The organism is Mycobacterium sp. 48b (genome assembly GCF_048282725.1).
GTDB lineage: Bacteria > Actinomycetota > Actinomycetes > Mycobacteriales > Mycobacteriaceae > Mycobacterium.
This window is the reverse complement of record NZ_JBLVUL010000001.1, coordinates 2,372,121-2,597,360: the sequence shown is the minus strand read 5'-3', so window position 1 is coordinate 2,597,360 and position 225,240 is coordinate 2,372,121. Positions and strand designations below refer to the sequence as shown.

The 225,240-nt window shown below is 67.6% G+C and carries 213 protein-coding genes and 2 pseudogenes (2 of these 215 running past the window's edge); 101 read left to right on the top strand and 114 right to left on the bottom strand.

Translation table 11 applies throughout. The features are described 5' to 3' along the window. Together ACNQR1_RS12665 and ACNQR1_RS12660 are read right to left on the bottom strand one after the other, a co-directional pair. Positions 1-91: the 5' end (the start) of a maleylpyruvate isomerase family mycothiol-dependent enzyme gene (locus ACNQR1_RS12665; RefSeq protein ID WP_418046452.1), read on the bottom strand. The gene continues 560 nt to the left of window position 1, outside the view; only the first 91 of its 651 coding nucleotides appear in the window; it begins with the start codon at positions 89-91; its stop codon lies beyond the left edge, outside the window. Continuing rightward, positions 78-980 (bottom strand): alpha/beta hydrolase, encoded by a 903-nt coding sequence (locus tag ACNQR1_RS12660; protein WP_418046450.1) that lies wholly within the window; start codon positions 978-980, stop codon positions 78-80. Before ACNQR1_RS12660 ends, ACNQR1_RS12665 begins: the two co-directional genes overlap by 14 nt. Before the next feature lie 77 nt (positions 981-1,057). Between ACNQR1_RS12660 and ACNQR1_RS12655 the strand changes: the two genes are divergently transcribed. Then, complete coding sequence (locus ACNQR1_RS12655) at positions 1,058-1,684, top strand: TetR/AcrR family transcriptional regulator (protein ID WP_418046448.1); 627 nt, start codon at positions 1,058-1,060, stop codon at positions 1,682-1,684. Here ACNQR1_RS12655 and ACNQR1_RS12650 read toward each other — a convergent pair. Further along, a complete protein-coding gene (locus ACNQR1_RS12650; RefSeq protein ID WP_418046446.1) occupies positions 1,681-2,151 on the bottom strand; it encodes an Rrf2 family transcriptional regulator in 471 nt (156 codons plus the stop codon). The genes ACNQR1_RS12655 and ACNQR1_RS12650 overlap by 4 nt on opposite strands. 197 nt (positions 2,152-2,348) lie before the next feature. Here ACNQR1_RS12650 and ACNQR1_RS12645 point away from each other — a divergent pair, with 197 nt between their 5' ends. After that, positions 2,349-3,359, top strand: a complete 1,011-nt coding sequence (locus ACNQR1_RS12645) for a hypothetical protein (RefSeq protein WP_418046444.1) — start codon at positions 2,349-2,351, stop codon at positions 3,357-3,359. A gap of 8 nt (positions 3,360-3,367) precedes the next feature. Here ACNQR1_RS12645 and ACNQR1_RS12640 read toward each other — a convergent pair whose 3' ends face one another. After that, positions 3,368-3,964 carry a cysteine hydrolase family protein gene (locus tag ACNQR1_RS12640; RefSeq protein WP_418046442.1) on the bottom strand — a complete coding sequence of 199 codons (597 nt, stop codon included), beginning with the start codon at positions 3,962-3,964 and terminating at the stop codon, positions 3,368-3,370. 43 nt (positions 3,965-4,007) lie between these two features. Here ACNQR1_RS12640 and ACNQR1_RS12635 point away from each other — a divergent pair, with 43 nt between their 5' ends. Then, complete coding sequence (locus tag ACNQR1_RS12635; RefSeq protein ID WP_418046440.1) at positions 4,008-4,487, top strand: hypothetical protein; 480 nt, start codon at positions 4,008-4,010, stop codon at positions 4,485-4,487. Here ACNQR1_RS12635 and ACNQR1_RS12630 read toward each other — a convergent pair. From ACNQR1_RS12630 to ACNQR1_RS12615, 4 genes are all read right to left on the bottom strand, one after another. Then, on the bottom strand, positions 4,474-5,217 hold the full coding sequence (locus ACNQR1_RS12630) for a 3'(2'),5'-bisphosphate nucleotidase CysQ (protein WP_418046438.1): 744 nt from the start codon (positions 5,215-5,217) through the stop codon (positions 4,474-4,476). The two genes, ACNQR1_RS12635 and ACNQR1_RS12630, sit on opposite strands and share 14 nt — an antisense overlap. Then, positions 5,214-7,058 (bottom strand): adenylyl-sulfate kinase, encoded by a 1,845-nt coding sequence (cysC, locus tag ACNQR1_RS12625; RefSeq protein ID WP_418046436.1) that lies wholly within the window; start codon positions 7,056-7,058, stop codon positions 5,214-5,216. The genes ACNQR1_RS12630 and cysC overlap by 4 nt, the downstream gene beginning before the upstream one ends. Further along, positions 7,058-7,996, bottom strand: coding sequence for a sulfate adenylyltransferase subunit CysD (cysD, locus tag ACNQR1_RS12620; RefSeq protein WP_418046434.1), 939 nt, complete (start codon positions 7,994-7,996; stop codon positions 7,058-7,060). Before cysD ends, cysC begins: the two co-directional genes overlap by 1 nt. Positions 7,997-8,089: 93 nt before the next feature. Next, on the bottom strand, positions 8,090-9,424 hold the full coding sequence (locus ACNQR1_RS12615; protein ID WP_418050352.1) for an MFS transporter: 1,335 nt from the start codon (positions 9,422-9,424) through the stop codon (positions 8,090-8,092). Between the two features lie 146 nt (positions 9,425-9,570). Here ACNQR1_RS12615 and ACNQR1_RS12610 point away from each other — a divergent pair, with 146 nt between their 5' ends. Then, on the top strand, positions 9,571-9,960 hold the full coding sequence (locus ACNQR1_RS12610) for a PaaI family thioesterase (protein WP_418050351.1): 390 nt from the start codon (positions 9,571-9,573) through the stop codon (positions 9,958-9,960). A gap of 52 nt (positions 9,961-10,012) precedes the next feature. Here the strand turns inward: ACNQR1_RS12610 and ACNQR1_RS12605 are convergent, their stop codons facing one another. The 6 genes from ACNQR1_RS12605 to ACNQR1_RS12580 all read right to left on the bottom strand — a co-directional run bounded on the left by ACNQR1_RS12605 (position 10,013) and on the right by ACNQR1_RS12580 (position 18,075). Continuing rightward, a complete protein-coding gene (locus ACNQR1_RS12605; protein ID WP_418046432.1) occupies positions 10,013-10,504 on the bottom strand; it encodes a beta-class carbonic anhydrase in 492 nt (163 codons plus the stop codon). Positions 10,505-10,618: 114 nt separating this feature from the next. After that, entirely contained in the window at positions 10,619-12,556 is a 1,938-nt protein-coding gene (locus ACNQR1_RS12600) for an ArnT family glycosyltransferase (RefSeq protein ID WP_418046430.1), read from the bottom strand. Continuing rightward, positions 12,553-13,839: a glycosyltransferase gene (locus ACNQR1_RS12595; RefSeq protein WP_418046428.1), complete on the bottom strand. Its 1,287-nt coding sequence runs from the start codon at positions 13,837-13,839 to the stop codon at positions 12,553-12,555. Before ACNQR1_RS12595 ends, ACNQR1_RS12600 begins: the two co-directional genes overlap by 4 nt. Before the next feature lie 55 nt (positions 13,840-13,894). Further along, positions 13,895-15,772: an ArnT family glycosyltransferase gene (locus ACNQR1_RS12590; RefSeq protein ID WP_418046426.1), complete on the bottom strand. Its 1,878-nt coding sequence runs from the start codon at positions 15,770-15,772 to the stop codon at positions 13,895-13,897. 22 nt (positions 15,773-15,794) lie between these two features. Continuing rightward, the gene (locus ACNQR1_RS12585; protein ID WP_418046424.1) at positions 15,795-17,393 is read right to left on the bottom strand and encodes a sensor histidine kinase; all 1,599 of its coding nucleotides are present in this window, start codon (positions 17,391-17,393) and stop codon (positions 15,795-15,797) included. Beyond that, complete coding sequence (locus ACNQR1_RS12580) at positions 17,371-18,075, bottom strand: response regulator transcription factor (RefSeq protein ID WP_418050350.1); 705 nt, start codon at positions 18,073-18,075, stop codon at positions 17,371-17,373. Before ACNQR1_RS12580 ends, ACNQR1_RS12585 begins: the two co-directional genes overlap by 23 nt. A 178-nt stretch (positions 18,076-18,253) precedes the next feature. Here ACNQR1_RS12580 and ACNQR1_RS12575 point away from each other — a divergent pair, with 178 nt between their 5' ends. Further along, positions 18,254-18,673 (top strand): hypothetical protein, encoded by a 420-nt coding sequence (locus tag ACNQR1_RS12575; RefSeq protein WP_418046422.1) that lies wholly within the window; start codon positions 18,254-18,256, stop codon positions 18,671-18,673. Here ACNQR1_RS12575 and ACNQR1_RS12570 read toward each other — a convergent pair. The 3 genes from ACNQR1_RS12570 to ACNQR1_RS12560 form a co-directional block, all read right to left on the bottom strand. After that, a complete protein-coding gene (locus tag ACNQR1_RS12570; protein ID WP_418046420.1) occupies positions 18,670-18,906 on the bottom strand; it encodes a hypothetical protein in 237 nt (78 codons plus the stop codon). The genes ACNQR1_RS12575 and ACNQR1_RS12570 overlap by 4 nt on opposite strands. A 76-nt stretch (positions 18,907-18,982) precedes the next feature. Next, a complete protein-coding gene (locus ACNQR1_RS12565) occupies positions 18,983-19,180 on the bottom strand; it encodes a hypothetical protein (protein ID WP_418046418.1) in 198 nt (65 codons plus the stop codon). Between the two features lie 127 nt (positions 19,181-19,307). After that, a complete protein-coding gene (locus ACNQR1_RS12560) occupies positions 19,308-19,562 on the bottom strand; it encodes a hypothetical protein (RefSeq protein ID WP_418046416.1) in 255 nt (84 codons plus the stop codon). Between the two features lie 161 nt (positions 19,563-19,723). On the opposite strand from ACNQR1_RS12560, the gene ACNQR1_RS12555 reads away from it, so the two are divergent. The 5 genes from ACNQR1_RS12555 (at position 19,724) to ACNQR1_RS12535 (ending at position 25,743) form a co-directional block, all read left to right on the top strand. Then, a complete protein-coding gene (locus ACNQR1_RS12555) occupies positions 19,724-20,701 on the top strand; it encodes an ABC transporter permease (protein WP_418046414.1) in 978 nt (325 codons plus the stop codon). 79 nt (positions 20,702-20,780) lie between these two features. Further along, entirely contained in the window at positions 20,781-21,647 is an 867-nt protein-coding gene (locus ACNQR1_RS12550) for an ABC transporter permease (protein WP_418050349.1), read from the top strand. Then, positions 21,644-23,485, top strand: a complete 1,842-nt coding sequence (locus ACNQR1_RS12545) for a dipeptide ABC transporter ATP-binding protein (protein WP_418046412.1) — start codon at positions 21,644-21,646, stop codon at positions 23,483-23,485. Before ACNQR1_RS12550 ends, ACNQR1_RS12545 begins: the two co-directional genes overlap by 4 nt. 42 nt (positions 23,486-23,527) lie before the next feature. Beyond that, positions 23,528-25,219, top strand: a complete 1,692-nt coding sequence (locus ACNQR1_RS12540) for an ABC transporter family substrate-binding protein (RefSeq protein ID WP_418046410.1) — start codon at positions 23,528-23,530, stop codon at positions 25,217-25,219. 14 nt (positions 25,220-25,233) lie between these two features. Continuing rightward, a complete protein-coding gene (locus ACNQR1_RS12535; protein ID WP_418046408.1) occupies positions 25,234-25,743 on the top strand; it encodes a hypothetical protein in 510 nt (169 codons plus the stop codon). Here the strand turns inward: ACNQR1_RS12535 and ACNQR1_RS12530 are convergent. From ACNQR1_RS12530 to ACNQR1_RS12510, 5 genes are read right to left on the bottom strand one after another with little or no spacing between them, the layout of a single operon-like run. Continuing rightward, complete coding sequence (locus ACNQR1_RS12530) at positions 25,724-26,968, bottom strand: alpha/beta fold hydrolase (protein WP_418046406.1); 1,245 nt, start codon at positions 26,966-26,968, stop codon at positions 25,724-25,726. The two genes, ACNQR1_RS12535 and ACNQR1_RS12530, sit on opposite strands and share 20 nt — an antisense overlap. Before the next feature lie 25 nt (positions 26,969-26,993). Continuing rightward, complete coding sequence (locus ACNQR1_RS12525; protein WP_418046404.1) at positions 26,994-27,260, bottom strand: cytochrome C oxidase subunit IV family protein; 267 nt, start codon at positions 27,258-27,260, stop codon at positions 26,994-26,996. 2 nt (positions 27,261-27,262) lie between these two features. After that, positions 27,263-27,859: a cytochrome c oxidase subunit 3 gene (locus ACNQR1_RS12520; RefSeq protein ID WP_418046402.1), complete on the bottom strand. Its 597-nt coding sequence runs from the start codon at positions 27,857-27,859 to the stop codon at positions 27,263-27,265. 8 nt (positions 27,860-27,867) lie between these two features. Beyond that, a complete protein-coding gene (locus ACNQR1_RS12515) occupies positions 27,868-28,590 on the bottom strand; it encodes a hypothetical protein (RefSeq protein WP_418046400.1) in 723 nt (240 codons plus the stop codon). Further along, entirely contained in the window at positions 28,587-29,342 is a 756-nt protein-coding gene (locus ACNQR1_RS12510; protein WP_418046398.1) for a hypothetical protein, read from the bottom strand. Before ACNQR1_RS12510 ends, ACNQR1_RS12515 begins: the two co-directional genes overlap by 4 nt. Before the next feature lie 123 nt (positions 29,343-29,465). On the opposite strand from ACNQR1_RS12510, the gene ACNQR1_RS12505 reads away from it, so the two are divergent. Further along, positions 29,466-30,071: a TetR family transcriptional regulator gene (locus ACNQR1_RS12505; RefSeq protein WP_418046396.1), complete on the top strand. Its 606-nt coding sequence runs from the start codon at positions 29,466-29,468 to the stop codon at positions 30,069-30,071. Positions 30,072-30,127: 56 nt separating this feature from the next. After that, entirely contained in the window at positions 30,128-31,396 is a 1,269-nt protein-coding gene (locus ACNQR1_RS12500; protein ID WP_418046394.1) for an acyl-CoA dehydrogenase family protein, read from the top strand. Between the two features lie 114 nt (positions 31,397-31,510). Here ACNQR1_RS12500 and ACNQR1_RS12495 read toward each other — a convergent pair whose 3' ends face one another. Together ACNQR1_RS12495 and ACNQR1_RS12490 are read right to left on the bottom strand one after the other, a co-directional pair. After that, positions 31,511-34,144, bottom strand: a complete 2,634-nt coding sequence (locus ACNQR1_RS12495) for an AAA family ATPase (RefSeq protein ID WP_418046392.1) — start codon at positions 34,142-34,144, stop codon at positions 31,511-31,513. Continuing rightward, on the bottom strand, positions 34,141-35,301 hold the full coding sequence (locus tag ACNQR1_RS12490) for a metallophosphoesterase family protein (protein WP_418046390.1): 1,161 nt from the start codon (positions 35,299-35,301) through the stop codon (positions 34,141-34,143). The genes ACNQR1_RS12495 and ACNQR1_RS12490 overlap by 4 nt, the downstream gene beginning before the upstream one ends. Positions 35,302-35,428: 127 nt before the next feature. Between ACNQR1_RS12490 and ACNQR1_RS12485 the strand changes: the two genes are divergently transcribed. Continuing rightward, positions 35,429-35,950 (top strand): SixA phosphatase family protein, encoded by a 522-nt coding sequence (locus ACNQR1_RS12485; protein WP_418046388.1) that lies wholly within the window; start codon positions 35,429-35,431, stop codon positions 35,948-35,950. Here the strand turns inward: ACNQR1_RS12485 and ACNQR1_RS12480 are convergent. After that, entirely contained in the window at positions 35,947-36,495 is a 549-nt protein-coding gene (locus ACNQR1_RS12480) for a DUF3558 domain-containing protein (protein WP_418046386.1), read from the bottom strand. The genes ACNQR1_RS12485 and ACNQR1_RS12480 overlap by 4 nt on opposite strands. Beyond that, complete coding sequence (locus ACNQR1_RS12475) at positions 36,492-37,085, bottom strand: DUF3558 domain-containing protein (RefSeq protein ID WP_418046384.1); 594 nt, start codon at positions 37,083-37,085, stop codon at positions 36,492-36,494. The genes ACNQR1_RS12480 and ACNQR1_RS12475 overlap by 4 nt, the downstream gene beginning before the upstream one ends. Positions 37,086-37,202: 117 nt before the next feature. Between ACNQR1_RS12475 and ACNQR1_RS12470 the strand changes: the two genes are divergently transcribed. From ACNQR1_RS12470 to ACNQR1_RS12460, 3 genes are all read left to right on the top strand, one after another. Further along, on the top strand, positions 37,203-38,948 hold the full coding sequence (locus tag ACNQR1_RS12470) for an ABC transporter ATP-binding protein (protein WP_418046382.1): 1,746 nt from the start codon (positions 37,203-37,205) through the stop codon (positions 38,946-38,948). Further along, positions 38,945-40,837 carry an ABC transporter ATP-binding protein gene (locus ACNQR1_RS12465; protein WP_418046380.1) on the top strand — a complete coding sequence of 631 codons (1,893 nt, stop codon included), beginning with the start codon at positions 38,945-38,947 and terminating at the stop codon, positions 40,835-40,837. Before ACNQR1_RS12470 ends, ACNQR1_RS12465 begins: the two co-directional genes overlap by 4 nt. 124 nt (positions 40,838-40,961) lie before the next feature. Further along, positions 40,962-43,127 (top strand): molybdopterin-containing oxidoreductase family protein, encoded by a 2,166-nt coding sequence (locus ACNQR1_RS12460; protein ID WP_418046378.1) that lies wholly within the window; start codon positions 40,962-40,964, stop codon positions 43,125-43,127. On the opposite strand, the gene ACNQR1_RS12455 is transcribed toward ACNQR1_RS12460, so the two are convergent. The 3 genes from ACNQR1_RS12455 to ACNQR1_RS12445 all read right to left on the bottom strand — a co-directional run bounded on the left by ACNQR1_RS12455 (position 43,124) and on the right by ACNQR1_RS12445 (position 44,959). Continuing rightward, entirely contained in the window at positions 43,124-43,651 is a 528-nt protein-coding gene (locus tag ACNQR1_RS12455) for a hypothetical protein (RefSeq protein WP_418046376.1), read from the bottom strand. The genes ACNQR1_RS12460 and ACNQR1_RS12455 overlap by 4 nt on opposite strands. Positions 43,652-43,729: 78 nt before the next feature. After that, on the bottom strand, positions 43,730-43,933 hold the full coding sequence (locus ACNQR1_RS12450; RefSeq protein ID WP_211155380.1) for a hypothetical protein: 204 nt from the start codon (positions 43,931-43,933) through the stop codon (positions 43,730-43,732). Positions 43,934-43,960: 27 nt separating this feature from the next. Next, positions 43,961-44,959, bottom strand: a complete 999-nt coding sequence (locus tag ACNQR1_RS12445) for a zinc-binding dehydrogenase (protein ID WP_418046373.1) — start codon at positions 44,957-44,959, stop codon at positions 43,961-43,963. A gap of 148 nt (positions 44,960-45,107) precedes the next feature. On the opposite strand from ACNQR1_RS12445, the gene ACNQR1_RS12440 reads away from it, so the two are divergent. Further along, complete coding sequence (locus tag ACNQR1_RS12440) at positions 45,108-45,980, top strand: AIM24 family protein (protein WP_418046371.1); 873 nt, start codon at positions 45,108-45,110, stop codon at positions 45,978-45,980. On the opposite strand, the gene ACNQR1_RS12435 is transcribed toward ACNQR1_RS12440, so the two are convergent. From ACNQR1_RS12435 to ACNQR1_RS12410, 6 genes are all read right to left on the bottom strand, one after another. Further along, a complete protein-coding gene (locus ACNQR1_RS12435) occupies positions 45,961-47,223 on the bottom strand; it encodes an MFS transporter (protein ID WP_418046369.1) in 1,263 nt (420 codons plus the stop codon). The genes ACNQR1_RS12440 and ACNQR1_RS12435 overlap by 20 nt on opposite strands. Beyond that, positions 47,220-48,308 carry a PLP-dependent cysteine synthase family protein gene (locus ACNQR1_RS12430; protein WP_418046367.1) on the bottom strand — a complete coding sequence of 363 codons (1,089 nt, stop codon included), beginning with the start codon at positions 48,306-48,308 and terminating at the stop codon, positions 47,220-47,222. Before ACNQR1_RS12430 ends, ACNQR1_RS12435 begins: the two co-directional genes overlap by 4 nt. A 99-nt stretch (positions 48,309-48,407) precedes the next feature. After that, positions 48,408-48,818, bottom strand: a complete 411-nt coding sequence (locus ACNQR1_RS12425; protein WP_418046365.1) for a hypothetical protein — start codon at positions 48,816-48,818, stop codon at positions 48,408-48,410. Positions 48,819-48,901: 83 nt separating this feature from the next. Continuing rightward, positions 48,902-51,118, bottom strand: a complete 2,217-nt coding sequence (locus tag ACNQR1_RS12420; RefSeq protein WP_418046363.1) for a heavy metal translocating P-type ATPase — start codon at positions 51,116-51,118, stop codon at positions 48,902-48,904. Beyond that, a complete protein-coding gene (locus ACNQR1_RS12415; RefSeq protein WP_418046361.1) occupies positions 51,115-51,942 on the bottom strand; it encodes a hypothetical protein in 828 nt (275 codons plus the stop codon). Before ACNQR1_RS12415 ends, ACNQR1_RS12420 begins: the two co-directional genes overlap by 4 nt. A 13-nt stretch (positions 51,943-51,955) precedes the next feature. Continuing rightward, entirely contained in the window at positions 51,956-52,162 is a 207-nt protein-coding gene (locus ACNQR1_RS12410; protein ID WP_418046359.1) for a heavy-metal-associated domain-containing protein, read from the bottom strand. 100 nt (positions 52,163-52,262) lie between these two features. Here ACNQR1_RS12410 and ACNQR1_RS12405 point away from each other — a divergent pair, with 100 nt between their 5' ends. Both ACNQR1_RS12405 and ACNQR1_RS12400 read left to right on the top strand, forming a co-directional pair. Further along, positions 52,263-52,979: a response regulator gene (locus ACNQR1_RS12405; RefSeq protein WP_418046357.1), complete on the top strand. Its 717-nt coding sequence runs from the start codon at positions 52,263-52,265 to the stop codon at positions 52,977-52,979. After that, complete coding sequence (locus ACNQR1_RS12400) at positions 52,976-54,064, top strand: ATP-binding protein (RefSeq protein WP_418046355.1); 1,089 nt, start codon at positions 52,976-52,978, stop codon at positions 54,062-54,064. Before ACNQR1_RS12405 ends, ACNQR1_RS12400 begins: the two co-directional genes overlap by 4 nt. Here the strand turns inward: ACNQR1_RS12400 and ACNQR1_RS12395 are convergent. From ACNQR1_RS12395 to ACNQR1_RS12380, 4 genes are all read right to left on the bottom strand, one after another. After that, positions 54,061-54,705, bottom strand: coding sequence for a DUF305 domain-containing protein (locus ACNQR1_RS12395; RefSeq protein ID WP_418046353.1), 645 nt, complete (start codon positions 54,703-54,705; stop codon positions 54,061-54,063). The two genes, ACNQR1_RS12400 and ACNQR1_RS12395, sit on opposite strands and share 4 nt — an antisense overlap. A 63-nt stretch (positions 54,706-54,768) precedes the next feature. Further along, positions 54,769-55,875 (bottom strand): adenylate/guanylate cyclase domain-containing protein, encoded by a 1,107-nt coding sequence (locus ACNQR1_RS12390; protein ID WP_418046351.1) that lies wholly within the window; start codon positions 55,873-55,875, stop codon positions 54,769-54,771. After that, positions 55,875-57,161, bottom strand: a complete 1,287-nt coding sequence (locus ACNQR1_RS12385) for a GAF domain-containing protein (protein ID WP_418046349.1) — start codon at positions 57,159-57,161, stop codon at positions 55,875-55,877. The genes ACNQR1_RS12390 and ACNQR1_RS12385 overlap by 1 nt, the downstream gene beginning before the upstream one ends. Positions 57,162-57,199: 38 nt before the next feature. Beyond that, positions 57,200-58,255: a 2,3-butanediol dehydrogenase gene (locus tag ACNQR1_RS12380; RefSeq protein WP_418046347.1), complete on the bottom strand. Its 1,056-nt coding sequence runs from the start codon at positions 58,253-58,255 to the stop codon at positions 57,200-57,202. Positions 58,256-58,383: 128 nt separating this feature from the next. On the opposite strand from ACNQR1_RS12380, the gene ACNQR1_RS12375 reads away from it, so the two are divergent. From ACNQR1_RS12375 to ACNQR1_RS12365, 3 genes are all read left to right on the top strand, one after another. Further along, a complete protein-coding gene (locus tag ACNQR1_RS12375) occupies positions 58,384-60,213 on the top strand; it encodes a flavin-containing monooxygenase (protein ID WP_418046345.1) in 1,830 nt (609 codons plus the stop codon). 84 nt (positions 60,214-60,297) lie between these two features. Beyond that, a complete protein-coding gene (locus tag ACNQR1_RS12370) occupies positions 60,298-61,002 on the top strand; it encodes a polysaccharide deacetylase family protein (protein ID WP_418046343.1) in 705 nt (234 codons plus the stop codon). Next, positions 60,999-61,487 (top strand): DNA-deoxyinosine glycosylase, encoded by a 489-nt coding sequence (locus tag ACNQR1_RS12365; protein WP_418046341.1) that lies wholly within the window; start codon positions 60,999-61,001, stop codon positions 61,485-61,487. Before ACNQR1_RS12370 ends, ACNQR1_RS12365 begins: the two co-directional genes overlap by 4 nt. A 24-nt stretch (positions 61,488-61,511) precedes the next feature. Here ACNQR1_RS12365 and ACNQR1_RS12360 read toward each other — a convergent pair whose 3' ends face one another. Beyond that, on the bottom strand, positions 61,512-61,787 hold the full coding sequence (locus ACNQR1_RS12360; protein ID WP_418046339.1) for a ribosomal protein L7/L12: 276 nt from the start codon (positions 61,785-61,787) through the stop codon (positions 61,512-61,514). Between the two features lie 84 nt (positions 61,788-61,871). Here ACNQR1_RS12360 and ACNQR1_RS12355 point away from each other — a divergent pair, with 84 nt between their 5' ends. The 3 genes from ACNQR1_RS12355 (at position 61,872) to ACNQR1_RS12345 (ending at position 66,359) form a co-directional block, all read left to right on the top strand. Continuing rightward, positions 61,872-65,039, top strand: coding sequence for an ATP-binding protein (locus ACNQR1_RS12355; RefSeq protein ID WP_418046337.1), 3,168 nt, complete (start codon positions 61,872-61,874; stop codon positions 65,037-65,039). Between the two features lie 135 nt (positions 65,040-65,174). Then, positions 65,175-66,020, top strand: coding sequence for a sensor domain-containing protein (locus tag ACNQR1_RS12350; RefSeq protein ID WP_418046335.1), 846 nt, complete (start codon positions 65,175-65,177; stop codon positions 66,018-66,020). Positions 66,021-66,065: 45 nt separating this feature from the next. After that, positions 66,066-66,359, top strand: coding sequence for a hypothetical protein (locus ACNQR1_RS12345; protein ID WP_418046333.1), 294 nt, complete (start codon positions 66,066-66,068; stop codon positions 66,357-66,359). On the opposite strand, the gene ACNQR1_RS12340 is transcribed toward ACNQR1_RS12345, so the two are convergent. Next, positions 66,356-67,195, bottom strand: coding sequence for an AraC family transcriptional regulator (locus tag ACNQR1_RS12340; protein WP_418046331.1), 840 nt, complete (start codon positions 67,193-67,195; stop codon positions 66,356-66,358). The two genes, ACNQR1_RS12345 and ACNQR1_RS12340, sit on opposite strands and share 4 nt — an antisense overlap. A gap of 27 nt (positions 67,196-67,222) precedes the next feature. Here ACNQR1_RS12340 and ACNQR1_RS12335 point away from each other — a divergent pair, with 27 nt between their 5' ends. The 3 genes from ACNQR1_RS12335 to ACNQR1_RS12325 are packed head-to-tail and all read left to right on the top strand — an operon-like array spanning position 67,223 to position 68,594. Next, entirely contained in the window at positions 67,223-67,693 is a 471-nt protein-coding gene (locus ACNQR1_RS12335; RefSeq protein ID WP_418046329.1) for a VOC family protein, read from the top strand. 9 nt (positions 67,694-67,702) lie between these two features. Continuing rightward, positions 67,703-68,140, top strand: coding sequence for an HIT family protein (locus tag ACNQR1_RS12330; protein ID WP_418046327.1), 438 nt, complete (start codon positions 67,703-67,705; stop codon positions 68,138-68,140). Between the two features lie 10 nt (positions 68,141-68,150). Continuing rightward, complete coding sequence (locus ACNQR1_RS12325; protein WP_418050348.1) at positions 68,151-68,594, top strand: nitroreductase family deazaflavin-dependent oxidoreductase; 444 nt, start codon at positions 68,151-68,153, stop codon at positions 68,592-68,594. A gap of 10 nt (positions 68,595-68,604) precedes the next feature. Here ACNQR1_RS12325 and ACNQR1_RS12320 read toward each other — a convergent pair whose 3' ends face one another. Together ACNQR1_RS12320 and ACNQR1_RS12315 are read right to left on the bottom strand one after the other, a co-directional pair. Beyond that, on the bottom strand, positions 68,605-69,654 hold the full coding sequence (locus tag ACNQR1_RS12320; RefSeq protein WP_418046325.1) for an LLM class flavin-dependent oxidoreductase: 1,050 nt from the start codon (positions 69,652-69,654) through the stop codon (positions 68,605-68,607). A 13-nt stretch (positions 69,655-69,667) separates the two neighbouring features. Next, a complete protein-coding gene (locus ACNQR1_RS12315; protein ID WP_418046323.1) occupies positions 69,668-70,516 on the bottom strand; it encodes a uracil-DNA glycosylase in 849 nt (282 codons plus the stop codon). A 68-nt stretch (positions 70,517-70,584) separates the two neighbouring features. Between ACNQR1_RS12315 and ACNQR1_RS12310 the strand changes: the two genes are divergently transcribed. Then, on the top strand, positions 70,585-71,829 hold the full coding sequence (locus tag ACNQR1_RS12310) for an MFS transporter (protein WP_418046321.1): 1,245 nt from the start codon (positions 70,585-70,587) through the stop codon (positions 71,827-71,829). A gap of 9 nt (positions 71,830-71,838) precedes the next feature. Then, positions 71,839-72,336 carry a DUF4262 domain-containing protein gene (locus tag ACNQR1_RS12305; RefSeq protein WP_418046319.1) on the top strand — a complete coding sequence of 166 codons (498 nt, stop codon included), beginning with the start codon at positions 71,839-71,841 and terminating at the stop codon, positions 72,334-72,336. Here ACNQR1_RS12305 and ACNQR1_RS12300 read toward each other — a convergent pair. Continuing rightward, positions 72,333-72,983 carry a winged helix-turn-helix transcriptional regulator gene (locus tag ACNQR1_RS12300; protein WP_418046317.1) on the bottom strand — a complete coding sequence of 217 codons (651 nt, stop codon included), beginning with the start codon at positions 72,981-72,983 and terminating at the stop codon, positions 72,333-72,335. The genes ACNQR1_RS12305 and ACNQR1_RS12300 overlap by 4 nt on opposite strands. A gap of 76 nt (positions 72,984-73,059) precedes the next feature. Here ACNQR1_RS12300 and ACNQR1_RS12295 point away from each other — a divergent pair, with 76 nt between their 5' ends. The 3 genes from ACNQR1_RS12295 to ACNQR1_RS12285 are packed head-to-tail and all read left to right on the top strand — an operon-like array spanning position 73,060 to position 75,626. Further along, the gene (locus ACNQR1_RS12295) at positions 73,060-73,749 is read left to right on the top strand and encodes a maleylpyruvate isomerase family mycothiol-dependent enzyme (RefSeq protein ID WP_418046315.1); all 690 of its coding nucleotides are present in this window, start codon (positions 73,060-73,062) and stop codon (positions 73,747-73,749) included. Between the two features lie 13 nt (positions 73,750-73,762). After that, a complete protein-coding gene (locus tag ACNQR1_RS12290; RefSeq protein WP_418046313.1) occupies positions 73,763-74,248 on the top strand; it encodes a DUF3237 domain-containing protein in 486 nt (161 codons plus the stop codon). Positions 74,249-74,270: 22 nt separating this feature from the next. Next, on the top strand, positions 74,271-75,626 hold the full coding sequence (locus ACNQR1_RS12285; protein ID WP_418046311.1) for an FAD-binding oxidoreductase: 1,356 nt from the start codon (positions 74,271-74,273) through the stop codon (positions 75,624-75,626). A 6-nt stretch (positions 75,627-75,632) separates the two neighbouring features. Here the strand turns inward: ACNQR1_RS12285 and ACNQR1_RS12280 are convergent, their stop codons facing one another. Next, positions 75,633-76,505 (bottom strand): rhomboid family intramembrane serine protease, encoded by an 873-nt coding sequence (locus ACNQR1_RS12280; protein WP_418046309.1) that lies wholly within the window; start codon positions 76,503-76,505, stop codon positions 75,633-75,635. A 64-nt stretch (positions 76,506-76,569) separates the two neighbouring features. On the opposite strand from ACNQR1_RS12280, the gene ACNQR1_RS12275 reads away from it, so the two are divergent. The 3 genes from ACNQR1_RS12275 to ACNQR1_RS12265 are packed head-to-tail and all read left to right on the top strand — an operon-like array spanning position 76,570 to position 79,280. Then, positions 76,570-77,808 carry a cytochrome P450 gene (locus tag ACNQR1_RS12275; protein ID WP_418046307.1) on the top strand — a complete coding sequence of 413 codons (1,239 nt, stop codon included), beginning with the start codon at positions 76,570-76,572 and terminating at the stop codon, positions 77,806-77,808. Then, positions 77,808-78,398 carry a TetR/AcrR family transcriptional regulator gene (locus tag ACNQR1_RS12270; RefSeq protein WP_418046306.1) on the top strand — a complete coding sequence of 197 codons (591 nt, stop codon included), beginning with the start codon at positions 77,808-77,810 and terminating at the stop codon, positions 78,396-78,398. The genes ACNQR1_RS12275 and ACNQR1_RS12270 overlap by 1 nt, the downstream gene beginning before the upstream one ends. Before the next feature lie 45 nt (positions 78,399-78,443). Next, a complete protein-coding gene (locus tag ACNQR1_RS12265) occupies positions 78,444-79,280 on the top strand; it encodes a DUF5995 family protein (RefSeq protein WP_418046305.1) in 837 nt (278 codons plus the stop codon). 10 nt (positions 79,281-79,290) lie between these two features. On the opposite strand, the gene ACNQR1_RS12260 is transcribed toward ACNQR1_RS12265, so the two are convergent. From ACNQR1_RS12260 to ACNQR1_RS12250, 3 genes are read right to left on the bottom strand one after another with little or no spacing between them, the layout of a single operon-like run. After that, complete coding sequence (locus ACNQR1_RS12260; RefSeq protein WP_418046304.1) at positions 79,291-80,001, bottom strand: siderophore-interacting protein; 711 nt, start codon at positions 79,999-80,001, stop codon at positions 79,291-79,293. A gap of 51 nt (positions 80,002-80,052) precedes the next feature. Continuing rightward, positions 80,053-81,213: an acyltransferase family protein gene (locus tag ACNQR1_RS12255; protein ID WP_418046303.1), complete on the bottom strand. Its 1,161-nt coding sequence runs from the start codon at positions 81,211-81,213 to the stop codon at positions 80,053-80,055. Beyond that, complete coding sequence (locus ACNQR1_RS12250; protein ID WP_418046302.1) at positions 81,210-82,979, bottom strand: DEAD/DEAH box helicase; 1,770 nt, start codon at positions 82,977-82,979, stop codon at positions 81,210-81,212. The genes ACNQR1_RS12255 and ACNQR1_RS12250 overlap by 4 nt, the downstream gene beginning before the upstream one ends. Before the next feature lie 111 nt (positions 82,980-83,090). On the opposite strand from ACNQR1_RS12250, the gene ACNQR1_RS12245 reads away from it, so the two are divergent. The 3 genes from ACNQR1_RS12245 to ACNQR1_RS12235 all read left to right on the top strand — a co-directional run bounded on the left by ACNQR1_RS12245 (position 83,091) and on the right by ACNQR1_RS12235 (position 88,534). After that, positions 83,091-83,627, top strand: coding sequence for an LppP/LprE family lipoprotein (locus ACNQR1_RS12245; protein ID WP_418050347.1), 537 nt, complete (start codon positions 83,091-83,093; stop codon positions 83,625-83,627). Between the two features lie 115 nt (positions 83,628-83,742). Continuing rightward, a complete protein-coding gene (locus ACNQR1_RS12240) occupies positions 83,743-87,177 on the top strand; it encodes a TM0106 family RecB-like putative nuclease (protein WP_418046301.1) in 3,435 nt (1,144 codons plus the stop codon). Next, positions 87,170-88,534, top strand: a complete 1,365-nt coding sequence (locus ACNQR1_RS12235) for an FAD-binding oxidoreductase (RefSeq protein ID WP_418046300.1) — start codon at positions 87,170-87,172, stop codon at positions 88,532-88,534. The genes ACNQR1_RS12240 and ACNQR1_RS12235 overlap by 8 nt, the downstream gene beginning before the upstream one ends. Here ACNQR1_RS12235 and ACNQR1_RS12230 read toward each other — a convergent pair. Beyond that, positions 88,497-90,209, bottom strand: a complete 1,713-nt coding sequence (locus ACNQR1_RS12230; RefSeq protein WP_418046299.1) for a DHA2 family efflux MFS transporter permease subunit — start codon at positions 90,207-90,209, stop codon at positions 88,497-88,499. The genes ACNQR1_RS12235 and ACNQR1_RS12230 overlap by 38 nt on opposite strands. A gap of 48 nt (positions 90,210-90,257) precedes the next feature. Continuing rightward, on the bottom strand, positions 90,258-91,544 hold the full coding sequence (locus ACNQR1_RS12225) for a multidrug effflux MFS transporter (RefSeq protein ID WP_418046298.1): 1,287 nt from the start codon (positions 91,542-91,544) through the stop codon (positions 90,258-90,260). Between the two features lie 146 nt (positions 91,545-91,690). Between ACNQR1_RS12225 and ACNQR1_RS12220 the strand changes: the two genes are divergently transcribed. From ACNQR1_RS12220 to ACNQR1_RS12210, 3 genes are all read left to right on the top strand, one after another. Continuing rightward, the gene (locus tag ACNQR1_RS12220) at positions 91,691-92,497 is read left to right on the top strand and encodes a hypothetical protein (protein ID WP_418046297.1); all 807 of its coding nucleotides are present in this window, start codon (positions 91,691-91,693) and stop codon (positions 92,495-92,497) included. 156 nt (positions 92,498-92,653) lie between these two features. Then, positions 92,654-96,343 (top strand): multifunctional oxoglutarate decarboxylase/oxoglutarate dehydrogenase thiamine pyrophosphate-binding subunit/dihydrolipoyllysine-residue succinyltransferase subunit, encoded by a 3,690-nt coding sequence (locus tag ACNQR1_RS12215; protein WP_418050346.1) that lies wholly within the window; start codon positions 92,654-92,656, stop codon positions 96,341-96,343. 138 nt (positions 96,344-96,481) lie between these two features. Further along, complete coding sequence (locus tag ACNQR1_RS12210; protein WP_418046296.1) at positions 96,482-97,792, top strand: MFS transporter; 1,311 nt, start codon at positions 96,482-96,484, stop codon at positions 97,790-97,792. Between the two features lie 13 nt (positions 97,793-97,805). Here ACNQR1_RS12210 and map read toward each other — a convergent pair whose 3' ends face one another. After that, entirely contained in the window at positions 97,806-98,567 is a 762-nt protein-coding gene (gene map / locus ACNQR1_RS12205; RefSeq protein WP_418046295.1) for a type I methionyl aminopeptidase, read from the bottom strand. A 69-nt stretch (positions 98,568-98,636) separates the two neighbouring features. Between map and ACNQR1_RS12200 the strand changes: the two genes are divergently transcribed. Together ACNQR1_RS12200 and ACNQR1_RS12195 are read left to right on the top strand one after the other, a co-directional pair. Continuing rightward, positions 98,637-98,924, top strand: coding sequence for a helix-turn-helix domain-containing protein (locus tag ACNQR1_RS12200; RefSeq protein ID WP_418046294.1), 288 nt, complete (start codon positions 98,637-98,639; stop codon positions 98,922-98,924). A gap of 43 nt (positions 98,925-98,967) precedes the next feature. Next, entirely contained in the window at positions 98,968-99,792 is an 825-nt protein-coding gene (locus tag ACNQR1_RS12195; protein WP_418046293.1) for an SDR family NAD(P)-dependent oxidoreductase, read from the top strand. Positions 99,793-99,813: 21 nt separating this feature from the next. Here ACNQR1_RS12195 and ACNQR1_RS12190 read toward each other — a convergent pair whose 3' ends face one another. Together ACNQR1_RS12190 and ACNQR1_RS12185 are read right to left on the bottom strand one after the other, a co-directional pair. Next, positions 99,814-100,656, bottom strand: a complete 843-nt coding sequence (locus ACNQR1_RS12190) for a glycine betaine ABC transporter substrate-binding protein (RefSeq protein ID WP_418046292.1) — start codon at positions 100,654-100,656, stop codon at positions 99,814-99,816. Positions 100,657-100,664: 8 nt separating this feature from the next. Further along, on the bottom strand, positions 100,665-101,876 hold the full coding sequence (locus ACNQR1_RS12185) for an NAD(P)-dependent malic enzyme (protein ID WP_418046291.1): 1,212 nt from the start codon (positions 101,874-101,876) through the stop codon (positions 100,665-100,667). 133 nt (positions 101,877-102,009) lie between these two features. Between ACNQR1_RS12185 and corA the strand changes: the two genes are divergently transcribed. Next, positions 102,010-103,113 (top strand): magnesium/cobalt transporter CorA, encoded by a 1,104-nt coding sequence (corA, locus tag ACNQR1_RS12180; protein WP_418046290.1) that lies wholly within the window; start codon positions 102,010-102,012, stop codon positions 103,111-103,113. A 6-nt stretch (positions 103,114-103,119) separates the two neighbouring features. Here the strand turns inward: corA and ACNQR1_RS12175 are convergent, their stop codons facing one another. From ACNQR1_RS12175 to ACNQR1_RS12150, 6 genes are all read right to left on the bottom strand, one after another. Beyond that, entirely contained in the window at positions 103,120-103,737 is a 618-nt protein-coding gene (locus ACNQR1_RS12175; RefSeq protein ID WP_418046289.1) for a suppressor of fused domain protein, read from the bottom strand. Further along, on the bottom strand, positions 103,734-105,011 hold the full coding sequence (locus ACNQR1_RS12170) for an ABC transporter ATP-binding protein (protein ID WP_418046288.1): 1,278 nt from the start codon (positions 105,009-105,011) through the stop codon (positions 103,734-103,736). The genes ACNQR1_RS12175 and ACNQR1_RS12170 overlap by 4 nt, the downstream gene beginning before the upstream one ends. Before the next feature lie 4 nt (positions 105,012-105,015). Then, positions 105,016-105,840: a carbohydrate ABC transporter permease gene (locus ACNQR1_RS12165; protein WP_418050345.1), complete on the bottom strand. Its 825-nt coding sequence runs from the start codon at positions 105,838-105,840 to the stop codon at positions 105,016-105,018. 8 nt (positions 105,841-105,848) lie between these two features. Next, complete coding sequence (locus ACNQR1_RS12160) at positions 105,849-106,739, bottom strand: carbohydrate ABC transporter permease (RefSeq protein ID WP_418046287.1); 891 nt, start codon at positions 106,737-106,739, stop codon at positions 105,849-105,851. Continuing rightward, the gene (locus ACNQR1_RS12155) at positions 106,736-108,133 is read right to left on the bottom strand and encodes an ABC transporter substrate-binding protein (protein WP_418046286.1); all 1,398 of its coding nucleotides are present in this window, start codon (positions 108,131-108,133) and stop codon (positions 106,736-106,738) included. Before ACNQR1_RS12155 ends, ACNQR1_RS12160 begins: the two co-directional genes overlap by 4 nt. Before the next feature lie 159 nt (positions 108,134-108,292). Next, positions 108,293-108,799 (bottom strand): general stress protein, encoded by a 507-nt coding sequence (locus ACNQR1_RS12150; protein WP_039323611.1) that lies wholly within the window; start codon positions 108,797-108,799, stop codon positions 108,293-108,295. A gap of 128 nt (positions 108,800-108,927) precedes the next feature. Between ACNQR1_RS12150 and ACNQR1_RS12145 the strand changes: the two genes are divergently transcribed. Beyond that, complete coding sequence (locus ACNQR1_RS12145) at positions 108,928-109,575, top strand: DUF4190 domain-containing protein (protein ID WP_418046285.1); 648 nt, start codon at positions 108,928-108,930, stop codon at positions 109,573-109,575. 40 nt (positions 109,576-109,615) lie between these two features. On the opposite strand, the gene ACNQR1_RS12140 is transcribed toward ACNQR1_RS12145, so the two are convergent. Continuing rightward, a complete protein-coding gene (locus tag ACNQR1_RS12140) occupies positions 109,616-110,581 on the bottom strand; it encodes an HpcH/HpaI aldolase/citrate lyase family protein (RefSeq protein ID WP_418046284.1) in 966 nt (321 codons plus the stop codon). Positions 110,582-110,606: 25 nt separating this feature from the next. On the opposite strand from ACNQR1_RS12140, the gene ACNQR1_RS12135 reads away from it, so the two are divergent. The 4 genes from ACNQR1_RS12135 to ACNQR1_RS12120 all read left to right on the top strand — a co-directional run bounded on the left by ACNQR1_RS12135 (position 110,607) and on the right by ACNQR1_RS12120 (position 115,109). Continuing rightward, a complete protein-coding gene (locus ACNQR1_RS12135; RefSeq protein ID WP_418046283.1) occupies positions 110,607-111,893 on the top strand; it encodes a magnesium transporter MgtE N-terminal domain-containing protein in 1,287 nt (428 codons plus the stop codon). Next, entirely contained in the window at positions 111,890-112,435 is a 546-nt protein-coding gene (locus ACNQR1_RS12130) for a DUF1003 domain-containing protein (RefSeq protein ID WP_418046282.1), read from the top strand. The genes ACNQR1_RS12135 and ACNQR1_RS12130 overlap by 4 nt, the downstream gene beginning before the upstream one ends. A 139-nt stretch (positions 112,436-112,574) precedes the next feature. Further along, positions 112,575-113,906, top strand: a complete 1,332-nt coding sequence (locus ACNQR1_RS12125; RefSeq protein WP_418046281.1) for a lytic transglycosylase domain-containing protein — start codon at positions 112,575-112,577, stop codon at positions 113,904-113,906. Between the two features lie 60 nt (positions 113,907-113,966). Continuing rightward, on the top strand, positions 113,967-115,109 hold the full coding sequence (locus tag ACNQR1_RS12120; RefSeq protein WP_418046280.1) for an Mrp/NBP35 family ATP-binding protein: 1,143 nt from the start codon (positions 113,967-113,969) through the stop codon (positions 115,107-115,109). Here the strand turns inward: ACNQR1_RS12120 and tatB are convergent. The 4 genes from tatB to sigE all read right to left on the bottom strand — a co-directional run bounded on the left by tatB (position 115,106) and on the right by sigE (position 118,367). Continuing rightward, on the bottom strand, positions 115,106-115,534 hold the full coding sequence (tatB, locus tag ACNQR1_RS12115) for a Sec-independent protein translocase protein TatB (protein ID WP_418046279.1): 429 nt from the start codon (positions 115,532-115,534) through the stop codon (positions 115,106-115,108). The genes ACNQR1_RS12120 and tatB overlap by 4 nt on opposite strands. A 2-nt stretch (positions 115,535-115,536) precedes the next feature. Then, on the bottom strand, positions 115,537-117,033 hold the full coding sequence (locus tag ACNQR1_RS12110; RefSeq protein ID WP_418046278.1) for a S1C family serine protease: 1,497 nt from the start codon (positions 117,031-117,033) through the stop codon (positions 115,537-115,539). 78 nt (positions 117,034-117,111) lie between these two features. Further along, a complete protein-coding gene (gene rseA, locus ACNQR1_RS12105) occupies positions 117,112-117,510 on the bottom strand; it encodes an anti-sigma E factor RseA (protein ID WP_418046277.1) in 399 nt (132 codons plus the stop codon). 77 nt (positions 117,511-117,587) lie between these two features. Next, a complete protein-coding gene (sigE, locus tag ACNQR1_RS12100; RefSeq protein WP_418046276.1) occupies positions 117,588-118,367 on the bottom strand; it encodes an RNA polymerase sigma factor SigE in 780 nt (259 codons plus the stop codon). A 174-nt stretch (positions 118,368-118,541) separates the two neighbouring features. Between sigE and ACNQR1_RS12095 the strand changes: the two genes are divergently transcribed. The 6 genes from ACNQR1_RS12095 (at position 118,542) to ACNQR1_RS12070 (ending at position 123,837) form a co-directional block, all read left to right on the top strand. Next, the gene (locus ACNQR1_RS12095; RefSeq protein WP_418046275.1) at positions 118,542-119,186 is read left to right on the top strand and encodes an O-methyltransferase; all 645 of its coding nucleotides are present in this window, start codon (positions 118,542-118,544) and stop codon (positions 119,184-119,186) included. A gap of 121 nt (positions 119,187-119,307) precedes the next feature. Beyond that, entirely contained in the window at positions 119,308-119,979 is a 672-nt protein-coding gene (locus ACNQR1_RS12090; RefSeq protein ID WP_418046274.1) for a TetR family transcriptional regulator, read from the top strand. Further along, positions 119,976-120,869, top strand: coding sequence for an ATP-binding cassette domain-containing protein (locus tag ACNQR1_RS12085; RefSeq protein WP_418046273.1), 894 nt, complete (start codon positions 119,976-119,978; stop codon positions 120,867-120,869). Before ACNQR1_RS12090 ends, ACNQR1_RS12085 begins: the two co-directional genes overlap by 4 nt. Then, positions 120,866-122,458, top strand: coding sequence for an ABC transporter permease (locus tag ACNQR1_RS12080; protein WP_418046272.1), 1,593 nt, complete (start codon positions 120,866-120,868; stop codon positions 122,456-122,458). The genes ACNQR1_RS12085 and ACNQR1_RS12080 overlap by 4 nt, the downstream gene beginning before the upstream one ends. Positions 122,459-122,477: 19 nt before the next feature. Next, on the top strand, positions 122,478-123,152 hold the full coding sequence (locus ACNQR1_RS12075; RefSeq protein WP_418046271.1) for a methyltransferase family protein: 675 nt from the start codon (positions 122,478-122,480) through the stop codon (positions 123,150-123,152). A gap of 10 nt (positions 123,153-123,162) precedes the next feature. Continuing rightward, positions 123,163-123,837: a methyltransferase family protein gene (locus tag ACNQR1_RS12070; RefSeq protein ID WP_418046270.1), complete on the top strand. Its 675-nt coding sequence runs from the start codon at positions 123,163-123,165 to the stop codon at positions 123,835-123,837. Here the strand turns inward: ACNQR1_RS12070 and ACNQR1_RS12065 are convergent. Beyond that, positions 123,825-124,394 carry a TetR family transcriptional regulator gene (locus ACNQR1_RS12065; RefSeq protein ID WP_418046269.1) on the bottom strand — a complete coding sequence of 190 codons (570 nt, stop codon included), beginning with the start codon at positions 124,392-124,394 and terminating at the stop codon, positions 123,825-123,827. The genes ACNQR1_RS12070 and ACNQR1_RS12065 overlap by 13 nt on opposite strands. Before the next feature lie 123 nt (positions 124,395-124,517). Here ACNQR1_RS12065 and ACNQR1_RS12060 point away from each other — a divergent pair, with 123 nt between their 5' ends. Together ACNQR1_RS12060 and ACNQR1_RS12055 are read left to right on the top strand one after the other, a co-directional pair. Next, entirely contained in the window at positions 124,518-125,372 is an 855-nt protein-coding gene (locus ACNQR1_RS12060; RefSeq protein WP_418046268.1) for a lysophospholipid acyltransferase family protein, read from the top strand. Between the two features lie 46 nt (positions 125,373-125,418). After that, on the top strand, positions 125,419-126,063 hold the full coding sequence (locus tag ACNQR1_RS12055; RefSeq protein ID WP_418046267.1) for a DUF4126 domain-containing protein: 645 nt from the start codon (positions 125,419-125,421) through the stop codon (positions 126,061-126,063). Positions 126,064-126,086: 23 nt separating this feature from the next. On the opposite strand, the gene glgC is transcribed toward ACNQR1_RS12055, so the two are convergent. After that, on the bottom strand, positions 126,087-127,301 hold the full coding sequence (gene glgC / locus ACNQR1_RS12050; protein WP_418046266.1) for a glucose-1-phosphate adenylyltransferase: 1,215 nt from the start codon (positions 127,299-127,301) through the stop codon (positions 126,087-126,089). A 100-nt stretch (positions 127,302-127,401) separates the two neighbouring features. On the opposite strand from glgC, the gene glgA reads away from it, so the two are divergent. After that, positions 127,402-128,565, top strand: coding sequence for a glycogen synthase (glgA, locus tag ACNQR1_RS12045; protein WP_418046265.1), 1,164 nt, complete (start codon positions 127,402-127,404; stop codon positions 128,563-128,565). 20 nt (positions 128,566-128,585) lie between these two features. Here the strand turns inward: glgA and ACNQR1_RS12040 are convergent, their stop codons facing one another. From ACNQR1_RS12040 to ACNQR1_RS12010, 7 genes are all read right to left on the bottom strand, one after another. After that, positions 128,586-128,753: a DUF3117 domain-containing protein gene (locus ACNQR1_RS12040; RefSeq protein WP_011211259.1), complete on the bottom strand. Its 168-nt coding sequence runs from the start codon at positions 128,751-128,753 to the stop codon at positions 128,586-128,588. Positions 128,754-128,936: 183 nt separating this feature from the next. After that, complete coding sequence (locus ACNQR1_RS12035) at positions 128,937-129,530, bottom strand: DNA-3-methyladenine glycosylase I (RefSeq protein WP_418046264.1); 594 nt, start codon at positions 129,528-129,530, stop codon at positions 128,937-128,939. Continuing rightward, a complete protein-coding gene (locus tag ACNQR1_RS12030; RefSeq protein ID WP_418046263.1) occupies positions 129,527-129,901 on the bottom strand; it encodes a DivIVA domain-containing protein in 375 nt (124 codons plus the stop codon). The genes ACNQR1_RS12035 and ACNQR1_RS12030 overlap by 4 nt, the downstream gene beginning before the upstream one ends. A 30-nt stretch (positions 129,902-129,931) precedes the next feature. Beyond that, a complete protein-coding gene (locus ACNQR1_RS12025) occupies positions 129,932-130,882 on the bottom strand; it encodes a glucosyl-3-phosphoglycerate synthase (RefSeq protein ID WP_418046262.1) in 951 nt (316 codons plus the stop codon). Next, positions 130,879-131,703, bottom strand: a complete 825-nt coding sequence (gene folP, locus ACNQR1_RS12020) for a dihydropteroate synthase (RefSeq protein ID WP_418050344.1) — start codon at positions 131,701-131,703, stop codon at positions 130,879-130,881. The genes ACNQR1_RS12025 and folP overlap by 4 nt, the downstream gene beginning before the upstream one ends. 194 nt (positions 131,704-131,897) lie before the next feature. Next, the gene (gene fadD6, locus ACNQR1_RS12015) at positions 131,898-133,676 is read right to left on the bottom strand and encodes a long-chain-acyl-CoA synthetase FadD6 (RefSeq protein WP_418046261.1); all 1,779 of its coding nucleotides are present in this window, start codon (positions 133,674-133,676) and stop codon (positions 131,898-131,900) included. A 92-nt stretch (positions 133,677-133,768) separates the two neighbouring features. Beyond that, the gene (locus ACNQR1_RS12010; protein WP_418046260.1) at positions 133,769-134,329 is read right to left on the bottom strand and encodes a TIGR00730 family Rossman fold protein; all 561 of its coding nucleotides are present in this window, start codon (positions 134,327-134,329) and stop codon (positions 133,769-133,771) included. Positions 134,330-134,474: 145 nt separating this feature from the next. Here ACNQR1_RS12010 and ACNQR1_RS12005 point away from each other — a divergent pair, with 145 nt between their 5' ends. The 4 genes from ACNQR1_RS12005 to ACNQR1_RS11990 all read left to right on the top strand — a co-directional run bounded on the left by ACNQR1_RS12005 (position 134,475) and on the right by ACNQR1_RS11990 (position 138,594). After that, complete coding sequence (locus ACNQR1_RS12005; protein WP_418046259.1) at positions 134,475-135,164, top strand: TetR/AcrR family transcriptional regulator; 690 nt, start codon at positions 134,475-134,477, stop codon at positions 135,162-135,164. A gap of 45 nt (positions 135,165-135,209) precedes the next feature. Next, positions 135,210-135,599, top strand: a complete 390-nt coding sequence (locus ACNQR1_RS12000) for an anti-sigma factor antagonist (RefSeq protein ID WP_418046258.1) — start codon at positions 135,210-135,212, stop codon at positions 135,597-135,599. 10 nt (positions 135,600-135,609) lie between these two features. Next, a complete protein-coding gene (locus ACNQR1_RS11995; RefSeq protein WP_418046257.1) occupies positions 135,610-137,682 on the top strand; it encodes an AAA family ATPase in 2,073 nt (690 codons plus the stop codon). A 72-nt stretch (positions 137,683-137,754) separates the two neighbouring features. Next, the gene (locus tag ACNQR1_RS11990; RefSeq protein ID WP_418046256.1) at positions 137,755-138,594 is read left to right on the top strand and encodes a type VII secretion target; all 840 of its coding nucleotides are present in this window, start codon (positions 137,755-137,757) and stop codon (positions 138,592-138,594) included. On the opposite strand, the gene ACNQR1_RS11985 is transcribed toward ACNQR1_RS11990, so the two are convergent. The 3 genes from ACNQR1_RS11985 to dapE form a co-directional block, all read right to left on the bottom strand. Then, complete coding sequence (locus ACNQR1_RS11985; protein WP_418046255.1) at positions 138,575-140,197, bottom strand: ABC-F family ATP-binding cassette domain-containing protein; 1,623 nt, start codon at positions 140,195-140,197, stop codon at positions 138,575-138,577. The two genes, ACNQR1_RS11990 and ACNQR1_RS11985, sit on opposite strands and share 20 nt — an antisense overlap. Before the next feature lie 167 nt (positions 140,198-140,364). Beyond that, positions 140,365-140,730, bottom strand: coding sequence for an RNA-binding S4 domain-containing protein (locus ACNQR1_RS11980; RefSeq protein WP_418046254.1), 366 nt, complete (start codon positions 140,728-140,730; stop codon positions 140,365-140,367). Next, positions 140,727-141,791, bottom strand: coding sequence for a succinyl-diaminopimelate desuccinylase (gene dapE, locus ACNQR1_RS11975; RefSeq protein WP_418046253.1), 1,065 nt, complete (start codon positions 141,789-141,791; stop codon positions 140,727-140,729). The genes ACNQR1_RS11980 and dapE overlap by 4 nt, the downstream gene beginning before the upstream one ends. A gap of 34 nt (positions 141,792-141,825) precedes the next feature. Here dapE and dapD point away from each other — a divergent pair, with 34 nt between their 5' ends. Next, on the top strand, positions 141,826-142,770 hold the full coding sequence (gene dapD / locus ACNQR1_RS11970; RefSeq protein ID WP_418046252.1) for a 2,3,4,5-tetrahydropyridine-2,6-dicarboxylate N-succinyltransferase: 945 nt from the start codon (positions 141,826-141,828) through the stop codon (positions 142,768-142,770). A gap of 149 nt (positions 142,771-142,919) precedes the next feature. Here the strand turns inward: dapD and ACNQR1_RS11965 are convergent, their stop codons facing one another. From ACNQR1_RS11965 to ACNQR1_RS11955, 3 genes are all read right to left on the bottom strand, one after another. Next, positions 142,920-143,174: a hypothetical protein gene (locus ACNQR1_RS11965; protein WP_418046251.1), complete on the bottom strand. Its 255-nt coding sequence runs from the start codon at positions 143,172-143,174 to the stop codon at positions 142,920-142,922. A gap of 66 nt (positions 143,175-143,240) precedes the next feature. Then, positions 143,241-143,588 carry a VOC family protein gene (locus tag ACNQR1_RS11960; protein ID WP_418046250.1) on the bottom strand — a complete coding sequence of 116 codons (348 nt, stop codon included), beginning with the start codon at positions 143,586-143,588 and terminating at the stop codon, positions 143,241-143,243. Beyond that, a complete protein-coding gene (locus ACNQR1_RS11955) occupies positions 143,579-144,985 on the bottom strand; it encodes an acyl-CoA synthetase (protein WP_418046249.1) in 1,407 nt (468 codons plus the stop codon). Before ACNQR1_RS11955 ends, ACNQR1_RS11960 begins: the two co-directional genes overlap by 10 nt. A 25-nt stretch (positions 144,986-145,010) precedes the next feature. Between ACNQR1_RS11955 and ACNQR1_RS11950 the strand changes: the two are divergent. The 3 genes and pseudogenes from ACNQR1_RS11950 to ACNQR1_RS11940 form a co-directional block, all read left to right on the top strand. Next, positions 145,011-145,484, top strand: a pseudogene (locus tag ACNQR1_RS11950) (DUF309 domain-containing protein); the annotation flags it as partial. Beyond that, a complete protein-coding gene (locus tag ACNQR1_RS11945; protein ID WP_418050343.1) occupies positions 145,485-146,042 on the top strand; it encodes an NUDIX domain-containing protein in 558 nt (185 codons plus the stop codon). 34 nt (positions 146,043-146,076) lie between these two features. Continuing rightward, the gene (locus tag ACNQR1_RS11940; protein WP_418046248.1) at positions 146,077-147,108 is read left to right on the top strand and encodes an isopenicillin N synthase family dioxygenase; all 1,032 of its coding nucleotides are present in this window, start codon (positions 146,077-146,079) and stop codon (positions 147,106-147,108) included. A gap of 8 nt (positions 147,109-147,116) precedes the next feature. Here ACNQR1_RS11940 and ACNQR1_RS11935 read toward each other — a convergent pair whose 3' ends face one another. Further along, positions 147,117-148,076: a proline dehydrogenase family protein gene (locus ACNQR1_RS11935; protein ID WP_418046247.1), complete on the bottom strand. Its 960-nt coding sequence runs from the start codon at positions 148,074-148,076 to the stop codon at positions 147,117-147,119. Between the two features lies 1 nt (position 148,077). Beyond that, entirely contained in the window at positions 148,078-149,706 is a 1,629-nt protein-coding gene (gene pruA, locus ACNQR1_RS11930) for an L-glutamate gamma-semialdehyde dehydrogenase (protein WP_418046246.1), read from the bottom strand. Between the two features lie 83 nt (positions 149,707-149,789). On the opposite strand from pruA, the gene ACNQR1_RS11925 reads away from it, so the two are divergent. The 4 genes from ACNQR1_RS11925 to ACNQR1_RS11910 all read left to right on the top strand — a co-directional run bounded on the left by ACNQR1_RS11925 (position 149,790) and on the right by ACNQR1_RS11910 (position 154,771). Next, positions 149,790-151,361, top strand: coding sequence for a PucR family transcriptional regulator (locus tag ACNQR1_RS11925; RefSeq protein WP_418046245.1), 1,572 nt, complete (start codon positions 149,790-149,792; stop codon positions 151,359-151,361). Between the two features lie 87 nt (positions 151,362-151,448). Beyond that, positions 151,449-152,933, top strand: a complete 1,485-nt coding sequence (locus ACNQR1_RS11920; protein ID WP_418046244.1) for a carotenoid oxygenase family protein — start codon at positions 151,449-151,451, stop codon at positions 152,931-152,933. 9 nt (positions 152,934-152,942) lie between these two features. Next, positions 152,943-154,157: a sensor histidine kinase gene (locus ACNQR1_RS11915; protein ID WP_418046243.1), complete on the top strand. Its 1,215-nt coding sequence runs from the start codon at positions 152,943-152,945 to the stop codon at positions 154,155-154,157. Further along, a complete protein-coding gene (locus ACNQR1_RS11910; RefSeq protein WP_418046242.1) occupies positions 154,154-154,771 on the top strand; it encodes a response regulator in 618 nt (205 codons plus the stop codon). Before ACNQR1_RS11915 ends, ACNQR1_RS11910 begins: the two co-directional genes overlap by 4 nt. Here the strand turns inward: ACNQR1_RS11910 and dapC are convergent. Together dapC and fdxA are read right to left on the bottom strand one after the other, a co-directional pair. Further along, positions 154,760-155,866 carry a succinyldiaminopimelate transaminase gene (gene dapC / locus ACNQR1_RS11905; protein WP_418046241.1) on the bottom strand — a complete coding sequence of 369 codons (1,107 nt, stop codon included), beginning with the start codon at positions 155,864-155,866 and terminating at the stop codon, positions 154,760-154,762. The genes ACNQR1_RS11910 and dapC overlap by 12 nt on opposite strands. A gap of 29 nt (positions 155,867-155,895) precedes the next feature. Then, complete coding sequence (gene fdxA, locus ACNQR1_RS11900; protein WP_044519824.1) at positions 155,896-156,219, bottom strand: ferredoxin; 324 nt, start codon at positions 156,217-156,219, stop codon at positions 155,896-155,898. 263 nt (positions 156,220-156,482) lie between these two features. Here fdxA and ACNQR1_RS11895 point away from each other — a divergent pair, with 263 nt between their 5' ends. Continuing rightward, complete coding sequence (locus ACNQR1_RS11895) at positions 156,483-158,498, top strand: FAD-dependent oxidoreductase (RefSeq protein ID WP_418046240.1); 2,016 nt, start codon at positions 156,483-156,485, stop codon at positions 158,496-158,498. Positions 158,499-158,504: 6 nt separating this feature from the next. Here ACNQR1_RS11895 and ACNQR1_RS11890 read toward each other — a convergent pair whose 3' ends face one another. Continuing rightward, positions 158,505-159,188 carry a GAF and ANTAR domain-containing protein gene (locus ACNQR1_RS11890; protein ID WP_418046239.1) on the bottom strand — a complete coding sequence of 228 codons (684 nt, stop codon included), beginning with the start codon at positions 159,186-159,188 and terminating at the stop codon, positions 158,505-158,507. A 235-nt stretch (positions 159,189-159,423) separates the two neighbouring features. Beyond that, positions 159,424-159,972: a YceI family protein gene (locus tag ACNQR1_RS11885; RefSeq protein ID WP_418046238.1), complete on the bottom strand. Its 549-nt coding sequence runs from the start codon at positions 159,970-159,972 to the stop codon at positions 159,424-159,426. 230 nt (positions 159,973-160,202) lie between these two features. Between ACNQR1_RS11885 and ACNQR1_RS11880 the strand changes: the two genes are divergently transcribed. Continuing rightward, on the top strand, positions 160,203-160,727 hold the full coding sequence (locus ACNQR1_RS11880) for an excalibur calcium-binding domain-containing protein (protein WP_418046237.1): 525 nt from the start codon (positions 160,203-160,205) through the stop codon (positions 160,725-160,727). A gap of 77 nt (positions 160,728-160,804) precedes the next feature. On the opposite strand, the gene ACNQR1_RS11875 is transcribed toward ACNQR1_RS11880, so the two are convergent. Next, on the bottom strand, positions 160,805-163,384 hold the full coding sequence (locus ACNQR1_RS11875) for a bifunctional FO biosynthesis protein CofGH (RefSeq protein WP_418046236.1): 2,580 nt from the start codon (positions 163,382-163,384) through the stop codon (positions 160,805-160,807). 202 nt (positions 163,385-163,586) lie between these two features. On the opposite strand from ACNQR1_RS11875, the gene ACNQR1_RS11870 reads away from it, so the two are divergent. Beyond that, on the top strand, positions 163,587-164,945 hold the full coding sequence (locus ACNQR1_RS11870; RefSeq protein WP_418046235.1) for a hypothetical protein: 1,359 nt from the start codon (positions 163,587-163,589) through the stop codon (positions 164,943-164,945). Between the two features lies 1 nt (position 164,946). Here ACNQR1_RS11870 and ACNQR1_RS11865 read toward each other — a convergent pair whose 3' ends face one another. Both ACNQR1_RS11865 and mshB read right to left on the bottom strand, forming a co-directional pair. Then, on the bottom strand, positions 164,947-165,369 hold the full coding sequence (locus ACNQR1_RS11865; protein ID WP_418046234.1) for a hypothetical protein: 423 nt from the start codon (positions 165,367-165,369) through the stop codon (positions 164,947-164,949). Positions 165,370-165,481: 112 nt separating this feature from the next. Beyond that, entirely contained in the window at positions 165,482-166,339 is an 858-nt protein-coding gene (gene mshB / locus ACNQR1_RS11860) for an N-acetyl-1-D-myo-inositol-2-amino-2-deoxy-alpha-D-glucopyranoside deacetylase (protein ID WP_418046233.1), read from the bottom strand. A 103-nt stretch (positions 166,340-166,442) separates the two neighbouring features. Between mshB and ACNQR1_RS11855 the strand changes: the two genes are divergently transcribed. The 3 genes from ACNQR1_RS11855 to ACNQR1_RS11845 all read left to right on the top strand — a co-directional run bounded on the left by ACNQR1_RS11855 (position 166,443) and on the right by ACNQR1_RS11845 (position 171,366). Next, entirely contained in the window at positions 166,443-167,678 is a 1,236-nt protein-coding gene (locus ACNQR1_RS11855; RefSeq protein ID WP_418046232.1) for a chloride channel protein, read from the top strand. Between the two features lie 520 nt (positions 167,679-168,198). Beyond that, the gene (locus ACNQR1_RS11850; protein WP_418046231.1) at positions 168,199-169,560 is read left to right on the top strand and encodes a hypothetical protein; all 1,362 of its coding nucleotides are present in this window, start codon (positions 168,199-168,201) and stop codon (positions 169,558-169,560) included. Positions 169,561-170,139: 579 nt separating this feature from the next. Continuing rightward, a complete protein-coding gene (locus ACNQR1_RS11845) occupies positions 170,140-171,366 on the top strand; it encodes a hypothetical protein (RefSeq protein WP_418046230.1) in 1,227 nt (408 codons plus the stop codon). Between the two features lie 49 nt (positions 171,367-171,415). On the opposite strand, the gene ACNQR1_RS11840 is transcribed toward ACNQR1_RS11845, so the two are convergent. Further along, positions 171,416-173,293 (bottom strand): ABC transporter family substrate-binding protein, encoded by a 1,878-nt coding sequence (locus ACNQR1_RS11840; RefSeq protein ID WP_418050342.1) that lies wholly within the window; start codon positions 173,291-173,293, stop codon positions 171,416-171,418. 283 nt (positions 173,294-173,576) lie between these two features. Here ACNQR1_RS11840 and ACNQR1_RS11835 point away from each other — a divergent pair, with 283 nt between their 5' ends. Beyond that, positions 173,577-174,770: a hypothetical protein gene (locus ACNQR1_RS11835; protein WP_418046229.1), complete on the top strand. Its 1,194-nt coding sequence runs from the start codon at positions 173,577-173,579 to the stop codon at positions 174,768-174,770. A 100-nt stretch (positions 174,771-174,870) separates the two neighbouring features. On the opposite strand, the gene typA is transcribed toward ACNQR1_RS11835, so the two are convergent. After that, positions 174,871-176,772, bottom strand: coding sequence for a translational GTPase TypA (typA, locus tag ACNQR1_RS11830; protein WP_418046228.1), 1,902 nt, complete (start codon positions 176,770-176,772; stop codon positions 174,871-174,873). A gap of 286 nt (positions 176,773-177,058) precedes the next feature. Here typA and ACNQR1_RS11825 point away from each other — a divergent pair, with 286 nt between their 5' ends. Beyond that, entirely contained in the window at positions 177,059-177,325 is a 267-nt protein-coding gene (locus ACNQR1_RS11825) for a hypothetical protein (RefSeq protein ID WP_044519838.1), read from the top strand. 6 nt (positions 177,326-177,331) lie between these two features. Here the strand turns inward: ACNQR1_RS11825 and ACNQR1_RS11820 are convergent, their stop codons facing one another. From ACNQR1_RS11820 to ACNQR1_RS11780, 9 genes are all read right to left on the bottom strand, one after another. Further along, on the bottom strand, positions 177,332-180,307 hold the full coding sequence (locus ACNQR1_RS11820; protein ID WP_418046227.1) for a PQQ-dependent sugar dehydrogenase: 2,976 nt from the start codon (positions 180,305-180,307) through the stop codon (positions 177,332-177,334). 129 nt (positions 180,308-180,436) lie between these two features. Continuing rightward, positions 180,437-180,862: a pyridoxamine 5'-phosphate oxidase family protein gene (locus ACNQR1_RS11815; RefSeq protein ID WP_418046226.1), complete on the bottom strand. Its 426-nt coding sequence runs from the start codon at positions 180,860-180,862 to the stop codon at positions 180,437-180,439. A gap of 3 nt (positions 180,863-180,865) precedes the next feature. After that, positions 180,866-182,251 (bottom strand): WS/DGAT/MGAT family O-acyltransferase, encoded by a 1,386-nt coding sequence (locus tag ACNQR1_RS11810; protein WP_418046225.1) that lies wholly within the window; start codon positions 182,249-182,251, stop codon positions 180,866-180,868. Positions 182,252-182,322: 71 nt separating this feature from the next. Beyond that, positions 182,323-183,051, bottom strand: coding sequence for a respiratory nitrate reductase subunit gamma (gene narI, locus ACNQR1_RS11805; RefSeq protein ID WP_418046224.1), 729 nt, complete (start codon positions 183,049-183,051; stop codon positions 182,323-182,325). Then, positions 183,051-183,701: a nitrate reductase molybdenum cofactor assembly chaperone gene (gene narJ / locus ACNQR1_RS11800; protein ID WP_418046223.1), complete on the bottom strand. Its 651-nt coding sequence runs from the start codon at positions 183,699-183,701 to the stop codon at positions 183,051-183,053. Before narJ ends, narI begins: the two co-directional genes overlap by 1 nt. Further along, the gene (narH, locus tag ACNQR1_RS11795) at positions 183,701-185,350 is read right to left on the bottom strand and encodes a nitrate reductase subunit beta (RefSeq protein ID WP_418046222.1); all 1,650 of its coding nucleotides are present in this window, start codon (positions 185,348-185,350) and stop codon (positions 183,701-183,703) included. Before narH ends, narJ begins: the two co-directional genes overlap by 1 nt. After that, the gene (locus ACNQR1_RS11790; protein ID WP_418046221.1) at positions 185,347-189,033 is read right to left on the bottom strand and encodes a nitrate reductase subunit alpha; all 3,687 of its coding nucleotides are present in this window, start codon (positions 189,031-189,033) and stop codon (positions 185,347-185,349) included. Before ACNQR1_RS11790 ends, narH begins: the two co-directional genes overlap by 4 nt. Continuing rightward, complete coding sequence (locus ACNQR1_RS11785) at positions 189,030-190,208, bottom strand: nitrate/nitrite transporter (protein ID WP_418046220.1); 1,179 nt, start codon at positions 190,206-190,208, stop codon at positions 189,030-189,032. The genes ACNQR1_RS11790 and ACNQR1_RS11785 overlap by 4 nt, the downstream gene beginning before the upstream one ends. A gap of 207 nt (positions 190,209-190,415) precedes the next feature. Then, entirely contained in the window at positions 190,416-190,832 is a 417-nt protein-coding gene (locus ACNQR1_RS11780) for a (deoxy)nucleoside triphosphate pyrophosphohydrolase (RefSeq protein ID WP_418046219.1), read from the bottom strand. 25 nt (positions 190,833-190,857) lie between these two features. Between ACNQR1_RS11780 and ACNQR1_RS11775 the strand changes: the two genes are divergently transcribed. Then, positions 190,858-191,151, top strand: a complete 294-nt coding sequence (locus tag ACNQR1_RS11775) for a 4a-hydroxytetrahydrobiopterin dehydratase (protein ID WP_036448162.1) — start codon at positions 190,858-190,860, stop codon at positions 191,149-191,151. On the opposite strand, the gene ACNQR1_RS11770 is transcribed toward ACNQR1_RS11775, so the two are convergent. Beyond that, complete coding sequence (locus tag ACNQR1_RS11770) at positions 191,120-192,331, bottom strand: mannosyltransferase (protein WP_418046218.1); 1,212 nt, start codon at positions 192,329-192,331, stop codon at positions 191,120-191,122. The genes ACNQR1_RS11775 and ACNQR1_RS11770 overlap by 32 nt on opposite strands. Positions 192,332-192,777: 446 nt before the next feature. On the opposite strand from ACNQR1_RS11770, the gene ACNQR1_RS11765 reads away from it, so the two are divergent. Beyond that, positions 192,778-193,443 (top strand): hypothetical protein, encoded by a 666-nt coding sequence (locus ACNQR1_RS11765; protein WP_418046217.1) that lies wholly within the window; start codon positions 192,778-192,780, stop codon positions 193,441-193,443. A gap of 41 nt (positions 193,444-193,484) precedes the next feature. Next, positions 193,485-194,525, top strand: a complete 1,041-nt coding sequence (locus ACNQR1_RS11760) for a hypothetical protein (RefSeq protein WP_418046216.1) — start codon at positions 193,485-193,487, stop codon at positions 194,523-194,525. Between the two features lie 93 nt (positions 194,526-194,618). Here ACNQR1_RS11760 and ACNQR1_RS11755 read toward each other — a convergent pair whose 3' ends face one another. Both ACNQR1_RS11755 and ACNQR1_RS11750 read right to left on the bottom strand, forming a co-directional pair. After that, positions 194,619-194,768 (bottom strand): DUF1059 domain-containing protein, encoded by a 150-nt coding sequence (locus ACNQR1_RS11755; protein WP_418046215.1) that lies wholly within the window; start codon positions 194,766-194,768, stop codon positions 194,619-194,621. A 142-nt stretch (positions 194,769-194,910) separates the two neighbouring features. After that, a complete protein-coding gene (locus tag ACNQR1_RS11750; RefSeq protein ID WP_418046214.1) occupies positions 194,911-195,498 on the bottom strand; it encodes an HhH-GPD-type base excision DNA repair protein in 588 nt (195 codons plus the stop codon). 98 nt (positions 195,499-195,596) lie between these two features. Between ACNQR1_RS11750 and ACNQR1_RS11745 the strand changes: the two genes are divergently transcribed. The 9 genes from ACNQR1_RS11745 to ACNQR1_RS11705 all read left to right on the top strand — a co-directional run bounded on the left by ACNQR1_RS11745 (position 195,597) and on the right by ACNQR1_RS11705 (position 204,727). Then, on the top strand, positions 195,597-195,893 hold the full coding sequence (locus ACNQR1_RS11745; protein WP_418046213.1) for a DUF732 domain-containing protein: 297 nt from the start codon (positions 195,597-195,599) through the stop codon (positions 195,891-195,893). 22 nt (positions 195,894-195,915) lie between these two features. Beyond that, complete coding sequence (locus ACNQR1_RS11740; RefSeq protein ID WP_418046212.1) at positions 195,916-197,115, top strand: sensor histidine kinase; 1,200 nt, start codon at positions 195,916-195,918, stop codon at positions 197,113-197,115. Positions 197,116-197,134: 19 nt separating this feature from the next. Continuing rightward, entirely contained in the window at positions 197,135-197,938 is an 804-nt protein-coding gene (locus ACNQR1_RS11735; RefSeq protein ID WP_418046211.1) for a LytR/AlgR family response regulator transcription factor, read from the top strand. Beyond that, positions 197,931-198,305 (top strand): hypothetical protein, encoded by a 375-nt coding sequence (locus ACNQR1_RS11730; protein ID WP_418046210.1) that lies wholly within the window; start codon positions 197,931-197,933, stop codon positions 198,303-198,305. Before ACNQR1_RS11735 ends, ACNQR1_RS11730 begins: the two co-directional genes overlap by 8 nt. Continuing rightward, on the top strand, positions 198,302-200,032 hold the full coding sequence (locus tag ACNQR1_RS11725) for a cation acetate symporter (protein WP_418046209.1): 1,731 nt from the start codon (positions 198,302-198,304) through the stop codon (positions 200,030-200,032). The genes ACNQR1_RS11730 and ACNQR1_RS11725 overlap by 4 nt, the downstream gene beginning before the upstream one ends. A gap of 147 nt (positions 200,033-200,179) precedes the next feature. After that, on the top strand, positions 200,180-200,524 hold the full coding sequence (locus tag ACNQR1_RS11720; protein ID WP_418046208.1) for a DUF485 domain-containing protein: 345 nt from the start codon (positions 200,180-200,182) through the stop codon (positions 200,522-200,524). Beyond that, the gene (locus tag ACNQR1_RS11715) at positions 200,521-202,152 is read left to right on the top strand and encodes a cation acetate symporter (protein ID WP_418046207.1); all 1,632 of its coding nucleotides are present in this window, start codon (positions 200,521-200,523) and stop codon (positions 202,150-202,152) included. The genes ACNQR1_RS11720 and ACNQR1_RS11715 overlap by 4 nt, the downstream gene beginning before the upstream one ends. Positions 202,153-202,238: 86 nt before the next feature. After that, a complete protein-coding gene (locus ACNQR1_RS11710) occupies positions 202,239-203,369 on the top strand; it encodes an MFS transporter (protein ID WP_418050341.1) in 1,131 nt (376 codons plus the stop codon). A 35-nt stretch (positions 203,370-203,404) separates the two neighbouring features. Continuing rightward, positions 203,405-204,727 carry an acyltransferase family protein gene (locus tag ACNQR1_RS11705; RefSeq protein ID WP_418046206.1) on the top strand — a complete coding sequence of 441 codons (1,323 nt, stop codon included), beginning with the start codon at positions 203,405-203,407 and terminating at the stop codon, positions 204,725-204,727. 100 nt (positions 204,728-204,827) lie between these two features. Here ACNQR1_RS11705 and ACNQR1_RS11700 read toward each other — a convergent pair whose 3' ends face one another. Then, positions 204,828-204,998, bottom strand: a complete 171-nt coding sequence (locus ACNQR1_RS11700) for a DUF5302 domain-containing protein (RefSeq protein WP_019345398.1) — start codon at positions 204,996-204,998, stop codon at positions 204,828-204,830. A gap of 42 nt (positions 204,999-205,040) precedes the next feature. After that, positions 205,041-205,484, bottom strand: coding sequence for a PPOX class F420-dependent oxidoreductase (locus ACNQR1_RS11695; RefSeq protein WP_064882694.1), 444 nt, complete (start codon positions 205,482-205,484; stop codon positions 205,041-205,043). A 31-nt stretch (positions 205,485-205,515) separates the two neighbouring features. Between ACNQR1_RS11695 and ACNQR1_RS11690 the strand changes: the two genes are divergently transcribed. From ACNQR1_RS11690 to ACNQR1_RS11680, 3 genes are read left to right on the top strand one after another with little or no spacing between them, the layout of a single operon-like run. Then, positions 205,516-206,346, top strand: coding sequence for a class I SAM-dependent methyltransferase (locus ACNQR1_RS11690; RefSeq protein ID WP_418046205.1), 831 nt, complete (start codon positions 205,516-205,518; stop codon positions 206,344-206,346). A gap of 14 nt (positions 206,347-206,360) precedes the next feature. Continuing rightward, positions 206,361-207,317: an alpha/beta hydrolase family protein gene (locus ACNQR1_RS11685; protein ID WP_418046204.1), complete on the top strand. Its 957-nt coding sequence runs from the start codon at positions 206,361-206,363 to the stop codon at positions 207,315-207,317. A gap of 16 nt (positions 207,318-207,333) precedes the next feature. Continuing rightward, complete coding sequence (locus tag ACNQR1_RS11680) at positions 207,334-207,849, top strand: DUF1697 domain-containing protein (RefSeq protein WP_418046203.1); 516 nt, start codon at positions 207,334-207,336, stop codon at positions 207,847-207,849. Between the two features lie 4 nt (positions 207,850-207,853). On the opposite strand, the gene otnI is transcribed toward ACNQR1_RS11680, so the two are convergent. Then, positions 207,854-208,633: a 2-oxo-tetronate isomerase gene (gene otnI / locus ACNQR1_RS11675; RefSeq protein ID WP_418046202.1), complete on the bottom strand. Its 780-nt coding sequence runs from the start codon at positions 208,631-208,633 to the stop codon at positions 207,854-207,856. A 104-nt stretch (positions 208,634-208,737) separates the two neighbouring features. Here otnI and ACNQR1_RS11670 point away from each other — a divergent pair, with 104 nt between their 5' ends. Then, positions 208,738-209,571, top strand: coding sequence for a class I SAM-dependent methyltransferase (locus tag ACNQR1_RS11670; RefSeq protein ID WP_418046201.1), 834 nt, complete (start codon positions 208,738-208,740; stop codon positions 209,569-209,571). 8 nt (positions 209,572-209,579) lie between these two features. Here ACNQR1_RS11670 and ACNQR1_RS11665 read toward each other — a convergent pair whose 3' ends face one another. Further along, positions 209,580-211,073, bottom strand: a complete 1,494-nt coding sequence (locus tag ACNQR1_RS11665) for a flavin-containing monooxygenase (RefSeq protein WP_418046200.1) — start codon at positions 211,071-211,073, stop codon at positions 209,580-209,582. 100 nt (positions 211,074-211,173) lie between these two features. Between ACNQR1_RS11665 and ACNQR1_RS11660 the strand changes: the two genes are divergently transcribed. Next, entirely contained in the window at positions 211,174-212,385 is a 1,212-nt protein-coding gene (locus ACNQR1_RS11660; protein WP_418046199.1) for a PucR family transcriptional regulator, read from the top strand. Between the two features lie 12 nt (positions 212,386-212,397). Here the strand turns inward: ACNQR1_RS11660 and ACNQR1_RS11655 are convergent, their stop codons facing one another. Next, a complete protein-coding gene (locus tag ACNQR1_RS11655; protein WP_418046198.1) occupies positions 212,398-212,763 on the bottom strand; it encodes a GntR family transcriptional regulator in 366 nt (121 codons plus the stop codon). Positions 212,764-212,799: 36 nt separating this feature from the next. On the opposite strand from ACNQR1_RS11655, the gene ACNQR1_RS11650 reads away from it, so the two are divergent. Continuing rightward, positions 212,800-213,525, top strand: a complete 726-nt coding sequence (locus tag ACNQR1_RS11650; protein WP_418046197.1) for an NAD-dependent deacylase — start codon at positions 212,800-212,802, stop codon at positions 213,523-213,525. Here ACNQR1_RS11650 and ACNQR1_RS11645 read toward each other — a convergent pair. Beyond that, positions 213,512-214,432 carry a LysR family transcriptional regulator gene (locus tag ACNQR1_RS11645; protein ID WP_418046196.1) on the bottom strand — a complete coding sequence of 307 codons (921 nt, stop codon included), beginning with the start codon at positions 214,430-214,432 and terminating at the stop codon, positions 213,512-213,514. The genes ACNQR1_RS11650 and ACNQR1_RS11645 overlap by 14 nt on opposite strands. 119 nt (positions 214,433-214,551) lie before the next feature. Here ACNQR1_RS11645 and ACNQR1_RS11640 point away from each other — a divergent pair, with 119 nt between their 5' ends. Further along, positions 214,552-215,415, top strand: a complete 864-nt coding sequence (locus ACNQR1_RS11640) for an SDR family oxidoreductase (RefSeq protein ID WP_418046195.1) — start codon at positions 214,552-214,554, stop codon at positions 215,413-215,415. Here ACNQR1_RS11640 and ACNQR1_RS11635 read toward each other — a convergent pair. From ACNQR1_RS11635 to ACNQR1_RS11625, 3 genes are read right to left on the bottom strand one after another with little or no spacing between them, the layout of a single operon-like run. After that, positions 215,402-216,037, bottom strand: coding sequence for a class I SAM-dependent methyltransferase (locus ACNQR1_RS11635; RefSeq protein ID WP_418046194.1), 636 nt, complete (start codon positions 216,035-216,037; stop codon positions 215,402-215,404). The genes ACNQR1_RS11640 and ACNQR1_RS11635 overlap by 14 nt on opposite strands. Beyond that, positions 216,034-216,735, bottom strand: a complete 702-nt coding sequence (locus ACNQR1_RS11630) for a TetR/AcrR family transcriptional regulator (protein ID WP_418046193.1) — start codon at positions 216,733-216,735, stop codon at positions 216,034-216,036. Before ACNQR1_RS11630 ends, ACNQR1_RS11635 begins: the two co-directional genes overlap by 4 nt. Positions 216,736-216,739: 4 nt before the next feature. Continuing rightward, entirely contained in the window at positions 216,740-219,073 is a 2,334-nt protein-coding gene (locus ACNQR1_RS11625) for an MMPL family transporter (protein ID WP_418046192.1), read from the bottom strand. A gap of 157 nt (positions 219,074-219,230) precedes the next feature. Between ACNQR1_RS11625 and ACNQR1_RS11620 the strand changes: the two genes are divergently transcribed. Then, positions 219,231-219,767 (top strand): DoxX family protein, encoded by a 537-nt coding sequence (locus ACNQR1_RS11620; protein WP_418046191.1) that lies wholly within the window; start codon positions 219,231-219,233, stop codon positions 219,765-219,767. A gap of 555 nt (positions 219,768-220,322) precedes the next feature. Here ACNQR1_RS11620 and ACNQR1_RS11615 read toward each other — a convergent pair. From ACNQR1_RS11615 to ACNQR1_RS11605, 3 genes and pseudogenes are all read right to left on the bottom strand, one after another. Further along, positions 220,323-221,303: pseudogene (locus tag ACNQR1_RS11615) on the bottom strand (NAD(P)H-dependent flavin oxidoreductase); the annotation flags it as partial. A gap of 11 nt (positions 221,304-221,314) precedes the next feature. Further along, on the bottom strand, positions 221,315-222,070 hold the full coding sequence (locus ACNQR1_RS11610; protein WP_044519882.1) for a 3-hydroxyacyl-CoA dehydrogenase: 756 nt from the start codon (positions 222,068-222,070) through the stop codon (positions 221,315-221,317). Between the two features lie 64 nt (positions 222,071-222,134). After that, entirely contained in the window at positions 222,135-223,220 is a 1,086-nt protein-coding gene (locus ACNQR1_RS11605; RefSeq protein ID WP_418046190.1) for a CaiB/BaiF CoA transferase family protein, read from the bottom strand. 134 nt (positions 223,221-223,354) lie between these two features. Here ACNQR1_RS11605 and ACNQR1_RS11600 point away from each other — a divergent pair, with 134 nt between their 5' ends. Then, on the top strand, positions 223,355-224,158 hold the full coding sequence (locus ACNQR1_RS11600; protein ID WP_418046189.1) for an enoyl-CoA hydratase: 804 nt from the start codon (positions 223,355-223,357) through the stop codon (positions 224,156-224,158). Positions 224,159-224,234: 76 nt separating this feature from the next. After that, positions 224,235-225,240 carry the 5' portion of a tetracycline efflux MFS transporter Tet(V) gene (gene tet(V), locus ACNQR1_RS11595; RefSeq protein WP_418050340.1) on the top strand. The gene runs 278 nt beyond the window's last position, so only the first 1,006 of its 1,284 coding nucleotides appear in the window; the start codon lies at positions 224,235-224,237; its stop codon lies beyond the right edge, outside the window.

Sequence of the window (225,240 nt, the reverse complement as noted above, 5' to 3'; positions counted from 1 at the left end):
GACTGGGTGCCGACCACTGGTCCGCCGTCAACATCTCGGCGACCGAGATGAATCGAGCATCGTTGGCCCGCAGCCGGTTACGCGCGGACATCGAGGTGCTGCGCCATGAACGCGGTCTGATCGGCCAACACCCGATCTACCAACGGTGGATGGTAGATCGCGAAGTGGTCGGAATCGTAGTGCCGGGCAACCCCCAGCGGCGCGCGTGTGGCCACCAGCGCGGCGTACGCGGGGTCCATCAGGTTCTCCCGGTCGCACACGCACACCAGCAACGGTGCCGTAACCCGCCGCGCACGGCGCAGCGCAGAGGCAAGCACCACCCCCACCATGTCCGCCGCGGCGATGCGGTTGTCGAAGCTTCCGCCCGACGGCACCGTCGAATTCCAGCCGGCCTCCGCACCGGGCGTGGTAACCATTGCGCTGCCGCCCGGCGGCCCGACGATCGGAACGTAGTGACGACCGCGCCGCCACAGCGCGCGCAGCGCGTCGACACCGATGGCCGGGCCCATCCGCAGGACAGCGGCCGGGCCGAGGCTCCGTGCGGCCGCGCGGCCGTGCACGATCGGGCATTGGACGATGGCCACGGCGATATCGGTTCGCTCCGCGGCGACCCGCACCACGTTCATGGCGCCGAGGCTGGTGCCCCACAGGCCGAGCCGGGTGGCGTCGACGTCGGGGTGCGCACGCACGTGATCGAGCGCGGCATGTACGTCCCGACATTGTCGACGTATCGAAAAGCGTTGCCGTGGCAGGCCTTCAGATGCACCGGTGTGACGGTAGTCGAAGGCCAGGGTCGCGATGCCCGACGCGGCGAAGTGTTGCTCGTACTGCGCCAGCATCATCTCGTGCGTGGCCCCGAGGCCGTGGGCCAGCACCACGGCCGGGTGTGGGCCCGGACCGGCGGGCAGGGTCAGCCACGCGGCGCAGCGCCGCGTGTCCGATACGAAATCCGAACGGGTGGTGGGGATGGTGCCGGGCATCGAGAATCTCCCTCATAAGTACGGTGTACGTATGAGCTAGACTGCGATACGTACGCCGTACTTGTCAAGGAGCTTCGATGCGCGCACGCTTCACGGTCGATGAGATCGCCTCGGCGGCACTACGAATCGTCGACGACTCCGGCCCCTCGGCGTTGAGCATGCGGGCCCTCGCGGCAGCACTGGGTACCGGGCCCATGACGATGTACAACTACGTCGCTGACAAGGAGGCACTGGAGGAACTCGTCGTCGGCGCGGTGGTCGCCGAAATCTCCGTGCCGGAAGCTACCGACGACTGGCAGCACGACGTACACGCGATTGCGACGGCGATGTGGATCGGCGTACGAGCGCATCCGGCCGCGCTCCCCCTGGTGCTCACCCGCCGCATGGCCTCGGCCACGGGCTTCGCCATCGCCGACGCACTGATCGCCGCGCTGGGACGTGCCGGACTGTCCGATGCCGACCGGCTTTCGGCATTCCACGCCGTGCTCGGCCTGGTGGTCGGATCCGCCCAGGCAGCCCTTGCGGGCCCGCTGACCGGTGAGGCACCTGAGGCGGCGGCCCAGATCGGCTCAGTGGCCGGCACCCGCTACCCGCACATCGAAGCGCTGTCCCGAGTGGCAGCAACGACGTCAGTCAACGACGACTTCGACGGCGGGGTACGGATGTTGATCGACGGCATTGCGATGCGCAGCCGCGACAGCTAGCGGTGCCCGCGCTGCTGCTCCTGATCGCGGTAGGCGTTGGCCAGCGTGTCGACGTGACCGGGCAGCGCGCCCGCCGCCACGTCGGCCAGGCTGGTCTCCTCCAGCACCGAACGCATGCTGGCCCGCAGCGCGCGCCACACGTCGGTCAGCGCCGCCGTCGGGCCGGAGTACGGCAGATCACCCAGACCGATGTCACGCACGCTGGCCAGCGGTCCGTCGATGCAGCGCAGTACGTCGGCGATGCTGATCTCGGCGGCCGGCCGGGCCAGTTCGTAGCCGCCGTCGCGGCCGCGGTGGCTGCGGACCAGCCGATCGGTACGCAGGGCTGTGAGGATGTCGACGAGAAACTGCGCGGGGATACCCTGCGCCTTGGCCAAGTCGTCGGTTTTGACCAGCTCGCCGTCGTCGACGGTGGCGAGCTGGACCATGGCTCGGACGGCATACTCCGCCTTCGCCGACATCCGCATGCCCAGGATTGTGCCAGCTCACTCATCGCCCGCACCGAAATGGTCAGCGGCGCGCCCGGTTGCCGCCGGTTCGCGGTCCACACCACTCCAAAGACCAACGCTTGCAGTGTGCAATGCTTTGCAGCGGTGTGGAGTGTTCCTGAAGGGACGGCAGTCGTGGAGTTCATCGCGTGAGGGGCCCGATTCCCTGGCGCCGCTTGACGATCAGCCTCGGCTTGGTCCTCGTCACAGCAGTCCTGAGCGCTTGCCACGCCGAATCGCCTGACCGGAGCGCAGAGGTCGCCCGCCTGGCCCGGCTGCTGGGCGAGATGCCCGGCATGCAGAAGGTCAGCCACACCGTGACAAACCGCCCGGCGCAAGGGGTGGTGCGCTTCGCCATCGACGTCCAGACCGACCCCGATATCACCGATAACCAGTTCGCGGCCGTGGTGTCCCGGTACCTGCAGGACCTCACGATGGTCAACTACGCCGGGTACCACACCGAGCTCACCGCTCACCACGGCTGGAACGTCTTCGCCGTCGACGGCGGCCGGCAGCCGATCGCCAACGATCGGCAGGTCATCACCCAGGCCCGCGATTGGGTAGCGCTGCGCCGCGAATTTCCCGCGGCCACAGTACGTTTGCGCGCCACGGTGACGCACCCCGACGGCCGCTCGACGATGCAGGAGTGGGGGCATTCCGATGTCGGTTCAATTCAGCTGGCCGATACGGCCGATTACACGGCTGTGGCCGCGACCGTCACCACCCTGAGCGAGAAGTTCCCCGGGCTGGCCGCCATGACATGGACGGTCAGCGCCGGCGACGAGTACCCTGCCGAGATCAAGAGCGCCCGCCGTTTCCCGACGGCGCAAGAGCTCGACGTCTGGAGCCGGCTCAATGCCGATCAGACCATCCCGCACATGAACAAGCTGACCATCAACGGCCGCGTGCAGGCACCGGTGTGGCTCGCCGAGCAGACCCGCTCCCACGACACCGCCGACGCGGTCGCCCTGGCGCACCGGCATCTGCCACTCGTGGGGACGCTTGCCGCGCCGACGCTCTACACCGCCGGCGACCAGATACAAGGGCACATCACGGGCAGTGGCCAAGCCACCGGCCCCATCGCCATCACCGTGGGCGGGTGCACAGCCCGCGACCTGCTGGTCTACCAGCCACCCGCGGCCGAGCAGGCGTTGATGAACAAGTACGAGACCTGCAGACACCCGTAACGGCGGGCTCAGTCCGGGATGCCCACGACATCCGGCACGACGACGGCGAACAGATCCGACATCGCGGCCAGGCTCGCCGACTGCATGACCGCGGCAGGCACGGGGGTGTTGTCAGGGCCGGCCAGCGTGCGGGTGGCGGTCGCGGCGGCCACCACTGTCGGGGCGTAGCCGAGGTTGAACGCGCCGCGTGCGGTGGAGTTGACGCACATGTGCGTCATGAAGCCGGCCAGCACCAGGTTCGACGCGTCGAGTCCCTTCAGCCGATCGTCGAGGTCGGTCTGCACGAAGGAATTGGGAAACTGCTTGACCACCACCGGTTCTCCCTCGCGCGGCGCCACCGATGCGACGATCGCACCGCTCTCACCGTCGATGTCGTACAGCGAACCGGGGCCGTCGGAATGCTGGATGTGAATGATCGGGATGCCCGCGCTGCGGGCCCGGTCGAGCAGCTGTGCCGTCTCCTCGAGGGCGGCCTGCACACCGTCGAGCTCCATGATCCCCTGGGTGTAGGTGTTCTGACAGTCGATCAGGATCAGGGTGGAATCGGCGAGGCGGGCCGGTGTGGCGGGCAGGCTGGCCAGTTCGCGCAGCGTGGGGCGGCTCATTTTGATGAGCCTAGTGACCGCCGACGGTGGTTAGGCTCCATTTGTGGGACTGTCGGATTGGTCGCGGGGAAAGGTCACGCTGGTCATGCTGGCCGTCGCGGCGCCCATCATGGTGATCATGATCGTCACCGCACCGAGTGAGAAAGCACCGAGCGCCGACTGCCAGCGCGCCGATCGGGTCGCGCATAAATGGGTGGACGTCGTGCCGGGTGTTCTCCAGGGGATGGGAGTCGGCGACGTCGACCCAAACCTGGCGCGAGATGCCGGTGAGGCAGCCACCGCAGTTCGGGACGAAGCTGCTTCGATCGAGGGTCGGGACCTGAAGCGACAAGCGCTGAGGTTCGCCGATGCGCTGCAGCGGATCAGCCAGGGCAATCCCAGGACGCCGCCGAACGGATGGCCCGACAAGAACTTCGTCGGCGGCTTCCAGGACGGAACCGACGCACTCCACGAACTGAAGCTCGCCTGTCCGAATGTCGGTACCGATCAGCTCCCCGCCGGCGTCCCGACTACCCCGCCGTGACCGCCAGTACCCGTTCGGCGAGCTCGGGCCGGCACACGATCAAATCGGGCAGCGTGGGGTCGGCGGAGTTGTAGACCAACCGCGAGCCGTCGATGCGCGAGGTGTGCAGACCGGCAGCGCGGGCCACCGCGACGGGCGCGGCCGAATCCCACTCGTACTGGCCACCGGCGTGCACGTACACGTCGGCGATCCCGCGGATCACCGCGGCCACTTTGGCCCCGGCCGAACCCATCTCGACCAGCGTTCCCTCGAGCGCCTCCCGCACGGCCAGCGCCACCGCGGGCGGGCGGGTGCGCGACACCACGACCCGGGGCGGGCCGTCGAAGGGCCGAGGTGCGGCCACCTCGGGAGTGGACAGCGTCGTGTTCTGCGCGGGCAGTGCGACCGCACCCGCGACGAGTTCGCCCGCACTCCACAGCGCCACGTGCACGGCCCAGTCGTCACGGCCGAGTTCGGAGAACTCGCGGGTGCCGTCGAGCGGGTCGACGATCCAGACCCGTTCGGCACTCAGCCGGGCCGGGTCGGCCCGCTGGTCGGCCGTCGCCTCCTCCGACAGCACCGAGTCACCGGGAACCAGCTTGGCCAACTCGGCCATCAGGAAGTCGTGGGACTGCTTGTCCCCGGCGGCTTTTCGTTCGGCAGCCGGGGCATCGGCGTAGTCGGCGCGGACGTCGAGCAGCAGATCCCCGGCCCTGGTGGCCAGCCGGGCAGCCAGTTCGTGATCGTTCACGATGGCAATTCCAGCAGCTCGATCACCAAGTCCGCCAGTTCTGCGGTGCTGTGGTCCGGCGTCAGCCGCAGATCCGGGTTCTTCGGCCGCTGGTACGGGCTGTCGATACCGGTGAAGTGCGTGATCTCACCGGCTCGCGCCTTGGCGTACAGGCCCTTGGGGTCACGGCGTTCGCAGTCCTCCAGCGGGGTGTCACAGAACACCTCGTAGAAGTCGACGCCACCCTCGTTGGCCACCTTGCGCGCCAGCTCGCGGTGCTCCTCCAGCGGGCTGATCGCAGGCACCAGCACGATCTGGCCCGAGTCGGCCAGCAGCGCGGCGACGTGCGCCAGCCGGCGCAGGTTCTCGGCCCGGTCGGCCATCGAGAAACCGAGGTCGGCGTTGAGGCCGTGTCGCAGGTTGTCGCCGTCCAGAACGTACGCCGCGACACCCTTTTCGAGCAGTTTCTGCTCGACCAGCATCGCCACCGAGGACTTGCCGGACCCCGACAGGCCGGTGAACCAGATGGTGCGCCCCCGGCTGAGCCGATCACCCGGGGTGACCAGCGACTCGTGCCGCACCGCATTGGGGCTCGCGGCCTCGTTGCGGCTGTCCCGCAACACCATGCCGGCGCCGACGGTGCCGTTGGTGTTGGGATCGATCAGGATGAACGATCCAGTGGCCGCGTTGCGGCTGTACTCGTCGAGCAGCAACGGGGCCTGCGTACGCAGCGAGATACGGCCCAGCTCATTGAGTTTGAGCGCGCTCGCGGACTTGTCCCGATGCAGGGTGTTGACGTCGAGGCGATAGTCCAGGCCGGTGACCTTGACCCTGGTGGTCCGGGTCGTGTGCTTGATCAGATACTCACGACCGGGCTCCAGTGCGGACTCGTCGGCCATCCAGCACACCGTGGCGTCGAAGTCCTGGGTGACGCGGGGCTGGTTGTTGGGCCGGGCGATCATGTCGCCGCGGGAGATGTCGATGTCGTCGGAGAGGCTGATCGACACCGCCATCGGAGGGAACGCCTCCTCGACGAGGCCGCTCGGGCCGTCGATCTGGGTGATCCGGGTGGGCTTTCCGGCAGGCAGCACGATCACGTCGTCACCGGGACGCAGCACGCCACTGGCTACCGTGCCGGCATAGCTGCGGTGGTCGGCGTGCTCGTGGGTCTGCGGACGGATCACGTACTGCACCGGGAAACGCACATCGACCAGGTTGCGGTCACCGGCGATGTAGACGTCTTCGAGGTGGCTCAGCAGCGACGGCCCCTCGTACCAGGGTGTGACATCGGATTTGGTCACCACGTTGTCGCCGTTGAGCGCAGACATCGGGATCGTCGTCACGTCGTGCACGTCCAACCGGGCGGCGAACGCGTGGAACTCGTCGCGGATCGCCTCGAAACGCTGCTGGTCCCAGTCGATCAGGTCCATCTTGTTCACGGCCAGCACGATGTGCTGGATGCCCAGCAGCGAGGCCAGGAACGCATGCCGGCGGGACTGCTCGAGCAGGCCGTGGCGCGCATCGACCAGCACGATGACCAGCTGTGCGGTGGAGGCCCCGGTCACCATGTTGCGGGTGTACTGGATGTGCCCCGGGGTGTCGGCGATGATGAATTTGCGCTTGGCCGTGGCGAAGTAGCGGTAGGCGACGTCGATCGTGATGCCCTGCTCACGCTCGGCGCGCAGTCCGTCGGTCACCAGCGCCAGGTCGGTGTAGTCGTGGCCGCGTTCCTTGGAGGTCCGCTCGACCGCGGCCAGCTGATCCTCCATCACCGCCTTGGAGTCGTACAGCAGCCGGCCGATCAGCGTGGATTTGCCGTCGTCGACGGATCCCGCGGTGGCGATGCGAAGAAGCGTGCTCATCAGAAATACCCCTCGCGCTTACGGTCTTCCATTCCGGCCTCGGAGATCCGGTCATCGGCGCGGGTCGCGCCACGTTCGGTGAGCCGGGACACCGCGGTTTCGGCGATGACCTCGGAAACCGTTGCGGCCGTTGATTCGACACAGCCGGTGCAGGTGACGTCGCCGACGGTGCGGAAGCGCACGGTCTTCTCGATCACCGGTTCGTCCTTGCGCGGCTGCATGTACTTGTGCACCGCGAGCAGCATGCCGTCGCGCTCGAACACCTTGCGCTGGTGCGCGTAGTAGATGGAGGGCAGCTTGATCTTCTCGGCGCCGATGTAGGACCAGATGTCGAACTCGGTCCAGTTGGAGATCGGGAAGGCACGGATGTGCTCGCCCTTGTGGTGGCGACCGTTGTACAGGTTCCACAGCTCGGGGCGCTGCGCCTTGGGGTCCCACTGGCCGAACTCGTCACGGAAGGAGAACACCCGCTCCTTCGCCCGGGCCTTCTCCTCGTCGCGCCGGGCTCCGCCGAAGGCGGCGTCGAATTTGTTCTCCCGGATGCCGCGCAGCAGCGTGACCGTCTGGATCGGATTGCGCGACGGGATGGTCTCGACGACGCGCCCCGCATCGATGTCGTCCTGCACCTTGGCGACCACCAGGCGCGCGCCGTAGTGCTCGACGAGTTCGTCGCGGGCCTGGTAGACCTCGTCGAAGTTGTGGCCGGTGTCGACATGCATGACCGGGAACGGCAGTCGCCCGGGCGCGAACGCCTTGACCGCCAGGTGCAGCATGACGATCGAGTCCTTGCCGCCGGAGAACAGCAGCACGGGCTTCTCGAACTCGGCGGCCACCTCGCGGATGATGTGGATGGCCTCGGCCTCCAGGGACCGCAGGTGGCTCAGCTCGTAATGCCCGGCCTGATTGGCCCGCGGAGCTGTCGTATTGGCGGTGGTCATCACTTCCCCACTAAGTTGGTAGGAATGGCCAGAATTGCAAGCATGGCCAGGAATCTATTCGCCGATCGCCCCGGTGTCAATGAAGGCCGATCGTCAGGCCCGGTGCCCGGTGACGTGGGCGCCCGCCTGCCCGGGCAGGCGCACCGTGGCGACCAGCGTCAGCGCCAGCAAAGCCCCCAGGACCAGGTAGGTCGCCGAATACGAGGTGAGCTGGCTGAGCAGCAGGGCCGCCACTGCGACCCCGATTCCCGCCGCCAGTTCCTGCACCGAGGCGTTGAGGGTGTTGGCGTGCGTCAGCTCCTCCCCGTCCACGTCTGAGAACGCCAGGCTGTTGTAGGCGGTGAAGCCGATCGACCGCAGCGCCCCGCTCAGGTAGAGGACCACCGCCATCACGGCCACCGGCACCCCCGGCTGCAACAGGGCCAACAGACCGAAACACGCCACCGAGACCAGCCCGTTGGCCAAGAGCACGGTGCGGATGCCGTATGTGCGCATCAGCGGCGTGGTGACGGGCTTGATGGTCAGGTTCCCCGCGAACAGCGCGGCGACCATGACACCGGCGGCCAGCGGCGTCCAGCCGAACTCCAGCTGGAACTGCAGCGGCAACAGGAACGGCACGGCGGTGATCACCAGTCGGTACAACGACCCGGCCACCACCGTGATGCGCAACGTGTGGACCCGCAGCACCCGCAACTGCACGAGCGGGGCCCGGGCGCTGAGCAGCCGCCACACCGCGGTGGCGAGCAGCGCGACCGCTGCGGCGCCGCACCCGGCGACCAGCCCCCAGTCGGTCCCCGACACCCGGATGTTCTCCAGGGCGATCAGGGCTGCAGCAATCCCCGAGCCGAGCGCCAGCAGACCCGGCCAATCCAAGGATCGGGTGGTGGGCCGGGGCTCGCCACGGACGAGTTTGAGGGCCAGAACAATTCCGATCACGCCGATCGGAATGTTGACCGCGAAGATCCAGCGCCAGCTGCCCAGGGTCGCGATGGCCCCGCCCAGCACCGGCGCCAACACCGGTGCGGTCAGCGCCGGCCACGTCAACAATGCGATGGCGCGCACCAGGTCCGCCTTGCCGCTCTGACGCAACACGGCCAGTCGGCCGACCGGCACCATCATGGCGCCGCCGACGCCCTGCAGTATCCGCATCAGCACCAGCATCGGCAGCGACGCACTCGCCGCGCAGCCGACCGAGGCCAGGGTGAACACCGCGATGGCCCCGATGAACACCCGACGGGTGCCGAACCGATCGGCCAGCCACCCGCTGGCCGGGATCAGCACCGCCACCGTGACCAGGTACGCCGAGATCGCCACGTTGACGTCGATGGCCTCCACACCGAACGACGTGGCGATCAGCGGGATGGCCGGCGCGATGATCGTGGCGTCGAGGATCTCCATGAACAGGCTGCCGGCCACCAGCAGCGCCATTGCCCGCGGGAACGGCGGATTCGTGGGTCCTGACATCACCGGGGCGCCCGCCGGGCGGCATCCGCGCTAATTACCCCGCAGGTAATTGAGACGCTGACCACCGGCGACACACACTGGCGGCCATGAGTATCCAGACCGGCCCGGCCGTGATGGCGCAGTTCCTGCCCCAGTCGCCCTTCGTGGCCAAACTCGGCATAGTCGCCGAGACCCTGGAAAGCCCCGAGGTTCGGCTGCGGTTGCCGTGGGACCCGTCGAACATCACGATCGCCGACATGGTGCACGGCGGCGCGATCGCGGCGTTGGCCGACGTCACGGTGATGGCCGCGGCCTGGGCGCAGGCCGAGGTCCCGGATTCGCTTCGCGGAGTGACGGTCTCGATGACCATCAGCTATCTGGCACCGGCGCGGGCCACCGATCTGATCGGCCTCGGGCGCGTGCTGCGCCAGGGTAGGTCCCTGGTGAACTGTGACGTCGACATCGTCACACCCGACGGCGAGGCGGTGGCCAAGGCCATCGCGACGTACAAGGTGGGCTGAGCGGGTTACGAACGCGAACTTCAGCCCTGCGCGACGCACCGACCGGGCATCCTCACAACGTGACCTCGTTGAGCTTGCCGGTGGCGACGTCGAATATGAAGCCGCGCAACGACTCATGCCTGGTGACGAACGGGCTGGCCTCGATCCGGCGCAATGACTGACGCACATCCGCTTCGAGGTCGACGAACGCCTCGGCCGCCCAGTTCGGTTTGATGCCCGTGTCGTCCTGGATCTGCTGCTTGAACCCGTCATCGGTGAAAGTCAGCATGCCGCAGTCGGTGTGGTGGATCAGGATGATCTCCTTGGTCCCCAGCAGCCGCTGACTGATGGCCAGCGACCGGATCTCGTCATCGGTGATCACGCCGCCGGCGTTGCGGATGACGTGCGCCTCACCGTCCCCCAGGCCGAGGATGCGGTAGACGTCCAGCCTGGCATCCATGCACGCCACCACCGCGACGTGCTTGCTCGGCGGCAGCGGCAGCGGCCCGGTGAAGGTCTGGGCGTAGACCTCGTTGTTGGCCAGGTACTGATCGGTGACAGACATGATTCGACGCTAACCCCGCGAGGGGCGGCACGGCTAGCCGCAGAATCACGCTGCGCCGAAGGAGCGACGGCCGTCCTGCCGGGGGGCTGCAGGACGGCCGCCGCAGTCTGGGGGTCAGGGCAGAGGTGCCGACAGGTCGTACACCGGGACGTCGCCCACCACGGTCTTGGTGAAGTGTTTCTTCACCCAGTCGGTGATCTGTGCGGCGCTGCCATGCTCTTCGCGAGGCGGCCCGGGAGGTCCGCCGCGACCACCCTCCTTCCGATCCAGGAAGTACCGGACCTGGCCGTCGGCGACGTACTGCTCAAACTGTGCGAGTGTCGGCGAATCGTCGCTGCCGGTGAACCCGCCGATCGCCATCAGCGACTCCCCTGTCTTGAGCTCGAGGTCACTGACCATCATCGACCCCACACTCGCTGCGGCCCAACGACCGTCGGCGCCCGCGATGAGCTCTGCCAGCGCCGGGTCATCCGTCCGCCCGAATCCGCCGGGACCACCCGGGCCGCCCGGACCACCGAAGCCCATGTCGCGCTTGGGTCCCGAGGTGGCGATCGGTCCACCGCTGTGACCGGCGGCCACTGTCTCGATCGTGTAGGCCGCGGTCGCGCCGAACCCGAAGATGATGGCAGCCACGGCCAGCACCGCAGGCAGCCTGCCCGGGCGGTGGGCAACCACGGCCACGGCCACTGCGGTCAGCACCGAGCCGACCAGCACGATCCAGCGCAGCGCAGGCAACCAGTCCGGCGTCCGGTTCAGCAGCACGAATGCCCACACCCCGGTCCCGGCCAGCATGACCGCGAGCACCAGCCGCGCAGCCAGGCGTGCACGCACCCGCCACAATTCGGCGACGGAAATGCCCACCAGCGCTGCCACGGCGGGCGCCAGCGCCACTGTGTAGTAGGGGTGGATGATCCCGTCCATGAAGGTGAACACCACCGCGGTGACCAGCATCCAGCCGCCCCACATCAGCAGGCCGGCGCGCAGTCCGGCGGTCCGCGCAGTGCGCCGCGTCAGCCACAGTGCGGCCAGCAGACCGATCAGCGCCGCGGGCAACAGCCACGAAGCCTCGGTGCCCATGGACATCCCGAACATGCGCCCGATACCGGGATCACCGCCGAACATCAGGTTGGCGCTGCCGCCGGGCCCATGCCCGGGTCCGCCCGGACCTGGGCCACCGCCGTGCCCCGGGCCCTCCTGCCCCATGATGCGTTGCAGGCCGTTGTAGCCGAATGCCAGTTGCAACAGGCTGTTGTCGGTCGATCCGGCGATGTACGGCCGCGAGTCCGCAGGCCACAGCGCCACCAGAGCGATGTACCAGCCCGACGAGATGATCATCGTCGCCGCACCGATCAGCAAGGTGCCCAACCGTTTCCAGATGCCGACCGCAGGCGCGGCGACCAGGAACATCAAGGCCAGGCCGGGCACGACCAGGAACGCCTGCAGCATCTTGGTCAGGAACGCGACGCCCAGCGCACATCCGGCCAGCGCCACCCACACGGCGCTGGCCCTGGCCGTCACCGGTCCGATCGCACGCACCATGAAGTAGGCCGCCAGCACCAACAGCAGCACCAGCAGCGCATCGGGATTGTTGTAGCGGAACATCGAGGCAGCGACCGGTGTCAACGCCAGCGCCACGCCGGCGATGAGTCCGGCGGCCGGGCCGCTGGTTCGCCGCACGGTCGCATACAGCAGTGCCACCGCACCAACGCCCATCAGTGCCTGCGGCAGCAGCATGGTGAACTCGTTGAAGCCGAACAGCCTGCCCGACAAACCCATCGCCCACATGGCGGCAGGCGGCTTGTCCACCGTGATGGCGTTGCCGGCATCCAATGATCCGAACAGCCAGGCCTTCCAGGACTGGGTACCAGCTTGGGCCGCGGCGGCGTAGTAGCTGTTGGCCCAACCCGAAGACCCCAGGCCCCACAGATACAGCACCGCGGCGCCGGCCAGCAGGGCCCAGTAGGAGGGCCGCACCCAGCGCGCACCGACGGCCTTCGGTGATTGCGCGGTCAGATCCGGGGCATCGGGTGCCGTCTCAACGATGGTCGTCATAGTCCCGTCTCTCGGTTCGTCCCGGCGGCACGTCGGGTCCGCGAGGGATGAAACACCCATCCCCGCAACAACACGAAGCGCACCACGGTGGCCAGCAGATTGGCCGCCACCAATACTGCAAGTTCGACGCCCCGGTGCGGTACCGGCGCGACGACATGCAAGAGTCCCAACGATCCGCTGGTGATCGTCAGCGCGATCGCGAACACCGTCAGCCCTTCGAGATGATGGCGGGTCATGTTGCCCGCCCCGGCGATGCCGAAGGTGAACCGCCGGTTGGCGGCGGTGTTCCCGACCGCGGTCACCAGCAGGGCGACCAGGTTGGCGGCCTGGGCTCCGACGCCGGCCCGCAGCGCGGTGAACAGCAGCAGGTAGGCCAGCGTGGAGACCACGCCGACCGCACCGAAGCGCACCGCCTGGCGCAGCAGGGATTGGGGCGCAGCCGATTTCCGCGACGATCCGAGCTGCGCGGCGATGGTGTTCACCGGGATCGAACCGTTGGCGAAGCCACGCAGCAGCCGGCCGATGCCCTTGAGGTCGGCGGTGGCGGTGGCGACGATGTCGACCCGGCTGTCCGGATCGTCCACCCAGTCCACCGGCACCTCGTGAATACGCAGGCCGCTCCGCTCCGCCAGCACGAGCAACTCGGTGTCGAAGAACCAGCCGGTATCGGTGACGTGCGGCAGCAGCCGATGGGCAACGTCGGCGCGGATTGCCTTGAAGCCGCACTGGGCATCCGAGAACCGAGCTGCCAGAGTCGATTTCAGGATCAGGTTGTAGCAACGGGAGATGAACTCACGCTTGGCGCCGCGGATTACCCGTGAGCCGCGGCCCAGCCGGGTGCCGATGGCCAGATCGGAGTGGCCGGAGATCAGTGGTGCCACCAACGGCGCAAGCGCGGCCAGATCCGTCGACAGGTCGACGTCCATGTAGACCAGCACCGGCGCGTCCGAGGCCGACCACACCGCGCGCAGAGCGCGTCCGCGGCCCTTCTCCTCCAACCGCACCACCCGTACCCCGTCGAGTTCGGCGGCCAGTTCGGCTGCGATACGAGGGGTGTCGTCGACGCTGGCGTTGTCGGCGATGGTGATGCGCGCCGGCACCGCGAAGTTCTCCGCCAGGTAACGGTGTAGCCGGCGCACCGAATGGGCGAGTGCGGCCTGCTCGTTGTACACGGGCACGACGACGTCGAGCACCGGAACCCCGGCCTCCCGGGCCGCCAGTGCGGCGTTGGGCCGTGACGCGAAATGAAAACGCTGCTCGGGTTCTTCGACCAAGGTTGTCATGAGTTCATCGTTCTCCGCAGGCTTGTGATCCGGGTGGGGCGAAGCTATGCGCCGGCTATGTGTTCGTCGCACGTTGAGTCAGGTCGTAGATGGTGACGTCATCGACGGTGACCGGGTTGTAGTGGGCCTGGACCCATTCCGCGATCTCCGTGGCCGCCCGGCTGCCGCTGGGGGTGTGTCCCCCGAATCCGCCGGCCATGATCCGGGATCGGATGAAGTAGTGGATGGCGCCGTCGTCGACCAGCTGCCGGAACTCCTGAAGCGTCGGAGCCGGGTCGGTGCCGTTGAAACCGCCGACAGCCATCACCGGTGCGCGAGCGGCCAATTGGTAACCGGCGGCATTCGACGAGCCCACCACTGCCGCCGCCCAGGTATAGCGGTCGGCGTCGGCCGCCAGGGTCGAGGTCAGAGTCGGACCGGGTTCCGGGGCCGCGAACATGCCACCGAAACCGCCACCGCGGGAAGGCCCGACGGACGGTATCGCCCCGCTGTGCGGGCTTGCCGCGGTGGCGATCGAGTATGCGGCCGGGCCGGCCAGGCAGGCAGCGACGGCCAGCGCCGCCGTCGCCCGCACCATCGGTCGGTCCAACCTTCCCACCACGAGCAGCAGAACCGCGGCACCCACCCCGCCGACCGCGACCGCGGCCCGCAGACACGGATACGGATCGTCGTGGCGGGCCAGCAGCACCGCTGCGAGGATCGCTGTCACCAGGACTGCACCCGACATCGCCGTGGCGGCACGGATATCGGCGCGGTGCTGCCACAGCAGCGTGGCGCCGATCCCGGTCACCGCTCCGATCGCAGGGGCGAGCGCCACGGTGTAGTAGGGGTGCACGATGCCGTTCATGAAGCTGAACACCACGGCGGTGACCAACAGCCAACCGCCCCAGAGGATCAGGGCGGCACGGGTCGGGTCGGTGCGGGCCGTCCGGCGGGTCAGGTAGAGCCCGGCCACCAGACAGATCAGCGCCGCGGGCAGCAGCCAGGCGATGTCGGCACCCATCTGTGACGCGAACAGCCGGCCCGGCCCGACATCGAAGTTGAGATTGCCCAGCCCACCGGTTTCATCGCCGGTCAGCCGGCCCAAACCGTTGTAGCCCAACGCCAGCTCGACGATGCTGTCGTGCTGCGAACCGCCGATGTAGGGCCGCGAGGAGGACGGCCACAGCTCTACCAGAACCAGGTACCAGCCACCGCTGACGACCATGGCGGCGCCTGCCGTGATGACATCCAGCACCCGCTGTCCCACCGCACGGTCGCCGGCGACCAGCGCCGCGGCGCCGAAGGCCGGCAGCACGAGAAACGCCTGCAGCATCTTGGCCAGGAAACCGAAGCCGATGGCAGCGCCCGCGGCAACGAACCACCAACGGCCGGCGTCTTTTTCGATTCCACGCTGTATGCAGTAGGCCGCGGTGACGAGCAGCAGCACCAGCAAGGCGTCGGGGTTGTTGAACCGGAAGATCAACGCCGCCACCGGCGTCAGCGCCAGCACCGCACCGGCCAACAGGCCGGCCCACGGTCCGGCTGCCCGGCGCACCGCGGCGTAGAGCACAGCGACCGCAGCGACACCCATGAGCGCCTGCGGCACCAGGACACTCCACGAGTTGAGCCCGAACACTCGAACCGAGATGTCGATGATCCACAACGCGGCGGGCGTCTTGTCCACCGTGATGGCGTTGCCCGCGTCACTGGATCCGAACAGCATCGCGGTCCAGTCCTGCGAGCCGGCCTGCGCGGCCGCCGAGTAGAACGCATTCGCCCACCCGCTGCTCGACAGGTTCCACAGATAGAGCACCGCGGTGCCGGCCAAGAGAACCGCCAGCATGATGCGCTGGGCCATCGAACTCGAGCGTCCGGGCTTCACATGGCCAAGCTCCGAGGGAGCCGGCGTCGCCGTCTCCACCTCGGCAGCGGGGTCGGCAACGAGGGTCACTACTTCATGTTTGTCTCGGCCGCTAGGTGCCGGATTGGTCCGTCCTGTGCGTGCCCTGTGAGCTCGACCCGGGCAGGCGCACCACGAACTCGGTCGACCCTGGGGTACTGGTCACTTCGATGGTGCCGCCGTGCGCCTTGACCACCGCAGCAACGATCGCCAGGCCGAGCCCGGTACTGCCCTCACGCCGCGAGCGCGACGAATCACCGCGGGCGAACCGCTCGAACACGTCGGGCAGCAGCGTCGGCGGAATGCCGGGACCGTCGTCGGCGACGGTGATCAGCACCGCGTCCGGAGCGGTGTTCAGTGCCACCGTGACCGAGGTCCCGGGTGGGGTGTGGGTACGGGCGTTGGCCAGCAGGTTCGCCAGCACCTGGTGCAGCCGGGCCTCGTCGCCCTGGACCATCACCGGGTCCTCGGGCAGGTCGAGCGACCACTGGTGGTCGGGGCCGGCGATGTGGGCGTCGCTGACCGTGTCGACCACGAGCCGCGACAGGTCGACGCTGTCGCGTTCCAGCGGCCGGCCCGCGTCGAGGCGGGCCAGCAGCAGCATGTCCTCGACCAGTTGTGTCATCCGCGTCGTTTCGGACTCCACCCGGCTCATCGCGTGGGCCACATCGGAGGGCAGGTCATCGCGTTTGCGCTGGGCCAGTTCGGTGTAACCCCTGATCGCCGCCAGTGGCGTCCTCAGTTCATGGCTGGCATCGGCGACGAACTGGCGCACCCGGGTCTCACTGGCGTGCCGGGCCGCGAGCGCACTGGCGATCCGGTCGAGCATGCGGTTCAGCGAGGTGCCGAGCTGGCCGACCTCGGTATGAGCGCCGGCCGGGTCGACGGGAACGATCGGTGTGGGCAGCTGTACTTCACCACGGTCGAGCTCGAGATCGGCGACTCTGCGCGCCGCCGCCGAAACCCGTGACAGCGGGGCAAGTTGACGCCGGATGATCAGCGTCCCGGCCGTCGTCGCGGCGATGAGGGCAATCGCCGCCAGCACACAGAACATTCCGAGGACCCACAGCAGGGTGTCGTCGACGACGGCGGTCGGCAGTCCGGTGACGATGGTCTGCGGTCCGCCGTGGCGCGGGTGCAGACCGATCAACCGGTACCGACCCAAGCCGTCGAGGTCGACGGTTTCCGGTACCCGGGCTGCCGGAATCTGCGAAAGCTGCTCAGCCGCAGCAGCACTCACCTCGACCCGCTCCCCCTCTGCGGTGATCACGCCTGCGTCCACGGGCCGGTTCGGTGACACCACCGCACCGACCGTGCGTGCGGCCTGCCCCGGTGCGTTGAGGAATCCGGGGCCCGGCCCTTCCTCGGGATCGAACGGCACGCGATGGTGGCGGCGCATGCCCGGCGGGGGCGGCGATCCCGGTGGCGGCGGGGGCAATTCGAAGATCGCGGCCGAGCGTCTCCCGGCCTCGATCAGTTGGTCGTCGAGCTGGTTCATCAGAAACCGTTGCAGCGCGAACTCTGTCGCCACGCCGATGCTGGCGCACACGACGGCCAACAGAGCCACCTGGGTGATGACCAGGCGGGCACGCAGTGACCAGGTCCGGGGCGACCACCACCGAGTGGAGCTTGCGGTGCCGGCCGTCACCTCAGCGCGCAGGCCGGAGGACATAACCCGCACCGCGCAGCGTGTGGATCATCGGGTCGCGTCCGCTGTCGATCTTCTTCCGCAGGTACGAGACATACAGTTCGACGATGTTGGACCGGCCGCCGAAGTCGTAGCTCCACACCCGGTCCAGGATCTGGGCCTTGCTCAGCACCCGCTTGGCGTTGCGCATCATGAACCGCAGGAGTTCGAACTCGGTGGCGGTCAAGGTGATCTGGTCCCCAGCGCGGGTGACCTCGTGACTGTCCTCGTCGAGCACCAGATCGCCGACGACGATCTTGGCGCCGCCGTCCTCACTGGTCACCCCCGTGCGCCGGAGCAGCGCGCGCAACCGCAGCACCACTTCCTCCAGGCTGAACGGCTTGGTGACATAGTCGTCGCCGCCTGCGGTCAGTCCGGCGATCCGGTCCTCCACCGAATCCTTGGCGGTCAGCAGCAACAACGGCAGGCCGGGGATCTGCTCGCGCAGCTTCCGCAGGACGTCCAGACCACTCATGTCCGGCAGCATCACATCGAGGACGACCACGTCCGGTGGGTTCTCCCGGGCCGCGGCGATTGCGCTCGCGCCATCACCGGCCGTCGCGATGTCCCAACCCTCATACCGCAGCGCCATCGACACCAGTTCGGCCAGGACGGGTTCGTCGTCGACCACCAGCACCTGGATCGGGTTGCCGTCGGCGCGCCGCATGACAGCGCGCCCGGAGTCGGAATCGGTGCCGTTGGTGGTCATACTCACGCGCCCATTATTGGTTCCGCCAATAGGCCCAGACTGTGCCCTGTCTATGTGCAAGCTGTGAAAGATCGCCACATTTGCCGCAGAGCTGCTACACAGCCGACTCACAGGCAACATCTGCACCGTGGACCGCATGAGCATCCGACACACGGCCGCGGCGGTCGCCATCGCGGCAGCGATTGCCGGGGTCGGCGGCGCGGCGGTGTACGCCGCCACCGAAAGCCACAGCTCGGGCTTTCCCGGCCCCCCGCCCCGGATGGACCGGCCACACGACCGGCCCGACCCCGCCACCGTCCACAGTGAGGCAGTGGTGGCGGACCCCGACGGCGGCTACACCACCGCGTTGACCCAGAACGGCACGATCACCGAGCTGACGGCAACGTCGGTCACCGTGCGCAGCAACGACGGCTTCACCCAGAGCTACGTCCTGCCGACCTCGGTCACGCCCTCGTTCGGAGTCGACGACCATGTCCTGGTCCGGGCCAGCCGCACCGGGCCGACATCGACGGTCACCAGCATCGGGGAAGCGCCCGACAGCCGGCCCCTGGCCTAGTTGCCGTACCCGTCGGGCAGGTCGACCTTCACCGTCGGTTTCGCGAACGAGGTTTCCAGCTCGGCGGGAGCTGTTGTCTTCGTTACGGTTTCACCGACATTGACCGCCGGCACCGCTCCGCTGCTCGGCGCCCCGGCCATCGTCGCGCCGAAAGCCGCCATCGTCGCCAGTGCGATCGCGCCCACACCGGCCATCACGTATTTGGTCCGCTTGTCGCTTTCGTCTCCTGTCACACCGAACTGCCTACCGCGAACCGGCGGGCGGCGTAAACCGGACGCCCGCCGGTCCCGCCGGCGAGGTCAGCCGTGATCAGTGCGGTGTGGCAAACCCGGACGGAGTCGTCGCCGACACCGTCGGCGAGGCCTCGGACGTCTCAGGAGCACTCGGCGCGGTCGTGTCCGTGACGGTCTGCCCAGTGGTGATGGCCGGCGGCTCGACCCGCTCCTGGGCCCCGATGTGGCCACCGCCCATCCCGACACCGAGCACAGCCGTGGCTAACCCGCCCATGGCTCCTACTCCGGCTGCGATCGATTTCAGATTTCGCCGATTGTTTTCCTGTGCGCTACCCAATGAGCTCACCTCCTGCCGCGTCGTATAACCGCCGCGGCAGGAGGTGAAACCGTCAGTCCTGTGATCAATGTGTGACGGCGAACCCGGACGGCGGCGTGTAGCCCCTCATCGCAGGCACGGCCATCGACACCTCCGGCGCGGTCGGAGGCGTGGTCTCCGTGCTGGTCTGGCCGACGTTCATGTGGGATCCGGATGCCAGCGCCGGAGAAACTTCCCCGGCACCGTCGGAGACGGCTCCGATGACTCCCAGTCCTACCACTGCCGCACCACCGGCTACCGCGGCGACCACTTTCACCTTGTTGAGCCCGCTGACCTTCATGTATTTCAGTGAACGCCTGATTTCTATGCCGAGGCTGTGGCCCCACTGTCAGTTACCCACCGAGTGCGGGCGCGCCGAACATCACATCGCCGCGCTGACCGGATTCCGGTTCCCGGCTGCTCTACCCTGTCTGGCATGCAGCGGTGGGCAGGAACAACCGGATGACGCGCTTTCTGGCGCGCCGGCTGCTCAACTACATCGTGTTGCTGGCGCTGGCCTCGTTCCTGACGTTCACGCTGACGTCGCTGAACTTCAAACCGCTCGACAGCCTCGAACAGCGCAATCCGCGGCCACCGCAGTCCGCGATCGACGCCAAGGCCGCTGAGCTCGGCCTCGACCAGCCCATCCCGCTGCGCTACGCGAACTGGGCCGCCGGCGCGGTCCGTGGCGACTTCGGCACCACGGTGACCGGCCAGCCGGTGGTCGACGAGTTGTGGCGACGCATCGGGGTGACCCTGCGTCTGCTCGTCATCGGAGCGATATCGGGCGCCGTGATCGGCGTGGTGGTCGGGGCCTGGGGTGCGATCCGCCAGTACCGGCTCTCGGACCGCGTCATCACCGTGTTGTCCCTGCTGGTGATCAGCACCCCGTCGTTCGTGATCGCCAACATGCTGATCCTGGCTGCGCTCAACGTGAACTCGATACTGGGCGTTCAGATTTTCGAGTACACGGGGGAAACCGCGCCGGTGCCGGTCGGAGGCGCCTGGGACCAGTTCGTCGATCGGCTACAGCATCTCGTGCTGCCGACATTCACGCTGGCGCTGATGGCCATCGCCGGCTACAGCCGCTACCAGCGCAACGCGATGCTCGACGTGCTGGGCCAGGACTTCATCCGCACCGCCCGGGCCAAGGGACTGACCAGGCGTCAAGCCCTGTTCAAGCACGGGCTGCGGACCGCGCTCATACCGATGGCCACGCTGTTCGCCTACGGCGTGGCCGGGCTGGTGACCGGTTCGGTGTTCGTCGAGAAGATCTTCGGCTGGCACGGCATGGGCGAGTGGGTGGTACAAGGCATCGCCACGCAGGACACCAACATCATCGCGGCCATCACGGTGTTCACCGGCACCGTGATCCTGGTCGCCGGCCTGCTCTCCGACGTCATCTACGCGATGCTCGACCCGAGGGTGAGAGTCACATGACCCAGACCCTGCCCCCACCGGTGATGCAGCCTCGGCCCGTTCGGGTCTTCACACCGAAGAATTCGCCACCCGGCGCACCCTGGTGTTCCGCCGCTTCCTGCGCAATTGGCCCGCAGTGGTTTCCCTGGCACTGCTCGTGATCATGTTCGTGGCCTGCTACGCGCTGCCGTCGGTGTTGCCCTACAGCTATTCGGACCTCGACTATTACGCGCTGCAGGAGCCGCCGTCGACAGACCACTGGTTCGGCACGAACGCACTCGGGCAGGACATCTTCGCCCAAACCCTGCGCGGCATGCAGAAATCCATGCTGATCGGGGTCTGCGTGGCATTCATCTCGACCGTCATCGCCGCCACGGTCGGCTCGGTCGCCGGATACTTCGGCGGCTGGCGCGATCGCACGCTGATGTGGATCGTCGACGTACTGCTGGTGGTACCGAGCTTCATCCTGATCGCGATCGTCACGCCGCGGCTGAGCCAGTCCGACCGGGTGTTCTGGCTGATCGTGCTGCTCTCGGCATTCAGCTGGATGATCAGCTCGCGCATCGTGCGCGGGATGACCTTGAGCCTGCGGGAGCGCGAATTCGTCTTGGCCGCCCGCTATATGGGTGTCAGCAGCCGGCGCATCATCGTGCGCCACATCCTGCCCAACGTGGCATCCATCCTGATCATCGACACCGCGCTCAACGTCGGGGTGGCGATCCTGTCCGAGACCGGTTTGAGCTACCTGGGATTCGGCATCCAGGCGCCCGACGTATCGCTGGGCACGCTGATCGCCGACGGCACCAAGTCGGCCACCACGTTCCCCTGGGTGTTCCTGTTCCCGGCCGGGGTGCTGGTGTTGATCATCCTGTGCGCCAACCTGATCGGTGACGGCCTGCGCGACGCCCTCGACCCGGGCAGCGGCCGGTTGCGACGGCGGAGTCGGCGGAAGGGCGGCGCCCGATGAGCCGGCTGCTCGAGGTATCCGATCTGACGGTGGACTTCTCCACCGACACCGACGCGGTACACGCGGTGCGGGGCTTGAACTTTCACGTCGACGCCGGTGAGGTGGTCGCGCTCGTCGGTGAATCCGGTGCCGGGAAATCGGCCAGCGCCATGGCCGTGGTGGGGTTGCTGCCCGAATTCGCCGAGATCTCCGGATCGGTGCGGCTGCGCGGCGAGGAATTGATCGGATTGTCCGACTCCGAGATGTCGCAGGTCCGCGGCAACACCATCGGCACGGTGTTCCAGGACCCGATGTCCGCCCTCACCCCGGTCTATACCGTGGGCGATCAGATCGCCGAGGCCCTCACCGTCCACAACCGCGACCTGGGCAGGCGCGCGGCCCGGACCCGAGCCGTCGAACTGCTCGAACTGGTGGGCATCTCCCAACCCGAGCAGCGGGCCCGGGCCTTCCCGCACGAGTTGTCCGGCGGCGAACGCCAACGCGTGGTCATCGCGATCGCGATCGCCAACGACCCCGATCTGCTGATCTGCGACGAACCCACCACCGCACTCGACGTGACGGTGCAGGCCCAGATTCTCGAGGTGCTCAAGACCGCGCGCGACGTCACCGGCGCCGGCGTGCTGATCATCACCCACGATCTCGGGGTGGTGGCCGAATTCGCCGACCGGGCCATGGTGATGTACGCCGGACGGGCCGTCGAGGACGCTCCGGTGGGCGAGCTCTACGAGAAGGCCCGGATGCCCTACACCGTCGGCCTACTCGGCTCGGTGCCACGCCTGGATGCCCCGCAGGGCGCACGCCTGGTGCCGATCCCCGGTGCACCGCCGTCGCTCACCGCAACGCCGCACGGTTGCCCGTTCGCCCCGCGCTGCCCGCTGGCCATCGACGAATGCGAGGCCGCCGAACCCGAACTGATCGAGTTGGCTCCGGGCCACCGCGCCGCCTGCATCCGCACCGACCAGGTCAGCGGGCGCAGCGCCGCTGAGATCTATCAGATGACAGGCGCAAGCGCTGCCGCTCCCGAGGCCCAGCCCGACGCCGACGTGGTGCTGCGGGTACGCAACCTGTCCAAGACCTTCAAACTGACCAAAGGCGTCGTGCTGCGCAGGCAGGTCGGCGAGGTCCGAGCCGTCGACGATGTCAACTTCGATCTGCGCAGTGGCCGCACCCTCGGCATCGTCGGCGAGTCCGGATCAGGCAAATCGACCACCTTGCACCAGATCCTGAATCTGACTGCCCCGCAATCGGGTTCGATCGAAGTGCTCGGCTCGGACGTGGCCACCCTGAACCGCGGAACGCGGCGCGCCCTGCGCACCGACGTTCAGGTGGTGTTCCAGGATCCGGTGGCGTCACTGGACCCCCGGCTACCGGTGTCGGATGTGCTGGCAGAGCCGTTGACCGCCAACGGTTTCGACAAACCGCGGATCGACGGACGGGTGGCCGAGCTGCTCGAGTTGGTGGGCCTGCGACGCGCCGACGCCGGCCGCTACCCTGCCGAGTTCTCCGGCGGGCAGAAACAGCGCATCGGGATCGCCCGCGCCCTGGCCTTACAGCCCAAGATCATCGCGCTCGACGAACCGGTTTCCGCGCTGGACGTCTCCATCCAGGCCGGCATCATCAACCTGCTGCTGGACCTTCAGGACCAGTTCGGCCTCGCCTATCTGTTCGTCTCCCACGATCTGTCGGTGGTCAAGCACCTGGCTCACGACGTCGCGGTGATGTACAAGGGCGCGGTCGTCGAACAGGGCTCGGGCGATCAGGTGTTCGCCGACCCCCAGCACGAGTACACCCGCAAATTGCTCGCCGCGGTTCCGCAACCAAAGCCGGTCAACGGTTAGGTATTGCCGCATCCACCGGTGTCGGCATCTAGCATCGGTTGGGTGAACGGGTTCAAGGGGTTCAGGTTCCAGCGTTTCGCCGTCGTCGCAGCAGTCACCGCACTGGCCCTGACCGGTTGTTCGGGTGGCGACCGGGAAGCCCCGTCGGCCGGCGGTAACGCCGAGCTCGGCACCACCAACGACATCAATCCACAGGATGTCGCGAACCTGCGCCAGGGCGGCAATCTGCGCCTGGCCCTGACCGAGTTCCCGTCGAACTTCAACCCGCTGCACCTGGACGGCAACACCGGCGACGTCGGCTCGCTCACCAGGCCCACGTTGCCGCGCGCGTTCGTGATCGCCGCCGACGGATCGGCGACGGTGAACACCGACTACTTCACCAACGTCGAACTGACGGGCACCAACCCGCAGGTGGTCACCTACACGATCAACCCCAAGGCGGTGTGGACCGACGGCACGCCGATCACCTGGGAGGACATCAAGTCCCAGTCCGACGCCAACAGTGGGAAGAACCCCGCGTTCGTCATCGCCGCACCCAACGGCTTCGAACGGGTCGCCTCGGTGACCCGTGGCGTGGACGACCGCCAGGCCGTCATGACCTTCGCCAAACCGTATGCCGACTGGAAGGGCATGTTCGCGGGCAACGGCCGGCTGCTGCCCAAGAGCATGACCGCCACCCCCGAGGCGTTCAACAAGGCTCAGCTCACCGAACCCGGGCCGTCGGCAGGGCCATTCATGGTCTCCAACATCGACCGAGGTGCCCAGCGGATCACGATGAGCCGCAACCCGAAATGGTGGGGCGCCCCGCCACTGCTCGACACCATCACCTACCTGGTTCTCGACGACGCAGCGCGCATCCCTGCGCTGCAGAACAACACCATCGATGCCACGGGCACAGCGTCATTGGACGAACTGACCATCGCGCGCAAGACCGCGGGCATCAGCATCCGACGGGCGCCGTCGGCCAGCTGGTACCACCTGACCTTCAACGGCGCTCCCGGCTCGATCCTGGCCGACCCGGCGCTGCGTAGTGCGGTCGCCAAGGGCATCGACCGGCAGGCGCTGGCCAACATCACCCAGCGGGGCCTCACCGACAACCCGGTGCCACTGAACAACCACATCTTCGTCGCGGGCCAGCAGGGCTACCAGGACAACGCCGCGTCGGTGGCGTTCGACCCCGAGAAGGCGAAGGCCGAACTCGACGCCCTGGGCTGGAAAGTGCCTGAGGGACGGCAGTTCCGGGAGAAGGACGGCAAGGAGCTCGTCATCCGCAACGTGTTCTACGACGCGGGTAGCACCCGGCAGGTGGCCCAGATCGCGCAGAACATGCTCGGCCAGATCGGGGTGAACCTGAAGCTCGACACCAAGCCCGGCACCGGGTTCTTCACCAACTACATCATCAAGGGCGACTTTGACATTGCTCAGTTCGCCTTCCTCGGCGACGCGTTCCCGCTGAGCTCGCTGACCCAGATCTACGCGCAGGACGGGGCCAGTAACTTCGGCAAGATCGGCAGCCCGGAGATCGACGCCAAGATCGAGCAGACGCTGGAAGAACTGGACCCGGTCAAGGCCCGCGCCCTGGCCAACGAGCTCGACCAGATGTTGTTCGAGGAGGTGTTCAGCCTGCCGCTGTTCCAGTCGCCCGGAAACGTCGCGGTACGCAGCAGCCTGGCCAACTTCGGGGCCTTCGGTCTTGCCGACGCCGACTACTCGAAGGTCGGTTTCCTCAAGTAGTCCCAGGGCGGGCGATGAGCGTGCAGCTGATCGGCGACACCACGGTGCGCATGGCCCCGGGCATGTACAGCTGGTGCATCCTGCTGACCTTCGCAATCCCGGCCACGATATCCGGTACGGATCTGATCAACGGTGTTCTGGCGCACCCCCGCTACGGCCACGACTGCGCATCCCCGTGGACCGGGAAGCCCGACCCCGTGCACGGCCCGTACCGGATGGACGCCCTCACACCTGCCGGCTTCCGCCGATGTTCATTCGCGGAGGCAGTGGCGACCCTGTGGCGGTGGCCGGCCACCAACCTGAACCCATGGGTCGGCACCGAGTTGCTGCTGTCGCGGGAGTTGGTGATGGCGTGGACATCACCGACCCTGACAGGCGCCGACGAAATCTACCGCCTCAGCGTGCCGAGGGAGGGCAACGAACACTCGTACGGATGGGTTGTCGGTCTCAACGGGTTCCACGAGTTCATCGCCGCCCACCGAAAGCATGGTGTGGCCACCGTCATCATCGCCTCAGACGATTGACGGCGGGCATCGCCGATTCCGCGACGGCGGCCGCTGCGATCCCCGACACCGCGACTCGAATGACAGCACGCGCGGGAAGGGCGTCCAGCTCATCGGCTGCGGCCGAAAGCTGTTCGGCCACACCGTCACGCACCGCGCGGATCACCGCGAAGGCCGCGCGCTCGCGGGTATCGAGAACACTGTGGGCGACGGTCGGCATCCGCACCAGCACGGCCCCGGGCACCAGTGCGGCGATCCGGTCGGCCACGGCCGGCGGCGTGGTCAGGTCCCGGCCACCGGACACCACGACGGTGGGCCAGTGGAACTGCGGTAATTCGGCAAGCAGGTCGAAGGGCTCGGCCTCGAACGGTTCGTAGAACTTCGCGCTGCCGATCATGTCGGCCATCTCCAGCGCGGGGTCCAGCGGCAGACCGTCGGGTACACCGGCGTAGTTCAACTCGCGGAACGCGATCCGCCCGACAAGATCTACCTCGTTGCGGTACGGCGCTTTTCGTGCCGAAAGGCGGCTCAGCCGGGCCAGTGCCGACCACACCAGCGTGCGCCCGTGCAACAGTAGATCGAGCTGGCGATCGAGTAGCGCGGCACCACCGAACCCGTAGAGCAGGCCGGCCAGTTCTCCCCCTCTGGTGGCCAATATCCCCTCGGCCACCAGCCGCCGGACCTTGGGCGCCAGATCCGCGGTATCCGGGTTCGAGCCCTCCCACAGCAGACCACGTATGGCACTGCGCATGGCCTCGATGTCGGCTGTGGACAGCAGGGGCGAATCCAGCACCATCGCCGCGATCCGGTCGGGATGGCGCACCCCGAATCCGGATGCGATGTAACTGCCGTATGAGGTGCCGTAGAGCACCGCCTCGTGCACGCCGGCGTCGTCGAGCACCGCGGCGACGTCGTCGACCACCTGCTCGACGGTGATGGCCGCCGGAGGCAGATCCGCGCCCGCATCGGTGTGCCGGGACATCCCGATGCCGCGGTGCTCGATCATGATCACGTCGAATCCGGCCGCGGCCGCGCGTCGCCGCAGCGCGCGGTAGGGCTGGATCGACGCGACGCCGGGCCCTCCCGGGATGAGCACCACCGGGTGCGCCGACTTGCGACCGGCCCGCACGTAGAACAGGTCGAAATGCTCGTCAGAACCAGGACTGACCGGGCGTCGCACCGCCCGTACCCCCGGTAGCGCGGCGAGCTTGTCGTGCACCCGCCTGCGCTTGGCGTTCATCGTCATTGCGTTCCATTGTGCCGCGCAACGCTCAGATCAGATAGATCGTGAAGATCGCCCCGAACAGCACCACCAGCCAGCCGTCGGTGGCGAGTTTGAGCCACCTCGGCGCGGTCCGGACCTCCATGAACTGCCGGATGATCAAGCGGGACTTGATCAGCGTCAGTGCCAGCACCAGCGCGGTGATCGGCACGCTGGCCTGCAGGGCGTCCGAGTACTGGGCCGGCGCCAGCCACCAGGATCCGACGGTGATGGCGACCAGCAGCAGCCACGTTTGAGTCACAGCCTTGTCGGTCATGGTCACCTCACCACGTAGAGCAGGCCGAAGATGATCACCCAGAGCAGGTCGACCATGTGCCAGTAGACCGCGCCTGCCTCCACCACCGAAGCCCGCCGGCGGGACGGATTGCGCAACTCCCGCACGATCACGCCCAGCACGATGAGCCCGATCAGCACATGGATGAGGTGCACACCGGTGAGGACGTAATAGAACGAGTAGAACATCTCGGAGTTGGTGTGCCCGGCCCGGATCTTGACCACCCACTCATAACCCTTGCAGGCCATGAACATCAGGCCGCCGACACCGCCGGCGTACGTCAACCGGATCGCCGCTTCGTGACGTCCGGCCCTGGCGGCCAGCACCGCCCGCGCCACCAGCCAGGAGCTGGTCAGCAGGATCACCGTATTGACGACGCCGATCGTGATGTCGAGATGCTGCTGGGCACGCAGGAATTCGTCCGGATGCATGGTCCGGTAGATCATGAAGATGATGAAGTAGCCACCGAAGATCACCAGATCTCCGAGCACCATCACCCACATGTGGCCGTCGCCCGGCAGGTGGCCCGCCGTCGCCTTCGTCTGTGAGTTCAGTTTCGTCAGAACAGGATTACTTGACATCGCTCGGCTCACCCCAGTCCCGGCTCTTCCGCCGTCTCACGTAACGCGGCCTGCCGGAGCAACACGATCAGCGCCGACAACCAGACCGAGAAGACCACCACCGCCAGCCAGAAGGCGATCGAGCCGTTCCAGGCGAACGGCCCCGACTCGAATACGAACATCTGGGTGGCGATCACCTCGGTGATGATCTGCCAGATGGTCACGTACGCGAACCACACCGGGAAGACGTTGTTCTTGTCGTAGAGGATCGCGACGGCCAAGACCAGATAAGCAGCCGTGAAACAGCCCAACGAGCCGTTGTACGACAGCATTCCGAGGTCGTACAGCAGGCTGATCAGCTCCGGGTCACGGTCGGGCCGGAAGGCCGCGGTCAGGAAACAGACCGACACCAGCAGGAACCCGGGCACCGCTCCGACACCCATGCCGCCGATGTAGCCGTAGGCGAACGCCGACCCCACCGACATGCGTTTGATCTGGTAGGCGACCAGCCCGTTGGTCATCGCCGCACCACCCAGCAGAATCAGCAGCAGGCAGAAGCCGATCTTGATGGTCAGGCCGTGCTCGGTGAAGAACGCCACCTTGTCGGCCGCGGTGACATCGGGCCGCGGTGGCGGAGTGACCCGGGTCAGGATGCAGATGATGACGCCAAAGGCCCCGTACCAGATCGGGAAGAACCAGGTCATCAGCCGCACATCGGGCTTGCCCGGAGGCGCGTCGGTCAACAACGTCATGCCAGGGTGTCCTCTACTACGCCCTCTTCGACGGCCTGGCTGATCACCGCGCGGCGCAGCACGAAGAACATCACGACCACGAAGACCGCGAACGCGCCGTTGCGCAACCAGAAGGCCAGCACGCCGTCCCAGGCCAGCGGGCCGGTCTGGAACACCGCCGCGCCCGCGGCCGGGATCATCGCCACCGCGGTGGCCAGCGAGTAATGGCCCACCCAGCGGGGGAACACCGGGGCGGGCCCGTTGTCGAAGTACACCGCGACCGCCAGCAGTGCGAACTGCGACACCACCATGCCCACCGGCGCCACGAAGACGATCCAGGCAAGGTCGTTGAGCAGCATGATCAGCTCGGGATTGCGGTCCGGGCGAAACGCAGCCACCAGGAAGAAGACGTTGGACAGCGCGAAGATGGTGGCGCCGCTGATCACCGCGGTGAGATAGCAGTAGGCGAACACGTGGCTCTGGGTCTTCATGCGCTTCATCTGGACGACGATCACCATGAAGAACGGCAGGATCAGGATCCCGCACAGATTGAACGTCACCTGGCTGAATCTGATCCAGGCCGTGTGATCGGCATAGAAGCCGGCGACCTGCTGCGCATTCCAGGTCGGGGACATCGGCGGCCAGAAGCCGGGGAACGCCAGCATCGCCACCAGCAGCACCGCACCGACGACGGGCCCGGTCCACAGGCTCACCCACTGGGCTTTGACATTTCCGGCTTTCGGCAGGTCTTGTACCTGCTCCAGAATCTGCACGCCAACCTCCAAAAACTGACTCCAGTCAGAACTAATCGCCCTCGAAACCGTAACGGCACTAGGCGTGAAATGAAAGAGCAAATACTGAGTACAGTCAGTTTGTCGATGTCGTAGCATCGGGCCGTGCTCACTGGATCGCCGCGCAGCCGCAAGGGCCTACAGACGCGGGAGCGGTTGCTGGGAGCCGCGATCTCCGAGTTCAAACGCGACGGCATGGCCGCGGCCGAGACCGCCGCGATCGCGTCGGCCGCAGGTGTCGCCCACGGCACCTTCTTCTTCCACTTCCCCACCAAGGAACACGTACTGGTGGAACTGGAACACCGCGAGCAACTGCGCATGGCCACCGAGCTCAGCCGGGCCTTCGCCGTACCCCACGATGTCCGCACCACCCTGGCCGAGTCCGTGCGCATGCTGGAGAAGCTCGAACGACGCCTGGGCGGGCGATTGTTCAAAGACTTTCTGGCCCTGCACTTTTCCACCACGCGTCCGCCGTCGGAGGAATGGTCCCGGCATCCCGTGATCGTCGCTGTGGTCAAGGAACTCCAACGAGCTCAGGAGCGCGGCGAGATCCCGGCCGAAGTGGACGTGATGCACAACGGCGTGTCGTTTCTCGTCGGGCTCTACGCGCTGTTGATCACCATCCCGGACGCGGCCGAGGTCCGGGCTCCCGTGATCGCCGAGTACCTGACCACGTACGTCTACGGCATGCGGGTCGTCCAGTCGGCTTAGGTTCGGGCTGATCCAAACACGTGCCCACCGATAGCGGGTGCGGATACAACGGTGCCATGACCACCGTCGAGAACGTGACCCGTGTTTTGCCCGGTACGCCGGAATGGGATGACCTGCTGGCCTCGATCGCCGCAGGCGCCAAGGACCGCGACCTCAACGACGAGAACCCCTTCGATCAGGTCGCCGCGCTCAAGCGGGCCGGGTTCGGCACCCTGCGCCTGCCCGAGTCCCTCGGCGGTGCCGGATTCAGTGTGCCGCAGCTGTTCTCCGCCGTGATCGATGTGGCCAAGGCCGATCCCATCGTCGCCCACATCTTCCGGACCCACTTCTGGTTCACCGAGGAGCGGCTGCGCAACGCCGACGATCCGGTGTCCAGACACTGGCTGGGCAAGATCGCCGAGGGCAAGATCTTCGGAAACGCCTTCAGCGAGAAGGGTTCACTGGCCGTGGGCAGTTTGGTGTTCAACACCAGGCTGCTGGCCGACAGCGCGAACCCGGGCGCGTTCCGGTTGACCGGTGAGAAGTACTACAGCACCGGCACCCTGTTCTCGGACTACCTGACCGTCACCGCCACCACCGACCACGACTCGGTGGCCAACGTCCTGGTGCCCACCGACCGGGAAGGCGTCCGGCTCGTCGACGACTGGGACGGCTTCGGCCAGCGACGTACCGGAACCGGTACCACGACGTTCACCGACGTCGCGGTGGCCGCCGACGAGATCCTCACCGACACCCCGTATGACGCCGAAGCGGTCCCGACCGTGCAGTACGCCTCGCTGCAGCTGTTCATCCACGCGGTGGTCGCCGGCATCCTGGCCAACGTTGTCGACGACGGCGTCGCGCTGCTGCGCTCCCGCGAACGCAATTTCAGCCATGCCGTCACCGAACAGCCCACCGACGATCCCCTGCTGCAACGCCAGCTCGGCGTGCTGGCCAGTACGGCCTATGTGGCGCGGGCAGCGGTGCTGGATGCCGCCGCGGCGATCGGGGCCGCCACCGATTCCGCGGCCGCCGCCGTGCCCGATGCGCGGCTCGCCGCCGTGCCCGATGCGCGGCTCGCCGCCGTGCCCGATGCGCGGCTCGCCGCGGAAGCCCAACTCAGGGTCGCCAAGGTCAAAGTGCACCTCGACGACGTCGCCCCCGAGGCCGCCACCCGACTTCTGGAACTCGGTGGGGCGAGCGCGGCATCCCGGCAGCGCAACCTGGATCGGCACTGGCGCAACATCCGCACCATCACCCTGCACAACCCGGTGGCCTACAAGGCGCGCGTGATCGGCCAGAACCTGCTGCACGGCACACCCGTTCCGGCCAACGCCTACTTCTGAGCGAGTGAGTGGCGGGCCACTCGGAAGGCTTGCGCATCGCTTTCTACTCCTGGGTCGTGCTCCGACGAAATCGCGACCCAGGAGTAGAAACCGGCGAGGCCAGGTAACAGATTTCTAGGCTGTCAATTCGATGTGGTGCGCGCCGCCGACACTGGCGTAGCGGTCCGGGCTACAGGTCAACACGATGACCTGTCCGTCTCCACCGACGGCGTCGAACACTGCGCCCATCTTGGTCAGCCGGTCCGGATCGGTGAAACCGAGCGCATCGTCGATGATGACCGGCACGCTGTCCTCCTTGGCCACCATCGTGGCACCGGCCAGCCGCGCGACGATGGCCAACTGCTCCTTGGCGCCGCCGGACAGCGATTCGTACGGGACCGTCCGACCGGACACCGTGCGGGTCCTGATGTTGAGATCGCTGTCGACGTCGACCTCGAAATCCTCACCGAACACCAGCCGGCCCAGCCGCTGCACCTCGAGGCGAAACGGATCGGCGTACCGCTGTCTGGTGGCGTCACGATGGCGGGCCATCACCGACCTCAGCGTCTCGGCCGCGCGGGCCCGGCGGTGCACCCGTAGGTACTCGGCGCGTGCGTGCTCGCGTTCGGTCTCGGCGGCATCCAGATGCCCCTTGCGGCCCTGGGTGCCGTACACCTTGAGTTGGGCGGCCAACTCCCGCAAACCCTCGACCGCGGTCTCGTGACGGGTGTCCAGCAGTTGCGCGCGGCGCGCCGCCTCGTCGAGCGCGGCCTTCACCGAATTCGGTTCGGTCGCCGACAATTCGGTCCGCAACGTGGTGACCCGGCCCGCAGTGGCAGCGGCCTCCTCGTCGGCGGCCTGGGCCTGCACGGCCAACTCGTCGTCAGCCGTCTGCGCGCGCTGGATTTCCAGCCGGCCACCGGCCACCGTCAACTCCGCCTGCGCCGTGGTGAGCTTGTCGCGCAGCACGCTGCAGCGGGTCGACTTCTCCGACAGCTTCTTGGCCGCCGCGGCGATCACCTTGCGACTGGTCTCACTGTCGGCCACCGCCCGACGGTGCGCCCCCACCGCGGCCTCGAGTTCAGTTCGGGCAGCGGCGATATCGGTGGGACCGGCCAGCTCGAACAACCCGGCTTCATCGGGCTGGTCCGCCCGCAACTGGGTCAGCCGTGACCGCAGATCCTCCAACGAATCATCGCCCGTGAGCGCATCCACCGTGGCGCGCAACCGATCCCGGCTGCTGAGCAGCTCCCGTCGACGGGCGTCGAGGATACGCGCGGCATCCACATGCTCGACCCCGGCCGCGGCCAGCGCGGCCGCCAATGCGTTCTGCGCCTCGTCCAGGCGGGCCTGTGTCTGCGCGGCGGGGGTGCCCGGCACCACGCGCACTGTGAGCACTCCGGGCACGTCGATCTCGGTGTCAGCGGTGGTGTTGACCGACCACGGCAGGCCCGCCTCCAGGGCCACCTGCGCCTCGTCCACCCGGACAGCGCAATCGGCGACCGCCACGAGTTCGATTCGCGCCGAGGCGAGTTCAGCCTGCCCCGCAGCCCGGTCCACCGCCACCGCCGCGGCCTCGACGGCCCGCATGCCGGCGTCGTCGAGGGTGATCTCGGCGAGTTCGCGCTCGACCCGGTCGAGTTCACGAACACCGGCGTCGATCTTGCTCAGCCGGGTCGCCAGCCGATCGGCCTCGTCACGGTCGGTCATCCGGGTGAGCGTGGTGCGGGCCGTGTCCACCCGGGCTTCGTGCTCCTGCGCAGCCACCCGAGCTTCTTCGGCGGCGACCTCGGCGGCCTCGTGAACCTCACGGGCCGTGGCAGTTTCGCCGTCGGCCACGGTCAACGCGGCCTGTAGTTCGGTGATGGTGGCGGCGCGCTCGTCGAGCTCGCCGCGCAGACGTCGTCGTTCGGTGAGCGCGGCTGCCGATGCAGCCTGTGCCACCCGGGCCGCCTCGGCGACCACCTCGGCTTCCTTGAGCCGCTGGAGCAGCGCGGCAACCTCGTCGGCAGCCTTGCGGGCCGCCGCCAGACCGGCCTGGGCCTGTTCGCGTTGACCGGCGACACCGGTGACTTCGGCGCTGAGTTCGGCATGCCGGCGCACCGCGTCGTCGACCTCGGCCACGGCGGCCGCACACTGCGCCACCTCGCCTTCGGCGACGGCGAGCCGCTTGGTCACGGCCGCCCACTCACCGGTCGCCCTGCCGGTGGCGGTGAAGTAGCGCAGGTACTCCGCGTCGATCCGCTCGATCAGCAGCGGCTCGTCCCCAGACAGCGCGACCGCCTCGCCTGCGGCCACGTCCAGTGCCCGGGCCAGGGCATCCGATCCCGACAGATCCACCGGTGCGGTCGAGCTGGACTGCAGCACCCGCTGGGCCTGCCACAGGTTGGTGTCGACGGTCTCGGCGAGCATGCCCAGCACCCGCTCGTGGGCTTCGTCGCCGCTGAGCTGCTCGCGCACCGGCGCCAGCACCGTCAACTGGGTCTCGGCACGCTTGTGAAAGCGCTTGCGGTACATGAACCGGTAAGGGCCGGTGGAGATTTCGGCCATCACCTCGGCGCCGACGTCGGCGTGCGTCGGCTTGACCTGCTTGACTTCCTTCTTGCCCGAGCGGTCCTTGGCCTCCAGGAGCAGGTCCAGCGCCTCGATCATCGACGACTTGCCGATCTCGTTGGCGCCGCTGACGACCACCACACCGTGATCGGGGAATTCGATCTCGCGGTGGGTGACGCCGCGGTAGTTGGTCAGGACCAGGCGGTGCAGTTTCATGCCGCACTCCCCCGCTCGACCAGACGCAGCAACAGCCCCAACGCGGCCCTTGCGTCGTCGGCCCCGACGCCCTCGGTGCGGGCAGTGGCCACCAGCTCGTCCACCGCGGCAGCGGCGAACCCGCCGATGCCCAAGTCATCGAACTCACCGTCGGCGGGCAGCACCGCGATCTCGGTATGCCGCTCCCACAACGTGAGCGCGGCGAACAGCCGGGCGTAGCGGTCCAGGCAGGCATCCAGTGCGGCCTTGTCCGTCACCGTCAGGGAACCTGTCAAAGCCAGCCGCACCACCGTGCGTTCCTTGTCCTGCAACAGATCCAGGTTCAGATCCAGGTCGGCGATGTCGCGGTCGGTGTCCACCTCGCGGCGGAGCGTGACGAACCGCCACCGGCCCACCCGTTCGGAATCGACCCGGACGCCGCGGTGCGGATCGGTCTCGTCGATCTCGACCAGCAGCACATGCCCGGGATCGGATTCGATGTCATCGTAGTTCGTCACCTCGGGTGAGCCCGAGTACCAGACCCGGCCGGTCGATCCGACCTCGGTGCGGGAGTGCTTGTCCCCCAATGCCACATAGTGGACCGCGCCGCGCGCCAGGGCGTCCTCGACGGCAGACATCCGGATCAGCGACGGCTTGTCCTTGTCCGGATCGAGGATGTCGACGCCGCCGTGGCCGACCACCACGCGGGTGACACCGTCGGCGGGCAGATCGGCCAGTACGTCCCCGATCAGATCCGAGGTGGGCGCCTTGGACCGCCACGGCGCCGCCACGATCTCCAGCCCCGGGCGCACCTCGTGCACGCCCGCACGGTCGAGGACCACGACGTTGTCCGGGCATTCCGCGGTGAACAGCGCGCTGGTGTAGACCGACGCGGCATCGAGCGGGTCATGGTTGCCCGGCAGCAGATACACCGGGACGCCGATGGCGCGCATGGCCTCCAGTGACAGGCTGACCTCCCGCGGGGCCAACTGGTTGTGCTCGAAGACGTCCCCGGACACCACGACGAACTCCGCACCCGAGGCCGCGGCCACCGGCCCCAGGGCCGCGACGGCCTCCCGGCGCGATGCCGAGTAGCGGGGCTGCGCCTCACCGTCACCGGCACTGAGGAAATGACGGATCATGCCGAGTTGCCAGTCGGCGGTGTGCAGAAAACGCATCGGCCCCGTCCCTTCTGTGTCCGTTTCCCGCGGGTTCAACAGGGAAGCAAGCCGAGTCTAAAACCGGGGGCCGACAAGTCCGGGGACCTGCAACGGCATGGCCCGGTTTGCCTCTACCGTATGAGGAATGGCTGATCCGGTTGGTCCGAACAGAACCCTGCTGCTGATGCGCCACGCCAAGTCGGACTATCCCGACGGGGTGGCCGACCACGACCGGCCGCTCGCCGCCCGCGGTATCAGAGAGGCTGCGCTGGCCGGAGACTGGATCCGGGCCAACTTCGCGGCGGTGGACGCGGTGTTGTGCTCGACGGCCACCCGGACCCGTCAGACGTTGGAGCGCACCGGCATCGAGGCGCCCGTGCAGTTCGCCGAGCGCATCTACGACGCCCGGCCCGGCACCGTCATCGACGAGATCAACAGTGTGTCGTCACGTTTCGGCACGGACCCGTCCACAGTGCTCGTCATCGGCCACGAGCCCGCCATGTCCGCGGTCGCACTCGGGCTGGCCGACGGATCCAACCGCAGCGCGGCGGAGAGCATTTCGCTGAAGTTTCCGACCTCGGCGATCGCCATGCTGCGCACCAGCGAGCCGTGGGACCAGCTCGCGCTGGGCGGCGCGACGCTGGTGCGATTCCACGTGCCTCGCTAGGAGTTGGTGGCCAGTGTCAGTTCCATGAGCTTGATGGCCATCGGGCAGGCATCGATGCCCGGTCCCTGCGGATTGACCCACCAGCCGACCACGCCGGCCGCGTCGCTGGCCACGCCGCACGCGCCGTTGAGCCCGTTGGGCCTCATGATGATCGAATCGACACCGGCGATCCGACGTTGCTCGATCGCGTACTGCAGCTTCTCGGCGGTCTGACGCTCGTTGGCCAGGCTGCCCTGCTCGTACCAGAACCGGGTGATGTCGACCAGGCCGGCCGGGTTGGCCGCCTGCCAGCGGCACACCGCACCCACGAAGGTGCTCTGGATGTCCAGCGGGTCGGCACCCACCGTCTTGGCCAGGATGTCCGTGGTCAGGACGTCACATTCCTTGAGCAGGTTGGGATAGGTCTTCTCGGACTTGTTGTTGCTCGGGCCGCCGCCGGACCCCTCCTTGGCCGCCGTGCCGTCCACCGTGGTGGTGCACCCGGTCAGCCCGACGAACACCGCCAGCGCGGCAGTGAACCCGGCGACCCCACGCTTGATGCTCATTTGGAATTCACAATCGACTGGCGGGTCAGCTCCTTGGCGACCTCACACGGATCGGGGTAGGGCTTCTGATCGAAGCTCACAGACCACTCGATGAAATCGTCGTCGAACTGGATGCCGATCTCACACAGGTTCACGTCACCGGCCTTGAGCGGGTTCTCCCCGATGGCGATGAAGCCGCCGTGTCCCTCGATGTTGATGTCCTCCACGCTGGTCCGCGACAGCTCCTCGGTCTTGCGCTCCCGGCCGATCGGACTGCCCCGGAACCAGGTGAAGGAGAAGTGCGGTCCCAGGATGCTGCCGCCCTGCAGCCACTGGCAGCCAGAGGAATTGGTCGCGGTGTTGACCAGCCCCTGCACCTGGGTCAACTCGGTCACCGTCTGATCGGTGACGCCGCCACAGTGCGGAAAATGCGGGCCGTGCTTGCCCGAACCATCGGCACTGGGCGTCTCGGTCTGCGGAACCTGCGGAGACGCGGGCTCGCCGGACGAGCAACCTGCGAATACCGGAACCATTGCAGCAGCCAATACCGCAAAGGCTCTGGCATGGGCGAATCGTGCCTTGTTGGCCGTGCGGACAGTCACGCCATGCACTGTAGCGGCAACACCTATGTCCTATCCGGACATAGGTACTGACCTGGACTTTCATCGATGTGGACACGACGACCTCGGGAAACGTCCGACACCGGGCCGGTGTGCGAGAGTAGCCAGATGCTCTGGGCGCTGCTGCGACAGTATGCGCGGCCGTACCGGCGGCTGCTCGCGGTCGTCGCGACGCTTCAGGTGATCAGCACCCTGGCCTCGCTGTACCTGCCGACGGTCAACGCGGCCATCATCGACGACGGAGTGGCCAAGGGCGACGCGCAGCGCATCGTCGAACTCGGCGGCGTGATGCTCGGTGTCACCGGTCTGCAGGTGGCGTGCGCCATCGGGGCGGTGTTCTTCGGGTCGCGCGCGGCCATGAGCTTCGGCCGCGACCTTCGCTCGGCGGTCTTCCACCACGTGACCACGTTCTCGGCCGAGGAGACCGCCCGGTTCGGCACGCCGTCACTGCTGACCCGCACCACCAACGACGTCGGCCAGATCCAGCAGCTGCTGCAGATGACCGCCACGATTCTGATCACCGCCCCGATCATGTCGGTGGGCGGAATCCTGATGGCGCTGCACCAGGACGCCGGCCTGTCCTGGCTGCTGCTGGTCAGCGTTCCGGTTCTGGCGCTGGCCAACTACTGGGTCATCACCCACCTGATGCCGATCTTCCGTCGCATGCAACGGTTGATCGACGGGATCAACCGGGTGATGCGCGATCAGCTGTCCGGCATCCGCGTCATCCGCGCCTTCGCCCGCGAACCCGTCGAACAACGCCGGTTCGCACAAGCCAACCAGGCTCTGTCGGCCACCGCCCTGGAGGCCGGGCGGTGGCAGGCGCTGATGCTGCCGGCGACCACCCTGGTGATCAACATCTCCAGCGTCGCACTGATCTGGTTCGGCGGGCTGCGCATCGACGCCGGGCACATGCAGGTGGGCTCACTGATCGCGTTCCTGGCCTATTTCATGCAGATTCTGATGGCCGTGCTGATGGTGGCCGTCCTGGCGGTGATGCTCCCGCGGGCTTCGGTGTGTGCCGAGCGCGTCACCGGTGTGCTGGCCACCCGGCCCCAGATCACCAGCCCCCCCGACCCAGTGCGCCCGGCGTCCGTTGCCGGCGAGATCGTCTTCGACGACGCATCGTTCAGCTATCCCGGCGCCGATCGTCCCGTGCTGCAGCAGGTTGCGTTGCGCGTGCCGCGAGGCACCACGACCGCGGTGGTGGGCTCCACGGGCTCGGGTAAGTCCACCCTGCTGGCCATGATCTGCCGGTTCTACGACGTCAGCTCCGGCGCGGTCCGCGTCGACGGCATCGACGTGCGAGAACTCGACCTCGAACAGCTGTGGGCGTCGATCGGCCTGGTCCCCCAGCGCGGCTTCCTGTTCTCCGGCACCATCGCCGAGAATCTGCGTTACGGCGCCGCCCCGGGACAGGAACTCACCGACGAACACATGTGGGAGGCACTGCGGATCGCGGCGGCCGACGACTTCGTGGCAGCCCACCCCGAAGGGCTGGAACGCCCGGTGGCCCAGGGCGGTATCAATTTCTCGGGCGGGCAGCGGCAACGGCTCGCGATCGCCCGTGCGGTGATCCGCAGGCCCGCGATCTACCTGTTCGACGACGCGTTCTCGGCCCTCGACGTGCACACCGACGCCCGGGTACGTACCGCCTTACGCGAGGTTTCCGCCGGCGCCACCGTGGTGATCGTGTCGCAGCGGATCTCGACGGTGATCGAGGCCGACCAGGTGGTCGTGGTCGAGGACGGCCGCGTCGTCGGCACCGGCACCCATGAGTCGCTGCTCGCCGACTGCCCCACCTATGCCGAGTTCGCCGCGTCGCAGGCGGTCACCGCCGGAGACCCGCGATGACCGGGCCCGTGCTGCGCCGCAGCGGCACGCCGGCAGCGCCGGTCGAGCGCACCCGCGACTTCCGCGGATCGGCCCTGCGACTGGTCAGACGCCTGGTGCCGCAACGCGGTCTGGCGATCTCGGTGATGCTGCTCGGCGTGGCCGGGATCGCCATCGGGGTGATCGGCCCGCGAATTCTCGGGCACGCCACCGACCTGCTGTTCAACGGCGTGATCGGGCGGGAACTGCCGGCCGGCCTGACCAAGGACCAGGCCGTCGAGGCCGCCCGGGCCCGTGGGGACACCAGGTTCGCCGACCTGCTGTCCGGGATGAACGTGGTCCCCGGCCACGGGGTGGACTTCGCGGCGGTGGCCCGCACGCTGGCGCTCGCACTGGGCTTGTATCTGCTTGCCGCCGTGCTGGTTTGGCTGCAGGCCCGGCTGCTCAACGTCACGGTGCAACGCACCATGGTCGCGCTGCGGGCCGAGGTGGAGGACAAACTGCACCGACTTCCGCTGTCCTACTTCGATTCCCGCCAGCGCGGCGAGGTGCTCAGCCGGGTCACCAACGACATCGACAACATCCAGACCTCGGTGTCGATGACCATCAGCCAACTGCTGACCTCGGTGCTGACGGTGTTCGCGGTGCTGGTGATGATGCTGACCATCTCGCCGCTGCTGGCGCTGCTGACCGTCGTCACCGTGCCACTGTCGCTGTGGGTGATCCGCTGGATCACCCGCCGGTCGCAGCCGTTGTTCGTCGCGCAGTGGCGCAACACCGGCCGGCTCGCGGCCCACATCGAGGAGACCTACAGCGGCTTCACCATCGTCAAGACGTTCGGGCACCGGGAGGCCGCACAGCGACGCTTCGACGAGCTCAACGAGGAGGTCTACCGGTCCAGCATCGGGGCGCAGTTCTTCTCGGGCCTGGTCGGCCCGGCGACGATGTTCATCGGCAACCTCAGCTACGTGGCCGTTGCCGTGGTGGGCGGCCTGCAGGTGGCCGGAGGACAGATCACCCTCGGCAGTATCCAGGCGTTCATCCAGTACGTGCGGCAGTTCAACCAGCCGCTGGGCCAGATGGCCGGGATGTACAACACCCTGCAGTCCGGGATCGCCAGTGCCGAACGTGTTTTCGACCTGCTGGACGCCGACGAACAGTCCCCGGAGCCGGCCGAAGCACTCCGGATCCGCGCCGGCCGTGTCGAATTCGACCGGGTGAACTTCGGGTACCTGCCGGACACCCCGGTGATCGAGGACCTGTCGCTGGTCGCCGAGGCGGGCAGCACCGTGGCCATCGTCGGCCCCACCGGTGCGGGAAAGACCACGTGCGTGAACCTGCTGATGCGGTTCTACGACGTCGACTCCGGGCGGATCCTGATCGACGGCGTGGACATCTCGACGGTGAGCCGCGAGTCACTGCGGTCCTCGATCGGCATGGTGCTGCAGGACACCTGGCTCTTCGGCGGCACCATCTACGACAACATCGCCTACGGCCGACCGGATGCAACCGAGGACGAGGTGCTCGAAGCGGCCAGGGCCGCGTATGTGGACCGGTTCGTGCACACTCTGCCGGACGGATATGCCACCCGGGTCGACGACGACGGCGGCGCCATCAGCGCCGGCGAGAAGCAGCTGATCACCATCGCGCGGGCGGTGCTGGCAAGACCCCGGGTACTCGTGCTCGACGAGGCGACCAGCGCGGTGGACACCCGGACCGAACTGATGATCCAGCACGCGATGGCCGAGTTGCGCCGGGACCGGACCAGTTTCATCATCGCCCACCGGCTTTCGACGATCCGCGATGCCGATCTGATCCTGGTGATGGATGCCGGCCGGATCGTCGAACGCGGTACCCACGAGGAGCTGGTGTCGCGGCACGGGCGGTACTGGGAGATGACGCAGGTTTAGCGTCCAGCGCGCCGAAACTACGGGTTTTGACGTGAAGTGGGTGAAAATTCGCCATAAACCGTAGTCTCGGCGGGATTTAGGGATTTGGGGCAGCTCAGCCATTACAAATTGTAGTGTCGATGTAATGACGACCAGTACCGTGCACACGTTCTGCCGGTACTGCCTGGCGTCCTGCGGCCTGGAGGTGACAGTCGAGGACAACCGGGTGCTCAAGATCGCCCCCGACAAACTCAACCCGCACACCTGGGGCGATTTCTGCGCGAAGGGCCGTACCGCCGGTCAGGCGGTGGAGCATCCGCGGCGGATCGTGGCGCCGATGCGACGGGTCGGTGACAGCTATGTCGAAGCGACCTGGGACGAGGCGATCACTGACATCGCAGCGCGGATGAACCGGATCATCGAGACCGGGGGCCCGGACGCGGTGGCCGCCTACTACGGCAACCCGGCCGGTTATTCGTCGTCGAACCTGGTGTTCATGAACGCCTGGCTCGACGCCATCGGCACACACAACCGGTACGCGGTCGGGTCGGTGGACCAGAACGCGCTGCACGTGGTGGCCGAGGCGATGTACGGATCACCACTGATGGTCCCGGTGTCCGACGTCGACAACTGCGACTACTTTCTGATCGTCGGGGCCAATCCAGCTGTGAGCGCCTGGAATTGGGTGGAATCGGTGCCGGGCGGCTGGCGTCGCGCGCTGGCCCGCCAGAAGCAGGGTGCACGCATCGTCGTGGTCGACCCGATCCGCACCGAGAGCGCGCAGGCCGCCGATCTGCATCTGGCGGTACGCCCGGGCCAGGACTGGGCGTTGCTGCTGGCGATGGTCAAGGTGATCCTCGACGAGGGCCGCGAGCACCGTGGCGACTGCGCCGAACTGGCCACCGGGGTGGCCGATCTGCGCGCGCTGACCGCCGAAGCCGACCTCGACGACCTCGCCGCGCGCTGCGACATCGCCCGTGACGTGATCGAACAGGTGGCCCGCGAATTCGCCTCGGCGCCAGGGGCGATGGCCATCACCCGCACCGGGGTGTCGCTGCATGCCGCGGGCACGGTGGCCGAATGGCTGGGACATGTACTCAACCTGATCACCGGGCGGATGGACCGTCCCGGTGGGCGCCGCTTCGAGCCGGGCTATGTCGACACCCTGCGACTGGCCGGGCTGGCAGCGACCCACCCGCACACCAGCCGGCTGGCCCGGCGGGATCTGGTGGCCGGCGCGCACGCACTGGCCGAACTGCCCGACGAGATCACCACCCCGGGCCGCGGCCAGATCCGGGCCTTGCTGATCAACTCGGGTAACCCGGTGATCTCCGGGCCCGACGGGGCCAAGCTCGACGAGGCCCTGGCCTCATTGGACCTGCTGGTGGCGATCGATCTGGTGCAGCGCGAGAGCCACCGGCACGCGCACTGGCTGCTGCCCGCCGTGCACTGGCTGGAACGTGACGATCTGCTGGCCTTCACCAGTGGCATGCACGACGAGCCCTATGTGCAGTACGGCGTGAAGGCCGTCGAACCGCCGGACGGCGCCCGCGAAGAGTGGCAGGTGTTCACCGATCTGGCGTTGGCGATGCGCCGTCCGCTGTTCGGCGCCAAGGGACTCAACAGTTTCGTCCGCGCCACCCGCTGGCTGGCGGGTCGCACCGGGAGGCCCGGGTTGTCGTTCGGGCCGCACTGGATCGACCGCCTGATCATCCTCACCTCGCGGAAGTTCGACGGGCACAAGCTCACCTGGCGCGAGCTCACGGCACACCCGCACGGCCTGGTGCTCGGCCCCCGGCAGTTCGGCCGGTTCCGTGAGGCGTTGCGGACGCCGGATCACAAGGTCCAGGCGGCTCCCGGCCAGTTCGTGGCTCGGGCGCGCGACCTGCTCGCGACACCCGATCCCGGGGCGCCCGAAGGCTTCCCGTTCCTGCTCGGCAACCGGCGCCGACGGCATTCGATGAACTCATGGCTCAACGAGCTGCCGGGCCTGCATCCGGCAGGCAAAGGAAACGAGGTACTCGTTCATCCCGATGACGCCGCAACTCTGGGCATCGCGGCCGGAGACCGGGTCCGGGTTTTCTCACCGGTCGGGCGGCTGGAGGTGACGGCGGCGCTCAGCGACCGGCCCCGCCGCGGCGTCGTGGTGCTCGACCATGGCTGGGGCTCACGGGTGTTCGACCCGCGCCATGGCGGCACACCGGATTCCTACGGGGTCAACCGCAACCTGCTGGCCGACCGCGCATCGATCGATCCACTCTCCCAGACCTCGACGCTGGGCTCGGTGTACGTCGGGATCGAGCGGGTCTAGGCGCCGGGACCTTCGGTACGCAGATCGTCGACCGCCTTCATCGCGTCGCGCAGCTTGTCCAGCCACTCCTCGGTGTGCTGACCCACCAGGCGCACCGACCAGGCCAGCGCGTCCGAGCGCGAGCGTGCCACGCCCGCGTCGACCAGGGTGTCGAGCACCTGCCGTTCGGGCTGCTTGAGCCGGGTCATCACCGGTACGGCGATGTGGGTGAACAGGATTCGCTCGACATCGTCACCGCTGCTGATTTCCACGCCCCAGGACACTTTGCGGTCGAACCGGCCCTGCGCCTCGTCGGCGATGCGCATGCGCTCGCCACGAGTCTCCTCGCGGAACCGCGCGGCCCGCCCGGAGGCCCGTGCCGCGGTCTCCTCTTCGGAGCTCTCGGGGAGCCTGCCGATGACGGTGATCTCTTCACGGTCGACGATCACGGTCGGATCGCCGGTGAACCAGCTGTCGGGCAGACGGCCGGCGAACCACTCGGCGGCCTCATCCGCGGACCGGCGGTGGTGTTGATGTTTGTTCATGATTACATGATTACACCGTTACATCCCTGATGGGACGGCGTTCACCACCGGCGAACGTTGTTTTTCGCCGCTGAGCGATCAGTTGCGCTTGAGCAGCAGCGCTGCGCCGCCGGCGAGCACCAGAGCAACCAGCAGCAGCCCCGCCCAGCCCGGACCGGCGATCCACCACACGGCGCCCAGCACGATGATCGCCGGCGACACCGCGAACAGCACCATGCCGGGGTGCTGCTTCAAGACCGCGAGCGCGCCCTGGGCGCGGATCGGGTCGATTTCCTTTGCCATGGCACCAGAATGCCAGCTGACCGCCGGTTAGGAAGGCAGCAGCAGAATCTTGCAGTGTTTGTCGGGTTGCCGGAGTTCATCGAAGGCCTCGGTGGCCGCATCAAGCGGCAAGGTCGCCGTGACGAACGGCGCCACATCCACCGTGCCGGTGACGATCCAGTCCAAAGCTTTGGCGAACTCGTCGGGCCGGTAGGCGAACACGAAACGGATCGACAGTTCCTTGGTGATGCCGATCATCGGCGTGATGGTGTCCGGTTGCATGCACACCCCGACCACCACGACCCGGCTGTGCGGGGGCACCGACTCCATCACGGTCGCGAGAATTCCTGGTACGCCGACACATTCGAAAACCACGGTATTGGCCCGTGACGGCGCGTCCATCAGCGGCGACATGGGTAGCGCCGGGCCCGCCAGCCCGGCCCAGCTCTGGTAGGGACTGCTCACCGCCGGGTCGACGACCACGTCGGCACCGACCTGCTCGGCCAGGGCCCGGCGCCCGGGCGAGAAATCCGCCGCGACGACCGGCCCCACCCCCGCCGCCTTGAGGCACGCGATCACCGACAGCCCCACCGGGCCGCAGCCGACGACCAGGACGGCGTCACCGGGCTGCAGGTCTGCGGCGGCGACGGCGTGCACGCCTACCGCCAACGGCTCGGCAACTGCCGCATAGCGCAGGGGGATGTCCCCCGATACCGGCAGCAACCGCTTCTCCTGCAGAACAAGGCGTTCGGCCAGCCCGCCCGTCACCGCCGGGGACAGCCCCACCAACTGCGGCCCGTCGCCGGTGTCCAGGTAGGGAACGGAGGTGACCGGCGTCCCGATCGGGAGGGAGCGCTCAGTGCCCGGGCCGTAGTCGAGCAGTTCACCGACGAACTCGTGCCCGAGCACCATGGGCGGCACCAGATCCGGCATCGCGGCCTGCGACTCGATCAGATGCAGGTCGGAACCGCAGATCCCGCAGGCCAGCGGGGCGACGAGCACCTGGCCGGGCCCGGGAACAGGGTCGGCGACCCTCTCAACGTGCACCGAACCACGCTGCGCGACAACGGCTTTCATAAAACATCGAACCTCTCGCGGACATCCTGGGCGGAGATACCGTAATCGTTACAGTACTTGGCGGAAACCACGACTTGTAGCCTGGTGTCGATTTCTCCCCCACCTGACGATTCGAGGAATGACTGTGAACGGAAACTGGCAACCCGGCTGGCTGCCCGACCCTGAGGGCCGCTACGAATACCGCTGGTGGGACGGACAATCCTGGACCGATCAGATCTCTCATCAGGGCCAGGCCGGCCGGGCGCCACTCAGTGGCTCCCCGCAGCAACCGCAGCAGGCCCAGCAGCAACCGCAGGCCCAGGCCCAGCCCGCCGGTGACGGGTTCAATGGCATCAGCGGGGATCTCGTCGACGGACGGTTCAGCGAGAAAGAGGCGACGCCGATCGCCAACCAGAACAAGAAGATGCTGCGGGTCCGCCTCGGCGAACCCTTCATGGCCCGGCAGGGCTCGATGGTCGCGTACCAGGGCAACGTCGACTTCGCCTTCGAAGGCGGCGGCGCGTCGAAGTTCATCAAGAAGGCCCTCACCGGTGAAGGCCTTCCGCTCATGCGCTGCCAGGGGCAGGGCGATGTGTTCCTGGCCGATCAGGGTTTCGACGTACACCTGCTGCAGCTGGCCAACTCGGGCCTGTCGATCAGCGGCAAGAACGTGCTGGCCTTCTCATCGAGCCTGGACTGGAACATCGAGCGGGTCCGCGGCGGCAGCATCGCCACCGGCGGCCTGTTCAACACCACCCTGCGCGGCACCGGATGGGTGGCGCTGACCACCGACGGACCACCCGTGGTGCTCAACGCCTCCGAGGCCCCGACCTTCGCCGACACCAATGCGGTCGTGGCGTGGTCCGCGCACCTGCAGACCCAGCTCAAGACCAGCTTCAAGGCGGGTGCGTTGATCGGCCGGGGCTCCGGCGAAGCGATTCAGGTCGCGTTCCACGGCAACGGCTTTGTGATCGTGCAGCCCTCGGAGGGTGTCACGGTTCCGATGCAGTGAGCGACGCGCCCAGCGCAAGCTTCCCGCCATCCCGGGTCAGCAGGTAGAGCGCGGCCGCGGACACCAGCCCGATTGCCGTGAGGCCCAGCCACACCAATTCGGCCAGGTCCGCGGCGCGCGCCGCGCCGATCAGCGATCCGGTGGCCACATTGCCCAGCAGGATCCCCACTCCGACGACCGTGTTGTAGAACCCGTAATGGGTGGCCACCAGCCGATCGCCCGACAGCGCCACGACGGTGTCCATCTCGAACGGGAACACCGCGGCTGACCCCAGGGCCAGCAGTGCGGACGAGCCGAGCAGTGCGGCCACCGCGGCGGCGGTACCGAACCGGTCGGCGTCCGGTACCACTGCCAACGGAACGAAGGCCGCCGCCAGCACCAGCAGGCCGACCACCAGGCTGCGGCGCGGGCCCCAGCGGTCGCCGAACCAGCGCGTGATCCGCAACTGGCCGCCCACCGCGATCAGCCCGGACACCACGAAAATTCCTGCCACCAGTGCGGTTTCGTTCCCAGGACGCAGCACCGCAGCCTGCAGCGGCAACGCCAGATAAACCTGGAAGGACAGCACGTAGGAGCCGATCATCGCCACCGCGAACAACAGGAACCCGCGGTTGGCGATGACACTTCGCCAGTCGTCGAGTACCGAACTCCGCTGTTCGACGGGTTCGGCGCGGTGCCGCGGCAGCGCGAGCAGCTGGGCCACGGTCAGCACCGCGAATACCGCCGCGGCCGCGGCGGCGGTCACCCGGAAATCGAAGGCCAGCAACGCCATTCCCGCGAGCGGGCCCAACAGGATTCCGGCCTGGTAGAAGACGTTGAACGTCGCGAAGGCCTCGACCCGCCGGTCACCGGCATCGGCAGCAAGGTAGGCACGTACTGCTGGATTGAACAGCGCTCCGGCGAACCCTGTTGCCGCCGAGGCGATCAGCATCGCAGGCAGAGAATCCGCGACGACCAGCAGACCGAACCCGGCAGTGCGCAACAGACACCCGGCAACGATCAACGGCTTGTATCCCAGCCGGTCGGCCAGGGTACCGCCGACGATGAACATGCCCTGCTGGGAGAAGTTGCGCACCCCCAGCACCAGGCCGACCGCCCACGCCGCCAGACCGAGCGGCCCGGCCAGATAACCGGCCAGGTACGGCATCAGCATGTAGAAGCCGAGATTGATGCCGAACTGGTTGACCATCAACAGCCGGCTGGGCAGGTCGAAGCTGCGGAACTGCGTGATGAGTCCGCTCATCGGGCCGGCGCCGTCGGGTCGGCGACCGTCTCGCAACGGGTCCAGGTCTGGACCACGCGATCGCCTGCGGCGGCGATCGTCTCCGGTTCGTCGGCGGGTCGGTGATCGAGCAGACCGAGCTCTCGGCAGTAGTCGTCGTTGTACACCGTGTCGAAGTAACGCTGCGGACCGTCGGGAAACACTGCGGCAATCGTGGTGCCTGCCGGATGGTTCCGTGCCGCCCATCCGGCCACCAGGCCGACCGCACCCACACTCCAGCCCCCGCTCGCGTAGTACGTCGATGCCAGCGTCCGGGCGGTCCACACCGCGTCGGCCGGCGCGACCCAGTGCACCTCGTCGAACGCGCCGTAGTCCACATTGCGGGGATAGATGCTCGACCCCAGACCCCGCATGACGCGGGTTGCGGCGGGTTGGCCGAAGATCGTCGAGCCGATGGTATCGACCCCGATCAGGCGCAGATTCGGGTTGAACTCACGTAGCACCCGCGCCACCCCGGCCGAATGGCCGCCGGTGCCGACCGAGCAGACCAGCACGTCGACATGGCCGATCTGGGCGTTGAGCTCCAACGCCAGCGGCCGGTACGCCTCGACGTTGTCGGGGTTGTTGTATTGATCCGGGTACCACGCGTTGTCATCGGCCGCGAGCAGTTGGGCCACGCGATCTCGCCGGGCCTGCTGCCATCCCCCGGTGGGATGCGGCTCCGTCACCATCGACACGTCGGCTCCGTAGGCGGTCAACATGCGCTCGATGATCGGCTCCAGGCCCGGATCGGTCACCAGTGTCACCGGATGGTGGTAGATCGTCCCCGCGAATGCGAGACCCAGGCCCAAAGTGCCACTGGTTGATTCGATGATGCGGCCGCCGGGCTTGAGATCACCGCGGGCCCGGGCCTGCTCCACCATGTGCATGGCGGGGCGATCCTTCATGCCGCCGGGGTTGAAACCTTCGAGTTTCGCCCAGAAGCCGCGCCCGGCGTCGGCGAACGGAGTGGAAACCCACAGGGTGGGGGTGTGACCGACCATGGTGTTGGGACCACGGTTTCGGCGCAGTACGTGGAATGAACGAGTGGACAGGGCATGGTTCATGGACTTGCCGTTTCTGTATCCGCCGCGACTGCGCGCGGCAACTGACCTGGACAGCGTTGGGAGAACAGCGCTTTGCGCACTGCACATCCCGCGCTGCCGTCAGCGGCGCGCGATACAGATCCGGATCAGAAGTTCCTGCCCGGCGAGTTGAATCCGGTGGCGGTCAGGTGGGCCCCGCGGCGCCCGCACCGTGGCGCACCCGCACAGCACCGCGCAACCGGCGATGAAGGCCACGACCGACAATGCCGCCGCGGTGGCCGTTGTCCGTGGCAGCACCGCGGCGGTGAAACCCTCCAGCGTGTGCGGGGCCGAGCCGTCAGTGACGTGTGGGTGGTCCAGCATCATCAGATCGGCTCCCTCGCCGATCGCGGCGGAGACCGCATGCGGCAGATGCACCGTCTGATGGTGGCTCGTCACCTGCCACTGCCCGGCGAGCACGGCCGCCCACAACACGACCACCGTCATGGCTGCCAGCCGTGACAGTGAGTAGATACGAGACCCGCGTGGCATCACGATGTTTCCGACGGTAGCCGGTGCTGTGCCCGCAATTCTGATTGCGCGCGAATCGAATCCAGCCTGTGACTCGTTTGCGATCATCGGAATCGTCTCAGCCGCAAGCTGTTACTGACCACGAACACCGAGGAGAACGCCATCGCAGCGCCGGCCAACATGGGGTTGAGCAATCCGGCGGCGGCCAGCGGCAACGCGGCGACGTTGTAGGCGAACGCCCAGAACAGGTTGCCCTTGATCGTGGCCAGTGTGCGCCGCGACAACCGGATGGCATCGGCGGCCGCCCGCAGATCACCGCGGACCAGGGTCAGATCGCTGGCCTCGATCGCCACGTCGGTTCCGGTACCCATGGCCAGGCCGAGGTCGGCCTGGGCCAGCGCCGCGGCGTCGTTGACGCCGTCGCCGACCATGGCCACCACCCGGCCCTCGTCCTGCAGCCGCTTGATCACATCGACCTTGTCCTGCGGCAGAACCTCCGCGTAAACCTCTTGCACACCAACCTGTTCGGCGATCGCACGGGCTGCGGCCTCGTTGTCGCCGGTCAGCATGATCGGTTCCAGACCGAGGCCACGCAGCTGCTCGATCGCCTCCTTCGAGGTGGGCTTGACCGCGTCGGCGACCACCAGGACCGCCCGCGCCTGACCGTCCCACCCCACGGCGATCGCCGTGCGGCCCTGGTCCTGAGCCTCGCGCATCGCGGTGTCGAGTTCCTGGGGCAACTGCTGCCCCCAGTCAGCCAGCAGCTGACGTCGTCCCACCACGAGGGCATGGCCGTCCACGACGCCCTGCACCCCCAGGCCCGCCACGTTGGCGAAATCCTCGACCGAGGACAGCTCGCCCAGCTTGTCGCGGGCGCCCTTGGCGACGGCCCGGGCGATCGGGTGCTCGGAGCCGTCCTCGACCGCGCCGGCCAACCGCAGCACCTCGACGGAATCCTCGCCGTCCGCGGTGATCACGTCGAGCAGCGTCATCGCCCCGGTGGTCACCGTCCCGGTCTTGTCCAGCACCACGGTGTCCACGCGGCGAGTCGACTCCAGCACCTCGGGACCCTTGATCAGGATGCCTAGCTGGGCACCGCGGCCGGTGCCGACGAGCAGCGCCGTCGGCGTGGCCAGGCCCAGCGCACAGGGGCAGGCGATGATCAGTACCGCCACCGCGGCGGTGAAGGCGGCGGCCACCGATCCCCCGGTCCCGAGCCAGAAGCCCAGCGTGCCGACCGCGAGCGCGATGACGATGGGTACGAAGACCGCGGAAACCTTGTCGGCAAGGCGCTGTGCCTGAGCCTTGCCGGATTGGGCGTCCTCGACCAGCCTGGCCATCTGGGCCAGCTGTGTGTCGGATCCGATTCGCTTGGCCCGCACCACGAGCCGGCCGCCGACATTGACCGTGGCTCCGACGACCTGGTCGCCCGGGCCGACTTCAACCGGTACCGATTCGCCGGTGAGCATCGAGGCGTCCACCGCCGACGAACCGTCGACCACCTCACCGTCGGTGGCGATCTTCTCGCCGGGCCGGACCACGAACTCGTCACCGACGGCCAGCGACTCGATGGGAATGCGTTGTTCCACGCCGTCTCGCAGCACCGCGACGTCCTTGGCGCCGAGCTCGAGCAACGCACGCAGCGCTGCGCCGGCGCGACGCTTGGACCGCGCCTCGAAGTACCGGCCGGCCAGGATGAAAGTCGTGACGCCCGCAGCGACTTCGAGGTAGATGTTGCCGGTGCCGTCCGTCTGCGAGATGGACAGCGAGAACGGATGCGTCATCCCCGGCACCCCGGCGGTACCCCAGAACAGCGCGAACAGCGACCAGCCGAACGCCGCGATGGTGCCCATCGAGATGAGCGTGTCCATGGTGGCGGTCCCGTGCCGCAGATTCGTCCACGCCGCACGGTGGAACGGCAGCGCGCCCCACACCACGACGGGTGCGGCCAGGGTCAGCGACAACCACTGCCAGTTGGTGAACTGCAGCGCCGGAACCATCGCCATGGCCACCACCGGGACGGTCAGGACCGCCGAGACGATCAACCGGGTCCGCAATGCCGCGGTCGGATCATCCTCGTCATGGCTCTCGGCCGCTCTGTCGGCGGGCAATTGTGCTGTGTAGCCCGCGGTCTCGACGACCTCGATCAGCTGCTCGGGCGTCACCTCACCGGCGACGTCGACGGTGGCCTTCTCGGTGGCGAAGTTCACCGTCGCGCTGACACCGTCCAGGTTGTTGAGCTTCCGCTCGATGCGTCCGGCACATGAGGCACACGTCATCCCGCCGATCTCCAGTACGACGTGACCGGTCGCGGTGCTCACGGTGCCCCCTCAACGGTGAATTCGGCGGTGTGCACCACATCGCGGTGCTTGAAGTCCAGGAACAGCCGGTAGGTACCGGCACTGGGAAGCGTGGTGTGGAACGCGATCTGCGGACCCGGCGCGGTGGCCGGATCAGCCGCATCGCTCATCGGGTGGACGTGCAGGTATTCCAGATCCGACGCGCGCACCGCGACCAGGTGCCCGTAGGCACCCAGGTATGGCTGCAGGTCGGTGACCGGTTTGCCGTCCCGGCTGACCGACAGCGTCAGCTCCGACGCCTGACCCGCCTTGGCCACTCCGGAGACCGAGACCGTGTAGCCGTCGACGGTTGCGGTGCCGGCGGGTGCGGGCAGTGGCTGCGGCTGGTAATTCCCGGCGACGGTCATATCGGCTCCGAGTGTGACCGGACGGCCATCGGCCGGCACGAAGTCGGCGAACACCCGGTAGTCGCCGGGTTTGGCCAGATCCAGCGGAACGCTCCAGGTACCGGAATCGTCGAGGACCGGATGCACATGCTGGTACTCGGCGAGATCACGGCGCACCACGATCAAGTGCAGTAGCTTCTCGTGACTCTCGACATAGTCCGTCACCGCAGCGCCGGAGCCGTCGACGATGCGGAACCGCAGCGGTACCGCGGTGCCCGACGGCAGCTCGGTCTCGGCGAGGTGCAGCGTGTACGCGGACCCGTGGCCCGCGACATGGCCCACGTCGTGGCCGGCGTCGTGGCCCTCGGCGGGCATGACCGCAGAGCCGATCCCGAACGAGACGGCGAACACCATGACAAGTCCGACGACGAACCCGACGAGCTTCTGCGGCGCACTCACGATCGACCCCGGCTCAACCGGCGATGGCGTAGCCGGCCTCGACGACCGCGTCACTGATGGCGGACGGATCGAGCCGGCTGTCGCTGTCGATGGTCACCAACCCGGTCGCCAGGTCGACCTCGACCGTGCGCACACCAGGCAGTCCGCCGACCTCTTCGCGGATCGAGGTGGCGCAATGCCCGCAGGTCATGCCGGTGACGGTGACGGATTGGGTGCTCATGCAATTTCCTCCTGAAGCAGGCCTCGTTGTCGATTCATACTATACCCCCCTAGGGTATGAATTTCCTATGTCCCCCTGCCCACTCCTGCACTATGGGCTCATGGAGCAGATACCGGGCGGCTACCGGGCCCTGGTGGTCGACGACGAGGCCCCACTCGCCGAGGTCATCTCGAGCTACCTCACCCGCGAACAGTTCGAGGTCACCCTCGCCCACGAGGGGTCCGAGGCCTTGCGGCTGGCGCGCGAGGTCGACCCCGACGTCGTGATCCTCGACCTCGGACTGCCCGGCATCGACGGCGTGGAGGTCTGCCGATCCCTGCGCACGTTCTCCGATGCCTACGTGGTGATGCTGACCGCCCGCGACACCGAGATGGACACCATCGTCGGTCTGTCGGTGGGCGCCGACGACTACATGACCAAACCGTTCAGCCCGCGGGAACTGGTGGCCAGGGTCCGGGCCATGCTGCGCCGGCCGCGCGTCTCCTCCCCCGCGGCGACCGACGGCCGGGTGTTCGGCGCGCTGCGCATCGATGTCGACGGACGCCAGGTGTTCCTCGACGACGAGCCGATCATGCTGACGCGTACCGAATTCGACGTGCTCGCGGCCCTCTCGGCCCGTCCCGGGGTGGCGCTCAGCCGGCGCCAGATACTCGAATCCGTCTGGGAGACCACCTACGTCGGCAACGAACACCTCGTCGACGTCCATATCGGTCATCTCCGCCGCAAACTGGGCGACGACCCGGCCGACCCGCTGTACGTGATCACGGTGCGCGGGGTCGGATACCGGATGGGTACCGGGCAGGACGCCCAGCGATGAGCGTCGGCCTGCGCACCCGGCTGCTCTCGGCCCAGGCCCTGGTGCTGGTCGCCGGTGCCGGCACCACCGGGCTGGTGGCCGCCATCGTCGGGCCGCCACTGTTCCGCGAACATCTGCACCGCGCAGGGGTATCCGGCGACTCGGCCGAACAGATGCATGCCGAGGAGGCCTACGTCTACGCCACGATGATCTCGATCGGGGTGGCGTCGTGCGTCGCGATACTGGCGGCCCTGATCGTCACCTGGTACTTCGGCAGGCGCCTGCAGAAGTCGCTGACCCAGGTGTCCCGCGCTGCCACCGCCATCGCCGACGGTCACTACGACTCGCGGGTTCCACCCGCCCATCTCGGAGATGAATTCGACTCCATGGCAAGTTCTTTCAATCAGATGGCCGGCCGGCTGGAGGCCGTGGACGCCAGCCGGCGCAGGCTGTTCAGCGATCTTGCCCATGAGATCCGCACTCCGGTTTCGGTTCTGGAGGCCTACTTCGAGGCCATCGAGGACGGCGTGAGAACCCTTGACCCCGAGACTGTCTCGATGCTGCGGCAGCAGACCCACCGCCTGGTCCGGTTCGCAGGCGACGCCGGCTCCCTGGCCAAGGCGGAGGAAACCCCGGCCACGATCACCCCGGTACCGGTGGCGATGGACACGGCGCTGGCCGCCGCGGTCGCCGCGGCTCAGGACCGGTTCGACGACAAGGGCGTGACGCTGAGCCGGCGGGTGAACGAGGATCTGCCCTCGCTGTCCGCCGATCCCCACCGGCTGGCCCAGATCCTGGGCAACCTCCTCGACAACGCACTGCGGCACACCCCGGCCGGGGGCCGGGTGACGGTCGGCGCCACCACGGGGCCCGACGGGAGCGTCACGCTGACGGTGGCCGATACCGGCGAGGGCATCCCTCCCGAGCATCTGCCCCATGTCTTCGAACGGTTCTACCGGGCCGACACCGCGCGCGACCGCGACCACGGTGGATCCGGCATCGGGCTGGCGATCGTGAAGGCCTTGGTCGAAGCGCACCGCGGCCGCATCACGGTGCGCAGTTCAGGCGCCGGCACCACCTTCACGATCACCCTGCCGACCGGTTAGAGCGAACCCAGGATCTGGCGCATGGTGTCGATCTCCTGCTGCTGCGTCTTCACGATGGTGCGGGCCATCTCGACCGCGGCCGGGTACTGACCGTCCTTGATCTCATCCTGAGCCATGGTGATCGCGCCCTCGTGGTGAGCGATCATGTGCGTCAGGTACAGCTTGTCCGCCTCAGCGCCCTGGGCGTTGCGCAGCGCGGTCATGTCGGTCTCGGACACCATGCCCTGCATCGCGGGCATCTCACCCATGTTTCCGTGGCCCACGTCGCCGTGGCCCTGCTGCGGCATGGGCGGCATCGGAGGGTTGCCCCACTGCTTCAGCCAGCCCTGCATCTGCTCGATCTCCGGGGCCTGGGCGCCCTTGATCTGCGTGGCCAGCTCGGTCACCCGCGCATCGATTCCCTGCTTGGCCAGCAGCACATCGCTCATCTCCACTGCCTGCTGGTGGTGCGGAATCATGTGCTGGGCGAACATCACATCGGCATCGTTGTGAACCTCGCCGGCGGCCGGTGCGCTCGCTGACGCCGAGGTGCTCGGGGTGTTCGCAGCGCCCTCGGACTTGTCGGCGGCCTCGTTGCCACAGCCGGCCACCAGGGCCGCCGCCACCACCGCGCCGGCACTCAGCATCATCAGTTTCGTCATGTCTCCAGCGTCGCGAGACTCGATGTGGCTGCCCTAGTCGTTCGATGAAGATTCGATAAAGGTCTACGCGGGCCTGGCCCGGAACAGCTTCACGTCACTCTTGACGCCCTTGACGTGCCGGGCTCCGGCGAACGACCAGCCGAACCGGTCGTCGGCCCCGGCCTCGGTGATCGCCGCGCGGGTCGACTCGGCCACCAGCACGGTGCCGGGGCGCGCCACTCCGGTGACCCGGCTGGCCAGATTCACCGAACTGCCGAACCAGTCACCGGCCCGGCTCACCGCAGGCCCGGTCGCCAGACCGACCCGCAACCGCGGGAAGTCCTCGTCGGTTTCGGTGGTGGCCACCAACTTCAATACGGCATCCAGCAGGGCCGCCGGATCGGCACTGACCAACATCACCGCGTCGCCGATCGTCTTGATCAGCCGGACCGGGCCGGTTGCCACCTCACGTGCCGCGTCGGCCAGCCGATTCGCCAGCCGCTCAAGGTCTTCGGGCTGCACCACCTCGCCCAGCCGGGTGAACCCCACGATGTCGGCGAATGCGATGGTGACCAGCCGGGCACCCGGCAGCGGAACCCCCTCGGCCCGCTCGGAAGCGCTGACCGCCTCGGTCTCCATCGCATGGCGCAGTTGTACGAACAGCATGTCCCGGATCATCGGCCCGATCAGCGGGGCGGCCTCGGCCACCAGCGCCTCACTCGCCTTGGCGGTTTCCAGTTCCGTCGCCCCCGGCGTCAACACCGCCGCCAGCGCGGCGTAGCGCATCACCTCGGCCGCCCGGCCGAGTCCTTCGGAGAGCACCCGGGTGATCAACACGATCTGGTCCGGGGCGATACCCAGCTCCAGGAAGCGCTCGGCGAAGCCAACCGCCTCGGCATCGGCCCGCAACAGCACCGCGGCGTCGGGGTCCTCGACGGTCGCCAACCCCATCGCCCGTTGCAGCCGCTGTACGAGCGCGACGTCGAGCCCGGTCTGCTCGCTGATCTCGCGGGTCGACACATAGGTGCCGTCGTCCCCGGCCACCCGGCGCGAGGCCAACAACATCGGGGTCACGGCCTGGCGGATCTGGTCCGCGGTGATGCCACGAGACAGAAGCCATTCGACCAGCTCGGCACGCTGTGCACCGGCGTCGCCGTCGAGTCCGTCGAGGAGAGTGGGGTCGGCCACCATCAGGTCAAGGTATACCGACGGGCCGCATGAACGGCCGGAGCCGTCGAGGACGCGAGCAATGACGACATGTCCTGGGGATAACGGACGTCCACGACCACGGAGTCCCCGAAGCGGTACGGCTTGCCTGCCACCAGGCCGACGAACTGCTTACGCAGCCGCGACATCTCGGCGCGCACGGTCACCACCCTGGACCGATCGCCGTAGAGATCCTCCGCCAGTTCCGGAGCCGACCGGCCCTGCCTGCTGGTCGCCAAAACCAACAGGATCTCGGCGTGTCGGCTGGAGATGCTGCGCCGCCAATTGCCGAACTGTCCGGACATCTCCAGCGACGGTTCGCCGTCGCGCAGGTCGAGGATGACGCGCGACGGCACCGCACTGGGCTCGGCGTCGTCGGCCACCCGGACCAGCCACCCACCCGGCAGCGCCTCGACATCGCACATGCCCAGCGGGGGAATCCACACCCGGCCAGGTAAACCGCTCTCGGGCAACAAGATCCGGTTGTGCAGCGGCAGGGAGTCCACTGCCGCGACCCAGCCCTCGGCATCGACTGCCAGCGCCGGGCTGCCCACCCTCGCCAAGATGGGCGCCGCCACCGCACGCAGCCGGTTCAGCGTCCTGTCATGTGCCTCGCGCAGCTGCGATTCCGCGAGCCGGGCGACGAGGTCCACCAGGGCGACCGTCGTCGGGTGCACGGTGGAGGCCGGACCGGACACGTCCACGATGCCGATGACCTGACCGGTGCGCGGATCCCGGATCGGCGCACCGGCACACGTCCAGGGGTGGTGGCTGCGCAGGAAATGTTCGGCCGAGAAGATCTGCACCGCGCGGTGCGAGGCGAGCGCGGTACCGATCCCGTTGGTTCCCACCGCGTTCTCACTCCACGTCGCGCCCTCGATGAAACCGAGGCGGTCGGCAAGGCTGAGGACCCGCGGCGAGCCCGAGCGCCACAGCACCCGGCCCCGGGCGTCGGCCACCACCAGGATGTTGTCGCCCTCTTCGATCACCGAGTCCAGCCCGCGCGAAACATCGTCGAGCACCGCGATGAGACCGGACTGCTGCCGCAGCAAGTCCAGCCCGGTTGTCTCGACCTGCGGTGGAATGTGATGATCGGGGTTTATCCCCTTGGCGCGCAGCCTGTTCCAGGAGTCTTCGATCACCGCCCGAGGGCGCGCAGGCGCGCGATCCCCCGACATGGTCGCGTCGTACACCGCCGACAAGAGCATGGCGTACCGCCGCGGATCCTCACCAGGTGAGACCGCGGGCTCAGGTATCGATGAACCGGCCATCATCGCCGATTGTGCTCCACATCACATCGGGACGCCAATCACGATGCGCTTCCGCTCGGGTCGACCAGAACCTTCATCTTCTTGCCTGCATGCAGGGCTTCGAATCCCTCGTCGATCACGTCGTCGATGGAGATGGGAGTGACCCATCCTCTCGTGTCGTACATCCCCTGCGCCATGAGATCGATGACCGCCTCGAAGTCCGCCGACGTGTAACACAGCGATCCCTGGATCCTGGACTCGTTCATCACCAGGTTGAGCAGGGGCGTCGTCAGCGGCTTCTCGTAGATCGCGACGCTGACCGTCGGTTTGCGGGCACCCACGCAGGCCGTGGCGGCCGCGATCGCAGGGGCCACGCCGGCGGCATCGAATGCAGCGTCGGCCCCACGTCCTTCGGTCTGATCGGCGATGAACGCCGGGACGTCGACGGCCGTCGGGTCCAGGGTCGCGGCGCCGAGAGTCTCGATCGCGGACCTGCGGGCGGGTGAGGGTTCCACAACGTACACGTCGTCGAGCCCTTTGCCCCGCAGCGCGAACCACAGGCCGATACCGATCGGGCCGGCGCCGAAGATCACCGAGGTGTGCAGCGGGCCCACCTCGCCGAGAGTCGCGGCGTGGTAGGCCACCGACATCGGCTCGACCAGCGCGCCGAGCTCGAGCGAGACGTTGTCGGGCAGCCGGTGCAGCATGCCGGTCGGCACCACGGTGTACTCGGCCATACCTCCGTCGGACATCAGGCCGTGGAAACCGATCTGCTGACAGACGTTGTAGGTGCCGGCCCGGCACGGTGCGCAATTGCCGCATCGGTAAATCGGCTCGACCGCCACCCGGTCGCCCGGGGCGAAGCCGGTCACGCCCGCGCCCACATCGGTGACGGTGCCGGAGAACTCGTGGCCCATGGTCAACGGCAGCTGCCGGCCCGTCAAGGGATGCGGCTCGGTCGGCACGAAGATCGGGCCTGCATAGTATTCATGCAGGTCAGTGCCGCAGATTCCGTTGAAGCCCACCTTGATCTTGACGGTGCCGGGGGCAGGGTCAGGCTCCGGGACGTCGGCGACTTCGACCTTGTTCGGTCCGTAGTAGACGGCTGCTTTCATAGGGCCGTTCTAGGCGACCGGCTGGGTGCGCCGTAAGGGTTGCAAGACGTTGCGGTCTCAAACGCCGGGCCCGTTGCAACCCCGTGCAACCCTTGTTGCGCCGTCAGGCACGGTGTGGGCTGGGCCACATGACACAGACCACCGCCGCACCGCTGGCCACACTGTCACCACAGGAACGGGTTGACGCGTGGCTGGCCGATTTCGAATCCGCACTGGCCGACCGCGACATCGAGCGCGTCGTCGGAAAGTTCGCAACGGACAGCTTCTGGCGTGACCTGGTCACCTTCACCTGGAACCTCAAGACCCTCGAGGGCCGCGACGGCATCGCCGACATGCTGACCGCGCGGCTACACGACACCGACCCGTCCGGGTTCAGGACAGCGGAGACACCGACCGAGGAATTCGACGGCGAACACGTCGTCACCTCGGCGTTCATCGAGTTCGAGACCGCGGTGGGCCGCGGCAAGGGGCACCTGCGACTGCGCGACGAACTGGGCTGGACCCTGCTGACCACCCTGCAGGAACTCAAAGGCCACGAGGAGCGCAAGGGCGCGAGCCGGCCGCTGGGAGCCGTACACGGCTCCGATCCGGACCGGCGTTCATGGGCCGAGAAGCGCCTCGACGAGGACCTGACGCTGGGCTATACCGAGCAGCCTTACACCGTGGTGATCGGCGGTGGCCAGGGCGGTATCGCACTGGGCGCCCGGCTGCGCCAGCTCGGCGTCCCCGCCATCGTCGTCGACCAACACGAACGGCCCGGCGATCAGTGGCGCAAGCGCTACAAGTCGCTGTGCCTGCACGATCCGGTCTGGTACGACCACCTGCCGTATCTCCCGTTCCCGCCGAACTGGCCGGTGTTCGCGCCGAAGGACAAGATCGGCGATTGGCTGGAGTTCTACACCCGCGTGATGGAGGTGCCGTACTGGAGCTCGACCAGCTGTCTGTCGGCGTCCTACGACGAAGCCGAACAGCGCTGGACGGTCGAGGTGAACCGCAACGGCGAACCCGTCACACTGCGGCCGGCCCAGCTGGTCCTGGCAACGGGCATGTCGGGCAAGCCCAGCATCCCGACGATCCCGGGCCAGGACCTGTTCCGAGGCGAGCAGCACCATTCCAGCCACCACCCCGGCCCGGACCGGTATCTCGGTAAGCGAGTCGTGGTGATCGGCTCCAACAACTCCGCCCACGACATCTGTAAAGCCTTGTACGAGAACTACGTGGACGTCACGATGGTGCAGCGCTCCTCGACCCACATCGTCAGGTCGGAGTCGCTGATGGAGCTGGGCCTCGGCGATCTGTATTCGGAGCGGGCCGTCGCGGCGGGAATGACCACCGAGAAGGCCGATCTGACCTTCGCGTCCCTGCCCTATCGCATCATGGCCGACTTCCAGCGCCCCATCTACGATGCGATCCGCCAGCGCGACAAGGACTTCTACGCGCGACTGGAGGCCGCCGGATTCGACCTGGACTTCGGCGACGACGACTCCGGACTGTTCATGAAGTACCTACGGCGCGGCTCGGGCTACTACATCGACGTCGGCGCCTGTGAGCTGATCGCCGACGGCAGCATCAAACTCGCGCACGGCGAGGTGGACCGGCTGACCGAGGACTCGGTGATCCTGGCCGACGGCACCGAGCTGCCTGCCGATGTGGTGGTGTACGCCACCGGGTTCGGCTCGATGAACGGCTGGGCCGCCGACCTGATCAGCCAGGAAGTCGCCGACCGGATCGGCAAGGTGTGGGGGCTCGGCTCGGGCACCACCAAGGATCCGGGTCCGTGGGAAGGCGAACAGCGCAACATGTGGAAGCCCACCCAACAGCCCAATCTGTGGCTGCACGGTGGCAATCTGCACCAATCGCGGCACTATTCGCTGTATCTGGCGTTGCAGCTCAAGGCCCGCTATGAAGGCCTGGCAACGCCGGTGTACGGACTACAGGAGGTCCATCACCTGAGCTGACGACCCACGACATGGCGCCCCGAACGTGAATCCCCCACCGCCGTTCGGGGCGCCCGCGTGTATGCGCTTGCTATACATGCTGGGATGCGCCGATGGATGTGGAGCCTGGCTGTCCTGCTCGTGGTGGCGGGGACCGTGCTCGCCGGCGGCTACTGGGTGCTGAACTCACGGACCTTCGTGCTCGCCGGACATCTGGTGCCCCGAGTCGACACCTCGGCCAAGGTCGTCGCCCTCACCTTCGACGACGGCCCGACCACCCATACCCCCGAGGTGCTGCGGATGCTCCGCGACGCCGGAGTTCGGGCCACCTTTTACCTCACCGGGGCAGAACTGACCGCTGCGCCGCAGTTCGGCACCGCGATCGCCGCGGCCGGCCACGAGATCGGCAATCACAGCTACTCGCACCGGCGGATGGTGCTGATGTCGCCGGCCACCGTCGCCGACGAGATCGAGAAGACCGACGCAGCCATCCGGGCCACGGGGTACACCGGCCCGATCACCTTCCGCCCGCCCTACGGAAAGAAGCTCTGGACCCTGCCGCGCTACCTGTCCACCCATGACCGGACCATGGTCACCTGGGACGTCGAACCCGATTCGGCCACCGGAGCCGGTGCCGATGCGATCGTGGCCGGGGCCGTCTCCGGGGTGCGGCCGGGCTCGATCATCCTGCTGCATGCCATGTATGACAGCCGGGCGGCATCGCGGGCCGCGGTCCCCCGCATCATCGACGAATTGCGCTCGGCCGATTACCGGTTCGTCACCGTGTCCGAACTGCTGGCGAACCCATGACCGAGCTACTGCACGGCCTGGATCCCATCGTCGGCGAGGCGCCCACCGTGCTGATCCTGGGGAACATGCCCAGTGTGATGTCGCTGGCGTCCGGTCAGTACTACGGCAATCCGCGCAACGCGTTCTGGCGGATCACCGGCGCTCTGTTCGGATTCGGTGCCGACGCGCCCTATCCGGAGCGGGTGGCCGCCCTGTGCACCCATCGGGTGGCGGTGTGGGACGTGCTGCGCTCGTGCCGCCGGGCAGGCAGCCTGGACTCCGCGGTCGAGCGGGACAGCATGGTGCCCAACGACTTTGCGGCATTCTTCGCCACGCACCGCACACTGGGGCGAGTGGTGTTCAACGGAGCGGCGGCCGAGGCGAACTACCGGCGACTGGTCGGCGCTGCCGTGCTTCCCAGCATGCGGGCACCGTCCACCAGCCCCGCACAGACCATGCGCTACGAGGACAAACTCGAGGCGTGGCGCCGCGCGCTCAGCGGCTAGCGATTTGTACGGCCCGCTGGGCGGTTAGGCCAGCCGGTCGACGATGTCCTTGGCCTCTTTGAGCCGCAGCCCGGTTTCATCGCGCAGCAGCTTGATGGCAGCGATTTTGTTGCCCTGCAGGGCGAGCTGGCGGACCATTTGACTGGCCATCATCTCGCTGGGCTGACCCGTCGGAGGTAGTGACACCGGGTGCCCCGCCGTCGATGCCGCACGTTCCAATGCCGCAACCCGGCGCTCGAGTTCTTCGACGCGTCGACGCAGGTCGTTGCTCGATTCGTCGTTGCCGCGGAAAAAGCCCATCGTGCCAGTGTGGCATCCCGGCCCCTTCGGCGTTGCTGCGTTCTATTCTCATTGCAGCAGGTTCTCCGATGGCGGGGGCTTCGAATGACGGAAACTGCGACGTGCCGGGCATGTGGCACCGAGCCCCGGGCAGGCGCCCGGTACTGCGATGCGTGTGGCGCGCCCGTCACATCGACGCCGGGCGCCGAATACAAGCAGGTCACCGTGTTGTTCGCCGACGTGGTGCGCTCCATGGACATCGCAGCGACCCTGGGCGCCGAACGGCTCCGCGAGATCATGAGCGACCTGTTCAACCATTCCGCGGCCGTCGTCCGCCGATACGGCGGAACGGTCGACAAATTCACCGGTGACGGCATCATGGCCATCTTCGGGGCACCGGTCGCGTTGGAGGACCACGCTTTTCGCTCCTGCCTTGCGGCTCTGGAAATCCAGCAGCAGACCGCCGTTCTGGCAGTGCAGGTAAAGGCCCGCGACGGTCTCGACCTGGAGTTGCGCATCGGATTGAGCTCCGGCCAGGTCATCACCGGCGAGGTCGGCACCGACACGATGAGCTATACCGCGATCGGCGAGCACGTGGGTATGGCGCAGCGCATGGAATCTGCCGCGCCGCCCGGCGGAGTGATGCTCACCGAGTCGACCGCACACCTGGTCGAAGACACCATGATGTTGGGCGAGCCCGAGTTGGTGCAGGTCAAGGGGGCCGATCAGCCGATCCGGGCGCGCAGACTGCTCGAGCTCAATTCCGCCCACAACCTGCTCAATGTCGGCGAATCAACCCTGGTCGGCCGGGGCTGGGAGTTGTCGGCAGTCGAGGGCATCCTGGAGCGCTCGATCCAGGGGCACGGCAGCATCGTGCTGCTGGTGGGCGGACCGGGCATCGGCAAGAGCCGGCTGGTCAGCGAGCTCGCGGCGAAGGCCGCCGCGCGCGGTGTTCCCGTGAACTCCACGTTCTGCGAGTCCCACACCAGCGAAATTCCGTTTCACGCCATCACCGGCCTGCTGCGGGCGGGGTTCGGCGTAGCGGACCTGGACCGTGAGGCGGCCCGCGCGAAGCTTCGGGAACAGGTTCCCGACGACACCACCGAGAGCCTGGAGCTGCTCGACGACCTGCTCGGCATCGGAGATCCCGACGTCGTTCTGCCGGTGATCGACCCCGATGCCCGACGGCGCAGGCTCACCACGCTGGTCAACGCGGCGTCGCTGGCGCGGACCACACCGGCCGTCTATGTCGTCGAGGATGCCCACTGGATCGACAGCGTCAGCGAATCGATGTTGTCGGACTTCCTGTCGGTGACGCCGCAGACACCGTCCCTGGTCGTGATCACCTACCGCCCCGAATACCACGGCGCATTGAGTCACGTCCACGGCGCACAGACGATAGTGCTTGCACCACTGGACAATTCGGAAACATCAGCGTTGATCACCGAGCTCCTGGGGGCCGGTGACGGGGTCGCCGACCTCACCGACACCATCGCCGGGCGGGCCGCAGGCAACCCCTTCTTCGCCCTCGAGATCGTGCGCGACCTGGCCGAACGGGGCCTGCTCCGCGGCGAACGGGGCGCCTACGTGCTGAGCGACGGGCAGGGCCGGGTGAGCGTGCCGGCCACCCTCCAGGCCACCATCGCCGCGCGTATCGACCGGCTGGCCCCGGCGGCCAAACGAACACTGAGCGCGGGCGCGGTGATCGGGTCCCGATTCAGTGCCGGTTTGTTGGCCTGCCTGGACACCGAGCCGGTCTTCGAGGATCTGATCGAAGCCGAGCTGATCGATCAGGTGCAGTACACGCCGCACGCGGAGTTCGCCTTCCACCACCCGATGGTGCGAACCGTCGCCTACGAATCACAGCTCAAATCCGATCGCGCTGAACTGCATCGGCGCCTCGCCGACACCATCGCAGAGCGCGACCCCGAACTGGCCGACGAGAATGCGGCCCTCATCGCCGAACACCTGGAGGCCGCCGGCGACCTGCATGCGGCATACAACTGGCACATGCGCGCCGGAGCATGGGCGAACAACCGCGATACCGCCGCAGCCCAGATGTGCTGGGAGCGCGCCCGCCAGATCGCCGACCTGCTGCCCGCCGACGATCCGGACCGGCCCGCGATGCGAATAGCTCCTCGCACTCTGGTGTGCGGCAACGGTTTCCGCAGCAAGGTCACTGTCTCCGGCGCCCGGTTCGAGGAACTGCAGGAGCTGTGCGAGGCCGCCGGAGACAAAGCCTCGCTGGCCATCGGCATGGCCGGGCTGACCGGCGAACTGATGCTGCAGGGCCGGGTTCGCGACGCGTCACGGCAGGTGTCCGAGCACATGACCCTGATCGAGTCCATCGGCGATCCCGCGCTCACCGTCGGCTTGTCGGCCACCCCGATCTCGCTCAAGATCGAGAGCGGCGAGATGGGTGAGGTGCTGCGCTGGTCGCAGATGGCGATCGACATGGCCGACGGCGACACCACCAAAGGCAATTTCATCATCGGCTCACCACTGGCAGCAGCCTTCGCCGCACGCAGCATCGCCAAATGGGCATTGGGCCTTGATGGTTGGCGCGCAGATCTCGACCATGCGCTCGCGATGGCACGCAACACCGACAGGTTCACCCACGCCCTCGTCATCACCTGGACGTACTTCACCACCGTCTCCTGCGGAGTACTGCTCGCCAGCGACGACGCACTGCGCGACATCGACGGGGCGCTGCAGATCACCGAAGGCGCGGGCGACGACATCGCGCTCGGCCTGGCTCGAGTGACGATGGGATACGCGCTGCTGAACCGGGATACGCCTGCGGACCGGGAGCGTGGGCTGTCCATACTCGGCCAGGTGCGGCAGATGTGCGTGAGCGGACGGTTCTATATGTCCGAGTTGATCGGCATCGACGTGTACACGGCGCGCGAACGGGCCAAGCGCGGTGACCGGGCCGGAGCCATCCGGGTGCTGCGCGAGGCGATCGACGACCTCTTCCACAGTGGGCAACTTCCCTACAACATCCTGGCGACCGGCATCCTCGCCGAGACCCTGCTGGAGCGGGGCGCCGAGGGCGACGTTGCCGAGGCCGAAGCGGCAATCACCAGACTCGCCGCGACGCCGGCCGAGGACGGCCTGATCATCCGCGACATCATGTTGCTCCGGACGAATGCGCTCATCGCACGCGCCAAAGGTGACGACGCGGGCTACTGCGAGTTCCGCGACCAGTACCGGGACATGGCAACCCGACTCGGCTTCGAGGGACATATGGCGCTGGCGGCCGAGCTGGCCTGAGCGCGCAGCATTGCCGGAGGGCCGGCCGATCCATCCCCCGACCGGTCGCGGGCCACCTATTACGCTTCAGCCACCAAGGCCGGCCGTTCCCGCTTCGACGTCGCCGGCCACCCCCCAGCCGATCGAGGTACTTCGATGACGTTTCCGCCGGCGCAGCCCGGGCCCTATTCGCAGGTCTGGCCGCCACCACAGCCTGTGCCCGGCCAAGGGTGGGGACCGGCGCCCGGGGGTTACCCGCCGCCGCCTCCGGCCGGCCCGGCGCCCGGCAAGCGATCCAACCGGCTGATCATGATTGCCGTGGCGATCCTGATCGTCGTAGTCGTGATCGTCGCGGCGCTTGTGCTGTTCGGCGGATTCGGCGAGAAGACCAAGACAGTCGGGGATTCCGCGTTGGCGGATGCGCTGCTGACCGAAGAGGAAGCCGGCAAGGTCCTGCACGTCGGGGCGCTGGTCGGCAACCCTGACGACGGCGACGGCCGTGTCCAGTCAGCTTTGACCACCCGCGACCCCGGCGATACCTGCTCGATCGGCACCCCCGGCACGGAACGCGATCACAAGGGCAGCGGATCGACTGCCGTGCGCCTGCAGTATCTGCAGTCACCTGACGACAGCCGCGACGGACCCAGCGCCTATTTCGACCAGGCCGTCGTCGCGTTTCCCGACGCCGACGCCGCGCAGCAATTCATCCAGAAGACGAAAATGAAGTTCGAGCAATGTGCCGGAAAGATTGTCGAATCCACCGATGTCGATGGGTCAACAGACCAATGGCGCAACGGTGACATCTCAGACAGTGACGGCGCCCTGTCCTCATCGACGGACGAACTCGACGACCCGGGCGGGTGGATGTGTCGATACGCGGTGGCGTCGCGGCACAACGCCGTAGCCGAGATCCAGTTGTGCGCAGACAACGCTGATGCCGCCACCCTCGGACAGCTCCTCTCGGAGATAACCGACAAGATCGACAAGGCGGCGCGAAGTTAGCGGGATGAGCTGTAGCGTCGATGGGTATAGAAGATGGGAGAACCCATGAAGCTCTTCATCATCGGAAGCCTGGCCACCGTGCTGGCGGTGGGCGGGATGACCACCTCGGCCCCACCGGCAAGTGCCGGCTGCGTGTACGGCGGCAATGTCATCAGCAAGTGCGACGGACCCATCCAACCCGACGGCAGCTGGCAACGTTGCATCGGAACGTGGGGCTATGTGCCCAGCGGTTGGAGCTCCCATCTGGTCCCCGTCAAGCGCTGCGACCCGATGGGTCCCGGCCATGACTATCCGTTCGATTTCACCTTCACCGATCCACCGACCCATATCGACGGCTAGTCGGAAGCGCCGGAACCGCCACCATGCCGAGCCGCGTACTCCCCCGGTGTGCTGCCCAGCATGGACCGAAAGTCGTTGATGAAGTGGGCCTGGTCATACCAGCCGAGTCGCACTGCGAGGTCGGCGAAATCGACGCCGGGAACACTCTCGATCTCCAACGCCGCCTGCTGTAACCGGTACCGGCACAGCACCCACTTGACCGTCACTCCGACGTAGCGCTGGAACACCCGCTGCGTGGTCCGCGTGCTCCACGGTGAGAGCGCCATGACCTGATCGACCCGGTGCAGTGTCGCGTCGTCGCGCATCCGGTCGAGCAGCGGAGTCAACCCGCGGTAGGTCGGATCCACCTCGCCGGCCAACGCGCCGACCGCCGAATCCAGCGCGAGCCGGACCGCCGTCACGTCCTCACCGAGAATGGCAGGCACGCCGGGCAACTCGTCGTCCACCGGCACCACCCGCCCGGTCATCGCAGCGGCGTCCCCGCCGAACCGGGCGGTGAAGCCGCCGGGCCGGAATCGTGCCCCGACCACAGCACCGCGCCCGCTGATGGCGATACGGAAAACCTCGGGCACCACACCGTGCAACAACGTGCTGGGCAACCGATGCCCATGGCGTACAACATCATCGCCCCACTCGCGGGTCAGATGCATGGCCGGGAAGGTGATCACCGTGCTGTCGAACGGACCCGCCTCATGCCGGTCCCAGGTCACCGACCAGTAGTGCTCGACGAACCTCGCGGCGTCCTCCGACGGTGCCCACCGGTGGAGGTCGAATGCCGAGACGTTGCCGGCACGGCCGACCACACCCCGCTCTGGCGCGTTTTTACAAGCGGCCATGGCCACCAGCCTACGAAACTGGTCCACATGAGTGTCACACCGATTCCGGAGGGCTATACCAGCCTGACCCCGTTCATCTGCGTCGACGGAGCCGCCGAGGCGATCACCTTCTACCAGAACGTGTTCGGTGCCCAAGTGATCGAGCGGATGGACGGACCCGACGGCACCGTCGCGCACGCCGAACTGGACTTCGGTACCGGCCGGCTGCAACTCGGAGACCCGCAGGAGGCCTACCAGATCGCCGCACCCAGGCCGGGAGCCGCCGCCACTCATTCGATCGGGTTGTACTGCCCCGACGTCGACGATGTGGTGGACCGGGCCGAGAAGGCGGGTGCGACGATCCGTGAGCCCGCACAAACGTTCGTCACGGGCGACCGCTTCGCCTCCGTGCTCGACCCGTTCGGCCAGCGCTGGACGGTGATGACGCGGGTCGAGGACCTGACGCCGCAGGAGCGCGAACGCCGCGTCGCCGAATGGGCGGCCACCGCCGGGGGCTAACGTGACGGCATGTCTTGCGTGTTCTGCGCCATCGTCGCCGGGGAAGCCCCCGCCATCCGCATCTACGAGGACGACGACTATCTGGGCATTCTCGACATCAGGCCGTTCACCCGGGGACACACCCTGGTGATCCCGAAGCAGCACACCCTCGATCTGACCGACACCCCGGCCGAAACCGTGGCCGAGATGGCCCGCATCGGCCAGCGCATCGCGCGTGCGGCCCGGCTTTCCGGGCTGCACGCCGACGGCAACAACATCGTGATCAACGACGGCAAGGCCGCCTTCCAGAGCGTGTTCCACATCCACCTGCACGTCGTGCCGCGCCAGGCCGGCGACAAACTGTCCTTCGTCAAGGGCATGGTGGTGCGCCGGGATCCGGACCGTGAGGAGTCCGGACGCCTCCTACGTGCGGCGCTGGCGCAGCTCGACGAATCCGCGCAGGATTGAGCGCATGAGCATGCCCTGGTGGGAGCGCTATATCGGCCTCCCGATGTTGTTGTTGCACGACAAGATCTACAAAGCCACCGACGGCCGGATCGGGCATACGATCCCGGGTGGCCCGTCGACGCTGATCCTGCATACCGTCGGCGCGAAAACCGGTCAGCAGCGCGCGAATTCACTGGCCTACGCAAAGGACGGCGCCGACTACCTGGTGGTGGCGTCGAAGGGCGGCGAGCCCACGTCACCGGGCTGGTATCACAACCTGAAGGCCAAACCCCAGGTCGAGATCAACGTAGGCCCCAAGCGATTCGGCGTCACGGCCAAGCCGGTGTTGCCCGGAGATCCCGAGTATCCGCGACTGTGGGACATCGTGAACGACATGAAGGGCAACAAGAACCGCTACATCGGCTATCAGAAGCGCACGACGCGCCCCATTCCGGTGGTCGTGCTGACGCCGTAGGCCTGACGGCCTAGAACAGCTCTTTGGCGAGCAGTTCCAGCGTGGTGTCGCGCGCCGTCGCGGTGGCCGGATCCGCACCGCGCCGGGCCGAGCCCACCGGGTTGACCATGACCTCGTCGACGTCGAATTCTTCGGCCAGGGCCCGGACCTGCTCGGCCGCCTCGGTGGGCGAACCGACCACGGCGCGCCGAAGCCCGGACGCCACGACCGCCTGCGCCTGCGGGGTGAGGGTCGTCGCCTCGGCATCCTCGACCAGATCGAGGGCGCCGAGCGGCTGACCGGTGCGCAGCCGGCCCATCATCTGCAGCTGCGGCAGGAGCAGTGCCATGGCCTCCTCGGTGGTCTCGGCCACCGAAGCGTTGACGGTCAGGAAAGTCACCGGCTCGGACGCCAGGTCGCTGGGCTGGAACTCGTCGCGGTAGACGGCCAGCGCCTCGGCAGTGCCCTGCCCGGAGAAGTGGTGGGCGAACACGTACGGCAACCCCTTGGCCGCCGCCAGATGTGCCGAGTACATCGATGACCCGAGCAGCCACATCCGCGGCTCGGTCACCGCCGCCGGCGTGGCCTTGAGCACGTAGTTCTCCCGCATCAGATCCCGGGGCAACGGCACCCGCACCCCGCGCGCACCCATCAGTGCCACCACGTCGTCGAGGTACTGCGGAAACGCCTCGATATCGCGATCGTCGCGGCCGGCGGCACCGCGCAGCGCCAGCGAGGTGACCGGGTCGGAACCCGGCGCCCGGCCGATGCCGAGGTCGATGCGACCGGGATGGGCGGCCTCCAGCAGCGCGAACTGCTCGGCCACCGCCAGCGGTGCGTGGTTGGGCAACATCACCCCGCCCGAGCCCAGCCGTAGCTGCGTGGTGTGCGCGGCCAGGTGCGCGATCAGCACCGGCGGGCTGGTGGCAGCCACCGCGGGCATGTTGTGGTGCTCGGCGAGCCAGTAGCGCGTGTATCCGAGCCGGTCAGCGGTCTGCGCCAGGTGAGTCGTTGCCGTCAGGGCATCGGCAGTGGACTGATCGGTACGCACCGGGACGAGGTCGAGGACAGAAAGCCGCATGACAGCGTCAACGTCAGGAGCGGTCCGGTTCGTTCCCGCCGGCCTCCGCCACCAGGCGTTTGGCCGTGACGAAGATGTCGTCGAGCATGGCCTCGGTGAGCCGGCCGGTGAACGTGTTCTGCTGGCTGGGGTGAAAGCAGCCGAGCAGGGTGACGGCGCCGAAGTCCGAGGTCAGCGTCGCGGTGGCACCGTGGCCGAACTTGGGGGCGGGTTTGATGTCCGAGCCGATCAGCTCCAGAGCCGCCCGCCATGCGAAACCGCCCAACGCGACGACCACCCGCACCGACGGCCCGACCATCCGCCACTCGGCCTGCAGCCATGGTGCGCACGTGGCCCGCTCGGCCGGAGTGGGTGCGTTGGCGGGCGGCGCGCAGCGCACCGCGGCGGCCATACGGGTATCGATCAGCTGCATGCCGTCGGCGGCATCGACACACACCGCCTGGTTGGCCAACCCGGCCCGGTGCAGCGCGGCGAACAGGAAATCCCCTGACCGGTCTCCGGTGAACACCCGACCGGTGCGGTTGGCACCGTGCGCGGCCGGCGCCAGCCCGACGATGAAGATGCCGGGCGCCTCAGCGCCGAGCCCGGTGGCGGGCCTACCCCAATATGGTTGGTCGGCAAAGGATTTCCGCTTGGCCACGGCCACCTCTTCACGCCATTTGACCAGGCGGGGGCAGGCCCGGCACACCGAGATCAGCGCGTCCAGCTCCGGCACCGTCGACGCTCGGGCAGCCAGCCGCCGCACCTGCGCGGCCGTCTTGGCCACCGGTGTCGTCGCATCCGCGGGATCACCGGGCCAGCCCGAACCGGGCGGCACCGGCGACGGGAACTGGACCCCCGTCCTTGGATGAGGCAGTCGCACCAACTCACTGTGCCGGAAATTCCGTCGCGGTGGGTGCGGGCGCGCTGTTAGATTCGCCGCGATACCCCATGACGAACACCAAGCGCGGCCCACTGCTACTGATCCTGTTCGCCGCGTTGATGGCCGGCGCAGGCAACGGCATCACGATTGTCGCGTTCCCGTGGCTGGTGTTGCAGCGCAACGGATCCGCACTCGACGCGTCGATCGTGGCGATGGCCGGCACCCTGCCGCTGTTGGTGGCCACCCTGATCGCCGGGGCCGCCGTCGACTATCTGGGCCGCCGGCGGGTCTCGATGATCTCCGATCTGCTCTCGGCAATGTCGGTCGCAGCGGTTCCGACGCTGGCCCTGATATTCGGGGTGGACGCGGTCAACGTCGCGGTGCTGGCGGCCCTGGCCGCGCTCGGCGCTTTCTTCGACCCAGCCGGGATGACGGCGCGGGAGACCATGTTGCCCGAGGCCGCCGGCCGGGCAGGTTGGACTCTGGACCACGCCAACAGCGTGTACGAGGCGGTGTTCAACCTGGCCTACATCGTCGGCCCGGGCATCGGCGGCCTGCTGATCGCCACCCTCGGGGGAATCAACACCATGTGGGTGACCGCCGGGGCGTTCTGCTGCTCGATCCTGGCCATCTCGGTGCTGCGGTTGGAAGGCGCGGGCACTCCGGATCGCTCGATGCTGACCGAGGGCGTGCTCGCCGGCATCATCGAAGGGCTGCGATTCGTCTGGCACACACCGGTATTGCGCACGCTGGCGATCGTCGACCTGGTGGCCACCGGCCTGTACATGCCGATGGAGTCGGTTCTGTTCCCGAAATACTTCACCGACCGCAACGAGCCCACCGAATTGGGTTGGGTGCTCATGGCACTGAGCATCGGCGGGCTGCTCGGCGCGCTCGGCTACGCCGTGATGTCGAAGTACATGAGCCGACGGGCCACCATGCTGACCGCGGTGATCACACTCGGCGTGGCGATGACGGTGATCGCGTTCCTGCCGCCGCTCCCGCTGATCCTGGTGCTGTGCGCGATCGTCGGGTTCGTCTACGGACCGATCGCACCCATCTACAACTACGTCATGCAGACCACCGCCCCGCAGCACCTGCGCGGCCGCGTGGTCGGGGTGATGGGTTCACTGGCGTATGCCGCGGGCCCGCTCGGGCTGATCCTGGCCGGCCCGCTGGCCGACGCCGCCGGGCTGCACGCGACGTTCCTGGCCCTGTCCCTGCCGATGCTGCTGCTCGGGCTCGTCGCGGTGTTCCTGACGGCGCTGCGCGCGCTGGACCGGCCACCGGCGGTGGAACCCGGTCCGACGTAACCTCTTCGGATGGGCAAGGCCTCGGAGGACCGCGACAGCCGCATCACCGCGGACGTCGCCGACCACGGCTGGCATGTGGTGGGGGTCGGTGGCGGCGACGAAACCCCGGCCGACTGGGCCTACTCGATCGGTTTGTGGCACACCCTGCGCAGACCCGAAATCTGCCTCTTCGGTCTGCGGATCGAGACGATGATGTCGATCGTCAACATCGCCGGCCAGGAAGTCCGCGACGGCAACCCGCTCGAGCCCGGCCAATTGCGTGACGACATCCTCAACGACTACCTGGTGGCGGTCCGGGAGGCGCACCCCAGCTGGTACCGGGACTTCTTCGGCGCCGGGATCGACTACTACCGGGCGGGCGAGTTTCCCGTCCTGCAGGTGTTCTGGCCGGACGCCGAGGGCCGGTTCCCGTGGGACGATCAGGTGCAGGAGTACTGCCGTGCCGCCCAGCCACTGCTGTGGATCCCGAAAGAGCAGACCGTCGGACCGTGGGCTGAGCTCGACTAACTCCTGATCCGGGGTGGGGCAAAGGCTTTCGCCAACCGCGAGACCGCGGCAGGATCGCCGTCGATCACCAGCCGGCCATCGGCCACCAGAGCGGGGACCTGCGCGGGGTCCATCGCCGCACCCAACACCTCGGCCTCGCCCGTGAGTGTCACATCGACCACGGCCCCGTCCTCGCACGCGTCGATGCGGTCCGGCCCGATCTCGACGGTCGCCTGCCCCTCGGGGGTCACCAGGCGCACCGTGACCGGTGGTCCGTCACGGTCCGCACTGACGAATGCACGCACCGCGCGGATTAGCCACTCGGGGCGCACCGTGTCGCCGGGCTCGCGGGTCTCGATCAGGTGCCGGCCCCACCGGGTGTACGCGTTGATCACGTCCTCGAGTGCCCGGCCGTCGTCGGTGAGCTCATAGACCGTCGTCGAGGCGGGCTTGGGCAGCGTCCGCTTGTGAACGAGCCCGTGCGCCTCCAGGTCACGCAGCCGCCCGGCCAGCATGTCGGTGGCGATCGGAGCCAACGAGCCCAGCAGGTCCCCGTAGCGCTTGGGACCTTCGAGCAGATCCCGGACCACCAGCAGAGTCCATCGATCCCCGACCAGGTCGAGGCTTTTTGCCAGTGCGCAGTGCTGTCCATACGACCGTGACGCCATGCCGCCAGACTACCCGCGATTGGAATTTCCAACTTACTACTTGTTTTTTCCAAGTTCATCGGCCTACGGTGACGTCATGACCCTCGACAACCTGCTCACCGCGGCGTCGAACGAAGCCTTGACCTTCGCCGACCTGCTCGAAACCCTCGATCCTGCGCAGCGCCGCTCCCCCACACCGTGCGCGGGGTGGACCATCGACGATCTGGCCGACCACGTGGCCGTCGTCTGCTTCCGCGACGCGGAGGCCTATCACCGGGCCCGAGCCCAAATCACCACGCCACCAGGCGAACTCACCCTGGACAACCCCGATCTACCGGGCGCCGTCCGGCTGGCGGTCGGACATCTGCAGGCCGCGTTCGACCAGGCACCCAGTCGGTGGCCGGTGATACCGGCGCCGTTCGGCGACTTCCCGGTAGCCGCCGCGCTGCGCTCGCTGATCCTGGAATTCGGGGTCCATCTCGACGACCTGAAGGTGGCCACCGGCGACCGCCGCTCGACGTTCTCCCCCGCCACCATCGAAGCCATCCTCGGGTTCGGCGAGTTGTTCCTGCTGCGTCAGGCCCAGCCGCTGGAGAGCGGTCCTGTCACCCTGCGACTGACCGCGCCCTCGAAGTCCATGGCGATCACCTGGACCGGAAGGAACTGGGTCCAGGGCGCCGGCGCCGACGAGCACCGCGTCGACGGCTCCGACGACACGATCGCCCGGCTCATGCTGCGCCGGGGCGAAGCCGACGACCTGGTCGGCGCAGCGATTCGTCCACTCTGAGAAAGCCGAAATGATGACACTGACAACATCTCTCGTCGACATCGACGCCACCCCGGTCTTCGACCACCTGCTCGACATCCGCATCGTTTTCGAGTCGGTACAGGTTTTCTCCACGCCCTTGGGCACTCGCATGACCTACGTGGTCGAGCAAGGCCGGTGCGTCGGGCCCCGTATCGCGGCCGACGTCCTGCCCGGCGGTGGAGATTGGGTCCTGCTCGGCACCGACGGGGTGGCACGCCTGGATGTGCGCGCCACCCTGCGCACCGACGACGGCGCCGTCATCTACCTGACCAACACCGGCCGCGTTCAGATGGACCGGGCGACCGCCGATCGGTTCACCGCCGGAGAACTGATCCGTCACGACGAGATGACAGCGCGGTCCAGCCCGCTCTTCGAGACCGGCGACGAGCGCTACCGATGGCTGAACGCAGTTCACACCGTTGCCATCAACCAGGTATCGCTCAGCGAAGTGCACTACCGGGTATTCGCCGTCGGCTGACACCCGCTCGTAGGATCGCGGTGTGCTGTCAGAGCTGATCGCGGAACTGCCCGAAGGTGTCGTCGTCACCGACCCCGACATCCTGGCCTCCTACCGCCAGGACCGGGCTGCCGATCCGGCCGCGGGCACACCGCTGGCAGTGGTCCGGCCCACCCGCACCGAGGAGGTGCAGGCCGTGCTGCGCTGGGCCGGCGCGCACCGGGTGGCGGTCGTGCCCCGCGGCGCAGGGACCGGCTTGTCCGGGGGTGCGACAGCCCTCGACGGCGGCATCGTGCTGTCCACCGAGAAGATGCGCGACATCACCGTCGACCCGGTCACCCGTACCGCCGTGGTGCAGCCCGGGCTGCTCAACGCCGAGGTGAAGAAAGCCGTTGCCGCGCACGGGCTGTGGTACCCACCGGACCCGTCGTCCTTCGAGATCTGCAGCATCGGGGGCAACGTCGCCACCAACGCGGGCGGGCTGTGCTGCGTCAAATACGGCGTGACCACCGACTACATCCTGGGCCTTCAGGTGGTGCTGGCCGACGGCACCGCCGTGCGCCTCGGCGGTCCCAGGTTGAAAGATGTTGCGGGACTGAGCCTGACCAAATTGTTCGTCGGCAGCGAGGGCACCCTGGGCGTGGTCACCGAGGCGACGCTGCGGCTGCTGCCCCCGCAGCACTCGCCCTGCACCGTGGTGGCCACGTTCGATTCCGTGGAAGCCGCATCGAACTCGGTCGTGAAGATCACCGGCAGGATCCGGCCGTCCATGCTGGAGTTCATGGACGCGGTGGCGATCAACGCCGTCGAGGACAAGCTGAAGATGGGGCTGGACCGCAACGCCGCGGCGATGATGGTGGCGGCTTCCGACGATCGGGGTGCTGCGGGCGCAGACGACGCCGAGTTCATGGCCCGGGTGTTCACCGAATGCGGTGCCACCGAAGTGTTCTCCACCTCCGACCCGGATGAGGGCGAGGCCTTCGTCGCGGCCCGCCGGTTCGCCATCCCGGCCGTGGAGGCAAAGGGGTCACTGCTGTTGGAGGACGTCGGGGTGCCGCTACCCGCACTGGCCGAACTGGTCAGCGGGGTGGCGGCGATCGCGGCCCAGCGGGATCTGCTGATCTCGGTGATAGCCCATGCCGGAGACGGAAACACCCACCCGCTGATCGTGTTCGACCCGGCCGACGCCGGGATGGCCGCGCGCGCCCAGCTGGCGTTCGGCGAGATCATGGATCTTGCCGTGGGCCTGGGCGGCACCATCACCGGCGAGCACGGTGTGGGCCGGCTCAAGCAGCCATGGCTGGCCGGCCAGATCGGCCCGGATGCAGTGGAACTCAATCACCGGATCAAAAAGGCGCTGGACCCGCAGAACATCCTCAACCCGGGCGCGGCGATCTAGTCGCGGCTAGGCCATGCCGAAGCTGGTGAGCAGACTGCTTGTGCGCCAGGCGATCAAGGCGGCGAAGAGGACCAGCACCGCCACCGAAACCCCGGCCTGAATCGCGTTGCGGCGCTCGCGCGGGGCGTACACGAAGGCCGCGGCGATCCCCGCACCGGTGACCAGGCCGCCGATGTGGCCCTGCCAGCTGATCGCCCCGGTCCCGAGCGCCGGCCCGGCGAAGGTGAACACCAGGTTGATGATGACGACGGCTGCAATCGAACGGACGTCGAGGTTGAGCTTGCGGGCCACCACGAAGATCGCGCCGAACAGGCCGAAGATCGCCCCCGAGGCCCCGGCCGTCGCGCTGTTCAGCGGGGACAGCAGATATACCAGCACCGAACCACCGAGCCCGCTCAGCGCATACAACGTCCCGAACCGCAGCCGGCCCAACCACTGTTCCAGCGGCGGCCCCACCACGTAGAGCGCCCACATGTTGAACAGCAGGTGCATGGCGCCGTAGTGCAGGAACATCGAGGTCACCAGGCGGTAGTACTCGTCGTGCGCAGCGACGCCGGGCGGCCACAGGGTGAGTTCCTGTTCCAGGTTCTTCGAGGTCATCTGCAGCACGAACATCAGCACGTTCACCGCGATGAGCGAGTAGGTCAGGATCGGGGCGCCCGTGCGCGCCTTCCCGCCGAACTGGGTACGTGGTGCCCGGACCGACCGGGCCCCCTCGTTGACGCAGTCCACGCACTGGTGCCCCACGGCCGCCGCGCGCATGCACTCCGGGCACACGGGACGCTGGCACCGCGTGCAGCGCACGTAGGTGGGACGGTCCGGATGCCGGTAACACGTCGGCGTCTGGGCAGGTAGCTGCGGCGCGTCAGGGGTGCTCATCACGCCCGAGCCTAATGCCAAACGACTATTGACACGATTCCTTCAGATGTCGTACGAATAAGACATGGCAGCGACTTTGTCTCACAGCCCCGCCCGGTTCGTCCCCGCGGATGCCGACACCTGGCCGAACCCGTGGCCGATGTACGCCGCACTGCGCGACCACGATCCGGTGCACCACGTCGTACCCGAGGAGTCACCGGAGCACGACTACTACGTGCTCTCCCGGCACGCCGACATCTGGGCCGCTGCCCGTGACCACGGCACCTTCTCCTCCGCTCAGGGCCTGACGGTCACCTATGGCGAGCTGGACATGATCGGGCTGGCCGACAATCCGCCGTTCGTCATGCAGGACCCGCCGGTACACACCGAGTTCCGCAAGCTGGTGTCGCGCGGCTTCACCCCGCGGCAGGTGGAAGCAGTGGAGCCCAAGGTCCGCGAGTTCGCCGTCGAGCGCCTCGAGGGGTTGCGCTCGAACGGCGGCGGGGATATCGCCGCCGAGCTGTTCAAGCCGCTGCCGTCGATGGTCGTCGCGCACTACCTCGGGGTGCCCGAGGAGGACCGGGACCAGTTCGACGGCTGGACCGACGCCATCGTCGCGGCGAACAGCTCGGCCGGCGGGATCACCGCGGCGATGGGTACCGCCGGCGCCGCCGTGGCCTCGATGATGGCCTACTTCTCGGAGCTCATCGAACGGCGCCGCAGCGAACCCGGGGACGACACCATCTCGCACCTGGTGGCCGCGGGCGTGGGTGCCGACGGCGACATCGCCGGTGTGTTGTCGATCCTGGCCTTCACCTTCACCATGGTCACCGGCGGCAACGACACCACCACCGGAATGCTCGGCGGCGCAGTGCAACTCCTGCAGCAGCGGCCCGATCAACGCAAGCTCCTGATCGACGACCCCGAGTTGATCCCCGAGGCGATCGACGAATTCCTGCGCCTGACCTCCCCGGTCCAGGGCCTGGCCCGCACCACCACCCGCGAGGTCACCATCGGCGACACCACCATCCCGGCCGGACGCAAGACTCTGCTGCTGTACGGCTCGGGCAACCGCGACGAGCGCGAGTTCGGCGCCGATGCAGCCGAACTCGACGTGCGGCGATCCCCGCGCAACATCCTGACCTTCAGCCACGGCGCGCATTTCTGCCTCGGTGCGGCCGCGGCCCGGATGCAGTCCCGGGTCGCGCTGACCGAACTGCTCTCGCGTTACCCCGATTTCGAGGTCGACCTGGACTCGGTGACGTGGGCCGGCGGCAGCTACGTGCGACGGCCGTTGTCCGTGCCGTTCCGGGCAGGGACCTGATGCCCCGGGACTGGCTGTCGGCCCGGCGGTCCGAAGTGGCCGCCGACCACATCCTCGATGCCGCCGACGCCCTGTTCACCCAGCAGGACGCGGCGACCGTCGGTATGCACGAGATCGCGACGGCCGCAGGCTGTTCCCGCGCCACGCTGTACCGCTACTTCGAGAATCGCGACGCGCTGTACACCGCTTACGTGCACCGCGAGGCGCGCCGGCTGTACGAAGAGGTCAGCGAACAGGTGGCCGCGGTGAAGGATCCGACGCAGCGACTGATCGAAGGCGTGATCACCGCGCTGAACGCGGTGCGCGACAGCCCGGCCCTGTCGTCGTGGTTCGCCACCGCGCAGCGGCCGATCGGCGGCGAGATGGCCGAACACTCCGAGGTGATCCGAGCGCTGGTCGAGGGCTTCGTCGGTTCGCTCGCTGGCGGAGCAACGCAAGCCGACGACGAGGTGGGCCGGCGGGCCAGGTGGTTGGTCCGCGTCATGGTGTCGCTGCTGGTCTTCCCCGGCGGCGACGAGACCGACGAGCGCACCATGCTGGCCGAGTTCGTCGCCCCTCTTGTCATCCCGGCACAACTGTCGATCGAGTAGCCGATTGCCGGGCGGGACAGGCTGACCTGCCCCATACTTTCGGGTATGGCCAGCCACCCCAAGCCACTGCCGCCGCTACCGGCGGTCACCAGCATCGCCGAAGTCGTCGCGGCGATCGACACGATCACCGACTGGGCCGTGGAAACCTCAAGCCGGCTGGGCTATTTCGCCGCCCTGTACAAACGGATCACCATCGCGGTCGGCACCGCGGTCGAGGACGGGGCATTCGAGGACGGCCCTCGGATGGACCGGCTCGACGCGGCGTTCGCGCAGCGCTACTTCGATGCGCTCAACGGCCACTTCCACCCCGACCGGTACCCGAAACCCACTCGGTCGTGGCGGGCCACCTTCGACTGGGCACAGAAGCCCGAGCCGATCCTGGTGCAGCACATGCTCGCCGGGGTCACCGCCCACATCGTGCTGGACCTCGGCATCGCGGTGCAGGGGCTCGTCGGCGCGGGCCGGCTACCCTCGCTGCACAAGGATTTCGACACCATCAACGCAGTGCTGGCAAGCCAGATCGGTGGGGTGGTCAACGACATCAACGAACTCTCCCCGGCGCTGGCCGACATCTACGCGGTGCTCCGACAGCATCAGATCTTCGTCCTCAACGAGGCGATCCGCTCCCTGCGCGACAGTGCCTGGCGATTCGCCACGGTGTTGGCCCTTGAACCGGGATTCGCGCGCCCGGCGACGATCTGGGCGCGAGACGTGCAGGTCAGCCGGCAGGCGCAGGCAGCGTTCGACCCGCCCAGCCTGGTCGGCGCATTCGATCTGGCGATCAAGGAGATCGCCGCGCGCGAGAGCCGCGACGTGGCCCACAACGTTCGGGTGCTCGACGAGATCGCCGAGACGCCCGCCCCGATCCAGACGGCACTCTGAGTCGGCCGGATCAGGCCACCCAGTACGCCTGCGCCTTGATGGATTTGCGCGGGATGCCGTACTCCTCACGGAAGACCCGCGCCACGGCCCGGGTGGTGCGGTTGTTGCAGGCCACCCAGCCGAAGTGGTCGGAGGCGTCGAAAGCCGATGCGCTGACGGTCTCCAGCAGGTCCTCTTCCACCCGGTCGACCCAGACGATCTCTGCGCCACCGGTGACCGGCAGTTCGCGGTCGTCCTCGTACCCGGCCTCCAGGAACACCCACGCCGGGGTATCCCCGATCGCGTCCAGCAGTGAGTTGATGGCGGGCAGCGACGCGGTGTCGCCGACGATGACATAGCCGGCCGGCGCTGGTTCGGGAAGCGTGAAGTCGCTGCCGAGGACCGTCACGTCCAGGACGTCGCCGGGCTTGGCCTCCCGCGCCCAGCGCGTGGCGATGCCGTCGTGCATGGCGAAGTCGATGTCGACGGTCCCGGCCCGAGGGTCGGGGTTGACCAGCGTGTAGCCCCGCTGATGAGCTTTTCCGTCGTCGGGAAACCAGCCCCGCACCCACATCGTCGGGTGCACCCGCTGTTCGGCGAGCAGCCGCTCCGCGCTGAAGTGCAGTCTGAGGTAATTCGGCGTGAGTTCGGAACGGCCCGACACCGTCAGCTCGTAATCACCGCCCCGGCAGAGTTTGACCAGGGCCCCTTCCAGCCCGCGCGACGCCTTCTGCTCGCCCATGCGTACCTCCCGTGAACATCCTTGTTAGGTAAGCGTACCCTAACTTGATCCTCAGGAGCGGACGCGCGTGAACCGGTGCAGCAGCCAGGCGGCCGGGATGGTGAACACCATCGTGAGCACGAACAGGTTGAACATCGACCCCGTGTAGACCGGATCGCGCATCACCTCGACCATCACCAGTTCCATGATCATCAGGTGGATCAGGAAGATCTCGTAGGAGATCTCACCGAGGAACACCATCGGCCGGGACGCGAGAAACCGGTTGTACCAACCGCGGTCGCCGAGTGCGGGCGGCGCCACCAACAACGCCGCGATCACCGCATAGAAGAACGTCTTGAACAGCGCCTCGCTGAGCTTGGCCGGTGAGGTGGTGGGCTCCCCCGCGATCGGCGTCGACGCGATGAAGTAACACACCACGGCCAACGGCACACACACCACGGCGTAGCCGCGCACCTTGAGCTGTCCCAGCACCGTCAGCGCCATGCCCGCCACGAACCATGCCATGTAGGTGGGAAGCCAAAGCCGGGCACCGTCAGGCAGATTCGTGGAATCATGCACGATCCACAGCCACACCGGAGACACCGCCGCGAGCAGGGCCAGGCCGAAGAACAACAAGCCGGGCCGCCAGCGCCGGCGGCACAACACCACCAGCAGCAGATAAGCCACCAGCGGCAGCACCACGTAGAACGCCGCCTCCACCGCGAGGCTCCACATCTGGGTCAACCCCTGGTGCAGATAGGAGAACAGATAGTTGTCGGTGTAGATCTGGGACAGCGTCAGATTTCGGAACAGCCCCATCCAGGTGTGGCCGGGGTTCGGGCCCGCGGTGCGAAAGTGGTAGAGCAGGTAGGCGATCAGCACCGTGACCACATAGGCCGGCATGATCCGTCGCACCCGGTGCCAGGCGTAGCGACGGACGGACGGATCCGCGCCGCCGGTGGCCGCACTCTTCACCCACGGCCGGAACAACAGGAAACCGCTGAGCACGAAGAAGATCGGCACACCGATCTCGGCGCGCGAATAGACCAGACCGAGATAGCCCTGCCCGTATTTTCCGGTGGTGTAGGCCGCATGCGTCAGCACCACCAGAATGGCTGCCACCGCGCGGATCCCGGTCAGTGACGCAACCCGAGTCGACGCGGAAACCGGTGCGTCTATCGACTCAAGGCCGCCCTGATCAGCCGGCCCCGTCACGCTCCTGGAAACCGTCACTTGGTCTTCCGGTGCGGCTTCCCCGAGCGGTCTTTGTTCTCGGATCGGCCCTTGTACTCCGAACGGCCCTTGTATTCGCGGCGCGGCCCACGGTCACCGCGGTCGGCGCGCTCACCATGCTCTCGCTCCAGATTGATGAGCATGCCCGAGATCCGGGTGTTCTCCAGCGCTTTGAGTGTCTTTCCGGACAGCTTCTCCGGCAGCTCCACCAACGAGTAGTCCCCACGAATGGTGATGTGGCCGAACTCGTTGCGGTGCAGACCGCCCTCGTTGGCGATGGCGCCGACGATGTGACCGGGCCCCACCTTGTGCCGCTTGCCCACCGAGATCCGGTAGGTCGCCAGACCTTCGCGCGGCGGACGCTCCTTGCGCGGGGGGCGCTCGCCCCGGTCGTCACGGTCACGCTCGCGACGCTTCTCCGGCGGCGGCTCGGTCATCAAGAACTCTTCGCCGTTGCGCGACTGCAGCGCGAGTGCCGCGGCGATGTCGGCCATCGGCACGTCGTTCTCGCGCTCGTAGTCCTCGATGATCCGGCGGAACAGCTCCAGGCCCGGACCATTGAGGGCGTCGGTGATGGAATCGCGGAACTTGGCCACCCGCTGCGCGTTGACGTCGTCGACGCTGGGCAGCTCGGCCTCGATGACCTTGGACCGGGTGTGCTTCTCGATCGACTTGAGCAGATGGCGTTCGCGCGGGGTGACGAACAGCAGGGCGTGCCCGGAACGGCCGGCCCGGCCGGTGCGGCCGATGCGGTGCACGTACGACTCGGTGTCGTGCGGGATGTCGTAGTTGACGACATGCGAGATGCGTTCGACGTCCAAACCGCGCGCGGCGACATCGGTGGCGATCAGGATGTCGATCGTGCCGTCCTTCAGCGCGGTGATGGTGCGCTCACGCTGAGCCTGGTTGATGTCACCGTTGATGGCCGCGGCCGCGAACCCGCGGGCCTTGAGCCGCTCGGCGACCTCCTCGGTGGCCTGCTTGGTGCGGACGAACACGATCATCGCGTCGCCCTCTTCGACCTCCAGCACCCGCGTCAGCGCGTCCAGCTTGCGCGCACCGGCCACCTGGATGAATCGCTGCGTGATGTTCTCGGCGGTGGCGGTCTTGGCCTTGACCGTGACCTCGACCGGATCGTGCAGGTACTTGGTGGTGATCTTGCGGATGGCCGGCGGCATGGTGGCCGAGAACAGCGCCACCTGCTTGTACTCCGGGGTGTCGGCGAGGATCCGCTCGACCTCTTCGGCGAAGCCCATGGTGAGCATCTCGTCGGCCTCGTCGAGCACCAGGTAATCCAGGTTCGACAGATCCAGCGTCCCGCGCTCGAGGTGATCGATCACACGACCCGGGGTGCCCACCACCACCTGCGCTCCGCGCCGCAGCCCGGACAGCTGCACGGTGTAGGAGGCGCCGCCGTAGATGGGCAGCACGTTGATCGCGGGCAGATGCGCACCGTAGCGGCCGAACGCCTCGGCGACCTGCAGTGCCAACTCACGAGTCGGCGCGAGCACCAGGGCCTGGGTGTTGCGGCTGGTGGTGTCGATCTTGGACAGGATCGGGATGGCGAAGGCCGCGGTCTTGCCGGTGCCGGTCTGGGCCAGCCCGACCACATCGGAGCCCGCGAGCATGGCCGGAATGGTCGCGGCCTGGATCGCCGACGGCGACTCGTAGCCGACATCAGTGACTGCCTTCAACACCGCAGGGTCAATCTGCAGGTCGGCAAACGTTGGGGCGGTATCCCCCGAATCCGGGTCTGGCGAGGTCATCGGTTCAGAAGTCTAGTGCCAATCGAAGGGAATCCCGGCCGCGCGCCTGCACAAACCCGCCACGGGGGCGCGGTAGGTTGCCCAACTGTGAATCGGGTCGCAGTGTTCGCCATGGCCCCCGGGGTCGTTGTCGCGACCGTGCTCACGCTCTCGGGGTGCGGATCGGGCGATTCCACCGTCTCCAAAACCCCCGACGCCGGACCCGGTCCGGCCCCGACCTCGGTGTCCACCCCTGCCGCGAAGGCGGCCCCGGCGCCGGCGCCGCCCCAGGCCGATCCCTGCGCGGTGAACCTGGCCGCCCCCGAGATCTCCAAGGCCGTCTCGGAGTTGCCCCGGGACCCACGCAGCAATCAGTCCTGGAGCCCCGAGCCGCTGGCGGGCAACTACAACGAGTGCGCCCAGCTGTCGGCGGTCATCGTGCGGGCCAACACCAACTCCGAACACCCCAACACCCGAGCCGTGCTCTTCCACCTGGGCAAGTTCATCCCGACCGGCGTGCCGGACACCTATGGCTTCAACGGCATCGACAAGACGGCCAGCACGGGCGACACCGTGGCACTGCAGTACTCCGGCGGACTCCACGGACTGGCCAGCACGGTGAAGTTCCGCTGGAACGGCGGCGGCGTGGAGTTGATGGGCAACATCTAGCTTTCGCCCTGCCTCGAAACAGCAGTCAGGGTCGTGAAGGCAGCGGCTTGACAACCGCACGTGCTGTTTCGCGAGGGAAAGCAACGATGTCGGCGCCCTCACCTACAGTGGCAGCGTGTTCGTCACCGACGAGAGCGCGTCGGGTCCGACGGTCATCTACAGCGCCTCGGATCTGGCCGCGGCAGCCCGCTGCGAGTACGCCCTGCTGCGTTCGTTCGACGCGCAGGTCGGCCGTGGCCCCGCGGTGTCCTCCGACGACGAATTGCTGGCTCGCACCGCACAACTCGGCGGCGAACACGAGCAGCGCCATCTCGAACAGCTACGAGCCGACACTGCATCGTCTGGGGTGACGGTGATCGGCAGGCCCACCTACACCGCGGCCGGGCTGACCACCGCTGCCGAAGCCACCCTGGAAGCCGTGCGACGCCGCGACCCGGTGATCTATCAGGCCGCGATGTTCGACGGGCGGTTCGCCGGGTTCGCCGATTTCCTGATCTGGGACGGGCAGCGCTACCGCCTGCGGGACACCAAACTGTCTCGCTCGGTGAAGGTGGAGGCGCTGCTTCAGCTGGCCGCCTACGCCGACGTGCTGTCGGGCGCCGGGGTGCCGGTCGCCGACGAGGTCGACCTGGTCCTCGGCGACGGCGCGATGTCCAGCTACCGCGTCGACGAACTGCTGGCGGTGTACCGGCCGCGGCGTGCCGCGCTACAGGCACTGCTCGACGGTCATCTGGCCGGCGGCGCAGCGGTGCACTGGTCCGACGACACGGTGCGGGCGTGTTTCGGCTGCAGTGAATGCGAGCAGCAGATCCGCGCCACCGACGACCTGTTCCTGGTTGCCGGGATTCGGGCCGGCCAGCGCGCCCGGCTCATCGAGGCCGGTGTCACCACCACCCATCAATTGGCCGACCACACCGACGCAGTGCCCGGGTTGGCCCAGCGCGCCCTGACCGCTCTGCGGGGCCAGGCCCGCCTGCAGGTGGCACCGCAGCCAGATGGCAAGCCGCCGTACGAGGTCGTCGATCCACAACCGCTGATGCTGCTGCCGGATCCGGACAAGGGCGACCTGTTCTTCGACTACGAAGGCGACCCGTTGTGGACGGCCAACGGCCAGGACTGGGGCCTGGAATACCTGTGGGGCGTCTTGGGCGCGGAAGGCAACTTCCAGGCGTTGTGGGCGCACGACCGGGCCAGCGAACGCCAGGTACTCATCGATTTCCTTGACCTGGTTCGCAAGCGGCGCAAGCGTTTTCCCAAGATGCACATCTACCACTACGCGCCTTATGAGCGCAGCACCCTGCTGCGACTGGCCGGCCGCTACGGCGTGGGCGAGAACGCTGTCGACGACCTGCTGCGCAACGGCATCCTCGTCGACCTGCTTCCGTTGGTGCGCAAGAGCATTCGCGTTGGCACCGAGAACTACAGCATCAAGTCGCTGGAACCGCTGTACATGGGCAACGAACTGCGCGACGGTGAGGTCACCAAGGCCACCGATTCGATCACCGAATACGCCCGCCACTGCGCACTGCGCGATGCCGGTCAGCACGACGAGGCCGCCACCGTGCTCAAGGAGATCGAAGACTACAACCGCTACGACTGCCGGTCCACCCACCGATTGCGGGACTGGCTGATCAACCGGGCGTTCGAAGCCGAGGTGCCGCCGCGCGGCCCACAACCGGTGCGCGACGGAGCACCGATCGAGAAGGCCGACGCCGTCGAACGCAAGCTGCTCCGCTTCGCCGGGGACGGAGTGGAACCTCGAACGGCAGAGCAGCAGGCGGTGGCACTCGTGGCCGCCGCCCGCGGCTTCCACAAGCGTGAGGACAAACCGTTCTGGTGGGGTCATTTCGACCGGCTGAACAATCCGGTCGACGAATGGGCGGACAGCACAGGTGTTTTCGTCGCCGACAAGGTGCAGGTCGTCACCGACTGGCACACCCCGCCGCGGGCCCGCAAGCCGCAGCGACAGGTGCTGTTGACCGGCGCCATCGACTCCGGGGAGCTGGGTAACGAGGTCTACGCGCTGTACCCGCCGCCGGCGCCGGCAGGCCTGTCCGACGACCCGGACCGTCGCGGCTTCGGCAGCGCCACCGTCGTCGGCTGCGACAACCCGGAGGCACCCACCGAGGTGCTGATCACCGAACGCCAGCCCAAGGACGGTGGCACGTTCACCCAGTTCCCGTTCGCGCTGACCCCTGGCCCGCCGATCAACACCCGGCCCCTGCAGGTGTCCATCGACGACACGGCGGCCACCGTGTCCGCCGGACTGCCGGCACTTCCCGCCGACGCGGTGACCGACGTGCTGCTGCGGCGTCCGCCGCGCACCGTCAGCGGCCGGCCACTGCCCCGCACCGGTGAGGCCGCCGCCGACATCACGGCAGCACTGCTGGATCTGGATTGCTCATACATCGCGGTGCACGGCCCGCCCGGCACCGGCAAGACCCACACCTCGGCACAGATCATCGCCCGCCTTGTCAACGAAAACGGTTGGCGCATCGGCATCGTCGCCCAGTCCCACGCGGTGATCGAGCACCTGCTGGATCAGGTACTCGATGCCGGTGTGAGCCCCGAGCGGGTCGCCAAGAAACGCAAGGGCGACGACCCGCGGTGGACGGCGGTCAGCGAAAACGCCTATGCCTCGTTCGTCGCCGATCACCCCGGATGCGTGATCGGCGGCACCGCATGGGATTTCGCGAACGAGGCGCGGGTCCCGCGCCGTTGCCTCGACCTGCTGGTGATCGAGGAGGCAGGCCAGTTCAACCTGGCCAACACCATCGCGGTGGCGCCGGCCGCGCGCAATCTGCTGCTCCTGGGCGATCCGCAGCAATTGCCCCAGGTCTGCCAGGGCACCCACCCCGCACCGGTCGACGATTCCGCATTGGGCTGGCTGGTCGAGGGCGCGCACACGCTACCGGCCGACCGCGGGTATTTCCTGGACCGCTCGTTCCGGATGCATCCGGCCGTGTGCGGCCCGGTGTCGCGACTGTCTTACGACGGACGGCTGCAGTCACACGAAAAGGTCAGTGCCGCACGCAAAGTCGACGGTGTCCAACCCGGAGTCCGCGCACTCGAGGTCGCACACCTGGGCAATTCGACCGACAGTCCCGAAGAGGCCCGCGCGATCGTCGCGGCCATCATCGGCCTGATCGGCACCACCTGGACCGACGAGCATGGCAGCACGTCTCTGGACCAGGACCACTTCCTGGTGGTGACGCCCTACAACGCCCAGGTGACCACGGTGCGCCGAGCCCTCGACGCGGCAGGACTGACCGAGGTTCAGGCCGGCACGGTGGACAAGTTCCAGGGCAGACAGGCCCCGGTGGTGTTCGTGTCGATGACGGCATCCTCGGCCGCCGATGTGCCCCGCGGGATCGGGTTCCTGCTGAACCGCAACCGGCTCAACGTGGCGATCAGCCGGGCCAAATACGTCGCGTACATCGTGCGCTCACCCCAGCTCACCGACTATCTGCCGGCCCAGCCCGACAGCCTGATCGCACTCGGCGCATTCCTGGCCCTGACCGACCCTGTGATAAACCCAACCGGTGACTGAAACGCTTACCGAAACGCTTGCCGGGATCGTCGGTGCAGGCTATGTCACCACCGACCCCGACGTGTTGGACGGCCGCTGCGTCGACCACACCGGGCGTTACCGCGGGCAGGCGTCAGCGCTGGTGCGCCCCGGCAATGCCGATGAGGTGGCCGCGGTGTTGCGGGCCTGCCGCGACGCGGGAGCGTGTGTCACGGTGCAGGGTGGCCGGACCTCGCTGGTGGCCGGGACGGTGCCCGAGAACGACGACATCCTGCTGTCCACCGAACGACTCAACGACATCGGCGCCGTCGACACCGTCGAGCGCCGGGTCAGCGTCGGCGCCGGGACTCCCCTGGCCGCGGTGCAGCGGGCCGCGGCGGCCGCCGGCCTGGTGTTCGGGGTGGACCTCGCCGCGCGCGAATCGGCCACGGTCGGCGGGATGGCCTCCACCAACGCAGGCGGGCTGCGCACGGTGCGCTACGGCAACATGGGCGAGCAGGTGCTCGGCCTGGACGTCGCGCTGCCCGACGGGTCGGTGGTGCACCGGCACAGCCAGGTACGCAGCGACAACACGGGCTACGACCTGGCCTCCCTGTTCGTCGGCGCGGAGGGCACCCTCGGCGTGATCACCGCACTGGACCTACGGCTGCACCCCACGCCCTCCCACCGGGTCACCGCGATCTGCGGGTTCGCCGACCTGGATGCGCTGGTCGGCGCGGGGCGGATCTTCCGTGACCTCGAGGGCATCGCGGCCCTGGAGCTGATCGACGCCAGGGCCAGTGCATTGACCGCCGAACACCTCGGCGTGGCCGCCCCGGTCGCCGGTGCCTGGCAGTTGCTCATCGAACTGGCCGGCGACGGGGACCAGACCGAACGCCTGGCCGACGCGCTGGAAGGCACCGACCTGTGCGGTGAACCCGCCGTCGGCGTCGACGCGACCGCGCAGCAGCGGTTGTGGCAGGTCCGTGAGTCGGTGGCCGAGGTGCTCGGATTGTTCGGCCCGCCACTGAAATTCGACGTCTCGCTGCCGCTGTCGGCGATCCGGGGTTTCGCCGACGCATCCGCCGAATTGATCGCAGGCCATGCGCCAGAAGCGATCCCGGTCCTGTTCGGTCACATCGGCGAGGGCAACCTGCACCTGAACGTGCTGCGCTGCTCCACCGACGCAGAACCCGGGCTGTACGCCGCGATGATGACGCTGATCGCCGAGTGCGGCGGCAACGTCAGCTCCGAACACGGCGTCGGCTCGCGCAAACGCGACTATGTGGCGATGTCACGCACCGAGGCCGACATCGCGGCCATGCGCACCGTCAAGGCCGCGTTCGATCCGGGCGGCTACCTCAATCCCGCTGTGCTGTTCCGTCACGATCGGCCATGAACTCGGCGTAGATGTTCTCCCATACCGGCGGCGCGCGGAACGAGTCCGTCACCGCGTCACCGTCCTCGTCGTGGCCGTTCACGTCGTGGCCGTCGGTGCCGACGGTGAACTCGACGTAGTCGTCGTCATCGTCGTCGCGGGGATCGAGGTAGGGCTCGGGGTTCGCGTCCTGCACAGGCGCAGCCGCGAAAGTCGATTCCGTCCCGAAACCCAGTAGGAACAGGGCAGCGACCACACCGAAGAGCGCGACGAACGCGGGCAGCAGCATGGACTGCGACATCGCCGCGGCGAACGGCGCGTGAAGGAACTCGGGCAGTTCGGCGGCCGCACCCTCGCCACGGGGCGCCGCACTTGCGGCCCCTGGCATTTCGGCGCCGATGCGCGACGTCATGTACGCCGCGATACCGGCGCTGCCCAGCACCGAACCGACCTGGCGCGTGGCGTTGTACACACCCGACCCCGCCCCGGCCAGGTCCGGTGGCAGGTTACGGGTCGCGGTCGCCGCCAGCGGGGACCAGATGAACGCCATGCCGATGCCCATCACCAACTGCGGCAGCAGCAGCCGCCAGATGGGTGTCGTGGGGGTCATCTCCACCGCCAGCCAGGTCAACCCGATGGCCATGGCCGAGAAGCCGAAGCCGATCACCGGCGTCGGATGCGCACGGTCGACGATGCGGCCCACCACCGGAGCCAGCGCACCGCTGGCGATCGCGGTGGGCGCGGTCAACAGGGCCGAGCGGATCGGCGACAACCCGCACACGGTCTGGGCGTAGAACATCAACGGCAGGATCATCGCGGTCACCGCGAACCCGATCGTCGCCACGCCCACGTTGGCCAGGCTGAAGTCGCGGTCTTTGAAGATCCGCAGCGGGATCAGCGGTTCGGCGGTGTTGACCGCCTGCCAGCACACGAACGCCACCATCACCGCGATGCCGACCGCACCGGTGGCCCACACCCAGGGTGCCCAGTCCCGCGACTGGCCCTCCTGCAGCGCGAACACGATCAGGAACATGCCGACGCCGGACAACACCACGCCCAGTACGTCGAACCGGTGCGCCTGGGTGGGCAGCACCGGGACCAGCCACACCGCCAGCGCCAGACCCAGGATTCCGATCGGCACGTTGACGAAGAAGATCCACTGCCAGCCCAGTCCTCCGACCAGGACGCCACCGGCGAGCGGCCCGACCAGGGTGGCCACGCCTGCGGTCGCACCCCACACGCTCATCGCCACCCCGCGCCGCTCGGCCGGGAAGATGCGGGTGATCGTCGACAACGTCTGCGGCGTCAGCAACGCCGCACCGATGCCCTGCACCACGCGAGCGGCGATCAACATCTCGATGCTGCCGGCCAGACCACACCACAGCGAGGCCGCGGTGAACACGGCCAGCCCGGCCAGATAGAGGTTCTTGGGCCCGTACACATCGCCGAGCCGTCCCGCGACGAGCAGCGGCACCGCGTAGGCGAGCAGGTAGGCGCTGGTCACCCAGATCACGCCGTCGTAGTCGGCGCCGAGCTGCTCCATGATGGTCGGGTTGGCGACCGCGACGATCGTCGCGTCCACCAGGATCATGAAGAAGCCGACCATCATGGCCCACAGCGCGTTCCACGGATTCTCCGGACGCGCGGGCACCCTGCCCTGCGGGCTCGGGGTGCGGGCGTTCAGCGCTTGGGACATGTCGATGTGGTGTGTTGGGCCTCGGGTCTGACGCTACCCGGGGCCGGGTCAGGCTGGCTCGACAACCGCCTCCGGAGCGACGTCGAGCGCGTCGCCTGGATATTCGCCGGGCTCGTCATCACCGTTACGCCGACCGACCAGCAGCAGCGCCGTCAAGGCAATCGCCATGCCGGCCGTCATCACCCACGACAACGCCGGCGCGCCGTTGCCCAGGGCCCCGATCGCCGGCGCCACCGCGGCGCCGAGCCCGAACTGCGCCGCGCCCAGCAGCGCGGCCGCCGTTCCCGCGGCGTCGGGATGGCGCGACAGCGCGACCGCCGGGGCGTTGGGGAGCACCAGACCCATCCCCGCCAGGATCGCGAGCACCGGCACCAGGAACGCGGACAGCCCGCCCACGTGCGCGACTGTCAGCACGACGAACACCACGCCGGCCAGCGTCGACCAGCTCAGCGCCGCCACGGTGATGGCCTGGGGCGAGAACCGGCGCAGCAGCACCACGTTGAACTGCGTGGAGCCGATCAGCGCGATGGCGCCGGCGGCGAACACCAGCGCGAACGCCTGCTGGTTCAGCCCGTAGTGGCCCTGCAGGACGAACGGTGCGGCCGAGATGTAGGCGAACAGTCCGGACATACCCAACGCGGCCACCAGCACGAGGATCACGAACCGCGAGTCACGGAGCAGCTCGATATAGGTGCCGATGATGCCGCGCACCGCCAGCGGGCGCCGGTGCGACACCGGCAGCGTCTCGGGCAACGCGAGCGCGGCCATCGCCAGCAGTCCGCCGGCCACCACCACCAGCGCGACGAAGACCCAGTGCCAGGACCCGTGCAACAGCACCGCCGCGCCCAACGACGGGGCCAGGACCGGGGCCACCCCGAGCACCAGCATCAGCCGCGACATCACCGTTGCCGCCACCGTGCCACTGAACAGGTCGCCGACCACGGCGATGGCAACCACCGAAGCGGCCGCCGCACCCATGCCCTGCAGTCCGCGCGCCACACCGAGGACGGTGATGTCGGGAGCCAGCACACACAGCACCGAGGCGAGCATGTGCAGCACGATGCCTGCCATCAACGGGCGCCTGCGTCCCAGCGAGTCCGACAGTGGGCCGACGATCAACTGCCCCAGCGCCAGGCCGGCCAGGGTGCCGGTGAGCGTCAGCTGGGACACCGAGGAGGAGACCGACAGCTCGTCGGCGATCCGCGGCAGCGCCGGCAGATACATGTCGATGGTCAGCGGACCCAACGCGACGAGGGCACCCAGCACCAGGATCATCCGGATCCGGCTCGGCGCGGCCGGCACTGTCGTCTGGTCCACGTCGGGCGATGATGCCATGAAGCTGAACAGCCCCGCATCCCGGTTTTTTGTTCCCTGCCGCATCCGCGGAGCGCACGCAGTGACAGCGGTCACCCTCGGGCACCGGCACCGGGTCGCCGTTCGTTCTCCCCACGTCAGGTCACGCGTTAGCCTGGCAGTCAACGATGGGTTCACACCTGGGAGGCCCCGAAGTGCGAGCGCGGTCCAAGCCACTACCGGCGAAGGTCGAAGAGACCGAAGATCCCAGCGCGGCGGCCAGGGCGCTGTCGGCCATCATCGAGCGCAGCTCACGCGTCCAGGCTCCCGCTGTCAAGGCCTATGTGGACCGGCTGCGCAGCCATCAGCCCGATGCCACCCCGGCCGAGATCGTCACCCGGCTCGAGAAGCACTACCTGGCCGCGGTGATGGCCAGCGGTGCCGCCGTCGGCTCGGCGGCGGCCTTCCCCGGCATCGGAACCCTGGCCGCGCTGTCGGCCGTGGCCGGCGAGACCGTCGTGTTCCTGGAAGCCACCTCGGTGTTCGTGCTGGCGGTCGCAGAGGTCCACGGCGTCCCCGCCGACCACCGTGAACGGCGTCGCACCCTGGTGCTCTCGGTGCTCGTCGGCGACGACAGCAAGCGCGCCATCGCAGACCTGCTGGGCACCGGACGCACCAGCGGCGCATGGCTGTCCGACGGTGCCGCGACGCTGCCGTTGCCCGCGGTCTCGCAACTCAACTCCCGGCTGGTCAAGTACTTCGTCAAGCGGTATACGCTCAAGCGCGGCGCGATGGCTTTCGGCAAGATGCTGCCGGTCGGCATCGGTGCTGTCATCGGCGGCGTCGGCAACCGGCTGATGGGTAAGAAGATCGTCGCCAACGCCCGCCAGGCGTTCGGTGCGCCCCCGCCGCGGTGGCCTGCAACGTTGCATGTGCTGCCGTCCGCGAACTCCGCCAGCCCCATGCCGACCTCGGATGGTGCCGAAAGGCGATAGCCTTTATGCGGCGGTCGAGCGGGGTCAACCGCCCACAGAAGAACACAAGCGGCAAGCCTCCTTGTGACGGCTGGCCGGACACAAGAATCGAGGCGAGTGTCTGCCGTGAGCAGTTCACCTTCACCATTCGGGCAGAACGAGTGGTTGGTCGAGGAGATGTATCGCAAATTCCGCGAGGATCCCTCTTCGGTGGATCCGAGTTGGCACGAATTTCTAGTCGACTACTCCCCTGAGCCCACCACCGACAACACCGTCGCCAACGGACAATCCACGCCGCCGGCAGCTCCGGCGGCGCCCGCCGCCGCCCCGGCAGCAACGCCTGCCGCGCCCGCGGCAGCTGCTCCGGCAACTCCCGCCCCGGCGGCTCCCGCCCCGGCTCCGGCAAAGGCGGCTCCGGCTCCGGCCAAAGCGGCTCCGGCCAAGGCGGCCAAGGCGGGTCCCACCCCAGCCGAGGGCGACGAGACGCAGGTGCTGCGCGGCGCCGCGGCGGCCGTCGTCAAGAACATGAACGCCTCGCTCGAGGTGCCCACCGCCACGAGCGTGCGGGCCATCCCGGCCAAGCTGATGATCGACAACCGCGTCGTCATCAACAACCACCTCAAGCGCACGCGTGGCGGCAAGGTCAGCTTCACCCACCTGCTCGGCTATGCCATCGTGCAGGCGGTCAAGAAGTTCCCGAACATGAACCGGTACTTCGCCGAGGCCAACGGCAAGCCCGCCGCGGTCACCCCGGCGCATACCAACCTCGGCCTGGCCATCGACCTGCCCGGCAAGGACGGCAACCGCTCACTGGTCGTGGCCGCGATCAAGCGCTGCGAGACCATGCACTTCGGCCAGTTCATCGCGGCCTACGAGGACATCGTGCGCCGGGCCCGCGACGGCAAGCTGACCGCCGAGGACTTCTCCGGGGTCACCATCTCGCTGACCAACCCCGGCACGATCGGCACCGTGCACTCGGTGCCGCGACTCATGCAGGGCCAGGGCGCGATCATCGGCGCCGGCGCCATGGAGTACCCGGCCGAGTTCCAGGGGGCCAGCGAGGAACGCATCGCCGAGCTGGGCATCGGCAAGCTGATCACCCTGACCTCGACCTACGATCACCGGATCATCCAGGGCGCGGAGTCCGGCGACTTCCTGCGGACCATCCACCAGTTGCTGCTCGACGACGAGTTCTTCGACGAGATCTTCCGCGAACTCGGCATCCCTTACGAGCCGGTGCGCTGGCGCACCGACAACCCGGATTCGATCGCCGACAAGAACGCCCGCGTCATCGAGCTGATCGCGGCCTACCGCAACCGCGGCCACCTGATGGCCGACATCGACCCGCTGCGGCTGGACAACACGCGTTTCCGCAGCCACCCCGACCTCGACGTGAACAGCCACGGCCTGACGCTGTGGGACCTGGACCGCGAGTTCAAGGTCGACGGGTTCGCCGGCAAGCAGTACATGAAGCTGCGCGACGTGCTCTCGGTGCTGCGCGACGCGTACTGCCGCCACATCGGCGTCGAGTACACCCACATCCTCGAGCCGGATCAGCAACGCTGGCTGCAGGAACGCGTCGAGATCAAGCACGACAAGCCGACCGTCGCCGAACAGAAGTACATCCTGAGCAAGCTCAACGCCGCCGAGGCGTTCGAGACCTTCTTGCAGACCAAATACGTTGGGCAGAAGCGCTTCTCGCTTGAAGGCGCCGAAACCGTCATCCCGATGATGGACGCCGCTATCGACCAGGCCGCCGAGCACGGCCTCGACGAGGTGGTCATCGGCATGCCGCACCGCGGCCGGCTCAACGTGCTGGCCAACATCGTCGGCAAGCCCTACAGCCAGATCTTCACCGAGTTCGAGGGCAACCTGAACCCGTCGCAGGCGCACGGCTCCGGCGACGTGAAGTACCACCTCGGCGCGTCCGGCAACTACATCCAGATGTTCGGGGACAACGACATTCAGGTGTCGCTGACCGCCAACCCGTCACATCTCGAAGCGGTCGACCCCGTGCTCGAGGGTCTGGTCCGGGCCAAGCAGGATCTGCTGGACCCCAGCAGAGACGCCGATGTCTCCGGCGAGTACCCCGTCGTCCCGCTGATGCTGCACGGCGATGCGGCGTTCGCCGGTCAGGGCGTGGTCGCCGAGACGCTGAACCTGGCTTTGCTCAACGGCTACACCACCGGTGGCACCGTCCACATCGTGGTCAACAACCAGATCGGGTTCACCACGGCGCCAACGGATTCGCGCTCCAGCGAGTACTGCACCGACGTGGCCAAGATGATCGGTGCGCCGATCTTCCACGTCAACGGCGACGACCCGGAGGCCTGCGCCTGGGTGGCGCGGCTGGCGGTGGACTTCCGCCAGGCGTTCAAGAAGGACGTCGTCATCGACATGCTGTGCTACCGCCGCCGCGGACACAACGAAGGCGACGACCCGTCGATGACCCAGCCGTACATGTACGACGTCATCGACACCAAGCGCGGCTCCCGCAAGGCCTACACCGAAGCCCTGATCGGCCGTGGCGACATCTCGATGAAGGAGGCCGAGGACGCCCTGCGCGACTACCAGGGCCAACTGGAACGGGTGTTCAACGAGGTCCGCGAACTGGAGAAGCACGCGGCCGAGCCGAGCGAGTCGGTCGAGTCCGACCAGCAGATCCCGCAGCGGCTCGCGACCGCGGTCGACAAGTCGCTGCTGGCCCGCATCGGCGATGCCCATCTGGCCCTGCCGGACGGGTTCACCGTGCACCCGCGCGTCAAGCCGGTGCTGGAGAAGCGCCGCGAGATGGCCTACGAGGGCAAGGTCGACTGGGCGTTCGCCGAACTGCTGGCGCTCGGGTCGCTCATCTCCGAGGGCAAGCTGGTCCGATTGAGCGGCCAGGACACCCAGCGCGGCACGTTCACCCAGCGTCACGCCGTGATCGTCGATCGCAAGACCGGCGAGGAGTTCACGCCGCTACAGCTGCTGGCCACCACCACCGACGGCACCTCGACCGGCGGCAAGTTCCTGGTGTACAACTCGGCGCTGTCGGAGTACGCCGCGGTGGGCTTCGAATACGGCTACTCGGTGGGCAACCCGGACGCAATGGTGTTGTGGGAGGCCCAGTTCGGCGACTTCGTCAACGGCGCCCAGTCGATCATCGACGAGTTCATCAGCTCCGGTGAGGCCAAGTGGGGCCAGCTCTCCGACGTCGTGCTGCTGCTCCCGCACGGCCACGAGGGCCAGGGTCCCGACCACACCTCGGGCCGTATCGAACGCTTCCTGCAGCTGTGGGCCGAGGGTTCGATGACCATCGCGGTGCCGTCGACCCCCGCGAACTACTTCCACCTGTTGCGCCGCCACGGCCTCGACGGCATCCAGCGTCCGCTGATCGTCTTCACCCCGAAGTCGATGCTGCGCAACAAGGCCGCCGTCAGCGACATCCGCGATTTCACCGAGAACAAGTTCCGTTCGGTGCTGGAGGAATCCGTCTACACCGACGGTGAGGGCGACCGCAGCAAGGTCACCCGGGTCCTGCTGTGCAGCGGCAAGATCTACTACGACCTGGCGGCACGCAAGGCCAAGGACAACCGTGAGGACGTCGCGATCGTGCGCGTCGAACAGCTCGCCCCGCTGCCGCGGCGCCGGCTGGCAGAGACGCTGGACCGCTACCCGAACGTCACGGAGAAGTTCTGGGTCCAGGAGGAGCCGGCCAACCAGGGTGCGTGGCCGTCGCTGGGTCTGACCCTGCCCGAGGTGCTGCCCGAGTACTTCACCCCGATCAAGCGGATCTCCCGGCGCGCGATGTCGGCTCCGTCCTCGGGGTCGTCGAAGGTGCATGCCGTCGAGCAGCAGGAGATCATCGACCTGGCATTCGGGTAACCCCCGCTGCGCGAGCGTGCGTGTCTGCCGGCCAACACTCCGGTGTATGTCGACATTCTGCGCACGCTCGCGGGCGGGGTTTGAATCACCTCGCGCACAATGCTGTTCGCACCGGGCGGTGGTCACTAGACAACTAGGGTGACCATCGCAGCCGCCCCGCCCACCGCATCCACGGCGACGCCCGCCTCGGGAAACCCGGTGCGCACGGCGGTGCTGGCCAGTGTGCTCGGGACGACGATCGAGTGGTACGACTTCTTCCTCTACGCCACGGCGGCGAGCCTGGTGTTCAACCACACCTTCTTCCCCGACCAGAGCTCGTTTGTCGGCACGATGCTGGCATTCGCCACCTTCGCGGTCGGCTTCGTGGTCCGGCCGATCGGCGGGTTCGTCTTCGGTCACATCGGCGACCGGATCGGGCGCAAGAAGACGCTCGCGCTGACCATGCTGTTGATGGGCGCGGCCACCGCGCTGATGGGTGTGCTGCCCACCGCGGCGCAGATCGGTGTGCTGGCGCCGGTCCTGCTCCTGGTGTTGCGCGTGGTCCAGGGATTCGCCCTCGGCGGTGAATGGGCCGGCGCGGTGCTGCTGGCCGTCGAGCACAGCCCCCGTCAGCGCCGCGGATTGTTCGGAAGCATCCCGCAGGTCGGGCTGGCCCTGGGCCTGGCCCTGGGCACCGGGGTGTTCGTGCTGCTGCAGCTGTGGCTGTCGGCCGAGGCATTCCAGGCCTACGGATGGCGCATCGCGTTCCTGTTCAGCGTCGTGCTGGTGATCTTCGGCGTCGTGGTGCGGTTCCGGGTGGCCGAGACCCCGGCGTTCGAGAAGCTGCGCGACGACGACGACCGCGCGGCGGTCCCCGTGAAGGAGATCTTCCGTCCCCCGGCGCTGCGCTCGACGGTGCTGGGCCTGCTGTCGCGCTGGGGCGAGGGCGCCGCGTTCAACACCTGGGGCGTGTTCACGATCTCGTACGCCACCGCGACCCTGCACCTGGGCAAGGTGCCCGTATTGGTGGTGGTGACCGCCGCGGCGCTGCTCATGGCGGTGCTGCTGCCCGTGTCAGGTCTGTTGGCCGACCGGTTCGGCCCCAAGGCGGTCTACGCGTCGGGCATCGCCGCGTACGCCGTGGTGGTGTTCCCGGCGTTCGCATTGTTCGGCACCGGCAGCATCGTGGCGTACGCGGTGGGGATGTTGTTGGCGTTCGGCGTCATTCACGCCTGGTTCTACGGCGCGCAGGGCACGCTGTACGCGTCCCTGTTCCCGACCCGCACCCGCTACACGGGGTTGTCGACGGTGTACCAACTCTCCGGCGTGTACGCATCGGGCCTGACTCCGCTGATCCTCACGGCGCTGATCGCCGCCGGTGGCGGTACACCGTGGTTGGCGTGCGGATATCTGGTGGCCACCGCAGTCGTCAGCGTCGTGGCCACGCTGTTGTTGCGTCCGGAGCATTAGGCGTCAGCACGACTCAACACGTGAGTACCAGCGGGCCCGATTCGGTGATCGCCACGGTGTTCTCGGTGTGGGCGGTGCGGGAACCGTCGGCCGACCGGATGGTCCAGCCGTCGCGGTCGTAGACGATGCGGTTGGTGCCCGCGGCCAGCCACGGCTCGAGCGCCAGCGTCATCCCCGCCCGCAACTTCATGCCGCGGCCCGGTTTGCCCCGGTTGGGCACGTGCGGATCCTCGTGCATGGTCCGGCCCAGTCCGTGCCCACCGAATTCGAGGTTGACGGGGTACCCGTAATCGGCGGCGACGGCACCGATGGCGGCCGAGATGTCACCGAGCCGGTTACCCGGTCGCGCGGCGGCGGTACCGGCGGCCAGCGCCTCCTCGGTGGCCCGGACCAGGCGTACGTCGGCGGCCGCGGGGGTCCCGACGATCACGGTGCGGGCCGCGTCGGCGACCCAACCGTCGATGGACACCGCGAAGTCCAAGCTGAGCACATCGCCATCGCGCAGCCGGTAGTCGTGCGGAAGACCGTGCAGCACAGCGTCGTTGACCGACAGACAGATCACGTTGCGGAAGGGCCCTTTGCCGAACGACGGGTCGTAGTCCCAGTAACAGGACTCCGCCCCGCGGCGTTTGACCATGTCACGAGCGTGGTGTTCGAGCTCGAGCAGGTTGACTCCGACCGCCGCGATCCCGCTCAGCTCGCCGAGCACCTCGGCCACGAACCGCCCGGTGACCCGCATCTTCTCGATCTCGGCCTCGGTCTTCAGCTCGATCATGCCCACACCCTCCTCGGTATTTAAATACCAACACTAGCGGTATACAAATACCGGCGCTACCGTGGTGCCGTGGTCCGCACCCCGCTCACACCCGCACAGATCGCGGCCGGCCGACGGCTCGGCGAGACCCTGCGGGCAGCCCGGGGCACCCGCTCGCTCGACGAAGTGGCCCAGCACGCCGGCATCTCCCCGGAGACCTTGCGCAAGATCGAGACGGGACGGCTGCCCTCCCCCGCGTTCGGCACGGTCGTCGGGTTGAGCGCCGCACTGGACATCCCGCTGCAGACCCTCGCCGACGTGTGGCAGGAAGCCGCCGCGGCGGAGGCCGCCATATGCGAGACCGCCGGTACCGCGTAGCCTCGTAACTCAACACGTGTCGGACTACGCGAGGGAGTGTTCTATGGAGGGCTTCGCCGGAAAGGTCGCCGTTGTGACCGGCGCCGGATCGGGCATCGGGCAGGCGCTGGCCATCGAGCTGGGACGTTCGGGCGCCAAACTGGCGATCTGCGACGTCGACACCGAGGGCCTCGCGGTCACGGAGGAACGCCTCAAGGCGATCGGCGCAGAGGTGAAGACCGACCGGATCGACGTCACCGAGCGCGAGGCCTTCCTGCTCTACGCCGACGCGGTCAAGGAGCACTTCGGCAAGGTCAACCAGATCTACAACAACGCGGGCATCGCGTTCACCGGAGATGTCGAGATCAGTCAGTTCAAGGACATCGAGCGCGTGATGGACGTGGACTTCTGGGGCGTCGTCAACGGCACCAAGGCCTTCCTGCCGCACCTGATCGAATCCGGCGACGGGCACGTCGTCAACGTCTCCAGCCTGTTCGGCATCTTCTCGGTTCCGGGCCAGGCCGCCTACAACTCGGCCAAGTTCGCGGTGCGCGGCTTCACCGAGGCCCTGCGTCAGGAGATGGCCCTGGCCAAGCACCCGGTCAAGGTGACGTGTGTGCACCCGGGCGGGATCAAGACCGCCATCGCGCGCAATGCCACCGCCGCCGAGGGACTGGATCAGAAGGCACTCGCCGAGACTTTTGACCGCAAGCTCGCCAACACCACCCCGCAGCGCGCGGCCACGATCATCCTCGAAGCGGTACGCAAGGACCGGGCACGGGTACTCGTCGGCGCCGACGCCAAGATCCTCGACGTCATCGTGCGGATCACCGGCTCGGGGTACCAGAAGCTGTTCGCGGGGGCGATGGGCCGGATGCTGCCGCGCTGACGCGCCGGGGTTGCCGAGGGACTAGTGGCCCAGCGGGTTGGCCTGGAGGAACGCGTCGGCCACCGCACCGGGATCCTTGCCCTCGGCGACCTGCCTGCGCATATCGGCCAGTGACCCCGTGTCCAGGACACCGGCGATCTCGTTGAGTGCCAGGATCTGGCGTTCGTCGAGCGTGTTGCGGCGATACAGCGGCACCACGTTCTCGCCACGGATCAGAGACGTCTTGTCGGCCAGCACGGTCAGGTCCGACGGGATGGCCGGATCGGCCGTCGTCGACCAGGCCGCGTTGATCCTGCCCGCGCGCAGTGCCGCGAACAGGCTCTTGTCGTCGGGAAACCTGCCGGCCTCCGGCAGTGCGCAGGAACCCACCGCCCTGGGCACCAAGGTATCCGCCACCGCACCCGGGCGCGCCTGCGCGCAGTTGCGGCGCACCGCGCTCAGATCGGAGCCGCCCCACGCCGTGGCGGTGGCCTCGGTGACCACCAGCGCGGGCTTGTCCTGCGCCGACATCGTGTAGTCGCCCGCCGCGACACCTTCCGGTAGCGCCGACACCAGATCCCGGTAGACCTGCTCATCCGCGCGGGCGGTCGCGCCCGGGTTCAGCTCCGTCAGGAACCGGCCGGTGAACCCCGGCTGCACCGTCACCGATCCGGAATCGAGCACGCTGGGAACACCGTCGGTTCCGGTGACCGCGGCCGGCGTGCCGTAGTAGCGCAGCGCCGCCGCATACAGATGGCCGAGCAGCGCCGACTCGGGCGCCGGCCCCGCCCCGACCGAGAGAACGGCCGGGGCCGACTGGCTGCCGCAACCGGCCGACACCAGTGCGAACAGCAGCAGCAGTGCCAACGCCAGGGTGCGGCGCATTCGCGAGCTCAGGACTCTTCGGGGTCAACCGCCGCTGCGACCGCGGCCGCGACCGCGGGGCCGACCCGCGGGTCCAGCGCGCTGGGCACGATGTGGTCGACCGCCAGATCGTCGCCGACGACCGAGAAGATCGCCTCGGCAGCCGCCACCTTCATCTTCTCGGTGATGCGGCGGGCACCGGCGTCGAGCGCTCCGCGGAACACCCCGGGGAAGGCCAGCACGTTGTTGATCTGGTTCGGGAAGTCGCTGCGTCCGGTCGCCACGACCGCCGCGTACTTGCGAGCGGCGTCCGGGTGGATCTCGGGATCCGGGTTGGACAGCGCGAAGACGATGCTGTTCGGGGCCATCGTCGCGATGAGCTCCTCGGGCACGACGCCGGCCGACACTCCGAGGAAGACGTCGGCGCCCTCGAGCGCCTCGGCCACACCGCCGGTGAGCTTGCGCGGGTTGGTGCGCCCGGCCAGCTCCGCCTTGAAGGCATTGAGGTTGTCACGGCCGGAGTGCACGATGCCCTGCGAATCGAGCACGACCACGTCGGTGATGCCCTTGTTTAGCAGGATGTTGGCGCAGGCCACACCCGCTGCACCGGCGCCCGAGATGACCACGCGCAGTGAGTGGATGTCGCGCTCGAGCACCTTGGTCGCGCCCAGGAGCGCGGCCAGCACCACGATCGCGGTGCCGTGCTGGTCGTCGTGCATGACCGGGCAGTCGAGCGCCTCGATGACCCGGCGCTCGATCTCGAAGCACCGCGGCGCCGAGATGTCCTCCAGGTTCACCGCGCCGAACGTCGGACGCAGCCGGATCAGGGTCTCGACGATCTCGTCGGGATCCTTGGTGTCGAGCACGATCGGGATCGAGTTCAGCCCACCGAAGGACTTGAACAGCGCGCTCTTGCCCTCCATGACCGGCAACGACGCCGCCGGGCCGATATCGCCGAGCCCCAGCACCGCAGTACCGTCGCTGACCACCGCCACCAGGCGGTTGGCCCACGTGTACTTGGCCGCGAGGGTGTGATCAGTGGCGATCGCGCGGCTCACCTGGGCAACCCCGGGGGTGTAGGCGATCGACAGCGCACGCTGGGTGTCCAGCGGCTCCTTCAACTCGACCGAGAGCTTTCCGCCTTCGTGAGCATCGAAGATCTCGGCGTCGTCGATGACAACTTGCGGGGTGCGCTCCGCTGGCGAGCGCTCGGGCGAGGAGGCGACAGTACTTTCGGACACGGCGCAAGGGTACTTCAATGCGATTTCTCACAGGGTCGGGTTCCCCGCTGGTGAGCGTTACTTAACAGTAGGTACGCGTAGCATTCGTTGTGCTGATCAGGTTGCTGCACACCGCGCAGGAAGGTCGGAGTCCATGCCCTCATTCCGCGCCTTGCCACCGGCTTTGCGGTCGACCGCAAAGCCCCGGCCCGCGGAGCCCGATGCCAGGACGATCCATGTCCCGGTGGCGCGAGCGATGGTCGATTGCGGCGTGTACTGCGGTGGCGACCGGTTGCCCGGCAAATACACCCACGCCGGGGCGCTGAACAAGGTCCGCGAGTTGCAGTCAGCGGGTCAGAAGGCGTTCGTCTGGATCGGCCTGCACGAGCCCGACGAATTCCAGATGCAGTCGGTCGCAGACGTTTTCGGATTACACGAGCTCGCTGTCGAGGACGCGGTGCACGCGCATCAGCGGCCCAAGCTGGAGCGCTACGACAAGACGCTGTTCCTGGTGCTCAAGACCATCAACTATGTCGAGCACGAGTCGGTGGCACTGGCCCGCGAGATCGTCGAGACCGGCGAGATCATGATCTTCGTCGGGCCGGATTTCGTGGTCACGGTCCGGCACGGCGAACACGGCGGGCTCGCGGGCGTGCGAAAACGGCTCGAGTCCTCGCCGGCCATCCTCAAACTCGGACCGTTCGCGGTCATGCACGCGATCGCCGATCACGTGGTGGACAGCTACCTCGACGTGACCGATCTGATGGAAACCGACATCGACGCCATGGAGGAGGACATCTTCTCCCCCCGCACGCACACCAACATCGAATGCATCTACCTGCTCAAGCGCGAAGTCGTCGAGATGCGCCGCGCAGTGGCACCGTTGACCCTTGCGCTGGCGCGGTTGCTGACCGACCACAACGACCTGATCTCGGTCGAGGTGCGCAGGTACATGCGCGACGTGCACGACCACAATGTGCAGGCCTCCGATCGCGTCACGAGCTACGACGAGATGCTCAGCTCGCTGGTGCAGGCAGCGCTGGGCAAGGTCGCCATGCAGCAGAACGTGGACATGCGCAAGATCTCCGCGTGGGTGGCGATCGCCGCCGTGCCGACCGCGATGGCCGGGATCTACGGGATGAACTTCGAGCACATGCCCGAATTGCAGTGGACCTGGGGCTATCCCGCCGTACTGCTGGCGATGGCGACCATCTGCTTCGTGCTGTACCGCACCTTCCGCCACAACGACTGGCTCTAGCCCCGATCAGCTGGGACTGGCCGCCCTTCGGGCCGGATCGAGTACGTCGACACCGTCGGTCTGCCACGCCTCGCGCATCGCATCCGCGCCCTTGAGGCGCACCCAGGCCGCCTCGGTGGCGGTGATCGGCGTGGCCGAGAACACCTTCACCGCAGACAGCGGGTCGGGCAGGGTCACCTCACCGATATCGCTGGGGCCCAGCAGGAATGCGCTGAACGGTGCGGAGTCGAACAACTGCGTCTCCAGGTCGATGAGTGCGTCGGCCTCCAGCACCAGCCCCTCCACGGCAGGCGCGGCAGCCAGGACCGCGAGCGACCGGGCCAGGCCGCCCGGGGTGGGGCCTCGCAGCGACAGCACCACCTCGGCCCGCGGACCATGGATCGGGTCGGAGACCAGTTCGGTCGGATCGAACATCGGGTGACGCGAACAGCCCAGCGTCACATAGTGATACAGATCCATGCCGGAACCGTCGGCACCGACCCGCGGGTCCGGCCCGAACCGCAGCACGTCGATGCGCTCGGTGCCAAGGAAGGTGACGCTGGCGCTGACGGGTTCCGCGGTGATGCCCTCCGCGCCGAAGTACTCGACGACGTGGGCGCGAACGGCAGCCAGGACGTCGATCACTCTTCTGTCGGTTCTCCGGCCGGCTCGACCGACTCGGCGGGCTCGGCGGGTTCTGGTTCCTCGGCTCCGTCGGTCTCGGGCTCCTCGGCCACCACGGGTTCGGCGCGGGTCAGGTTCGCCCCGGTTTCGGCGTCGAAGATCACCAGCTTGGAGGTGTCGAACGCCAGCTGGATCTGCTGGCCGTTGGCCACCGTGGATTCTGCCGACACCCGAGCCACGAACTCGTTGACACCGCCCCCGGAATCCGCGGCCAACTCGGCGAGCTGCGCCGCCTCGGCACCGGCACCGTCGATGGTGAAGTGCACATACTTGTCCGCACCGAGCGACTCGACGATGTCGGCACGCACCGGGAAGGTCAGGGCCCGGATCCGCGCGTACCCGTCGAGCAACGACGCGTCCTCGAGCTGCTCGGGACGGATTCCGACGATGATGTTGTCGGGCCTGGGCTGACGTGCCAGCAGATCGTGCACCTGCTGGGTCAGGGTGACGTCGCCGAACGGCAGCCGCACCCCCACGTCGGTGAACGTGGCCGGGAAGAAGTTCATCGCCGGGGATCCGATGAAGCCGGCCACGAACAGGTTCGCCGGGTTGTTGTACAGCTCGTCGGGCGTGCCGATCTGCTGGATCTCGCCGGCCAGCAACACCACAACCCGATCACCGAGCGTCATCGCCTCGGTTTGATCGTGCGTCACGTAGACCGTGGTGGTGCCCAACCGGCTCTGCAGCCGGGCGATCTCGGCCCGCATCTGCACGCGTAGCTTGGCGTCCAGGTTGCTCAGCGGCTCGTCCATCAGAAAAGCCTTGGGGCGGCGCACGATTGCCCGGCCCATCGCCACCCGCTGGCGCTGCCCGCCGGACAACTGGGCCGGCTTGCGGTCCAGCAGTTCGGTCAGGTCGAGGATCTTGGCGGTCTCCTCGACCTGGGCCGCGATCTCGTCCTTCTTGAGCTTGGCCAGGGTCAGCGGGAAGGCGATGTTCTGGCGCACGGTCATGTGCGGGTAGAGCGCGTAGGACTGGAACACCATCGCGATGTCGCGGTCCTTGGGCGCCTTCTCGTTCACCCGCTCCCCGCCGATGCGCAGCTCGCCCGACGAGATGTCCTCAAGCCCGGCAATCATGTTCAGGGTGGTCGACTTACCGCAGCCGGACGGCCCCACCAGGATGATGAACTCGCCGTCGGCGATGGTCATCGAGAACTGCTTGACGGCTTCCCTGGTGCCGCCTGCGCCGTCGGGGTAACTCTTGGTGACCCGGTCCAACACGATTTCGGCCATCCAATTACCCCTTTACCGCACCGGATGTCAGGCCAGCGACGATGCGCCGCTGGAAGATGAGAACAAAGATGATGATCGGGATGGTGATGACCATCGCGCCCGCCGCGATCGATCCGGTCGGCTCCTCGAACTGCGAACTGCCGGTGAAATTCGCGATCGCCACGGGCGCGGTGATCGCCCGCTGGGTCGCGGTCAGCGACAGCGCCAGCAGCAGGTCGTTCCACGCGAAGATGAAGACCAGGATGGCCGCGGTGACGATGCCCGGAGCAGCCAGCGGTGCGATCACCTTGCGGAAGGCCTGCGCCGGGGTGGCTCCGTCCATCTTGGCGGCCTTCTCCAGATCCCATGGGATCTCCCGGAAGAACGCCGACAGCGTGTAGATGGCCAGCGGCAGCGCGAAGGTGATGTACGGAATGATCAGACCGGGCCAGGTGTCGAACAGCCCGATGGTCCGCCACAGGTTGAAGATCGGTGTCACCAGCGAGATCTGGGGGAACATCGCGATCAGCAGGGCCACTCCCACCAACAGCTTCTTGCCGGGAAACTCCAGCCGTGCCACCGCATAGGCGGCCATGCCGCCGATCACCACGGCGATCACCGTGGTGATCAGTCCGATACCGATCGAGTTGATCAGCGCCGAGGTGAAGATGTTCCCGGTGAAGATGCCCTTGTAGTTCTCGAAGGTGATCTGTGACGGAATCAGCTTGCCGTCCTTGACACTTGACGTCGGCTTCAACGACAGCGAGAGGATCCACAACACCGGGATCAACGCGTACAGCACCACCAGGATGTTGACGACCGTCCACCCGGTGGCGCGCCGCGCCCCTATTCGCTCGGTCATCGATTCCCCTCCACCTCTGCACCGGGGGCCGACGCACCGAACAACTTGATGAAGACGAACGCGATGACCGCCACCGACAGGAAGATCAACACGCTGATGGCCGAACCCAATCCGAGGTTGAACGCCTTGAACAGGTTGTCATACCCGAGGATCGACACCGATCCGGTGTTGTTGGCGCCGCCGGTCAGCACGTAGATGTTGTCGAAGATCCGGAACGCGTCGAGGGTGCGGAACAGCAGCGCGACCAGGATGGCCGGTTTGATCAGGGGCAGAATCACTCTCACCAGCCGCGTCCAGGCTCCGGCGCCGTCGACCTGGGCCGCATTCAGCAGATCCTGCGGCACCAGCGCCAGGCCTGCCAGCAGCAGCAGTGCCATGAACGGCGTGGTCTTCCAGACCTCGGCGAGCACGATGATGGCCAGCGACGGCAGCTGTTCGGTCAACGGGGCGCTGCCGTCGGGCAACAGGTTGGCCAGGTAGCCGGTGCCCGGCGTCCAGGCGTAGTACCAGCTGTAGGAGGCCGCCACCGTCACGATCCCGTAGGGGATCAGCACCGCGGTGCGGACCATGCCCTTACCGAAGATGGTGCGGTGCATGACCAGTGCCAGAGCCATGCCGAGCACGAACTCGATCGTCACCGAGACGACCGTGATCGCCAGCGTCACCACGAACGCCGTCCACCAGTACCGGTCGGTGAGGATGGTCTGGTAGTTGGCGAAGCCGACGAAGGCCGTGTCGTCGGGGGCGGCCAGGTTGTAACGCTGCAGGCTCAGCCACACCGCGTAGCCGATCGGATAGGCGGTCACCGCGATCATCAGGATCACCGCGGGTGCGATCAGCGCGAACGCCAACTTGCGTTCGGAGGTGCTGTTCTCGCTGCGGCTCATGGAATCAGCCCCTTGCCGTCGATGGCCTTCTGCACCTGTTCGGTCAGCTCATCGGCGGTGTGCTCCGGGTCGATGTCGGTGATCGGGGCCAGGGTGGCCGAAATGCGGGTGGACACAGCCTGATACACCGGCGTCGCGGGGCGTACCGCGGCATTGGTCAACTGCTCGCGGATGATCGCGTACTGCGGGTACTTGGCCTGGAACGCCGGATCGTCGTAAAGCGACTCGCGCACCGCGGGCAACCCGCCCTCGACGGAGGTGTAGCGCTGGTTCTCGACGCTACGCAGGCAGCGGATGGCTTCGAACGCCTCGGCCTTGTGCCGGCTGGTCTTGGCCACCGCCAGGTTCAACCCGCCCAGGGTCACCCGGGCAGGCTGTTCCTCGCTGACGCCCGGATAGTTGGCGAACCCGAACACCTCTTTGCTCGCCTCGTATGCCGACTGGAACTGCTCGTCGGTCGGCGAGAAGGTGCCCAGATCGTTGATGGCACCGGCGAGATCGGCGCGCTCGTCGAGCGGCAGGAATTTCACGCCACCCTTGACGGCGTTCTCCAGCAGCGACGGCAGCACGAACGGCCAGTTGACCTCGAGCGCGGCCTTGCCCTGCTCGAGTGCGAGCCGGGCGGTCGCCTCATCGGTCTGGGTCACCGACGGATCGGCGCCGGGCGCTGTGGCAACCGATTTGATGATCTGCAGCGCCTTGACCGTCGCCGCGCGGTGCTCGGGCGTATCGGTAAGGGTGACGGTCTTGCCGTCCTCGGAGAGCACCTGACCCCCGGCACTGGCCAGCAGGGTGTTGAACCAGACCACCAAGCCCTCGTACTGCTTGGCCTGCACGGCAATCCAACTGGGCTTGCCCGCCGCGTGCAGGCGGTTGGCCTCGGACACCATGGCGTCCCACGTGGATGGCGGCTCATCCATCAAATCGGCCCGATACCACAACAATTGGGTGTTGGTGGTGATCGGCGATGCGTACAGCCGGCCTTGCCAGCGGGCGGTCTCCAGCGGTCCGGGCAGGGTGTTCGCCTCTGTATCGGACTCCGCCTCGCCCGCCGGGTCGTCGGACAGCGGGACGGCCCAACCGGCCTCGGCGAACTCGGCGGTCCAGACCACGTCGAGCGCCATGATGTCGAGAGTCTTGTCGTTACCGGTCAGCCGCCGGGCCAGCTGCAACCGTTGGTCGTCAGCGCCTTTCGGCAAACTCACCTGTTTGATGGTGAAACGGTCGCCGAGTTCGGCGTTGCAGCGTTTTGCCACGGCGGTGAAAGTCGCCATCTCGTTGGCCGGGGTGTAGTAGTTGATGACGATCCCGTCGTCGCTCTTACCACAAGCCGACACCACCGAGGCCGTCGCCAACGCGGCCACTGCCGCAGCACATAGCCGCCGAGCGCGCACCGCTGTGCCTCCGTCCGAGTAATCTGTCGCCGCCGGAGCGGCTCCCGCGCGCAAACCGTAGAGCCATGCCCGCGTATGTGCAACAGTTTGGGCGCGCCGCGTCGCAATCGTGACCTGCGCACCTTTGCCACCGGCTCCGGCCACGCCCGCCGCGGCGGGTCAGATCGTCAAGCGCGCCAGCAGATCCCGACCCTGTTCGGCACCCTGCGGATCGCACAGGACGTCGTAGCGGCCCGCGACCAGCTGCATGGTCGAACTGAAATCTCTTGTGCCGCGAGCCATCGCATACGGGATCGCCGAGGTGATCAGCCCGAAGAAGACACCGGCGATCAGACCGGTGAGCAGTGCGCTCCACGGGTTCGGACTGAAAAAGCCGAGGATCAGGCCGATGAACAAGCCGAGCCAGGCTCCCGACAGCACACCGCCGCCGAGCACCTTGGGCCAGCTCAGCCGCCCCGTGACCCGCTCGACCTGCATCAGATCCACTCCGACGATCGTCACCTGCTGCACAGGGAACTGTTGGTCGGACAAGTAGTCGACCGCACGCTGGGCTTCTGCGTATGTCGGATAGGAACCGATCGGCCAGCCTTTGGGCGGCGTCGGCAATGCGCCGCGCGCAGCGGGCGCGGCACCCGGTGTCTGACCGGACTGAAATGGGCTCGTCATATCGAACTTCACTCTCCTCCGCACCGCCCCCTCGGCGGCTGCTCTCGTTACAGCAACGCCCTCACACCGCATTTGGTGCCGACGTCACGCGCCCGGGGCGTCGCTGTCCGTGCGCTAGGTTGATCAGCATGACAAACGCGGACGGCAACGCGGGCGAAACGCCGCCATCCGACCCCGGCTCGCAGCCGTCTGAACCGCCGTCCAGCGGCTACGAAGCACCTTCCATCGAGCATTCCCAGGATCTGCCGCATTCCGGCCAGGCGCAACCGTCACACGAGTACGGCCCTCCCAGCTACGACGTCAGCCCGCCCTATCCGCCCGCGATCGACTATCCCGCGGACATCCCGCCCGACTACCCGCCACCGCCCGGATACCCGCAGGCGTTCCCGGGTGCCTCCGGCTATCCACCGCCCTACCCTCCGCCACCACCCGGCTATGCACCGCAGGGCTACGGCGCACCGGGGTATCCCGGCGGCTACGGATATCCCGGCGGCTATGGGGTCTATGGGATGTCGCCGTCCAACCCCACCAACACCGTGGCCATCGGATCGCTGGTGGCCTCGATCATGTCGCTGCCGCTGTTCGCGATGTGCGCGATCGGTCTGCTCGCCGGGCTGGTCGGGATCGCACTCGGGATCGTGGCGCTCAATCAGGTCAAGCGGAGCGGACAGCCGGGCCGGGGCCTGGCGATCGCCGGCATCGTCATCGGCGTACTCGGCACCGTCCTCAACGGAGGCTGGATCCTGCTCTTTGCGATCGGCGTGATGTCCGCGTAACGGCCGCACCGAATTACGCTGCGGCGCTACCCGATCCGGGTCAGTTCGGCGGACTGAACGGTTCGGCCAGCCGGCTCATCCCCGCCGCGCGGCCCTTGCCCGCGATCACCAGCGCCATCTTGCGGCTGGCCTCGTCGATCATCTCGTCGCCCAGCATCACCGCTCCCCTGGCCCCGCCGGCCTGCGAGGTGTGCCATTCGTAGGCATCCAGGATCAGCTCGGCGTGGTCGTAGTCGGCCTGGCGCGGGCTGAAGATCTCGTTGCCCGCCTCGATCTGGTCCGGATGCAGGACCCACTTGCCGTCGTAGCCCAGCGCCGCCGAACGGCCGGCCACCCGGCGGAACCCATCGACGTCGCGCACCTTCACGTAGGGCCCGTCGATCGCGTTGATACCGCGGCTGCGCGCGGCGATCAGGATGCGCATCAGTACGTGGTGGTGAGCATCGCCGATGTCGTATCCATCGGGCTGTCCACCGACCTCCAGGGTGCGCATGTTGAGGCTGGCCGCCATGTCCCCGGGCCCGAGTACCAGCGCCTGCACGCGCGGGGCCGACGCGATCGCGTCGATGTTGGTCAGCCCCTGGGCGTTCTCGATCTGCGCCTCGATGCCGATCCCGCCCGGCTCCAGGCCGTGGGCGGCCTCCAACTGACCGAGCAGCAGATCGAGCGCCTGGACGTGGGACACCTCGGTCACCTTGGGCAACACGATCAGATCGAGCCGGCCGCCGGCGGCGGCAACCCCGGTCACCACCTCGATCACGTCGGCGTAGGTCCACGGCGTGGTCCAGTCGTTGACCCGCACCCCGCGCAGCTGTCCGGCCCACCCGTCCTCGGCGAGTGCCGCCGCCACCTGCTTGCGGGCCGATTCCTTGGCCTCGGGCGCGACCGCGTCCTCCAGGTCGAGGAACACCTCGTCGGCGGGCAGGCTCTTGGCCTTCTCGATCATCTTCAGGCTGCTTCCCGGAACCGAGAGGCACGTTCTACGGGGTCGATACGTGTTGTCCACGACCACAGTCTCTACCCTTTAATCCATGGCGGCGGTGAACAGGGTCTACGCGGCCCGGCTGGCGGGGATGGTGGTGCTGGGCCCCGACGGGGAGTCCATCGGCCGTGTCCGCGATGTGGTGATCAGCATCAGTATCGTCCGCCAGCAACCGCGAGTTCTCGGCCTGGTGGTCGAATTGCTCACCCGGCGAAGGATTTTCGTTCCGATCCTGCGGGTGACCGCGATCGAGCCCGGTTCGGTGACGCTGGCCACCGGCAGTGTGTCACTCCGCCGCTTCGCTCAACGACCCGGCGAGGTACTGGTGTTGGGGCAGGTGCTGGAGACCCGGGTGCGGGTCGACGATCCGGATCTGCCGCAACTGGCCGGAATCGACGTCGTGGTAGTCGATCTGGGCATCGAACAGACCCGGACCCGGGACTGGGTGGTCACCCGGGTGGCGGTGCGTCCGCAGCGACGACTGGGACGGCGCACCAACATCCACGTCGTCGAGTGGCAGAACGTGCACGGGCTGACCCCTTCGGGTCTCGCGATGCCCGACCAGGGCGTGGCCTCACTGCTCGAGCAGTTCGAGGGTCAGCGCCCGGTCGAGGTGGCCGAGGCCCTGCGCGAACTACCGGTCAAGCGGCGCTACGAGCTGTACCGGGCGTTCGACGACGAGCGCCTGGCCGACGTACTGCAGGAGCTGCCCGAGGACGAGCAGGCCGCGGTGCTGCGCCAGCTGAACACCGAACGCGCCGCCGACGTGCTGGAGGCGATGGATCCCGATGACGCCGCCGACGTGCTGGGCTCCATGACGCCGGCCGATGCCGAGACGCTCCTGCGCAAGATGGATCCCGAGGACTCCGAAGACGTCCGCCGGCTGCTGGCCCACTCCCCCGACACCGCGGGCGGTTTGATGACCAGCGAGCCGGTGGTCCTGGCGCCCGACACCACCGTCGCCGAGGCGCTGGCACAGGTGCGCGATCCGGACCTCACCCCCGCGCTGGCCTCGATGGCCTTTGTCACCCGACCCCCCAGTGCCACGCCGACCGGCCGGTACCTCGGCTGCGTCCACCTGCAGCGGCTGCTGCGCGAACCGCCTGCGGCCCTGGTGAGCGGCATCGTCGACACCGACCTGCCGAGTCTGAGTCCGGCAGACTCGCTGGCCGCGGTGACCCGCTACTTCGCCGCGTACAACCTCGTCTGCGGGCCGGTGGTCGACGAGGAGAACCACCTGCTGGGAGCGGTGTCGGTGGACGACGTGCTCGACCACATGCTGCCGGACGACTGGCGCGAGCGCGATGAGCCCGAGATCCCGGTGGCGGGCTCATGAGCGAATCGACAGCGCGTCAGCGGTTGGACACCCCCCGTGGCACGCGCGGTTTCGGGCTGCACGTCGACGTGGAGGCGGTCGGTCAGTTCGGGGAATCCATCGCCCGGTTCCTCGGCACCGGCCGGTATCTCGCGATCCAGACGATCATCGTGTTGGTCTGGATCGCGCTGAACATCGGCGTCTTCACCTTTTCCTGGGATCCGTACCCGTTCATCCTGCTCAACCTGGCTTTTTCGACCCAGGCCGCCTACGCCGCCCCCCTGATCCTGCTGGCCCAGAACCGCCAGGAGAACCGGGACCGGGTCTCGCTGGAGGAAGACCGGCGCCGCGCCGAACAGACCAAGGCCGACACCGAGTACCTGGCCCGTGAGCTGGCATCGCTGCGACTGGCCGTCGGCGAGGTCGTCACCCGCGACTATCTGCGCCGTGAGCTGGAGGAACTGCGCGAGCTGATCGCCGAACTCGGACCTCAGATCGATACCGATCGCGCCACCCCGAGCAAAGCCGACGGCGGCGAGCGCCGGTCCAAACGCGGTGGTTGATATCGCTGTCCACCATTGTCGTAACAACGGAATCCTCGACTATGTATGGTGACTTGGTTCACAACATGACCAAAGCTGACTTAAGGACGGGTAAGTGCGCATAGGGGGAGGAGCGGCTATCGCAACCGCTCGGCGCCGTATGAGCCAGCTCGTGCGCTCGCCCGCGCTCGGCGTCGCCGTCCTGGCCCCCATCGTGTTGGTCGCCGGTGCCGGTTCCGCCGCCCCGGGCGCCGAGGTGTCGAATGCCGCGGTCACCCCGCTGGCCGCCGTCGCACCCAGGGTCGACCGCTCGGGTCCCGCGGTGGTCGCCGCAGCCAGGCCCCCGACGAACTTCCGCATCAAGCCGATGACGACCATCTCGGCTCCCCCACCCGCATTCGTCGTCAATACCCCTGGCGCCCTTGGCATTCCAGGAACATCCCTGAAGGCGTACCGCAACGCCGAGCGGATGATGGCCGCGGCCTTCCCCGGCTGCGGCATCAGCTGGAACCTGCTGGCCGGCATCGGACGGATCGAGTCGGGGCACGCCAACGGCGGCGCCACCGATGCCCGCGGCACCGCCGTCCGCCCGATCTACGGCCCCGCCCTCGACGGCACCTTGCCCGGCAACGAGATCATCATCCAGAGCGCGCAGGCCGGACGGATCTCGTACGTCCGGGCCATGGGACCGATGCAGTTCCTGCCGGGAACCTGGGCGCGGTACGCCTCCGACGGCGACGGTGACGGCAAGGCCGACGTGCAGAACGTGTTCGATTCGGCGCTGGCCGCGGCCCGCTACCTGTGCAGCGGCGGGCTCAACCTGCGCGATCAGTCCCAGGTCATGACGGCCATCCTCCGGTACAACAACTCCGTGGCCTACGCCCGCAACGTGTTGGGCTGGGCCGCGGCGTACGCCACCGGTGTGGTGCCCGTCGACCTGCCCGAGATCACCGGGTCCATTCCCCCGATCGGCGATTCCCATCTGGACAATCCGGAAGGGCTCGGCCCGGGTCTGCCCGCCGATGCCACCGGGCTGCCCGCAGGCGATCCGCTGGCCCTGATTCCGCTGCTCAACCGCAATGAGACCGGCACCCAGAACGTTCCCGGATTCGCGCCGGGGCAGGTGCTCGGCCCGTTGCCCGGTCCGGCCCAGGCCATCCCGTCGGAGACGCCGCCGGCCGCCCCGCCGCCATGGGTCCCGCCGTGGGAGCAACCGCGTCAGCCCGCCTGTGTGGTGTTCTGCCTCGGCGAGCAGGCGCCACCGCCGCCCGCCCCCGGGCCCGCACTCGGGCCTGCACCGCAACAAGCTCCGCCGCCAGGGCCGGGACCCGCCCAGATTGCCCCGTTGGCCCCGGCTCCGGCCCCTGCTCCGGCTCCCGCTGCCGCCCCCGGCCCCGTGCCGGCCGGCCCGCCGATCGAGGCCGCGCCCGCCGTTCCCGGACTCGGCCCGGCACCCGGACCCGCCCCTGGGCCTGCCCCGGGCCCGGCCTGACGCCTGTCTGAAGCTGGCCTGGATCCGGAGGCGTGTGCCGCCGCCGTAGACTCGGCGGTGATGTCCGAATCTGCCACTGAGCTGCAATCCGCGGTTCGCGCCGCGCTGGCCAAGGTGATCGACCCCGAATTGCGGAAGCCGATCACCGAAGTCGGCATGGTCAAGAACATCTCGATCGAGGCCGACCACGGCGTGCATGTCGAGATCTATCTGACCACCGCGGCCTGCCCGAAGAAGAACGAGATCGCCGACCTGGTGAAGGCGGCCGTCACCGACGTTCCCGGCACCGGCGCCGTCAAGGTGAGCCTGGACGTGATGAACGACGAGCAGCGCGCCGAGTTGCGCAAGCTGCTGCGTGGCGATTCGCGCGAACCGGTGATCCCGTTCGCCCAGCCCAACTCGCTGACCCGGGTCTATGCGGTGGCCTCCGGGAAGGGCGGCGTCGGCAAGTCCAGCGTGACGGTCAACCTGGCCGCCGCGATGGCCGCCCGTGGCCTGTCGGTCGGCCTGTTGGACGCCGACATCTACGGCCATTCGGTGCCGCGCATGATGGGCACCGTCGACCGGCCCACCCAGGTCGACTCGATGATCCTGCCGCCGATCGCCCACGACGTGAAGGTCATCTCGATCGCCATGTTCACCCAGGGCAACACTCCTGTGGTGTGGCGCGGGCCGATGCTGCACCGGGCCCTTCAGCAGTTCCTGGCCGACGTGTACTGGGGCGACCTGGACGTGTTGCTGCTCGATCTGCCGCCCGGCACGGGCGATATCGCCATCTCGGTGGCTCAGTTGATCCCGGGTGCCGAGATCCTGGTGGTGACCACTCCGCAGATGGCCGCGGCCGAGGTGGCCGAGCGGGCCGGCGCGATCGCGCTGCAGACCCGTCAGCGCATCGCGGGCGTGGTGGAGAACATGTCGGGCCTGCAGATGCCCGACGGCACCGTCATGCAGCTGTTCGGTGAGGGCGGTGGCCGTCAGGTGGCCGAGTCGCTGACCCGCTCGGTCGGCGCCGAGGTGCCGCTGCTGGGTCAGGTCCCGCTGGACCCGGCGCTCGTCGCAGCAGGCGACTCCGGTGTCCCGCTGGTGTTGTCGGCCCCCGAGTCAGCGGCAGGCGCCGAGCTGCGCAAGATCGCCGAGGGGTTGTCGGCACGCAAGCGCGGCCTGGCCGGGATGTCTCTGGGCCTCGATACCGCTCGTCGCTAGGTGGCGTCGGGGTCGAACGTCGTTCCGGCCGGCTTGTCCGCCGGTGTGGCGGGCGGATCGGCCGCAGGCTGCCCATTGAGAGCGTCCATCTGCCGGTCGCCGGGTACCGACGGCTGATCGTTCTTGCGGTCGTCGAAGGCACCGGTCAGGAACGAATCGTCGCCGTCGAGCAGATGCTTGGTGATCGCCGCCCGCGGCGTCATGCCACGCAGCTTCTGCAATTCGGCAAGGGGCTGGCGGAGATCGTCGAACTCCGGGCCCAGGTCCTGGCGCAACTGGGTGGTGGCGCCGCTGACATAGTCACGTGCCTGGCGCAGGGCGCCCGATGTCCAGCGGATGGCACCGGGCAGGCGTTCGGGCCCCAGGATCACCAGACCGGCGATCACCAGGACCAGCATCTCTCCCCACCCGATGTTCGCGAACATCGCTACTGCGCTTTTTGATCGTCGCCGATCGGCGTGACCATGAACGTCATGGGCCGACCATCGCGGAGGACCTCGATCGGGGATTCCTGTCCGATCTTGAGCTGCCGCACCGCGACCACCATCTCATCGGCGTCGGCGACCTTACGGTCCCCGACCTTGACCACGACATCGTTCTCCAGGATGCCGGCCTTGTCGGCCGGGCCACCGGCGTTGACGTTGCGGACCTGAGCACCCGAGGCCACGCTGTTGCTCACCGTGACGGCGCTGAGCAACAACGTCGGATGCGCGACCTTGCCGTCCTTGATCAGGTTCTCGACGACCTGCTTGACCTCGTTGACCGGGATGGCGAAACCGAGGCCACTGGCGCTGTCCGACAAGGACTTTCCGGCCGTGTTGATCCCGATCACCTCAGAGGACATGTTGATCAGCGGGCCACCGGAGTTGCCGTGGTTGATCGAGGCATCGGTCTGAAGCCCGTCGATCACGGTGTCGGTGTCGGAACCTTCACCCGAGAGCGGCACCGGCCGGTGCAGCGCGCTGATGATGCCGTGGGTGACCGTGCTGCGCAGCCCCAGCGGGGCGCCGGCCGCGATGACTTCCTCGCCGACACGCACCTTCTCGGAGTCGCCCATCCGCGCCACGACGAGGTTGTCGACGTTGTCGACCTTGAGCACCGCCAGGTCGGTCTTGGGGTCACGGCCGACCAGGTTGGCCGGTACTTCCTTGCCGTCGTTGAACACCACGGTGATCTGGTAGTCGGCCGGCTTGCTCGCGGCATCGGAGATCACGTGGTTGTTGGTGACGATGTAGCCCTTGCCGTCGACGACGACGCCGGAGCCCTGGGAGCCCTCGGTCTTGCTCTTGGCCTCGATGGTGACCACCGAGTCCTCGACCGCCGAGGCGACCGTGGCGAACCGCCCGGCGTCCGGCGACGGGAGGTCACCGGTCTCCAGCGTCACCTTGGAGGTGGTGAACGCCTGCACGGTCCCTGCCGTCTTCTGCCCGACCCAGCCGCCGATGAAGGCGATCAGCCCGGCCACGATGAACAGGATGACCAGCGACGGCCACGACACCCGGCCGCCGAAAAGCACCTCGCGGGCGCCCAGCTTGCCGATCGGGGCGGCCACGATCACCGGTGCGGCCGGTGCCTGCGCGGGCGTGCCCAGCGCCGGGATCGCGCCCGGGTCGCGCCACGGATCGTCGAAATCGTCGTCACCGGCGTTCTTCTCGGCCTCCAGCGCGCCGGCGTCGGTCGGGTGGCGCTGCAGTGAGTCTCCGGCGCCGCCGGGGCGGCCGAAGGCCTCGGCCAGCACGGGGTCGGGCGGTTGGTCCTTAGGGGCGTACTCGCCCTGGTCCTGGTACTTCTCCGCGCCGAGGAACGAGCCATCGACACCGTCGGGACGGCCGAATGTGCGCTGCGACAACTGGTCGACGGGTGGCCGCTCGACAGGGCGCGGTTCCAGACGGCCGCTCTCGTCGGACTGGTCCTGGTTGGTCACCGGTGTATCACTCTCTGTCAGAGCGCCCGCCCCAGCCAGATAGGCCGACGCCGGTCACTGATCGCCTTGGGGTCAAGCCTACCGGCGCTTACGCCGACTCCGCGTCGGGTCATCAGCAAACTGGGGCTGTTCACCGACCTCCGCCGAAGACTGCGGGCTGTGGTGCGGTATCTGCGACAACAACCCCAACAGCGAATTCGGAATCGCTATCGGACAGGAGTCCCGCAATGCGGCCCGGGCCTGGCCCTGGGCATCGACCTCGGCCGCGCAGTCCGGGCACAGGGACAAGTGGTGTGCGGCGCGCAGATGAGCGCTCATCCGCAGCTCACCATCGACGAAGGCCGCGATGGCCTCGGTCGAGAGGTGCTCGGTGGAACGGAACTGACGAGGTGCACCCACGGGTGCATCGCTCTGCGAGGCGAACTGCGCAGGCAACCAGGAGAATGCCCGACGGAACACATGTCCCGGGTCGACCATCGCCCAGCTCCTCTCGCCACGACCAAATGTCCTGACCCGAATGTAGCGCGACCGGGCGCGCTGAACACCAACCACCGCTAGGCGGATTTGGCGGTTTCCGGCGAGTTCTTCGCCAGGTACTCGCGCAGCGCCTGCCGACCGCGGTGAATGCGGCTGCGCACGGTGCCGAGCTTCACTCCCAGCGTGGCGCCGATTTCCTCGTAGGACAGACCCTCGATGTCACACAGGACGACCGCGGCGCGGAACTCCGGAGCCAGCGAGTCCAGGGCGGCCTGGAGATCGGCCCCCAGCCGCGAGTCGTGGTAGATCTGCTCGGGGTTCGGGTCGTCGGCGGGCACCCGGTCGTAGTCCTCGGGCAGCGCTTCCATGCGGATGCGGCCACGGCGACGAACCATGTCCAGGAACAGGTTGGTGGTGATGCGGTGCAACCACCCCTCGAAGGTTCCCGGCTGGTAGTTCTGCACCGAGCGGAACACCCGGATGAAGGTCTCCTGGGTCAGGTCCTCGGCATCGTGCTGGTTGCCCGAGAGGCGGTAGGCCAGCCGGTACACCCGATCCGCGTGTTGGCGCACCAGCTCGTCCCATGACGGCATAGCGGCCTGATCGCCGGTGGCGTCGAAGACCGCGGTACCGGTCAATTCGTCGGACGGCTCGACCCATTCGCCGGTGGTGAACTGTTCGAGATGTGCCATGGTCACCGGGGCGGCCTGGGTGGCGGGGTTCGAGGTAACAGCGTTCGCGCTCGTCGGATCCTCCTGATCACAGATTTCACCCAGCTCAACACGACTGATGGCTTCGTTATTCCGATTGCTGTCCTGGTTGTGCTGGGCAATGCGCCAGCGGGCGCCGTGTTCCATGCGGATACCGTTCCTGATCCCGGTGAGGCGGAGATATGAGCAATCTGAACTTTCCCTGAGAATGCCGACGACACGTCCGGTTACCTGCCCGAACCAGCGAATTTCCGGTGGTGATAACCGCCACGCACGGGCGTGTCGCGGCAGCGCCCCCTGCGTCTGGCCTACGCTGCGGGCATGGCCAGCTCCAACCCCGGTCGCGCCGAGGCGATCGTCACGCATGCCGAACGGTCGATCTCCGAAGACGAGATCGTCGCGGCCGCGCGTGAGCGGGCCGAGGAACTCGGCGCGGGCGCGGTCACGCCGGCCGTGGGAGCGTTGCTGAGCGTCCTCGCTCGGCTCACCGGCGGCCGGGCAGTGGTCGAGGTCGGCACCGGGGCCGGGGTCAGCGGGTTGTGGCTGTTGTCCGGCATGAGCGACGACGGCGTGCTGACCACGATCGACGTGGAACCGGAGCACCAGCGCATCGCCAAGCAGGGTTTCACCGAGGCCGGCGTCGGCCCCGGGCGGACCCGGCTGATCAGCGGTCGCGCCCAGGAGGTGCTGACCCGCCTGGCCGACGAATCCTACGACCTGGTGTTCATCGACGCCGAACCCGTCGACCAGCCGCAGTTCGTGGCCGAAGGGGTGCGCCTCCTGCGTTCCGGCGGTGCGATCGTGTTGCACCGTGCTGCACTCGGCGGCCGGGCCGGCGACGCCTCGGCCAACGATGCCGAGGTCAGCGCCGTGCGTGAAGCGGCCCGGCTCATCGCCGAGGACGAGCGACTGACCCCCGTGCTGATCCCGCTGGGCGATGGCCTGTTGGCCGCCGCTCGCGACTGACTTTCCCGACCCTTCCCGGCCTCACTCCTCCTCCGCAGGGGTGAGGCCGAACTTTTCTTTACGGATTCCTGACGCGCCACCCCCTTGACCGCGGACTGAACGCATGTTTAGCGTATTGAACATGCGTTCAGTCGATGATCGAACAGCGATGGCCCGGATCCGCGACGCCGCGATCGAGCAGTACGGGCAACACGGTTTCAGCGTGGGGCTGCGCACCATCGCCGAAGCCGCGGGCGTCAGCGCCGCGTTGGTGATCCACCATTTCGGTTCCAAGGAAGGCCTGCGCAAGGCATGCGACGCCTACGTGGCCGAGGTGGTGCGCGAGGCCAAGACCGAGTCCCTGCAGAGCAGCGACCCCGCGACCTGGCTGGCCCAGATGTCGGAGATCGAGTCCTACGCGCCGCTGATGGCCTATCTGGTCCGCAGCATGCAGTCCGGCAGCGATCTGGCCAAGACGTTCTGGCGCACCATGGTCGACAACGCCGAGCAGTACCTGGAAGAGGGTGTCCGCACCGGTCTGCTCAAGCCCAGCCGCGACCCGCGGGCCCGGGCGAGATTCATGGCGATATGCAGCGGCGGCGGATTTCTGCTGTACCTGCAGATGCACGACGACCCGACGGATCTGCGTCGGGTGCTGCGCGACTACGGCGAGGACATGATGCTGCCCGCCCTCGAGCTCTACACCGACGGCCTCATGACCGACTCCACCATGTACGACGCATTCCTGCATCAACGCGAACAAGGCATCCCGTTCAGTTCAGAACCCACGACCGAGACCAAGGAGCCAGCGTGAAGAACTCCGTCGAAATCCGCGGACTGTCAAAATCTTTCGGACGCACCAAGGCGCTCGATGGATTGAACCTGACTGTCTCCCCCGGCGACGTCACCGGCTTTCTCGGACCCAACGGCGCGGGTAAGTCCACCGCGATCCGGGTGCTGCTGGGCCTGCTGCGCGCCGACGGGGGCAGCGTGTCACTCCTGGGCGGTGACCCGTGGCGCGACGCGGTCGCCCTGCACCGCCGGATCGCCTACGTTCCCGGTGATGTCACGTTGTGGTCCAACCTGACCGGCATGCAGGCCATCGACTTCCTGTGCCGGCTGCGCGGCAATGGCGTCGACACGCGGCGCCGTGACGAACTGATCGAGCGGTTCGAACTGGACCCGCACAAGAAGGCCCGCACCTACTCCAAGGGCAACCGGCAGAAAGTCGCCATCGTCGCGGCGTTCAGCTGCCATTCCGAGCTCTACATTCTCGACGAGCCAACCTCCGGGCTGGACCCGTTGATGGAGAAGGCATTTCAGCAGTGCGTCGCCGAGGTAGCGGGCAACGGCGCCGCAGTCCTGCTGTCCAGCCACATCCTGGCCGAGGTGGAAAAGCTCTGCGACACCGTGACCATCATCCGATCCGGGCGCACGGTGCGTTCCGGCACCCTGGCCGAACTGCGGCACCTGATGCGGACCAAGGTCGTCGCGCGCACCCGCTCCGACGGACGTGCACTGCAGAACACTCCCTACGTCCACGACTTCACCAGTCATGACGGGACGGTGAGCTTCTCGGTGGACCGCAACGACCTGGAGTTCGCCATCGAGCACCTCACCGATCTGGGCATCGCGGATCTCACGGTCGCGCCGGCCTCCCTGGAAGACATGTTCCTGCGTGAGTACCAGGGAGTGTCACGATGACAACGGCAACCGCCGCGGCCACGTCGCCGTTCACCGGCACCGCAACGCTGTTGCGGCTGGCCCTGCGTCGCGACCGGGTGCGCCTCAGCGTCTGGCTGGCGGTACTGACCCTGATGATGGTCTACGCCCCCAACGCAATTCGGTTGGCCTACCCGGGCGAAGAGCAGCGACTGGCCAGGGTCAACCTGCTCAAGACGCCGGCCGGGATGATGCTCGGCGGCCCCATGTTCGGCGGCAACGAGACCGACCTCGGCGTGATGATGGCCAACGAGCTGACGCTCACCCTGACCGTCGCGACCTCGATCCTGGCGATTCTCACCGTGATTCGCCATACCCGGGCCGAAGAGGAGAACGGCAGCGCCGAACTGGTGCTCTCCTCGGTGGTGGGCCGCTACGCCCGTACCGCCGCGGCCCTGACCCTGGTCGGCGGCCTCAATGCCGTCCTCGCGCTCACCATGACCCTGGCCATGGCCTCCACCGGCTTCGCCGTCGTCGACACCGCCGCGATGTGTCTGGGCATCACGGGGGTCGCCATGGTGTTCGGTGCGGTCGCCGCGGTGACCGCCCAGCTGTGGCGGCAGGCCCGAACCGCCTCGGGCGCGGCAATGGCGACGCTGGCTCTGGCCGCGCTGGTGCGTGGGGCCGGCGACGTGATCGACAACTCGGGCAGCGTCCTGAGCTGGTTCTCCCCGATCGCCTGGGCGCAGCAGATGCGGCCGTTCGTCGGCCTGCGCTGGTGGCCGTTCGGCTTGCTGGTCATCCTGGCCGTCGCGTTGATGGCCGTGGCCGCGGTGCTGGAGCGTCGTCGCCAATACGACGCGGGCACCATCGCATCCGCGGGCGAGAAGCCCGACGCCGCCACCATCACCGGCCCGCTGCGACTGCACCTCACGCTGCAACGGGGCCAGACGATCGGCTGGGCGGTGGGCTTGTTCATGGCCGGCCTGGTGTTCGGCTCGATGACCAAAGCGCTGCTGGACGCGGCCAAGACCAACGAGTTGATCGCCCGGTTGCTTTCCACCACAGGCAACGACGGCATCTACACCACCATGACCCAGTTCCTGGCCGCAGCGGCCACCGCCTACGTCTCGTCGGTGGTGCTGCGGGTGTACACCGACGAGCAGAACGGGCTTGGCGAGCCGGTGCTGGCCGGTGCGGTATCGCGCCGGCACTGGCTGCTGGGCGCGGTCTGCTGCGCGCTGGCGGGTGCGGCGGTGCTGATGTTCAGCGCCGGGCTGGGCAATGGGCTTGGCGCCGGCCTGACGCTGGGAGAGCCCGGTACTATTCTCCGCCTCACCCTGGCCGCGCTCGCCTATCTGCCCGCGCTCGCCGTGGTGGCCGCGATCGCGGCGCTGGCCGTGGCACTGCGCGCGCCGTGGATCGCCTGGCTGACAGTCACCTTCGTTATCACCGCCCTGTACCTCGGAGCGTTGTTGCGCCTACCGCGCTGGCTGATCGAGCTGTCCCCGGTGGGGCAGACCACCGTGCCCAGCCAGTTCCCGGCCACGGCGCTGGTGGTGATGCTCATCGCCGCAACGGCTTTGGCAGCCGTTGCGGGCTGGATCTATCGCAACCGCGACGCGGTGTGAACCCGAAAGGAGTCAGACGATGAAACTCGCACTTCAGACAATCGCATCGGGCGTACTCGGCCTGGTGTTCTTCGCCGCGACGCTGTTCTGGCCGGCAGGCACGTTCCACTATTGGCAGGCCTGGGTTTTCGTCGCAGTGTTCATGGCCACCACCGTGGTGCCGAGCATGTATCTCGCGGTCAGGGACCCCGCGGCGCTGGAGCGACGGCTGCACGGCGGGCCGACCGCAGAAACGCGCATCGTGCAGAAGATCGTCATCTGGGCGGTCACGGGCTCGGCCATCGCGGCGTTCGTGCTCAGCGCCCTCGACCACCGGTTCGGCTGGTCCGGCGTGCCGACCGTGGTGGTCGTCCTCGGCAACGTGCTGGTCGCGGTCGGCCTCGTCCTGGCGCAGGCCGTGGTCTTCCAGAACAGCTTCGCCGGCGCCAGCATCCAGGTGGAGGACGAACAGCAACTCGTCTCGACCGGGCTCTACGGCCTGGTGCGTCACCCGATGTACTTCGGTGCGGTGTTGATGATGTTCGGCACCCCGCTGGCGCTGGGTTCCTACTGGGCCTTGCTCGTGTCCATCGTGTCGATACCGGTTTTCGGCGTACGGATCGCCGACGAGGAGAAGATGTTGCGCGCCGAACTCGACGGCTACGACGAGTACACCCGCAAGGTCCCCTACCGGCTGTTGCCCTACCTGTGGTGAGCGCAGCGAGATGAAGGTCGGTCTGCAAGCCGCCGTGTCCTCCGTCGTCGGCCTCGCGGTATTCGTGATCCTTGTGTTCGGGCCGGCCGGGACGTTCGACTACTGGCACGGCTGGGCGTTCATCGCCGTGTTCTCCGCCTTCTCGTTGCTGCCGAGCATCTATCTGGCGCTACACGATCCGGCGGCACTACGACGCCGAATGCAGGCCGGGCCGACTGCCGAGACCCGGCCGGTGCAGAAGTTCGCGAGCGCGATGGCGTTCCTGTTGCTCGCGGTCATGGTCGTGACCAGTGCACTGGACTACCGGTTCGGCTGGTCAGCCGTACCCGCGGTCGTGTCGGTGCTCGGAAATGTATTGGTGGCGAGCGGACTCGGCATCGCGATGCTCGTGGTCATCCAGAACAGCTATGCGGCCGCCAACGTCAAGGTGGAGGCCGGCCAGGCGGTGGTCTCGACCGGTCTGTACGGGCTCGTCCGGCACCCGATGTACATCGGCAACGTGATCATGATGGTCGGCATACCGCCGGCGCTCGGCTCGTATTGGGCACTGCTGCTGATCGTTCCGGGTGTGGCACTGCTGGCGGTGCGCATCATCGACGAGGAGAAGATGCTGCGCGCCGAACTCGACGGCTACGACGAGTACACCAGCAAGGTCCGCTACCGGCTGTTGCCCTACTTCTGGTGAGCCACGACGCGGGCGGCGGCTTCGACGGCGGCCGCCCGGCGCCCGGCGAGCACGGCCGCATCATCGGTGACCGCTTCGCGGCTCGGCAGATGCGCCCACGCCAGTCCGATGCCGAACAGCAGCACGATCAGCTCGGTCGAATCCCAGACCGGGTCGATGTGGCCGTCGGCCTGGGCGGTTTCGATCGCGTCGACCGCCTGAGCGTGTGGTGACGGACCGTCGGTCTGCGGTGCGTCTAGCGTGAACCCCTCCAGCTGGGCCCAACTGATCATGCGGAGATGCTCGGGCCGGCGACAGGCGAGATCGAAGATGTCCCCGACGAACTCGGGAACGGCGTCGGGCCGCAGTGTGACCGATCGGAAGAACTCGGCGCCGTCGGCGGCGAACACCTCGCGGAACAGGGTCTCCTTGTCACCGAAGTGCGCGTAGAGGCGTTCCTTGCTGGCGTGTGCGGCCTTGGCGATCCGGTCGATCCGAGCCCCGGCCAGCCCGTATTGCGCGAATTCGGCTCGAGCAGCGGCGAGGATCTCCCCGCGCAGTTCCGTCGTACTTCTCACAGCTGAATCATAACCAGACGAACTAGTTCGTTCGGTACGATGGCACCAACAGGTCCGAACATGTCGGGACTCCGACCAGCCGGCACCAGCCCCAGCACCCGTACACATCCGAGGAGCCGCCGCATGTCAGTCACCAAGATCGACGAGATCATGAATCAACCCAGCCACGTCCAAACCCTGCGCCGAGCGGTGGAAACCGTCGCCGACGGAATCGACCCGTTGGTGAAGGTGTACCAGCCCTATGTGGCCGGGCTGGAGAATCTCCCGCGCGACGGCCGATTTCTGTTGGTGGGCAACCACACCCAGTTCGGCACCGAGACCTTGCTGATCCCGTACATGGTGCGCCGCGAGATCGGGATGCGGGTGCGCCCGCTGACCGACCGCCGCTTCGGCGATATGCCCCGGCCTGTCTCTGACCTCATGGCGGCCTGCGGAGCCGTCGTGGGATCCCCCGAAGGCGCGGGCGAGCTGATGGCGCACGACGAGCCTGTCATGGTCTTTCCCGGCGGTGGCCGCGAGATCGGCAAGTTCAAGGGCGAGCAGTACAAGCTGCGCTGGGAGGGCCGCGCCGGATTCGCGCGCGTCGCCATCGAGCACGGTTACCCGATCGTTCCGGTCGCGCTGGTCGGCGGCGACGACGTGTACGTGGGCGTGACGACCCGCGACCACTGGCTCGGCCGGCTCAGCCAGTCGATCGGCGAGAAGCTGACCGGTCAGCGCGACATGGCCCTGCCGCTGGTCCGTGGCATCGGGCCGACGCTGATCCCGCGGCCACAGCGCATGTACGTCCGGTTCGCCGAACCCATCGACACCGTGAAACCGGCTCGGGTCCAGGATGCGAAATGGGTCGACACCGTGAAGCACCGCACGCAGGAATCGCTGGAGGAAAGCCTCGACGAACTGCTGGCCATCCGCCGCGAGGACCCCTACCGCGAACTGAACCCGATGGCCTGGCGCCACGCGACCCAGAGCGGATAACGGCGAACTGCCGGGGCCCGGGCCGAGTTCGCCGCATACTGCAGTAATGGAACTGTTGACCGGCTTTGGCCTGGCCACCGCGGCGGGGCTCAACGCCTACATCCCGTTGCTGGCCCTGGGCCTGCTGTCACGCTTCACCCATCTGGTGTCATTGCCTGCCGGGTGGTCCTGGTTGGAGAACGGCTGGGTCATGGCAATCGTCGCGGTACTGCTCCTCGTCGAGGTCGTCGCCGACAAGATCCCCGCGCTCGACTCCGTCAACGACACCATCCAGACGTTCGTCCGCCCGACCGCGGGCGGCATCGTGTTCGGGTCGGGCACCGCATCGCAGACCGCCGCGGTGGCCGATCCGGGCGCCTTCGCCCAGTCCGGTCAATGGGTGCCGGTGGCGATCGGTGCGATCACCGCATTGGTGGTCTCGTTGACCAAGTCCACGGTGAGACCCGCGGCCAATGTCGCCACCGCCGGGGTCGCGGCACCCGTGCTGTCCACTGTCGAGGACGTCACGAGCGTCGGGCTGGTCTTCGTGGCCATCCTGCTACCGATCCTGGTGCTTGTCGCCCTGGTGGCCCTGCTCTGGGGCGCCTTCCGGCTGTGGCGGTGGCGCAAGCGACGCGGAGAAGCCAAGATCGGCGTCAACGCACGGACCAATGCAGCGCCCCGGCCCGCCGCGGTGGATCCCTGGGAGTGACCCCGGACTGACGACGCGACGGGTCAGATCCACACGCCCTTGCCGACGGCGACCACGCCGCCCGCGCTGATCGCGAACCGCTCCCGGTCCTTGTCGAGGTCCACACCCACCATCTCGCCCGGACCCACGACCACGTTCTTGTCCAGGATCGCGTGGCGCACCACCGCGCCCCGGCCGATCCGCACCCCCGGCATCAGCACGCTGCCCTCCACGATGGCACCGTCGTCGATCACCACGTTGGAGGACAACACCGAATTGCGCACCGAGGCAGCCGAAATGATGCTGCCCGCACCGACCACCGACTCCTGCGCCGAACCGCCGTTGACGAACTTGGCGGGCGCCAGGTTCTCGGACTCACCGCGAATCGGCCAGCGCTTGTTGTAGAGGTTGAACACCGGGTGCACCGACACCAGGTCCATGTGCGCGTCGTAAAACGCATCCAGGGTCCCGACGTCGCGCCAGTAGCCGTGGTCGCGTTCGGTGGCCCCCGGTACCTCGTTGTTGTTGAAGTCGTAGACAGCGGCCATCCCGTCGGACACCAGCCGCGGGATGATGTCGCCACCCATGTCGTGGTCGGAGTGGTCGTCGTCGGCGTCGGCGCGGATCGCGTCGATGAGCACCTTGGTGGTGAAGATGTAGTTGCCCATCGACACGAAGGTCTGTTCGGGATCGTCGGGCGTACCCGGTGGGTCCGCCGGCTTTTCCACGAAATCCCTGATGCGCCCGGAGTCGTCGGCGTCGATGCAGCCGAACGCACTCGCCTCCGCGCGCGGCACCCGGATCCCGGCCACGGTTGCGCCGGCCCCGCTGTCGATGTGGAACCGCAGCATCTGCTCGGGATCCATCCGGTACACGTGGTCGGCGCCGAAGATGATGATGTAGTCCGGATCTTCGTCGTAGATCAGGTTGAGTGACTGGTAGATCGCATCGGCCGATCCGGTGTACCACCGAGGGCCGAGCCGTTGCTGGGCCGGCACCGGGGTGATGTACTCGCCGGCCAGGCCCGACAGCCGCCAGTTCTGACTGATGTGACGGTCCAGTGAATGCAACTTGTATTGCGTCAGAACGCAGATCCGCAGGTACCGGGCGTTCACCAGATTCGACAACACGAAGTCGATCAGCCGGTAGGCACCGCCGAAGGGAACTGCCGGCTTGGCGCGATCGGCCGTCAGCGGATACAGCCGTTTGCCCTCTCCCCCGGCCAGAACGATGCCCAGCACATGTGGCAACTCCCTCATGGCTCCAAACCTATCCGCCAACCAGCAACGCGGCCAGCCAATGGCAACAGAAGTGTCCGGCGTGTAGCTGGACCCACCGCGACCTACTACCGTCTCGGATATGCGGGTGGCCATGATGACTCGGGAATATCCACCCGAGGTGTACGGCGGTGCCGGGGTGCACGTGACCGAACTCGTCGCGCAGTTGCGGCAGCTGTGCGACGTCGACGTCCATTGCATGGGGGCCCCGCGCGACGGGGCCTTCGTGGCCCAGCCCGATCCCGCGCTACGGGGCGCCAACGCCGCGCTGTCGACGCTGTCCGCCGACCTCAACATGGTCAACTCCGCGGCGGCGGCCACCGTGGTGCACTCTCACACCTGGTACGCCGGGATGGCCGGGCACCTGACCGGACTGCTCTACGGCATCCCACATGTGCTGACCGCACACTCGCTGGAGCCACTGCGCCCCTGGAAGGCCGAGCAGCTGGGCGGCGGCTACCGGGTGTCGTCATGGGTGGAACGCACCGCGATCGAGGCCGCCGACGCGGTGATCGCGGTGAGCTCCGGCATGCGCCACGACGTGCTGCGAACGTATCCGGCGCTGGACCCCGGCCGGGTGCACGTGGTGCGCAACGGGATCGACACCGATGTCTGGTATCCGACCCCGCCGGCTGATACCGACTCGGTGCTCGCCGAGCTCGGGGTCGATCTGAGCCGCCCGATCGTGGCGTTCGTCGGGCGCATCACCCGCCAGAAAGGCGTGGCCCACCTGGTGGCCGCCGCCCACCGGTTCAGCCCCGAGGTGCAGTTGGTGTTGTGCGCCGGCGCCCCCGACACCCCCGAGATCGCTGCCGAAGTGTCCTCGGCGGTGGCCGAGCTGGCCCGGGCCCGCACCGGGGTTTTCTGGATACGCGAAATGCTGCCGATCAACAAGATTCGGGAAATACTCTCCGCTGCAACAGTTTTCGTGTGCCCGTCGGTGTACGAGCCGTTGGGCATCGTGAACCTGGAAGCGATGGCATGTTCGACGGCGGTGGTCGCCTCCGACGTCGGCGGGATTCCCGAGGTCGTCGCCGACCGGCAGACCGGCCTGCTCGTGCACTACGACGCCACGGACCCGCGCTTCTTCGAGATGCGCCTCGCAGACGCGGTCAACTCACTGGTGGCCGAGCCCGAAACCGCCCGAAAGTACGGCGAGGCCGGACGCCAGCGCTGCATCGCGGAGTTCTCCTGGGCGCACATCGCCGAACAGACCCTGGAGATATACCGCAAGGTGTCCGCCTGAGGGGACACCTTGCGAGTCGATCAACTGGTGACGGACTTGAGTTCGTCGCCCAGCGCAGCGGCCTCGTCGGGAGTCAGTTCGACAACGAGGCGCCCACCGCCTTCCAGCGGTACTCGCATAACGATTCCTCGCCCCTCTTTGGTTGCTTCCAGTGGACCGTCACCAGTCCGGGGCTTCATCGCCGCCATCGAGTGCTCCCTCCAACAGTGCCGACCCGCGTCAGCGGGCCAGGTTGGGGCCGAAGCCGCCCACTCGTTGACGGCACCCGGCGTTGAACTGCTACTGAACTACCCCTATTGTTCCTTATCCGCGGCGGTGGTTGTGCAAAGACCCGTCTGATACCGACCGAAGGCATGTTTTACCGGTCTCAATTACCGGGCCGGGACCCAGCAGGCCGCGATGTGGTCGTCGACCATCCCGGTGGCCTGCATCAACGCATATGCCGTGGTGGGCCCGACGAACTTGAAGCCCCGGCGCTTGAGTTCCTTGGCCATGGCGGTCGATTCCGGGGTCACTGCAGGCACTTGTGCCAGGTCAGCGGGCCGCGGCCGGGCCGGCGGGGCGAACGACCACAGCAGCTCGCTCAAATCGACATCGAGCTCGGTGACCGCCCTCGCGTTGGCGATGGTCGCGACGATCTTGGCCCGGTTACGGACGATGCCGGTGTCGGCCATCAACCGCTCGACGTCGTCGTCGGTGTACTTGGCCACCGTGTCGGCGTCGAACCCCTCGAACGCGGCGCGGAAATTCTCCCGCTTTCGCAGGATGATCAGCCAGCTCAGCCCGCTCTGGAAGGCCTCCAGGCTGATCCGCTCGAACAGGGCAGCCGAATCCCGCAGCGGCCTGCCCCACTCCGTGTCGTGATAGTCGCGGTAGAGCGTGGAATCCCCGGCGGCATCCACCGCCCAGCCGCACCGGATCCGGGCGTCGGCGGTGCCGACAATTCGGCTGGTGTCATCGGTCATGACTCCTCCGGGGTGCGGACCTCTCCTGCGGTGGCCGACACCTCCTCGTCGTCATCCTCGTCGTCGAGGTCCTCGGGCACACCGTAAGCCGCGCGTACTGCAGCCAGCTCTCCACGCACCGCGTCCAGTTCACGGCCCAGCCGATCCAGTACCCAGTCCACCTCGCTGGTCTTGTAGCCGCGGACGACCTGGGCGAACTTGAGCGCATCCACATCGGCACCGGTGACCCCCGAGGCAGGCAGAACCGTGGCGGTCGTGCCCCGGGGAAGCGGCGGCAGCGTCTCACCCCGGCCGAAGATGACGCTGCCCAGACCGAACAGCACCGTGGCCACCAGGACCAGCACCACCAGGTACAGCAGTATCAGTGTCACGCCTTCGATACTGCCTCACGCATGTGACACCTAACGCGGGCGCAGGGTCACCATGGGCGGGCGGTCGGCCAGGGAGACCGACGACACCCGCGGGGTGAAGCCGTCACCGTCGGCGTAGAACTGCGTCAGCCCCACCCCTGAATCGGCGATCCCGCAGCGCGACAGCAGGGTCGCGATGACCTGCCGGCTCATCGAGGCCAGCTCGGTCAGCGGACGGTTGCGGTGCGCCCGGACGCCCAGGTTCACCTGCGCGATGGCATCCAGGCCGAGCCGGTCGTAGGTGTCGACCAGCAGGCCGATCTCCACGCCGTAGCCGGGCGCGAACGGCACCGAGGTCAGCAGCTCACGCGTGCCGGCGTACTCGCCGCCCAACGGCTGCAGCACGCAGTTCAGTTCGGGGCGCAGCGAGGCCAGCAGCGGCCGCGCCACCAGCTCGGTGACCCGGCCACCGCCGTTGGCGTCCTCGGCGCCGCTGACCTTGAGCGGTCGCCGGTAGAACGCCTTGACCAGGTGCACACCGTCGGTGGTGAGCAGCGGCCCCAGAAGCTTGGGGACGAACATCGGGTCAGGGTCGATCAGGTCGGAGTCGACGAAGGCGATGATGTCGCCCGTGGTGGCGGCCAGCGACCGCCACAGCACCTCGCCCTTGCCGGGCTGCGGGGCGACCTCGGGCAGCGCCACCTCGCGGCTGATCACCCGGGCCCCGGCGGCGACCGCGCGGATCTCGGTGTCGTCGGTGGAACCCGAGTCGAGCACGATCAGCTCGTCGACCAGCCCGCCCAGCAGCGGGGTGATGGTCTCCACGACGGAGGCGACGGTTTCTTCCTCGTTGAGGGCGGGCAGCACCACCGAGACCGTGCGGCCCGCCTTGGCGGCCTCCAGTTCGGCGATGGTCCAGCTCGGCCGGTTCCAGCTGTGGTCGGTCAGCCAGCGATGACCGACGACTCCGTCGGCAACGGACAGATCAGGCAGAGCGGTCATGCCAACCCCCTCACTGTTCGTGCGGGTGCCCGCACTCCCTGGATCGACGCGACCATCTCCAGCACGCGCCGTGTGGGTCCGACCTCGTGTACCCGGAACATGGCGGCACCATCCGCGGCGGCCAGAGCCGTCGCTGCCAGGGTGCCCTCCAGGCGCTCGGTCAGATCCACACCCAGAGTCTCCCCGACAAAATCCTTGTTGCTCAGCGCCATCAGGACTGGCCATCCGGTCTTAACAAGATCTTTTACGTGGCGCAACAAACTAAGACCGTGATGAGTGTTTTTACCGAAATCATGGGTTGGGTCGATCAGGATCCGGTCCCGCGGGACACCCGTTGCTACCGCCCGCTCGGCCGCGGCGGTCACCTCGGCGATGACGTCGTCGACGACGCCGTGTTCGGTGATCCCGTAGTTCACCCGGAACGGCCGGGTGCGCGGCACCGCACCGCCGGTGTGTGAGCACACCAGACCGGCGCCGAATTCGGCGGCCACCTCGGGCAGTCCCGGATCGGCCCCCGCCCAGGTGTCGTTGATCAGGTCGGCCCCGGCCGCACAGGCCTGCTTGGCCACGGCCGCGCGCCAGGTGTCGACGCTGATCAGCTGGTCGGGATAGGTGGAGCGCAGCCATTCGATGAACGGCACGACACGGGCGATCTCCTCGTCGGCGTCGACCGTGCTGCCCGGGCCCGCTTTGACCCCGCCCACGTCGACCACGTCGGCGCCCTCTTCGATCACGCGCTGTGCCGCCGCCTTGGCGGCGTCGTCGCTGAAGGTGGCCCCGCGGTCGTAGAACGAGTCCGGCGTCCGGTTGACGATGGCCATGATCAGCGCACGGTCAGCCGCAACCGGGCGCCCGCAGAACAGGCCGTTGAACGTCGACAACACGCCTCCATAGTGCCTGGTGCGGCATCCGCGCCAACATTCGCGCCGCATCCGCGCCGTTTTCTACCGAGTGGTGGTGACCGGACGCTGTGGACAACACAGCGGTAGAAATCGGCGCGGAGTCGTGAGCCCGTCTACTTGGGCCGCTGACCTGCCGTCACTTCTTCGGGGTACTCCGGGTAGAACGGCACGTAGCCGTCCTCCTTGCCCGCCAGCACGTACAGCGGGTCCTCGATGTCGGACCCGTAGCCCTGCTTGCGCAGGTCAACCTTCTGGCTCTTGAACGTCGAGGTGTGGGCCAGTTCGGAGACCACGCGGACGAACAGCGGGACGGCGTAGGCCGGCAGATGGCTGTAGAAGGCGTCGGCCAGTGTCTTGCCGTCGAACTGTTTGCCGTCTTTGAGCTGCACCGCGGCCATCCCGGCACGGCCGCCGGCACCGGGTACCTCGACGCCGAACACGGTGCACTCCTCGATCAGCGGGTTGCTGGCGACGGCGGCCTCGACCTCGGTGGTGGCCACGTTCTCACCCTTCCACCGGAAGGTGTCACCGAGCCGGTCGGCGAACGCGGCATGGCCCAGCCCCTGCGAGCGCATCAGGTCACCGGTGTTGAACCAGACGTCGCCGTCCTTGAACGCGTTGCGCACCAGCTTCTTCTCGCTGGCCGCCTTGTCGGTGTAGCCGTCGAACGGCTGCAGCGCACTGATCTTCGACAGCATCAGCCCCGGCTCGCCGCGCTTGACCTTGCGCAGCCGGCCGTCGGCGCCACGGGCGGGTTCGCCGCTGTCGGCGTCGTATTCGACGAAGGCCACCGGGCTCGGGCAGATGCCGGTGGACTTCGAGACGTTGAAGACGTTGACGAAGGCGGTGTTGCCCTCACTGGCGGCGTAGAACTCGCAGACGCGCGGGATGCCGAACCGCTCGGTGAACTCGTCCCAGATGGCAGGCCGCAGCCCGTTGCCGACGATGACCCGCACCTTGTGGGCGCGGTCGGTCGGCTTGGGCGGCTGGTTGAGCAGGTAGCCGCAGATCTCGCCGATGTAGACGAACGCGGTGGCGTCGTAGGCGATGACCTCGTCCCAGAACCGTGACGCCGAGAACGACTTGCCCAGCGCCAGGGCCGCCCCCGAGTTCAGCGCCGATCCGACGGAGACGGTCAGCGCGTTGTTGTGATAGAGCGGCAGGCAGCAGTACAGGGTGTCGTCGCTGTGAAGCCGCAGCCCGAGGCCGCCGAATCCGGCCAGGGCGCGCAGCCAGCGGTAGTGCGTCATGACGCTGGCCTTGGGCATGCCGGTGGTGCCCGAGGTGAAGATGTAGAAGGCCTTGTCCTTGGCCAGCACGGCCGACGTGCTGGCCGGGTTGGTGGTCGGCGCGGTGGACGCCAGCCGGCGCAGCTCCTCGACCGTGATCAGGCCGTTGACCTCGGCCCCGCATTCGGTGACGTGCTCGATCAGATCGGACTCGGCGACCACTGCCGCGGCCTTGAGCAGCCCGAAGCTGTGGGCCAGCACCTTGCCGCGCTGGTGGTAGTTGAGCATCCCGGCGACGGCGCCGCACTTGACGATCGCGAGCATCAGCAGCACGGCGTCGGGCGAGTTGCGCAGCATCACCCCGACGACGTCGCCGTGGCCGACGCCTTTGGCGGCCAGCACCGCCGCATAGCGGTTGACCGTCTCGTTGGCCTCGCGGTAGGTGATGCGCTCGTCACCGAACTTGAGGAAAACCCGGTCGGCGTACTGGGCGGCCCGCTCCTGGAACACCTTGCCGATCGAGGTCTTGGCCGTCGGCCGAGCCATCATTCCGGTGAGCACGCCGCGTGCGATGACCGGCGCGTCCATCAGCAGACCGGGTACCTGGCTGGCGAGGTCGAGTAGGCCGACGCTGCTCCTGGTGCCCGATTTCTGGTCGGTCATGCGGTCTCCCCCTGCGCGTTGTTGTGGGTCTCGAGATGGCTCTCGTGTGGCCAACACCATAACCGCGCTGGTAACCGCCGTTACCGCCGGTTCTACATAAGTGCGGCGCACACGTCGAGCGCTGCGGCGACCTCGTCGACGACGATCAGCCGGTCCAGGGCCTGGCTACTCACGTAGCCGGAGTCGACGAGTCCGCGCAACCAGTTCAACAATCCGTCATAGTGGCCGAACGGGTCCAGCAGTACGACGGGCTTTTCGTGCATCCCCAGGTAGCCGGCCGTCCAGGCCTCGAAGAACTCTTCCAGGGTGCCGATGCCACCGGGCAGCGCGATGAACGCGTCGGAGCGGTCCTCCATCTCCTTCTTGCGCTCCCGCATGGTGTCGGTGACCACCAGTTCTGCGGCGTCCACATCGGCGAGTTCGCGGTGTACGAGCGCCTTGGGAATCACCCCGACAGTGCGTCCGTTGGACGAGCGTGCCGCGCGCGCGACCGCGCCCATCGCCGAGACGTTGCCGCCGCCGGAAACCAACGTCCATCCACGCTTGGCGATCGCCACCCCGACCTCACTGGCCAATGCCAGTAGCTCGGGATGGGTGGGACCAGAAGCGCAATAGACACACACCGCAAACTCGCGGTCAGTTTCACCGGACACGTACACAACGTAAAGGGTGCTGGTAAACCACCGATGTCCGGTGGGCAATGTCAGTTGGGTGATGCCAGCTGGGCGATGTCGGTGCGCGGATGGACTAAGCCCCGTCTCACGGGGAGACTGAACGGAACGCGGAGGGGCGATCCTGGTGACTGACGACGTCGATCAACCGACACGGTTGAGCCGCGAGTTCATCCTGGACACCGCGATCGAGCTGATCGATCGCGACGGCCTGACGAAACTGACCATGCGACGGCTGGGCACGGCCTGCGGTGTCGAGGCGATGGCGCTCTACCGCTATGTCCACAGCCGGGGCGACCTGTTGACCGGGGTCGTCAACCACATCGTGGACCGTCTCTACGCCGATCAGCTCGCCGCGCGGCGGCAGGAGGACGGCTGGCAGGACTTCCTGCTCCGGCTCGGTCACGGCGTGCGCCAGATCGCCATCGAGCATCCCGAGGTGTTCCCGCTCGTGGCCACCGAGGCGCCGGAAGCCCCGTGGGTGCGGCCGCCGCTGCGCAGCCTGCGCTGGATGGAGACGTTTCTGGAGACCTTGATCTCCTACGGGTTCAGCGACAGCGCCGCTGTGGCCGCCTACCGGACTTACACCACCTTCCTGGTGGGCCAGTTGCTGCTGGAGGTGTCCGCGCGCGGTGTCGCGCTCAGCCCGGACGAGGCTGTTCTCGACGATGAGCCGCGTCCCGACACGACGCTGGCCGACTACCCGAACCTGCGCCGGCTGCAGCCGATGCTGGCCGAAGACCACAGCACCGATGAGTTCGAGGAGGCGCTGGAAGCCCTTCTGGACCGCATCGAAACCTGGCTGGATGGGTCCTGACCAGGTTCAAGATCAGTCGCGTTTACAACGTAAACTCAGACGGTTATGCTCGATTTCACCGTGGAATCGACCCAGCAGAATCACGAGCTGCACTGGACAGCTCGCACCGCACCCGAAGGCCTCATCGTTCAGGTCTCGGGAGAAGTCGATGCCCACAACGAGTCCGTCTGGCAGCGCATGCTCAGCGAGTCGGCCGCCGCCGCCCGTGAGTCCTCCGTGCTCGTCGTGGACGCCGGATCCCTGGATTTCATGAGCTGTGGGGCGCTGGTCGCCCTGGCCAAACAATCCGTCGAAAGCCGCCAGCGTGGGGTCACCGTTCGTCTGGTCATCCGTCAGCCCAGCATCAGGCGAATCATCACCGAATGCGGCTTCGACGACACGGTGTCAGCGCATCCGGACCTCAATTCGGCGCTGAACGGCCACGGCCCCCCATAGGATTCGGTGGATGGCTGTCGACTGGGTGATCGCACCGCGTGACCGCGTACTCGACGGCTTGGAGGCGGGCCTGCACGAACGTTGCGGCGCAGCGCTGCTCGGCCCCGCCGGCGTCGGCAAGACCTCTGTGGCCCGCACTGCGGCCGAACATCTCGCGGACGATTTCCGACGGGTCGTGTGGATCACGGGCACCGAATCGGCCGCCGCGATTCCGTTCGCGGCGGTGGCCCACCTGATCGACATCCCTTCGGCAGGCAAGACCGCCGACGTCCTGCGGGCCGCACGCGAGGCGCTCGGGACCGAGCTGCTGCTGGTCATCGACGACGCGCATCTGCTGGACCGGTTGTCGGCTGCCCTGGTGTACCAACTCGCGGTGAGCGGAGCGGCCAAACTCATCGTCACCGCCGCCGCGACACAGGCACCCGATGACGTCGCGGCGCTGTGGGGTGACGGCCTGGTGAGTCGCGTCGAGATGTCCCCGCCGGGCCACGATGACGCCCGACTGGCCGATCAGGTGGCCGGGTTTCTCGCCGACCTGCCCGGCGGTGCCGTGGCCGTACTGCGGCAACTGGCGGTCCACGACCCGCTGCCGCTGTCGGATCTGATGGCGCTGACCAGCACCGAGGCGGTACAAGAAGCACAACGATCCGGCGTGGTGTGCGTCGACGGGGCAGTCGGGCGTTGTGTGCATCCGCTGTTTCTCACCGCGATGCGGGCAACGATCGGCGGGCCCGACCTGCGGCGGCTGCGCAGCACGCTGGTCGAGCGCTGGTCAGCTGCGCCTCGGCCCGGTGTGGTCGACCGGCTACGGGTGGCGGTGCTGGCACTCGACAGCGACGTGCACCTGCCCGACGACGAGCTCGTCGGCGCGGCCGGCGAGGCGCTTCGCCTGGGAGACCTGGAACTGAGCGAGCGTCTGGCGCGCGCGGCGACAGCGGCCGGCGCCGGTTTCAGAGGCCTCCTCACTTTGGCGTATGCACTGGCGTGGCAGGGCCGCGGCCGTGAGGCCGACGCCGTCCTGGGACAGATCGATCCGGCCGGCCTGCCCGAGGACCAGTTGATGGCGTGGGCACTTCCGCAGGCGGCCAACCAGTTCTGGATGTTGTCGCAACCCGAGCGTGCCACCGCCTTCCTGCGCGCCACCCGCCGCCGGGTGTCGACGCCGACAGCGCAGACCACGCTCGACGCCCTGGCGGCGACCTTCGCGATGAATGCCGGTACGCCACAACGAGCCCTGGGCCTGGCACAGGAGGTCCTGGACTCGCCCGCCGCCGATGACACCGCGATCGGCTGGGCAGGGTCGACGGCGGCGCTGAGTTGCGCGCGGATCGGGCTTTTCGATCAGGTCGACGCGATGGCGCAGCGCGCGCTGGCGGCGGGGCATCCCGGACTGCTGCGGTTCACCAGCGGATTCGGCCAGACCACGGCGTTGCTGATGACCGGCAGGCTCGACCGGGCACACGAAACGGCCCGGAGCATCACCGACTTCACCCAACTGCTGCAGCCCGGCCGCGCCATCGGTGAGGTGTTGATGGCCGACGTGTTGCTGGTCCGCGGCCAACACGATGAGGCGATCGCCTTGTTGCGCAAGGCAACCGCCGCCCTGGCGCCGACCGGATACTCCTGGGGACCACTGGGCTGGATGTTGTTGGCACAGGCACTCGGTCAACGCGGCATGCCCGTTGAGGCAGGAAAGGCACTGTCGCGGGCGGAATCGCGGCACGGGCTCAAGTCGATGCTGTTCGCGCCGGAGCTGGCGCTGGCCCGCGCCTGGACCTGTTCTGCGCGCGGCGATTCGGTGGGTGCGGTGACGGCGGCCCGCGAGGCGGTGAAGGCCGGCGAGCGCGGCGGTCAATCCGCGGTGATGCTGCGCGCCCTGCACGACGGCGTGCGACTGGGCGATACTCGCGCCGTCGATGCGCTGGCCCGCGTGGACCTGGATTGCGTGTTCGGCCGGTTGACGCTGGAGCACGCCCGTGCGCTGGCGGCCGGGGACAGTGCCGGGCTGCAGCAGGTCTCGGATCGGTACCGCGATGTCGGGATGGTTGCCGCCGCCGACGACGCGGCACGTCAGGCCCGCTGAACTTGCCGCACGGCACCCACTCGCGCCGACAGTAGAATGCGCAGTTAGACCGCACGATCTCCAGGGGGCCCGATGAACCAGCTCGTCGCCAACACAGGCGCGATCACCGGCCTGCAAGGCATCGTCGACGGCGTCAGCGGCGACATCAACAGCTTCAAGAACTCGTTCAGCGGCCCGTCGGACCTCGCGTCCAGCCACGGCGCCATCGGCTTCCCGATGCAGAACGCGTTCGACGGTGCGTCGTCCGCCCGGGAGGGCGCATTGGGTGCCACCCAGGTCGCCGCAGGCAGGATGGCCGAACTGCTCGGCAAGGCCTCGCAGGCGTACGCGCGTGGCGATATGGATGCCGCCGAGCGGCTCAAGGCGCAGGCCGATGCACTCGGTGGAGGCAGCGGCGCCCCCGCGGCCGCGGCGGGGGGCGGCAGTGGCGCCGAAGCCGCGAGCTCGGGAGCGGGCGGTGCCGGCCAGATGATGGGCCAGTTCAGTCAGATGGCCGGGCAGATGGCGCAGTCCGTCACCCAGCCGCTTCAGGGCCTGACCCAGGCGATGACGCAGGTTCCGCAGCAGGTCATGCAGGGCGTGCAGGGCATCGTCGAAAGCGCCACCCAGGCTGCCGGAAGTGGCGGGGAAGCCGCCTCACTGGCAGCCGACGCCGGCGGTTCGGGGGCCGAACAGGCCGTCAAGGCAGCCGACCACCAGGGTCCCGGCGATGACCGCGGGGACGGCCCCGCCGACCAGCACGACGGCAGGGACGACAAGAAGGACGACGCCGAGCACCGCGGTCGCGACGGTGAGCCCGGCGGCCCAGCCGAGGCCGGAGCCGCCGCGGACCGAAGCTACGAGCAACTCGGCAGCCGCAGCGCCGGCCCGGTCCCGACCCAGATCCACAACATCAACCCGCGGCGGCTGTAGCGCTCAACTCGCCGCCGTCCAGCCGCAGCCAGCGGTCGATGCCGATGGCATCGAGGAACCGTTCGTCGTGGCTCACCACCACGAACGCCCCGCGGTAGGCGTTCAGCGCCGATTCGAGCTGTCCCACACTGACCAGGTCGAGGTTGTTCGTCGGCTCGTCCAGGAGCAGCAGCTGAGGCGCGGGTTCGGCGTAGAGCACGCACGCCAGCGTCGCCCGTAGGCGCTCCCCGCCCGACAGTGCCGCCACCGGCAGGTGGATCCGGTCCCCGCGAAACAGGAACTGCGCCAACAGATGCATACGCCGGGTGTGTGACAGGCTCGGCGCGGCGGCAGCCAGGCTCTCGGCCACCGTCCGGTCATCGGCCAGCAGGTCCAGGCGCTGCGACAGGGACGCGATGCGCCCGTCGGCCCGCTGCACCGTCCCGGAGTCGGGCTCCAGTGTGCCGTCGACGATCCGCAGCAACGTCGACTTGCCCGCCCCGTTGGGGCCGGTCAGGGCGATCCGTTCCGGGCCCCGAATCGACATACTGATTCCGTTGTCGGCGAACAGTTTTCGTCCGCCCCGGCTGATCTGCAGCCCATCTCCCGCGAACACCGTGCGCCCTGCGGGCACCACGGTGCCGGGCAGGTCCAACGCGATCACCTTGTCGTCACGCAACGCTCGTTCGGCTTGGTCGAGCCGGGATCGCGCGTCGTCGACCCGCCGGGCGTGTACGTCGTCGGCGCGGGCCGCCGATTCCTGGGCATCACGTTTGAGCTTGCCTGCCACGATCTTCGGCAGCCCGGCGTCCTTGACGTTGCGCGCCGCGTTCGACGAGCGTCGTGCGGCCCGCTCGCGGGCCTCCTGCATCTGCCGCTTCTCACGCTTGAGCTGCTGCTCGGCGTTGCGGATATTGCCCTCGGCGACCTCCTGCGCAGCATCGACGGCTTCTTGGTAAGCGGTGAAATTGCCTCCGTAGAACACGATTTCGCCCCGGTACAGCTCGGCGATCTGATCCATCCGGTCCAGCAGCACCCGGTCGTGACTGACCACGAGCAGGCAACCGGTATAGCTGTCGAGTGCGTCGTACAGGCGCGTCCTGGCCTCGCTGTCCAGGTTGTTGGTGGGCTCGTCGAGCAGGAGCACGCCCGGGCGCTTCAGTAGTTGAGCGGCCAGCCCCAGCGACACCACCTCCCCGCCGGACAACGTCCCCAACCGGCGGTCCAGGGCCAGGCCGTCCAGCCCGAGCCGGTCCAACTGTGCGCGGGAACGTTCCTCGATGTCCCAGTCGTCGCCGATGGCGGTGAACACCTCCTCGCCGGCGTCACCGTCGGCCAGCGCCGCCAAGGCGTCGAGCACGGGCGCCACACCCAGCACCGCGGCGACGGTGAGATCGGCTGTGAACGGCAGGCTTTGGGGCAGGTAACCGACTGGGCCGTCAGCGACGACTGAACCTGCCGAGGGACGGTATTCGCCGGCGATCAGTTTGAGCAGCGTGCTCTTTCCGGCGCCGTTGGGCGCGACCAGGCCGGTGCGGCCGGGTCCGACGGAAAACGACAGGTCCGAGAACAGCTCGACGTCGTCGGGCCAGGAGAACGACAAATGGGAACAGACAACAGACATGCTGGTACTCCAAAGTGATGCGGGCAGCAGGGCACCGCGTGGAGGGACAGGAACGAATCGACTCTCGGGATCACCCGGAGATGTCGTCTCCCAGCATGTTTTCGGCCCACCTCGGTTGACAGCAGATGCGTTACCCATAGTACGCACGCACGCAACCGGTTTACGGTTCAGAACGTCCCGCGCAACCGATCCAGTTGTCGCCGTTCACGTTTCGTCGGCCGGCCGGCTCCCCGATCGCGCACCGGAACGGCAGCCACCATCTCCTTGGGCGGCGGGGGCGGACTGCGGTCGATCAGGCACTCCGATGCGATGGCGGCACCGACCCTCTTGGCGATGGGCCGGATGACCTCCACGATCCGTTCCCGTCCGTCCAGCCTCACCCGTACCTCGTCACCGGCGCTCACGTGCTGCGCCGGTTTGGCGGGCACGTTGTTGACCCGGACGTGGCCGCCGCGACAGGCGGCAGCGGCCGCGGACCGGGTCTTGGTGATGCGCACCGCCCAGATCCAGCTGTCGACGCGGACGGTGCTCATGTCAGATAGCGCCGCAGCATGTCGGTGACCGCGGTGATCTGGGCGACCTCGACCCGCTCGTCGACCTTGTGGGCGAGGTTGGGATCACCCGGCCCATAGTTGACGGCGGGGATGCCCAGCGCGGCGAACCGGGACACATCCGTCCAGCCGTACTTGGCGCGGACCTGTCCCCCGGCGGCGGCCACCAACGCGGCGGCAGCCGGTTTGGCCAATCCCGGCAGGGCGCCCGCGGCGGCGTCGGTCAGATCGATGGTGACGTCGAGCCTGTCGAACACATCGTGCACGTGGGCGACGGCCTGCTCGACGCTGCGGTCCGGGGCGAACCGGAAGTTGACGGTCACCGAGGCGGCGTCGGGGATGACGTTGCCGGCGATGCCGCCGTCGATGCGTACCGCAGACAGACCTTCCCGGTAGATGCAGCCGTCGATGTCGACATCGCGGGGCTGATACGCGGTGAGCCGGTCGAGTACCGCACCGAGTTTGTGAATCGCGTTGTCGCCCAGCCAGGACCGCGCGGAATGGGCGCGGGTGCCGGTGGCGCCGATGACGACCCGGATGGTGCCCTGGCAGCCGGCCTCGATGAAGCCGCCCGAGGGTTCGCCGAGGATCGCGACGTCGGCCTGCAGCCAATCCGGCAGCTCGCGTTCGATGCGGCCCAGCCCGTTGGCGCTGGACTCGATCTCCTCGCAGTCGTACATGACCAGGGTGATGTCGTGGCTCGGCTCGGCGATGGTCGCGGCCAGGTGCAGGAACACAGCGTCGCCCGACTTCATGTCCGAGGTGCCACAGCCCCACATCTCACCGTTCTTGATGTGGCTGGGCAGGTTGTCGGCGACGGGAACGGTGTCGGTGTGACCGGCCAGCATCACCCGCGACGGGCGGCCCAGGTTGGTACGGGCCAGGACTGCGTCGCCGTTCCGGATCACTTCGAACCACGGTGCCTGCGCACGCAGCGCGGCCTCGATCTCGTCGGCGATGAGCTGTTCGTGGCGCGATTCGCTGGGGATGTCCACCAGCGCGGCGGTCAGCGCGATCGGATCGGCACGCAGGTCTAGCCCCATAGCCTCCGAGGCTAGTCCAGTAACCTAGGCCAACGTGACTGCAGCATCTGGCGTCGGCCTGGCCACCATCACCGCCGACGGGACCGTCCTGGACACCTGGTTTCCCGCTCCTGAGCTCAGCGCCTCCGGCGACGCCGGCACGGTGACGCTCACGGGTGACGATGTGCCCGTCGAGTTCGCGGGCCTGACCGGCCCCGACGCCGACCGTGGCGTCGAGGTGGTGGCGGTGCGCACCACGATCGCCGACCTCGCGGACAAGCCGGCCGACGCGCATGACGCCTACCTGCGGCTGCACCTGCTCTCGCACCGGCTCGTGGCCCCGCACGGCGCCAACATGGACGGGATCTTCGGGGCGCTGGCCAACGTGGTGTGGACCAACTTCGGACCGTGCGCGGTCGAGGGCTTCGAGACGGTGCGCGGCAAGCTGCGCCGCCGCGGGGCCGTTGCGGTCTACGGCGTCGACAAGTTCCCGCGGATGGTCGACTACGTGCTGCCGTCGGGCGTGCGGATCGCCGATGCCGACCGCGTCCGCCTCGGTGCGCACCTGGCCGCGGGCACGACGGTCATGCACGAAGGGTTCGTGAACTTCAACGCCGGCACGCTGGGCACCTCGATGGTCGAGGGCCGGATCTCGGCCGGGGTCGTGGTAGACGACGGCTCGGACATCGGTGGCGGTGCGTCGATCATGGGCACGCTCTCCGGTGGCGGCAAAGAGGTGATCTCGGTGGGCAAGCGCTGCCTGCTGGGCGCCAACGCGGGCCTCGGCATCTCACTCGGCGACGACTGCGTGATCGAGGCCGGGCTGTATGTCACCGGCGGCACCAAGGTGACCACCGCCGACGGCCAGACCACCAAGGCCGTCGAGCTGTCCGGGGCCAACAACCTGCTGTTCCGTCGCAACTCGCTGTCGGGTGCGGTCGAGGTGGTCAAGCGTGACGGCACCGGCATCACGCTCAACGAAGCGCTGCACGCCAACTAGGACCGCTGAATCCGGCCCACGTGGGGTCCCCGCCCCACGTGGGTCTGATTTCACAGCCGGCTACCGACAGGGTTGGCAACAGCCAATCGCACTGCTCCTGTCACAGTTCGCGAAGACGCGGCACAAAGGCCAACGTTCGAGCAGTCAGGCTAGGTACACGGCACCCCGTGCGGGCCACCCACCCAGTGTCCTGGCGGCGACTGCCACGGGCACCACTTCTTGACCTGTCCGGGCGGGCCCAGGTTGGCCCCCGGATTCCAGTCGACCCAACCCGGGCCAGGAATCCACGGAATGTTCGGACCCCATCCAGGGTCAGCCTGCGCCGAACCCGCGCCCATTCCGAGCGAGCCAAGGCCGAGCGCACCGGCGATCATCGCCGTTCCAGCGGCTTTCTTGAAATTCATGCGTGCCTCCAAACCGAGGCAGGGCGCTGACGTGCGGTTAACGCCCCGTCATTACCCAACGTACCCCTATTCGGCGGCGAGCACGCAGAACTCGTTGCCCTCAGGGTCGGCCAGCACCACCCACGTCTCGTCACCCTGACCGACGTCGACGTGGCGGGCCCCGAGACCGATCAGCCGGTCCACCTCGGCCTGCTGATCATCCGGAGTGAAGTCCGGATGCACGCGGTTCTTGACCACCTTGGCCTCTGGCACGGGCGTGAACAACCAGGTCGGACCCGCACCCTGTGGCGGGGTGAGGATCACGTCACCGTCGGAATCGGTGTGGGAGGGCCAGCCGAGCACCTTCGACCACCACGCCCCCAACGCTTCAGGGTCGTGGGCGTCGATGCAGATCTCGGAGAACTTCAGGCCCATTGCGCCAGTTCCTTTTTCATCACCTTGCCCATCGCGTTGCGCGGCAGGCTGTCGACCAGCCGGACCTCACGTGGCCGCTTGTGAGCTGAAAGTTGTTGGGCGACAAATTCGATCAGTGTGTCGGGGGCCGCATCTCCGACGACGAACGCGACGATCCGCTGACCGAGATCGTCGTCGGGTACCCCGACAACGGCCACCTCGTCGACGCCGTCATGGCCCAGCAGCACTGTCTCGATCTCACCGGCGCCGATGCGATAACCGCCCGATTTGATCAGGTCCACCGACTCCCGGCCCACGATGCGGTGCATACCGTCGGCGTCGATGACCGCGACGTCTCCGGTGCGGTACCAGCCGTCGGGATCGAAGGCCTCTGCGGTGGCCTCGGGCCGGTTGAGGTAGCCACTGAACACCATGGGGCCCTTGATCTGCAGCCGGCCGATGGTTTCGCCGTCGTGCGGCACCGGCGCGCCGTCGTCGTCGACGAGCCGGGTCTGCACCCCGTCCAGCGGCAACCCGACCCAGCCGGGCCTGCGCTCGCCGTCCACCCGGGTGCTCAGCGTGATCAACGATTCGGTGCTGCCGTAGCGCTCCACCGGCGCGTGCCCGGTCAGGCGCACCAACTCGTCGAACACCGGCACCGGCAGCGGCGCACTGCCGGAGACCAGCAGTCGCGCCGTGGACAGGGCCAGCGCCGAGTCGAGGTCCTTGACCACGCGCGACCACACTGTCGGCACCCCGAAGTACAGCGTGCCCTGCGCCTGCGCGTACGCGGCCGGGGTCGGTTTCCCGGTGTGTATGAAACGGTTTCCGATCCGCAGTGAGCCCAGCAGGCCCAGCACCAGGCCGTGCACGTGGAACAGGGGCAGACCGTGCACCAGGGTGTCGGCGGCGGTCCACTGCCACGCCGCGGCCAGCGCGTCGATGTCGTCGGCGATGGCCCGGCGGCTGATCGGCACGCCTTTGGGGGCGCCGGTGGTGCCCGAGGTGTACATGATGATCGCGGTCGAATTCGGTGCCGGCTCGGGATAGCGGTGCCAGGATCGGGCGTGCAGCCGCACCGGGATGTGCGGCAACCCCTCGGTCTCCTCGGGCTTCTCCCCCAGCCAGGCCTGGGCGCCGGAGTCGGTCAGGATGTGCCGGCGTTCGGCGGCACCGACGTCGGCGGGTACCGGGACCACCGGCACGCCGGCGATCAGGCATCCGATGATGGCGAGGACTGTCGTCGGGGTCGGTGTCGCCAGGACGGCGACACGATGCGCGACCGCCACCCGCTCGGCCACCGAGGTGGCGGCGCCGACGAGATCACTGCGGCTGAGCACCGTGCCGTCGATGGACACGGCGTCGGCCAGCTCGGCGCCGGCGGCGACGGCTGCGGGGTTCAAAGAGGCCAGCAACACCCTTGTGAGGCTACCGTCGGGTGGTATGGGCCCAGCAGCTGGACGCGACCGCGACGACTCGGGCCGGCCCCGCAGCACCCGCCCACGTGACGCACTCGGCCGGCCATTGCCGTACGGCAGTGAGGGCGTCGCACGGATCCCGGACGACCTGGAGCTCTCGCCGGCCGAAACTCTCGCCTACGCCCAGGATCTGCTCGATCGTGGCCAGGCCTTCAGCGCTCACGAAGTCCTCGAAGCGGCATGGAAGAACGGCCCGGAGCACGAACGTGCACTCTGGCAGGGATTGGCACAGCTGGCCGTCGGCATCACCCACGTGCAGCGGGGCAACCGAACCGGTGCCGCCACCCTGCTGCGACGCGCAGCGGCACGGCTCTCCGTCGTCGGCCGGCCCGCTCCCTATGACGTCGACGTGGCCCGCCTGGTCGAGATCGCCGCCACCCTGGCCGACGACATCGACGAGGGTGACGTCGAGGCCGAGCGACTACACATCCACCTGACGATGAGCACGATCCGGCAGACTGCGACGCGCGAGGTGTACCGGAACAACTGGTTGACGCTACGGGAGGACGAGATCGTCCGGCCCGACGGCAGCACCGGCGTCTACGCCGTGGTGGACAAGCCGACCTATGCCCTGGTGATCCCGTACGACCCGGATCAGGATCGGTTCCACCTCGTCGAACAGTTCCGCTACCCACTGGGGTTGCGGCGCTGGGAGTTTCCGCAGGGCACTGCACCCGAGCAGCAACATCTGGAGCCGACCGAGCTGGCGCACCGCGAGCTGCGGGAAGAGACCGGGCTGCGCGCCGAGCGCATGGAACGTCTGGGCCAACTCGACGTGGCGGCCGGGATGAGCAGCCAACGGGGCTGGGTATTCCTGGCGACCGGGCTGACCGAGGGCGAGCATGAACGCGAGCACGAGGAGCAGGACATGCACAGTGCGTGGTTCTCCCGTGCCGAGCTGGACCGCATGATCCGGGACGGTGAGATCACCGATGCCCAGAGCCTCGCAGCGTTGTCGTTTCTGCTGCTGTTGCGCGAGAGCGGAATTCAGCATTGACATCAACTTAGGTTGAGGTTCTAGCGTCGAGCGTGTGACCCAACCAGAGGTGATAGTCGACCAAGTCGTCCTGCGAGACGGCTTCGTCCCATTGATCGATATCAGCAGCGCCCGCAACGGGGACCAGCGTCAACGTCAGGCAGTGGCCGACGCCATCGGCCGGTGCTGCGAAACCAGCGGCTTCCTGTTGCTCGTCGGCCACGGGGTTCCCGGCGACGTGATCGAGGACGTCAACCGCGTACTGCGCGAATTCTTCTCGCTACCGCAGGCCGTGAAGGAACGAATCGGGGCGGATCCCACTGATCCGCTGGCCCGCGGATTCAGCAGCGCGGGCAACCTTGCGGCCACCAACGACGGAGCCGACCGAGCGGCCGAGCACGAATCACCGGACCGCGTCGAGAAATTCGTGCATTTCCCGCTGGGCAATCCGGAGGGATACGACGGTCCCGGATGGACCGACGAACGCGTGTACATCGCCGAACGGTGGCCGGAGGTGCCGGGATTCCGTACGGCCTACCAACGCTACTACGACGAGATGTCCTCCCTCGCCACTGAGTTGGCACGATTGTTCGCCTTGGCCCTGGGTCTGCGCGAAGACTGGTTCGACGCCCTGATCGATCGGCACAACTCGAACCTGATGGCCAACCACTACCCAGCCGACGATCAGCCGGCCGGGCATGTCCGGCTGAGCCGGCACAGCGACTGGGGCAACCTCACGATTCTGCTGCAGGACGAATCCCAGAGCGGGCTACAGGTTCTCGACGATCGTGGTGAGTGGCTTGACGTGCCGGTGGTTCCTGGCGCCTTCGTCATCAACATCGGCGACCTGCTGGCCCGATGGACCAACGACCGGTGGGTCAGCACGGTGCACCGGGTGGTGAGCACCGGCGCACCCACCGCCGAACGGTTCAGCTTGCCGTTCTTCCATCAGCCCAACTTCGACGCCGTGATCGAGTGCATTCCCACGTGCGCCACAGCGGACAATCCACCGCGGTATGAGCCGGTGGTATCGGGACCGTATCTGCTCAACAAGTTCAAGGTGGCCTATGACCTGAGTCCCGGCTGAGGCCGGAGTCAGTGACGCTCGGCCAGGGCCCGCAGGAAGAACATCAGGTTGGCCGGACGCTCGGCCAACCTGCGCACGAAGTAGCCGTACCACTCGTTGCCGAATGGGACGTACACCCGCACATGGTTGTCCGCATCGGCCAGTCGGCGTTGCTCGGCGTCGCGGATGTTGTAGAGCATCTGGTACTCGAAACCGTCGACACCACGGCCGAATTCGTCAGCCAGTGCCGGTACCGCGTCGATGATCACCGGGTCGTGTGAGGCCACCATCGGGTAGCCCGACCCGGCCATCAGAACTCGCAGACACCGCAGGTAGGAGTCGGTGACCTCGTCGGCGTCACGGTAGGCCACCGAGGCGGGTTCCTCGTAGGCGCCCTTGCACAATCTGATCCGGGCTCCCGATGCGGCGAACTCGCGGCAATCCGCCTCGGTGCGGTGCAGGTAGGCCTGTAGAACCGTTCCCAGCCAGGCGAATTCGGTGCGCAGGTCACGCACGATCGACAGGGTTGAGTCGGTGGTGGTGTGGTCCTCGGCGTCCACGGTCACCCAGGCGCCCACCTCCCGGGCCTTGGCGCAGATGGTGTGCGCGTTCTCGTAGGCGATCTTCTCGCCGTCGCGGGGCAGCGCCTGGCCCAACGCGGAGAGCTTGAGCGACACTTCCAGCGGTCGCACTGCCGCGTCTTCGTCGCCACGGCAGGCCAACCCGTCGAGCAGCGCCAGGTAGGCCCGCACGGTGCGTTCTGCGTCGTCGTTGCTCGTGGTGTCCTCGCCAAGGTAGTCGACGGAGACGAAGCGGCCCGAATCTCGCAGCACACCAACGGTGTCGAGGGCATCCGGTACGGTCTCCCCCGCGACGAAGCGGTCCACCACCTTGCGGGTGATCGGCAGCCGCTCGGCCGTGTGCCGTAGCCGCGGCGAGTGCGATGCGGCCAGGATGGCCGGGCGGGCAACCCGCTGAAACACGCCCATCTCAGGCCTCCATGTGCGGATAGGTGTGGTTGGTGGGCGGCACGAACGTCTCCTTGATGGAGCGGGCCGAGGTCCAGCGCAACAGGTTCTGCGCCGAGCCGGCCTTGTCGTTGGTCCCCGAGGCGCGGGATCCGCCGAACGGCTGCTGCCCTACGACCGCGCCGGTCGGCTTGTCGTTCACATAGAAGTTGCCTGCCGCGTTGCGCAGCCGGTCGGCGGCGGTGAGCACCGCCGCGCGATCGTCGGCGATCACCGCGCCGGTCAGGGCGTAGCGGGCCCCGGTGTCGACGACGTCGAGGATGCGCTCGTACTCCGCGTCCGGATACACGTGCACGGCCAGGATCGGGCCGAAGTACTCGGTGGAGAAAGCCTCGTCGGTCGGGTCGTCGGACAGCAGGACCGTGGGCCGGACGAAATAGCCCTCGCTGTCGTCATATTCGCCGCCGGCCGCGATGGTGACACCGGCGGCACCCTTGGCCCGCTCGATCGCCGCGACGTTCTTGGCGAAGGCCCGCTCGTCGATCACGGCTCCGCCGTAGTTGGTCAGGTCGGTGATGTCGCCGTACCTGAGGTCCGATGTGGCCGAGAGGAAGTCGTCGCCCATCTGGTGCCACACCGAACGCGGGATGAAGGCCCGCGAGGCCGCCGAGCATTTCTGCCCCTGGTAGTCGAAGGCGCCGCGGATCAGTGCGGTGCGCAGTACATCCGGGCGAGCCGAGGCGTGCGCGACGATGAAGTCCTTGCCGCCGGTCTCACCGACCAGGCGTGGATACGTGTGGTACCGCTCGATGTTCGCACCGACTTCACGCCAGAGGTGCTGGAAGGTGGCGGTGGACCCGGTGAAGTGGATACCCGCCAGTCGCGGATCAGCCAGTGCCACATCGGAAACGGCGATCCCGTCACCGGTCAGCAGGTTGATCACCCCTGGCGGCAACCCGGCAGCCTCCAGCAGCTGCATCGTCAGATAGGCCGCGAAGGTCTGGGTGGGCGAGGGTTTCCACACCACGGTGTTACCCATCAGGGCAGGCGCGGTGGGCAGGTTGCCTGCGATCGCGGTGAAGTTGAACGGCGTGATGGCGTAGACGAAGCCCTCGAGCGGCCGGTGGTCGGTGCGGTTCCACACACCGGGGCTGCTGATCGGCTGCTGGGCCAGGATCTGGCGGGCGAACTCGACGTTGAACCGCCAGAAGTCGATCAGCTCGCAGGGCGCGTCGATCTCGGCCTGGTAGGCGGTCTTGGACTGACCGAGCATGGTGGCCGCCGCGATCTTCTCTCGCCACGGCCCGGACAGCAGGTCGGCGGCGCGCAGGAACACCGCGGCGCGTTCGTCGAACGGCATCGCCGCCCACTCGTGCTTGGCGGCAAGCGCGGCGTCGATGGCCGCGCCGGCGTCGGCGTGTTCGGCGTTGGTCAATATGCCCAGCCGCGCGCTGTGGCAGTGCGGCTGCACCACGTCGATGCGTGCGCCGCTGCCCATCGAGTGCTTGCCGCCGATGACGTGCGGCAGGTCGATCGGGGCGCCGGCAAGTTCGCCGAGCGCGGTGGTGAGCCGGGCCCGTTCCGCTGAGCCCGGTGCGTAGTCATGGACCGGCTCGTTGGCCGGCGACGGCACGTCGGTGATGGCATCCATGAGTCAAGAATCCCCGACGTGACCCACGCAACACTTGTCCGATCCGACAAGCATTACGACCACTATCAGTAGAATCAGACAATATGCGGACAACCGGTGTCAGCCTCGGCCAACTCCTGTTGGCGCTAGATGCCACGCTGGTACGGCTCATCCAGGCACCACGCGGCCTGGACCTGCCCGTGGCCTCGGCCGCACTGATCGATTCCGATGATGTTCGCCTCGGTCTGGCGCCTTCGGCCGGGGCGGCAGACGTGTTCTTCCTGCTCGGAGTCTCCGAGACCGACGCCCTGCGCTGGGTCGAGCAACAGAGCGTGCGTCGCGCCCCGACCGCTATCTTCATCAAAGAACCATCGGACGCCGTCGTCGAACATGCGGTGGCAGCCGGCACGGCGGTGGTTGCGGTCGATCCGCGGGCTCGCTGGGAGCGGCTGTACCGATTGGTCAACCACGTCTTCGAGCACCACGGCGACGGCGCCCTGCACGATTCGGGCACCGACCTGTTCGGTCTGGCCCAGTCGGTGGCCGAGCGGACCCACGGCATGGTCAGCATCGAGGACGCCCAGTCCCATGTGCTGGCCTATTCGGCCTCCAGCGACGAGGCGGACGAGTTGCGGCGGTTGTCGATCCTCGGCCGGGCGGGCCCGCCCGAGCATCTGGCCTGGATCGCGCAATGGGGCATCTTCGACGCGTTGCGCTCCCACCCGGAGGCGGTACGGGTGGCCGAGCGCCCCGAACTGGGTTTGCGCCCCCGGTTGGCGATCGGCATCTTCGCGCCGGCGGTCGACGAGCGTCGGGCCCCGGCCTTCGTCGGCACCATCTGGGTGCAGCAGGGCAGCCGCCCGTTCGCCGATGATGCCGAGGACGTGCTGCGCGGTGCCGCAGTCCTCGCCGCGCGCATCATGGCCCGGCTGGCGTCCGCCCCATCCACCCATGCGGTGCGGGTGCAGGAACTCCTGGGGTTGGGAGAGGCCGATGCTCCGGTCGAAGTGGAGCTGATCGCCAGAGAGTTGGGGGTGGCCGTCGACGGCCGGGCCGCGGTGATCGGGTTCGACAGCGGCGCTGCGGGTACCCGGCTGGCCGACGTGCTGGCGTTGAGCGCCAGCGCTTTTCGTCACGACGCACAGATGGCGTCGGCCGGGCCCCGCGTCTATGTGTTGTTCCCCAGCACGGGCAAGGCGGTGACGTCGTGGGTGCGCGGCACGGTGGCGGCGCTACGCGCCGAGTTGGGACTGCAGCTGCACGCGGTGGTGGCTGGCCCGGTCGCCGGACTTGCCGGCGCGGCAGCGGCCCGCGCCGACGTGGACCGGGTGCTCGACACCGCCGAGCGCCATCCCGGAACCCTGGCCGCGGTCACCTCACTGGCCGAGGCGCGCACCACGGTGCTGCTCGACGAGATCGTCACCGCGATCGCCGCCGACGAGCGGCTGATCGATCCGCGGGTACGAGCTCTGCGGGCCGACGAACCGGTACTCGCCGAAACCTTGGGCGTGTATCTGGACTGCTTCGGTGACGTCGCCGCAGCCGCGCAGCACCTGCACGTGCACCCCAACACGGTGCGCTACCGGATTCGCCGGGTCGAGCAGCTGCTGTCGGCCTCGCTGAACGATGCCGACGTGCGACTGCTGCTCGCGTTGAGCCTGCGCGCGACCGTTTGAGGCCGGGCTGGTGTCCATCGTTCGGTTGACAGACGAATCAGCCGTGAAGTCGTCGCGCGCAAGCCTCGACAGGGGCACCGTGAGGGTATGACGACCGAAGCGGTTCAGCAGGAATCCGAGCATCCGTATCTCAGCGGGAACTTCGCACCGGTGCACGACGAGGTCACTGTCACCGACCTCAAGGTCACCGGGACCATTCCGGACTATCTCGACGGGCGCTACCTGCGCACCGGCCCCAACCCGTTGCGGGCGCCCGATCCACAGCACCACCACTGGTTCCTGGGTGACGGCATGGCGCACGGGATCCGGCTGCGCGACGGCGCCGCGACCTGGTACCGCAACCGCTGGGTCCGATCGGCCTCGGTTGCCCGGCAACTCGGCGAGAAGTGGGCCGGCGGCGCACACGCGGGCGGATTCGATTTCCCGGCCAACACCAACATCATCGGTCACGCCGGCAAGACGCTGGTGATCACCGAGGCCGGTGCGCGCCCCTATGAACTCACCGAGGAACTCGACACGGTGGGGCCGTCCGATTTCTGCGGCACCCTGTTCGGCGGCTTCACCGCCCACCCCAAGCACGACCCGAAGAGCGGTGAGCTGCATGCGGTCTCGTACAACCCGCTGCGTGGCAACCTGGTGACGTACAGCGTCACCGGTGTGGACGGCAAAGTCCGGCGCGCGGTCGACATCGCCTTGCCCGCGCACACGATGATGCACGATTTCACCTTGACCGAGAAGTACGTGGTGATCTATGACCTGCCGGTGCTGCTGGACCTGACGACCATGGTCAAGAGCGCTCCAGCACGAGCGGCGGCACGCCTGCTGACCGGCTTCGCGGCCCGGCACGCGGCCCCCGACTTCGTTCTGCGCGCGGCAATGCGCGGATCCGAACACGCCGCACTGCCGACGACGTCGATGCCCTACCGCTGGGCGCCGGAACACGGTGCCCGAATCGGGGTGATGCCCCGCGAGGGTTCGGCCTCCGACATCCGTTGGTTCGACGTATCGCCTTGCTACGTGTTCCACGCGCTCAACGGATACGACCAGACCGGGCCCGACGGTGAGCAGATCGTGCTCGACGTGGTCCGGCATCCGGCCGTGTTCACCACCGGGGATCAGCTGTTCACTGACTCGATCACGTTGGACCGCTGGACCATTGACCTTCGCACCGGCCGGGTGCGCGAGCAACGACTCGATGACTCGACCCAGGAGTTCCCGCGGGTCGACGATCGACTCACCGGACTACCACACCGGTACGGCTACACCGTCGGCCTCCCGTCGGACCCCGAGGCGGCACCGTCAGTGATCCTGCGCCACGATCTGCGTGATGCCGGAATCGAGCGGATCGAGTTCGGCCCCGGGCGCGAACCCGGTGAATTCGTGTTCGTCCCGTCCGGGCCTGACGCCGGCGAGAACGACGGCGTCGTGATGGGATTCGTCTACGACCGCGCCGAGAACCGCAGCGATCTGGTGCTCTTGGACGCCGAGACCCTGGCACCCGTTGCCACCGTGCATATTCCGGTCCGGGTTCCGCACGGCTTCCACGGCAACTGGGTGGCCGCAGACCGTTAACATCGGCAGATGACCGAAATCGGTCCACCCACCACATCGAGGCCGGCCGTAGACGAGCCGTCGGACTGGCATTGGATGTGGGAGACCTACGTCTGCGGACTGTGCATCGCGGCGATCGTCGCGGTCGTGCTGTTGCGGCACACTCTGGGTGGCAACGTACCGCTGGCCTGCGGCGCCCTCTCCGCGATGATCGTGGTCGTTCTGACATTCGGACGCAACGTGATTCACGAGGCGGATCCGATCGCCGGCCCGGTTCGGGCACGAACGGCGGCGTTCGTGGCGGTGATGATCGGCCTGTGGCTGATCGCGCTGCTGGCAGCAGCGCCGGCCGTCGCTGCGATTCCGGCGCTCTTCCCGCTGATCTTCGCCACGTTGCCGCTGGCGGCGGCATTGACGCTGACGTTCCTGGTCACCCTGGCGCCGTTGGGCCTTGCCGTGGCGATCCACGGACCGGGGTGGCCGAGCCTGCCCCCGGTGGCTGCGGTGACACTGGTGGGCGCGGTGGCCGCGCCGATCATCGGCACGACGATCATGACGACGCTGCGACAGCGGCAGCAGCTCGCCGAGACCGTCGCCGAACTGGCGGCCAGCCGGGCCCAGGCCGCGCAGCTCTCCCGCGAGGCCGGGGTGGCCGCGGAGCGGGAGCGGCTGGCCCGGGAAATCCACGACACCCTGGCGCAGGGATTCACCAGCATCGTGGCGCTGGCCCAGGCCGTGCAGGCCGAGAGCGACAGCGATCCGGCCGCCGCCGCCCGCCACGTCGAGCTGATCCGCACCACAGCGCGGGACAATCTGGCCGAGGCCCGCACGATGGTGACCCGACTGACCCCCGCCGCACTGGAGGAGGGAACCCTGTCGGCCGCCCTGCGCCGCCAGGCCGAGGGCTTGGCCGCCGAGACCGGCATCGCCGTCGACGTCCGTATCGACGACGACCTGCCGCAGCTGGGCATGGCCACCGACGTGGTGCTGCTGCGCAGCGCACAGGAGGCCATGGCGAACGTGCGCCGACATGCCCACGCCAGTGAGCTGCACGTCCGGTTGCAGCCGGACGCAAAAGGGGTACGACTTTCCCTGTCCGACAACGGCATCGGCCTACAGGCCGATCACGTCGACGGGTTCGGCCTGCGCGGTATGCGGGCCCGGCTCGACCAGGTCGGTGGCACCCTGACGCTGTCCACTCCCGAAGGCGGCGGCGTGCGGGTCGACGTTGCGGTTCCGGCATGACGACGGTGTTGCTGGTCGACGACCACCCGGTGGTGCGCGAGGGGCTGCGCGGCATGATCGACGCCGAGGACGACCTGACCGTGATCGGTGAGGCCGGCTCCGGGGCCGAGGCGATCGGGCTGGCCCGCTCGCTGCGACCCGACGTCATCCTGATGGATCTGCGAATGCCCGGGATCGACGGTGTCACCGCCACCGCACAGATCCTGGCCGACAATCCGTCGACCCACATCGTCGTCGTCACGACCTACGAAAGCGACACCGACATCCTCCGTGCCGTCGAGGCCGGGGCGACGGGCTATCTGCTCAAGGACGCGTCCCGGGCCGAGCTGGCCCGCGCCGTGCGCGACGCCGCGCGGGGCAAGACGGTGCTCGCCCCGGGCGTGGCCGACCGACTGGTGAACGCGGTCCGCGCGCCGTCGGTGACACTGTCGACGCGCGAAGCGGAGGTGCTGGCCCTGGTGGGCACGGGCGCCACCAACGCCGATATCGGGCGCGCCCTGCACATCAGCGAGGCCACGGTGAAAACGCATCTGCTGCGCGCGTTCCACAAGCTCGGCGTGTCGGACCGCACGGCAGCGGTCACCACCGCGATGTCGCTGGGATTACTGGGCTGACAAGCGCTGCACGGCAGTGGCGATGCGCTCGTCCGTCGCGGTCAGCGCGACCCGCACATACTGCGCCCCGGCCGGCCCGTAGAACTCGCCCGGGGCCACCAGAATCCCGCGCTCGGCCAGCCGCTTCACGGTGTCGCGACACGGCTCGCCGCGGGTGGCCCACAGATACAGGCCCGCCTCGGAATGCTCCACGGTGAAACCGGCCGCCTGCAGGGCGGGCAGCAGGATCGCACGGCGCTTCGCGTACCGCTCGCGCTGCACGGTTTCGTGCTCGTCGTCATCGAGCGCGGCCGTCATCGCGGCCTGCACCGGCGTCGGCACCATCATGCCCGCGTGCTTGCGCACCGCGAGCAGTTCGGCCACCACCGCGGGATCACCCGCGACGAACCCGGCCCGGTAGCCGGCCAGCGAGGAGGTCTTGGACAGGGAGTGCACGGCCAGCAGGCCCGTGTGGTCGCCGTCGCAGACCGACGGGTGCAGCACGCTGAACGGCTCGGCTTCCCAGCTCAGGCCCAGGTAGCACTCGTCGGACGCGATCAGCACGCCGCGGTCCCGGGCCCAGGACACGACCTTGCGCAGGTGGTCCACCCCGAGCACGCGGCCGGTGGGGTTGCTGGGCGAGTTCAGGTAGATCAGTGCGGGACGCTGCGGCCCCAGCTGGGTCAGCGAATCGGCGCGCAGCACCTGTGCCCCGGCGAGCAGGGCACCCACCTCGTAGGTGGGGTAGGCCAGTTCGGGGACGACGACGGTATCGCCGGGCCCGATCGCCAGCAGCGTCGGCAGCCAGGCGATCAGCTCCTTAGTGCCGATCACCGGGAGCACGGCGTCCGGCGCCAGCCCCGTGATGCCGTAGCGGCGTTGCAGTGCCGCCGCGGCAGCGGAGCGAAGGGCCTGGGTACCGGCAGTCGTCGGGTAGCCCGGAGCCGAGCTGGCCGCGGCCAGCGCATCCCGGATCACCGGCGCCACCGGGTCAACCGGAGTGCCTACCGAAAGGTCGACGATTCCCTCGGGGTGCGACCGGGCCAGAGCCGTGACGTCGGCCAGGGTGTCCCACGGGAACTCTGGCAGTGCCGCCGATCGACGCTGTCGCACCACGTCAGTCTCGAAGCCGGTGTCGACTGTGCTCAGTCCTCGGCCTTGGCCGGCAGATCCTTGATCACCTGCGGGTCGTTGTCGGTCTCGCCGACCTTGGAGGCACCGCCGGGTGAACCCAGCTCGGAGAAGAAGTCCGCGTTGGCCTGCGCGTAGCTGCTCCACTGGTCGGGCACATCATCTTCGTAGTAGATGGCCTCGACCGGGCAGACCGGTTCGCATGCGCCGCAGTCCACACACTCGTCGGGGTGGATGTACAACATGCGTGCACCCTCGTAGATGCAATCGACCGGGCATTCTTCGATACATGCCTTGTCTTTGACGTCGACGCAGGGTTCGGCAATGACGTACGTCACTGATGTCTCTCCTGTCCAGTGGGCTGCTGGGCTCGGTGGTCGGGACTCTGATGAGTTCGACGTCACAGTATGCGTTGCCCATACTTGGACGCTCGTCTCAGTGTGCCCTAACTTCACGCACCACCCATTTAAGGGTGGCGCGTAGTAACTGATACTAAACGTCGCAGATACACCTCGCCTAGTCGCCACGGCCTATTACTTGCCCTTTGGCAACGCCATACAACTAGTTGCATAGGACCGCCGGTCCCACCTACTCTGCCGACATGGGGTTGGCCTATCCGAACCTTTTGTCACCGTTGGACCTCGGGTTCACCACACTGCGCAACCGGGTGGTCATGGGCTCGATGCACACCGGCCTCGAAGACCGCGCCGGTGACACCGCGAAGCTGGCCGAGTACTTCGCCGAGCGGGCTCGCGGCGGTGTCGGGCTGATCATCACGGGCGGCTATGCGCCGAACAAGACCGGCTGGCTGCTGCCGTTCGCCTCACAACTCGTGTCCTCCTCGGAAGCGCGGCGCCATCGCCGGATCACCGGCGCCGTCCATGAGGCCGACGGCAAAATCCTGCTGCAGATCCTGCACGCCGGACGCTATGCCTACCACCCACTTTCGGTGAGCGCGTCCGCGATCAAGGCCCCCATCAACCCGTTCCGGCCGCGCGCTCTGCGCGATGTCGAGGGCACGATCGACGACTTCGTCCGCTGCGCCCTGCTCGCCCGCGAGGCCGGTTACGACGGCGTCGAGATCATGGGCAGCGAGGGTTATCTGCTCAACCAGTTCCTGGCGCCGCGCACCAACAAGCGCAAGGACGCCTGGGGCGGCACCCCGGAGAAGCGCCGCCGCTTCCCGGTCGAGATCGTGCGCCGGGTGCGTGAGGCGGTGGGCTCCGATTTCATCATCTGCTACCGGATGTCGATGGCCGATTACGTCGAAGACGGCCAGAGTTGGGACGAAATCGTCGCGCTGGCAACCGAAGTCGAGGCCGCCGGAGCGACGATCGTCAACTCGGGGTTCGGCTGGCACGAGGCACGCGTACCCACGATCGTCACGTCGGTACCCAACAGCGCGTTCGTCGACATCAGCAGCGCACTGGCCGAGCACATCTCCATCCCGGTGGTGGCCTCCAACCGGATCAACATGCCCCAGACCGCCGAACAGACCCTCGCCGACACGCACGTGCAGTTGATCTCGATGGCCCGACCCTTCCTCAGCGACCCAGACTGGGTACTCAAGGCCGCCGAGGAACGCGTCGACGAGATCAACACCTGCATCGCCTGCAATCAGGCCTGCCTCGACCACGCCTTCGTACACAAAAAGGTGTCGTGCCTGCTCAACCCGCGGGCCGGGCGGGAGACATCGCTGGTACTCAGCCCGACGCGCCGGGCTCGGTCGGTTGCCGTCGTCGGCGCCGGCCCGGCCGGCCTGTCCGCCGCGGTCAGCGCCGCCCAGCGCGGCCACCGGGTGACGCTGTTCGAGGCGGGTTCGGCAATCGGCGGCCAATTCGACTTGGCCAGAAGGATTCCCGGTAAGGAAGAGTTCAACCAGACCATCCGGTACTACTCCACGATGCTCGACAAGCTCGAGGTCGACGTGCGACTGGGGGTCCGGGCCGGGGTCGAGGAGCTGGCCGGTTTCGACGATGTGGTGCTGGCCAGCGGGGTCACGCCGCGGCTTCCCGCCATCCCCGGCATCGACCATCCGAAGGTCCTCACCTATGCGCAGGCCATCACCGGTGCGCCGGTGGGCAAGTCGGTGGCGGTGATCGGCGCGGGCGGAATCGGTTTCGACGTCAGCGAATTCCTCACCACCGACGAGTCGCCGACGCTCAACCTCAAGGAGTGGAAGGCCGAATGGGGTGCGGCCGATCCGCAGGAGTCCCGCGGAGCGCTCACCACTCCCCTGCCCGCCCCGGCCACCCGCGAGGTGTATCTGCTGCAGCGCACCAAGGGCGCACAGGGCCGCGGCCTCGGCAAGACCAGCGGCTGGGTGCATCGTGCTTCCCTGAAAGCCAAAGGGGTACATCAGCTTTCCGGGGTGAACTACGAACTCATCGACGACGAGGGACTGCACATCAGCTTCGGTTCCGAACACCGTGATCGACAGGTGCTCCCCGTCGACAACGTGGTGATCTGCGCCGGGCAGGAGTCGGTGCGCGATCTTGAGGACGCGCTGCGGGATGCCGGGATCGAGCCCCACATCATCGGAGGGGCTGCTCTGGCAGCCGAACTCGATGCGAAGCGCGCCATCAAGCAGGGCACGGAGTTGGCTGCCCGCCTGTAGCGCGAATCAGCCGCGAGTGTCGATGACCTGCTGGGCGATGTCGATGAGCTTGGTGTTGCTGTCCTGCGACAGCCGCCTGAGCATCTCGAAGGCCTGCACGTCGTCGACCTGGTAGCGCTCCATGATGATCCCCTTGGCCTGACCGATGCGGTCACGTGTCGTCAGCGCGGATGTCAACTGCTCGGCGCGCCTGCCCGCCATCAGGGCGGCCGCGGCATGCGCGGCCAGCACCGTTCCGATCGTCTCGGCTTCGGCGTCCCACGCCCTGGGCTGGAAACCGAACAGGTTCAGCGCGCCCGCCGTTCGGTCCGCGGTGTAGAGCTTGATGGACAAACCGCTCAGTACTCCGATATCGACGGCCACCTTGGAATAGCTGGGCCAACGGGTCTCCTCCCGGAAATCCTCGGTGCGTACTACGACATCCGCCAAGGCCGCCTGCATGCACGGTCCCTCCTGAAAGGTCACCTGCAGTTCGTCGAGTTGGTACGGAAGACTGCTGGTGCCGGCCAGCGATTCGAATTTTCCGCCTGTGCCGATGAGCAGTACCCCAGCGGTATCCACGCCGGGAATGAGTTCGATGGCCGCCGCGGTGACGTCGACGAGAATCTGATCGACGGAGCGCCGAGTGGCGACAGCCCGCGCGAGGTCCGCCATCCGGACTGCCAGATCGTGTCGCGATAGTTCCGCCATGACGGTCAGGGTTCCCGGACTCGCACGGTTGCACACCCGCGGCGTCGCGGCCAGACGTTTATTGCCGATACGGAGGGGCAACCTTGTGAGCTAGGCGAGCCTCATGGTCGACCAAAGGGCTCGCCCAGGTCTCGCCGGTTCTGACCGCGAGCCGACGGGACCGCCTTTCCCCGGCTCTAGTCACGCTGGAGTGGCACGGGAGGACGGGCGCCACTCCAGCGTGACAAAGCACGGGTCAGGCCTGCTTGAGGGCCTCGATCTCCAAAGTGATGGTGACCTTGTCGCCGACGACGGTGCCGCCGGTCTCCAGTGGCATGTCGATGTCGATGCCGAAGTCCTTGCGGTTCAACACGACCGAGGCCTCGAAACCGGCGACGGCGCCCTGTCCCATGCCCGGGTTGACGCCGTTGTACTCGAGCTTGAGCGCGACGGGCTTGGTCACCCCCTTGAGGGTGAAGTCGCCGTCGACGATGTAGTCGTCCCCGTCGGGACGCACGCTGGTGGAGACGAAGGTGGCGGTCGGGTAGTTCTCGGCGTCGAAGAAGTCTGCGGAGCGCACGTGCGCGTCGCGCTGCTCGTTGCGGGTGTTGATCGAGTTGACGTCGATGGTGGCGCTGACCGACGGAGTGCCGTCCTCGGCAACCGTGACGGCGCCGCTGAACGTCTCGAAGCTGCCACGGACCTTGCTCACCATCAGGTGGCGGACCGAAAAGTTGATCGACGAATGGACCGGGTCGATGGCCCAGGTGCCCGCGGTCAGGTCGGTGGCTACTGCGACGGTCATGGTGTCTCCTTGGTTCGAGAGCCGGTTGGTCCGGCACCTTCACTGGAGATAACCGGACCGTGGTCCGATTCAATTCCCTGATTCTTCAGATTTCTTCGCGATCTTGAAATCGGCAGTGCATCATGCGGAGGTCAGCAATTTTCGTAGCTGTCAATTTCAAGATCGGAATCACTGGTATGCGTCTACTCGCTCTCATCCTGTTGCCTGCTGCAGCAACAAGCTCACTACTCGTGGCGCCAAGCGCCAATGCGTACCCGAACTGCGCCGCAGCCCGCGCCGCCGGTGCCGCCCCGTTGTATGCAGGCCAACCCGGCTACAGCTCGAAACTAGACCGAGACGGCGACGGCGTCGCGTGCGAGACCGGTGGCGGATCAACATCGGGCGGCGGCGGACTCCCGCTCTACGGCGGGTATGGCGGCGCCCCGGTCGAAAGTGGGCCGGCCAGAACGCCTCCGGCAGTTCCCGCCACCACGGCCGGAGCCGGCTACACCACGGTCGTCACATGGGCGGGCGCGAATTGCATCGACATCACCGCCCCGTCCGGGTCGGCGGGAACCCTGCAAACCGGCTCGCACTGTGGTGGCCAGGCGACGTTGTTCAGTTCCGGTCTCGGCGACCAGATGATCGGCGCCGATCCGGTCATCGGCAACGCCGCGACCGTGTCGTGCGAGATCCTCGACGGTCGGTTGATGGACTCGGGCGTTGCCGGCGACGGGCACGACGTGAATTGCCTGACGCGCGCCAGCGCACTCTGATAGACCGCGAGCGTGCTCAAAACGCCGACGTTCAGCGGCGTGTCCACCGGCAGACACGCACGCTCGCGGTGCAAGGGTTACGCGGCGAGCGGCGAGTAATCCGTCGTGCGCTGACGCGCGGGGCGGCCGATGCCCTCGGCGATCGCGACGAGTTCGGCCACGGTCTTGGCCGAGCCGTTCTCCGAGCCGGCCATCCGGGAGATGGTCTCCTCCATCAACGTGCCGCCCAGATCGTTGGCGCCGCCGCGCAGCATCACCTGGGTGCGCTCGATGCCGAGCTTGACCCAGCTGGTCTGAATCGACGGGATCCTGCCGTGCAACATGATCCGGGCCAAGGCGTGCACGGCCCGGTTGTCGCGGTGCGTGGGGCCGGGGCGGGCACCGCCGGCCAGATACAGCGGTGATGACTGATGCACGAACGGCAGCGGAACGAATTCGGTGAATCCGCCGGTCTTGTCCTGGATCGAACGCAGCACGTTGAGGTGGCCCACCCAGTGCTTGGGGGTGTCCACGTGGCCGTACATCATCGTCGACGACGAACGGAGCCCGACCTCGTGCGCGGTCGTCACCACGTTGATCCACTCCGAGGCCGGCAGCTTGCCCTTGGTGAGCACCCAGCGCACCTCGTCGTCGAGGATCTCGGCGGCCGTGCCCGGGATCGTGTCGAGGCCGGCCTCACGCAGGCTGGTCAGCCACTCCCGGACCGACAGCCCGCTGCGGGTCACACCGTTCGCGATCTCCATGGGCGAGAAGGCGTGCACATGCATCGAGGGCACCCGCGCTTTGACGGCCCGCACCAGGTCGGCATAGCCGGTGACCGGAAGCTCGGGGTCGATGCCGCCCTGCATGCAGACCTCGGTGGCACCGGCGACATGGGCCTCCCAGGCCCGGTTGGCGACCTCGTCGGTGGACAGTGAGTACGCGTCCGCGTCGCCCTTGCGCTGGGCGAACGCGCAGAACCGGCAGCCGGTGTAGCAGATGTTGGTGAAGTTGATGTTGCGGTTGACGACGAACGTGACGTCATCCCCGACGACATCGCGGCGCAGCGAATCCGCCAGGGCGGTAACGGCTTCCAGCGCCGGACCGTCGGCAGTGGCCAGCGCCAGATACTCGTCGTCGCTGCAGCCGCCCGGATCACGTTCGGCGGAGCGCAAGGCGGCCAGCACATCGGTGTCGATGCGTTCGGGCGCGCGGGCGGCGAGTTCGTGCACCTTGGCGCGGATCGACTCCCAGTCGCCGAATGCACTGTCGAGGTCGCTGCGGGTCTCGGTGAGCCTGCCCTCGGAGTCGATCGCCGAGTGCAGATCGATGCGGCCCAATGACTCGGACGCCTCGTCGGGCTCCTGCCACGGCCGTCCGACCGGGTTGACGTCCAGCGCGAACCCGGTATCGGGATCGGCCAGCGCATCGACATGCCCGCGGACCCGCGGATCGATCCAGGCCGCACCGGCCTGGACGTACTGTGGTTGCGCGGTCAGCCGCTGGACCAGGTCGTAGCCGGCCTCGCCGGTCACGTCGGCCAGATCGTCCAGCGCAGGCCAGGGCCGTTCCGGGTTGACGTGGTCGGGGGTCAGCGGCGACACACCGCCCCAGTCGTCGACGCCCGCGCCGATCAGCGCCAGGCATTCGTCGCGCGACACCAGATTGGGCGGCGCCTGGATCCGCATCTTGGGGCCCAACACCAGACGCGTCACCGCGATCGTCGCGATGAAGTCGTCGATCCCGGCATCGGGCGTCGACGCCATGGCGGTGTGGTCCTTGGCCCGGAAGTTCTGCACGATCACTTCCTGAACGTGCCCGAACTCCTTGTGGGACTTGCGGATCGCATGCATGGTCTCGGCACGCTCGGTCAGCGTCTCCCCGATGCCGACCAGCAGGCCGGTGGTGAACGGGATCGACAACCGGCCGGCGTCGTCCAGCGTGCGCAGCCGCACCGCCGGATCCTTGTCCGGGCTGCCGTAGTGGGCTTCGCCCTTGTTCTCGAACAGGCGCCGGGACGTGGTCTCCAGCATCATGCCCATCGACGGCGCGACGGGCTTGAGCCGGGACAGCTCCGACCAGCTCATCACGCCCGGGTTCAGGTGCGGCAGCAGCCCGGTCTCCTCGAGCACCCGGATCGCCATGGCCCGCACGTAGTCCAGCGTGGAGTCGTAGCCGCGCTCGTCGAGCCACTGCCGGGCCTCGTCCCAGCGGTCCTCGGGGCGGTCACCGAGGGTGAACAACGCCTCCTTGCAACCCAGCTCGGCGCCCTGGCGAGCGACGTCGAGGATCTCGTCGGGCTCCATGTACATGCCCATGCCCTGCGCGCGCAGCTTGCCGGGCACGGTGACGAAGGTGCAGTAATGGCAGGTGTCGCGGCACAGGTGCGTCACCGGGATGAACACCTTGCGCGAGTAGCTGACCGGCAGCCGACCATTGGATCCACGCCGGCCGGCCGATTCCAGACCCGCGTCGCGTACGCGCGCAGCGCTGGCACACAGGTCGGCCAGATCCTCGCCGCGGGCCGTCATGGCGATGGCCGCCTCGTCGACGTTGAGGGTCACGCCGTCACGGGCCCGGCGCAACACGCGCCGTAGTGCTCCCGAATTGGGCGCTGCAGACTTCGGTGGGACGGCCGGGGTGGGCAGATCTGCGCCGTGCTGGGGGTTCAGAGCCACTCCCGTGTAACCCCGTCGTTGTGCACAATCATCCACGCGTCTCACATTCTGAAACCAATGCGCCCGACATACCGGCCACGATAGACCCAGCATGTCGGCGCAGTGCGCGGCCCTTAGTAGACACACAACTTAAAGGAGCGACGAACGGGTCACCGACCACGTAAGTTACTTCCGTCGGGAAGGGGATGCCGAAGGAGTCGTGATGCCCGCAAGTGTTCGTTCTTATCTGGTGGCCGGAGCTGCCGCAGCCACCGCCACAACCATCGCGCTCGTCCCCGTTCAGGCAGCTCCCGCCGACATCGCGGTCCCCGCCCACCCGACCTCCACCCAGCCGCAGCTGACGCAGGCCATGGTCGACCTGCTTGCCGCGGCCAGCCGGATGACTGCCGCTGTAGCGCCCAAGATTGCGGATCAGACCGGCGCAGCGCCGAGTTCGGGAGTCGCGCCGACCGCAGCCGTGGGCGGAGATGTCAGCGTTCAGAACGCCGCGGGCGACTTCCTGGAGTCCGCGTACCTGGGCATTCAGGGCTGGGTCGACTGGGCCGTCGATTACGGCACCGACCTGGCCTACTGGGTTGGCCAATGGGTTCCGTTCGTCAGCCCCATCACCACCCAGGTCGACATCTTCTACTGGACGTTGATCAAACCGATCGCGGATGCCATTGTGCTGACCTTCCTGGTCCCAGTGGTGAACGATCCGCTGAATCTCGGAGTCTGGATCAACTCGGGCGCTGCGGCGATCACCCAGTCGCTCCAGGCCGCGGTGAACTTCGGTGTAGCGGAGTTCAATGAGTTCTTCGGCTGGATCCTCCCGCCGCTGCCGCCACCATTCCCCACCGTCGCGTCCGTGACGACGGCCCAGACACTGGCCGGCCCTCTGGACGCATCGGCGTTGCGCGATGCGATCGCCAACGCCGTGCAGCAGCCGGCTGATTTCATCACCAAGCTCGCGAGCAATCTCGCGCCGCCGGCAGCCCTGACGGAAGGCACCCCCGAGAATCCGCTCGGTTCCGTCACCGAGGCACTCACCAAGGCCGGCGAGAACTTCGCGTCGGTGTTCAAGAAGCTCACCGACGGAACCGGCATCGAGACCCTCGCCGACCGGCTCAAGGTACAGGCCGATGAGGCCGCCGAGACCGGCACCGCACTCATCGACGACACCGTCAAGGATTCTGCTGCCGGCGTCGATCAGCAGGTCAAGCCGGTCACCGACGACATCAGCGTGATCCCGCGCTCGGTCCGTCAGTCGCTGCGCGACACAGTTGCCGGCACCGCGGTCAGCGACGCTCCGGACACAGCGGAAGCCGTCGAGTCCGAGACCGGCAAGACGGCCGCCAAGACGCCTGCGCGTTCGGTGCGGCAGGGTGTCCGCGAAGCCGTCGCCAAGGCCACGGCAGACACGAAGAAGGCCGGCGACGACGCCCGCGATGCGGTCAAGACCGCCGTCAAGAACGTGACGCCCAAGCCCAAGGCAAAGAAGGAAAAGACCGTGTCGGCCAAGGATTCCCAGCAGTCCAAGGATTCCGACGACAGCGGCAAGTCGGACAAGGGCAAGAAGTAGGTCAGCGGCGGTAACGCCGTCGAAGCATCGCCGCCGGTGGTAACGCACCGGCGGCGATGAATATCAGTGATCCGTAGGCCATCAGTCCGCGGCCGGCGAAGATGATGTCTCCGCCCGGGCCGCCGAAAGTCATTGCCACGATGGTGGCCAGCCAGGTCCACAACGGCAGCGCCGCCATCCGCAGGGAATCGGTCCAGTACATGGCCGCCCAGACGAGGGCCGTGTTGACTGCGCCGGCCATCAACGCGCTGACCGGAAACGGAATCGACCCGACATATGAGGGCAGGAGCAGTGCGCCTACGACGGCCGAGATGACGCCGTCAACCGCGAGCAGTGCCAGGACGACGCGACCCAGCACACGATCTGGGGGCGGGGTCAGGTCGGGATGCTGTCGAGCAGACCGACAAGCGAACCCACCACCCACTGGAAGTTGTCCGCACGGTCCTGCCAGTGCTGCAGGTTCGGATCCAGATCGGGGTCCATGAATGTCCCTTCGACGCCTCTGATTCACCGGAGCTTACCGCGTCCAGTTTTGGCTATTGCAGATTCAGTCCGTGCAGCAGGTCGGTTTCCCACCCACGCTCGTCTCGCTCCCCCGCGTTGCCCGACACGAGGACGTAGTGCTCCTCACCGACCAGCGGCAGCGCAAGGTTGTTGGACAGCGCGAATGCGCGTCCGTCGGGAGCGACGGTGACCTGGGTGGCGTGCGCACGCATCGCGGCAACCTTGGCGGGCAGTTGTGCGGTGGCGTCGACGACGGCATCGATCTGATCGTCGGTGTACCCGAACGGAACATCCCCGACGTCGATCCGGATCCAGTCCTCGGGCACGTCTTGCAGACCCTTGAAGCCCTCGCGCATGGCGGTGCTCGCCATGACCGTCCAATAGAACTTGGGGACTTCCCACGCGGCGGCCGCGACAGCCGCGGTGGTGACACGGTGCGCCTGCTTGTGATCGGGGTGCCCGTAGCCACCGTCGGGGTCGTAGGTGACGACGACGTGTGGTCGCAGGTTGTCGATGATCTGCACGAGTTCACCGACCGCCTCGTCGAAGTCAGCATCGATGAAGCGCGCTTGCTTGCGCGCCGGTGAACCTTCCATGCCCGAGTCGCGCCACCGGCCGGGACCGCCGAGGAACTGTGGTGCGCCGATACCGAGCGCGCTCAGCGCCTTGGTCAGCTCGCTGATCCGATATCCGCCGAGTTGATCGGCGTGGTCGGCGGCCAACTGCGCGTAGCTGTCGCCGATGACCTCCCCCTCCTCGCCGAGGGTGCAGGTGACCACATGCACGTCGGCACCGAGCGCGGCGTAATGCGCGATGGTCGCACCGGTGGTGAGGGTTTCGTCGTCCGGATGGGCGTGGACGAACAGCAGGCGGGGCGTTTCGCTGGGCATCGTGAGCGACGATAGCCGTGCATCGTCGGCCGCGCCGCAAGACCCGCTCCACCAGCGTTTCCACAACGCTGACGAATCCGCGCATCCCGCATACATTCACGGAGTGACCCGGCGCGAGCTTGAGTTCGGCTGCAGCATCATCGTCGTCGGGTTGCTGGCCGGCCTCGCGGGTATGGCGACGACGGTTCTCCTTCACTTCGTCGAACACCTCACCTATGCGTACTCGTTCGGCTCGTTGCTCGACGGTGTCACCGGGAGCAGCCCGGTGCGCCGGGCGGTCGGGCCGATGATCGGCGGAGCGCTGGCCGGGTTCGGCTGGTGGATCCTGCGTCGGCACTACGAGGTCCCCGGGCTGGCCTCGACCATCGCCGGACACCGGCCCATCCCCCGGGTTTCGCTGACGCTCGACGCCGCGCTACAGGTACTCGTGGTGGGCTCCGGCGCTTCCCTGGGCCGCGAGGGCGCACCGCGTCAGGTTGCCGCGGTACTCGGCGACGCCGGGACCTCACGATGGGCGCTGACAGCCCGGGACCGCGAGATCCTGCTCGCCTGCGCCGCGGGGGCCGGGCTCGGAGCGGTTTACAGCGTGCCGGTCGGCGGCGCCTTGTTCGCGATCCGGATCATGCTGCACACGTGGCATCCGCGGGCCGTCGGCGCCGCGTTGATCACCTCGGCACTCGCGGTGGCGGTCGCGTCACCGGTGACCCACGTTCGGGCTCCGCTCGAGTGGCCCGACCCGAGCCTGTCCTATTTCCTGACCGGTTTCGCGTTGGTCCTGGCACCACTGGCGTTGGCAGTCGGCATGGCGTTCAACCGGATCATGGCGCTTGCCCGGCCTGCGGTGACGCTCAAATCGTGGCTCATCATCCCTGGCATCGCTGCGGCGGGCCTGCTCGTCGGCCTCGGTTCGGTGTGGTGGCCGGAGCTCCCGGGCAATGGGAAGAGCATCCTGACGGTGAGTCTCGCCAGCGGGATGACGATCGGATCTGCCGCGGTGATCCTGCTCCTGAAGCCGGTCCTGACGGCGATCTTCCTGCGGGCCGGCGCGGTGGGCGGCATGCTCACCCCCGCGCTGGCGACCGGCGCGGCGCTCGGTTCGCTCATCGCCCTTTCGATCAACGCCCTGGATCTTCGCCCCGTCAGCGTCGCCGCCGTGTCACTGACGTGCGCGGCCGGAGTGCTTGCGGTGACGCAGCGGGCACCCATCTGGGCCGCACTCTTTGTCTGGGAGTTGGCCCGGCCGCCGCTGTGGGTGTTGCTGCCCTTCCTGGCCGCCGCGCTGGCCGCCTACGGCCTGCAAACGTTGGCCGAGCGGCGCGCCGCCGCGCCGGTCGACTGACCCGACAGCGGGCAAACCCCGCAACGAAATCCGTCGTTCTTGGAACTGACCGAGCCTGCCACTTCGTTGCCAACGCAAACAATGGGGCGAATACCGAGACCATCAGTCTCAGTAGTGTCCGGCGTCGCAACCAACTAGAGGCTGTTTTACAGATCACACCCTCGTGTCCAATGTGCGCGCGCTAACTCTCCTGCCCGCGCGCCGGCGACATTACCGCTGGGTAACCTAACCGGACTTATCCAACTAGCCTTCGCTGGCAACTTAGTGCCGTCGCCTGCCATATGTTTGCTGTTACAGCTCGTTGCTGCGGCTCATATCGCTACATACGGTATCGCAATGGAGTGGCGCGACCATGGGAAATGCCGACTACCAGCAATATTTCAGATACCCACGGTTCATTTGCGGGGCGACATAAGGGTTCCATCGGCCTGAAAATTGGTTAAGAAAATTTGCAGACAACCGAACTTACTTTGGGGTAACTTCTGCGCCGACCTTAGTTACGCTCCCGTAAGGAGATTCAATGCAACTCGCTGCTCGGTCGTACATGGCCGCGGGGGTGGCACTCGTCGGTGCCAGTGCCATCGCAGTCAGCCCCATGGCGCCGCCCCTCCCAGAAGCGCACATGCCCGTAGCCCTGACGGCAGCCATCGAGAATCCGCTGACCGTCTTCCAGCCGGTGGCCGATTCCACCCAGACGCTGATCAGCAACATCATCGAGCGGCAGACCACCAACCCGGTCCCGATCCTGCGCCAGCTCGCCGCCAATGCGGTCGCCGGCGCGCAGGTGGTCGCTTCCACCGATCCGGTGTGGGTCGTCGCCTATGCACTCGCGCAGGCAGTGGTCGCCGCCCAGGCGCTCGGTGTGTCAAGCCTGGAAGAGCTCGCCGACACCACGTCTGCGAACGGAGCCGTAATCAGCGACGCACTGAGCAGCCTGGGCGCCGGCCTGCCGGACGCCCTGCAGGCCGCCGGTGACCTGATCGCCGCGGGCAAGTACAACGAGGCGATCGACTCGTTCGTACTCGCCGGACAAATGCCGCTGATCAACATCTTGATTGCGGTGAGCTCGGAGATCAACGCCGTCGGCAAGGTGCTGAGCATTCCGCAACCGCTGACCGACGCCACGGGTAATGCGGTCCTCGGCGTCGTCCTCGGCATTGCCGCCTCGACGATCGGCATCGGCTACCACCTTCCGGGACCGCAGCCGTTGGTGCAGCAGTTCATCACCAGCGCTCAGACCGTGGCGGCAGGCGCGGCATCGGGTGATCCGGGCACCTTTATCAACGCCCTGCAGCACGGCATCGCCGATTTTGCCAAAGATGTGGTCGACCAGACGGACCTGAACATCACCATGGCCAATTCCATTGCGGACAGCTACGTCAACGCGCTCAAGCAGCTCACGCCCAAGCCGATCACCATCCCGGACCTCGACCCGTTCGCCGCCAAGGCGCTGGTCGCACCGGCCCCCGCCATCGCGGCCACCACCGCGGTCAGCGCAGCGCTCAAGCCGGCGACCGCCCCGGCAGAGGAATCCGCGGCCGCTCCGGCCACAAAGGCGGACACCGCTTCTGGCGCCGGGACAGCCACTTCGGCCGCACCCACGGCCGACACCACGGACGCCGACGCCAAGGCCGACACCGGTACTGCCGCGGCCGACAGCGACGACGCCACCAAGCCGGCCACCAAGGTGTCGACCAAGGAATCACCGAAGGCCGCCAAGGCATCGGACAAGGCCGGCTCCGCGAAGGCCGTTCGCAGCCAGGTCAAGTCGGCCGTCAAGAAGCTGACCGACGGCCTGAAGAAGGACAAGACCGCTCCCAAGAAGAGCGCCGAGAAGAAGGCCGAGTCGTCCAGCGACTCCGCCAAGAGCTCAGACAAGTAACCTCGCAGCACGACCGGCAGGCCCCCTCCGTCATCACGATGGAGGGGGCCTCCGGCTTCTATGGAAGTTCTCAGTCTCCGCTCAGCTCTCCGCTTCGAAGCCACGCGGGCCCCGCCATCTGACGCAACGTGGCAACCTCCGACATTTGATTGCCCCCACAACCAGGCAGCAACGTGCGCACAACTCCGTGTCGGCGCGTGCGGCCGAGTTTCTCCCGGACACCTCCATCGGTCCCGTCGGGCCCGCGCAGAGCTGCCCGGAGGTGGTGCTGACGCAAAATTCCCGGATCGTCACGCCACCCGGGCTGACCCATATTTCTGCCCGAAAGCGCACAACGAGCGAACAACTCTGCGCAGGGCCGACCCGTTACGATCGGCGGCTCGCGCACTCGGCATCGCGTTGCCGAGTGATCTTGGAGTACGCCTAATTACCCTGCTCGACCAGCTAGTTCACCTTGCTCATGACCTCGTTAGCCGATCGCCGGGTATTGAATGCAACTTTTCAAAAATGCAATTTTGTAAAGTTACCCTCAGGTAGCTTCAGCCTCGTCGGGGACCGGATTGATCCAGAGGAGAAGCAATGCAGGTTGCAGCCCATCCCTATCTCGCCGCTGGCGTCGCACTCGTCGGGGCCGGCGCCATCGCGATAAGTCCGGTCGCTCCGCCGATGCCGGACATCACGATTCCAGCTGTTTCGGCGGCCGAGGTGAACCTGTCTGCAGCAACCGATCCGATCCAGGCCTATGCGGATCTGTTCGCGAACACGATCGCCAACGTGTCGACCCTGATCGGCCAGGAAGTGACCGATCCTGCGCCCGTCCTGCTACAGGTGATCACGAATCAGCTCAGCACCGCGGGTTCACTCTTCATCGCCTTGGAGGGCTCGGCCACCGCGCTGGGCAATGCTCTGGACCCGTCGAACCCGTGGAGCATTCCGTCGCTGCTGCAGGACTCTCTCACCGATCTCCTCGCGGGCGACATCAACAGCGCCGTGGCCAACCTATGGAGCGCGTTCCTCACCCCTGTCGCCGGCGCTGCCCTTCCCTTGCTCGAGCCCGCCATCAACGCCATCAGGCAGCCGGTGCAGAACCTGGCCAATGTGCTGAGCAACCCGGCGATTGTGGCGATACCCGCCCTCGGCCTGATCAACGTCGCCTACCGGACGATCACCGTGGCGGGGAACGTCGGCCAGGAGATCGTCGACTCCGCCACCGCGGGCGATCCGCTCGGCGTCGTCAACGCGATGCTCAGCAGTCCTGCCGTCATCGCGGATGCGTTCCTCAACGGTGACGAGCTCGGGGGCGGCGTATTCGGTCCCAGCCTCGGTCTTCTGTCCACCCTTCGGCAGGCCCGCGAGATGATCGCTGCCGCAATCACTCCGCCCGCCGCCGAGGAGGCACGCGCGGCCACGGCCGCCACCCTGCCTTCTGCGGCGAAGGTCGTGACGCTGAATGTCAGCCCGAAGGCCGCGGCTGCATCGCAGGCACCGGCCGCACAGGTTGACACAACACCGAGCGAAACCGCTTCTGCTGCCGATGCTTCCGCCGCCGCGGACACATCGTCCGGAGTCACCACCAGGGTGGTGAAGGACAGCCTCAAGGCCGAGCCCGGAAAAACCCTGTCCACCAAACGCTCCGCTTCGGCCAAACAGGTGCGCGACGGTGTCCAGGGAACGGTCAAGAACGTGACCGACGGCCTGAAGAAGGCCGCCGAAGGACTCAGCGGCAAGAGCACGAAGGCAGGCAAGCACGCCACCGGCAAGTCCGGTGGGGCGTCGTCATCGTCAGGCTCAAGCGACGCAAGCTGATTCGCCACGAACCAGTGGGCCTCCTCGGACGAGGGGGCCCACTGCGCTTCTAGCGCCCCTTCGTCCAGCTGCCCGCGTCGCCGACGATGCCGACCGGCACGGCCCCGGTCAGGCTGACGTTCTGCACGCTCGGTCCCGCTGCGACGATCGTCGTGTCCTGCAGGATCGGCAGAACCGTCGACATGCTCCACAGCCGGGGCTCAACGGCCTGGATCACCTCGGCGATGTTCTGCGAACCATCCAGCGCTCCATCGATTTTCGGCTGGATGCTGTGGTCACAGATGCCGGTGATATTGCTGGGCGCCTGTACCAGCTCGCCCGAGTCGGGAGCCGGGATGGGCTGGGAGGATGTCGGGGTGGTGGCCGGCGCGGGCGTGGCGCTCGTGGTCGGCTTCGGGGACGACGACGGAGCGACGCCGGGAACGGCGGTCGACACGGCGGTGGCTTCCAGTGCACTGCAGCCGTACCGCGAGGCGAGGCTGGTTGCCAGGTCTCCCCCGGCCTGATGCCAGCCGACGACGGCGTCGACCCGGTTGTTGGTCAACGCATCACCGTAGAGCGCAACAGGATCCAGCGCCAGAACGGACGCGTCGATGCCGACATTGCGGAGTTGATCGGCGGCGGTGTTGGCCACGGCGATCGACGTCGGATCGTTGGACGCCACCCCCAGCACCAACGACAGCGCGGCGCCGTCCTTGGTGATGCGCTGCCTGCCGTTGTTGGGTGCCGGCGGTGCGCCGGGTGCGGGCGGCTCAGCTACGGGCTCGATCTGATAACCCGCGCCGCGCAACAGATCCAGCGCGGCCTCCCGCGACATCGCCGGAGGTGCTGTCGGTACGTATCCGGGGTCAGACGGAGAGCGCACCTGGGCCTGCGCCAGCGTCACGGTGTTGTCGTCGCCTGCTCCCACCGACGCCAGCAGGTCGACGTCGATCAGGCCGAGGATGGCCTTGCGCACCTGGGCCTGCTCCAGGGTCGGCTGCCCGCCGCGCAGGGTCAGCTGCATCACCCGGGGCGTCACGATTCTGGCGGTGCGAACATCCGGGATCGCGCTCAGCTGCGCGAAAGTCGCAGCGCCACCGTGCACTTGGGCCACCTGGGTGTCACCGTTGCGGATGGAGTCGGCGAGCGCCGCCGGCGCGCCACCGCGGCGGAACAGCACCAGATCGGGCTTGGCCGGCACGCTCCAGTACCGGTCGTTGCGGGCCAGCAGGATCTCGTCACGTTGCGGGTCGATGCTCTCCACCCGGAACTGACCGCCGGTGACCGGCATCGCCCGGGCCAGACCGGCGCCGAAGCCACCGGGGATGTCCTTGACGATGTGCGCCGGGAGGATGTCGTTGAACAGCTCCCGCCACGCCGGATAGGGCTGGGAGAAGGTCACCACGGCCTGCTTGCCGCCCTCCACCGACTGCACGCCCGTGATCAAGTCATAGCCGGCAGGGTCGACAACACCTGGCTGACTGACCATTTGGCGCCACAGGTACCAATAGTCATCGGCCGCGATCGGCGCATTGTCGGTCCACTGCGCTTCCGGACGGATCTTGTAGGTGACCGTGAAGGGGTTCTCACTGGTCACCTCGGCCGATTCGAGCAGGGTCGGATCGAGTTCCCAACGCGAACCCGTCGGCGACTTCGGGTCGGGTACCGGGCGGAACGAACTCGGCAGCACCATCGCCGAGACCGCCGCATTCACCGGGGACTGGTCCGAGAGCAGATGCGGGTTGAACCCCGGGCCGATCGAATCGATGGCCATGATGATCTGCGTCGCCTTCATCGGGGGCGGCGGCGTCGTCTCGGTGGTCTCGGTGCTCTGCGGGGCAGGCGGCGGGCTCACCGTACAGCCGCTGAACAGGAGGGCCGGCACCGAAACGAGCGCCCCGATCGTGAGCTGGGCGCGGCGGAGGGGTGTCGGCACGCCACCCAGCGTATCGACCCTGCCGGGCCGCCACAGCCGCGCACCGGCACTGCGGGACGAACAGCTCGGCAGCTACCCAGCCCGCTCGAATCGATCCAAGTCCTTCAAGGTGAAACAAACGGGCAGTGACCAGCTAGTTAGCCCTTGAACTGCCCATACGGCGCCAGGCGGCAAAGCCAGCAACAGCGAACCAGACGATGTTCGTCATTTTTGCATCCATCTCAGGTGATTCTCAGATACCGTCTGCCGTCAGCCGGAGTGACCGGCATCACACACCAGGAAGGGGACCCCGTTGCCACAGGCATTGCGACCCTACGTATCGGCCGGAATCGCGATCGCGGGCGCCGGCGTCATCGCCGCCGCCCCGCTGTCTGCTCCCCCACCCCAGGCGGCCGAGCGGACAGTCGAATTTTCGTCGGTCCAACTCTCCGGGTCGGTACAGACCCTCGTCCCGCAGTCCACCGCCGAGGCCGCGGTGAACGCCATTCCGCCGGAGCTCTCGCCGGCCGAGGCCTACCAGTACTTCGCGATGTTGACGGCGGCGTACGTGATGGACGCCATCGCCCCGATCGTCAGCAACCCGACACCGATTCTCGGCCAGGTCCTCGCCAACCAGTTCTGGTACGCGAACATCCTGACGATGGGCACCGTGACCGGGGCGACCAACCTGCTGTGGGCCCTGGAGAACGTGCCCGAGCATCTGAGCACCGCCGCCGCACAACTGATGGCGGGTGATCCCGCAGCGGCGATCACGACACTGTGGAACAACCTGGTGGTGGGTACGGTGATGGCCGTCGGGCTCCCGCTCGTCCCCGCACTTGAGATCCCCGTGGCGATCACGCAGAACATCGCCAATGTCGTCGCGACCACGCCAATGCTGGTCATGGGTCTGGGTTTTGACGTGCTGGCGACGGCGAACAGCACCGTCGGGGCAGCGACGGCGTCCATCCGCAGCATCGTCGACGCCGCCGGCTCCGGCGACCCGACCGCAGTCGTCGATGCGATCCTCACCGCACCCGCCAACATCGCGAGCGGCTTTCTCATCGGCGGCTACCCGGAGGGAAACACCGGCCTGATCAACGGTGTGGTCAAACACCTGGTGCTCGCCCGCGAGACCATCGCCGAAGCCCTCGGTGCGCCGCCGCGGGAGATTCCCGAGAGCGCCCCGGCCACCAAGGCGCCGACAGCGCTCCGGGTTGCCAGCATTGCGGCCGAAACAGAAACGGACACTGCAAAACCCGCTGCAACCGACGCTGAAACCGACCAGGCCGCGACGCCGAAGCCGCAGGCGAAGCCCACGCTCGTCCGCAACAGCGCGAAGGCTGTTCCCGGACGGGTGGGACCTGCAGGCAAACGCGGCAGTGAGGCGCCCAAACTCGCGAAGTCGATCAGCAACCGGATTACGGCCACGGTCGACAAGGTCGGTGCAGACGTCAAGAAGGCGCTCGCCAAACCTGACAAGCACGCGTCGGGCGAGAGCGGATAACTCCGCATCCACTCTGCGGTACGAGCACCGAGTCTGCGCTCAGATCGTGATTTCGGCGGATTTCACGATCTGACCGCAGACTCGGCTCAAAAAACGAAAACTATCCGCGCGCCTTGGCCCGAGCCTTGGCCCGCGCACGCAGCGAGGCCGTCAGCTCCACCTTGCGGACCCGGACCACCTCGGGAGTCACCTCGACGCACTCGTCCTCGGCGCAGAACTCCATGGCCTGCTCCAGGCCCAGGTCCAGTGGCCGCGCCAGGGTTTCCATGACGTCGGCGGTCGACGACCGCATGTTCGTCAGCTTCTTCTCGCGGGTGATGTTGATGTCGAGATCCTCGGCGCGCGGGTTGATCCCGACGACCTGGCCCTCGTAGGTGTCCTCGCCCGGCTCGACGAAGAACTGCCCGCGGTCGGCCAGCTGGATCATCGCGAACGGGGTGATCGAGCCGGACCGGTCGCTCACCAGCGAGCCGGTGTGGCGGGCCCGGATCTCGCCGGCCCACGGCCGGTAGCCCTCGAACACCGCGTTGGCGATACCGGTGCCGCGGGTTTCGGTCAGGAAGTCGGTGCGGAAGCCGATCAGGCCGCGGCTGGGTACCACGAAGTCCATCCGCACCCACCCGGCGGCATGGTTGGTCATCTGCTCCATCCGGCCCTTGCGGTTGGCCATCAGCTGGGTGATGGCGCCGACGAACTCCTCGGGGCAGTCGATGGTCAGTTCTTCGAACGGCTCGTGCAGCTTGCCGTCGATGTTCTTGGTGACCACCTGCGGCTTGCCGACGGTCAGTTCGAAGCCCTCGCGGCGCATCTGCTCGACGAGGATGGCCAGCGCCAGCTCACCGCGGCCCTGCACCTCCCAGGCGTCGGGGCGGCCGATGTCGACGACCCGGATCGACACGTTGCCGATGAGCTCGGAATCGAGGCGGTTCTTGACCATGCGGGCGGTGAGCTTGTGGCCGGAGACCCGGCCGGCCAGCGGCGAGGTGTTGGTGCCGATGGTGACCGAGATGGCGGGCTCGTCGACCGTGATGCGCGGCAGCGCGTGCGCGTGCTCGGTGTCGGCCAGGGTGTCGCCGATCATGATCTCGGGGATGCCCGCGACGGCGACGATGTCGCCGGCAACGGCCTCCTCGGTCGGGTTGCGGTCGACGCCCTCGGTGGCCAGCAGCTCGGTGATCTTGGCGTTGGTGATCACCGGCGCCCCGTCGACCTCACGCATCCAGGCGACCTGCTGGCCCTTCTTGAGCCGGCCGTTGTAGATGCGGATCAGTGCGAGACGGCCCAGGAAGGCCGAGGCGTCGAGGTTGGTGACCAGGGCCTGCAGCGGCGCCTCCGGGTCACCGGACGGTGCCGGGATGTGCTCCATCAGCACGTCGAACAGCGGGTCGAGGTTCTCCCCGTCGGGGTTCTCGCCGTTTTCGGGCTGCGTGGTCGACGCGATACCGGCCCGGCCCGACGCGTACAGCGTCGGCAGGTCCAGTGCCTTCTCGGCGGCCGCCTGGGCCTCCTCGTCGAGGTCGGAGGCGACGTCGAGCAGCAGGTCGTGGCTTTCCTCGACCACCTCGGCGATGCGCGCGTCCGGCCGGTCGGTCTTGTTGACCACCAGGATCACCGGCAAGTGCGCGGCCAGTGCCTTGCGCAGCACGAACCGGGTCTGCGGCAGCGGACCTTCCGAGGCGTCGACCAGCAGAACAACGCCGTCCACCATGGACAGGCCGCGCTCCACCTCACCACCGAAATCGGCGTGACCTGGGGTGTCGATGACGTTGATCACCGTCATGGTGCCGTCGGCATGGTGCCGGTGCACCGCGGTGTTCTTGGCCAGGATGGTGATGCCTTTTTCCTTCTCAAGGTCACCGGAGTCCATCAAGCGCTCGACCGCGTCGTCGCCACGGTGCGTCAAGGCACCGGACTGCCGCAGCATCGCGTCGACTAGGGTCGTCTTGCCGTGGTCGACGTGGGCGACGATGGCGACATTGCGAAAGCTCGGGCGTGAATCCACCCCGACATTCTCGCAGGCACGCCGGTCGATCACGAAAACGAGAGAGCCCCGTCACGTTGAAGTCCGCAAAGATCTCCGGCCTGAAGCCCAAGAAAAAGTGCTGCAGGAGCAAGCCCCGCTGCAAACGATGCCCCCTCGTGCTGCACAAAGTCCGCAAGGCCGAACTCAACGGGTTGCGCGGTAAAGAACTGGACAAGGTCTACAAACGGGCCAGGAAAACCTAAGGTTCGCGAGTACCGTTTCAGGTATCCGTCACGTTGCGATGGGCGTGCTTGGAGGTGCCGGGATGACGGTTTATGAAGCGCTCACGGTCGCTTTGATCATGGTGCTCGCACTGGGGACCACAGTCGCGATCTACGTGGGCATGGCCAACTGGATCGGCGCCTGCTACATGGTCCGATGCAGCGAATGCCACCACCTCACATTCGCGTCGGCGAACCAGCCGCAGGCCTCCTGCGCGCACTGCCGTCACCCGATGCTGCTGCACCCGCTGTACGCGACGCAGCACCCGGGCCACGCCGTGCGGGTCGTCGACGACCGGCTGCGGTACTGAGGACACTCACAGCACCGACGGAACCTTGTCGAAGGTCACGACGTAGTTGGTGTCCGTTCCCGGTGTGACGATCGTGTGGGTTTGCGCTCCGCCATCGGACCAGCTGACGAAGACCAGCTGACCATCGTCGACGAATTGCGGCGACGAGACTCCGAGGACCCGCTCCACACCCACCACTGACGTCTCGGTGTAGGAGCCGGTGTACCGCTTACCGTCGATTGTGAAGACCGCGTCCGGGTCGCTCGCGGTGAACGTCTGCGTGACGGTGTTGGGGTACACGTTGGCAGAGGAGGTCGTCGACAGGCCGCTGCTGTCGGTGACGGTCAGCCTGACCTCGTACCAGGTGTCCGCGGAGTTGTGCGGGTCGGTCGGAACGGTGATGCTGCCCGTCTTGCCGACGATGTTGCTGGTGACCGGGTGGATGTGGTCGGCGTGATGGAACACCACGGTCCAGTTGTAGGCGCTGTCGGGAAGTGTCTCGTCCTGGTCAAGAGCCGAGCCGGTGAACGAAATGGTATCGCCGGCATTGTATTTCGAGTTGTCGAGCGGTTCGCCCTGCGGTGTCGTGATCGTCAGGTCGTGCGGCGCGGTACTGCCGACGGTGACCGACTGCGTGTCCTGGCCCGTCTTCTCTCCGTCGCTCACGGTCAGCGTCACGTTGTAGGTGCCGTTGGTGTCGTAGGTCTTGGTCGGGTTGGCCTCCGTCGACGTCGTGCCGTCACCGAAATCCCAGTGATAGGTGAGGGCGGTGTTCGGATCGGGATCGCCCGAACCCTGCGACGAGAAGTTCACCACCAGAGGCGAATACCCGTTGCTCGGCGTCGCCGTCACGACGGCTGTCGGCGCCCGGTTGCCGCCCGACGGCGCGATCATCGACAGCTCACCGGGGTAGATGTTCAGTTGATAGATGTTGCCGTCCGGCCCCTGGATGAGCCGCACCGGCGTCCCCGCCTGGCCGTCGAAGGGCTGCTCGCTGACGTAGCTGCCGTAGTCCTCATCGAGAGTGAGTACCTTGATCCAGCCGAGCGTGTAGTCAGCGATGAACACCTTGCCCTGGTACTCCGCGGGAAGGGAGTCACCGGTGTACACGAGGACAGACGTGATCGAGGCGGTTCCGGCCGGCGTGTTGTGGTCGTAGGCGTAGATGGGGTTGACGTACCCGCAGCCGACGCAGACGCCTTCGGCCCCGGGCCAGCCGTAGTTGGCCCCCTTCGTCACCACATTGAGCTCTTCCCAAGACGTGTCGCCGACGTCCGCCACGAGAAGCTGGCCGTTGGGCGCAACGTCGAACCGGAACGGGTTGCGCAGCCCGTACGCCCAGATCTCCTTGCGGGCTCCGGGTGTGTCGTAGAAGGGGTTGTCGGTCGGGATCGTTCCGTCAGGGTGGATCCGCAGGATCTTGCCGTGGATGTTCGTCAGGTCCTGGGCATTGGTGCTGACCGAGTTGTCCCCCTTGGCCCAGTAGATGTAGTCGGGGCTGTCACCGGGATTGTCCTCGTAATAGATTTCCCCGCCGTGGTGAATCGGCCCGGCCGTCTGATCCGAGGCGATGAGCACCTGCTCGGAAGCCAGGATGGCTGCTTCATCACCCGACAGCGTGAAGCGCGACAGCACATCGGTGTCGTTGCCGTTGGTGTATGACACGTAGACGTAGTGGTTTTCCGCGAAGTTCGGGTCGACCTCGATGCCACCGATCCCGCTCTCGAAGTCGGTCTGCGTCGGCAGGGTCGCCAGCGTGGTCGTCCCCTGGCCCTCCTTGTAAAGCTTGATCGCCCCGCCCTTCTCGACGATGACGATGCCACCGTCGTCGGGGTTGTCCGGATCATCGGGCAGGAACCGGAAATCCACCGGTTCGGACAGCCCGGACACGATGACGGTGCGTTCAAGGTCCTCCGGCAGCCCCGCGGTGGGCTCCCCGCAAGACTGGGTCACCTGCTGAAGCGTCAACGCTCCCCAAGCCGTGACCGCTTCTGTGAAGTCGGAAACCGGTGGAGCGGAAAGTATTTGGTCGGCCTGTCGGCGCACCCAACCGAGCACGGCCCACAGCACCGGTGAGTCCGGAGTCTCTCCGGGCGCGGGACCGGCCAGAGCCGGGAGGATGTATTCGTTGATCAGCCCGCCGATCTTCTGGGCGATGGGCGCCACCGTGGTGAAGACGTTGCAGAAGCAACCCCACGCCTTCTTGACCGGCTCCGGCGAGTCCGGGCCCGGAAGGGGCAGCGGCGGGATGGTGACGGTTGCCTGTTCCTGCGTCTGGGTCTGGGTTTGCACCCGTTCGCGCAGCGTTCCCAACACCTGATCATCGGTTTCCGCCACGCCGATCGGTGGCGGGACGACGGTGACATCGGCCGGCCTCGATCGAGCGCCCAGCTTGCTCTTGTGCAGCAAATCCAGGCGTCCGGCGAACCGAGACGACGAACTCGTCACGGTTGTCTCAGGCGCGACGGCATCGTCGATCGACGGCGCCTCCTGCGGCATGACCTCGACGACGTCTGGTGCCGGATCGAGTTCGTCTGGCAGTTCAGGCGTTTCGATATCCTCGGCAGCGCGCCCAGCCGGTGTGCCGTCTTCGATATCGGCTGTGCGGGCCCCACCCGAACTGCGGATGACCACGCCGTCCCTGAGGGTGACAACAGATTTCTTGGACCGTGAGGCGGGCCGGCGTTTACCGGGGTGCTCACGCTCCTGCGTGGTCGGGACTTTGGCGTTTGAATCATCGGAACTTGTCCGGCGGGGCGTAGATGGTTCCGGATCTGTCGCGCCGGGTTGCGTATTCGCTTCCGATTGCGGTGTCGATGCGGAGTTGGTCTCCTCTGCCGATGCCACCGCGGGAGTAGTGGCCACAGCGGCGCCAAGCCCGAGAGCAACGGCCAGCGCGGCAATCCGGGCGACGTGTCTGGCAGAGGGATTCAGCGCCGGGGATCTGCGCTCGGGCCGACGATCCAGGGTCAGCCCCACCAGTGCCCGCTTCGCTGACGCCATGGCCCACCCCTGTACGCATGTCGTGATCGCACCGAAGCCCGGCGCGCCATCATTATTGCGGGTGCGTCAATTACATGCGGGCGAAATGCCGTTACTTGCGACGGGTACCAACGGGGTATGTGCCTGGCCCTAACCGCCGTAGTGCGGCATGGCATGGTCCCGAAGCTCACGCCCGGTGACCTTCTCGGCACGGATCCGCACGAAGTGATCGCGGCGCCCCTCGGCCCACGGCTGCACGAACGTCCCGGCGACCTCCACCTGATCGTCCACGTCGGTGATCGGTTCGGCGTGCCCGACGATCGTCACGCTCCAGCCCGTCCGTAGATCGGCGTCGAGTTCGTCGGCCTGGAACGCCACGACCTGGTGGTCGATGGCGGCGGTCAGCTTGGGCCCGCCGGCGACCCGGATCACCACGTCGTCGCGCCACACCCGGAAGTTGACCGGCTGCACGGCGGGCAACGCGTCCTCGGTGAACACCAGCCTGCCGACGCGCACCCGCTCCAGCAGATCCAGGCACTGCCTGCGGGTGAGTACCCCGAGTTCCTGTCCCTTCATCGGTCAACCTCCCTGTACGAGTTGCAGAGTTCCCACCGGGGTGGAGCGCCAGTGGCCGTCGCTGATGTCGACAAGACGGGCGACGGCGCGCTCGATACCGTGCGCGAGTTCGTCGACATCGGGAGCCGTGTCGTAATCGCCGATGACACCGAAGACCAGCCGGTCGGCATAACTCATGATGGCGATACCGGTGCGCAGTTGTATCGCGATCGGCGGAATCGGAAGAAGTCGGACGATCTCGCGTCCCATGACGCGCAACCGCTTCTGCGGGCCGGGCACATTGGTGGCGACGGTGACCACGCCGCGTTGCGGCAATCGGGTCAATGCCCGCACCGTCCACGCGGTGAGCGCGAACGGGATCGCGTTCGCCGCCGACACCAGGATGTTGCCCGCCTCACGTTGTCCACTGGCTTTGGCTCTGGACAGCCGTGAATGCACGGTACGGAGCTGTTGCACGGGGTCTGCCTGGTCGACCGGAAGGTATGGGAGCATCACCGACACCCGATTGTCGGTACGGTCGACGGCATCCCCGGACCGCACCGAAACCGGCACCAGGGTGCGCAACGCGTCACGCCTGGGCTTCTCGCCACGACGAATGAGCGTGTTGCGGAAACTGTCGGTGATCGCCGCCAGCGCAACATCATTGACGGTCACACCGAATTCCCGGCACACCGAGTCGACGTCGCCCAACGACACCTCGGCGGCGGCGTAGCGCCGCATGCTGGTGACCGGACCGGTCAAAGAGGTCGACGCCGCCGGCCGCAGCAGGCCGGTCACGATGTCGAGCGCACCGTGGACGGCCTGCAGGGTGGCCGCGGGCAGCCCACTCGAAATCCGCCAAGCCTTACCGACCCAGTCCACGGGGCTGAAAGTCACTGTCCCCCTGGCAGCTTGACGTTTCGCACCTCTGCCCGACAGGTCACCGTCATCGCACAGCCGACTCAGGAGCCGTGTCGCGGCGATCCCGTCGGCAATGCAGTGGTGGACCTTCAGCAGGATGGCCCACCTGCCGCCTTCGAGTCCGTCGACGACCCAGCACTCCCACAGCGGGCGGTCCCGGTCGAGCCGGCGTTCCATGACGTCGGCAGCCCAGCGGAACAGCGCCGCATCGTCACCGGGTTGCGGCAGAGCGGCACAGCGGATGTGGTGCGCAGCATCGAAGTTGGTGTCTTCCACCCATTGCGGCGCACCGAGATCGAGGGGCTGCGTGCGCAGCAGTTGATGCAGGCGAGGCGCAGTCAGGGCACGTTTCGTCAATGAATCCACGACGGTGTCCGGCCGGGGCATCGGCCCGTCCAGCACCGCGATCGCTCCGATCGCCAGGTTCGCGTGCCGGTCGGAGTCCTCCGCTTCCAGGAACCCCGCGTCGAGTGCGGTCAACTGCTCCATAGAACAATCGTCCGCCTGACGCCCCTGCTCAGGGAGGGCCAAAGGTCCCTAGTTCAGCTGCGTACGCGTCCTCACCAGCCCCGCCGCTGCGGCCGTGATCCGACCAGCTCGGACTTCTCGGCGACGTCGCGGCCGCGGTAGACGATGTAGGGCCGGAACAGGTAGCCGATCGGCGCGCTGAACACGTGCACCAGCCGGGTGAACGGCCACAGGCAGAACAGCAGCAGCGCGATCATCACGTGGATGTGGAAGTACACCGGCGCCTGGACCATCAGGTCGCCGCGGGGCTGCAGGATCCAGATCGAACGGAACCAGGGGGACACGGTCTCGCGGTAGTCGTGCTCGGCGCCCTCCGGTGTGGCTCCGATCGCCGTGCAGGCGAAACCGGCCACCATGGCGGCCACCAGAACGACGTACATCGTCTTGTCGTTGACGGTGGTGGCCATGAAGACCGGACCGGTGGCACGGCGGCGGTAGATCAGCAGTGCGATACCGACCAGGGCCGCGATGCCGGCGATCCCGCCGAGGACCACCGCCTGCAGGTGATAGATGTGGTCGCTCATCACCAGATCCATCCACGATTCGGGGATGAACAGGCCGATGACATGTCCGATGAACACCACGAGCATGCCGAAATGGAACATCGGGCTGGCGATCCGCAGCAGCCGGGACTCGTAGAGCTGCGACGAGCGCGTGGTCCAGCCGAATTTGTCGTAGCGGTACCGCCACCAGGTGCCGACGGCCACCACCGCCAGCGTCACATAGGGCACCACATCCCAGAAGATCTCCCAGCCCGACATCAGAGCACCTCCTGTACCCGGCGGGGCGGAACCGTCAGCTGAAACGGCTGCAGCCCGACCGATTCCGCGGGCGGCCCGCTCATCATCAGCCGCGACACGTCATCGACGGAGGCCAGCGACGGCAGGGTTGAGTCCACCGCTGCGACGACGGGCGCGTAGGGCGATCTGCGCTCGGCCAGCGCGCGGGCCACCACGCCGATCGGTACCCGGTACTTGGCGAGCAGCCGCCGCCCCACGTCCGGGTTGACCGTGGCGGCGAACTCCAGCACCACCGGAAGATGATCGGGTGCTTCGCCTTTCGGGATCTCGACGCCTGCGGCGCGGTATGCCTGGGTGAATTCGACCATGTCCGCGCCCCGGTTCCGGGTGTCCCCCGAGGTCCAGTAGGTCAGCAGCATGGTGCACTGCTTGTGCAGGTCGAAGGTGTCGACGTACTCCTGCTGTAGCTCCATGGTGGGGCGCAGGCTCAACCCGACGACGGTTTCGCCGAGCAGCGCCCTGGGTTCACCGGTGACGTGATCCAGCAGGCGAGCCGCGGCCTGCAGCCGGTCGGTGTGCCCGTCGTCCGGATAGGCCAGCATCAGCGAGGCGGCCTGCCAGACCAGGCGGTCCTGCATCGAGTTGTCGCGGGTTCGGTTGCGACGCTTCATCACCGATCACCACCCGGGAACATCCCTGACGGAACGCCTCTGCCGTCCCAGTTGAGCAGATTGACGCGGGACGGCCGTTCGGCGTTGGCGGCCATGCCGTCGGTGGTCTGCCGGTGTTGCAGCGCGTGGAAGGTCTCCACCGCCACCGGTACCGGTCCGCCGCTGGCCTCGCCGAAGGGGCCCGACTCGTACATTCCGGGCCCGCCTTCGAAGGACAGTGAGCAGCCGGGCTCCTCCGTCCCGGGTATGCCCTCGGTGCTGTACGCGGTCGGGATGACGTAGCGCTCCTCGTATTTCGCGAGCGCCAGCAGCCGGTACATCTCGTACACCTGTTCCTCGGTCATCCCGACCGAGGCCGGGATGTGCGGCTTGGTGTCGCGGCCGAGGTTGATGTCGCGCATGTAGGACCGCATCGCCGCGAGCCGGCGCAGCACTCCCTCGACGACGGCGGTGTCCCCCGCGGTGAACAACCCCGCCAGATATTCGATCGGGATACGCAGTGCCTCCAGCGCCCCGAACAGATTGCCGACGTCCTCGCCGTCGTGCCCGTCGCGGCTGACCGCGTCGACCACCGGGGACAGCGGCGGGATGTACCAGACCATCGGCACCGTCCGGAATTCCGGATGCAGCGGCAGCGCAACACCATAGGTGTGGATCAACTTGTACACCGGGGAACGTTGGGCGGCCTCGATCCATTCGTCGGAGATGCCCTCGGCGCGGGCCCCGGCGATGACCTCGGGGTCGGTCGGGTCGAGCAGGATCTGCCGCTGCGCCTCGTAGAGGTCTTTGTCGTCGGGTACCGACGCCGCCTCCAGCACTCGGTCGACGTCGTAGAGCACGAGCCCGAGGTAGCGCAACCGGCCCACACAGGTCTCGGAGCACACCGTGGGCAACCCGACCTCGATACGCGGGTAACACAGTGTGCACTTCTCGGCCTTGCCGGTCTTGTGGTTGAAATACACCTTCTTGTACGGACATCCGGACACACACATGCGCCAGCCGCGGCAACGGTCCTGATCGACCAGCACGATGCCGTCCTCGGAACGCTTGTACATCGCGCCCGACGGGCAGGACGCCACACACGCCGGGTTGAGGCAGTGCTCGCAGATCCGGGGCAGATAGAACATGAAGGTCTGTTCGAGCTCGAGCTTGATCTGCTCACTGACCTGTTTGAGGACCGGATCCCCTGGCACGATCTCCGGCGACCCGGCGAGGTCGTCGTCCCAGTTCGCCGACCACGACACCTTCATGGGCTTGCCGGTGATCAGGCTGCGCGGCGGCGCGGTGGGGATGTGTTCACCCAGCGGAGCCGACGTCAGGTTCTCGTAGTCGTATGTCCACGGCTCGTAGTAGTCCTCGATGGACGGCAGCTTCGGGTTCGCGAAGATCCTGGCCAGTTTGGCCAACCGGCCGCCGTCGCGCAGCCGCAGCCGGCCACGCCGGTCCAGCTTCCACCCGCCACGCCACTTTTCCTGGTCCTGATAGGTGCGCGGATAACCTTGCCCCGGACGGGTTTCGACGTTGTTGAACCAGACGTACTCGGTGCCGGCCCGGTTGGTCCAGGCCTGTTTGCAGGTCACCGAACAGGTTTGACACCCGATGCACTTGTCGAGGTTCATCACCATCGCCATCTGGGCCATGACCTTCACTGGTACTTCACCTCCTGCGAGCGGCGGCGGACCACCGTCACTTCGTCACGCTGATTTCCGGTGGGGCCGAGATAGTTCCAGGCGAACGAGTGCTGGGCATACCCGCCGGCAAGATGGCTGGGCTTGACCAGCAGCCTGGTCAGTGAATTGTGGATACCGCCACGGGTGCCGGTGGTTTCGCTCAGCGGTACGTCGATGGTGCGTTCCTGGGCGTGGTAGACGTACACCACCCCCTCCGGCATGCGGTGGCTGACCACGGCCCGGCACACCAGCACGCCGTTGCGGTTCACCGCCTCGATCCAATCGTTGTCCTTCACATCGATCTTCTCGGCATCCAACGGACTCATCCACATGGTGGGGCCACCGCGCGACAGCGACAGCATGAACAGGTTGTCCTGGTACTCCGAGTGGATCGACCACTTGGAGTGCGGCGTCAGGTACCGCACGGTCAGGCCGATACCGTCGCGGCCCAGCTTCGACTCGCCGAACAGCCGCGCCATGTCCAACGGTGGCCGGTAGATCGGCAGCTGCTCGCCGAGTTCCTCCAACCAGTCGTGGTCGACGTAGAAGTGCATCCGGCCGGTGAGGGTGTGGAAGGGCTTGAGCTCCTCGATGTTCACCGTGAACGGCGCGTAGCGCCTGCCGCCGGTCTCACTGCCAGACCACTCGGGGCTGGTGATCACCGGGACGGGTCTGGCCTGGGTGTCGGCGTAGGTGATCCGGCGTTCCTCGTTACCGATGGCCAGGTGAATCAGCTTCCGACCGGTACGTCGTTCGAGTTCCCGGAAGCCTTCCACCGCGAGCCGGCCGTTGGAGGTGCCCGACAGCGCCAGGATCACATCGGACATCCGCTCGGCCGTGGTGATCGCCGGGCGGCCCTGGCCGGCACCCGAATCCATCACCCCGAACTTGGCGGCGAGCTCGGCGACCTCCTGGTCGGGATGGGTGGTGATGCCCTTGGTGGTCAGGCCCAGGCTCTCGACCAGCGGGCCCAGTGTCGCCCACTTCTCGGCGATCGCCGTGTAGTCACGCTCGACCACGACCAGCGGTCCCATCGTCTTGCCGGGCACCGGCGTCTCACCGGTGACCCGCCAATCGTTTTCGGTGCCACCGGGATAGGCCATCGCGCCCGGGGTGTCGTGCTGCAACGTGCCCATCACCACGTCGGTGCGGCTGCCGAGGTGCCGGGCGGCGAGCGTGCTGAAGGCCCGGGCGATCGCACCGAAAGCCTCGTAATCCGACCGGGTTTCCCACGGCGGGTCGACCGCCGGACTGAAGGCGTGGATATAGGGGTGCATATCGGTGCTGGACAGGTCGGACTTCTCGTACCAGGTCGCCGCGGGCAGCACCACGTCGGAGAGCAGCGTCGTCGAGGTCATCCTGAAGTCGATCGACATCAGCAGGTCCAGCTTGCCCTCGGGAATGTCCTCGGTCCAGGCCACGTCCTTGGGCCGCAACTCCGGCCCGGTCGGCTCGGCCTGCACATTCGACGTCGTGCCCAGCAGGTGGCGCAGGAAGTACTCATTGCCCTTGCTGGACGAGCCGAGCAGGTTGGCCCGCCAGACGTTGAGCACACGAGGCCAGTTCGCCGGATTGTCGGGATCGGTGACCGCGAGTTTCAGCCCACCGCTTGCCAATTGGCCGGCCACGTAGTCGGGCACTTCCTGACCGGCCGCCTTGGCCTCGTCGACCACGTCGAGACTGGACCGGTCGAACTGCGGGAAGAACGGCGTCCACCCCATCGCCACCGCGGAAGTCATCACATCCATGGTGTGCTTGTCGCGGAATCGGCCCCGCCCCACCGGACTGGACAGCGCGTCGGCGCGGTACCCGTCGTAACGCCACTGGTCGGTGTGGGCGTACCAGTACGACGTGCCGGCCATCTGCCTCGGCGGACGGGACCAGTCGGTGCCCATCGCCATGGCGGCCCACCCGGTGACGGGACGGCACTTCTCCTGGCCGACGTAGTGCGCCCAGCCACCGCCATTGCGCCCCATCGAGCCGGTGAGCAGCAGCAGAGCCAGCACGGCCCGGTACGTGGCGTCGCCGTGGAACCACTGGCAGATCCCTGCACCCATGATGATCATCGACCGGCCACCGGATTCCTCTGCGTTGCGGGCGAATTCGCGCGCGACGCGGATCGCCTGGCCGGCCGACACCCCGGTGATCTGCTCCTGCCAGGCCGGGGTGTACGGCTGGGTGGCGTCGTCGTATCCGGTGGGCCACTCGCCGGGCAGGCCGGGCCGGTGCACGCCGTACTGAGCCAGCATCAGGTCGAACACCGTGCACACCAGGTGCTCACCGACCCGCCGAACAGGAACCCCGCGCTGCATGGTCGCGCCACTGCCGTCGACGGTGTCGAACCGCGGCAACGTGATCTCGGCGGTTTCGAAGATGTCCCCCAGCACCGTCAGGGCGGGAACCAGGTCTTCCAGATCGAGGTTCCACTTGCCGACACCGTCGGCGCCGTACCGGAACCCGAGCGAGCCCTGCGGGACCGCGACACTGTTGCTGGCACCGTCGAGCAGCACCGGCTTGAACGCCGCATTCTCCTGTTGCGCCGTCGGGCCGCCCAGATCGGCGGCGGTGAGGTTCTTCCCGGGGACCAGCACGCCGTCGCGCTCTTCGAGCTTGACCAGGAACGGCAGATCGGTGAACTTGCGAACGTAGTCGACGAAGTACGGAATCCGGTTCTGCACAAAGCATTCGTCGAGGATGACGTGGCCCATCGCCATGGCCAGCGCGCCGTCGGTGCCTGCCGCGCACGGCATCCACTCGTCGGCGAACTTGGTGTTGTCGGCGTAGTCCGGGCTGACCGTCACCACTTTGGTTCCGCGGTAGCGGACCTCGGCCATCCAGTGCGCGTCGGGCGTGCGGGTGACCGGGACGTTCGAGCCCCACATCATCAGGTACGACGCGTCCCACCAGTCGCCGGACTCGGGCACGTCGGTCTGGTCGCCGAACACCTGAGGGGAAGCGACCGGCAGATCGGCGTACCAGTCGTAGAACGACGTCATCACCCCGCCGATGAGCTCGACGAAGCGGGACCCGGCCGCGAACGACACCATCGACATCGCCGGGATCGGCGAGAAACCCGCCACCCGGTCCGGCCCGTAGGTCTTGATCGTGTGCACATGTGCGGCGGCGATCATCTCGGTGGCCTCGGTCCAGCTGACCCGGACCAGGCCGCCTTTACCGCGCGCCCGGTGATAGCGCTTGCGGCGTTCCGGATCACCTTGAATGTCGGCCCAGGCCAACACCGGATCCTTGAGGCGCGCCTTGGCTTCCCGGTACATCTCCACCAGCACGCCACGCGCGTACGGGTATCGCACCCGCGTCGGCGAGTAGGTGTACCAGGAGAACGCCGCACCGCGCGGGCACCCGCGCGGCTCGTACTCGGGGCGGTCGGGGCCCACCGAGGGGTAGTCGGTCTCCTGGGTTTCCCAGGTGATGATGCCGTCCTTGACATAGATCTTCCAGGAGCACGATCCCGTGCAGTTCACCCCGTGGGTGGAGCGCACCACCTTGTCGTGACTCCACCGATCGCGGTAGAACACGTCGCCCTGCCGGCCCCCCTGGCGTGTGACCGTACGCAGATCGCCGGAGAACTCGCCGGCGGTGAAGAACCTCCCGCTGCGCTCGAGCAACTCCTCGATCGATCCGCCGATGTGGGGCTTGGTCATTGACGCGCCTCCTTGGGCTGGGGTTCGTGGGCGTGCAGGCGCAGAGCGGTGTACCCGAAGGCCACCAGCGCCGTCGCCACCAGCAGCAGGAGCCCGACCGAGTAGTCGTGATCTACGGCGTCGTACGTCGCACCCATCACCAACGGCGGGAAGTAGCCGCCCAAACCGCCTGCGGCGGCGACGATCCCGGTCACCGAGCCCACTTCCTTGGCGGGTGATCGCCGGGCCACCCAGGCGAACACGCCGCCGGTGCCGATGCCCAGGAAGACCGCCAGACCGATGAATGTCGCCGCCGACCAGACATCGGGCGGCGGCTGGAACATCGCGATGAACGCGAGCGCCGCGGTGCCGGCGAAGGAGGCGAGCACCACGTACTTGGGTGGGATGCGGTCCGACAACGCACCGCCGATCGGCCGGGCCAGCACCGCGGCCAACGCGAATCCCGCTGTACGACTGCCTGCTTCGACGGCGGAGAACTCGTACACGTTCTTGATGTAGGTGGGCAGGTAGTTGCTGAACGCCACGAATCCACCGAAGACCACCGCGTACAGGAAGGACATCTCCCACGTCACGGGAAGTTTCAGCGCCGACTTGAGCTTGGGCAACACTGGATCGGTGTTCGGTTCGAACGCGGGCGCATTGCGCATCGCCACCAGACACAACACCGCGGTCAGCGCCAGGGCGATCGCGATGATGAGGTGGGTCTGGAACAACCCGAACCACCGGACGAATCTCGGCGTGAAGAATGCCGACAACGCCGTGCCGACCATGCCCATACCGAACACGCCGGTCGCGTAGCCGCGACGCGAGGGCTCATACCAGTTGTTGGCGAAAGGAATTCCGACCGCGAAGATGGTGCCGGCGATGCCAAGGAAGAATCCGCACACCAACAACATCGGGTAGGACCTGGCCTCGCCGGCCGCCCCGACGGCCAGCACCGGCACGATCGAGGCCAGCGTCACCGCGAGGAACATCGTGCGCCCGCCGTACCTGTCGGTCAGTGCGCCGACTGCAATCCGGCCCAGCGAACCGACCAATATCGGAGTGGCGACGAGCATCGAAGCCTGCGTGCTGCTCAGCTTCATGTCGCCGGCGTATGTGGTGGACAGGGGGCCGATCATGTTCCAGGCCCAGAAATTGATGGCCGAGACCCAGGTGGCCAGCAAGAGATTCATGCTCTGCCCTTGGCCCAGGTACGGCGTACTTGCCGTGGTCACCACAACAGCAAAACACCATGTTCCTGCGGTCGCGTCACTTTCCCGGAAACGTTGCAGCCGGTTTCATGGAAATGTAATCCGCAACACCAATGTGTCGAAATAAATCCTGTTGCGCGGTCGCCTTATTGCGCGAGCCGTCGTGCAAGCACCCGAAATCGCGTCATTTCAGGTACTTTCACGCCTTCTCGGCGAAGAAGAAGAGAGTGCGGCGGCCAACTCCGGGAGCCAGGCCCGATCGGCAGGCACCCAGGGCAGGTCATCGAGCTCATCGGCCGTCACCCAGCGCAGAGCCCGGTGATCGTGTGGCTGCGGACTGCCCGATGTGAGGGTGGCCCGGTAGGCGCGCAGCGTCATACCCGCCTTCAGCGGGACCTCTACCCCGAGGCGGGCACCGACACGGACCTCGACGCCCAGCTCCTCGCGCAGTTCGCGCGCCAGGGCGTCGGCGTCACTCTCGCCGGCGGCCACCTTGCCGCCCGGCAGCTCCCACAGCCCGGCGAGCTCTGGCGGCCGTTGCCGCTGAGCGACCAACAACCCGGTTTCCGAGAACAGGGCACCGGCCACCACGATCTGCTCATCCATCGCGCCCGACGGTATACCGTCGGGTATGGCCGTGTTATCGAACGATCAGGTCGACGCCGCACTGCCCGATCTGCCGGGCTGGGAACGCGCGGCGGGCGCCCTGCGCAGATCCACGAAATTCCCGACGTTCCTCGACGGCATCGACGCGGTGCGCCGCGTGGCGGAGTTCGCCGAGGAAAAAGACCATCATCCGGATATCGACATCCGCTGGCGCACAGTCACGTTCGCGCTGGTCACGCATTCCGCCGGCGGGATCACCGAAAAGGACATCCAGATGGCCAAGGAGATCAACCGGATTCTGTCCGACCAGCCCGGCTAACCGCGATCCAGGCCAGCGTCGCCAGCGTCGCGACGATGTAGATCAGCCCGGCCCAGGCCAGGTACCAGGGCCGGCTGATCACCCAGATCGTCGGCTGGGCGAAGCTGAGCAGCCACGGCACCCCGACCAGCGTCAGCGCCAGCCACCCCCAGCCCAGGATCCGTGCGCCCAACCGGTCGGCCAACGGCCCGTGCAGCAACCAGATCATCAGCGGGATCAGCCAGACCCAGTGGTGCGTCCACGAAATCGGTGACAACAGCAACCCGAACAGGCTCACGATCACAATGGCGCCGAGCCGGTCGGCGCTGCCGCCGACGGCCCGCCACGCCAGCACCGCAAGAACCGCGGTGACGGCGATGCCGAGCAGCACGGCCGGGCCGTACCCGGCGTCATGGCCGAGGATTCGGGAGATCCCGCCACGCCAGGATTGGTTGAACGACGTGCCGATCGGCCCGATCCGGTCGGCATCACCCAGCAGTTCGGTGAAGTACAGACGCGCCTGATCCCCGATCACCAGCACCGAGACCGCGACCGTCGCGAAGAACACCACGGCCGAGAAGATCGCGGTGGCCCACCGGCGTGCGCCGACGAAGTAGAGCCCCGACACCGCGGGCGTGAGTTTCACCCCGGCGGACAGGCCCACCAGCAACCCCGACAGCCACCAGCGATTGCTGTAGACGGCGTAAAGCACGGCGAGCACCAGGACGACATTGACCTGTCCGTAGTCGAACGTGCTGCGCAACGGTTCGGTCCAGATGCCCACCGCGGTCCACAACATCGCGATCCGCCGCGGCGCCGGCCCGCCGAGCAACAGCTGGCTGATCCGGACCACGCCGTACAGCGCGGCGACGATGCCGATCTGCCAGCAGAACGCGACCAGCCCGAACGGCAGCAGATGCAGTGGATAGAACACCACCGCGGCGAACGGCGGATAGGTGAAAGGCAGTGGGAAATCCGGTGTCTGGTCCGCGTAGACGTAGTCGTAGAGCGCGCCGGCGTGCCCGTCAAGAGTGGCCGCGCCGCCGACATAGACGTGTAGGTCGACGAAGTTGGCGCCGTTGGGGACGAGGTACGTCCACGCCAGGCGCGCCGCAATGCTGAGGACCAGCAACACAGGCGCCAGACGGTAGAGCCGCGCGGTTGCTGAGACGTGGGTGGCCGGTTCGGTGTTAACGGACACGACTTTAGCGACCCGCCTGGTTCGTCATCCCAGGGGTTTGTCACGCCGGCCCAATGTCACGCCAGCCGTATGTCGCAGCGGCCGGATGTCACGCCAGCGGGCCGGATGCCGCAGCAGCCGGATGTCACGCCAGAGTGGCTCTCGACGACGAGTGTCACGCTGGAGTGCCGAGGCACCGCACACTCGCCCACATCGTCACGCTGGAGTGGCTGCCGAGGTCGAGCGCCACTCCAGCGTGACATCGGGGTGACGGCTTCGCCGGAGCGACGCCGGCGCCAGGGCCGGGACGACACCGGGCGCGGCCGCGCATCACGCCCAAGGCACTGCCTGATAACGAATTCAGCCGGTGCAGTAACGGTTGAATAACCGCCACACGTGTCCCTTGAGTAACACCAGTAACTCGATAGTTTCGGCTGCAGACGTGCAAGCAACCGATTGGGAGAACCATGATCTTCACCTGGAAAGCTGTTTCCACCAGCATGATCGCGGCCGCCGGCGCAGTCCCGGTCGCGTTGGCCCTCAGTGCCGCAGCGAACGCCGAACCGGTGGCCCCGGCCCCGGTCCCGGCGCCGAACCTGCCGATCGTCAACCAGCTCGCCGGCGTGCCGGCCGCCGCGCCGCAACTGCTGCAAGGTGTGACCTCCGCGTTGACCGGCACCCCCGCCGCAGCACCGGCACCTGCCCCCGGGGCCACCGCATCGGTGACCCTGCCGCAGGCGCCTACGGCCGTCGCACCGGCAGCGGCCAACGCACCACTGGGATCGCTGGTGCCGGGCTTGCCCGCCGCACCGGCTGCCGCCCCGGTTGCAACGGCTCCGGCGGCTCCGGTCGCGGGCCCCGCATCACTGATCCCCTCGGCCGAGGTGACGATCCCGCAGGTGCCCGGGATGCCGATCCCGCTGCCCCAGAAGGTGAACATCCCGGGCGACCTGGCCTCGCTGGCTCCGGTCGCGGCTCAAACGGCGCTGCCTGCCACCGCCGCGGCGGCCCCGTTGGCCCCGGTCGCCGCAGCGGCAGCTCCGGCAGTGGCAGCTCCCGCGGCTGCGGCTCCCGGACTGAGTAACCCGGGTGTCGCAGCGCTGGCACCGCTGCTGACCGCCGGCCTGCCCTGATCCCTGAACTGGTCTGACCGCCCGAAACGATTGGGAAAGACATGTCACCCCGCAAGTCACCGAAAAAGTTGTTCGCCAGCGCCATCGCGGTCGGTTCGTCGGCTGCGTTGCTGTTCGGCTCCGGAGTAGCCAACGCCGATCCGGCGCCGGCACCGTTGCCGATCGACAACGTGCAGGCGCCGGGCCTGCCGGCGATGGAGGGTCTGAGCCCGATCATCCAGCAGGCTGCAGCCGATCCCGGAGGCGCGGTGCAGCTGTTGATGGCAGCCGCGCAGGCTTTCGCTGCCAACAAGCAGGAATCGGCCGAATCCCGCAATGTCGCGACGGCGGTCAACCAGTTCGCAGCCCAGCCCGTCGCCGCACCCGAGCATGTTCCCGCTCTGGGTGCCGGCGGCGACGCTCACCTGCCGATGGGTGTCGACCCGGCCCATGCGGCCGGGCCGGCCCCAGAGGCACTGCCCGCTCCCGCCCCGGCCCCCGCACCGGCTGCTGCCCCCGCACCGGCCCCCGCGCCCGAGGCCGCGCCCGCACCGACCCCGGGCGCTGTTCCGGCAGCGGCCACGATCCCGGCCCCGGCTCCGGCACCTGAAGCTGCGCCTGCGCCCGCGCCTGCTCCGGCCCCCGGCGCGGATGCTGCTCCGGCGGCCGCCGGAGCCCCTGGCTTCGGGCCCAACACGCCGACGAAGCAGGACTTCATGTACCCGTCGATCAGCAACGGCTGCCTCAAGGACGGCGGAAACGTTCTGGCGACGGCGATCTCGGTGGCCGGCCCCGCCACGATCCCGCTGCCCGGCCCGAAGCCGGGCCAGACCGCGTACGTGTTCACCGCGATCGGCACCCCCGGCCCGGCCGCTGAACAGAAGCTCCCGCTCAACGCCACCTGGGTGAACCTGACGACCGGCAAGTCCGGCAGCGTGACACTCCAGCCGCGGTCGGACCTCAACCCCGAGGGCCCGACCACGCTGACCGCGATCGCCGACACCGGATCGGGCAGCATCATGACGACGATCTTCGGACAGGTCACAACGACCGAGATGCAGTGCCAGTTCATGCCCACCATCGGATCCACGGTGGTGCCCTGACCACATCAGATAAATGGGGAAACGAAATTCCCGGTCGCTTGCCTCATGGCAGGCGACCGGGAATTTTGTTGGGGGCTGAAAGTTTTGCGGCCTCTAGTAGGCCATGAAGAGGATCATTTCCCGGTCGTACTCACGCCCGGGGTGCTGCTGAGCCAGATGCGCCTGGGCCTTCTCGACCAGGTCGTCCTCGTCGCTCCCACTTATCGCTTCGCCGCACGGGCAGTTCAGGTGTGTCTTCGCCATATGTTCACCATTGCATAGGTCGTCTTCCTACAAAAGGATCTAGTCATGGGTGGTGCCGCTCGGCAGCGTCGCTCCGTCGGGTCTGCGCACAGATCGCGATTTCGCGCCAAAACACGATCTCACCGCAGAGTCGGCGCAGGAATCAGCTCTTGGCGGCCTTGGCTTCCTTCGCGGCGGCCTTCATCTGCTTCTTGTAGGTACGCACCTTCTGCAACGACCCGGGATCGACCACGTCGGCCACCGACATAAAGCTGCCGGCCGTGCCGTAATCCCCCGCGGCCTCACGCCAGCCCGCAGGTGTCACGCCGTACTGCTTGCCCAACAGTGCCAAGAAGATCCGGGCCTTCTGATCGCCGAATCCGGGCAGCCGCTTGAGCCGGCGCAACACCTCTTTGCCGTCAGGCTCCCCGCTGGTCCACAGGGCCGTCACGTCGCCTTCGTATTCGTCGACGACGGCCCGCGCCAGATCCTGAACCCGCTTGCCCATCGACCCCGGAAACCGGTGGATGGCCAGGGTCTGCGACACCAACGCGATGAACTCGTCCGGGTTGTAGTCGGCGATCTTGGCGGCATCGACATCGCCGAGCCGGTCGGCGATCTTCTTGGGCCCGGCGAACGCCGTCTCCATCGGGATCTGCTGGTCCAACAACATCCCCACCAGAAGCGCGAACGGGTTGGACTCCAGCAGAGCGTCGGCCTCGGGATCTTGGACCAGCTGCAGTTTTCCCACGTCGCCAGTCTAGGACTACACAGGTTTTTGACGTCTGCGTCGGTGCGGTGTGCGAATGTGTACGCGATAACCGGTGAATATGCCCATAGGAGTTGGACATGAGACGCGTCGTTGCACCTCTTTTTGCAGCGGTGGTTACCGCGCTTGCCTTGGCTGCCACGGCCAACGCCATCCCTGATCAGGGCACGCCGGAATTCGACAACTACATGCAGGGCCTGGAGCGCAACGGATTCCACTTGAATCCCGACACCGCGTGGCGCGTCGCCCACCAGGCGTGCATGGGCGGCATCCCGGGCTACATCGGATTGGAACTGGCTGCGCAAGGCGTTTTCGGCCCCGGCTCCGAGCAGCGGGTGTACGACGTGGCCAGAAAGTACGCCTGCCCCGTTCAGTAAGCGGTTTAAGGTTGGCCGCACGATGTCCGGCGAGGTTGCAGTCGCGCTGGCCCTGGCGCTGATCCTGGCGGCGGTCGCCGCCGTCGTGGTGGTGCGCACCCGGCGGGTGGTGGCCACCCCCACCGAACGTGCCGTGCACGCGGCGCTGCACACCGCGGCGCAGGCGGCCCGCGCACTGCGCCAGGGCTTGGACACCGAATCCGCCCAGACCGCCGCGCCGTACCTACGCGAGTTGACCGGTACCGCGGGGCTGGCCCTGTACGACGAGGACGCCGCCCTGCTGGCGCGCGACGACGATGACGACACCATCTGGCAGCCGGACACCGTCGATGTCTGCGCCGACACCGCCCGGGAGTCGATCACCGCGGGCCGTCGCGTGCTGCTCACCGCACGCTCGACGGCTGTCGTGGCCCAGCCGCTGCTGACCGAGGGCGGCGAGGTGCTCGGCGCCCTCGTCGTGCTGGCACCGGCCAGCCCCGGCCCGGGCATGCTCGGCGCGGTCGGCGAGGTCGCCCGCTACGCAGCCAGCCAGATCGAGCTGGCCGAGCTCGACGCGTCGCGGGCCCGGCTGGACCGGGCCGAGGTGCTGGCGCTGCGTGCCCAGATCAGCCCGCACTTCATCTACAACGCGCTCAACACAATTGCGTCGTTCGTGCGCACCGACCCCGACCGGGCCCGCGAACTGATCCTGGAATTCGCCGACTTCACCCGCTATTCATTTCGGGCGGCCGGGCAGTACACCACGCTGGCCGACGAACTGCGCAACATCGACCGCTACCTCACCCTGGAGCGCGCCAGGTTCGGCGCCAACCTTCGCGTGCGGCTGCAGGTGGCCCCGGAGGTACTCAACGTCGTGGTGCCGTTTCTCGCGCTGCAGCCGTTGGTGGAGAACGCGGTGCGGCACGGCTTGGCCGGCAGCGGTGGCGGATCGGTGGAGATCGTCGCGCGCGACGCGGGCGCCGAATGCGTGATCACCGTCGAGGACGACGGCGCAGGCATGGATCCGGAGAAGCTGCGCGCCGGGCCCGGTGACGCACTGGCCGACCGCACCGGCGAATCCGCCCACGTCGGGCTGACCAATGTGGACCATCGGCTGCGCGCGGCCTTCGGCAACGACTACGGTCTGGTGGTCGAGACGGCGGTCGGCGCGGGCTCCAAAGTGGTGATGCGCGTGCCGAAGTTCCGCTCAGGGGTCCGAGCCGGCGGAGGTGCGTTCGCATGAGCGATCTCGCGAGCGAATCATGACGCCGAGCTCCAACCTGACCGTGCTCGCCGTCGACGACGAGGCACCCGCGCTCGACGAGCTGGCCTACCTGCTGGGCCGGCACCCTGACATCGGCGAGGTGCACACCGCCTCCGACGCCACCTCGGCGCTGCGCGAACTCAACCAGCACGCCATCGACGCGGTATTTCTCGACATCAACATGCCCGGACTGTCCGGCATCGAATTGGCCGGTGTCCTGGCCAATTACACGAACCGGCCCGCGGTGGTGTTCGTGACGGCGCACGAGGACAAGGCGGTGGCCGCGTTCGACGTCGGCGCGGTCGACTATCTGCTCAAGCCGATCCGGCAGAACCGCCTGGACGAGGCCGTGCGCCGGGTCGCGGCGGGAGTTCCGAAAGCCTCGACCGACACCGCCGGTCCGGCCCAGTCCGAGGACCAGGACTGGAACGTCGTCCCCGCCGAACTGGGCGGCATCACTCACCTGGTGCCGCGCGACAGCATCGGCTGGGTCGAGGCCGAGGGTGACTACGCCCGGCTGCACTCTGCCACCGGAGCGCATCTGGTGCGAATCCCGTTGAGCACTTTGGAAACCCGCTGGCGCGACCACGGGTTCCAGCGCATCCACCGGTCCTACCTGGTGTCGCTGCGACAGGTCACCGGCCTCCGCACGGCCGATGGCGCGGTGCTGGTTCGGTTGCGCGCCAACGGGACTTCGCCCGCGGTCGAACTCCCGGTGAGCCGGCGCCAGGCCCGGGAACTGCGCGACCGGCTGGTCCGCGATCCGATGCGCTCCCTCAAACCGGCGGGCAGCGATGAGTGACCGTCCTGTTCCGCAACGTGAGCGCGTGGTCCTCGCCCACCGCCGCGGCACCCGCATGGTGCGCACCCGCATCGAGGTGCAGGAGCAGACCCAGGTGGGCGACGCACTGGTGCGTGGCCTGGTGCGGACCCAGCTCGGCCTCGCACTGCGCCTGGCCCTCGTCGTCGTCTCCGTGGTGGTGGCACTGGTATTGCTCAACTCCGCCGTGCCGGATCTGTCCGCACTCACCGTGTTCGGGATCCGGCTGAACTGGCTGATCCTGGCCGGGCTGCTCTATCCGCTGCTGTACGGCGTGGGACGGCTCTATGTCCGGCTGGCCGAGCAGGGCGAGCGGGACTTCGTCCGGGTCGTCGACAGCGAACCATGACCGGCGCACCGCTGACCGCCGCCGCGCTGCTGGCCTCCGTGGTGGCCACCATCGCCATCGGGGCCTACGGAGTCCGGTTGTCGCGCACCACCTCCGACTTCCTGGTGGCCTCACGCAGCGTCGGACCGCAATGGAATGCGGCCGCGATCTCGGGTGAATACCTCTCCGCAGCTTCATTTCTCGGAGTCGCCGGGCTCATCGCGAAATACGGGGCCGACGCGCTGTGGTATCCGGTCGGATTCACCGCGGGCTATCTGGGCGTGTTGTTGTTCGTGGCGGCGCCACTGCGCCGCTCGGGGGCCTACACCGTTCCCGACTTCGCCGAATTCCGGCTCGGCTCGGCCCGGCTGCGCAAGGTGGCCATGCTCGTCGTCGTGGTGATCTGCCTGTTCTATCTGGCCCCGCAGTACCAAGGCGCCGGGCTGGCCCTGAAAACACTTCTGGGCGTTCCGGTCTGGGTGGGCCCGCTGCTGGTCGCCGCGATCGTCATCACCAATGTGGTGGCCGGTGGCATGCGGTCGATCACGTTCGTGCAGGCGTTCCAGTACTGGCTCAAGCTCACCGCCGTCGCGGTCCCCGCGCTGGCGCTGCTCGGGTTGTTCGTCAGCGACCGCGGCGAATTGGGCGGCCCACTGCCCCCGACCGTGCAGCAGCAGACCACCGTGCAGATCGACACCGACGTCATGGTCCAGGTGATCGAACCGGCCGGCATCACCGTGACCGGTGATCTCGACGGCCGCCACGTCGAGTCGGCGAAGATCACCGCCCCCGGGCAACACACGCTCGCCGCGGGCACCACACTCACCCTGGCCGCGGGCGCGGCCACACCCGTGGTGGCGGGTACCCCGGGCACCGGCAGCGAGTGGATCGCCTCGGGCGGCGGTCTCGGCGGCAGCCATCCGCTCTACCAGGTGCTGTCCATCATCGTCGCGACGTTCCTGGGCACGATGGGCCTGCCCCATGTGCTCGTGCGCTTCTACACCAACCCGGACGGGCGGGCCGCCCGCCGGACCGCGCTCGCGGTGGTCGCGCTGCTGTCGGTGTTCTACTTCTTCCCGATCCTGCTCGGGGTGTTCTCCCGGTTGTATGTCCCGCAGCTGCTGATCACCGGAACTGCCGACGCTGCAGTGCTTTTGGCACCCGGCGCGGCGGTCGGCGGAATCGGCGGCCAACTGCTGGCCGCACTCGTGGCCGCCGGTGCGATCGCGGCATTCCTGGCCACCTCGTCCGGGCTGCTGATCAGCATCGCCGGCGCCCTGGCCACCGATGTGCTGCGCGGCCGGGTGCGCGATTTCCGGATCGCCGCGGTGGTCGGTGGGCTGATCCCGATCCCGTTGTCGCTGATGGTGTCCGGGCTGGAGTTGTCCCGCAGTGTCGGACTGGCCTTCGCCGTCGCGGCGTCCACACTGTGCCCGCTGCTGGTACTGGGCATCTGGTGGCGTGGCCTGACGGTCGTCGGTGCCGCGTGCGGGCTGGTGGTGGGTGGATGCGTGTGCGGCGGCGCGGTGCTCGTGGCGATCACCGGTGGCGTGGACGATGCCGTGCTCGGCGGGTGGCCCGCGGTGATGGTGGGCTACCCGGCGGCAGTCAGCGTGCCGATCGCCTTCCTCACGATGATCGTCGTCAGCCTGTTCACCCGGCCCACCCCCGGCGTCGCGCAGATCTTCGCGCGCATGCACGTGCCCGAGCGGCTCGGCCTGGGTGTCGAGCGCGTCCCCACGGGCTGACCGCCTGCCGCTCAGCCCCGGCGACCGACCGTTCAGCGCAACGATGGCCGAATTCGGCGTATCGCCCGCGATACCGCTCCTGTGTGACCCACCTCTCAATTAGGTTCAGTGCCCAACCGACACACAGCCAACTGTCAGGAGCGCTCGGTGCCCGAAATCGACCTTCCCGAGAGGATTGCCCCCACCGGGGAGCAGTTCCTCGCCATGCAGGCAAGCCCAGAATTCCAGGAGTTGCGTACCAGGCTGCGCCGCTTCGTCTTTCCCATGACCGCGTTCTTCCTGCTCTGGTATGCCCTCTACGTCGCTCTCGGCGCCTTCGCCCATGACTTCATGGCCATCCGGGTGTTCGGCAACATCAATGTCGGCCTGCTGATCGGGTTGGGCCAGTTCCTGACCACGTTCCTGATCACCGGCCTGTACGTGCGCTTCGCCAACAAGGAGCTCGACCCGCGCGCCACCGCCATCCGCGAAGAGCTGGAAGGTTCCCGATGACCGTCACGACGCTCGCCGCCGAGACCGTCGGCAACCCCGTTGCCAACATCGGCATCTTCAGCCTGTTCGTGGTCGTCACGATGATCGTGGTGATCAAGGCCAGCAAGCGCAACGCCACCGCCGACGAGTTCTTCACCGGCGGCCGTGGCTTCTCCGGTCCGCAGAACGGCATCGCCATCGCCGGCGACTACCTCTCGGCGGCCAGCTTCCTCGGCATCGCCGGCGCCATCGCCGTGTACGGCTACGACGGTTTCCTCTACTCCATCGGATTCCTGGTGGCCTGGCTGGTGGCCCTGCTGCTGGTGGCCGAATTACTGCGCAACACAGGAAAATTCACCATGGCCGACGTGCTGAGCTTCCGGCTCAAGCAGCGGCCGGTCCGACTCGCCGCGGCCATCTCGACGCTGACCGTGTCCCTGTTCTACCTGCTGGCGCAGATGGCCGGGGCCGGCGGCCTGGTGGCCCTGCTGCTCGACGTCAACAGCCGCGCCGGGCAGTCGATCGTGATCGCCGTCGTCGGCATCCTGATGATCGTCTACGTTGCGGTCGGCGGCATGAAGGGCACCACGTGGGTGCAGATCATCAAGGCCGTGCTGCTGATCGCCGGCGCCGCACTGATGACTGTGATGGTGCTGAGCAAGTTCGGGCTGAACTTCTCCGAGATCCTGGGCTCGGCGCAGTCGGCGATCTCCGGGGCCACCACCAAGGGTGTGTCCAGCCGTGACGTGCTGGCCCCCGGTGCGCAGTACGGCGGATCGCTCACCTCGCAGATCAACTTCATCTCGCTGGCGCTGGCGCTGGTGCTCGGCACCGCGGGCCTGCCGCACGTGCTGATGCGGTTCTACACCGTGCCGACCGCGAAAGAGGCTCGGCGGTCGGTGGTCTGGGCGATCGCGCTGATCGGTGCCTTCTACCTGTTCACCCTGGTGCTCGGTTACGGCGCGGCGGCCCTCGTCGGTCCGGACCGGATCCTCGGCGCAGCTGGTGGGGTGAATTCCGCGGCCCCGTTGCTGGCGTTCGAACTCGGCGGGGTGATCCTGCTCGGGGTCATCTCGGCGGTGGCCTTCGCGACGATTCTCGCGGTGGTGGCCGGCCTGACCATCACGGCGTCGGCGTCGTTCGCCCATGACATCTATGCCTCCGTGCTCAAGGCCCACAAGGTGACCGAGGACGAACAGGTGCGGGTCTCCCGCATCACCGCGGTCGTGCTCGGTGTGTTCGCGATCGGGCTGGGCATCCTGGCCAACGGCCAGAACGTCGCGTTCCTGGTCGCCCTGGCGTTCGCCGTCGCGGCGGCGGCCAACCTGCCGACGATCCTGTACTCGTTGTACTGGAAGCGGTTCAACACCCGCGGCACACTGTGGAGCATGTACGGCGGCTTGATCTCGACCATCGTGCTGATCGTGTTCTCCCCCGCCGTGTCGGGCAGCAAGACCGCGATGATCCCCGATGCGGACTTCGCGTACTTCCCGCTGGCCAATCCGGGCATCGTGTCGATTCCGCTGGCCTTCGCACTCGGCATCATCGGCACGCTCACCTCGCGCGACACCGGGAATGCCGAACTCAACGCCGAGATGGAGGTGCGGTCGCTGACCGGGGTGGGAGCCGAGAAGGCGGTCGCACACTAGTCGGAACAAGGGGTCGAGCGGCGCCGCTACCATTCAGCGTGCGCCGCTTTTCCTTTCCGCTCCTCGCCTACGCGTTCGCCGCGATCATGGTGGGCACCACCCTGCCCACCCCGATGTACGCGCTCTACGCCGACCACATGCATTTCGCGGTGCTGACGACGACGGTCATCTACGCCACCTACGCCGGCGGCGTGCTGTTCGCCCTGTTGGTGTTCGGCCGCTGGTCCGACGCCGTGGGCCGGCGGCCGATGTTGCTGGCCGGGGTGGCGGCGGCACTGGCCAGCGCCGTGGTGTTCCTGTTCGCCGATTCCGTGCCTCTGCTGCTGATCGGTCGGGTGCTGTCCGGATTGTCGGCCGGCCTGTTCACGGGGACTGCCACCGCCGCCGTCATCGAGGCCGCTCCGCTGGCGTGGAAGAACCGGGCCGCGGCGGTGGCGACGGTGGCCAACATCGGCGGCCTGGGCGCCGGCCCACTGCTGGCCGGTTTGCTGGTCCAGTACGCACCGCAGCCCCTTCACCTGCCGTTCCTGGTGCACATCGGACTCGCCATGCTGGCCGGGCTCGCGGTGCTGGTTGTGCCGGAGACGTCGGCGCGCACCGGCCGGATCGGTTTGCAGCGCCTGTCGGTGCCCACCGAGGTGCGGACTGTGTTCGTCATCGCGGCCCTCGCGGCCTTCGCCGGATTCGCCGTGACGGGGCTGTTCACCGCCGTCGCGCCGTCGTTCCTGTCGACGGTGATCGGCATCGGCAACCATGCGGTGGCCGGCGCGATCGCCTGCTCGATCTTCGCGGCCTCGGCCCTGACCCAGGTCGTCGCGAATCGAATGGCTGCCGGGCGGGCAGTGGCGGTCGGGTGCGGGGTGCTGATCGCGGGCATGATGATTCTGACTGCGGCACTGTATTTTTCCTCGCTGCCCGGCCTGGTCGCGGCGGCAGTGGTATCCGGCATCGGCCAGGGGATGAGTTTCAGCCGAGGCCTGGCCGCTGTCGTCGAGCGCGCTCCGGCCCAGCGTCGGGCCGAGGTCAGCTCCACGTATTTCGTCGTCGCCTATGTCGCGATCTCGCTTCCGGTGATCGGCGAGGGTCTGGCCGCTCAATCGCTGGGCCTGCGTACGGCGGGCATCACCTTCGCGGTCGCGGTCGCGGTGCTGGCCGCGCTCTGTCTGGCCGCGATCCTGGTCGCCGAGGCCCGGGGCGAATCCCGTATTTCTACCTAGGGACTACGCAGCCGCGGCACCATAGCGTTCTAGCCATGACCGTTGCTGCTGACCCAGCTGCCGAGAAGGCCTCCGCAAAAGCCCTGTTCCCGTCCCCCGCCGAGGTCGAGGCCCAGACCCCCGACGACCGGGACCGGGCCATCGACGTCATCCGGATCGCCTCGCTGATCGGTGTGGTGTTCGGCCACACCGTCATGGCCACCAGCACGATCCGCGACGACGTGTTCATCTGGAGCAACCTGCTCACGGAATCCACTGTGTTCCAGGCGCTGACCTGGGTGTTCCAGATCATGCCGCTGTTCTTCTTCGCCGGGGTCGCCGCATCCGTGCAGTCCTGGCGGCCCGGCTCATCCTGGGGTGGCTGGCTGCTCAAGCGTTGCACCCGGCTCTACCGCCCGGTGTTCTACTACCTGGCCTTCTGGACCGTGGCCCTGGCAGTGTTGCGGTTCGTACTGCCCGAGCACGTCTACGAGCCCATCGCCGGGATCTCCATCCAGCTGCTGTGGTTCCTCGGCGCCTATGTCCTGGTGTTGGCGGCAGTGCCGCTGCTGGCCCGCATCACCACGACCGCGCAGATGGCCGGAGCGATCATCGGCACCTACGCGTTCATCGCCGCCGTCGACGCGGTCCGCATCAACATGGACGGCTACGCCTCGCTGGGCTATCTGAACACCGTGGTGTGGTTGATCCCTGGCGTCTTCGGCGTCGCCTACCGCCGCAACCTGCTGTCCAGCGACGCCGCGCTCAAGCTCGGTATCGGCATGCTCGGCGTCAACCTGGCACTGCTGTACTTCGGCCCCTACGAGCTGAGCCTGGTCGGCATCGAGACCCAGCACCTGAAGAACATGACGCCGCCGTCACTGCTGCTGGCCGGTCACGCAATCATGATGTGCGCGTTCGCGATTGCCGCGGCCCCCGCCATCAACCGCTGGGCGCGCAGGCCGCGCGTGTGGTGGCTGACCGCGATCGGCAACTCCGGCGCGATGACGCTGTACCTGTGGCACATGCCGCTGCTGCTGGGCCTGCACCTGGTGTTCGACTATCTGGGCCTGGACCGCTACGACCCGTCGGCCCCCGGATTCATCGCCCTGTCGGTGCTGCAGCTGGCGTTGATGGCCGGCCTCGTCGCGATGGCGTTCGTCGCGCTGCGCCCGCTGGAGAACAACCCGCTTGCGCTGTGGGACGGCGGCACGGTGGCCGGCACCGGCGTCCGCAGCGCCGCGGTGGGCTGGCTCCTGTGCGTCGCCGGCGCGGCCACACTGACCTCGGTGGCCTGGGGCCTGAAGGATCAGGGTGTGTACTGCGTGGCGGTGATGCTCGCCGCACTCGTCGCGGCCCGGGCGCTGGCCCGCGACTGATTCATCGGCACTGCGCGGAATGCACCGAGACTGCGCACGGATCGCGATTCTGCCGAATTTCGCGATCCGTGCGCAGTCTCGGGTGAAGTGGGGTCGGGCGTTAGCCGCTCTTGCGGCGGAACTCGCGCCGGTTCTCCACCGGGCCGTGCGCCCGTGGTTGGTTACGGCCGCCGTCCTTGTGCGCCGCGCCTCCCGACGACTGCGCCTTCTTGCGCTCCAGGGCCTCCCGGAATTTGCGCTTGTTGTCGTCTTCCGGTTTGTCGTCAGCCATACGCCGCAGCGTAGCCCGACAACGACGCCGCCGTCACGCGCTTTAGCGCCGGCCCGGTGGCATCCCGTACACGTGCGTGATCGGCAACGTCAGCAGCACCCGGCGGTCGTCGACCATGGCGCGCCGGTAATCGTCCCAATCCGGGTGCTCACCGGCGATGTTGCGGTACAACGCAATAAGCCCCTCGACAGTGTCGTCGTCGGGCGCGGCGGCCGGCGGGGTCAGGATGGCGTCCCCCTCGGCTACCGCATAGGACCAACCGTCGTCGGAGCTCACATGAACGGACGCACGGGGATCCCGCCGCAGGTTGCGGGTCTTGGCCCGCGGTTCGGTGATCGACACCTGGATCTGCACCGCACGCGGATCGAAGTAGTAGGAGACATTGGACAGCTGCGGACGACCGTCCTGCTTGATCGTCGCAAGAACTCCCATCGAGTTGCCGCCGATCAAGGCCAGAAGCTTGTCGTCGAAAACCTGGCGCCCCATGAGTCGAGCGTACGTCTTTACCATCGGTTCGATGAGTGTGATTGACGGCAACAGCCTCGAGGGCGTCTCGGCAACCACCTTGTGGACCCTGAGCAATCGCGGCATCGAGGCCAAGCGGTCCGATGGTGTGATCCGCGACCCGTGGGCCGTGGCGCTGCTGGACTCCATCGACTTCGACTACCGCAAGTTCGGTCGACCGACCCAGGCCCATTCCCTGCGGGACCGCGCGTTCGACATCGAGACCCGCGACTACCTCTCGACACACCCGAAGGCCGCGGTGGTGGCGCTGGCCGAGGGGTTGCAGACCAGTTTTTGGCGGCTCGACCAGGCCGGGGTTGCCGACGAATTGACCTGGTATTCAGTCGATCTACCGCCGGTCATGGCGATCCGTGAGAAGCTGCTGCCCTCCGACGACCGGATCGTGGCGCTGGCCCAGTCCGCGCTCGATCGCAGTTGGATGGACCGGGTCGACGCCACCGACGGTGTGTTCATCACCGCCGAGGGCCTGTTGATGTATCTGGAGCCCGAGGAGGTGCGCAGCCTGATCGCCGATTGTGCGGCGCGGTTTCCCGGCGGCCAGATGATGTTCGACTCGATTCCGCACTGGGCGAGCCGGCGCACCATCAAGGGGCTGCGCCTGTCCAACCGCTACATCGCGCCGCCGATGCCGTTCGCTCTCACCGCCGACGAGGGGCTGGCCATGGCGGGGACGGGGCCGGGCGCCATCCCCGGCGTGCGGTCCGCCCGCGACGTGGCACTCCAGCCGGGACGTGGCGTGTTCAAGCTGGCTGCCGAGCCGTGGCTCGACCGGATCGGCTTCATCCACCGGATCCGCCCGTCCATCACGGTGCTGGGCTTCTGACCGGCCGGGACGATATGGCGCTACTGACCCGCCGCCTGCTGGCGGCGCTCGCAACCCTGCTGCTCGCCGCGGTCACGCCCTCCTGCGCGACGGAAACGAGAAGCTCCGAAATCGTGGTGGTCCCCGAGGTCCTCACGCTGCCCACGGTGAGTGTCACCCGGTTCCACTACCGCTCGGGCGAGCGCTCCGACACCCGGTACCCCGACCAGAACTGGGCCGACCTGTACCTGCCGTCGGGCGCGCACGCGTTCAATTCGCTGCCACTGGTGGTGCTCATCCACGGCGGCGGCTGGAAGAGCACGATGGGCGCGGGCGTGTTCGACGGTTTGGCCCGCGAACTGGCCCGCCACGGGATGGCCGTCTACAACATCGAGTACCGCCGGGTCGGATCGGGCGGCGGGTGGCCGACCACGTTCGACGACGTGGCTCGCGCCATGGACTACGTCGCCGAGATGGACCTGCAGTACCCGCAGCTGGCCGTGGACGACGCGCTCGTCGTCGGCCACAGTGCGGGCGCCCAGCTGGCGGTGTGGGCGAGTACGCGTCACGACCTGCGCGACGGCGAGGTCGGATCCCGGCCGCGTTTCCGCCCGACCCGGGTCATCTCGCTGGCCGGACCGCTCGACATGGTCTACGCCGCCAACCACGGTGACAAGCACATCGCCGCGGTGCTCGGCGGCCGTCCCGCCGAGGTGCCGCAGCGGTACGCGTCGGTCGACCCGATCCAGAACCTCGATCCGAGGGTCCCGGTGATCGCGGTCCACGGAACGCTCGACACTGTTGTGGCACCGGCCAATTCGCAGCGCTATGTCGCAGCGCTCAAGAAGCGAGGCGGCCGGGCCGGCATCGAACTGCTCCCCGGTGAGAACCACACATCGATCATGTCGCCCCGCTCCCCCGCCTTCCGCCGGGTGCTCCACCTCATCACCGCCACCTCCGAGGCCGAACTCGACCAACTGCCGGTGAAGTGACCATTAGGCTGGCACCGTGACCCGCTACATCGCATTCCTGCGAGGCGTCAACGTGGGAGGCGTCAACCTCAAGATGGCCGAGGTGGCCAAAGCCATGGAGGCAGCCGGGTTCACCGAGGTCAAGACCATTCTGGCGAGTGGAAATGTCTTGCTGGACAGCACTTCCGGTGTGGCCAAGGTCCGCAGCACGGCCGAGCGCGCCCTGCGGGACACGTTCGGTTACGAGGCGTGGGTGTTGGTGTACGACCTGGCCACCCTGCAGAAGATCTCTCAGGGTTACCCGTTCGAGCGTGAGGTCGCCGATCACCACTCGTACGTGACGTTCGTCAGCGACGCCGAAATGCTCGACGAGCTCGCGGACTTGTCCCCCGGCCGCGGCGAGAAGGTGCAACGCGGTGACGGCGTGCTCTATTGGCAGGTCCCGCGGGCCGCCACGCTGGACAGCGCGATCGGCAAGACCATGGGCAAGAAGCGCTACAAATCCTCGACGACGACGAGAAATCTGCGCACGCTGGAAAAAGTGCTGCGCTGACGCGTCAGCCGCGTGCCCGGCGCATCCACCCCAGTCCCGCACCGGTGCCGGCAGCCGGGCGGTACTCACAGCCCACCCAGCCGTCGTAACCCGTCTCGTCGATGATCGCCAGCACGTAATCGAGCGCCAGCTCTCCGCTGTCCGGCTCGTGCCGGTCGGGAACTCCGGCGATCTGCAGATGCCCGACCCGGCCGGTCGGCAGGTCCGACCGCAGCCGGACGGTGATGTCGCCCTCGGTGATCTGGCAGTGGTACAGGTCCAGTTGGACCTTGAGGTTCGGCGCCCCGATCTCACCGACGATCTGGTGCGCCTCGTCCTGCAGGCTCAGCAGGTAGCCGGGCATGTCGCGCTGGTTGATCGGTTCGATCAGCACGTCGACGCCGTGTCCCACGGCCTGCTCGGCAGCCCAGGCGAGGTTGCCGCGGTAGACCGCCAGCCGCTCGTCGCGGCCGCCTGGAGCGAGGCCCGCCATCACGTGCACCCGCGGGCAGCTCAGGGTGTCCGCGTAGTCCAGCGCGCGGCCGAACCCTTCGCGGAACTCGGCCTCGCGGCCCGGAATCGCGGCGATACCGCGTTCGCCGGCCTCGAAATCTCCGGGCGGCGCATTGAACAGAACCTGACGCAGGCCGTTGGCGTCGAGCTGCGCGCGCAGTTGCCCGGCCGGGTAGGCATACGGGAACAGGTACTCCACGGCGGTGAACCCGTCGGCCGCCGCGGCGGCGAACCGGTCGGGAAATTCGTGCTCGACGTACATCATGGAGAGATTGGCCGCAAAGCGTGGCACGGCAGGACTCCTTCCAGCTGAGCTGATCAGCGGTTGACGTCATCTTTGCGCGTGGGTTCGACGGCGTTGGCACCCCCCGGCTGAACCCGGGTACATTCGCGCGCATGACGGGTAGCTCAGACAAGGTGAGCGGCAGTGCGCTTACCGGTGTTTCCGAGACCGCACTGCTGACCCTGCAGGTGCGCGCCCACGAAGCGCGCCGCCCGGACGGCCTGATCGACGATCCGATGGCGGTGCAACTGGTCGACTCGATCGATTTCGACTTCGCCAAGTTCGGCTACACCCGCCGTCAGGACATGGCCCTGCGGTCGCTGCTGTTCGACCGGGTGACCGGCGACTACCTACGGGAGCATCCGAAGGCCACGGTGGTGGCGCTGGCCGAAGGCCTGCAGACCAGTTTCTACCGGCTCGACGCTGCCGGCCTGGGTCATCAGTTCCGTTGGCTGTCAGTCGATCTGGAGCCCATGATCGAGCTCCGCAACAAGTTGCTGCCCAAGCCGGACCGGGTGACCCAGTGCGCTCAGTCGGCCCTCGACTTCAGCTGGATGGATCATGTCGACGCGAGTGACGGCGTCTTCATCACCGCCGAGGGCCTGCTGATGTACCTGCAGCCCGAGGAGGCCATGTCGCTGATCCGCGCGTGCGCGCAACGCTTTCCGGGCGGGCAGATGCTGTTCGACCTGCCGCCGGCGTTCTTCGCCTTCCTGACCCGAAAGGGAATGCCGACCTCGACGCGCTACCGCGTGCCGCCCATGCCGTTCAGCCTGTCCCCCTCGCAGCTGGCCGACCTGGCCACCACCGTCCCCGGGGTGCGAGCGGTGCGCGATGTGCCGATGCCGCGCGGTCGCGGCAGGATCTTCAACCTCCTGCTGCAGACCTATCACCTGCCGCTGTTCGACCCCGTCCGCCCCGTGATGGGGCTACTGGAGTTCGGTTAGCACCCGAATCAGACGGTCGCGCAGGCTGTTTCCACGCGTGCCGTTCCGAACTTGAGATTCGGGTCCACTACCGGCCCGTTACGCAGCGTCCGCGCGTCGAGCGTGTAGTTCATCGTCATCTGCCACGGCCCGTCCACGCCCTGGCGGGGAATCTCGTCGATCGACCGCTGCACGTACCCGGCCGCGAAGTCCAGCAGCGGGCGGGTCTGACCAGCGGTGAACTCGGCTCGCACGGTGTCGAATCCGTTGTCGTCCATGTGCTTGAGCAGCCGGCAGAAATGCTCGCAGAGCAGTCCGACCTTGAGTGTCCACGACGAGTTGGTGTAGCCGAAGGCGAAGGCGAAGTTCGGCACTCCCGAAAGCATGATGCCCTTGTAGGCCACGGTCTCGGGAAGGTCGACCGGCTCACCGTCGACGGTGAGCGACATTCCGCCGAACAGCTGGATGTTCAATCCCGTTGCGGTGACAATGATGTCGGCGTCGAGCTCGCGACCGGACTCCAGCAGGATGCCGTTCTCGGTGAACGTCGCGATGCGGTCGGTGACCACCGAGGCGCCGCCCTCACCGAGCGCGGTGAACAGATCGCCGTCCGGCACCGCGCACAACCGCTGGTCCCACGGGTTGTAGCGGGGAGTGAAGTGTTCGTCCACCGGATAGCCGTCGGGCAGCTTGGTGGAGTTGATCCACCGGATCACCGCCCGTGCGGACTTCGGGAACTTCTGGCAGAACGTGTAGACCCCGCGCTGCTTGAGGATGTTCTTGCGCCGGGTCAGTGCATAGCCGCGCTCGTCGCCGAGCAGTCGCTTGGCGGTGTTGGCGAACTTGTCCTTGGCCGGCACCGGCATCACATACGTCGGTGAGCGCTGCAGCATCGTGACATGGGCAGCCGTGCCCGCCATCGACGGCACAAGCGTGACCGCGGTGGCACCGCTGCCGATCACGACGACCTTCTTGCCGGCGTAGTCGAGATCCTCGGGCCAGTGCTGCGGATGCACGATCTGCCCGGTGAACCGCTCGACACCGGTGAACTCCGGGGTGTAGCCCTGGTCGTAGCGGTAGTACCCGCCGCCGCAGAACAACCAGCTTGCCGAGATCTGGACGAGTTCTGGATCCGCCCCGTCACCGTCGGTCCGCTCGATGTCCACGGTCCAGGAGGCCCGGGCCGAATCCCACGCCGCGCCGAGCACCTTGTGGTGGAACCGGATGTGGCGGTCGATGCCGTTCTCGGACACCGTCTCACGCAGGTAGGCCAGGATCTTGTCCCCGGTGGCGATCGCATGCTCGTCGCGCCACGGCTTGAACTCGTAGCCGAACGTATGCAGGTCCGAGTCCGACCGAATCCCCGGATAGCGGAACAGGTCCCAGGTGCCGCCGGTCGCGCCGCGGGCCTCCAGGATCGTGTAGCTGCGCCCCGGGTGTTCGCGCTGCAGGTAGTAGGCGGCACCGATGCCGGAGATGCCGGCGCCGATGATGAGTACGTCGACGTGTTCGGTGTGGGTCATGTCTCAATGGTCGCGGCGGGCGGACGGTCGCCCAAGGTCGGAATGGCCAAACATCACCCTTCTGGTGGTGCACTTTGCACCACCGCTCTACGCTGTGGTGATGGGGTGGCCGCCACCGTCGCAGCGGGTGCAGGATCTGATCCGGCAATGCGCACAGATCGTCCTCAATCCCCGCCAGGACTGGCTCGAACAGTTCGACTCCGCAGTCCTGGCGGCCAGTCCGACCATCGCGTCCGATCCCGAGCTCGCCGCCGCGGTCGTCCGCAGCAACCACGCCAACCTGTTCTTCTGGGGCTCGGCGAACGTGCGCGATCCGGGCGCCCCGGTGCCGCCCAACACCGGACCGGAGCCGCTGAGCATCGCCCGCGAACTGGTGCGCCGCGGCGTCAACGAATTTCCCCTCGACGCATACCGGGTGGGTGAGGGCGTTGCATGGCGTCGCCTCATGGAGATCGCCTTCGAGCTCACCTCCGATCCCGCCGAGCTGCACGAGATGCTGGACGTCTGCTCGCAGTCGATCAGCGCATTCGTCGACGCCACGCTGGCCGGGATCGCCGCCCAGATCGACCTGGAACGCGACGACCTGACCCGTGGCACCCACGCCGAGCGGCGCGAGACCGTCGCGCTCCTGCTCGAGGGCGCCCCGATCCCCAGGCAGCGGGCCGAGGCGCGGCTGGGACACGCGCTGACCGGAACCCACACCGCGGCGGTGATCTGGAGCGAAGACTCCGCGGGCGACCTGTCCGGATTGGACCGGGCCGCCGAGGCCTTCGGCCAGGCCTGCGGCGATCCGAGACCGTTGAGCGTGCTGGCCAGCACCGCCACCCGATGGGTGTGGGCGACCGGCAGCGTCGACGGTCTCGAGGCACTCACCCGGGAGCTGGACGGTGTCCGGATCGCCGTCGGTCCGGCCGCCGACGGCCTGGATGGCTTCCGGCGCAGTCATTTCGATGCGCTGACCACCCAGCAGATGATGGCCCGGCTGCACTCCACCCAGCAGATCGCGCGGTTCACCGACGTCGAGCTGGTCGCCCTGATCACCGCCGACCCGGACCGCGCGGCCGAGTTCGTCAGCCACAACCTGGGTGCCCTCGAGACCGCCGATGCCGAATTGCGGGAAACGGTAAGGGTATTCGTCAACGAGCAGTGCAATGCCTCACGCGCCGCGGCGCGGTTGTACCTGCATCGGAACACGCTGCTGCGCAGGCTGGCGCGCGCCGACGAACTCCTGCCCCACCCGCTCGCCGAGAACAGTGTCGCGGTCGCCGTCGCGTTGGATGTGCTGCGCTGGCACGGCAACCGGGCCGGGTGAGTCAGAGCCGGATCAGTCGAACGCGCTGTCCAGATAGCGCAGGGCGTCGTTCTTTCCGATCCCCAGTGCACGGGCGGCCTCGGCGAAGGAGTTCGCGGCCGCGGCCATCGCGGCATCCGCCGGATCGGCCCGAGCGACGAATGTGCCGTACCGCCCCCGGGTCTCCAGCACCCCCGCCGACTCCAACTCGCGATATGCCCTGGCCACGGTGTTCACCGCGAGTCCGACCTTCCCCGCCAGTTCACGCACTGTAGGCAGCCGGGTTCCCGGCGCCAGCCGCCCCTGCCTGATTCCATCGATGATCTGGATCCGGAGTTGATCGAACAACGGTTTTTCCGCGCTCGCGTCAACCAGAACCCAATCCCCCAACTCGGCCACGTGCCCAGTATCACCCAAACCGACTACGTTGGTGATGTGCAAGTGACTGTGCTGTCCGGCGCCGGGATCTCGGCGGAAAGCGGTGTGCCGACCTTCCGCGACGTCGAGACGGGTCTGTGGGCACAGGTGGACCCGTACGAGATCTCCAGCATCGAAGGCTGGCAGCGGCATCCCGAGAAGGTCTGGGCCTGGTACCTGTGGCGCCATTACATGATGGCCCACGTGCAGCCCAACGACGGACATCGCGCCGTGGCCGCCTGGCAGGACTTCGCCGATGTCCACGTCGTCACCCAGAACGTCGACAACCTGCACGAGCGAGCCGGCAGCACGAACGTCTACCACCTGCACGGCAACTTGTTCGAGTTCCGTTGCGATGCTTGCGGTTCCCGATTCGAGGGGACCCTGCCCGAGATGCCCGAACCGGTCGAGACCATCGAACCCCCGGTATGCCCGTGCGGCGGTCTGATCCGGCCGAGTGTCGTGTGGTTCGGCGAGCCGCTACCCGACGACGCCTGGCAGCGATCGGTACAGGCGGTGAGCAACGCCGATGTGGTGATCGTGGTGGGCACCAGCTCGATCGTCTATCCCGCAGCCGGTCTGCCCGAAGCCGCCGTCGCCGCTGGCACCGTGGTGATCGAGGTCAATCCGGAGCGCACCCCGCTGTCCGACAGCGCGACCATCTCGTTGCGCGAGACCGCCGCCGGTTCCCTGCCGAACCTGCTGCAGCGACTGCCTACCCTGCTGGGGTCTAGGCAGGCCTGATCCAGGTGGCCCGCAGTTCGTCGGCGGCGGCACGTAACGCGGCCACCACGGCTTGCACGGGATCAGTAGGATCCGGGTCGGTCAGCACCACAGTCTGGCGGCCCAGCCAGTTCGGATCCTCGACGGTCACCACCGTCACACCGGCCGGCACCGACGGTGCGGCAAGCGCAGGAAGCAGGCAGACGCCTAGCCCGGCAGCCACCAGCCCGAGCCGAGCCGGCCAACTGCGCACCCGATAGCGGATCAGCGGGTCGATCAGCGTCGGCCAGGCCGCGAACTGCGGATCACCCGGGGTGCCCGTGCCGGCGATCCATGCCTCGTCGACCAGGTCGCGCACCGACACCTCCGGGCGCGACGCCAGCCGGTGGTCATGTGCGACGGCCACACAGAGATCCCCGATGGAGACCGGATGCCGCCGCAACCCCTCGAGGTCGTAATCCGGCAGCCCGGCACCGATCCCGATCACCGCCACGCCGAGACGTCCTGCGCGCAGATCGCGGAGCAGCCCGGGGGTGGATTCTTCGGTCAGTGTCACGACCAGCCCCGGATGGGCAACGGAGAGATGCGCGACCGCACCGGGGATCAACGCGGACATGGCTGCCGGGAACGCGCCCAGCGCCACCTTGCCGGCGAGCCGGTCGCCCAGTGCGTCGAGGTCGCGGTGCAGGACCGCGACCTCGCCGAGGATGCGGGCGGCGTGCTCGGCGATAACTGCGCCGGCGGGTGTGACACTGACCCCGCGGACCTCCCGCACGAACAGCGCGTACCCGGCCGCGGACTCCATCGCCGCGACCTGCCGGGAGATCGCGGGTTGGGTGAATCCCAGTGAATGTGCCGCAGCTGTAAAAGATCCCAACAACGCCACCTCGCGGCAGACCCGCAGGCCCTCCAAAGTGATGCCGGTCATGCCTCACCGTACCCATAACGATCAGTTATGGGTATTCATCGAAACCGTCATAGACGGCATGGATTGGGTAGCTGCCGCTCGTGGTTGCAATCGAGGTGAACACCGAAGGAAGGACTGACATGAACAAGACCTGGTTCATCACCGGAGCTTCCCGGGGGATGGGGCGCGAACTCGTCGAACAACTGCTGGAACGCGGCGACCGGGTGGCGGCCACCCTTCGCCGCCCCGACCAACTCGACGATCTGGCCCGGCAGCACGGAGATCGCCTCTGGCGGCGTGCGCTCGACGTCACCGACACTGCTGCGCTGCGCGACGTGGTGGCCGAGGCGTTCGGCGCACATGACCGGATCGACGTCGTGGTTTCCAATGCCGGCTACGGGGTGTTCGCCCCCGCCGAGGACCTCGACGACGATCAGATCGACCAGATCGTCGCGACGAACCTGACCGGTTCGGTTCAGCTGGCCAGGGCGGTCATACCGCACCTGCGAAAGCAGCACGGCGGACTGCTGATGCAGATGTCGAGCATGGGCGGGCACCTCACGTTCCCCGGCTTCTCGCTGTACCACCTGACCAAATGGGGCATCGAAGGGTTCTACGACGCATTGTCGACCGAGATCGAAGCGTTCGGCATCCACACCACACTCATCGAACCCGGCGTGGTGCGCACCGGATTCTTCGATGCCGCAACCCGAGTCGCACCCAGCACGCCCTACCGGGGCGGGCCGGCCGACCGGGCACCGCTGACAGTCGAGGAAATGCCGGTCAGCCCTGAGCGCACGGTCGCCGCGATCCTGCGGGCCGCCGACTCCGATGCACCGCCGCGGCGCCTGGTGCTGGGCTCCGACGCGTGGGCGCTGATGACCGAGGCACTCACGCTGCGGTTGACCGAGGTATCCGCGCAGCGAGACAACGCCGCCTCGGCTGACTTCGAACCCGCCTCGCCGTCCCTAACGTCCGTGGTCAGTACACCTAGGCCGGCCTGACCGCCCGCCCGATGGCGAACTCCGTCACCGGCAGCGGCACCCAGGCCGGCATCGCCAGTTCACGGTGAGCGTCGGCCACCGCGAATCCGCTGTCGGCGATCGCCTGTTCGGTGTACCGGTGGGTGTGGCAGTTTCCGAACAGCCGCGGCCACACGGTTGCGTCGGCCACGCGTTGCATCCCGCCCCGCCAACCGGTGCCGGCGACATGCTCCAGGTAACGCAGCTCCCCGCCCGGGCGGAGTACCGAAAGTAGCTGCCGCAGAACAGTATCCGGCTGATCGATGGAGCACAGTACCAACGAGCAGACCACCGCGTCGAACGGTTCGGCGCTGCTGAACTTCTCGGCGGTGTCACTGGTGACGGTCACCGGCACCGGAGCCGTCGCCGCCGCGTTGCGGGCCACCTCGGCCAGGTGGCGCTCGGGCTCGATGGCGACCACCTCCGTCACCGTCGAGGGATAGAAGGCGAAGTTCGTCCCGGTGCCCGCACCGACCTCCAGAACCCGACCGCTCAGACCGGCGAGGTTCTCGGCGCGCAGCCGGCGCAGGGCCTTCGGCTCCGAACTCGACAACGTCTTCCAGATCCGCGCGAAAAATGGGTTGTCGACGGTCTTGTCAGTCACGGTCTTCCTCCGTCGGCGTATTCACTGGCGAATCCCTTCAGCCGGGCGATGGTCTCCATCGGCTCGAGGTCGGTTCCGATGATCCCCGAGACGATCTGACCGGTACAGACCGCACGCAGCACGCGATCGGTGAACTCCTCGACATCTCCCCACGGCAGATACGGCTTGCAGATCAGGATCGCGGCCACCCCGTGCGCGGCCGTCCACAGTTCCAGGGCGAGCGTCGTGGCGTCCCCGGGCGGGTAGATCCCCTCGGCGATCAGCGCCTCCATCGCAGCACGCATGTGCTGGAACGCCGAACTGTTGAGCGCGGTGTCGACGTCACTGCCGGGCCTCCCCTCGCCCATGGTGGCCAGCCGGTACAGCTCCGGAGTACGCCTGGCGAAGTTCACATAGGCATGCCCCTGGGCGCGGAGCACCTCGATGGTGGACGTCTGGTCGGCAGCGACGCGCTGCATCTCCTCGTCGAGTTTCTCGAAATACCGTGAGCACACCGCGTCCAGGAGCGCGTCCTTGTCCGCGAAGTGCAGGTAGATCGACGGCGGCGTGACCCCGACCCGCTGGGCCACCGACCGGATCGACACCGCCTTGGCGTGACCGGTTTCCAACAACAATTCGGTTGTGGCATCGAGGATCTCATCACGCAGCAACTCACCGGAACCACGGGGCGCGCGGCGTCGTTTACGCGATTGGATCATCGCGCTAACCGGCGTCCGTCATTCCGGCCCCGGCCCGTTCGCGATTCCCGTCGCCGCCGGGAACCTCGTCGGGCCCGTTAGGGTCCGGCTCGGCCGGACCTGACTCGCTGATCCCGAACCGCTGGTGCAGCCGGGCCAGGGGCGCCGGTGCCCACCAGTTCCACTGCCCCATCAGATGCATGAACGCCGGCACCAGCAGCATGCGCACCAACGTGGCGTCGACCAGGACCGCGATGGTCAGGCCCAGGCCGAACATCCGCATGAAGGCCACCTGCGCGGCGATCAGCGCCGCGAACGAGATCGACATCAGCAGCGCAGCGGCGGTCACCACCCGGCCGGTGCGGGCCAGGCCGAGCGCCACGCTCTCGTCATTGCGGACGCGAGGAGCAAGATCGGTACCATCTTTGCGGGTCTGTCCGGATTCGAGCCAGTACTCGCGAATTCGGGACACCAGGAACACCTCGTAGTCCATCGACAACCCGAATGCGATGCAGAACAACAACACCGGCAAGTTGGCCACCAAGGTGCCCGTCGGTGTGGTGCCCAGTGCGCCCAGGTGCCCGTCCTGGAAGATCCAGACCAGCGCACCGAACGCCGCCGAGAGCGACAACACGTTGAGCACCAAGGCTTTCAGTGGCAGTATCACGCTGCCGGTGAGCAGGAACAGCAGCACGAAGGTGATGGCGGCGATGATCCCGAGCACCATCGGCAGGCGCGAGGTGATGGCCTCCGAGCTGTCCCGGTTGACCTGTGCGATGCCGGTGAACTTCGTCTCGGTAGGCGCGGGCACGGCGTGCAGTGCGTCGAGTTGAGTCTCGGAGGCGTCACTGAACAACGGCACGTTGCTGCCGATCGTCAGATACGCACTGCCGTCAGCGATTCCGGTTCCCGAGGTCGGCGGGCCGACCCGGCGACCGGCGACGAAGGTGCCCCCGGGCGCGGACACCGAGACCCCCTCAGTGGCGCGCGAGAGATCGCCCGCGTAGCGGTCGATCTCGGCCGGTTTCAATCCGGAGACGTCGGGCAGCACGACGGTGACGGCGGTCGAGGAGTCGACGGCGAAATCGTTGCGCAGCTCGTCGCCGACCTGGCGGGCCGACGCCGACGAGGGCAGCACGCGGTCGTCGGGGAAGCCCCACTTGATGCCGAGGAAGGGAGCGCCCAGCAGGAGCAGCAGCGCGATCACCGCGAGTCCGACCGGGACCGAACGACGCATGACGCGCTTGGTCATGCGGTACCAGAAGGTCTGCTCGACCGGCTTGGCGACGGGCTCGGGCCGGCCCAGGATTCGGCGGATGAAGCGGCGCACGTCGTAGGCGTCCAGTCGGTCACCGAGCAATGCGATGGCTGCCGGGGCCACCACGATGGCCGCGAACGCCGCCAGCCCCACCACCGCGATGCCCGCGTAGGCGAACGACTTGAGGAAGTACATCGGGAACAGCACCATCGCCACCATCGACAGCGCCACCGTCATCGCCGAGAACAGCACCGTGCGTCCGGCCGTGACCATGGTGCGCACCAGCGCGCGATCCGGGTCGACGCCGTCGGCGAGTTCGTCGCGGTAACGGCTGACGATCAACAGGGTGTAATCGATGGCCAGTGCGAGCCCCATCGCGACGGTGAGGTTGAGCGCGAATATCGACACGTCGGTGACCATCGTGAACCCGCGCAGCACCGCCAGCGATCCGAGGATCGCGAAGCCGCCGACCGCGAGGGGCAGCGCGGCGGCGAGCAGTCCGCCGAACACCCACACCAGCACGACGAAGCTCAGCGGGATCGCGATGGACTCCATCATCAAGAGGTCTTTTTCGCTCTGCCCGTTGATCTGGACATAGATCATCGCCTCGCCGCCGGCCCGTACCGTGACGCCGTCACGGTCGTGCACCAGGCGGTCGGTGAGCTCCTTGGCATGCTTCTGCGCACCGCTCTCACCGCCGGTGATCCCGGCCAGGATGAGCCCGGTCTTGCCGTCCTTGCTGATGAGCGTGGCCGCCGCGGGTGCGGGCACGGTCCAGGTCGAGCTGACCTCGGTCACATATGGCGAAGCTTTGAGTTGGGCGGCGATGTCCGTTCCCACGGCCCTGGCCGCAGGACTGTTGGCCCCGGCGGCCGATTCATCGGTGACGCTGATGACCAGCTGCATGTCACCGCGGGCGAACTTGTCCGACAGCAGCTGCGTGGCCTGCGCCGACTCCGAGGTCGGATCCTGGAATCCGCCGGCCGACAGGCTCTTGGCGACCGGAATGCCGAAGATGCCCGCCGCCACCATGGCCAGCGCGGCCACCACGAGCACACGGCGCGGTGCGGCGATGGCCAGATGGGCGATTCGGTGCAGCACGTGGTGTCCTTCCCCCGATGAGTATCACCGTTAAGTTAACAGCGGTAAGTTTCCACCGTCAACGTGGGTCCCGCCCTACACACGGGCGCAGGCACCGAAGGGTTCACTGCCGGGCACGCCGCGATGAATTCCGGCGTCGCAATCCGTCTAATTGGGCATGGCCAACACCACCGTCGCCGAAACCGCGACCACCCGCATGACCGACACCGGATTGCTCATCCTGCGCATCGCCACCGGCGCGACGATGCTGCAGGCCGGCCTGATCAAGGCATTCGACTTCGGCACCGCCGTGGGATTCATGGAGACCGCCGGCTGGCGGCTGCCCGGGTTCGGCACGTTCATGGTCACCGCAGCCGAAACCCTCGGCGGCATCGGCCTGCTGTTCGGGGTCCTCACGCCGCTGGCCGCGTGCGCGGTGATCGGTGCAATGGTCGACGCCTGGGCCGTGAACGTGTCGACGGACGCGTTCTGGTCGCAGCCGTTCAACGTCCCGTTCCTGGTCGCATTCGGCGCCGCGGCCCTGTTGTTCACCGGCGCAGGCGCGTTCTCGGTCGACGACCGCGTATTCGGCCGCTCGCGCGTGTCCGGCCGGGCTGCGCTGGGACTGGTGGCGCTCGGAATCGTCGTCGCCGTGGTGACCTGGATCGCGCTGAACGGCACGAACCCCATCCACGTCACGAAGCCGGCCGCCTGAGCCCGTGTCCGCGCTTGATGGGCCTGCTTCGTCGGTTTCCACACCAGGGCTGCGTCCAGCCTGCTCAAGCGACCCTGGAGCAGAAACCGGCGCACCCGCGCGACACCGGCGCCATGGCCAGGGACGTCGATTTCCACACCAGGGCTGCGCCAGCCTGCTGAGGCGACCCTGCGGTAGAAATCGGCGCAATCATTGCGCACCCACACCCCGCCGGCGGGCTACTCGTCAGAAACCTACCCAAAAGTAGGATTGCCACCATTTTCCGAACCGTGACTCAAAGATTCCTTAATGGTGACCCATACGCTCAGTGTCATGTGGATCGACGACACCAGTGCCGATGTCATCAAGGTTGACTTCGAGGCTCTCTACCACGGCGATGTCCTGGTCGAGGGTGAGACCTCCGAGCAGTTTGACGACTACCAAGAACTGCCCACCGCAGTATGAGAAAACGCGCGCCTCGCGGCGCGCGTTTCCCATCTTGAGTTTGCCGTAATTTGCCCTGTCAAGGGCCGCAGTCCTCGCCTCAGGCGAGGACTGCTTCTTCTCCGGCTCGGGTTCACCCGCGCCGACCATGTTCGCCAGGCGCCCACTGATCAGCTCCTCGGCCTCCGACACCATCCGCGAGACGAGTTCGCCACAGGTGGGGATGTCGTTGATCAGGCCCATCGAGGTTCCGACCGACCAGATGCCTGCGTCGAGATCACCGATCTCATAGACCTTCACGCCGCGTTTGCCGGCCACCAGATCCTTGACGTCCTCGAACTGGCCGCCGTCCTTGAGGATCTGCACCACCTCACGGGAGACGGTGTTGCTCGCGACGCGGGCGGTGTTGCCCAGGCTGCGGAAGATCAGCTCGGTGTCGAGCTCGGTGCCCGCCACGATGGCTTCCTTGACCTTCTGATGGATCGCCGATTCCGCGGTGCACATGAACCGCGAGCCCATGTTGATGCCGTCGGCACCCAGCGCCAGCGCGGCCACCAGACCGCGTGCGTCGGCGAAACCGCCCGAGGCGATCATCGGGATGTCGATCTTGGCCGACGCCGCCGGGATGAGCACCAGGCCCGGGATGTCGTCTTCGCCGGGGTGACCGGCGCACTCGAACCCGTCGATGCTGATGCCGTCCACACCCAGGCTCTGCGCCTTGACCGCGTGGCGCACCGAGGTGCACTTGTGCAGCACCTTGATGCCGTTGGCGTGGAACATCGGCAGGTGCGGCGCCGGGTTGGAGCCGGCGGTCTCGACGATCTTGATACCGGAGTCGACGATCACCTGGCGGTACTCGTCATATGGCGGCGGGTTGATCGTCGGCAGGATGGTCAGGTTCACACCGAACGGCTTGTCGGTGAGCTCACGACACCGCTCGATCTCTTTGGCCAGATCGGCCGGAGTCGGCTGGGTGAGCGCGGTGATGAACCCCAGCGCACCCGCATTCGCCACGGCCGCCACGAGTTCGGCACGGCCGACCCACTGCATGCCACCCTGCACGATGGGGTGCTCGACCCCGAACGTCTCGGTGAACTTCGTCTTCAATGCCATATCAGTCCTAACTACCTGGGAGCCATACGGATAGCGCCGTCGAGGCGGATGACCTCGCCGTTGAGCATCGGGTTCTCGATGATGTGCACCGCCAGGGCGCCGTACTCATCGGGATCGCCGAGTCGTGCCGGGTGCGGCACCTGCTGGCCCAGCGACTTCTGCGCCTCCTCGGGCAGCGAACCCAGCAGCGGGGTCTTGAACAGACCCGGCGCGATGGTGCACACCCGGATCAGCTCACGCGACAGGTCCCGCGCGATCGGCAGGGTCATGCCGACCACGCCGCCCTTGGACGCCGAGTAGGCGGCCTGCCCGATCTGCCCGTCGAACGCCGCCACCGAGGCGGTGTTGACGATGACGCCGCGCTCCTCATTCTTGAGAGGCTCCGTCTTGGCGATGCGCTCAGCGGCCAGCCGGATCACGTTGAACGTGCCGATCAGGTTGACCTCCACCACCTTGCGGAACCCGTCCAGCGGGAACGCACCGTTCTTGCTCAGGGTCTTGATCGCGTTGCCGATGCCGGCACAGTTGACGTTGATGCGCACCGGGCCAAGCGATTCGGCGACATCGAGCGCCTCGGACACACCGGCCTCGTCGGTGACATCGGTGCCCACGAACCTGGCCCGATCACCCAGTTCGGCCACGACCTCTTCACCCTTGAGGTCGATCACGACCACCTGAGCACCCGCATCCAGCAGGCGCTTGGTGGTGGCCAATCCCAGGCCCGAAGCACCGCCGGTGACGACGGCTACCGCGTCTTTGATCTCCACTTACCGCATTCCTTTCCGGCCGGCATGGCGCCGACCCCTTTGGTCGAACCAAAAAGTGGTTGAACTAAACCCAGTCCCGCAGAACGGCTTCGGTGTCGGCTCCGCGCGGGCCCGGCGGTGTCGGCACCGCGGGGATGCTGCGGGAGAACCGTGGTGCCGGCATCGGTTGCAGGTGGCCGCCTTCGTCGAAGAACGTGTTCCGCTCGGCGATGTGCGGCTCGGTGAGGACCTCGGCGAAGGACAGCACCGGAGCCGCGCACGCATCGGTACCGGCGAACACCTTGGCCCAGTGGTCACGGTCGTGCGCGGCGAATGCCTTGGTGAACGCCTCGCGCAGCTCGGGCCAACGGGCCATGTCGTTCTGGTCCGGAAGATCGGCATCGTCCAGACCCAGGCCCTTGAGCAGCTCGGCGTAGAACTGCGGCTCGATCGCCCCGATCGACATGTAGCGGCCGTCGGAGGTCTCGTAGGTGTCGTAGTACGGCGCGCCGGTGTCGAGCATGTTGGTGCCGCGCTCGTCGGACCACAGGCCCTGGCTACGGAAGCTCCACATCATCTGCATCAGCACGGACGAGCCGTCGATCATCGCGGCGTCGATCACCTGCCCCTTGCCCGAGGTCTGCCGCTCGAACAGCGCCGAGAGGATGCCGACGAGCAGGAACATCGACCCACCGCCGAAATCACCGGCAAGGTTCAGCGGCGGGACGGGCCGCTCACCCGCGCGACCCACCGCGTGCAGCAGGCCGTTCAGCGAGATGTAGTTGATGTCGTGACCGGCCTGCAGGGCCCGCGGGCCCTCCTGGCCCCACCCCGTCATCCGGGCATAGATCAGCCGTTCGTTGAGCTTGGCGCAGTCTTCAGGCCCCAGACCCAACCGCTCGGTGACACCGGGACGGAAACCCTCGATCAACACGTCGGCCTTCTCGATGAGCTTGAGCACCAGCGCGCGGCCCTCGTCGCTCTTCATATCCGCGGCCACCGACCGGCGGTTACGCAGCATGGTGTCGGCGCTGGGCGTACCGGTGCCCTTGCCCGGCCGCTCGATCCGCACGACGTCGGCACCCAGATCACCGAGAATCATCGCCGCGTGCGGGCCCGGGCCGATACCGGCCAACTCCACAACGCGCAAACCTTGCAGTGGTCCTGCCATGCTCTTCCGCCCTTCGCGTGTTAGGCCTTGGTTGACCGGTGACATAGCTTACTTGTATAACCTTCTCGAGCGGCATGGCCATAGCCGGCCCCGCCCGGACCGGGCCACTGGCCCGTCAGACTTAAGGTGCATAGATGACCGTGACCCGCGAGTACCCCGACGTCAAAGACGTATCCGTCACCCTTGAGGGCGGCGTGTTGTCGGTGACGCTCAACCGACCCGACAGCCTCAATTCGCTGACCCAGGACATGCTCGTGGCGATCGCCGATGCCATGGATCTGGCGGCCACCGACCCGGGCGTGCGGGTCGTGCGCCTGGGCGGAGCGGGCCGCGGATTCAGCTCCGGCGCCGGCATCAGTGAGGAAGACCAGAACGCCAAGAGCCACGACGCCGCAGGCGTGCTCGACGCCGCCAACCGCGCCGTCGCATCCATCGTGGGGCTGCCCAAGCCGGTCGTGGCCGTGGTGCAGGGACCGGCCGCCGGCGTCGGGGTGTCACTGGCACTGGCGTGCGACGTCGTGCTGGCCTCGGAGGCGGCCTTCTTCCTGCTGGCCTTCACCAAGATCGGGTTGATGCCCGACGGCGGTGCATCGGCTCTCGTCGCCGCGAACATCGGCCGCATCCGCGCCATGCGCCTGGCACTGCTGGCCGACCGCCTCACCGCTACCGACGCCTACGACTGGGGTCTGATCAGCGCCGTGTACCCGGCCGACGAATTCGACGCCGCGGTGGACAAGATCATCGCCAAGCTGCGCTCGGGTCCGGCGGTGGCCCTGCGCGAGACCAAGCAGGCCGTCAACGCCGCCACGCTCACCGAGCTCGAGGGCGCGTTCGCCCGCGAGCGCAAGGGCCAGCTGCAGCTGCTGGTGTCCGACGATTTCCGCGAGGGCACCAAGGCATTCCAGCAGAACCGGCGCCCGGAGTTCACCCAGCAGTAAGCGGCCGCCGGCCTCACGCCGGCGAAAATCGTTGGACTCGGCCCACTCCGGGTGGGCACCATCGAATGTTGTGAGCATGCAGCACGACATCCAGACGCCGGTCGGTCAGACCGGCGGCTGGCGTGTGCTCGCCCCCTTCCGCGTCCGCGAATACCGATTGCTGATCGCCGCGGTCACGTTGTCGATCTTCGCCGAGGGCATGTGGTCGGTGGTGATGGCGTTGCAGGTCATCGCGATAGACAACGACCCGGCCTCCCTGTCACTCGTCGCCACCTGCCTCGGCGTCGGCCTGGTGGCATTCGTTCTCGTCGGCGGGATCACCGCCGACCGGATCAACCAGCGCACGATCATCATCGCGGTGGAGACGGTGAACCTGGTGACGGTCACGACCGTCGCGATGCTCGGGCTGCTCGATGTTCTCAAGATCTGGCATCTGGCCGTCGCGGCAGGCATTCTCGGTATTGCCGCAGCGTTCTTCTTCCCTGCCTACAGCGCTCTGCTCCCCCGCATCCTGCCTGCGGAACAACTGTTGGCGGCCAACGGCGTCGAGGGTGTGGTGCGCCCGGTCTTCCAGCGCTCGGTCGGGCCTGCGGTGGCCGGCATGGTGATCGCCGCGACCTTCCCTTCCCTGGGCGCGATCGTCGTGGCGGTCCTGTTCGGCGCCGGTCTGGTGCTACTGGTGGCCACCCGGCCCACCACGAATTCGATTGCGGCACAGGACGGTGGCGGCGAGCGCCCCCACGTATTGCGTGATCTACGTGAAGGTTTCGCTTTCATGGTGCGCACCCCGTGGCTGCTGTGGACGTTGCTGTTCGCCAGCATGTTCGTGCTCGTCGTACTCGGACCGATCGAGGTACTGCTGCCGTTCATCGCCCAGGACCGCTTCGCCGACGGCGCCCGGGCGTACGGATTCATCCTGGCGTTCTTCGGATTCGGCAGCGCACTCGGCGCGTTGACGGTGTCATCCCGCCGGATGCCGCGGCGCTACCTGACCACGATGATGCTGATGTGGGGGCTGGGTTCGGTGCCGCTGGTGGTCGTCGGCTTCACCTCGTCGTTCCCGTTGATGGCGTTCGCTACCT

Bases quoted from the DNA above. Each gene is read 5' to 3' on its own strand.
- ACNQR1_RS12660 (WP_418046450.1), bottom strand. From the start codon at position 980: ATGCCCGGCACCATCCCCACCACCCGTTCGGATTTCGTATCGGACACG.
- ACNQR1_RS12655 (WP_418046448.1), top strand. From the start codon at position 1,058: ATGCGCGCACGCTTCACGGTCGATGAGATCGCCTCGGCGGCACTACGA.
- ACNQR1_RS12650 (WP_418046446.1), bottom strand. From the start codon at position 2,151: ATGCGGATGTCGGCGAAGGCGGAGTATGCCGTCCGAGCCATGGTCCAG.
- ACNQR1_RS12640 (WP_418046442.1), bottom strand. From the start codon at position 3,964: ATGAGCCGCCCCACGCTGCGCGAACTGGCCAGCCTGCCCGCCACACCG.
- cysC (WP_418046436.1), bottom strand. From the start codon at position 7,058: ATGAGCACGCTTCTTCGCATCGCCACCGCGGGATCCGTCGACGACGGC.
- cysD (WP_418046434.1), bottom strand. From the start codon at position 7,996: ATGACCACCGCCAATACGACAGCTCCGCGGGCCAATCAGGCCGGGCAT.
- ACNQR1_RS12615 (WP_418050352.1), bottom strand. From the start codon at position 9,424: ATGGCGCTGCTGGTGGCCGGCAGCCTGTTCATGGAGATCCTCGACGCC.
- ACNQR1_RS12605 (WP_418046432.1), bottom strand. From the start codon at position 10,504: ATGTCTGTCACCGATCAGTACCTGGCCAACAACGAGGTCTACGCCCAG.
- ACNQR1_RS12600 (WP_418046430.1), bottom strand. From the start codon at position 12,556: ATGACGACCATCGTTGAGACGGCACCCGATGCCCCGGATCTGACCGCG.
- ACNQR1_RS12595 (WP_418046428.1), bottom strand. From the start codon at position 13,839: ATGACAACCTTGGTCGAAGAACCCGAGCAGCGTTTTCATTTCGCGTCA.
- ACNQR1_RS12585 (WP_418046424.1), bottom strand. From the start codon at position 17,393: ATGTCCTCCGGCCTGCGCGCTGAGGTGACGGCCGGCACCGCAAGCTCC.
- ACNQR1_RS12580 (WP_418050350.1), bottom strand. From the start codon at position 18,075: ATGCGGCGCGCCGACGGCAACCCGATCCAGGTGCTGGTGGTCGACGAC.
- ACNQR1_RS12575 (WP_418046422.1), top strand. From the start codon at position 18,254: ATGAGCATCCGACACACGGCCGCGGCGGTCGCCATCGCGGCAGCGATT.
- ACNQR1_RS12565 (WP_418046418.1), bottom strand. From the start codon at position 19,180: ATGGGCGGGTTAGCCACGGCTGTGCTCGGTGTCGGGATGGGCGGTGGC.
- ACNQR1_RS12560 (WP_418046416.1), bottom strand. From the start codon at position 19,562: ATGAAGGTCAGCGGGCTCAACAAGGTGAAAGTGGTCGCCGCGGTAGCC.
- ACNQR1_RS12555 (WP_418046414.1), top strand. From the start codon at position 19,724: ATGACGCGCTTTCTGGCGCGCCGGCTGCTCAACTACATCGTGTTGCTG.
- ACNQR1_RS12545 (WP_418046412.1), top strand. From the start codon at position 21,644: ATGAGCCGGCTGCTCGAGGTATCCGATCTGACGGTGGACTTCTCCACC.
- ACNQR1_RS12535 (WP_418046408.1), top strand. From the start codon at position 25,234: ATGAGCGTGCAGCTGATCGGCGACACCACGGTGCGCATGGCCCCGGGC.
- ACNQR1_RS12530 (WP_418046406.1), bottom strand. From the start codon at position 26,968: ATGACGATGAACGCCAAGCGCAGGCGGGTGCACGACAAGCTCGCCGCG.
- ACNQR1_RS12525 (WP_418046404.1), bottom strand. From the start codon at position 27,260: ATGACCGACAAGGCTGTGACTCAAACGTGGCTGCTGCTGGTCGCCATC.
- ACNQR1_RS12520 (WP_418046402.1), bottom strand. From the start codon at position 27,859: ATGTCAAGTAATCCTGTTCTGACGAAACTGAACTCACAGACGAAGGCG.
- ACNQR1_RS12515 (WP_418046400.1), bottom strand. From the start codon at position 28,590: ATGACGTTGTTGACCGACGCGCCTCCGGGCAAGCCCGATGTGCGGCTG.
- ACNQR1_RS12500 (WP_418046394.1), top strand. From the start codon at position 30,128: ATGACCACCGTCGAGAACGTGACCCGTGTTTTGCCCGGTACGCCGGAA.
- ACNQR1_RS12495 (WP_418046392.1), bottom strand. From the start codon at position 34,144: ATGAAACTGCACCGCCTGGTCCTGACCAACTACCGCGGCGTCACCCAC.
- ACNQR1_RS12490 (WP_418046390.1), bottom strand. From the start codon at position 35,301: ATGCGTTTTCTGCACACCGCCGACTGGCAACTCGGCATGATCCGTCAT.
- ACNQR1_RS12485 (WP_418046388.1), top strand. From the start codon at position 35,429: ATGGCTGATCCGGTTGGTCCGAACAGAACCCTGCTGCTGATGCGCCAC.
- ACNQR1_RS12480 (WP_418046386.1), bottom strand. From the start codon at position 36,495: ATGAGCATCAAGCGTGGGGTCGCCGGGTTCACTGCCGCGCTGGCGGTG.
- ACNQR1_RS12470 (WP_418046382.1), top strand. From the start codon at position 37,203: ATGCTCTGGGCGCTGCTGCGACAGTATGCGCGGCCGTACCGGCGGCTG.
- ACNQR1_RS12465 (WP_418046380.1), top strand. From the start codon at position 38,945: ATGACCGGGCCCGTGCTGCGCCGCAGCGGCACGCCGGCAGCGCCGGTC.
- ACNQR1_RS12460 (WP_418046378.1), top strand. From the start codon at position 40,962: ATGACGACCAGTACCGTGCACACGTTCTGCCGGTACTGCCTGGCGTCC.
- ACNQR1_RS12455 (WP_418046376.1), bottom strand. From the start codon at position 43,651: ATGAACAAACATCAACACCACCGCCGGTCCGCGGATGAGGCCGCCGAG.
- ACNQR1_RS12450 (WP_211155380.1), bottom strand. From the start codon at position 43,933: ATGGCAAAGGAAATCGACCCGATCCGCGCCCAGGGCGCGCTCGCGGTC.
- ACNQR1_RS12440 (WP_418046371.1), top strand. From the start codon at position 45,108: ATGACTGTGAACGGAAACTGGCAACCCGGCTGGCTGCCCGACCCTGAG.
- ACNQR1_RS12435 (WP_418046369.1), bottom strand. From the start codon at position 47,223: ATGAGCGGACTCATCACGCAGTTCCGCAGCTTCGACCTGCCCAGCCGG.
- ACNQR1_RS12430 (WP_418046367.1), bottom strand. From the start codon at position 48,308: ATGAACCATGCCCTGTCCACTCGTTCATTCCACGTACTGCGCCGAAAC.
- ACNQR1_RS12425 (WP_418046365.1), bottom strand. From the start codon at position 48,818: ATGCCACGCGGGTCTCGTATCTACTCACTGTCACGGCTGGCAGCCATG.
- ACNQR1_RS12410 (WP_418046359.1), bottom strand. From the start codon at position 52,162: ATGAGCACCCAATCCGTCACCGTCACCGGCATGACCTGCGGGCATTGC.
- ACNQR1_RS12405 (WP_418046357.1), top strand. From the start codon at position 52,263: ATGGAGCAGATACCGGGCGGCTACCGGGCCCTGGTGGTCGACGACGAG.
- ACNQR1_RS12400 (WP_418046355.1), top strand. From the start codon at position 52,976: ATGAGCGTCGGCCTGCGCACCCGGCTGCTCTCGGCCCAGGCCCTGGTG.
- ACNQR1_RS12395 (WP_418046353.1), bottom strand. From the start codon at position 54,705: ATGACGAAACTGATGATGCTGAGTGCCGGCGCGGTGGTGGCGGCGGCC.
- ACNQR1_RS12390 (WP_418046351.1), bottom strand. From the start codon at position 55,875: ATGGTGGCCGACCCCACTCTCCTCGACGGACTCGACGGCGACGCCGGT.
- ACNQR1_RS12385 (WP_418046349.1), bottom strand. From the start codon at position 57,161: ATGGCCGGTTCATCGATACCTGAGCCCGCGGTCTCACCTGGTGAGGAT.
- ACNQR1_RS12380 (WP_418046347.1), bottom strand. From the start codon at position 58,255: ATGAAAGCAGCCGTCTACTACGGACCGAACAAGGTCGAAGTCGCCGAC.
- ACNQR1_RS12375 (WP_418046345.1), top strand. From the start codon at position 58,384: ATGACACAGACCACCGCCGCACCGCTGGCCACACTGTCACCACAGGAA.
- ACNQR1_RS12370 (WP_418046343.1), top strand. From the start codon at position 60,298: ATGCGCCGATGGATGTGGAGCCTGGCTGTCCTGCTCGTGGTGGCGGGG.
- ACNQR1_RS12365 (WP_418046341.1), top strand. From the start codon at position 60,999: ATGACCGAGCTACTGCACGGCCTGGATCCCATCGTCGGCGAGGCGCCC.
- ACNQR1_RS12360 (WP_418046339.1), bottom strand. From the start codon at position 61,787: ATGGGCTTTTTCCGCGGCAACGACGAATCGAGCAACGACCTGCGTCGA.
- ACNQR1_RS12355 (WP_418046337.1), top strand. From the start codon at position 61,872: ATGACGGAAACTGCGACGTGCCGGGCATGTGGCACCGAGCCCCGGGCA.
- ACNQR1_RS12350 (WP_418046335.1), top strand. From the start codon at position 65,175: ATGACGTTTCCGCCGGCGCAGCCCGGGCCCTATTCGCAGGTCTGGCCG.
- ACNQR1_RS12345 (WP_418046333.1), top strand. From the start codon at position 66,066: ATGAAGCTCTTCATCATCGGAAGCCTGGCCACCGTGCTGGCGGTGGGC.
- ACNQR1_RS12340 (WP_418046331.1), bottom strand. From the start codon at position 67,195: ATGGCCGCTTGTAAAAACGCGCCAGAGCGGGGTGTGGTCGGCCGTGCC.
- ACNQR1_RS12335 (WP_418046329.1), top strand. From the start codon at position 67,223: ATGAGTGTCACACCGATTCCGGAGGGCTATACCAGCCTGACCCCGTTC.
- ACNQR1_RS12330 (WP_418046327.1), top strand. From the start codon at position 67,703: ATGTCTTGCGTGTTCTGCGCCATCGTCGCCGGGGAAGCCCCCGCCATC.
- ACNQR1_RS12325 (WP_418050348.1), top strand. From the start codon at position 68,151: ATGCCCTGGTGGGAGCGCTATATCGGCCTCCCGATGTTGTTGTTGCAC.
- ACNQR1_RS12320 (WP_418046325.1), bottom strand. From the start codon at position 69,654: ATGCGGCTTTCTGTCCTCGACCTCGTCCCGGTGCGTACCGATCAGTCC.
- ACNQR1_RS12310 (WP_418046321.1), top strand. From the start codon at position 70,585: ATGACGAACACCAAGCGCGGCCCACTGCTACTGATCCTGTTCGCCGCG.
- ACNQR1_RS12305 (WP_418046319.1), top strand. From the start codon at position 71,839: ATGGGCAAGGCCTCGGAGGACCGCGACAGCCGCATCACCGCGGACGTC.
- ACNQR1_RS12300 (WP_418046317.1), bottom strand. From the start codon at position 72,983: ATGGCGTCACGGTCGTATGGACAGCACTGCGCACTGGCAAAAAGCCTC.
- ACNQR1_RS12295 (WP_418046315.1), top strand. From the start codon at position 73,060: ATGACCCTCGACAACCTGCTCACCGCGGCGTCGAACGAAGCCTTGACC.
- ACNQR1_RS12290 (WP_418046313.1), top strand. From the start codon at position 73,763: ATGACACTGACAACATCTCTCGTCGACATCGACGCCACCCCGGTCTTC.
- ACNQR1_RS12280 (WP_418046309.1), bottom strand. From the start codon at position 76,505: ATGAGCACCCCTGACGCGCCGCAGCTACCTGCCCAGACGCCGACGTGT.
- ACNQR1_RS12275 (WP_418046307.1), top strand. From the start codon at position 76,570: ATGGCAGCGACTTTGTCTCACAGCCCCGCCCGGTTCGTCCCCGCGGAT.
- ACNQR1_RS12270 (WP_418046306.1), top strand. From the start codon at position 77,808: ATGCCCCGGGACTGGCTGTCGGCCCGGCGGTCCGAAGTGGCCGCCGAC.
- ACNQR1_RS12265 (WP_418046305.1), top strand. From the start codon at position 78,444: ATGGCCAGCCACCCCAAGCCACTGCCGCCGCTACCGGCGGTCACCAGC.
- ACNQR1_RS12260 (WP_418046304.1), bottom strand. From the start codon at position 80,001: ATGGGCGAGCAGAAGGCGTCGCGCGGGCTGGAAGGGGCCCTGGTCAAA.
- ACNQR1_RS12250 (WP_418046302.1), bottom strand. From the start codon at position 82,979: ATGACCTCGCCAGACCCGGATTCGGGGGATACCGCCCCAACGTTTGCC.
- ACNQR1_RS12245 (WP_418050347.1), top strand. From the start codon at position 83,091: ATGGCCCCCGGGGTCGTTGTCGCGACCGTGCTCACGCTCTCGGGGTGC.
- ACNQR1_RS12230 (WP_418046299.1), bottom strand. From the start codon at position 90,209: ATGTCCCAAGCGCTGAACGCCCGCACCCCGAGCCCGCAGGGCAGGGTG.
- ACNQR1_RS12225 (WP_418046298.1), bottom strand. From the start codon at position 91,544: ATGGCATCATCGCCCGACGTGGACCAGACGACAGTGCCGGCCGCGCCG.
- ACNQR1_RS12220 (WP_418046297.1), top strand. From the start codon at position 91,691: ATGGGTTCACACCTGGGAGGCCCCGAAGTGCGAGCGCGGTCCAAGCCA.
- ACNQR1_RS12215 (WP_418050346.1), top strand. From the start codon at position 92,654: ATGTATCGCAAATTCCGCGAGGATCCCTCTTCGGTGGATCCGAGTTGG.
- map (WP_418046295.1), bottom strand. From the start codon at position 98,567: ATGATCGAGCTGAAGACCGAGGCCGAGATCGAGAAGATGCGGGTCACC.
- ACNQR1_RS12195 (WP_418046293.1), top strand. From the start codon at position 98,968: ATGGAGGGCTTCGCCGGAAAGGTCGCCGTTGTGACCGGCGCCGGATCG.
- ACNQR1_RS12190 (WP_418046292.1), bottom strand. From the start codon at position 100,656: ATGCGCCGCACCCTGGCGTTGGCACTGCTGCTGCTGTTCGCACTGGTG.
- corA (WP_418046290.1), top strand. From the start codon at position 102,010: ATGCCCTCATTCCGCGCCTTGCCACCGGCTTTGCGGTCGACCGCAAAG.
- ACNQR1_RS12170 (WP_418046288.1), bottom strand. From the start codon at position 105,011: ATGGCCGAAATCGTGTTGGACCGGGTCACCAAGAGTTACCCCGACGGC.
- ACNQR1_RS12160 (WP_418046287.1), bottom strand. From the start codon at position 106,739: ATGAGCCGCAGCGAGAACAGCACCTCCGAACGCAAGTTGGCGTTCGCG.
- ACNQR1_RS12150 (WP_039323611.1), bottom strand. From the start codon at position 108,799: ATGACGAGCCCATTTCAGTCCGGTCAGACACCGGGTGCCGCGCCCGCT.
- ACNQR1_RS12145 (WP_418046285.1), top strand. From the start codon at position 108,928: ATGACAAACGCGGACGGCAACGCGGGCGAAACGCCGCCATCCGACCCC.
- ACNQR1_RS12135 (WP_418046283.1), top strand. From the start codon at position 110,607: ATGGCGGCGGTGAACAGGGTCTACGCGGCCCGGCTGGCGGGGATGGTG.
- ACNQR1_RS12130 (WP_418046282.1), top strand. From the start codon at position 111,890: ATGAGCGAATCGACAGCGCGTCAGCGGTTGGACACCCCCCGTGGCACG.
- ACNQR1_RS12125 (WP_418046281.1), top strand. From the start codon at position 112,575: ATGAGCCAGCTCGTGCGCTCGCCCGCGCTCGGCGTCGCCGTCCTGGCC.
- ACNQR1_RS12120 (WP_418046280.1), top strand. From the start codon at position 113,967: ATGTCCGAATCTGCCACTGAGCTGCAATCCGCGGTTCGCGCCGCGCTG.
- tatB (WP_418046279.1), bottom strand. From the start codon at position 115,534: ATGTTCGCGAACATCGGGTGGGGAGAGATGCTGGTCCTGGTGATCGCC.
- rseA (WP_418046277.1), bottom strand. From the start codon at position 117,510: ATGGTCGACCCGGGACATGTGTTCCGTCGGGCATTCTCCTGGTTGCCT.
- sigE (WP_418046276.1), bottom strand. From the start codon at position 118,367: ATGGAACACGGCGCCCGCTGGCGCATTGCCCAGCACAACCAGGACAGC.
- ACNQR1_RS12095 (WP_418046275.1), top strand. From the start codon at position 118,542: ATGGCCAGCTCCAACCCCGGTCGCGCCGAGGCGATCGTCACGCATGCC.
- ACNQR1_RS12090 (WP_418046274.1), top strand. From the start codon at position 119,308: ATGCGTTCAGTCGATGATCGAACAGCGATGGCCCGGATCCGCGACGCC.
- ACNQR1_RS12080 (WP_418046272.1), top strand. From the start codon at position 120,866: ATGACAACGGCAACCGCCGCGGCCACGTCGCCGTTCACCGGCACCGCA.
- ACNQR1_RS12075 (WP_418046271.1), top strand. From the start codon at position 122,478: ATGAAACTCGCACTTCAGACAATCGCATCGGGCGTACTCGGCCTGGTG.
- ACNQR1_RS12070 (WP_418046270.1), top strand. From the start codon at position 123,163: ATGAAGGTCGGTCTGCAAGCCGCCGTGTCCTCCGTCGTCGGCCTCGCG.
- ACNQR1_RS12060 (WP_418046268.1), top strand. From the start codon at position 124,518: ATGTCAGTCACCAAGATCGACGAGATCATGAATCAACCCAGCCACGTC.
- ACNQR1_RS12055 (WP_418046267.1), top strand. From the start codon at position 125,419: ATGGAACTGTTGACCGGCTTTGGCCTGGCCACCGCGGCGGGGCTCAAC.
- glgC (WP_418046266.1), bottom strand. From the start codon at position 127,301: ATGAGGGAGTTGCCACATGTGCTGGGCATCGTTCTGGCCGGGGGAGAG.
- glgA (WP_418046265.1), top strand. From the start codon at position 127,402: ATGCGGGTGGCCATGATGACTCGGGAATATCCACCCGAGGTGTACGGC.
- ACNQR1_RS12040 (WP_011211259.1), bottom strand. From the start codon at position 128,753: ATGGCGGCGATGAAGCCCCGGACTGGTGACGGTCCACTGGAAGCAACC.
- ACNQR1_RS12035 (WP_418046264.1), bottom strand. From the start codon at position 129,530: ATGACCGATGACACCAGCCGAATTGTCGGCACCGCCGACGCCCGGATC.
- ACNQR1_RS12025 (WP_418046262.1), bottom strand. From the start codon at position 130,882: ATGACCGCTCTGCCTGATCTGTCCGTTGCCGACGGAGTCGTCGGTCAT.
- folP (WP_418050344.1), bottom strand. From the start codon at position 131,703: ATGGCCATCGTCAACCGGACGCCGGACTCGTTCTACGACCGCGGGGCC.
- fadD6 (WP_418046261.1), bottom strand. From the start codon at position 133,676: ATGACCGACCAGAAATCGGGCACCAGGAGCAGCGTCGGCCTACTCGAC.
- ACNQR1_RS12000 (WP_418046258.1), top strand. From the start codon at position 135,210: ATGCTCGATTTCACCGTGGAATCGACCCAGCAGAATCACGAGCTGCAC.
- ACNQR1_RS11995 (WP_418046257.1), top strand. From the start codon at position 135,610: ATGGCTGTCGACTGGGTGATCGCACCGCGTGACCGCGTACTCGACGGC.
- ACNQR1_RS11990 (WP_418046256.1), top strand. From the start codon at position 137,755: ATGAACCAGCTCGTCGCCAACACAGGCGCGATCACCGGCCTGCAAGGC.
- ACNQR1_RS11985 (WP_418046255.1), bottom strand. From the start codon at position 140,197: ATGTCTGTTGTCTGTTCCCATTTGTCGTTCTCCTGGCCCGACGACGTC.
- ACNQR1_RS11980 (WP_418046254.1), bottom strand. From the start codon at position 140,730: ATGAGCACCGTCCGCGTCGACAGCTGGATCTGGGCGGTGCGCATCACC.
- dapE (WP_418046253.1), bottom strand. From the start codon at position 141,791: ATGGGGCTAGACCTGCGTGCCGATCCGATCGCGCTGACCGCCGCGCTG.
- ACNQR1_RS11965 (WP_418046251.1), bottom strand. From the start codon at position 143,174: ATGAATTTCAAGAAAGCCGCTGGAACGGCGATGATCGCCGGTGCGCTC.
- ACNQR1_RS11960 (WP_418046250.1), bottom strand. From the start codon at position 143,588: ATGGGCCTGAAGTTCTCCGAGATCTGCATCGACGCCCACGACCCTGAA.
- ACNQR1_RS11945 (WP_418050343.1), top strand. From the start codon at position 145,485: ATGAGCACGATCCGGCAGACTGCGACGCGCGAGGTGTACCGGAACAAC.
- ACNQR1_RS11935 (WP_418046247.1), bottom strand. From the start codon at position 148,076: ATGGGCGTGTTTCAGCGGGTTGCCCGCCCGGCCATCCTGGCCGCATCG.
- pruA (WP_418046246.1), bottom strand. From the start codon at position 149,706: ATGGATGCCATCACCGACGTGCCGTCGCCGGCCAACGAGCCGGTCCAT.
- ACNQR1_RS11925 (WP_418046245.1), top strand. From the start codon at position 149,790: ATGCGGACAACCGGTGTCAGCCTCGGCCAACTCCTGTTGGCGCTAGAT.
- ACNQR1_RS11920 (WP_418046244.1), top strand. From the start codon at position 151,449: ATGACGACCGAAGCGGTTCAGCAGGAATCCGAGCATCCGTATCTCAGC.
- ACNQR1_RS11915 (WP_418046243.1), top strand. From the start codon at position 152,943: ATGACCGAAATCGGTCCACCCACCACATCGAGGCCGGCCGTAGACGAG.
- ACNQR1_RS11910 (WP_418046242.1), top strand. From the start codon at position 154,154: ATGACGACGGTGTTGCTGGTCGACGACCACCCGGTGGTGCGCGAGGGG.
- ACNQR1_RS11895 (WP_418046240.1), top strand. From the start codon at position 156,483: ATGGGGTTGGCCTATCCGAACCTTTTGTCACCGTTGGACCTCGGGTTC.
- ACNQR1_RS11890 (WP_418046239.1), bottom strand. From the start codon at position 159,188: ATGGCGGAACTATCGCGACACGATCTGGCAGTCCGGATGGCGGACCTC.
- ACNQR1_RS11885 (WP_418046238.1), bottom strand. From the start codon at position 159,972: ATGACCGTCGCAGTAGCCACCGACCTGACCGCGGGCACCTGGGCCATC.
- ACNQR1_RS11870 (WP_418046235.1), top strand. From the start codon at position 163,587: ATGCCCGCAAGTGTTCGTTCTTATCTGGTGGCCGGAGCTGCCGCAGCC.
- mshB (WP_418046233.1), bottom strand. From the start codon at position 166,339: ATGCCCAGCGAAACGCCCCGCCTGCTGTTCGTCCACGCCCATCCGGAC.
- ACNQR1_RS11850 (WP_418046231.1), top strand. From the start codon at position 168,199: ATGCAACTCGCTGCTCGGTCGTACATGGCCGCGGGGGTGGCACTCGTC.
- ACNQR1_RS11845 (WP_418046230.1), top strand. From the start codon at position 170,140: ATGCAGGTTGCAGCCCATCCCTATCTCGCCGCTGGCGTCGCACTCGTC.
- ACNQR1_RS11825 (WP_044519838.1), top strand. From the start codon at position 177,059: ATGACGGTTTATGAAGCGCTCACGGTCGCTTTGATCATGGTGCTCGCA.
- ACNQR1_RS11820 (WP_418046227.1), bottom strand. From the start codon at position 180,307: ATGGCGTCAGCGAAGCGGGCACTGGTGGGGCTGACCCTGGATCGTCGG.
- ACNQR1_RS11815 (WP_418046226.1), bottom strand. From the start codon at position 180,862: ATGAAGGGACAGGAACTCGGGGTACTCACCCGCAGGCAGTGCCTGGAT.
- ACNQR1_RS11810 (WP_418046225.1), bottom strand. From the start codon at position 182,251: ATGGAGCAGTTGACCGCACTCGACGCGGGGTTCCTGGAAGCGGAGGAC.
- narI (WP_418046224.1), bottom strand. From the start codon at position 183,051: ATGTCGGGCTGGGAGATCTTCTGGGATGTGGTGCCCTATGTGACGCTG.
- narJ (WP_418046223.1), bottom strand. From the start codon at position 183,701: ATGAAGCGTCGCAACCGAACCCGCGACAACTCGATGCAGGACCGCCTG.
- ACNQR1_RS11790 (WP_418046221.1), bottom strand. From the start codon at position 189,033: ATGACCAAGCCCCACATCGGCGGATCGATCGAGGAGTTGCTCGAGCGC.
- ACNQR1_RS11785 (WP_418046220.1), bottom strand. From the start codon at position 190,208: ATGAATCTCTTGCTGGCCACCTGGGTCTCGGCCATCAATTTCTGGGCC.
- ACNQR1_RS11780 (WP_418046219.1), bottom strand. From the start codon at position 190,832: ATGGATGAGCAGATCGTGGTGGCCGGTGCCCTGTTCTCGGAAACCGGG.
- ACNQR1_RS11775 (WP_036448162.1), top strand. From the start codon at position 190,858: ATGGCCGTGTTATCGAACGATCAGGTCGACGCCGCACTGCCCGATCTG.
- ACNQR1_RS11765 (WP_418046217.1), top strand. From the start codon at position 192,778: ATGATCTTCACCTGGAAAGCTGTTTCCACCAGCATGATCGCGGCCGCC.
- ACNQR1_RS11760 (WP_418046216.1), top strand. From the start codon at position 193,485: ATGTCACCCCGCAAGTCACCGAAAAAGTTGTTCGCCAGCGCCATCGCG.
- ACNQR1_RS11755 (WP_418046215.1), bottom strand. From the start codon at position 194,768: ATGGCGAAGACACACCTGAACTGCCCGTGCGGCGAAGCGATAAGTGGG.
- ACNQR1_RS11745 (WP_418046213.1), top strand. From the start codon at position 195,597: ATGAGACGCGTCGTTGCACCTCTTTTTGCAGCGGTGGTTACCGCGCTT.
- ACNQR1_RS11740 (WP_418046212.1), top strand. From the start codon at position 195,916: ATGTCCGGCGAGGTTGCAGTCGCGCTGGCCCTGGCGCTGATCCTGGCG.
- ACNQR1_RS11735 (WP_418046211.1), top strand. From the start codon at position 197,135: ATGACGCCGAGCTCCAACCTGACCGTGCTCGCCGTCGACGACGAGGCA.
- ACNQR1_RS11730 (WP_418046210.1), top strand. From the start codon at position 197,931: ATGAGTGACCGTCCTGTTCCGCAACGTGAGCGCGTGGTCCTCGCCCAC.
- ACNQR1_RS11725 (WP_418046209.1), top strand. From the start codon at position 198,302: ATGACCGGCGCACCGCTGACCGCCGCCGCGCTGCTGGCCTCCGTGGTG.
- ACNQR1_RS11715 (WP_418046207.1), top strand. From the start codon at position 200,521: ATGACCGTCACGACGCTCGCCGCCGAGACCGTCGGCAACCCCGTTGCC.
- ACNQR1_RS11710 (WP_418050341.1), top strand. From the start codon at position 202,239: ATGGTGGGCACCACCCTGCCCACCCCGATGTACGCGCTCTACGCCGAC.
- ACNQR1_RS11705 (WP_418046206.1), top strand. From the start codon at position 203,405: ATGACCGTTGCTGCTGACCCAGCTGCCGAGAAGGCCTCCGCAAAAGCC.
- ACNQR1_RS11700 (WP_019345398.1), bottom strand. From the start codon at position 204,998: ATGGCTGACGACAAACCGGAAGACGACAACAAGCGCAAATTCCGGGAG.
- ACNQR1_RS11695 (WP_064882694.1), bottom strand. From the start codon at position 205,484: ATGGGGCGCCAGGTTTTCGACGACAAGCTTCTGGCCTTGATCGGCGGC.
- ACNQR1_RS11690 (WP_418046205.1), top strand. From the start codon at position 205,516: ATGAGTGTGATTGACGGCAACAGCCTCGAGGGCGTCTCGGCAACCACC.
- ACNQR1_RS11685 (WP_418046204.1), top strand. From the start codon at position 206,361: ATGGCGCTACTGACCCGCCGCCTGCTGGCGGCGCTCGCAACCCTGCTG.
- ACNQR1_RS11670 (WP_418046201.1), top strand. From the start codon at position 208,738: ATGACGGGTAGCTCAGACAAGGTGAGCGGCAGTGCGCTTACCGGTGTT.
- ACNQR1_RS11665 (WP_418046200.1), bottom strand. From the start codon at position 211,073: ATGACCCACACCGAACACGTCGACGTACTCATCATCGGCGCCGGCATC.
- ACNQR1_RS11660 (WP_418046199.1), top strand. From the start codon at position 211,174: ATGGGGTGGCCGCCACCGTCGCAGCGGGTGCAGGATCTGATCCGGCAA.
- ACNQR1_RS11645 (WP_418046196.1), bottom strand. From the start codon at position 214,432: ATGACCGGCATCACTTTGGAGGGCCTGCGGGTCTGCCGCGAGGTGGCG.
- ACNQR1_RS11640 (WP_418046195.1), top strand. From the start codon at position 214,552: ATGAACAAGACCTGGTTCATCACCGGAGCTTCCCGGGGGATGGGGCGC.
- ACNQR1_RS11630 (WP_418046193.1), bottom strand. From the start codon at position 216,735: ATGATCCAATCGCGTAAACGACGCCGCGCGCCCCGTGGTTCCGGTGAG.
- ACNQR1_RS11620 (WP_418046191.1), top strand. From the start codon at position 219,231: ATGGCCAACACCACCGTCGCCGAAACCGCGACCACCCGCATGACCGAC.
- ACNQR1_RS11605 (WP_418046190.1), bottom strand. From the start codon at position 223,220: ATGGCAGGACCACTGCAAGGTTTGCGCGTTGTGGAGTTGGCCGGTATC.
- ACNQR1_RS11600 (WP_418046189.1), top strand. From the start codon at position 223,355: ATGACCGTGACCCGCGAGTACCCCGACGTCAAAGACGTATCCGTCACC.